The sequence below is a fragment of the Comamonas squillarum genome, assembly GCF_025309455.1.
GTDB lineage: Bacteria > Pseudomonadota > Gammaproteobacteria > Burkholderiales > Burkholderiaceae_C > Comamonas > Comamonas squillarum.
Genome location: NZ_CP104377.1, coordinates 2,494,760 through 2,722,485, shown reverse-complemented (window position 1 = coordinate 2,722,485; position 227,726 = coordinate 2,494,760). Strand labels below are relative to the sequence as shown.

Here is a 227,726-nt window from a genome sequence, read left to right as displayed (position 1 = left end):
ACTGGGGCCTGGTGATTCCCAACGAAAAGCTGACCTTGCGCACCGGCGTGATCAAGCCGATCCAGACGCCGGCCTGGAAGGAGATCCAGGACGATCTGATGCGCCATGCCGAGGCGCAGGGCATTCCCCGCGACACCGCCTGGGCCAAGCTGACCGAGGCGCAGAAGGACTGGGTCATCCATGGCGAAGAGGGCTACAAGGACGGTAACTGGAGCCGCCAGTGGTACGGCATCCGCCGCTATTTCGAGTACCTGGAAACCAAGTCCTACAAGATGCATATCCGCGTCTTGCTGTCCAAGTACCGCAGCTACACGCCGTGCCCGGTCTGTGGCGGTGCACGCCTCAAGACCGAGAGCCTGCTGTGGCGCGTGGGATCGAAGGCCGATGCCGATGCAGCCTTGCCGCCGGCCCAGCGCTTCATGCCGCGCGGTGTGGCCTGGAGCCGCGAGCAGCTGGAGGCCTTGCCCGGCCTGAGCCTGCACGACCTGATGCTGCTGCCCATCGTGCGGCTGCGCCAGTTCTTTGCCAGCATGGATATCCGCCGCAGCAACGATGGCGACGCGCAGGCGCTGCGCCTGCTGCATGAGGAAATCAGCAACCGCCTGCTCTACCTCTGCGATGTCGGCATTGGCTACCTGACCCTGGACCGCCAGAGCCGCACGCTGAGTGGCGGCGAGGTGCAGCGCATCAACCTGACCACGGCCCTGGGCACCTCGCTGGTCAACACCTTGTTCGTGCTGGACGAGCCCTCGATCGGCCTGCACCCGCGCGATATGGAGCGCATCACCGTCGCGATGAAGCGGCTGCGTGATGCCGGCAACACCCTGGTGGTGGTGGAACACGACCCGGCGGTGATGTTTGCCGCCGACCGCATGATCGACATGGGCCCAGGCCCGGGCGAGAAGGGCGGCCAGATCGTGTTTGACGGCACCCCGGCCGAGCTGCGCCATGCCGACACGCTGACTGGTGCCTACCTGGGCGGCCGCAAGCAGGTGGGCATGGGCGCCAAGCGCATGGTGACCGAGAGCACGCCGCGCCTGATTCTGGAAGGCGCGACCGAGCACAACCTGCAGAACGTGTCGGTGGATTTTCCGCTCCAGCGCCTGGTGGTGGTCACCGGCGTGTCGGGTTCGGGCAAGTCCACACTGATTCAGGACGTGCTGGCCCCTGCCTTGATGCGCCATTTTGGCAAGCCCACCGAGCTGGCTGGCGCGCACCAGCGCCTGCTGGGCGCTGACCACCTGTCCGATATCGTCTTTGTTGACCAGTCACCGATTGGCAAGACCGCGCGCTCCAACCCGGTCAGCTATGTGGGCGCCTGGGATGCGGTGCGCGAGCTGTTTGCGACCGCGCCGCTGTCCTTGCAGCGCGGCTATACCGCCGGCAAGTTCAGCTTCAACAGCGGTGATGGCCGCTGCCCGACCTGTGGCGGCTCGGGCTTTGAGCATGTGGAGATGCAGTTCCTCTCCGACGTCTACCTGCGCTGCCCCGATTGCGACGGCAAGCGCTACCGCGCCGAGATTCTGGAGGTACGCATCGAGCGCGATGGCCGCTTGATGAACGTGGCCGATGTGCTGGAACTGACTGTCAGCGAGGCGGCCGCGCTGTTCGCCAAGGACCGCGAGGTGATCCGCGCGCTGCAGCCCATCGTCGATGTGGGACTGGAATATGTGAAGCTGGGCCAGCCGGTGCCGACCTTGTCGGGTGGCGAGGCCCAGCGCCTCAAGCTCGCCGGCTTTCTGGCCGAGGCCGCCAAGAGCGCCTCCAAATCCAAGCAAACGCTGGCGCGTAAGGGCACCTTGTTCCTGTTTGACGAGCCCACCACCGGCCTGCATTTTGAAGACATTGCCAAGCTGATGCGCGCACTGCGCAAGCTGCTCGAAGCCGGCCATTCGCTGATCGTCATCGAGCACAACCTCGATGTGATCCGTGCCAGCGACTGGCTGATCGACCTGGGCCCCGATGCTGGCGAAGACGGCGGCAAGGTGGTGGAAGAGGGCACGCCCGAGGAGGTGCGCAAGTCCGGCCGCTCCTACACCGCGCAGGCGCTGCGCGACTACGAGCTGGCCATGCTGGGTGAGCGCGGCGATGGCCAGCCCCACGAAGTGCGCGAGCAGCGGCCGGCCTATGCGCTGGCGCCTGCAGCGCAAGCTGCGGCGCTGCCCGGGCCGGGCAACAGCATCCAGATCATCAATGCCAAGGAGCACAACCTGAAGAACCTGAGCGTGGACATTCCGCGTGGCAAGTTCAACGTCGTCACCGGCGTGTCGGGCTCGGGAAAATCGACCCTGGCGTTTGACATCCTGTTCAACGAAGGCCAGCGCCGCTACCTCGAATCGCTCAACGCCTATGCGCGTTCCATCGTGCAACCGGCGGGCCGCCCCGAGGTCGATGCGGTCTACGGCATCCCGCCGACGGTGGCGATCGAGCAGCGCCTCTCGCGCGGCGGGCGCAAATCCACGGTGGGCACCACGACCGAGGTCTGGCATTTTCTGCGCCTGCTCTACGTGAAGCTGGGCGTGCAGCATTGCACCAAGGATGGCGCAGCGGTCCAGCCGCAAACCCCCGAGAGCATTGCCGCGCAGCTGATGACGCAGTACCGCGGCCAGCTCATTGGCCTGATGGCCCCGCTGGTGGTCGCGCGCAAGGGCGTCTACACCGAGCTGGCGGACTGGGCGCGGCCGCGTGGCTACACCCATCTGCGCGTCGATGGCCAGTTCCTGCCGACCACCGGCTTTCCGCGCCTGGACCGCTTCAAGGAGCACACGGTCGAGCTGCCGGTGGCCAGCATCGAGATCAGGCCCGAGAACGAGGCCCTGCTGCGCGACAAGCTCGCCACGGCGCTGGAGCTGGGCAAGGGCGTGCTGCATGTGCTCTCGGCCATCGGCACCCTGGAAGCGGCGATGCAGACGGGCAGCGACACATCCGCCATTGGCCAGCTGCAGGTGTTCTCCACCAAGCGCGCCTGCCCGGTCTGCGCCACCAGCTATGCCGAGCTGGACCCGCGTTTGTTCTCCTACAACAGCAAGCATGGCTGGTGCCCCGACTGCGTGGGCACCGGCGTCAAGCTGACTAAGGACCAGCGCAAGGTCTATGACGATTCGGTGATGAGCCAGGACAACCGGGGCCGCGAGCAGAGCTTTGAAGAGCCCGAGGCCGAGGATGTGGGCGAAACCACCTGCCCGACCTGCCAGGGCACGCGCCTCAATGCCACCGCCCGTGCGGTGCTGTTCCACGGCCAGTCGATCTCGTCGATCGCCCGCCTGTCGGTCACCGATGTGCGGCTCTGGATCGAGGGCCTGGTGCTGTCGGGCCGCGAAAGCGATATCGCCCGCGACCTGGTGCCCGAGATCCACAGCCGCCTGGCCTTTCTGGAAGAGGTGGGCCTGGGCTATCTGACGCTGGACCGGGGCGCGCCCACCTTGTCGGGCGGCGAGGCGCAGCGCATTCGCCTGGCCGCGCAGCTGGGCAGCAATCTGCAAGGCGTCTGCTATGTGCTCGACGAGCCCACGATTGGCCTGCATGCGCGCGACAACCATATCCTGCTCAACGCGCTGCACAAGCTGGGCGCCAAGGGCAATACGCTGGTGGTGGTGGAGCATGACGAGGACACGATCCGCCGCGCCGACCATGTGATCGACATCGGCCCTAGCGCCGGCAAGCGCGGCGGCCGCCTGGTGGCCCAAGGCACGACGCAGGATGTGATGGATGCGGCCGACTCGCAGACCGGCCGCTACCTGCTGCATGCGATGCGCCACCCCTTCCAGCCGCGCCGCCTGGTGCATGGCGTGGCCGATGCGGTGTTGTCATCGCCCGCAGACGACGCAGCGCCCGTCGCCAAAAAGCGCACCAAGAAGCAGATCGCCGCCGACGCCGCTGCCGCGCTGGCCGCCGACAGCGCCCAGGCCAATGCCGCGCTGGCCGCGCCGGCCCGCGCCGATGCGATGGCGCCGCTGCACTGGCTGTCCGTGCTGGGCGCCCACCTGCACAACCTGCAGAACGTGGATGTGCGCGTACCGCTCAAGCGCCTGGTGGCCGTGACGGGGGTGTCGGGCTCGGGCAAATCCACGCTGGCGCGCGATGTGCTTCTCACCAATGTGGCCGCCTGGGTCGGCCAGCGCGCCACCAAGGCGGGGCGCGATGACATGGATGCCGGCAAGGCGCCGGCGCTCTTGGGCTGCAAGGGCCTGCAGGGCTTTGAGCGCATCGACCGGGTGCTGGAAGTGGACCAGACGCCGATTGGCAAGACGCCGCGCTCCTGCCCTGCGACCTATATCGGTTTTTGGGACACGATCCGCAAGCTGTTTGCTGAGACGCTGGAGGCCAAGGCGCGCGGCTATGCGGCCGGGCGTTTCTCCTTCAACACCGGCGAAGGCCGCTGCCCGGCCTGCGAGGGCCAGGGCATGCGCACCATCGAGATGAGCTTTCTGCCCGATGTGAAGGTGCCTTGCGAGGTCTGCCATGGCGCCCGCTTCAGCCCCGAAACGCTGGCGGTCACCTGGCGCGGCAAGAGCATTGGCGAAGTGCTGCAGATGGAGGTCGACGAGGCGGTGCTGTTCTTTGCCAGCATGCCCAGCATCGCCCATCCGCTGCAGCTGCTGCAGGATGTGGGCCTGGGTTATCTGACCCTGGGTCAGCCGTCGCCCACCTTGTCGGGTGGCGAGGCGCAGCGCATCAAGCTGGTGACCGAGCTGACCAAGGTGCGCGATGACATCACGCGCCGGGGCAACAAGGCGCCCCACACCTTGTATGTGCTCGATGAGCCCACCGTGGGCCTGCACATGGCCGATGTTGACAAGCTGATCCATGTGCTGCACCGCCTGGTCGATGCCGGCCACAGTGTGGTGGTCATCGAGCATGACCTGGATGTGATTGCCGAGGCCGACTGGGTGATCGACCTGGGGCCCGAGGGCGGCAATGCCGGTGGCCGCATTGTTGCTACTGGTACGCCCGAGGACCTGGTCCACGCGGGCACGCATACCGGCAAGGCGCTGGCGCCGGTGCTGGCGCGCTGACTGCGGCGTGGCGGCAGGGCGTTTGCTGACAGCGCGCCCTGCCGGGCCTGGGCACAATCGCAACATCACCTGCAAGGAGCCCTTGATGCATATTGACCCCCGGCACCCGGAAGCCCCGCCTGTCAAAGACCCCGCCCCGGTACAACCACCACCAGTGCCCACGCCCGGCATTCCATCGCCTATCCAGGAGTAGAGATCAAGGGGCGCTGGATACCGCTGCCCAGCGGCGTATGATCGCGGTTTTCTGAGCCCCTGAATTCTGGCGAGCAAGCATGCGCATATTGCTGATTGAAGACGAGCTGGAGATGGCCGCCTGGCTGGTGCGCGCCCTCAAGCAATCGAACATCGAGGCGGTGCATGCCGCGCATGCGGCGATGGCCACGCGCCTGCTGCCCGACGGCCCCTTTGATGTGGTGGTGCTCGATTTGCAACTGCCCGACCAGCATGGCTTTGACTGGCTCTCGGCCATGCGCGGCCAGGGCCGGCGTGAGCCGGTGCTGGTGCTGACCGCGCAAGGGGCGGTGCAGGACCGCGTCGAAGGCCTGCACCGGGGAGCCGATGACTACCTGACCAAGCCTTTCGATGTGGCCGAGCTGGAGGCGCGCCTGGCGGCGCTGCACCGGCGCAGCCAGGGCCGGGTGCAGGCCATGCAGCAATGCGGCTCGCTGCGCTACGACAGCAACCACCGCACCTTCTGGCTGGCCGAGCAGATGCTGGCGCTGACGCCGCGTGAGCATGCAGCGCTCGAAGCGCTGATGGCGCGCACCGGCGCGCCGGTGGGCAAGTCCAAGCTGACGGCCAAGGTCTTCCCGCAGGACAGCAGCGTCAGCCCCGATGCCATCGAGCAGGTGCTGCACCGGGTGCGGCGCAAGCTCGCGGGCGGCGATGTGCATATCGTGACCGTGCGGGGCTTGGGCTACATGCTCGAAACCCTGGTGCCCAAGGGCCCGGGCAATCCACTTTCCTCCTGACCACCATGGGCTGGCGCCTGCGTTCTTCCCCGGGCCTGCGTTTGCGCCTGCTGTGGGTGCTGGTGCCCGTGCTGATGGCCCTGCTGGTGCTCGACAGCTGGCGCGACAGCGTCAGCCTGGCACGCGAGCTCGAGCGCGCCTATGACCAGAGTCTGTTGGAGCCGGCCCAGGCGCTGTCGGACAACCTGCGTTGGGACAGTGACGGCCAGCTGAGCCTGGACGAGCCCCTGCACATCATCTCGATGTTCGAGGTGCTCAGCAGCCGGCGCAAGTTTTTGCGGGTGCAGATGCAAACCCCCGACGGAGCCCAGCAGCGCCTGTTGCTGGGCGCCGCCCAGTTCCCTGAACCCGCGCATGACCCGGCCGACCCCAGCCGCCCATTCCGCGCGGCAGACGATGACACGCGGGTGTCGTACGCCGCTGAAGTGGACCACCAGCCGGTGCGGGTGCTGGCGCTGCTGCGGGTGCTGCATGACCAGTCGGGCCAGGAGTGGCGCGTGCTGATCCAGACCGCGCAGACCAGCGCCGGCATTGAGCGCACGGTGCGCAGCCTGATGTGGGACAGCCTGCTGCGCGATGGGCGCACCTTGCTGGTGCTGGTTCTGGTGGTGTGGCTGGGCGTGGCCTGGGGCCTGCGCCCGCTCCAGGCCTTGCGCCGCGCCGTGCAGCAGCGCCGCAGCGATGACCTGCAGCCGCTGGCCACCGAGGCCGTGCCCGGTGAGGTGCGGCCGCTGGTTGATGCGATGAACCTGCACCTGGCGCAGCAGCGCGATGCGCTGGCCCAGCAGCGCCAGTTTCTGGCCGATGCCTCGCACCAGCTGCGCACGCCGCTGGCCATTCTGAGCACGCAGGCCGCCTATGCGCTGCGCGAGACCGATCCCGAGGCCGTGCGGGCGAGCTTGCGCAGCATGCTCCAGCAACTGCAGCGCGGCCGTCGCGTGTCCGAGCAGCTGCTGGCCCTGGCCCATGCCAGCCAGCCTGCCGTGCAGCAGGCCCGGGAGGGCGAGGTCTGCGACGCCAATGCGGTGGCGCGCGAGGTGGTGCTGGCCTATCTGCCGCTGGCGCTGGACAAGCAGCAGGACCTGGGCTGGATCGATGTGCGCGGCCAGGATTTTGAGGGGGATGCCGAGGGCGAGGCCGACCCGGGCGCCGCGATGGCCGCAGCGGTGCAGGCCCCCGCCACCGCCGTCTATGAGCTGCTGGCCAACCTGGTGCACAACGCGATTGCCTACACGCCGGCCCAGGGCCGCATCAATGTCTCGGTGCAGCGTGACGGGGCCTGGGTGCAGATCCGCGTGCAGGACAATGGCCCCAGCATTGCACCCGAGGACCGCGAGCGCGCCTTTGCGCGCTTTAGCCGCTTGCAGCCTGATGCTGCGCAGGCGCCGGGCGGATCGGGCCTGGGCCTGGCCATTGCCCGGGCCTATGTGCAGCGCTTCTACGGTGAACTGCTGCTGGACGATGGCGAGGCCCGTGATGGCGTTGCCGGCCGGGGGCTGACCGCCCTGGTGCGCCTGCCTGTGGCCCACGACCGAGCCTGAGCGCGCTGTCCTTTGCGGGACTGTTTTCGCTAAGTAGATTTACGTATTTTGCGGCCCCCTCTGACATTTGGCAGGTGTTTGGCAGCTTCGTTTTCTAGACTTTCCGCGCAAGTTGTAAGAAAAGGAGACGAACATGGGTCAACACAGGTCCACCCTTGCGGGTGTGCAGGGGCGCCGGGCGCCCGCCAAGGAGCGGCCATGAGCGCCGGCGGCAAGAACTACAACAAGGATTACTACGGCGGCGCGCTGATGATCCTGCTCGGTGGCAGCGCGGCCTATGCGGCGCAAAGCTACAACATTGGCTCGCTGGCCCACATGGGTCCGGGCTACTTCCCGTTTGCGGTCGGCATTTTGCTGGCGCTCACGGGCGTGCTGATCGCGCTGAACGCCAAGAAAACAGGCACCGGCGACGAGGCGGCGCTGGTCGGGCACAAGCATGAGATTCCCGATTTCCGGGGCGCTGCTTGCATCATCCTGGGCACCATTGCCTTCTACTTCTGTGGCGAATACCTGGGCCTGCTGCCCGCGACCTTTGCCATCGTGTTTATCTGCGCTTTGGGTGACCGCAGCAACAGCGTGATGGCCTGCTTCGTGCTGGCCATGTCGATGATGATCGTCGCCGTGGTGATTTTCTGGTGGGCGCTGCAGGTGCAGATGCCGCTGGTCAGGTGGGGGATGTAAGCCATGGGACAAGCATTGCAAGACCTCTGGTACGGCTTTGGCATCGCCTTCCAGGGCCATAACCTGATGTGGTCGTTTTTCGGCGTGCTGGTGGGCAACCTGATCGGCGTATTGCCGGGCATGGGCGCGCTGTCGGCGATCTCCATTCTGCTGCCACTGACCTACACCATGCATCCGGTGCCTGCCATCCTGATGCTGGCCGGTATCTTCTACGGCTCCCAGTACGGCGGCGCCATCGGCGCAATCTTGCTGAACCTGCCATCGCACCCGCCCCATGCAGTGACCTGCCTGGACGGCTACCCGATGACCAAGAAGGGCAAGGGCGGAACGGCGCTGGGGATCACGATGATCTGCTCGTTCTTTGCGGCCTCGGTCGGCATCATCGTGATGATCTTCGCCTCGCCACTGCTGACCACGATCGCGTTCAAGTTTGGCCCGGCCGAGCTGTTCTCCATCATGCTGCTGGGCCTGCTGGCGGGCTCGACCATGTCGCGCGGCTCGCCGCTCAAGGGCGTGGCGATGACCTTGTTCGGCCTGCTCTGCGGCATCGTTGGCACCGACGTGAACAGCGGCACCTTCCGCTTTGCGTTCGACATCCCGGACCTGAGCGATGGCCTGGAGATGGTGGCGGTGGCGATGGGCTTGTTCGGTATTGCCGACTTCCTGCTCAACGTCAACAAGATGAAGGCGATCACCAGCAACACCAAGATGCGCATCCGTGACATGCGCCCTTCGATGGCCGAGCTCAAGGAAGCCTTCTGGCCGATGGTGCGCGGCACCGCGGTGGGCACCTTGTTTGGCGCCATGCCCGGCACGGGCCCGACCATCACCACCTTCATCGCCTATGCGCTGGAGCAAAAGGTGGCCAAGGACCCGAGCCGTTTTGGTACCGGCATGATCGCTGGCGTGGCAGCCCCCGAGGCCTCCGCGCACTCGAAGACCCAGGTGGACTTCATCCCGACCATGAGCCTGGGCATTCCCGGTGATGCGGTGATGGCGCTGCTGCTGGGCGCGCTGCTGATCCAGGGCATTCAGCCCGGTCCTCAGCTGATCACCGAGCATCCGGACATTTTCTGGGGCCTGATCGCCAGCTTCTGGATCGGTAATGTGATCTTGATGATTCTGAACGTGCCGCTGATCGGCGTCTGGGTCAAGATGCTGGCCGTGCCGTACAAGTACCTGTTCCCTTCGGCGATGTTCTTCATTGCAGTGGGTGTGTTCACCACGCAAAACAGCCTGTTCCATATCTGGGAGGTGCTGGCCTTCGGCATCATCGGCGCCGTCTTGATGGTGCTGGACTTCTCTGTCGCCCCCATCATGCTGGGCTTTGTGCTGGGGCCGATGATGGAGGAGAACTTCCGCCGTGCGCTTCTGCTGTCCCGTGGCGACATGATGGTCTTCATGCAGCGCCCCATCAGCGCGACCTTTGTCTGCATCAGCCTGTTCCTGCTCGCTGCCGTGACCTGGTCGGCCTGGCGCAAGCGCTCGGGCGTGAGTAAGGTGGCCCAGGCCATCGCGCAGGAGACCTCGGACGCTGGCGTGGTGGTGGCCAAGTAAGGCTCGCTGCCCCAAGCAAAAGCCGCTCCTCGGAGCGGCCTTTGCTTTGGGGTACTACGAGGCGATCAGCGCTGCAGTTGGGAGAACTCGCGCTCTACATCGGCATGGGCCTGCTGCATGGTGGTCGAAGGCGGCGGGCCCATGCGGCTCACGACTACAGCGGCGATCCAGGCGAAGGCAAAACCGGGGATGATCTCGTACAGGCCCAGCCAGCCAAACTGCTTCCAGACCAGCACGGTGACGGCCCCGACGATGATGCCGGCCAGTGCGCCGCCACGCGTCATGCGGCTCCAGAACAAGGACAGGATGATGACCGGGCCAAAGGCTGCACCAAAACCCGCCCAGGCGTAGCTCACCATGCCCAGCACCTTGGCCTCGGGGTTGCTCGCAATGGCAATGGCAATCAGCGCTACCAGCAGCACCATCGCGCGGCCCACCCAGACCAGCTCGGTCTGGCTCGCCTGCTTGCGCACAAAGACGCGGTAGATGTCTTCGGTCAGCGCGCTGGAGCAGACCAGCAGCTGGCAGGACAAGGTGCTCATCACCGCAGCCAGGATGGCGGCCAGCAAGGCGCCGGCAATCCAGGGGTTGAACAGCTGCTTGGTGATCTCCATGAATACGGTCTCGGCATTGGCGTTCACCGCGGCAGCGCCTTCCGGGTGGGCGGCGAAATACGGAATGCCGATAAAGCCCACCGCCACGGCACCGCCCAGGCACAGCACCATCCAGGCCATGCTGATGCGGCGTGCGACCGGAATGGTCTGCACCGATGAGGCGGCCATGAAGCGCACCAGGATATGCGGCTGGCCAAAGTAGCCCAGGCCCCAGGCCAGCAGCGAGGCGATGCCCGCAACGCTGGCGCCGCGCAGCAGATCGAACTTTTCTGCCGCGACGATGGTATGCAGGTCCTGGCCGGGCTGCAGTTGGCCCTGCACGGCCAGCCAGGCAATCACCGGTGCCAGCAGCAGCGCGGTGATCATCAGCGAGGCCTGGATGGTGTCGGTCCAGCTCACGGCCAGAAAGCCGCCAATCAGCACATAGGCGATGGTGCAAGCTGCGCCCACCCACAGCGCGGTGGTGTAGGGCATGCCGAACATGTTCTCGAACAGGCGCGCGCCTGCAACGACGCCCGATGCGCAGTACAGCGTGAAGAACACCAGGATGACCAGCGCGGTGACGATGCGCAGCACATTGCTGCGGTCCTCAAAGCGGTTGGCTAGGTAGTCGGGCAAGGTCAGCGCATTGCCGGCACGCTCGGTGTAGAGGCGCAGGCGGCCAGCTACGAAGAACCAGTTGAGGTAGGCGCCGAAGACCAGCCCGATCGCAATCCAGGATTCGGACAGACCGGTGGCGTAGACGGCCCCGGGCAGGCCCATCAGCAGCCAGCCGCTCATGTCCGAGGCCCCGGCCGAGAGTGCAGTCACAAAACTGCCCAGACTGCGGCCGCCCAGGATGTAGTCGGACAGGTTCTTCGTGCCTAGGTAGCCGAGCCAGCCGATGGCGAGCATGGCCACCAGGTAGATGGCGAACATGATCGCCGTGGGATCGTTCCAGGAAAATTGCATCACTGAGCCTCCTTGGTGTTGTGGTATTTCGGGGTGGAAGAGCGGGTGCGTAGCCTTGGCCAGGGGCCGGGTATGAACCCATCGGAATGGCGGCAGAAGAGAGCCGGCAAAGACCCGGGGTGAAAAACGCGCCCGGCCTGCAATATGGCACGGCTGCTCCCCGAAATTAACCAGCCTTATCTATTTTGATGTGACGATAGGTAATAAAAAAGCCCCTGACCAGGAGGCCAGGGGCAGCAGTGGGCGGAGCGCCGTGGGCGGTGATCAGGCCGGCAGAAAGCCTTCCACCGACAAGTAGCGCTCGCCGGTGTCATAGGCAAAGCCCAGCACTTTGGCGTTCGGGGGCAGATCGGGCAGCTTTTGTGCAATGGCGGCCAGCGTGGCACCCGACGAGATGCCGACCAGCAGGCCTTCTTCGCGGGCCGCGCGGCGCGCGTATTCACGGGCGGGCTCGGCATCGACCTGGATCACGCCGTCGAGCACGCTGCTGTCCAGGTTGCGCGGAATAAAGCCGGCGCCAATGCCCTGGATCGGGTGGGGGGCTGGCTGGCCGCCCGAAATGACGGGCGATGCGGTGGGCTCGACGGCATAGACCTTGAGCTGCGGGAACTTGGCCTTGAGCACATGGGCCACGCCCGACAAATGGCCACCAGTGCCGACACCGGTGATCAGCACATCGATGCCATCGGGGAAATCGGCCAGCAGCTCTTGGGCGGTGGTGCGCTCATGCACGGCCGTGTTGGCCGGGTTTTCGAACTGCTGCGGAATCCATGAGCCTGGGGTTTGGGCGGCCAGCTCTTCGGCGCGGGCGATCGCGCCCTTCATGCCTTTTTCCTTGGGGGTCAGGTCAAAGCTGGCGCCATAGGCCAGCATCAGGCGGCGGCGCTCGATGGACATGCTCTCGGGCATCACCAGGATGAGCTTGTAGCCCTTGACGGCGGCGACGAGCGCCAGGCCCACGCCGGTGTTGCCGCTGGTGGGCTCGATGATGGTGCCGCCGGGCTTGAGCGCGCCGGTCTTTTCGGCATCTTCGATCATCGCCAGCGCGATGCGGTCCTTGATGGAGCCGCCGGGATTGCTGCGCTCGGACTTGATCCAGACCTGGGCGCCAGCGCCGAACAAGCGGTTGATATGGACCACCGGCGTATTGCCAATGGTGTGCAGAATATTCTCAACTTTCATGGTGCCTCCAGCGGATCAGGATGAACAAGGGGGTGGAAATAGCCGAACCATTGTGACGCAGTTGATCATTCCGGCTGGAATATCAATATGTCCAAGATGTTCTTAACGACATGGGACTACAGACACCCGCCCACCGGTCTTTCCTTGATGGCCGTCAATACCGCCAGCAGCCCATCGACCGAAGATGGGCACTGAACATCATCGCCGTGCAAGGAGGCCGTTTGCTGAGTTTCAACACCACCCTGGTTCTGCTGGGCGTCTGCTGCGTCAGCCTGCTGCTGGGCTTTTCCTGGCGCGACAAGGTCTGGGCGCCCTGGCTGATGCTGGTATCGGTCTGTGGCCTGCTGGCGCTGATGGCCAGGATCATCTACGACCTTTTGTCGATGGGCTGAAAGGTCAGACCACGCTGCTGGCCGCGTCCCTGGCGCGGCGCAGTGGCGTTTTCCACAGCTCGGCCAGCAGCACGCCCAAAATGGTCATCGCTCCGCCGATCCACAGGTAGCTGTGCAGCTGCTCCTTGGCCCAGGCCGAGGCGATCAGCGCGGTCAGCAGCGGGGTCAGGTTGAAGAACATGATCGAGCGGCTGGGCCCGAGCTTGGCGACAGCCGTCATCCACATCCAGGTGGCCACAATCGAGGCCATGGTGCCGGCATACGCGACCAGGTACCAGTTGTCGGCGTTGAGGCCGACCTTGGGCGAGGCCAGGTAGAACGGCAGTTGGGCGAACATGGCCACCACCATCTGCAGGTACAGCAGCTGCCAGCTGGGCACGCGCGGCATGGCCCAGCGCTTGAGCAGGATGTTGTAGGCCGCATAGGCCAGGCAGGCCAGCAGCATCAGCAAATCGCCCCGGTTGATGCCCTGGTCCAGCAGCGATGCGGGATGCCCTTCGCTGATCACCAGCACCACGCCGGCAAAGGCCAGGACCGAGCCGATGGCGCCGCCGGCCGTCAGCACCTGGCCGAGCAGGCCCACACAGATGCCCAGCACCACCAGCGGCGACAGGGTCAGGATGATGCCCATGTGCGTGGCCGTGGTGTAGGCAGCGGCAAAGTAGGCGCAGCTTTGGTAGACCACCATGCCCAGCACGCCCAGCACCAGGATCTGGCCGGCATGGCCCCGGATGGCCTCGCGGTTGCGCCAGACCGCCGGCAGCAGCACGGGGGTGACCAGCAGCACCGCCAGCACCCAGCGCAAAAAGCCGATTTCAATGGGGGCGATGGCGCCAGCGGCTTGTTTGCTGACGACGGTGTTGCCCGACCAGATCAGGACCGCGAGCAGCGGATACAGGTATTGCATGGGAGTAGAACTTAAAAACGTCTGGCTGCTATCATCGCTGTGGCAGGTTTAAAGCCTATAGCTGTAATCAGACATTTGATGCACCAAGCCAGACATGTTGCGCTGGCCGGATGCTGCAAGGAGCCACGATGGCGACAGGCCAGGCACTGAAGATCTACGACGTGGACCAGGAGACCGCACCCTATCTGGTGCGCTACGACGAGTTTGCCGCCGGCAGTTTTGCCGATGCGCACCGCCACCGGCTGGGCCATCTGAACTACACCTCGCATGGCACGATGACCATCGTCACCCAGGGCCGGCAGCTGGTGGCGCCGCCGCAGTACGGCATCTGGATACCGCCGGCGGTGGAGCACAACTGCTATGTGCCGCAGGCTGCCGTCTACCGCTCGTTTTATGTGCAGCCAGCGCTGTGCACGGGCCTGCCCCAGCAGGCCTGCATCCTGCGCATCAGCGCCATCGTGCGCAGCATCCTGGCCGATCTGGCCCAGCGCGACATACGCCGGCCCGCGGCGCCCGAGGACCTGCGCCTGGCCGAAGTGATGGTGGACCAGCTGCGGCTGGCGCCCTCGGAGCACAGTTTTTTGCCCGCCGCCCAGACCCGGGCGCTCGTCAGCGTGCTCGATGCCCTCAAGGCCGAGCCCGGCAGCCGCCGCACGATGGCCGAGTGGGCGGCCTCGGTGCATATGACCGAGCGCACCTTGGCGCGCCACTGCCACCAGGAGCTGGGCATGGGCCTGGCCGAATGGCGCCAGCGCCTGCGCCACCTTTGCGCGGTGGATGCGCTGGGCCAGGGCCGGACGGTGCAGGAGATTGCCTTTGACCTGGGCTACAGCACGGCCTCGGCCTTTATCGCGATGTTCCAGCGCGCAGCGGGCATGCCGCCCGAGCAGTTCCGGCGTGAGTTCAGCAGCGCGGTGGCGGAGTAGGGCGGCAACACTGCATTTACCCCGGCGGCGGCCTGCAGTTTTTGTGCGGCTCGCGCGGGCAGGCGCCATTCGGTGGAATAATCACGCCTGTGAAGCCTGCCAGACCGCCGCTGGTGCTAGTGCCGAAAGGCCGCACTGGAGGAACGTCCGGACTGCACAGGACAGCGTAGCAGCTAACGGCTGCCCACCGTGAGGTGAGGATCAGAGCAACAGAGACGAGTCCGGGGGGCGTACCGCAAGGTAAACCACTCGGGGTGAAACGGGCAATCTCTACGCGCAGCAATACCAAGTAGGCCAGCGTTGATGTGGTTCCGCAGAGTTGGCGGGTAGGTAGCGTCGAGCCGTGGTGGCGACACCCGGCCCAGAGTAATGGCGGTCACGCCTGGGGCAACCCAGGTGCACAGAATCCGGCTTATCGGCAGACTTCACACTTTGATCTTGAATAAAACGGCCTCCGATGTAGATCGGTGGCCGTTTTGTCTTTTTGAGCTCGGCGGACTCAGTCCTTTTTACGGGCGCGCGGATGGGCCTGGTCGTAGACCTGGGCCAAGTGCTGAAAATCCAGCCGGGTATAGACCTGGGTGGTGGTGATGCTGGCGTGGCCCAGCAGCTCCTGCACGGCGCGCAAATCCTGGCTGGACTGCAGCACATGGCTGGCAAAGGAGTGGCGCAGCATGTGCGGGTGCACGGGGGTGGTCATGCCGGCAACCAGGCTGCGCTCGCGCAGGCGCTGCCAGACGCTGGCGGCCGACAGGCGGGCGCCGCGCACGCCGATGAACAGCGCCGCATCGCAGGGCGCCACCTGGTCGCGCACGGCCAGCCAAGCCTGCAGCGCGGCCAGCGCGGCCTTGCCCACCGGCACCACGCGGCGCTTGCTGCCCTTGCCCAGCACATGGGCCTCGGCTGCGTCCCTATCGATCCAGCCCAGCGCCTGCACGCTGGCGGCGGTATCCAGGCCCACCAGCTCGCCCACACGCAGGCCACTGCCGTAGAGCAGCTCAACCATCGCGCTGTCGCGCGCCTGCACCCAGGGGTCGCCCTGGGCCTGGCTGGATTCGGCAAAGCGCACGGCATCGTCGACCGACAAGGCCTTGGGCAGCGGCTTGGGGGATTTGGGGGCGCGCACATCCTGCACCGGGTTGCGCTCGACCAGGCCTTCGCGGCCGGCCCAGGTAAAAAAGCCACGCCAGCCGCTCAGGATCAGCGCAATGCCCCGGCCGCTGCGGCCAGCGGCATGCATCTGCGCGACAAAGCGGCGGATGTGCTGGGGGCCGAGCTGCAGCACCTCGGTATGGGCCTCGGCGGCCATGGCCGACAGGCGCTGCAAATCCAGCGTGTAGAGCGTGTGCGTGCGTGGTGCCAGCCGCTTTTGCACGCGCACATGCTCCAGGTACTGGAGCATGGGAGCGCTGAGCGCGGCGGTGTCCATGGGACTAGCGCAGGCGGCAGAGCACGCTGGCGGCAATCTCGCCAATGCGCTCGAGCAGGTCGGTGTCCATGTCGGCCTCGAAGCGGGCCGGATCGGGCGAGCCCAGTACCAGCAGGCCCCAGGCAGGCGTGTCGCCCAGGATGGCGCCATCGCGCAGCGGCAGCAGCACCACCGACTGCACCTGGGCGCTGTCGGGCAGCCAGCCGGCCGGCTCGACGCCAACATTGGGGCCGCAGTAGGGGGTGGACAGCGAGCTGGCAAAGCTGCGGGCATCGGCGCTCACGCCCTGGGCAAAGGGCTCGTTCAGGTAGGTCTCGGCCACATCCCACAGACGCAGCGCCACCTGGGGCACCTCGAAGTGCTGCATCAAGCTCTCGGCAATCACCTCGGGCAGCTGCAGCGGGTTGCGGGTCTTGACCACATCGCAGGTCCAGTGGTGGATGCGGTCGATGGTGTGGTGGTTCTGGCTGCCGTTGCGCATCATGTCCATGATGCGGTGCTCCAGGCCCTTGATCTTGTCGCGCAGCATCTCGGCCTGGCGCTCCTGCAGGCTGACGGTGCGGTTGCCGTAGGGGCTGACCATGTGCACGCCGGTCAGTACCTGGGCCTGGCGCTCGAAGAAATCCGGTGTCTGCACCAGGAACTCGGCGATGTCTTCTTCGGTAATGGGGGGAACCTGGTTGTTTGCGCTCATCGGTCTCTCTCGTATCGGCTGTTCGCCGTCTCCTCGTTCGGTCACCGCAGTATGCCGCGCTAAGACTAGTCCGGAATGCTGATCTCACCTTCGAACACCGTCGTGGCCGGGCCGGTCATCATCACCGGGTCGGCGGCCTGGCCGCTCCAGGCAATGGTCAGCAGGCCGCCCCGGGTCTGCACATCCACCGGGCTTTGCAGCAGGCCCAGCTCAATGCCGGCCACCACCGCCGCGCAGGCGCCGGTGCCGCAGGCCAGGGTCTCGCCGGTGCCGCGCTCGAACACCCGCAGCCGCACCTGATGCGCCGTTTGCACCTGCAAAAAGCCGACATTCACGCGCTCGGGAAAGCGCGGGTGGGATTCCAGTACCGGGCCTTGGGATTCGACCGGCGCGGTATCCACATCGTCGACCAGCATCACCGCATGCGGGTTGCCCATGGACACGGGCACGATGAACACGGTAGTTGGATCGACCGGCACCTGCAGCGCCAACGGCCATTTCTGCGTGTGGTGCTGGGCCACCGGCGTGAGGCCGCTGGTGTTGAAGGGGACGTCTTCTGGCACCAGGCGTGGCTGGCCCATGTTGACGGTGACGCGGCCATCGGCCATCAACTCGGGGGCGATCACGCCTTTTTGGGTCTGGACCCGGATCGCCTGCTTGTCGGTCAGGCCCTTGTCATACACAAAACGGGCAAAACAGCGCGCGCCATTGCCGCATTGCTCCACCTCGCCGCCATCGGCGTTGTGGATCAGGTATTCGAAATCGATCCCAGGGGCGGGCGAGGGCCGCACCGTCAGGATCTGGTCGGCGCCCACGCCAAAATGGCGGTCGGCCAGAAAGCGGTACTGGTCGGCACGCAGACCCAGCGGGCCGGCGGTCTCGTCGAGCACGACAAAATCATTGCCGGCGCCTTGCATCTTGGTAAAACGGATGTCCATCTGGCTATTATCGCTTTTTGGGCCCGGTCCGATGCGCAACGGGGCAGAGGGCGCAAGAAGCTGTCAACCGTGGCGTGCGCCGAGGTTGCAGATGCGGACAGTCTGGGGCCTGCGCCAGCCCCGCCCGCCCTGCCGGTGACACAGCCCGGCCATGCAAGTGTTGATAATGGCCCCATGACCCGTTCCAGCCAGCTTCTCCATGCGCAACGCGAGCCCGCACCGGCCCGCGCAGCCGCCACGGCCTTGTTCCTGCGCGATGCGCCAGACCCCCAAGGCGGGCCGGGTGCGACGCGGCTGGAGGTGCTGATGTCGCGCCGCTCCGACCAGGCCCGCTTTGCGGCGGGGCACTATGTGTTCCCCGGTGGCGCCGTCGATGCCAGCGATGCCCTGCACCACGACCTGCTGGCGCGCCGCACGGCGCAGACCACCGAGGAGCTGACCTATGCCCAGGCCGCGATCCGCGAGAGCCTGGAGGAGATGGGCGTGCTGCTGGCCCGCCACGCCGATGGCCGCTGGGCCAGCCAGGCCGAGGTGGCGGGCATGGACCGCAGCCAGCCGCTGCTGCCCCAGTGCGCGGCGCTGGGGCTGACCTTGGCGGCCGATATGCTGTGGCCGCTGGCACGATGGACGGCCGCGCAGGAAATACCGATCCGCTTTGATGTGCCCTTCTTCGTGGCACGCATGCCCGAGGGCCAGGAACCGGTCACCGACGACACCGAACAGTTCGAGGCGCTGTGGGTGCACCCCGCGCAGGCCTTGCAGCGCGCAGCCGATGGGCAGATGACGGTGATGTTCCCCACCCGGGTCACCCTGGAGCGCCTGGCCGCCTACCCCACGGTGCAGGCGCTGCTTGATGTGCTGCAGGCGCTGCAGCAGGTGCAGCCGGGCCAATGGCTGTGGCAGTCGATGCCGCGTGGCGCGATGGTCGATGGCGAGGTGCGGCGTTTTATGGAGCATGAGACTGCCTATGGCGAGCTGGCCCTGGTCTGCCCCGATGGCCAGCTGCACCATGCGCTGGGCTGGCAGAGCGCTCAGCCGGTGCCGCTGTTGAAGAACGTGCAGCGCCTGACGGCCGACAACGGCGGCACGATGACCGGCCCGGGCACCAACACCTATCTGGTCGGTGATGCCGAGACCGGCTACATCGTGGTCGACCCCGGCCCCAAGCCGCAGCCGCAGGACGACCCGCACCTGGCGCGCATCCTGGCCGCCACCGGGGGCGATATCCGCGCCATCGTCTGCACCCATTCGCATCCCGACCACTCACCGGGCGCGGCGCCGCTGCAGGCGCTGGTGGCCCAGGCAGGGCGCAGCAAACCGGTGATCTGGGGGCTGGCTTCTGCCTGCACTGCAAGGGCCGGCAGCCAGTTCACGCCGGACCAGGCGCTGCAGGACGGCCAGGTGCTGCAGCTGGCACACCCTAGCGACCCGGCGCGCAGCCACAGCCTGCGCGTGCTGCACACGCCAGGCCATGCGGCTAACCATGTCTGCCTGGTGCTGGAAGAAGACGGCCTGCTGTTCAGCGGCGACCATATCCTGAACGGCAGCACGACGGTGGTGGACCCGCCCGACGGCAATATGCGCCTCTACCTGGCATCGCTCGCCAAGCTGGCCAGCGCCTGCGAGCAAGGGCAGATCGGCTTTATCCTGCCGGCCCATGGCTATGTGCTGGCCCAGCCGCTGCAGGTGATTGCCAAGCTGCATGCGCACCGCATGGCGCGCGAGGAGAAGGTGCGCGATGCAATGGCCCAGGCGCCCGATGGCACGCCGGAAGACTGGGTGGCGATCGCCTATGCCGACACGCCCGAGCGGCTGTGGCCGGTGGCCAAGCGCTCACTGCTGGCGCATGTGGAGCATATTCGCGGGATGTGAGGCAGGCTTGGGCTTTGCGCCCAAGTGCATAGAACCCCTCGCGCCGCGACAGTGTCTTTGTGGGAGGGGATGCTAGGGGGGGCGCCCAGCCGCGCAACACCGCAGCAATAGCCCAGCTATTGCGAGGATTTGCAACAATGCAGACCGCCCCTGCCCGGGCGGCCCTAGTCGGGCACCCCTTGCCGGGCGCCCACAAAGCCACTGTCCCTACGGGTTGGAGTGAAATCGGGCGATTTCTGCGCGCTGGCTCTTGCTTGCACCCCGGTGCAAGCTGCGTTCCACCCCTTCGAACTCATCCCGATTGCACTCCAACGCGGCTGCGTAGGGACTTTGAACAGGTTCTTACAGCTTGGGGATCTTGATACGGCTGATCATCAGCGAGCCCGAGACTGCAAACAGCAGCACCAGCGGGTGCAGGGTAAAGCCGCCGATCAGCACTTTGCCAAACCACAGATCGGCGCGCACCGCGTTCATCACGGCGGCCAGCGCGAGCAGGGCCACCAGCACGATCGAGGTGGGGATGGGGGTGCCTTCGAAATACTTCACCTTGCCCGATGGCCCCTCTGACAGTGATTCTGCGGTCACGTTGTAGCGCGCCAGGCGCGAGACGCCGCAGGCCACAAAGTAGCCCAGCACAATGCGGTCCCACAGGCCTTGCATGCCGCAGGCATAGGCAATGATGGCTGGCGCCACACCGAACGAGATCACATCGGCGAGCGAATCGAGCTCGCGCCCCATCGCCGATGACTTTTGCCGCCAGCGCGCAATGCGGCCATCAAAGATGTCGAAGACCAGCGCGGCCAGCACCAGGGCGGCGGCAAAGTAGATGTGCCGGCGGTCCGAGGTCTCCAGAAAGGTCATCGCCGAGAACAGCGCGCCCACGCCGCAGACGGCATTGCCCAAGGTGAACCAGTCAGCGAGGTGGAACTCGCGAATCATCGAAAAACGTTTGTGTGGACTATTCATGGATAGGATGTCTGCGGCTCAAATGCACGGGCCGCCTCTGGGGGCGCCCTGGTTGCGACCATGGTACACCCAGTATCGGCCAGCGCCAAACCGGGCGCAGGCCGTGCTCCATCAAGCGGGCAAGATCTCCATCAATCCTACAAACAATGTAGGCGGAGCCACAACATTGCAGGGCCAGACTGGCGGCACTCAAAACTGGAGCCCTGTGCCGTGACTTTCAATACCGAACAACTGCTGGCTGACGAAGCCCAATACTGCTCTTTTGGCGACACCGTTCACTACGTCAACCCCCCCAAGATCTTCAGCGGCTGCGAGGGCAGCTACATGTTTGACCAGGCCGGCACGCCTTACCTGGATTTGCAGATGTGGTACTCGGCCGTCAACTTCGGCTACAAGAACAAGCGCCTGGAAGACAAGATGATCGAGCAGTTGCGCGAGCTGCCCCAGGTGGCCAGCCAGTACCTGCACCCGACCAAGATCGAGCTGGCCAAGTTCATTGCGCAAGATGCCGAGAAAAAATGGGGCATGCCAGGCCGCGTGCACTTCAATGTGGGCGGTGCCCAGGCGATTGAGGATTCGCTCAAGGTCGTGCGCAATGCCACCCATGGCAAAAGCCTGATGTTCGCGTTTGAAGGTGGCTACCATGGCCGCACCCTGGGGGCGTCGAGCATCACCTCCAGCTACCGCTACCGCCGCCGCTTTGGCCACTTCAGCGACCGCGCGCAGTTCATTCCCTTCCCCTACCCCTTCCGCCGCCCCAAGGGCATGACCTCCGAAGAATATGCGGAGTCCATCGTGCAGGAGTTTGCGCGCAAGTTCGAGAACGAATACCACGCCGTCTGGGATCCCAAGACCCAGCAGTGCGAGTACGCGGCCTTCTATGTGGAGCCGATCCAGGGCACCGGCGGCTACGTCGTGCCACCGCCCAATTTCTTCAAGGGCCTCAAGAAGGTGCTCGACGACCATGGCGTGCTGATGGTGGTCGACGAAATCCAGATGGGCTTCTGGCGCACCGGCACGCTGTGGTCGGTGGAGAACTTTGGCGTCAAGCCCGATGTGCTGGTGTTTGCCAAGGCGCTGACCAATGGCTTGAACGCGCTGTCGGGCCTGTGGGCCCGTGAAGAGCTGATCAACCCCACGGTGTTCCCGCCAGGCTCGACCCATTCGACCTTTGCCTCCAACCCGCTGGGCACGGCGCTGGGCCTGGAAGTGATGAAGATGACGCACGAGATGGACTTTGGCCGCCAGGTGCGCGAGTCGGGGGCCTATTTCCTCGATGGTCTGCGCCAGCTGCAAAAGCGCCACCCGGAAATCGGCGATGTCGACGGCATGGGCCTGGCGCTGCGCGCCGAGATCTGCACGGCAGACGGCTTTACCCCCAACAAGGCGCTGCTCGATAAGATGGTGGACCTGGGCCTCGAAGGCAAGCTCGAATACCAGGGCCAACGACGCGGCCTGGTGCTGGACGTGGGCGGCTACTACAAGAACGTGATCACCTTCGCGCCATCGCTGATGATCAGCCGCAGCGAGATCGACGAAGCGCTGGTGCTGCTCGACCAGCTGATCAGCCTGGCCAAGCGGTCCTGCGCTTGAGCGAGCCACTGCGCCCTGCGCGCAACCAGTTGGAGCCCTCGGCACTGATCGGGCAGTTTGCCGCGCATCCGCCCGAGGGCTTTGTGGTGCGCTCGGACCGGCCGTTTCCGGCCTTTCGCGCGCCCTTCGATCTGCTGACCACGGCCGACGCGGCCGTCAAGCGCTGGGTGCTACGGCTGCCCGGCGGTGCCTGGCTGGCGCAGCGCTTGCGGCTGCGCACCGATTTTGTCGGCTCGACACTGAGCGAGTACCTGGTGCTGCCCCCGGAGGTGGCGATGGACAAGCTCGCTGGTGAGCTGCGCCGCCACGCGGGGCGCTGCATGCTGACCGTCGTCAAGGACCTGCCGCAGGACTCGCCGCTGCTGCCCCCGGCCGACAATGCCGATGCCCGCCGGCTGGCCCAGGCGCTCCAGCACCAGGGCTTCATCCTGGTCGAAGGCCAGGCGCTGGCCTATGTCCCTATCGATTTCGAGCGCATCGATGCCTACCTGGCGCGGCTGTCGAAGAACCGGCGCTCCGACCTGCGCCGCAAGCTCAAGAGCCGCAGCCAGCTGCAGATCCGCCGCATTCCCACCGGCCCGGCCTTTGCCGACGAGCAGCTGGTCGATGCCTACTACGCGCTGTTCGAGGCCGTGTATGCACAAAGCACGCTGCATTTCGACAAGCTCACACGCAGCTTTTTTGCCGCGGTGCTGCGCGACGCCAGCAACCAGGGCCTGGTGTTCGAGTACCGCGATGCGCAGGATGGTGCCCTGCTGGGCTGGAACCTGTGCTTTGCCCATGATGGGCGCCTGGTCGACAAATACATCGGCCTGTCCTACCCGCGTGCGCGCCAGACCAACCTGTACTTCGTCAGCTGGATGGTGAACCTGGAATATGCGCTCGAATGCGGCCTGTCACACTATGTGGCCGGCTGGACCGATCCCGAGGTCAAGGCGCAATTGGGCGCCAGCTTCACGTTTACCCAGCATGCGGTCTACATCCGCAACCCGCTGCTTCGGGCCTTGGGGCGGCGGTTTTCCCGGCATTTTGAAAGTGACCGCGCATGGCAGGAGCAGCGATGACCCCCTTGGTGCTCGATGTCGATGGCTCTGTCGGCCCCTTGGCCGGCGAGCTGCGGCTGCCGCTGGGCGACTGGCAGGAGGCGATCCGTTTTGGGTCATCGCTGGGCCGCTACCAGCAGTTCCGCCGCCATGTGCAGGCGCAACTGCCCGCGCAGCATGGCACGGCCTGGATGGGCAGTGGCGATTTCCACCACCTGTCCTGGCTGCTGATCGAGCACTGCATCGCGCGCCAGGGCTACACAGCGGCGCGCCCGCTGCGCGTGGTGGTGCTGGACAACCACCCCGACAACATGCGCTTTCCCTGGGGCGTGCATTGCGGCTCCTGGGTACGGCGCATTGCCATGCACCCGGCGGTAGCGCATGTGCATGTGGCGGGCATCACCTCCGCTGACATTGGCGCCGGCCACGCCTGGGAGAACTACCTGGGCCCGCTGCGTGGCGGCAAGCTCAGCTACTGGAGCTGCGGCGTGGACACGGGCTGGGCGCGGCGCCTGGGCCTGTCGGCCGCCTTTCGCGCGTTCCCCAGCCTCGATGCGTTGACCGATGCCTTGGCGGCAACCCTGGCGCGCGAGCGCCAAAGCACCTACCTGAGCATCGACAAGGATGTGTTTGCCACCGACGTGGTCACCACCAACTGGGACCAGGGCCAGATGCGCGAGGCGCAGGCGCTGGGCATCATTGCAGCGCTGGAGGGCCAGCTCGTGGGCAGCGATATCACCGGCGATGTGTCTTCGTGGCGCTATGCCACCTGGTGGAAGCGCTGGCTGAGTGCCGGTGATGGGCAGGACACGGCCATGGATGCACAGGCGCTGGCGCAGGCCCAGGCAGGGCAGCATGCGCTCAACCAGCGGCTGCTGGCGGCCTTGTCAGCGTCCGCGTCAGCGCCGCCAGCAGCTGGGCAAACAGCGCATCGCTGAGCCAGGCGCTGTTGCTGATGGCCAGCAGGCGCTGCGCCCAGTCGCGGGCCTGCGGCACCGGGTCGTGCAGGGCCTCGCCCAGCAGGGGCGCGTAGCGCGCGTAGTCGGGCAGCACCTGGCTGAAGGGCAGCGACAGGCCCCAGCCGCTCGCCCAGTGCGCCTGCATCAGCGCATCGCGCTGGGCGGCGCTGGGCAGGCGCAGCAGAATCACCGGCCAGATGCCCTGCGCCTGGGGCGCGGCATCGTCCACCACCTCCAAACCCGGCAGGGCGCGCAGCTGAGTGATGCGCTGCTGCGCCTGCTGCTGGGCCTGCTCCCAGTGCCCACGCAGCCGCACCAGTGCGCGCAGGGCTACGCGCTGGCGCCCGGCGCCCAGGCTGTGCTGCGGGATCTGGCTGTCAAAATCATCGCCGGCCGCCTCCACCCAGTCGCCCCGCGCCAGGCTGCGCCGCAAGGGGGCGCCGTAGACGGCGTCCAGCAGCGCCGGCCGATAGGCTGCGGTGTATCCGAGCAGCGCCAGGCTGCGGCGCAGCTCCCAGGCGAGGTGGGGCCGTATGGATTGCTGGTGCTGCGCGCGCAGCGCTGCCATCAGCACCGGCTCGCGTGCCAGCAGCACGCCGCCTTCATAGGTGCTCAGGCCTTTGCCCACCGCCAGGCTGAACAGCGCGATATCGCCCTGCAAGCCCACGCTGCGGCCGTGCACGCGGGCGCCCAGGGCCTGGGCGGCGTCTTCGATCACATAGGCGCCGCAGGCCTGGGCGCGGGGCAGCAGGCTCGCGACATCGGCCACCCGGCCGCCCAGGTGGGTGGGTACCACGGCCAGGGTGCGGTGGCTGAGCAGCGCGTCGAGCGCGTTGCCATCCAGGTCCAGGCGGTCGGGCGACAGATCACACAGCCGCAGCTGCAGGCCGCACTGCGCCACAGCCATGGCCACCAGCGGGCAGGTGTAGGCGGGCACCACGACTTCGCAGCGCTCGGGGGCCCGCTGCTGCAGGGTTCGCAATGCCAGCATCAGCGCGGAGGTGCCCGAGCACTCCAGCAGCACCTCGTCCACGCCCAGCCAGGTGGCCAGCGCCCGGTCTAGCCGCGGGTCCCCCCAGGGGCGCAGATCGCCCAGCTGCAGTGGCAGGCCGGCGGTGGGCGGTACCGTGATGCGGCGCGCAGTCATCGCTGGGGGCCCTGGCGGTTGCCTGCCATCAGCGGGCGGCCGCGCTGGCGCCTGCCGCGCTGTCCGCCGGGCCCTGTGCCAACTTCTCTGCCGGCTCGGCGGCGCCATGGTCCTGGGCTTCGCTCACCGCCAGGCAGGCAATGCCGGCGATGATGAACGCGCAGCCCAGAATCTGGGGCAGGCCGATGGTCTCCTGGAACAGATAGTGCGACAGCAGCAGCACCGAGATGATCTCCAGGTGCGAGGCGGCAAAAGCCGGGCCGACCGGCGCGCGCCGCAGCAGATGCATCCAGGTGAAGAAGGCGCCGATATAGCCGACCAGCGCGCCATAGATCCAGGGCTGGGCAAACACGCGCCAGAGCCAGGAGGGGCTGAACTCCAGCGGCAGCGCGGCATCGCCCGCCTTCTTGAAGCTCAGCTGGGCCAGCGTGTCAAAGGCCATCAGCACCAGAAAGCCGACCAGGTAGAAGCGCTTCATGCCATCACCCCTTGAGGCCCACGACGGCCACGCCAATGGAGACGAGCACAATGCCCGCGACCCGCATCGGTGCGAGCTTTTCCTTGAACAGAATGCGCCCGGCCACCATGATGGCCACGATGTTGATGCTGCCCAGCAGCACGCCATCGGACAGGGGCACCAGCGACAAAAAGGCCAGCCAGGCGACAAACTCGATCACATAGCAGGCGCCGCCGATCCAGATCCAGGGGCGCACGAGCATGAAGCGCCAGTGCGCCATGCCGGTGGCCGTGCCCGGGGTCTGGCTGGCGGCGGCCTTGAAAGCCAGCTGCCCGCCGCTGTCGACCAGCACATTGACCAGCCACAGGCTGATGACTAGGGGGTTGATCTCAGTGCCCATGGGTGGCGGCCTGTGTTGGTATGCCACCAAGGCGGGCTACAAAGTCATGCACCTTGGCGATCACCGTGCGGCGCTCGCGGTCGATGGTGATCATGTGGTAGCAGTTGTCGAGCAGCACGACCTCGACCTGCGCATGGACGGCGCCAGCGGCGATGTCCTCGGCATTGGAGCGGTGGGAGATGTCGTCTTCCTTGGCGTGGATGGCCAGGCATGGCGCGCGCAAATCCCGCAGGTGGCTGCGGACATGGGCCGAGAGCCTGCGCAGCTCGATGATGGACCACCAGGGATTGCCGGGCAGGCCCGCGGCAGCGCTGTCGCCACCGTGCATTTGCGCGACGACCCTGGCGCGCAAGGCCTCGTCCTTGATGCCGTAGGGCGGTGCTTCCATGAACACGCGGTGGCGGCCAATGCCCAGCAGGCGGAACAGCGGCAGCAAAAAGGCCAGCTTGGTGTAGCTGGGAATGCTCCAGCCGTCATAGCGGAACGTGGTGGACAGCGCAGCCACCCCCGCCACCTGGCGCGGGTGGGAGGTGGCTACCGCCAGCGACAGCAAGGCGCCCATCGACAGGCCGCCGACGACGACCCGGTCGACATGGGGCCCAAAGCGCAGCAGCGCCGACTGCACGCTGGCGAGCCAGTCGGTCCAGCGCGTCTGCACCAGGTCCTGCATGCTGCCGCAGTGGCCGGCCAGTTGCACCGCATAGACGGTAAAGCCTTCGCGGTGAAGGCCCTTGGCCAGCAGGCGCATCTCGGCGGGGGTGCCGGTCAGGCCGTGCACCAACAGCACGCCGGTGCGCGCGGCAGCGCCGGAGCCGGGCATGACGAATTCATGGGGCGTCAGGCACAGCGTCTGCAAGGCCGCTTCTGCCGCTCTTTCCTGGGGTTGGCTGGCCAGATGGCGGGCGAGTGCGTCATTGGCCTTCATGCGAGGGCCTCCTGCTGCTGCATGAACTGCAGGAGCCAGGGCGTGGCATCGCTGAAACCCTGGAACGGTGCATGGGCGATGCCATGGCGCTCGCAGTGACCGATCAGCCGGTACTTGGCCAGCACATAGTCGGCCTCGTGCGAGACGCAGAAGTCCGAGCTGCTGTCGCCCACATACAGCACCCGGCCGGCCAGCGCTTTCTGCGTGGCCAGGCGCTCGCATTTGCAGTTGCCACTGGCACGCTTGCAGTGCGGGCTGGCCCAGGGGGATTCCAGCGACCAGCGGCGGGTGTCCTGCTGCAGCAGGCGGTTGGCGATCACCTCCAGATGGCCCAGGCCGTGGCGTGCCAGCACATGTTCGATGGCGTAGTCGATGCCGTCGCTGACCACTTGCACGCGCAGGCCCAGCGCCTGCGCTGCCTGTACAAAGCCGGGGAAGCCGGGGTCGATCGCAATGCTGTCCAGGTGCGCGTCCAGCTGCTGCTGGCTCATGTCCAGCAGCGCGACCTGGCCTTGCATGCAGGCGCGCGAGCCGATCTCGCCGCGCTCCCAGGCGTCTTCCAGGTCAGTCCAGCCGGGCCGGCCAAAGCGCTGCAGCAGGCTGTCAGTGACATCGACCAGGCTGATCGTGCCGTCAAAGTCGGACTGGACCATCCAGCCCGTGGTGTTGTGGCAAGCGGGCGCCTGCGCAAGCATGTATTTATTCATGGAAGCTCACTCTCACGTTCTGGCCTACACGCACATGGATGGGGGCGGTCTCGAACTCGAGCACGCACTCGACCACGCGCAGCGGGCCGCGCTGGGCGTCGTCCTGCAAGGTCGACGGCCCGTACATGGGGTTGATGCGCAGCACCCGGGCCTCGGGCAGCGCGGTGGCGCTGTCGTTGTCCAGCACCACGCTGGCGCGCATGCCCTTTTGCACCGTGCCGGCAAAGCTCTCGTTGAGCTCGGCGCGGATGCGCAGCGGGCGCAGCGGCAGCAGGCGCATTGCCGCCTGGCTGGTATGTACCTGGCTGCCGACCTGGGCGCGCAGATGCACCACGGTGGCCGCTTCCGGCGCATGCAGCGCATAGAGGCGCTGGCGCTCGCGCAGCTGCTGGGTCTTGGTCTGCATCAGCTGCACCTCGGCCTGTGCCACCTCGGTCTCGGACTGCGCATTGCGCAGCGCGGCCTGGGCGTTGTCCACGTCCTGCAGATCGGCTGCGCCATCGCGGGCGGCGGCCTGCAGGCGCTGGAGCTGGGTCTGCAGCAGCGGCAGCTTGGCGGCCAGGGCCTTGTGCTTGGCCTGGGCCAGGCGGTACGAGGACTGGGCGACGGCCAGCTCGGCGCGCAGGTCTTCGTCATGGACCTTGAGCAGCAGCTGGCCGGCCTGCACCTGCTGGCCCTCGCGCACGGCGATCTGCTGGACGGTGCCATCGATGGCGGTGGCCAGCTCCAGCAGGCCACCGTCGACCTCAATCTTGCCCCGGGCTACGGCGACCGGGCTTTGGTGCTGCTGGCTGGTGCTGGGCGCGGGGGGGCTGTCCGATGCCGGTGAGCAGCCGGCGAGCCCGCCTGCAGCCAGGCAGAGCAGGCCCAGCACCTGCCAGGCCTGCGGCAAGGGCCAGGGGGTTGCGGGAATCTTGGTCACGCGGGGTTCTCCATCAGGGTGTTTTGGCGCCGGTCGCTGTAGACGGCACCGTCTTCCATATTCAGTACGCGGTCGGCGTGCCCGACCAGGCGCGGGTCGTGGCTGACGCACAGCACCGTGGTGCCATGGCTGCGCGCGACGCGGTGAAGGATGTCGATCACCCGTTGTCCGCTCTCGGCATCCAGCGCACTGGTGGGCTCATCGGCGAACAAGAGCTGGGGCGCCTTGGCCAGCGCCCGGGCAATGGCCACACGCTGCTTTTCGCCACCCGAAAGCTCGGCTGGCCGCATGTGGGCGCGGTGGGACAGGCCGACTTCATCGAGCGCATCCTGGGCCCGCTTCAACGTTTCGGCGCGCCGCATGCCCAGGTAGCCCAGCGGCAGCTGCACCTGCTCGAGCGCCGTCAGCGCCGGGAACAGGTTGAAGCCCTGGAACACAAAGCCGGTGTGCAGCAGCCGAAAGCGCTCCATCTCGCGCACGGGCATGGTCGTCAGGTTCTGGCCCAGCGCAAAGGTCTGGCCGTCATCGGGGGTGAGCAGGCCCGACATCAGCGACAGCAAGGTGCTTTTGCCGCAGCCCGAGGGGCCGGATATCAGGGTCAGCTCGCCGGCGTACAAATCTACCGACAGATCCTGCAGGACCTGGATGCGGATCGCGCCCGAGACATAGGTCTTGCGCAATCCGACGGCCTGCAGGCTGGGTGTTGGAGGGGCGGGGATAGGGGAGGGCATGGCGATGTCCTTCAGCGCAGCAAGGTGGCCGGGTCGGTGCGCAGCAGCACGCGCATCGCGCCCAGGCCGGACAGCAGCGCCAACGTGGCCACCAGGGCAGCGCAGGCCAGCACGGCTTGCAGGTTGAGCGCAACGGGCACCCGGTAGACCTGGGCGAGCGAGACCAGGGCCATGCTGGCGATGGTGGTGAGCAGCAGGCCGGCAGCGCCGATCCAGCAGGCCTGCTCCACCACCACCCGGCCCAGCGCCGCGCGGCTGACGCCCAGCGCATTGAGTACCGCGTATTCGCGCACCGAGCCCGCGACCACGCTCTTGAGCGACTGGCTGGTGACGACCGCGCCGACCAGGCAGACGACGATGGCCATGAACAGCACGCCAGCACCCGCGCCGGTATCGAGCATCCAGTAGCGCTGGGAGCGGTGCGCAAAGCTGTCGGCAGTCCAGACCTCGTGCGGGCCAAAGCTGCGCGCTTCGCTGCCCAGGCGCCGCTGCACAGCCTGGTTGTCCACACCTTTGCGCACCCGGGCCAGCAGGTAGGTGCTGCCCTGGCTGGGCGAGCTGCCAGCGATCTGGTGCGCGCTCTCCAGCGATGCCAGCACGTTAACACCGCCCAGGCCGCGCAAGCCATCGACGGCGGCGACCACGCGCACGCGGTGGTTGTTGATCCAGGCGGTACCGCCTTCCTGGGTGGCCAGACTGCCCAGATCGGCGCGGTCGACGATGACGGCGCCGGGCTCGCGCAGTAGCTTGCGCTGCCAGGGCGCAATGACCCGATCGAACACCATGGCCGTGCCGGCGGTGGAAATGCCCGAGAGGTAGACCGACACCGCGCCGGCACCCTGGCCTGCCCCTTGGTTGGAACGCCAGTCGCCATCGACCCAGACAAAGGGCTCGACGGCTCGGATGTCCGGGTCCATGCGCAGGCGCATTTCCACATCGGGGCCAATGTTGCGGCCAAAGTTCACGCTCTGCGTGCCGGGGTAGCCCACCCAGAGGTCAGCCGAGCTGGCGGTGATGTAGATGGCAGCCGAGCTGAAAATGCCCAGCACCAGGGCGGCCTGCATCACCAGCAGCACACCGGCAAAGCCCACCGCGAAGACCGAGGGGACAAAGCGGCGCCATTCGTAGACCAGGGTTTTGCGGGCCAGCGCAATCATGGCGTGGCCCCTGCGGTGCCGGGTGGGGTTTGCGGCGGCAGTGGGGCGCCGCCCAGCGCCTGGAACAGCGCCACCCAGGCCAGCGCCTGAGCAGCTTGCGCCACGCTCTGCTGGCTTGCGTGCAGCAGCAGCTGGCGGCGGGGCTCCAGCGTATCGAGCTCGCTGGCCAGGCCCAGCTGCTGGCGGCGCTGCAGCTGTTGGGCGCGGCTGCGCAGCAGCGGTGTTTGGGTATCGAGCGATTGCTGGCGTTGCTGCTGGGCAGTGAGGCCGGCCAGCGCGGTTTCCACATCGGCAACGCCGTCGAGCACGCTTTGCCGGTAGGCCTTGACGGCGTTGTTCATCTCCAGCTCGTCGGCATCGGCCTGCGCGCGCCGTCGACCCCAGTCGAACAGCGGAATGTCGATCACCGGGCCCAGCGAGGGCACCTGGTTGGAGCTGGAGCGGCGGTTCTGCGTCAGGTTGTAGGAGTACAGCAATGAGCCCCCCAGCGCAAAGCGGGGGTAGAGCGCCGAGTTCGACAGGCCCGCTGCGGCGGCGGCGCGCTGCACCGCGGCTTCGGCCGCCAGGATGGCCGGGCGGCTGCGCAGCAGCTCGGCGGGCAGTACTTGCAGGCGCAGCGCAGTGGCGCTGGGGATGTGGGGGGTGCTGGAAGTGGCCAGCCAGGCGGCTTCGGGCTCGCTGCGGCCCAGCAGTGCAGCCAGCGCATGCGCTGCGCGTGCCTGGTGCTGCAGCAGATCGGCCTCCTGCGCGCGGCTGCGGTTGAGCTCCAGATGGGCTTGCTGCACCTGCTCGGCGCTGCCCATGCGCTGCTGCACACGCACCTGCTGCAGCTGCAGCCGGCGCGCATCGAGCTGCAGCTGCTGGTCCAGCACAAAGCGTTGCTGCTGCGCCACGCAGATGTCCAGATAGCGCTGCACCACATGGGAGACCAGCTGGACCCTGGCGGCCTGCAGCTGTGCCTGGGCATCGAGCAGTTGCGCCTGGCCATCGAGCGCACTGGATTCATAGGCGCCAAACAAGCCGAGGTTCCAGCCCATGTCCAGGCTGGCGTGGAAGTAGGAGTCGAGGGCGGCCACATCCTGCAAGGTGCGCACGCCGGCGCTGAACGCTGGCTTGTAGGCGGCGGTGGCCGTGCCCAGCAAAATGCGCTGGGCCTCAAGCCGGCCTTGCGCCTGGGCAAAATCGAGGTTCTGGGCCAGTGCTTGCTCCACCAGCTTGTCCAGTGCCGGGTCGCCCAGGAGCGTCCACCAGGCGCTCAGGTCGGCGGCCTTGACGGCATGCGCATGGGGTGCGCTGCCGCCCGCCTGGCGCCACTGTGCCGGGGTGTCGGGGTTGAGCGGGGGTTGCGCAGGCGTCATGCAACCGGCCAGCAAAGCGGCAGGTGCCAGCGCCAGCAGTGTTTTGCAGAACAAGGGTTTCACGTGCAATGGAGTCGGTTCTTGGCCGGTGCAGACCGGGGCGGCCTGACCGCAGAGGCAGGACAAATATGCGGGCCATTCAACCCTGCCAAGCTTGCGTAAGCTTGCACAAATGATGGAGAAAACATGGAGGCCGCCAAGGCGTGCAGCGGGCGAGCGGCACGGTCATAATGGCTTGCTTCAACCGCTTTTGGGCGCCCTGTGAGGCGCCGCTGGAACCTACTTGCGATGGTGTCTGCCATGAAACTACCTACGCCACCTGTGGCCGCTCCGCTGGTGCTCGTCGTGGAGGATGAGCCAGGCATTGCCACGATTTTGGTCGCCTACCTGGAGCGCGACGGTCTGCGTACGCTGTTTGCACGCGATGGTGAGCAGGCCTTGCAGCTTTTTCGCCAAAACCAGCCCGACCTGGTGCTGCTCGACATCCACCTGCCCGGCATCGACGGGGTCGATGTGCTGCGCTTCATCCGCGACCAGGGCCAGACCCCGGTGATCATGGTGACGGCGCTGGCCGATGACGTGGACAAGCTCGTGGCGTTGCGCCTGGGGGCCGATGACTATGTGGTCAAGCCCTTCAACCCCGCTGAAGTGGTGGCGCGCGTGCGCGCCGTGTTGCGCCGCAGCCAGCCCAAGGCCGCCGCTGCACCGATGGCGCCCATCCGGGTGGGCGCGCTGGAGATCAACCCCGCCGAGCACAGTGCCCGGGTCTACGACGCGCAGGGCCAGGCAACACCGCTGCCGCTGACCCTGACCGAGTTCCGGCTGCTGGCCCTGCTGGCCTCCCAGCCGCGGCGCTGTTTTTCACGCGCGCAGCTGATCGAGCAGTGCCTGCCCGAGAGCGACGCACTGGAGCGGGTGATCGACTCGCACCTGTCCAAGCTGCGCCGCAAATTGCAGCTGGCCGGCCAGGAGGAGCTGATCGAGACCGTGCGCAGCATTGGGTACCGCCTATGGCCCGGGGACTGAACCGCATCTGGGTCCGCTTTGGCTTCTGGATTGCCGGCACGCTGCTCAGCACCATTGCGCTGCTCAGCGCCTGTGCCTGGGCCTTCAATGCGGTGCAGTACAACCAGTTCTACCAAAGCCTGCCCAGCGCGGTGCGGGTGGAGCTGGACGACCTGATCGAGCGCGACCTGGACAACAGCCCGCGTGCCATGCAGATCTATGGCGAATACTGGCGTGGCGAGGTGTTCTTTGGCGAGCAGGTGTCGCTGTTCATCGGTCTGCTGGTCTGCCTGCCGTTTGGCCTGGCCATGGGTTTTTTCGTCTCGCGCTATATCACCCGGCCGCTGGCGTCGATGGTGGAGGTGGCGCAGCGCGTGGCGCACGGTGATTTCAGCTCGACACGCGTGGTGGAAGAGGGCGCGCACGGTGAGTTGAAGGAAGTGGTGCACACCTTCAACGCGATGATCGACGCGCTGCAAAAGCTCAATGCCGAGCGCCAGGCGTCGGCCGCCTCCATCTCGCATGAGCTGCGCACGCCGCTGTCGGTGCTCAAGACCCATTTGCATGCCATGTGCGATGGCGTCATTGCGCCCAGCGATCAGGAGTTTCGGCTGCTGCTGGCGCAGACCGAGCACCTGGGCCGCTTGATTGACGACCTGCATACGCTGGCGATGGCCGAGGCCGGTGAGATGTCGCTGCGCAAGGAGCGCCTGAGCCTGGGGGCACTGGTGCGCGAAAGTCTTCAGGAATTGCAGCCCCAACTGCAGCACGCTCAGATGGTGCTGTCGCAAGTGCTGCCCGAGGACGATGCGGTCAGCACCATCCGTGCCGACCCGTTGCGCATGCGCCAGATCATTGCCAACCTGGTGGGCAATGCCGTGCGCCACGCGGCCAGCGGGCACTGGTTGGAGGTGGAGGTGCGCAACCTGCGCGATGCACAGGGGCATATCTGGATCGAGCTGCTGGTCAGCGATGCCGGGCCGGGGCTGCCGCAGGAGCTGCGCACGCATCCCTTCCGGCGCTTTGCGATGGCCCCGGGCCGGCGCAAGCGGGAGGGCTCGGGCCTGGGGCTGTCCATCGTGCAGGCGCTGACCGAGCTGCAAGGCGGGGTGGCGCTGGCCGAGAGCTCGTCGCGGGGCGGCGCGCGGTTTCGCCTGCGTTTTGCGCCGGCCTGAGGCCCTCTGCGGGGTCAAAGGCAAGGCCGCAAAGCGCCGATCGGGCGCTGGCGATGGGCGGCGATTAAAATGGCGTTTGCGCTCTGTGATTGCAGAGCTTTTGCTATTTTTTAAGGAGCGGATCGCGCGTTGCCGCGCCACGCCGCACAGTTGCTGCCCCATGCAAGCCCAAGACCCCCAAGCCATCCGCCTGTCCAAACGCCTGGCCAGCGATATCGGTTGCTCGCGCGCCGAGGCCGAGCACTATATCGATGCCGGCTTTGTGACGGTGGATGGCCAGATCCAGGACACTCCGGGCGCCCGTGTGCTGCCCAGCCAGACCGTGCTGCTGCAGCGCGGCGCCGATCTGCGCCCGATCCAGCCGGTCACCTTGCTGCTGCACAAGCCTGCGGGCTACAGCCTGCGCGCGCTCGAGCCCGGGCGCCAGGGCCTCAGTGCGCTGGACCTGCTGACGCCCGATAACCTGGCCGATGTCGATACCCCCCAGCCTGCCCGGCCCGTGGCGCGCCATTTTCGCCACCAGCAGTTTTTGCTGCCCATCCCGCGCGCTGCCAGTGGCCTGGTGGTCTACAGCCAGGACCCGCGCATCATCCGCCATCTGAGCGAAGAAGCGGATTTGCTCGAGCAGGAATGCCTGGTCGAGGTGCAGGGGCAAATCATCGACGATGGCCTGGCCTTGCTGGCCCAGGGGCTGTATGTGGATGGCGAGCGCCTGCCGCCCCTCAAGGCCAGCTGGCAGAACGAAACCCATCTGCGGTTCGCGCTCAAGCGGGTCGCGCCCGAATGGCTGCCGACCATTTGTTCAGCGCTGGGCCTGGAGCTGCTGTCCATGAAGCGTTTGCGCATCGGCCGGATTTCGCTGAGCAAGCTGCCCCAGGGGCAGTGGCGCTACCTGCAAGGCTACGAGCGGTTCTGACGCGCTCGGGGGCGGGACGGTGGCCACAGGCAGCAGCCTGGCAGCGATCTGTTATAGATTTGATAGCAGATTTCTGTTTTGCGGCTTGGGATTGAACCGGTGCATGCCTGAATGTGATCGGCTTGCAAAACATGCCACAATAGCCCGCTGTCGGCATCGCCACAGAAATTACCTGTGGCTGTCTTGATATTGCCTGCCATGGCCCCATATAACGGTGTTTGATACAAAGGCCTGAGCTTGTGCGCTGGGCCGTGGGCGGGCAAGCCTGGCGCGGGGCGCGGCTTGTGATCGCTGCCTTTTGTGTAACTATCAGGGGTCCTATGTCACTCATTCCAGTCACCATCCTCACGGGCTTCTTGGGCTCGGGCAAAACCACGCTGCTCAAGCGCGTGCTGCATGAGTCGCACGGCATGAAGATCGCCGTGATCGAGAACGAGTTCGGCGAAGAGAACATCGATACCGACATCCTCAAGACCGAATCGAAGGAACAGATTCTGCAGATGAGCAATGGCTGCATCTGCTGCACCATCCGTGAGGACTTGCGCGAAGCGCTGCAGCTGCTGGCAGCCAAGCGCCGCAAGGGGCTGGTGGATTTCGAGCGCATCGTGATCGAAACCACGGGCCTGGCCGACCCCGGCCCGGTGGCGCAAACCTTCTTCATGGACGAAGAAATCGCCGAAACCTATCTGATCGACTCCATCATCACGCTGGTGGATGCCAAGCACGCCGGCCAGCAGCTCGACACCCGCCAGGAGGCGCGCCGCCAGGTGGGCTTTGCCGACCAGATCTTCCTGTCCAAGACCGACCTGGTGACCGAGGCCGACAAGGACGCGCTGGTCCACCGCCTCAAGCACATGAACCCGCGCGCACCGATCCGTGCCGTGCATTTTGGCGATGTGCCGCTCAAGGACGTGTTCGATCTGCGCGGCTTCAACCTCAATGCCACGCTCAACATCGACCCGGACTTCCTCAAGGAAGAGGGCCACGACCACGGCCATGTGCATGACGAGCATTGCGGCCACGACCATGACCACGGCGATAGCCACGGCCATGTGCACGACGAGAACTGCGGGCACGACCACGCGCATGGCGAGCACTGCAACCACCCGCACCACCACCACCATGACGATGATGTGAAAAGCTTTGTCTACCGTGTGGACAAGGCCTTTGATCCCGCCAAGCTGGAAGACTTCCTGGGCGCCATTGTGAACATTTATGGCCCGCGCATGCTGCGTTACAAGGGGGTCCTGGCGATGAAGGGCACCGACCGCAAGGTGATTTTCCAGGGCGTGCACCAGCTGATGGGCAGCGATCTGGGCCCCGAGTGGGCTGCCGACGAGCGCCGCCAGAGCAAGATGGTCTTCATCGGAATTGATCTGCCGCAGGACATCCTGCGCCAGGGCCTGGACCAGTGCGTGGTGGAGGCCTGATCGCCCGCGAGGGGCGGCCCGGGGATGAGACCCCGGGGAAACCCCCCGTTGCATCCGGGCTGCATCCACTTGTTGCTGTGCAGCGATGCCATATACAATCGCGGCCCGAAATGCAGCAAAGCAGGCATGCGGCGAGATACGGTTTCCGTGGTTCGTCCTGAAGATTTCGATGAGAGAGCGCAGTGTTTGAGGGGCTTTGGCCTGTTGGACACGGCGCTGAAGGAGAAGGAGGCTTGTGCAAGCGAGCTTTACCCTGCCAGGTGCTGGCCGGGGTGGCCTGCAAGATGACGGAGTTGCGGGCACCGGCCCGACTTCATAGATGTGCCTGGGTCCCTGTGGGACGCGGGCAAGTTGATCAGGGGGCGGAGCCTGCCGGGCTTTGCACCTTTTGTAACGAGACGGACATCCGTCGCATGTAAGAACTGCGCTAGCCAGTCGAGAGAACTATGCCTACCACTACGCAAACCATCCCTAAACGCGACGCCAAGCTGGCCAATGCTTGGAAGTCCAAGACGGTAGACACCCTCACTGACGATGAGGTGCTGTCGATGCCGGAGAGCGAATACATGAACGACATCCAACTGGCGTTCTTTCGCAAGAAGCTGGTGGAGCTGAAGACCGGCATCCACCTCAATGCCGATGCCACGACGGAAAACCTGCGTGAAGACACCGTGGTCGTGCCCGATCCAGCAGACCGCGCTACCATTGAGGAAGAGCATGCGCTTGTCTTGCGCACGCGCGACCGTGAGCGTAAGCTCTTGAAGAAGATCGACCAGTCGATCAGCCGCATCGATGCGGGCGACTATGGCTACTGCGACGAGACGGGCGAGCCCATCGGGGTGGGCCGTCTGCTGGCGCGTCCTACGGCCACTTTGTCGCTGGAAGCGCAGCAGCGCCGTGAATTGAAACAAAAAATGTTTGGTGATTGAGGCTGGGGCAGCGCACCGGACACACAAGGGGAGGGAGTAACCATGAGTGAGGCTCAAAAGCCAACCAAGGGTTTGTTGTCCAAGGTGGTGCGCTTTGTAACCAAACCCACCACGCAGTGGTCGGAGCTGGACAAGACGCCGGAGCCGGAGAACCCTGAAGCGCAGTTTTCCAAGCAGGCGCTCAAGGAGATCATGGAGCGCAAGCGCCGCAATGATTTTGTGCGCAAGCTGGAGTTCGACCAGCTGCGCAAGATCCGGCGCGAAGCCAACAAGTCCAGCAGCGCTGGCGCCGATGGGGCCGCCAGCTCGGCGGCCATGCTCGAAGGCGGGGTGGCGCCCGACGCCGCAGCCGCTGCGGCGGGCAAGCATGTCCATCCCTCGCACACCATCGAGAAAATCAACCAGATCGAGCGGCAGATGTCCAAGCAGTGGTGGTCCGGCGACAACGCCGCTGCGGCTGCGGCCGATCCTGCCGCTGCTGCCCCTGCCGAGGCCACGCCGGTCAGTGCGCCCGTGCCCGCTGCATCTGCTGCGGCGCCCTTATTGGCCGAAGCCGTGCCTGTGGTGCCCGCCGCTGCACCGGTGGCGCTGCCGCCAGCCGCCCCTGCGGCCTTGCCCGCGGCCGCCTTTGATGCCCAGGTCGAGTCGGGCCGGTTCATCCACGATACCGATCTGGAAGAAGCAGCCGTGTTGTTTGCCAACGGCGATGCAGCCGGGGCCGAGGCCTCGCTGCTGGCCCTGGTACAGCAGCGCCGTGGCGATCTGATGGGGCAGCTGACGATCTGGCTGACCTTGTTTGACCTGTACCGCGCTACCGGTGACCAGACCAGGTTTGATTTCCACGCGATTGAATTTGCCAGCAAATATGGGCGCTCAGCACCCGTGTGGTTCTCGATGCCGCAAGAGCTGGGTGCCAAGGCGCTGCAGGCGGGCGACACCTCCGCGCAAGAGGTGCGGCTGCTCAACTGGCAGGCGCCTCCGGTGCTCAGCAGCGCGGCACTCAGCGGCCTGCAAGGCAATCTCAAGCGCTATGCGCCCCCTTGGACGCTGAACTGGTCCCGCGTGACCGAGGTGCGTGATGAGGTGGTCGCCGCGCTGCTGGCCCAGTTCCGTGCATGGGCGGACCAGCCCGATGCGCGCCTGGTCTTTGTCGGGGCAGACCATCTGCTCTCGGTGCTGGAGGCGCAAACGCCGGTGGGCGACAACGCGGTGGCCCAGGAGCGCTGGTCGCTGCGCATGGCCTTTTTGCGTTTGCTGCAGCTGGAGCAGGATTTTGAAGCGGCCGCGCTCGATTACTGCATCACCTACGAGGTATCGCCGCCATCCTGGGTCGCGCCCCGGGCCGAAACCAGCAGCGACAGCACACGCTCTGGTGCTCCCGCTGCGCCGGATATGTCGCTGGGCTTTGATCTGCCCGAGAGAAAGCCGGTGGTCGCCGACAGCCCGCAGGCCGTGCTCGAAGGGATTGTCGAAGGGGATGTCTCCCGGCAGCTCGACACCTTCACGCCGATGGTGGAGCCGGGCATGCCGTTCACGGTACGCTGCGACCGCCTGATGCGCATCGACTTTGTCGCGGCCGGCTCGGTGCTCAACTGGGTGGCCGAATGCCAACAGAAAAACGTGCTGGTGCGTTTTGGCAACCTGCACCGCTTGAATGCCGTGTTCTTCAACCTGATCGGCATCAACGAGCACTCCATCGTCAACCAGCGGGAAAACTGATGGGGCAGCGCGAGTGGGCAACAAACGCACCTGCGGGTGCGTTTTTTTCTGCCTGCTGCGCCGCCTCCGCCTTGGAAAACCCGGGCCAGGCTCCATATAGGCAAGACTATGGAACAGTATCACGGCACAACCATTCTCAGCGTTCGGCGCGAAACGCCGCAAGGCATCCAGGTCGCTATTGGCGGCGACGGCCAGGTCACCCTGGGCAACATCGTCGTCAAGGGCACCGCACGCAAGGTGCGCAAGCTCTATGGCGGCAAGGTGCTGGCCGGCTTTGCCGGCGCGACGGCCGATGCCTTCACCTTGTTTGAGCGCTTCGAGGCCAAACTGGACAAGCACCAGGGCCAGCTGACCCGCGCAGCGATCGAGCTGACCAAGGACTGGCGCACCGACCGCGTGTTGCGCCGCCTCGAAGCCATGCTGGCGGTGGCTGACCATTCGGCCTCGCTGATCATCACTGGCAATGGCGATGTGCTGGAGCCCGAGCAGGGCATTGTGGCCATTGGATCGGGCGGCGCCTATGCGCATTCGGCGGCCAAGGCGCTGTTGAACAACACCGATCTGTCGGCCGAAGAGGTGGTGCGCAAATCGCTGGGCATCGCCGGCGAGCTGTGCATCTACACCAATATGCACCACACGATTGAGACCTTGTGAGCGTCTGGCAGGCCGGCGCGCCACCTGCCGCCCCATCTCCCATTGATCGACTGCTGTACCCGTTGCCCGGCGGGTGCCAACCGGATTTTGCACTATGTCCTCGATGACACCCCAGGAAATCGTTTCCGAACTCGACAACCACATCGTTGGCCAGGCCAATGCCAAGCGCGCCGTCGCTATCGCGCTGCGCAACCGCTGGCGCCGCCAGCAGGTCGCTGACGGCCTGCGCCAGGAGATCACGCCCAAGAACATCCTGATGATTGGCCCCACGGGTGTGGGCAAGACCGAGATTGCCCGGCGCCTGGCCAAGCTGGCCGATGCGCCCTTCATCAAGGTCGAGGCGACCAAGTTCACCGAGGTGGGCTATGTGGGCAAGGATGTGGATGCCATCATCCGCGATCTGGCCGAGGTGGCCGTCAAACAGACCCGCGCATCGGACGTGAAGAAGCTGCGCGTGCGTGCCGAGGACGCCGCCGAAGAGCGCATTCTGGATGCGCTGCTGCCGCCCGCCCGGACCGGTGAAGCCGCGCCCGATACCAGCACGCGCCAGGTGTTTCGCAAGAAGCTGCGCCAGGGTGAGCTCAATGACAAGGAGATCGACATTGAGGTGGCCGAGGCCAAGCCCCAGCTCGAGATCATGGGCCCCCAGGGTATGGAGGAGATGGCCGAGCAGCTGCGCGGCATGTTCAGCCAGATGGGCCAGGACAAGCGCAAGGTGCGCAAGCTCAAGATCAGCGAAGCGCTACAGCTGATCACCGATGAGGAGGCGGCCAAGCTGGTGAACGAGGAAGATGTCAAATCCCGGGCCATCGAGAACCTCGAGCAAAACGGCATCGTCTTCATCGACGAGATCGACAAGGTCGCCACGCGCCAGGAAACCAGCGGCAGCGATGTCTCGCGCCAGGGCGTGCAGCGCGACCTGCTGCCCCTGGTCGAAGGCACGGCCGTCTCGACCAAGTACGGCATCGTGAAGACCGACCATATCCTGTTCATTGCCTCGGGCGCCTTTCACCTGGCCAAGCCCAGCGACCTGATCCCCGAGCTGCAAGGGCGTTTCCCGATCCGTGTGGAGCTCGGCTCGCTGTCGGTGCAGGATTTCGAGGCCATTCTGACGCAGACCCATGCGTCGCTGATCAAGCAGTACGAAGCGCTGCTGGCCACCGAGGGCGTGAAGCTGCAGTTTGAAGCCGACGGCATCACGCGCCTGGCGCGCATCGCTTTTGACGTCAACGAGCGCACCGAGAACATCGGCGCGCGCCGCCTGGCGACGGTGATGGAGCGCCTGCTCGAAGAGATCAGCTTTGGGGCCACCAAGCTGGGCGGACAGACGGTGGTGATTGACGCCGCCTATGTGGACCAGCGCCTGGGCTCGTTGAGCCAAAACGAGGATTTATCGCGTTATATCCTCTAGCCATAAGGTGCGCGGCAGCGCGCATTCTGAACCGCGTGCCCGCCCATGTTGGCGGGCACTTGCTTTTCGGCCAGCCGCCGCATGTGGGCTTGTAGGAGAACATCTAGTTTTGTAACAAAAGACGATCAGATGGTAATCCCTGATGGCGTCAATTTTGCTAAGAGTCTGGATATAGAGGCGATTGTAAGTGCCTATCAAATAAGAAGAATTTCATAGCGGTTTTTGCTTGAAGTGCGTTATAAGTTATTGATTTACTTGTATTTTCATTGCAAATCATTGTGTTGAAGTGTGGCGCGATCTGGAATTCCTGATACAGTGGGGAAAAGTGCAGTTTTGTGGGAAAAAGTGCACTTACTCCCTCCGAAACCCCAACCAGAGTCCACACCGTGTTTCAAGGAGCTTCCTCACTCAGTCTTGATGCGAAAGGTCGGTTATCGATACCGACCCGGCATCGCGACGCGCTGACGAAGCCCGGACCCACGCTCACCATTACCCGCCATCCCCATGGTTGCCTGATGATCTTCCCGCAGGATGCCTGGGCGGTTTTCAGCGCGCGCATGGCGCAGGTCAAGATGGGCGAGCAGGTGCTCAAGCGGATTTTTCTGGGTAGCGCGATGGATGTGGAAATGGATGGCACCGGCCGTGTGCTGGTGTCCCCCGAGCTGCGTGCTGCGGCCAACATCACCAAGGACGCGATCCTGATGGGGATGGGCAGCCATTTTGAATTGTGGGACAAGGCGACGTACGAGAAGCAGGAGGCCGAAGCCCTGCAGAATCTGCCGCCCGACGCCCTGGATAACTTTGCATTCTGAGGTGCATGTGGAAACCAAGAACTACCTGCACACCACCGTCTTGCTCAACGAGGCCGTGGACGCCTTGTTGGAGGCCAGGGTCGAGATGGACCCGGTCTTTGTCGATGGGACTTTTGGCAGAGGCGGGCATTCCCGCCTGGTGCTGTCCAAGCTGCCGGCCCAGGGCCGGCTCATTGCTTTTGACAAGGACGTGGAGGCGATTGCCGAGGCCGGCAAGATTGCCGACTCCCGGTTTGCCATTCGCCATGAGGGCTTCAGCCACATGGCGCAGCTGCCTGCCGCTTCGGTGGCCGGCGTGCTGCTGGATCTGGGGGTCAGCTCCCCGCAGATCGACAGTCCCGAGCGCGGCTTCAGTTTCCGCTTCGATGGCCCGCTCGACATGCGCATGGACACCACCCGAGGCCAGAGTGTGGCCGAGTGGTTGCAAGAGGCGGAAACACAGCAAATAGCGGAGGTGATTCGTGACTTCGGTGAAGAACGGTTTGCTGGGCCCATTGCAAAGGCGATTGTTGCGCGGCGGGAGGCTGGCTCGCCAGTCGCCACCACTGCCGATCTGGCCGAGCTCGTGGCTGGCGCAGTCAAGACCCGCGAGGCTGGGCAAAATCCAGCTACGCGGACATTCCAGGCTCTTCGGATTTTCATTAATGCCGAGCTTGAAGAGCTCGAACAGGCGCTAGAGGCCAGTCTGCGGGTGCTCGCTCCCGGCGGCCGTCTGGTGGTGATCAGCTTCCACTCACTGGAAGACCGCATCGTCAAGCAGTTCATTGCCAAGCATTCCAAAGAGGTGTTCGACCGTCGCGCACCCTTTGCCACGCCCAAGCCGATGCTGCTCAAGGCGCTCGAGCGCATCAAACCCAGTGAGGCAGAAGTCTCGGCCAACCCACGCGCCCGCAGTGCGGTGATGCGGGTGGCCGAACGCACCGAGGTGGCGGCATGATGCGCCGCGGCCTTCCCGGACCATGCAACAGGGGGTGGCTGTGCTGCTGCGCCTGAACATTCTGCTGCTCATGGTGACGATCATCAGCGCGATGGCGCTGGTGCAGTCGCAGTATGAATCGCGCAAGCTGTTCACCGAACTCGACCGCGCACTGGCCGAGTCGCGCCAGCTGGAGACGGACCACCAGCGCCTGCAGGTGGAAAAGCGCGCCCAGGCCACGCCGCTGCGGCTGGAGCAGCTCGCCCGCGAAAAGTGGGGTATGCAGACAGCCACGCCAGCCGTCACGGTGTATGTGCCTGAGCCAGGCAACGGATCGGTGGCCCCATGAGCAAGGACATGCGCTACTCCACTAGCCCCTTGCTGGCCGAGCGCACGCCGATGTGGCGCAGCCGCTTCATCATGATTGGTCTGGCACTGGCCTTTACCGGCCTGATTGGCCGCGCCGCCTATGTGCAGGTCATTGGCAATGATTTCTTCCTGCGCCAGGGCGAAGTGCGCTTTGCCCGCACGATCGAGCTGCCGGCCAACCGGGGCCGCATCCTCGACCGCAATGGCCTGATTCTGGCGTCCAGCGTGCCCGCTGCCAGCATCTGGGCGATTCCCGAAGATGTGGACCAGGCCGATCCGGCGATCAAGGCCAAGATTGGCGAGATCGCCAAGCTGATGGGCATGCCGCTGGCGCAACTCGATGCCAAGCTGGCCGATGAGGACAAGTCCTTTGTCTGGATCAAGCGGCAGCTCGATTGGGACATCGGGCAGAAGATCAAGGCGCTGGATGTCAAGGGCATCTACCTGCGCAAGGAATACAAGCGCCAGTACCCCGAAGGTGAATCTGCAGCCCACGTCGTGGGCTTTACCAATGTGGAAGACCAGGGCCAGGAAGGCATGGAGCTGGCCTTCAACACCGAGCTGGGCGGCAAGGCCGGCTCGCGCCGCGTGATCAAGGACCGCCTGGGCCGCATCGTCGAAGGCGTGGGCGTGGAGACGCCGCCGCAAGAGGGCCAGGACATCCAGCTGTCCATCGACAGCAAGGTGCAGTTCTTCGCCTACCAGAAGCTGCGCGACCAGGTGGCCGCCTTCAAGGCCAAGGCCGGCAGTGTCGTGGTGATGGATGCCCACACCGGCGAAGTGCTGGCGCTGGCCAACTACCCCAGCTACGACCCGAACAACCGCTCGCGCCTGACCGGTGAGCAGCTGCGCAACCGCGCGATTACCGATACCTTCGAGCCCGGCTCGACGATGAAGCCCATCACCGTGGGCACGGCGCTGGAGCTGGGCCGGGTCAAGAACACCACGATCATCGACACCACCCCCGGGCGTTACGCGATTGGCGGCTTCACGATCAGCGACACCCACAACTATGGTGCGCTGACGGTGGATGGCGTGATCCAGAAGTCCTCCAACGTGGGCGCGCTCAAGGTGGCGCAGAAGATGTCGCCGCAAGAGATGTGGAATGTGCACTCGGCGCTGGGCTATGGGCAAAAGCCCCAGATTGCCTTCCCGGGCGCGGCCAGTGGCCGCCTGCGTCCCTGGAAGAGCTGGAAGCCGGTCGAGCAGGCCACCATCTCTTACGGCTACGGCCTGTCGGCTTCGCTGTTCCAGATGGCGCGCTCCTACACCGTGTTCTCGAACGACGGCAATGTGATCCCGGCGACCATGCTCAAGCGCAGTGGCCGCCCTGCGGGCACGCCGGTGTTCTCGAAGAAGACCGCCGAGCTGGTGCGCCACATGCTGTGGATGGCCGCCGGCCCGGGTGGTACCGGCCAGAAGGCGCAGACCGTGGGCTACTCCATCGGCGGCAAGTCGGGTACGGCCCGCAAGCAGCAGGGCCGGGGCTATGCCGCAGGCAAGTACCGCGCCTGGTTCACCGGCATTGCACCGATCGAGAACCCGCGCATCATCGTGGCCGTGATGGTCGACGAGCCCAGCCAGGGCAGCTTTTACGGCGGTACCGTCGCTGGCCCGGTGTTCAGCGAAGTGGTGCAGCAGACCTTGCGCCTGATGGGCGTGCAGCCCGATATGTCGGTCAAGCCGCAGATTGTGGCCAACGATGTGGAGGAGCCGCTATGAGCGCCACCACCACCGTGACCACTGTCACAAGCACCGCCGCCGCCGTTGAATGGCTGCGCGAGCGCGTGCGCGGCGGCACCTTGCACACCGACAGCCGCCAGGTGCACGCGGGCGACGCCTTTATCGCCTGGCCCGGTGGCGTCAATGACGGCCGGGCCTATGTGGCGCAGGCCGTGCAGCGCGGCGCGGCCGCCTGCCTGGTGGAGCAGGCCGGCCTGGAGCAGTTTGATCTGCAAGGCATGCCCGTCGCTGCGATGGCCGATTTGAAGGCCGCCACCGGCCCGATGGCCAGCGCCTGGTTTGGCCAGCCCAGCGAGCAGCTCGATGTGCTGGCCGTCACCGGCACCAATGGCAAGACCAGCATCAGCTGGTGGCTGGCCCAGGCGGTGAGCCATCTGTGCGAATCCGGTGTGCTGCCGCACCGGGGCTGCGCGATGGTCGGCACCTTGGGCGTGGGCATTCCGCCGCACCAGCTCGATGTGACCGGCATGACCACCCCCGATCCGGTGCTGCTGCAGCGCGCCTTCCGCAGCTTTGCCGATGCCGGCTACGGCGCATGCGCGATCGAGGCCTCGTCCATCGGCATTGCCGAGCACCGCCTGGCCGGCACCCGTATCCGGCTGGCCATCTTCACGAATTTCACCCAGGACCACCTGGACTACCACGGCAGCATGGATGCCTACTGGGCCGCTAAAGAGGCTCTGTTCCACTGGTCCGGCCTGCAGTCGGCCGTGGTCAACCTGGACGACGCGCGGGGCGCGGCGCTGGCGGCCTCCTTGGCCGGCGGCGCACTCGATCTGTGGACCGTCTCCGTGGATAACCCCAGCCAGGCCCGTCTGTCTGCCCAGGCCATCCGCGCGGGCGAGCGCGGTTTGGTGTTCGAGGTCGTAGAGGCCGGCGCCGAAGGCGCTGCCGTGACCCTGCACAGCCAGGTGATTGGCCAGTACAACGTGCTCAACCTCTTGCAGGTGATGGCCAGCCTGCGCGTGCTGGGGGCGAGCTTGGAGCAGGCTGCACAGGCCTGCGCGGGGCTGGCGGCAGTGCCGGGCCGCATGGAACAGGTCAGCCAGGCCGGTGCGCCCCTGGTGGCCATTGATTACGCCCACACCCCCGATGCGCTGGACAAGGCCTTGCAGGCGCTGCGCCCGCTGGCTGTGCAGCGCGGCGGCCAGCTGTGGTGCGTGTTTGGCTGTGGTGGCAACCGCGATGCCGGCAAGCGCCCGCTGATGGGCCGCATTGCCCAGGCCGGTGCCGACGAGGTGGTGGTGACCAGCGACAACCCGCGCGGCGAGCAGCCCCAGGCCATCATCGACGACATTCTGCGCGGCATGACGCCCAGCGCGCATTGGTATGTACAGGCCGACCGCGCAGCCGCCATCGACGAGGTGCTGCTGCGTGCCGCCAGCCAGGATGTGGTGCTGCTGGCCGGCAAAGGCCATGAAGATTACCAGGAAGTGGCCGGCGTGAAGCTGCCCTTTCTCGATGCCGCGCAGGCCCATGCTGCGCTGGCCAAGCGGAAAGAATCCCTATGAGCATGATGACCCTGCAGCAGGCGCTGGGCTTCATTGAGCCCCTTGTCCCCCAGGCCCGGCTGGTGGGGGATGGTGCTGTGCCGCTGCTGCGCGTCCACTCGGACTCGCGCAGCCTGCAGGCGGGCGATTTGTTTGTGGCGCTCAAGGGTGAACGCTTTGATGCCAACCAGTTTCTGGCCCAGGCCCAGGCCGCAGGTGCAGCGGCTGCGCTGTGCCATGCCGACCCGGCCGAGGCTGGCCTGCCCGGCATTGTGGTGCCCGATACCCTGGCGGCGCTGGGCGCGCTGGCCACCGGCTGGCGTGCGCAGTTTCCGCTGCCGCTGATTGCAGTGACGGGCAGCAATGGCAAGACCACGGTAACCCAGATGCTGGCCTCGATCCTGCGCGCGCATGCCGGCGATGCCGCATGGGCCACGCGTGGCAACCTGAACAACGAGATCGGCGTGCCGCTGACGCTGCTGGGCCTGACGGCTGCGCACCGCGCTGCTGTGGTCGAGCTGGGCATGAACCACCCCGGCGAAATCGCCGTGCTCGCCGCAATGGCGCAACCCCAGGTGGCCCTGGTCAACAACGCGCAGCGCGAACACCAGGAGTTCATGCACACGGTCGAAGCCGTGGCCCGCGAAAACGGCAGCGTGCTGGCCGCGCTGCCAGCCGATGGCGTGGCGGTGTTCCCTGCTGGCGATACCTATACCCCCTTGTGGCAAGCGCTGGCTGCCGGCCGGGCCACCTGCCTCTTTGGTGAGCAGGCCGATGGCGCCCAAGCCTATGCCAGCGATGTGCAGTGGCAAGAGGGCGCCTGGCATTTGCAGCTGCACCTGCCCGGTGGCGCTGCGCCCGTGGTGCTGCAGATTGCCGGCCGCCACAACGTGCGCAATGCCTTGGCCGCCGCGGCTTGCGCCCATGCCGCCGGTGTGCCGCTGGCCGCCATTGCCCAGGGCCTGTCGGCGTTCGAGCCGGTCAAGGGCCGCTCGCGTGCGCTGGCCCTGCCCATCGCCGGCCGCAGCCTGACGGTGGTCGATGACAGCTACAACGCCAACCCGGATTCGGTGCAGGCCGCGATCGAGGTGCTGGCCGAGCTGCCCCCGGCCCAGCTCTTGGTGCTGGGTGATATGGGCGAGGTGGGTGACCAAGGGCCCCGGTTCCATGCCGAGGCCGGTGCGCTGGCCAAGCAGCATGGCATCGCCCAGTTGTTTACTTTGGGTGCCCAAAGCCAGTCGGCCGCCCAGGCCTTTGGTGCTGGTGCTCAGCATTTCGAGAGCATGCCTGCCTTGCAGGATGCGGTGTGCAAGTTGATGCCTCAGTTGGGCAGTGTGTTGGTCAAAGGTTCGCGGTTCATGAAGATGGAGCAAGTGGTGCAGGCGATGCAGTCGTGCGCAGACAAGGGCCTGAACGCCCATGAGGAGGCCGCATGCTGATTGTGCTCGCCAGCTGGTTGCAAAGCCTCTCGCCCGAGTTCGGCTTTTTGCGCATCTTCCAGTACCTGACCTTCCGCGCGGTGATGGCGGCGATGACGGCGCTGGTGATCGGCCTGGTGGCCGGCCCCAAGGTCATCCGTACCTTGTCGGCGCTGAAGATCGGCCAGCCCATCCGGGGCTATGCGATGCAAAGCCATTTGAGCAAGAGCGGCACCCCGACGATGGGCGGCGTGCTGATCTTGCTGGCGATCACCATCTCGACCGTGCTGTGGTTTGACCTGTCCAACCGCTTTGTCTGGATCGTGCTGATCGTCACCTGGGGCTTTGGTGCCATTGGCTGGGTCGACGACTGGCGCAAGGTGGTCAACAAGGACCCCGAAGGCATGCGCTCGCGCGAGAAGTATTTCTGGCAGTCGATGGTCGGCCTGGCCGCCGCGTTGGCCCTGGTTTTCTGTATCTCGGAAAACACCAATGCCGAGGTCTGGAGCCTGTTCGTCAACTGGGTGCAGTCGGGCTTTTCGCTGGATCTGCCGCCCAACGCCGGCCTGATGGTGCCCTTCTTCAAGCAGGTGAACTACCCGCTGGGCGTGCTGGGCTTTGTGATCATGACCTACCTGGTCATCGTGGGCGCGAGCAATGCCGTCAACCTGACCGACGGGCTCGATGGCCTGGCCATCATGCCGGTGGTGATGGTGGGCTCGGCGCTGGGCGTGTTCGCCTATGTGACCGGCAGCGTCAATTTCTCGCGCTACCTGCTGTTCCCGCACATTGGCGGCACCGGCGAGCTGCTGGTGTTCTGCTGCGCAATGACGGGCGCGGGCCTGGCCTTCCTGTGGTTCAACACCCACCCGGCCCAGGTTTTCATGGGCGATGTGGGCGCGCTGGCACTGGGCGGTGCGCTGGGCACGATCGCGGTGATCGTTCGGCAGGAGATCGTGCTGGCCATCATGGGCGGCATCTTTGTGGCCGAAGCGGTGTCGGTGATGATGCAGGTGGTCTGGTTCAAGTACACCAAGAAGCGCTATGGCGAAGGCCGGCGTTTGTTGAAGATGGCCCCCTTGCACCACCATTTTGAAAAGAGCGGCTGGCGCGAAACCCAGGTCGTTGTGCGTTTCTGGATCATCACGATGCTGCTGTGTCTGATCGGTCTGTCTACCTTGAAGCTGCGGTGAGCACCATGTCAACCGAGCACCTCCACCCCCTTGATCCCTCGGCTGAGGCCGCTGCTGCGCCCATGGCGCCAGCGGTAGCGCCGGTGGCTGCGAATGAGCTGGCGCAGCCTGCCGAGTTGCAGCCTGAGGTGGCAGCAGCTGGCGATGATGTCCAGGCACAAGCGCTTGCGACCACGGATGCGGCCTTGCCCACCGATGAGGCCGCGCTGGAGGCCGCAGCGGATGGTGCAGCCGCTGCGGCCACCGATGCTGCGGACGCTGCAGTAAATCAACACGCCGACGCCTCGGCGGTGGACATGGCCCCGGTGCCCGATGTGTCGACCCTGACGGCCGCCAAGGATGCGGCGGCCTTTGTCGCGCAGATCTTTGCCGACCCCGGTGTGTCGGACGCGGCCAGCAGCGAGGTGACCGCGGTGGATGTGCAGCCCCAGGAGGCCGAGGTGGTCTATGCGCCGGTGCCCGCACAGTGGCCCCAAGGGCAGGAGCACCCGCTGAAGGGCCAGCAGGTGCTGGTGCTGGGTTTGGGTATCTCGGGCCTGGCGATGGCGCGCTGGTGCGCGCGTTGCGGCGCCCAGGTGACGGTTGCGGATACGCGTGAGGAGCCGCCCCATTTGGCGCAGCTGCGCAGCGAGCTGCCGGAGGTGCGTTTTGTCGCCGGTGTGTTGTCCGCTGCGCTGGTCGATGGCCAGCCGGTGCGTGTGGTCTACCGCTCGCCCGGCCTGAGCCCCGAGACCGTGGCCCCGGTCGTTGATGCGGCGCGCGCCATTGGTTTGCCTGTCAGCGGCGAGCTGGATCTTTTCAGCCTGGCGCTGCAGTCGCTGGCCCAGGCCCATGGCTATGCACCCAAGGTGCTGGCGATCACGGGCACGAATGGCAAGACCACGGTCACGTCGCTCACGGGGCAATTGCTCGCGCATGCCGGCATGACCACGGCGGTGGCCGGCAATATCGGCCCCAGCCTGCTCGATACGCTGTCGCAGCACATTGACTCCGAGAGCCTGCCCCAGGCCTGGGTGCTGGAGCTGTCGAGCTTCCAGCTCGAAGATGCGCATGCCTTCAACCCGACGGCAGCGACCGTGCTCAATATCAGCCAGGACCACCTGGACTGGCATGGCAGCATGGAGGCCTATGCGGGCGCCAAGGCCAAGATTTTTGGCAGCGATGCGCTGATGGTGCTCAACCGCGACGACCCGGCCGTGATGGCCATGCTGCCGCCACCGGTGCGGGTCAAGCTGCAGCGCCCCCAGCTGCGCCCGCACATCAGCTTTGGCCTGGATCTGCCGACCCAGGTGGGCGACTATGGCCTGGACGTGGTCAACGGCATGGCCTGGCTGGTGCGTGCGCAGGACGATGGCAACAGCGCCAGCAACAAGCGCAACCAGACAGCTGCTGACGATGTGTTCCTGCAGCGGCTGATGCCTGCCGATGCGCTGCGTATCCGGGGCCGCCACAACGCGATGAATGCGCTGGCAGCGCTGGCGCTGGGCCATGCGGCGGGCGCTGGTTTTGCGCAGATGCTGTTTGGCCTGCGCGAGTACCGCGGTGAGCGCCACCGGGTCGAGCCCATCGGCATCGTCAGCGATGTGGAATATTTTGACGACAGCAAGGGCACCAATGTGGGCGCCACGGTGGCCGCGCTGATGGGCCTGGGTGCCGAGCGCCGTATCGTGCTGATCCTGGGCGGCGAGGGCAAGGGCCAGGACTTCTCGCCACTGGCAGCGCCCGTGCTGCGCTATGCGCGCGCCGTGGTGCTGATTGGCCGCGATGCGCCGCTGATCGAGGCCGCACTGGCAGACACCGGTGTGCCGCTGCTGCACGCGCCCAGCATGGATGAGGCCGTGCTGCTGGCCAGCCAGAAGGCGGTCGCGGGCGACGCGGTGCTGATGTCACCGGCCTGCGCCAGCTTTGACATGTTCAAGAACTACGGCCACCGCGCCGAGGTCTTCTGCCAAGCCGTTGCGGCGCTGGCCGAGGAACGCGGCACTAGTCTGGAGGTGCAGCCATGAGCACCGAGACCGGACTGCGCAGCAGGTTCTCGGGCTGGTTCAAGCCGGCCGGGGAAAAGCCTGTCGATATCCTGCCGGTGCGCGTGGGCGGCAATGAATACCGCCAGACGCCATCGAGTGCCACCACTATCTTTGGTGCCGACCAGGTGCTGATCTGGCTGGTGGTGGCCATCCTGTCCTGGGGCATCGTCATGGTGTTCTCGGCCTCGATCGCGATGCCGGACAACCCGCGCTTTGGCAAGATCGCGCATTACTACTTCTTCCAGCGCCACCTGATGAGCGTGGGGTTGGGCTTTGTGGCAGCGGTGCTCACTTTCCAGATTCCGATGAAGGTCTGGGAGCACTGGGCGCCCTGGCTGTTCATTGCCTCGATCCTGCTGCTCATTGCGGTGCTGATCCCGCATGTGGGCACGGTGGTCAACGGCGCGCGCCGCTGGCTGTCGCTGGGCATCATGAACTTCCAGCCCTCCGAGCTGGCCAAGATCGCGGTCATCATGTATGCCGCCGATTACATGGTGCGCAAGATGGAGGTCAAGGAGCGCTTCTTCCGCGCGGTGCTGCCGATGGGGCTGGCCGTGGGCATCGTCGGCGCGCTGCTGCTGGCCGAGCCCGACATGGGTGCCTTCATGGTGATCGCCGTGATCGCGATGGGCATCCTGTTCCTGGGTGGCGTCAATGCCCGCATGTTCTTCCTGATCGCGCTGGTGCTGGTGGCTGCCTTTGCGCTGATCGTGATGACCTCCGAATGGCGGCGCGAGCGGATTTTTGCCTACCTCGACCCCTGGAGCGAAAAGCATGCGCTGGGCAAGGGCTACCAGCTGTCGCATTCGCTGATTGCGATTGGCCGGGGCGAGATCTTTGGCGTGGGCCTGGGTGGCAGCGTCGAGAAGCTGCACTGGCTGCCCGAGGCGCATACCGACTTCTTGCTGGCGGTGATCGGCGAGGAACTGGGCCTGGTCGGCATCATTGCGCTCTTGGGTCTGTTCTTCTTCATGATCCGCCGCATTGTCGAGATCGGCCGCCAGGCGATCCGCATGGACCGTATCTTCTCCGGCCTGGTGGCGCAGGGTATTGCGATCTGGCTGGGCTTTCAGACCTTCATCAATGCCGGTGTGAACCTGGGCGCCTTGCCCACCAAGGGCCTGACCTTGCCGCTGATGAGTTTCGGGGGCTCGGCGATCTTGATGAACCTGGTGGCGATTGCCATCGTGCTGCGCATCGATTGCGAAAACAAGGCCATGGGTGCCGGGGGGGCGCGATCATGAGCGGCAAGACGGCACTGATCATGGCGGGCGGCACCGGCGGCCATATCTTCCCCGGCCTGGCCGTGGCCCAGGAGCTGCGCAGCCGTGGCTGGACCGTGCACTGGCTGGGCGCACCCGACAGCATGGAAGAGCGCCTGGTGCCGCCCCAGGGCTTTGCGCTGGAGCGGGTGGCGTTCTCGGGCGTGCGTGGCAAGGGGCTCATGTCGCTGGTCGGCATGCCGCTGCGCCTGTTGAAGGCCTTGCAGCAGGCACGCGCCGTGCTGCGCAAGGTCCGCCCCGATGTGGTCGTTGGCATGGGTGGCTATATCACCGTGCCCGGCGGTCTGGCGGCCAAGCTGGCCGGCGTGCCCATCGTGCTGCATGAGCAGAACTCGGTGCCGGGCATGGCCAACAAGCTGCTGGCCCGCATGGCCCAGCGCGTGTTTAGCGCCTTCCCCCATGCGATTGCAGGCGGCCAGTGGGTGGGCAACCCGCTGCGCGCCGAGTTCCTGCAGCAGCCAGAACCTGCTGAGCGCTTTGCCGGCCGCAGTGGCCCGCTGCAGCTGCTGGTGGTGGGTGGCAGCCTGGGTGCCAAGGCCTTGAACGAGGTGGTCCCTAGGGCGCTGGCGCTGATGGCGCCCGAGGCGCGCCCGGTGGTCACGCACCAAAGCGGCGCCAAGCAGATCGACGCGCTGCAGGCCAACTACGCAGCCGCTGGCGTGCAAGCCAGCCTCACCCCCTTTATCGACGATGCGGCCAAGGCCTATGCGGATGCCGATGTCATCGTCTGCCGCGCCGGTGCCAGCACGGTGACCGAGCTGGCCGCCGTGGGCGCGGCAGCGGTGTTTGTGCCGTTCCCGGCGGCGGTGGATGACCACCAGACGGCCAATGCGCGCTTCCTGGTGGATGCCGGCGCCGGCTGGTTGGTGCAACAAAGCGTGTTGACCCCGGAAAACCTGGCTCAGATGCTAGAGAATATGCAGCGAGCGGGCCTGGTGGACATGGCCCAAAAGGCAAAGAAAATGCAGAAATTGGAAGCCGCCCGAGCAGTGGCGGATGCCTGCGTGGAGGTGGCACGATGAAACACGCCATCCAACGCATTCATTTTGTAGGTATCGGCGGTGCCGGCATGAGCGGCATTGCCGAAGTGCTGCACAACCTGGGCTATATGGTCTCGGGCTCGGACCTGTCGGACAGCAGCACCATGGCGCATCTGCGCGATGCCGGTATCACCACCTTTGTGGGCCATGATGCGGCGCATATCGCCCAGGCCCAGGCGGTGGTGACATCGACGGCGGTGCAGGCCGACAACCCCGAAGTCGTGGCCGCCCGGGCCATGGGCATTCCGGTGGTGCCGCGCGCGCTGATGCTCGCTGAGCTGATGCGCCTGCGCAAGGGCATCGCCATTGCCGGCACCCATGGCAAGACGACGACCACCAGCCTGGTGACCAGCGTGCTGGCCGAGGCGGGGCTGGACCCCACCTTTGTCATTGGCGGCAAGCTCAACAGCGCCGGCGCCAATGCACGCCTGGGCAGTGGTGAGTACATCGTGGTCGAGGCGGACGAGTCCGATGCCTCGTTCCTGAACCTGCTGCCGGTAATGGCGGTGGTCACGAACATCGATGCCGACCACATGGACACCTATGGCCATGACTTTGGCCGGCTCAAGACGGCCTTTGTCGATTTTTTGAACCGCATGCCGTTTTATGGCAATGCTGTGGTCTGCATCGACAGCCCGGCCGTTGGCGACATCATCGAGCGCGTGGCCTGCAAGGTCACGACCTACGGCCTGGGCGAAAACGCCCAGATCCGCGCGGTGAACCTGCAGGCCGACAACGGCCAGATGCGCTTTACCGTGCAGCGCCGCCTGGCCCAGGCCTTGCCCGATCTGGAGGTGGTGCTGAACCTGCCCGGCGAGCACAACGTGCTCAATGCACTGGCCGTGGTCGGTGTGGCGGCTGCCATCGGTATCGATGACGCAGCGCTGCAGCGGGCGCTGCAAGGCTTCAAGGGTGTGGGGCGCCGTTTTCAGCGTTATGGCCAGGCGCAGCTGCCCAACGGCGGCGAGTTGACGGTTATTGACGATTACGGACATCACCCTGTCGAAATGGCTGCCACCATTGCGGCCGCGCGCGGCGCGTTTCCAGGCCGCCGGCTGGTGCTGGCCTTCCAGCCGCACCGCTACACCCGCACGCGGGATTGCTTTGAGGACTTTGTCCAGGTGCTGGGCGGCGCCGATGCGGTGCTGCTGGCCGAGGTCTATGCAGCCGGTGAGGCGCCCATCGTGGCGGCCGACAGCCGTGCACTGGCCCGCGCGGTGCGGGTGGCTGGCAAGGTCGAGCCGGTGTTTGTCGAGCAGATCAGCAGCCTGCCCCAGCAGATTCTGGACCAGGCGCAGGACGGCGACGTGCTGCTGTGCATGGGCGCGGGATCGATTGGTGCGGTGGCCGCCAAGGTGATGGCATTGGCGGGTGGGCAAGAGCGTGTAGCGCCGCAGGGGAGCGCGGTATGAGTGAAACCATGAACAATATTGATGTGAAGGCCTTGGGCAAGGTCGCGGTGCTGATGGGCGGGAGCTCGGCAGAGCGCGAGGTGTCGCTGATGTCCGGCAAGGGCGTGCTCGCTGCGCTGCAGTCCAAGGGTGTGGACGCGCATGCGTTTGATCCCTCGCAGCAGGACCTGGGCGAGCTGCGCAAGCAAGGCTTTGCGCGCTGCTTCATCGCGCTGCATGGCCGCCATGGCGAAGACGGCACGGTGCAAGGCGCGCTGGAGCTGCTGGGCATTCCCTACACCGGCCCGGGCGTGATGGCCTCGAGCATCGCGATGGACAAGATCATGACCAAGCGCATCTGGCGCTTTGAGGGCCTGTCCACCCCCGAGTGGCGCATGGCCGCCAGCGAACAGGACACGCGCGATGCGCTGGCCGCACTGGGCGCGCCGATGATCGTCAAGCCCGCACGCGAGGGCTCGACCATTGGCCTGTCCAAGATCAGCAGCCCCGAAGAATGCGCCCAGGCCTATGCGCTGGCCTCCCGCTATGACCCCGAAGTGCTGTGCGAGCAGTTCATCGAGGGCATGGAGACCACCTGCGCGGTGCTGGGCCAGGGCCGCAGCGCCCAGGCGCTGCCGGTGATCAAGATCGTCGCGCCCGAAGGCAACTACGACTACCAGAACAAGTACTTCACCGACACCACCCAGTATTTCTGCCCCAGCGAGCTGCCAGACGAGATGGAAGCGGCGATCCGCGACCTGGCGGAAAAGGCCTTCCGCACCCTGGGCTGCCGGGGCTGGTCGCGTGCCGATGTGATGGTGCGTGCCTCGGACCAGCAGCTGTTCCTGCTGGAGATCAATACCTCGCCGGGCATGACCAGCCATTCGCTGGTGCCGATGGCGGCCCGTGCCACCGGCATGAGCTATGAAGACCTGTGTTTGCACCTGCTGGCCAATGCATCGAGCGATGCGGCCCAGGGTGCGGAGCTGTAAGACAAGGAGATGAGATCCATGGAGCAGACCATGCCAGTCCCCTTCGACGTCAAGCTGATGAACATGCTGGCCACGGCATTGTTCCTCGGCTGCGGCGCGTTGCTGGTGCTGGCTGGGGTGCGCTGGGCCATCCACCATCCGGCGCTGAGCATTGCGCGCATCGTGGTGCAGGGCGAGCTCGAACACAACAGCGCCGTGTCGCTGCAGGCCAATGTGATGCCGTCCTTGAAAGGCAACTTCTTCACGATGGACCTCGATGAGACGCGGCGGATCTTCGAGCAGGCGCCCTGGGTGCGCCAGGCGCGCATCAAGCGCGAGTTCCCCAGCACCTTGGCGGTGACGATCACCGAGCAGGATGCGACGGCGATCTGGGGCGCGGAGGGCGAGTCCCGCCTGCTCAACAGCGAAGGCCAGATGTTTGAAGGTGACTCGGCCGACCCCGATCTGCTGCACCTGCCGCACCTGTCGGGCCCGGCTGGGCGTTCCCAAGAGGTACTGGCCATGTTCCGCGCGCTCGCGCCCATCTACGCCAAGCTCGACAACGCGCTGGTGGCGCTGGCCGAGTCGAACAGCGGCAGCTGGAAGGCCACCTTGCAGTCTGGCGCGGTCATCGAGATGGGCCAGGGCCGGGAGGATGTCGTGAGCGAGCGGGTACGTAAATTTGTTGAATCTTTGCCTGAAGTCACCGGTACCTACAGACGCAGCGTGGCATCGCTGACGTCGGCGGATCTGCGCCATGCCGGGGGCTATGCGGTGCGCATGCAAGGGGTGACCACGGGCACCTCGGCAGCGGGCCGGGCGCCAGTCAAAAAATAAAACACAGAGATGCGAAACATGAACCATACCAATCACTTGATCAGCGAGGGCTACTGACTATGGCGCGAGATAGCAAAGACGTGGTCGTCGGCCTGGACATCGGCACCGCCAAGATCATGGTGGTCGTCGCCGAGGTGCTGGGCAATGGCGAGCTCAAGCTGGCAGGGCTGGGCGTGGCGCCCAGCAACGGGCTCAAGCGCGGTGTGGTGGTGAACATCGATGCGACGGTGCAGAGCATCCAGCAGGCGCTTAAGGAGGCCGAGCTGATGGCCGACCTGAACATCCAGCGCGTCTACACTGGCATCACCGGCAGCCATATCCGCGGCATCAACTCCAGCGGCATGGTGGCGGTCAAGGACAAGGAAGTCTCGGCCGCCGATGTGGCGCGCGTGCTCGATACTGCCAAGGCGATCAATATTCCGTCGGACCAGCGCCTGCTGCTGGTCGAGCCCCAGGAGTTTGCGATCGACGGCCAGGATGTGCGCGAGCCCATCGGCATGAGCGGCCTGCGCCTGGAGTCCAAGATCCATATCGTGACCGGGGCGCAAAGCGCGGCCGAGAACATCATCAAATGCGTGCGCCGCTGCGGGCTGGAAGTCGAGCAGCTGCTGCTCAACCCGCTCGCCTCCAGCCAGGCCGTGCTGACCGATGACGAGCGCGAGCTGGGCGTGTGCGTGGTCGATATCGGCGCGGGCACCACCGATGTGTCGATCTTCACCGGCGGCGCGATCCGCCACACGGCAGTGATCCCGATTGCCGGTGATTTGATCACCAGCGACATAGCGATGGCGCTGCGCACGCCGACCAAGGACGCCGAGGACATCAAGGTCGAGAGCGGCTGCGCCAAGCAGCTGCTGGCCGATCCCGACACGCAGGTCGATGTGCCCGGTCTGGGTGACCGGGGCCCGCGCCTGTTGAGCAAGCAAGCGCTGGCCGGCGTGATCGAGCCACGCGTCGAAGAAATTTTCTCGCTGGTGCAGCAAGTCATCCGCGAGTCTGGTTATGAGGAGGTGCTGTCGTCGGGCATTGTGCTGACGGGCGGCAGCGCGGTGATGCCAGGCATGGTGGAGCTGGGGGAAGACATCTTCCTCAAGCCCGTGCGACGCGGCATTCCCAAGTATTCCGGCACCCTGGCCGAGATGGTTGCGCAGCCCCGTGCTGCCACCGTCATGGGCCTGCTGGAAGAGGCCCGCATGGCCCGCATGCGTGGCTACAAGGTGGCCCAGAAGTCCGGTTCGGTGAAATCGGCATTTGGGCGTTTGAAGGACTTTATTGTGGGGAACTTTTAACCATGCATGACACCACTTGTTGGCTGGCGCAAAGCAGCCCTTCAAGGCTCAAAGGGTATGACCCTTGGAGACCTAAAGGGCCACCAGCAATCCATTGTTCATTAAAGAGTGAATTATTCGTAACCCATTTTTCTCATGTTGACGCGAGAGCGAGAGGAGCAGGCAATGACCATCGAAATGTATGAAGGCAACACATTCAACCAAGGCACCCAGATCAAGGTGATCGGCGTCGGGGGCGGTGGTGGCAATGCGGTCGAGCACATGATCGCCAACAGCGTGCAAGGTGTCGAATTCATTTCGGCCAACACCGATGCGCAAGCGCTGGAGCGTTGCCATGCCCACCGCGTGATCCAGCTGGGAGAGACCGGCCTGGGCGCGGGCAGCAAGCCTGAGAACGGCCGCGAGGCTGCCGAATCCGCGATCGAAGACATCCGCGCTGCGATCGTGGGCTCGCACATGCTGTTCATCACCGCCGGTATGGGCGGTGGTACCGGCACCGGTGCTGCCCCCGTGATCGCTCGCGTCGCCAAGGAAATGGGCATCCTGACCGTGGGCGTAGTGACCAAGCCTTTTGAGTGGGAAGGCAAGCGCCGCATGTCCAACGCTGATGGCGGCCTGAGCGAGCTCGAAGCGAATGTCGACTCGCTGATCGTGGTGCTCAACGAGAAGCTGCTCGACGTGCTGGGCGACGACATCACCCAGGACCAGGCCTTTGCCCATGCCAACGATGTGCTGAAGAACGCCGTGGGCGGCATCTCCGAGATCATCAACGACCACGGCTACATCAACGTCGACTTTGCTGACGTGAAGACCGTGATGAGCGAGCCGGGCAAGGCGATGATGGGTACGGCCACGGCCAGCGGCCCGGACCGTGCACGCATCGCTGCGGAACAAGCGGTTGCTTGCCCGCTGCTGGAAGGCATCGACCTGTCGGGCGCCAAGGGCATTCTGGTGCTGGTGACCGCGACCAAGGGCAGCCTGAAGCTGGCCGAATCGCGCCAGGCCATGAGCACCATCAATGCCTACGCCTCGCCAGAGTCGCATGTCATCTTTGGCGCGGCCTATGACGAGACGCTGGGCGACGAGATCCGCGTGACCGTGCTGGCCACGGGCCTGTCCCGTCCCGTGGCCAAGCGCCAGCCCATCTCGGTCATCCAGGGCAGCGCAGGTCTGCGTACCGGTACCGACGACATCGCCTACACGCCCCAGTCGGTCAACAGCCCCGTCTCGGGTCTGGGTGTGCAAAACGCGGTGCCCATGGGCAATGCCTTTGCTAACGACTTTGCCGACAAGAAGACCCCCTCGGTCTGGCGCACCGGCCGCAACGCGGCTTCGGCCCGCGTCGATGCGATGTCGTCGAGCGGCATGGAAGACCTGGAGATCCCCGCCTTCCTGCGCAAGCAGGCAGACTGATTGCCTTGCGGGGCTTTCGTTGAAGCCAGTCCAGCCTTTGGGGTGGACTGGGCTTTGAATACAACGCGCTGAAACCTTTCGGGGACTCAGCGCGTTGTTATTAGAGGGCTGCGTCGTTGTTCGCTGTCCGCTCCGCCTGCCAACGCAGTAGTTGGGCAGCGGCTTTGTGCACAGATTGGCCGGCAAGGCAAGTGTTTGTCCTACAAGGCTTGCACTATCTGGGTGATTGGCATTTTTGCGCGTCCCAAGCGGGCGTACGGCGTAAAATCAACGAGTTATGCTCCAGCAACGAACCATCAAGTCTTTAACCCGTGCCGTGGGCGTGGGCCTGCACAGCGGCCAGCGGGTCGAGCTCACCTTGCGTCCTGCACAACCCAATACGGGCATTGTGTTTCGCCGGGTGGACCTGCCCGAGCCGGTCGATATCCCCGTCAACGCCGAAGCGGTGGTGGACACCCGCATGGCCTCGACCCTGGGCAAGGGCGATGTGCGCATCCATACGGTGGAGCATGTGATGTCGGCCTGCGCGGGCCTGGGCATCGACAACCTCTATATCGACGTGACAGCCGAGGAAATCCCGATTCTCGACGGCTCATCCGCGTCCTTTGTGTTTTTGCTGCAAAGCGCCGGTATCGAGCTGCAAAACGCACCCAAGCGCTTTTTGCGTCTGACCAAGCCGGTCGAAATCCGCCAGGGCGAAGGCGCTGCGCAAAAGTGGGCGCGTCTGGACCCCTACCACGGCTACAAGCTGCGTTTCGAGATCGACTTCTCGCACCCGGCTGTCGATTCCACCGGCCAGACCTATGAGTTCGACCTGGGCATCGGCAACTACAGCCGCGATATCGCCCGCGCCCGCACCTTTGGCTTTACCAAGGATGTCGAGATGCTGCGCTCCAACGGCCTGGCGCTGGGCGGCGGTCTGGACAATGCCATCGTCATGGACGACTACAAGGTGCTCAACAGCGACGGCTTGCGCTATGACGACGAGTTCGTCAAACACAAGATCCTCGATGCCATCGGTGACCTCTACATCGTGGGCTATCCCTTGCTGGCCGCCTACAGCGCGTTCCGCTCGGGCCATGGCCTCAACAACCTGCTGCTGCGCGAGCTGATGCAGCGCCAGGACGCCTGGGACATCGTCACCTTTGACCATGTGCGTGAAGCCCCGCAGGGCTTTGCACAGTCGGCCCTCGCCTGGTAAGGCCGCGCCCGGGATGCTGCTGTTTCGCTGGATCTTCATGCTGCTGGTGCTGATGGCGGCCCTCAGCTTTTGCTTTTACCTGGGCACCGGCCAGCGCCGCTACCGCCAGTGGTCCCTGCTGCTGATCAAATGGACCGTGGTCGCAGGCCTGGCGTTCTTTGCGGTGCTCTTTGTGGGCCGCATGGTCTAAAACCGGTCTTTGGCATTCTGCGCGGCAGGTAAAGTGCGGTAAACCCCGGCCTGCGCCCGGCCGGTCCGTTACCGGTCCCGCCCACTGTCCATGCGGCTTTGCCGCCTCTTCCCCCACTTTACAAATGACACATCCCAGCCCGGTGATCCCGCTGCGGGTAAACGGTGGCGCGCCGACAGGCGTTAAATCTGCATGGGGGCATGCTTGCCGCTCGCACCAGCAGCCGCTGGTTCATCAGAAAGGATTCCGTCATGAACAAGCACCGAAGCCGTTTTAGCCGCCTGGCCAGCATGGGCAGCCTGGCCCTGGCATTGGCCGGCGCCCTGGCTTTTAGCGCGCCTGCACAGGCCCAGCCCGATGGACGCCATGGTGACCGCCATTACCAGCGCGATGACCGGCGCGACCATGCCGACCACCGCCGCTGGGAGCGCGAACGCGAGCGGGACCGCCGCTACCGCGAGCAGCAGCGCCGTGAGTACCGCCATGACCACCGTCCACCTCCCCGTGTCGTGGTTGTGCCGGACCGGGGCCGTGGCATCGGCCCGCGCAATGACTGGTACCGGGGCGGCTATGTGCCAGCACCGTACCGTGGCTACAGCTATGTGGTCGGCGATTGGCGCGGCCACCGGCTCAGCGCGCCACCCCGGGGCTACCAATGGATCCAGTATGGCGGTGACTACCTGCTGATCGCCATTGGCACAGGCCTGATCGCCAATATTGTCATCAATGGTTATTGAGCCGCCGCGAAGTCGCGATAATTGAGGGTTTGCATGGCGCCCACAACGAACCTTTGTGTGGCGCCTCGCTCCAAAGCTTACTTTGGTGGTTGCACCTTGTGCCGAGCGCTGCTTCACGGAGCGCACGGATCCACGCATAAGGAGCCTGTAGCCGGCCAGACCTGTGCACGCTAGCGATGCACAGGTTTTTTTTTGCCTGCGTGCTGCAGGCGGGGTGGCTCACCAGGCCGCAGAGGCACCGGTTGGTTCTTGCCTAGTAGCTGCGCCCGGCCTTGTACATCGCGTGCTGGCGGCGTTGCAAGGGGCTGGCCTCGGCCATGCGCGCCATCGCCAGGCCCGCATGGGCGTGGGTGATCGCCAGGCCCAGCGCGTCCGCAGCATCGGTACCGGGCAGGCCGGGCAGCTGCAGCAGGCGGCGCACCATCTCCTGGATCTGGTTCTTGGCAGCGCGCCCATGGCCGACCACGGCTTTTTTCATCTGCAGTGCGGTGTACTCGGCAACTGGCAGGTTCTGCGACACCAGCGCCGTCAGCGCGCAGCCCCGGGCCTGGCCCAGCAGCAAGGTGGACTGGGGGTTGACGTTGACGAACACGATTTCCACCGAGGCCATGTCGGGCTGGTAGCGCTGGCCGACTTCGCAGATACCGTCAAAGATCATCTTCAGGCGGCCGGGCAGGTCACCCAGGTTCAGCGTGGTGGTGCGGATGGTGCCGCTGGCCACATAGGACAGACGCTGGCCATCGACGTCGATGACGCCAAAGCCGGTGGTCTGCAGGCCAGGGTCGATGCCAAGGATTCTCATGCGGTTTAAAACGGGTGGCGGAGGGGTTGCCGGTCAGGGGAGCTCAGCATAGCGCATGCGTGCCGCGATGGTGGTTGTGCGGCGGTTGAGGTAGGCAGAGTTGGGGTTCTTGTCGGCGCCCTTGGGGTTGGGCAGCATGACGGCCAGGCGCGCCGCTTCATAGGCGCTCAGCTGGGCGGCCGGTTTGCCAAAGTAGCGCTGGGCGGCGGCCTCGGCGCCAAACACGCCATCGCCCCATTCGGCATGGTTCAGGTACAGCTCCAGAATGCGCTGCTTGCTCAGCAGGAACTCCAGGGTGTAGGTCAGCAGCAGCTCCTGGCCTTTGCGCAGCAGGCTGCGCTCCGACGACAGCAACAGGTTCTTGGCCAGCTGCTGGGTGATGGTGGAGCCGCCCATGATCTTGGCGGGCGGGCCGGCTTGCACTGCGCTGGGGTCAAAGGCCTCGCCACGCCGCTCGGCCTGGGCCTGGGCGCGTGCCAGGGCCTTTTCCCGGCGCTGCTCGGCGCGCTCTATGGCCTTGGCATTGCGCGCGCGGGCCTTTTCAATTGCATCCCAGAGCACGCCATCGTGGTTGACAAAGTCGTCGTCCTCGGAGGCGATCACCGCGCGCTGCAGGTTGACCGATATCTGCGACAAGGGCTGCCATTGCTGGCGCCAGTGCAAGCGCCCGTCCTGGCGCAGCTGGCGCCAGGCTTCGCTGCGCTCAAAGGCGGTCGACGCCGGGTCCACACTGGCCATCATCGCGATGCGGGCGACAAAGAACAGCTGCAGCGCGATGCCCAGCAGCAGTGCCCAGCCGATCCAGCGCGCAATCGCTTTCATCGGCGGGTCCTGCGGGCTAAGGCGGGGAGAGGGCTGGAGACCATCAGCGCTTGCGCTCAGTGGGCGGCCAGTTCGCTGCGCAGCTGCGCCAGCACCGGCTGGGAGGGGGGGCGCACGCCGCGCCACAGCGCAAAGGCCTCGGCCGCTTGCTCGACCAGCATGCCCAGGCCATCGCGGCCCTGGGCGCCGTGCTGCGCGGCCCACTGCAAAAAGGGCTGGGCAGCGGGGCCGTACATCATGTCGTAGGCCAGTGCGCCAGCGCGCAGCAGCGCGCCGGGCACCGGGATGGCCGCGCCTTGGAGGCTGCTGGCGGTGGCGTTGATGACGACATCGAAGAGGCCATCGAGTGCGCCCGCCTCGACTGCTTGCAACTGGGTGGCCGAGCCCTGGACCAGGTCGGCATGCTGGTCCACCAAATCCTGCGCCTTGGCGTGGGTGCGGTTGCAGACCACGAGCAGCGCCGGTGCCTGGGCCATGAGCGGCGCCAGCGCGCCGGCAGCAGCGCCGCCGGCGCCCAGCAGCAGCACGCGCTGGCCGGCCAGTGCAACGCCAGCATTGCGCACGATATCGGCCACCAGGCCCAGGCCATCGGTGTTGTCGGCGTGAATGCCGCCATCGGCGCCTACCACCAAGGTGTTGGCCGCACCCGCACGCAGCACGCGCTCGCTGCGGCTGTCGGCCAGGCGCGCGGCTTCCAGCTTGAAGGGCACGGTCACATTCATGCCCCGGGTACCGGCCTGCACCAGGTGGCGCAGGGCCGCGTCAAAACCATCCAGTGCCACCAGCTCAGCCTCATAGACCAGCGCCTGGTCGGTCAGCTGCGCAAACAGCGTGTGGATGCGGGGTGAGCGGCTGTGGGCAATCGGGTTGCCCATCACGCAATAGCGGTCTGGAAGGGACATGGTCGTAAGGGCCTGGGCCGTGGCGGCTGCGCGCTGAAGGCGTTGACCGCGCATGGCAGAAAAAAGGGCATCCCCTGGGCACCCGGTGGCGGCGCAACGGGGGCCCGCCAGCATGGCGCTCAAGCGCCTGCCACTTTACTGCAAATTGGCCGTTTCCAATGTCTGCTCGCGGGTGAAGCGGAATTTGGAGACGACGGCAATCTGGTCGGCCTTGGCGCGCAGCGCGGGGCCAAAGTGGCCAAAGGGGCCACTGCTGACGGCGATGGCCTCGGCCCGGCGGTCGAGCTGCTGGTTGCCCGAGCTTTTGTAGACCTCGGTGCCCAGCACCCGGCCGTCGTGGTTGACGGTCATGATCATCACCAGCTCGCCATAGAGCTTGCGGCCACCGGCTTCGGGGAAGTTGCTGGTGCCCCGGTCCTCGACCTTGCGGCGCAGCTGGTCGTAGTAGATGGCGAACACCTCTTCGCGTGTGGCGGGGCTGATGTAGCGCTTCTTGGGGCGGGCGTTTTCTTCGTGGATGCGCTTTTCGATCTCGGCGAGCATCTTGAGCAGCTGCTGGTGCTTTTCTTCCTGCTCGACCTCTGCCTGCGAGGCGCTGGCCTTGCGCGTATCGGGCGGCTGGTACTGGGCCAGCTGGTTGCGCAGGTCGGCCAGCAGTTGCATCTGCTGGGCCTGCATGGCATCGAGCTGGCGCTGGCGCTCTTCAAAGTCATCCCCCATGTTGGTGATGGCCGAGTAGGGCATGGGGCTTGTGGCGCGCTCCTGGCTGTTGGCCGATTCACCACCACCGGCCAGGTTGGCCTGGGCGACGGCCTGGGCCTTGTCAGGCGGGGCGTCGTTGGACTTGGCGTTGACCAGAATCACTTCGAGCGGGGTGTCCTCGAACACCCGGTCAAAGGCCTGGGGGTCGACAAAGCGGATGCTCAAGATGGCAGCGTGCACCAGCACAGACACAGCCAGCGCCAGTTGGAGCGTGGACAGCGATCGAAGAAATTGGAAAAACTTCACGGTTCCGGGTTAATCGGTTTTTGTGGTCGCCGCGTCCTCACCGTCGCCCATGTCCACCGCGATTGCGATGGGCCCAGCCACAGCCTCCTCCTCATCTTCTGGCGACTCTGTCTCGGCCTGGTTGGCCTGTTCGTCGTCCAGTCTCTCCAGCACGGTTCCGGTCACATCCAGCGTGATCTCGTCGATCTCGCCGAGCTTGACCCGGACCTGGGCACCACGCGGCAAACTCTGCGCGCCCAGCACCGGAAACACCAATGGTAGTTCATCTGCACGCACGAGCATGCTGCCTGCCGGGCCTTCCTTCATAACTGTTGCAGTGAGGTCACTGATGCTGTTCTGCGCCAGGTACTTCAAGGTCCAGTAGCGCTCCATGCCGGCCTGGTAGCCGTTGTAGGCGCTGTAGGCGGCATCAAAGCCGCTGATGATGGAGAACAGCTCCGCATCCTTGGGCTTGAACGGGGCTACCAGGGCGGCGGTGGCGCCATGGCGCGCGCAGGCGATGATCTGCCACTGGTTGACCAGGTCGGTGTAGCGGCGCAGCGGCGACGTGGCCCAGACATAGCTTTTGACGCCGATGCCGGCATGCGGCAAGGCCTTGGTGGACATGCGCACCTTGATGCCTGGGGCCAGGCTGGCCTGGCTGCGGTAGATGCCGGGCACGCCATAGTCCGCCAGCAGCTGGCCCCAGCTGCTGTTGGCGACGATGGCCGCCTCGGCCACGATCAGATCGAGCGGGGCGCCGCGCTTGCGCACGGAGATCTGCACGGTCTCGCTGCCGTTGGGCACCTGGTCGCCATTGCCTTGCAGGCGGAAGTTGTAGTCCGGGCGGTTGAAGTTCTCGGGCTTGCCGCGCACCACTTCGCGGCCGGCCTTGAGGTGGCGCGAGAGGCGGTAGAGAAAGCTCAGCTCGTCGCGCTTGTCCAGCAGCGGCTGGGGCGTGTCCTCGACCTGCAGCGCCGGGTCGGTCAGCCAGGCTTCGGTGGCGATGTGGTCGAGCTTGTCGTAGCGGAAGTTGCTAACCACCGGCACGCGCTCCAGGCGGGTTTCCTTGTTCAGCACTTCCAGCGTGGCTTCGTCGTAGGTGACGTAGAGCGAGACGGCCGGGTTGGCGCGGCCCTCATCCAGGGTGTAGATCTGCACCACTTCGTCGGGCAGCATCGTGACCTTGTAGCCCGGCATGTAGACGGTGGAGTAGCGGCTGCGGCCCAGATGGTCGAGCGCCGAGCCCGGCTCAATCGCGAGACCTGGCGCGGCAATGTGCACGCCAACAATCACCTGGCCGGTGCCCAGGCCCTGTACCGACAGCGCATCGTCGATTTCGGTCGTGGCCGAGTCGTCGATGGAGTAGGCCTCCACCGTGGCCAGCGGCAGATCGGCTGGCGGCAGTGGCGCCGTGACGGCCGGAAAGCCCGTGCCCTTGGGGAAGTTGTCGAACAAAAAGCGCTGCCAGTGGAACTGGTAGGACGAGTCGATAGCGCCGGCCTGTTGCAGCAGCGCCAGCGGCGCGAGCTGCGCCTTGCGGCTGGCTTCGACCACGGCCTTGTACTCGGGCGCGTTCTTGTCCGGGCGAAACAAGATCTTGTAGAGCTGCTGCTGCACAGGCGCGGGGCACTCCCCGTTGACGAGCTCGGCTGCCCAGCCGTCGATCTGCGCCTGGATCTGGGCTTTTTTCTCGATGGCGGCCAGCGCTTGCTGCACGATCTCGGCCGGTGCCTTCTTGAAGCGGCCCTTGCCGGCGCGGCGGAAGTAGTGCGGGGCTTCGAACAAGGTGAAGAGCGCTGCCACCTGTTCGGCGATCGAGGCGTTCTCCGAGAAGTAGTCGCGCGCCAGGTCGGCAAAGCCAAACTCCTGCTCGGGCGCAAACTCCCAGGCCAGCTGGGGGTCGATGTCCGCCGACAGGGTTTGCGCCTGCGCGATCAGCTCGGCAGGCGTGGGCTTGTCAAATTTAAGAAGCAGGTTCGCTGCTTTGACCTTGACCCGTTTGCCGGAGTCCAATTCAATTTGGGCGGAGCTCTCAGCTTCGGAGAGGATACGGCCGGCCAGAAATTTGCCAGCGTCGTCAAACAGTGCATACATAGCCGCGCATTTTCCCATGCTGGGTGGTGCCGGGGCGCGGCCACAGGGTTTTTTGCGTGGGGGTTCTGGCTGGCCCATGGCGGGCGGGCCAGCCGGCGCTGGTTTTTACCAGCCCAGAAACTTGTCGATCTGCGGCAGATAGCTCTCGAAGTTGGACAGCGCATGGTCGCTGCCCTCGTCCAGCAGCAGCTGGGCGGCGGGGTAGCGCGCGACCATGTCCTGCCAGTGCAGCACCTCGTCGCCCATGGCGGCAATCAGCAGCTGTGCGGCGGCAGGGGGCTGGCCGTTGACGTTCAGCGCCTGCAGCTCGTCCAGGTATTCCGGGCGGAAGTAAAAGGATTCTTCCGGGTTGTGCCAGGCCGTTTGCTCGCCCAGGTGCTGCGCCAAGGTGACCCAGGGCGTTGTCGAGGGGTTGATCATCACGCTCTTGCAGCGCAGCTGCTGGGCCACCCAGCTGGCATAAAAGCCGCCCAGCGAGGAGCCGACAACCGCCAGGCTCTCGGGTGGCAGGCCGGCCCAGCTGCGGGTGGTTTGCAGCAGCAGATCGGCCGCTTGCCGGGGCGAGGCGGGCAACTGGGGGGCTGACCACACCACGTGCGGGTGGTTGTCTTCGATATGGCGCTGCAGGCGCTGGGCCTTGGCCGATTGGGGGGAGGAGCGAAAGCCGTGCAGGTAGAGCAAGTGGGTGGTCGTCATGCACAAATGATAGCGCCGAGGCCACCACTGCTAAGGCGTTGACAACCTTAGTTGTTTTGTTGAATTGATTTGGTTCGGGTGACACAGGTAAAACCGGTCTTTACCGCTAGCGCTGGCGGCCATTCTGTGCCAAGCAGAGATAATGGCGGCCATGTCCGAAGTTCTTGATAAACCGAATCTGTTCCAGCGTCTCATGCCGATGCTGCGCGGTTATGACTGGCCGCTGATCTTCATCATCGGCGCCCTGGCAGCCATCGGACTGACGGCGATGTATTCCGCCGGTTTCGACCATGGCACCCGCTTTTCCGACCATGGCCGCAATATGCTGCTGGCGCTGGGCATCTTGCTGGTGGTGTCGCAGATCCCGCCGCACCGGCTGGCCAGCTTTGCGCTGCCGCTGTATGGCTTGGGTGTTGCGTTGTTGATCGCCGTGGCGCTGTTTGGCATCACGAAGAAGGGTGCGCAGCGCTGGGTGAATCTGGGCATAGTCATCCAGCCCAGTGAGCTGCTGAAGATTGCGATGCCGCTGATGCTGGCCTGGTGGTTCCAGCGCCGCGAAGGCGCCTTGCGCCCGGCCGATTTTGTCGTCGCGTTTGCGATTCTCGTCATCCCGGTCGGCCTCATCATGAAGCAGCCCGACCTGGGAACATCGCTGCTGGTGATGGCTGCGGGCCTGGCGGTAATCTATTTTGCCGGCCTGTCCTGGAAACTGATCATCCCGCCGGTGCTGATTGGCGTCATCGGCCTGCTGCTGATTGCCATCTATGGCCACCACCTTTGCGAAGACGGCATGGATCTGGTGGTGTTGCATGAGTACCAGCGCCAACGCGTCTGCACCTTGCTCGACCCGACCCGGGACCCGCTGGGCAAAGGCTTTCACATCATCCAGGGAATGATTGCCATCGGTTCGGGCGGCTTCATGGGCAAGGGCTTCATGGCCGGCACGCAGACCCATCTGGAGTTCATCCCCGAGCGCACAACGGACTTTATCTTTGCCGCGTTTTCCGAAGAGTTCGGCCTGGCCGGCAACCTGCTGCTGATCTTTTTCTTCCTGCTGCTGGTCTGGCGCGGCCTGGCCATTGCGATGCGCGCGCCCACCTTGTTTGGCCGCCTGATGGCCGGAGCGGTGGCGATGATCTTTTTCACCTACGCCTTCGTCAACATGGGCATGGTCAGCGGCATCCTGCCGGTGGTGGGTGTGCCCCTGCCCTTTGTCAGCTATGGGGGCACGGCCATGGTCACCCTGGGGCTGGCGCTGGGGATCTTGATGTCGGTCGCCCGATCGCAGCGCCAGCTGGCGCGGGAGCAGGCGCCGCGCCTATGAGCCCCGTTGCGGCGGGCTTTAATGGGCTCTGCCATTGAAAACACCCCCGCCAGCCGCAGATACGGGATAGGTGGCTGCTGGCTTGCTGGCCGCCGCAAATCAACGCATGGGCCCACGGCCATTGCGCAAGCCCTAAAATCGCCTCTATGAATGCACCTTTTGACCTTGCTGTGGCCAAGCCGCTGGCGGCTTCTACCGAACAACGACTGGATATAGCGCGCAGCCTGCTGCTGACGCCTTTTGGTCTGGATGACAGCCATCTGGCGCGCGCGCTGGCGGATATCCGCGCCCACAAGGTGGACGATGCAGACCTGTACTTCCAGTACACCCGGGCCGAAGGCTGGAGCCTGGAAGAGGGCATCGTCAAGACGGGCTCCTTCTCGATCGACCAGGGCGTGGGCGTGCGCGCGGTGTCCGGCGAGAAGACGGCTTTTGCCTATTCGGACGACATCTCGCTGGCATCGCTGCTGGATGCCGCCCATACGGTGCGCAGCATTGGCGCGCAAAGCCAGTCGCGCCAGGTCAAGGTGCCTGCCAAGAAGATTGCGCTGAGCCGCTCGCTCTACCCCGATCTGGACCCGATCTCCACGCTCGACAGCACCGCCAAGGTCGCCTTGCTGGAGAAGGTCGAAAAGCTGGCCCGCGCCAAGGACCCGCGCGTCAAGCAGGTGATGGCAGGTCTCGCCGCTGAACACGATGTGGTGCTGGTCGCCCGTGCCGATGGCACCTTGGCTGCAGACGTGCGTCCGCTGGTGCGCCTGTCGGTCACGGTGATTGCCGAGAGCAAGAGCCGCCGCGAAGTGGGTTCGGCCGGCGGCGGTGGCCGCTTCGGTCTGGCCTATTTTGACGATGCACTGGTGCAGCAGTATGTGGACGAGGCCGTTAAGGCGGCCCTGGTCAACCTGGAATCTCGCCCCGCGCCTGCTGGGGTGATGACCGTGGTTCTGGGCCCGGGCTGGCCCGGTGTGCTGCTGCATGAGGCGGTGGGCCACGGCCTGGAAGGCGACTTCAACCGCAAGGGCTCGAGCGCGTTCAGCGGCATGATAGGCCAGCGCGTGGCGGCCAAGGGCGTGACGGTGCTGGACGACGGCACCATTGCCGACCGCCGCGGCTCGCTCAATGTGGACGACGAGGGCCAGCCGACCCAGCGCAATGTGCTGATCGAAGACGGCATTTTGAAGGGCTATATCCAGGATGCGATGAATGCGCGGCTGATGAAGGTCAAGCCCACCGGCAATGGCCGGCGCGAGAGCTATGCCCACATCCCCATGCCACGCATGACCAACACCTACATGCTGGGGGGTGACAAGGATCCGCAGGAGATCATTGCCTCGATCAAGAAGGGCTTGTACGCGACCAACTTTGGTGGCGGCCAGGTCGATATCACCAGCGGCAAGTTCGTGTTCTCGGCCAGCGAGGCCTACTGGGTGGAAAACGGCAAGATCCAGTACCCCGTCAAGGGCGCCACCATCGTGGGCAGCGGCCCTGAGTGCCTCAAGCACGTCAGCATGATCGGCAACGACATGCGCCTGGACAGCGGCGTGGGCACCTGTGGCAAGGAAGGCCAGAGCGTGCCAGTGGGCGTGGGCCAGCCGACCATGCGGATTGATGGTTTGACGGTCGGCGGTACCGCCTGAGCATCCCAAATAGCCGCTGCTTAGGCGGCGGCTAACGCCAGAATCAACCAAACGCCTGCGCGGTTTCTGCCGCGCAGGCGTTCGTTTTTTGACATCTTTCTGCAGTGTGCCTTTCTCTGTTGCGCAATAAAAATGCGTATAGAAACAAATTGACAAGGTAATGGTGTGATTTCAACTTTGAAATCTTATTTTTTGCAATTTTTGTGCGTTTTATACAGAATGATGAATTCCGCCGCCCGCAGATGTGGTACATTGAAAAACATGCAAGCACGTAGCGCTTTTACCTTTTACTTTTGGTTCTCTGTCCAAGGCGGACGAGAGGTCTAAAAGCGCGCGAGCACCTAAACCTCCAGACAACCGCCGAAGCTGAAAAGCCCGGCGGTTTTTTGTTGCATAAACCACCCACACATTCAGGATCCTCAGATGACTCAGCAAGCCCAACCCACAAGCGATGCTTGGTATCGCGGTGTCGAGAAAACAAGCCAAACCGACGACCAACGTATCAAGGACATTACTGTGCTGCCGCCACCCGAGCATCTGATTCGCTTTTTCCCCATCAACGGCACGCCCGTTGAAGCGCTGATCAGCAACACCCGCCAAAACATCCACAACATCATGTCCGGCACGGATGACCGCCTGCTGGTCATCATCGGCCCCTGCTCGATCCATGATCCGCAAGCCGCGCTGGAATATGCCCGCCGCCTCAAGGCTGTGCGCAAGCAGTACGAAGGCTCCTTGGAGATCGTCATGCGCGTCTACTTCGAAAAACCGCGCACCACGGTGGGCTGGAAGGGCCTGATCAACGACCCCTACCTCGATGAGAGCTACCGCATCGACGAAGGCCTGCGCATTGCCCGCCAGCTGCTGATCGAGATCAACCGCCAGGGTGTGCCCGCTGGCAGCGAGTTCCTGGACATGATCTCGCCCCAGTACATTGGCGACCTGATCAGCTGGGGCGCGATTGGCGCGCGCACGACGGAGAGCCAGGTGCACCGCGAACTGGCCTCGGGCATCTCGGCGCCGGTGGGCTTCAAGAACGGCACCGATGGCAATATCCGCATCGCCACTGACGCGATCCAGTCGGCCAGCCGCCCGCACCATTTCCTGTCGGTGCACAAGAACGGCCAGGTCGCCATCGTGCACACCAAGGGCAATACCAACTGCCACGTGATTCTGCGCGGCGGCAAGACCCCCAACTACGACGCCGCCCATGTGGCCGCTGCCTGCAAGGACCTGGAGGCCGCGCACCTGCCCGCCACCTTGATGGTGGACTGCAGCCATGCCAACAGCAGCAAGCAGCACGAGAAGCAAAAAGAGGTGGCGCGCGATATCGCCCAGCAGATCGAAGGCGGCTCGCGCAGTGTCTTCGGCGTGATGATCGAGAGCCACTTGCAAGCCGGTGCGCAAAAGTTCACCCCGGGCAAGAACGACCCGGACAGCCTGGAGTACGGCAAGAGCATCACCGATGCCTGCCTGGGCTGGGACGACTCGCTGGAGACGCTGGCCGAGCTGTCCGACGCGGTGCAGGCCCGCCGCGTGCGCGCAAATACCGAGGAGACCGCCGCTGCAACGGTGTAAGCTGGCGGCTTTGGGGCGGCCGCTGCCTGCCCCGTTTGCACCACCAATAAGGGATTGTCATGCGCAATGAAGTACGGGTTCTGCTCGAGGATGGCCAAGAGTTTGTCCATGGCTTTGACAGTGCGGAGGCCATGTCCAACGAGGACGGGCGCCGCTGGCTGGACCAGGAATTTCTGCGCATGGACTGCGAGCCGCTGCGCGCCAGCGGCAAGGTGCTGATTGTCGACAAGGTCGTCGTCGTTGCCAAGGCGGCCGGCGCCCCGCTGCTGGGCGATGCCCAATGGCTGGCGCAGTTTGCCCGTGCCAGCGTAGGCGCGGTGGGCCGGCCCACGGTGGTGGTGAACACCAAGGGCATGACGGCTTCGTTCTAAGCGCCTTTCTCACTGCCCGCCTGACCTCGAAGCGCGAACCGCTGGGTTCGCACACCACGCCAAAAACCCGCTCGCCAATGAGTGGGTTTTTCTATTGTGGAGAATATATCGTTAACCAGTGGCTATGAATGCAGGCTGAATAGGATGTTTCTCCAACCGTGGGTGCATCTGGCAGATATCTCGGGAGGGAGGGTGGATGCGAATCCTGTTGGTAGAGGATGAACAAGATCTGGCGCACTGGATGGCCCGAACGTTGGCGCAGCAGTCGGGCATCGTCGTGGACTGGGTGGGCGATGGGCAGATGGCAGATCTGCGCCTGCAGCAGGAAGACTTTGATGCGGTAGTGCTGGACCTGGGTCTGCCTGGCATCGATGGCCGCACCGTGCTGGAGCGCATGCGCGAGCGCGATGACCGCACACCCGTCCTGGTGCTGACCGCGCAGGACTCCCTGGCTGAGCGCGTCGGCACGCTCAAAAATGGTGCTGACGACTTTCTGGCCAAACCCTTCTTGCTCGATGAGTTGGAGGCGCGCCTGCAGGCCCTGGTTCGCCGCAGCCGCGGGCGCGAACACCCTCGGCTGTCCTGCGGGCCGCTGCAGTTTGATGTCGCTGCGCAGCGCTTTTCGATGGCGGGCGATGCCTTGCCGGTGACACCCCGAGAGCATGCGGTGTTGCTGGCGCTCATCCAGCGCAGCGGCGAGCCAGTGAACAAGCAAAGTATTTTGGACCGGGTCTTCCTGGGAGACCGGGATGTGAACCTTCAGGTCATTGAGGTACTGGTGTTTCGCCTGCGCAAGAAGCTCTTGGGCCGTGGCGTGCAGATTGTCACCTTGCGCGGTCTGGGCTACTGCCTGGAAGAAGCGCAGGACAGTGGCGTGACCAGCGCTGCATTGCAAGACCCATGATCTGGCGGAGCGCCGCTCTGAATGGCCGCGCTGTGTGGCGCCACTGCTGGCGTGATCGCGCCCGCTCTTTGAAGGCTGCGCTGCTGGTGTGGCTGGTGCCGGGTTTGCTGCTGGGCATGGGCAGCAGCTTGCTGTGGTCCACCTACAGCCTGCGTTCCCAGGTAGACGAGGCCTATGACCGGGCACTGGCGGGTGCGTTGCGCGCCATCCACTACAACATCGCCACGGCCAGCGGCGGCTTGAGTGTGGAGCAGCCGTATCTGCTGCTGGAATTCTTCGAGTTGACGGTCAACGGCCGGGTCTACTTCCGGGTCGCGACCGAGGACGGACTGGTTGAAATCGGAAACCCGGGGCTTCCTTTGCCCGAGGGCGAGTTCGAACTCGGCGTGCCGCAGTTCTATGACGCGGTGTACCTGAACGAGCCCATCCGAGTGGCCGCTTGGGCGCGGCTGGCGGACCCGCCCGTTGCGGGCAATCCGCACAGCCGCATCGTGGTGCAGGTGGCAGAGAATCTTCAGGAGCGTGCGCTGGTGCAGCGGCACATGGTCACGCGCGCCATCTTGCGCGATGTGCTGCTGGTCGGTATCAGCGTGGTGTTGCTGGTGGCGGGCGTGGTGCGTGCGCTCAGGCCATTGAAGCGGCTGCGCCAGCACCTGGATGCGCGCGCCTGGGATGACCTCTCGCCCATCGATGCGGCTAGCCTGCCTGCAGAAGTGCAGCCACTGGTGCAGTCGTTGAACCACTTGGTGGAACGCTATGCCCACAGCGCCCAGGCCCAGCGGCAGTTTCTTGATGACGCCTCCCACCAACTGCGCACGCCGCTGGCCTTGCTGCGTACCCAGATAGGCTATGCATTGCGTGAGCGGGACCCGGCCCAGATGCGGGCTGCACTGCATGCGATGCAAGACGGTCTGGGGCGGGCCGAGCGCCTGACCCAGCAGATGCTGGCACTGGCCCGCGCCCGAGATGCCGGGGCCGCTGCCAGTATCCGATCGCAATTTGCCGAGATCGATCTGCGGGCGCTGGCGGAGCAGGTGGTCACCACTTTGTGGCCGCTGGCGCGCGCCAAGCAAATTGACCTGGGGCTGGATGTGGTGGGGTTGGGCGATGACTCCCGAGCGTGGCAGGTGCAGGCCCTGGGGTGGCTGCTGCGCGAGGCGATCAGCAACCTGGTGGACAACGCCATCCGCTATACGCCTGCCGGTGGCCAGGTCACCGTGCAGCTGCGGGCCAGCGTGTCGTCCATCGCGCTGGTGGTGATCGACAGCGGCGGGGGCATGAGCGAGCACGACATGGCACAGGCGGGCAGCCGGTTTCGGCGTGGTGCTGCGGGCAAGCGCCAGCAGGGCGCGGGCCTGGGCCTGGCCATTGTGCAGACCATTGCCCAGATGCATGGTGCCGAGTTCAAGCTGGCCAATGGCCGTGATGCGCAGGGGCAACTGGGTTTGCACGGCAGCTTCCGCATGCCGCATACCACCGCTGACCTGGGAATAACCCCGAATTGAAAGGCTATTGAAAGCCGCAAACGTTTAGTCTTTGCCTACCTTGGTGGCAATCCTTCGCCCGACCAGGTTCCACGCTTGGCCAGCGCTGCCAGCCAGGTTCTGGCCAGCCGCCCCTTGGCCAAAGCGCCCATGCCCAAAAAGGAGACAAAGCCTATGTTTGCAAGCCGTTTATCAGGCCAGGCCTCAGGCCTTTTCATCAGCACGGTCATCGCAGCGAGCACCTGGGTGCCAGCGATGGCGCAGGCAGAGCCCCGCCGCCCGGAGTGCATTGCCCCGGCCCAGCCTGGCGGCGGGTTTGACCTGACCTGCCGCCTGGCCCAGACGGGCATGCGCGAGTCCAAGGCGCTCGAGAAACCCATGCGCATCGTCTACATGCCTGGCGGCATTGGTGCGGTGGCCTACAACAGCATCATCACCCAGCGCCCGGCAGATGGCAGCGCCATTGCTGCCTTCTCCAGTGGCTCGCTGCTCAATCTGGCCCAGGGTAAGTTTGGTAAGTACAGCGCCGATGATGTGCGCTGGCTGGCCACCGTCGGTGCGGATTACGGTGTGGCCGTGGTGCGGGCGGATTCGCCCTACCAGGATCTCAAGGGCCTGATGGCGGCTTTTAAGGAAGATCCGAGCCAGGTGGTGCTGGGCGCGGGCGGCTCCATTGGCAGCCAGGACTGGATGAAGGCAGCGCTGACCGCGCGCGCCGCCGGCGTGGACTACAAGAAAATGCGCTTCGTTGCCTTTGAGGGCGGTGGCGAGGCCGTCACGGCGCTGCGCGGCGGCCATGTCCAGGCCTTCATGGGGGATGCGGCCGAGGCGGTCACCATGCTCGAAGGCGGTGCGCCCATCCGCGTGCTGGCGGTCTTCCACTCCGAACGCTTGCCGGGCAAGCTGGCCGACGTGCCGACCGCTGCCGAGCAGGGCTTCAATATCGAATGGCCGATCATCCGGGGTTTCTACGTGGGGCCCAAGGTATCGGATGCCGACTACCGCTGGTGGCAGCAGGCGTTTGACAAAGCCATGGCCACGCCGGAGTTCCGCAAGGCCCAGGCGCAACTGGGTCTCATGCCCTTCAACAAGACGGGGCCCGAGCTCGACCACTACATCAAGGCCCGTACCCGGCACTACACCGAGCTGGCCACGTCCTTTGACCTGGTCAAGTAGGGCCTGGTCAAGTAAGGCCTGCCTGGGCATGGCACCTGCCAGCCATGGCCCATGGGGCTTGAACAAGGCGGCCAGATACCCTGGTCCGCCGCACTCGCACATCTTGCGGAAAGATATCTATGGTTCTCAATGATCGCACCCTGGGCGTGGCGGCGCTGCTGCTATCGGCCTTTCTGGCGTGGTTTGGACACGGGCTGGAGGCAGCATTTACCTACGAGCCGGTGGGTCCGCGCGCCTTTCCTTTGTTGCTGGCCACGGTGATTGGCTTGTGTGGCCTGCGCCTTGTCGTGAAAGGCGGCAACCCGGCTGCGCCCAACCCGCCCGGGGCCAACAGCCGCATTGCGCTGATGGTGGCGCTGGTGCTGGTGTACGCCGGGCTGTTCCAGTGGGCCGGCTTTGTGCTGGCCACGGCCGTGGTTGCCGCCTGCGTGGGCCGGCTCTTTGGTGGCAGCTGGCTGCAGTGCGGGATTGGCGGCACCAGCCTGAGCGTGCTGTTTTATGTTCTTTTTGACCGCTTGCTGGACGTGGTGCTGCCATTGGGCTGGCTGGAGGGGCTGCTATGAGCGCGATGCTGGATAACCTCTCCCTGGGTTTTGGTGTTGCCTTCTCGGGCACCAACTTGCTCGTGGCGCTGATTGGCTCGTTCTTTGGCACCATCGTCGGTGTGCTGCCGGGGCTGGGCCCGACGAACGGGGTCGCCATGCTGGTGCCGATCGCATTTGCGATGGGCTTGCCGCCCGATACCGCCTTGATCTTGCTGGCCGCTGTCTATGTCGGTGCGGAATATGGAGGCCGGATCACCTCGATCCTGATCAATGTGCCCGGCGAGGCAGCTGCGGTCATGACCACGCTGGATGGCTACCCGCTGGCGCGCCAGGGGTTGGGGAGCGTGGCGCTGTCCCTGTCGGCCTGGTCCTCCTTTGTCGGCTCCCTCATCGCCATTGTCGGTATCGCCGCGTTTGCGCCCTTTCTGGCGCAGTGGGCCTTGGCGTTTGGCCCGGCGGAATACTTTGTGCTGATGGTGTTTGCCTTCTGTGCGCTCACCAGCTTGTTGGGGGAGCAACCCATTAAAGGGGTTCTGGCGGCGGCCATCGGGCTGTCGATTGCGACAATCGGGGTGGATGCCAACTCCGGCGTTTACCGCTATACCTTCGATATCCCACACTTGGCCGATGGTCTGGATTTTGTCGTCGTTGTCATTGGCTTGTTTGCCGTCGCGGAAATGCTGCAAATGCTGGAGAACAAGCTCTCGGGCCAAAGCGTGGAAGTGCCGCCCAGCCAACGCAAGCTCTTCAATCTGCGCGAGCTGCGCTTAACCTCCGGCAGCACCATCCGTGGCAGCCTGCTCGGGTTTGTGATGGGCGTATTGCCAGGGGCGGGCGCCAGCGTGGCGTCGGCCGTGGCCTATGCCAACGAGAAGCGCTATATAGAAGACAAAGACCCGGATGCCAAATTTGGCCAGGGAGACTTGCGTGGCTTGGCCGCGCCTGAGGCGGCGAACAACAGTGCCGCTACCGGCTCGTTCATCCCCATGCTGACCTTGGGCATCCCTGGCTCGGGGACGACGGCCGTGATGATGGGCGCGCTCACGCTCTACAACATCACTCCCGGCCCGGTGCTGTTTGAGCAGCAACCCGCGCTGGTCTGGGGCTTGATCGCCTCGCTGCTGATTGCCAATGTGATGCTGCTGGTGATGAACATCCCGATGGTGCGGGTGTTTGCCTCGATGCTGTCCATCCCGGGCTGGCTGCTGGTGCCGGGTATCCTGGCCATCAGCTTTATCGGTGTCTATGCCATCAGTGCCACGACCTTTGACCTGATGGCGGTCGTCGCCATCGGCGTGATCGGCTACCTGCTGCGCAAACTCCAGGTGCCCATGGCGCCGATGGTGCTGGGCGTTGTGCTGGGCACGATGATGGAGCAAAACCTGCGGCGTGCGCTGTCCATCACCAATGGCGATGTCACCATCCTCTGGGCCAGCATGGTCTGCACCATCCTATGGGTGCTGGCAGCTGCCGTGGTGCTGGGGCCCATGGGTTACCGTTGGCTGGCCAAACGCAGGCGTGCGCAGGAAACGGCTCCATGATGCTGGTGCCGCTGGCCTAATGTTGAGGTCTCTGTCAGCAAAAAAGGCGAGCTGGGGACTCGCCTTTTTCTTGATGTTGGCGGGCCTATCAACCCCGGACCGCAAGCGCCTGCAGCAATTTGTCGTGGATACCACCAAAGCCGCCATTGCTCATGCAGACAATCACGTCTCCGGCCATGGCCGCCTGCAGCACCTGGGCGATCAGGCTGTCGATATTGCCTGCGGTCTGGGCGCGGGCACCCATGGGGGCCAGCGCCTGGGCGGCGTCCCAGTCCAGGCCGGCCGTGTGGCAAAAGGCCAGGTCGGCCGATTCCAGCGACCAGGGCAGCTGTGACTTCATCGTGCCCAGCTTCATCGTGTTGCTGCGCGGCTCAAACACTGCAAGGATGCGGGTTTGCGCGCCCACCTGCTGGCGCAGGCCATCCAGGGTAGTGCGGATGGCAGTGGGGTGGTGGGCAAAATCGTCGTAGACCTGGATGCCGGCAGCGGTGCCGCGCAATTCCATGCGGCGTTTGACGTTCTGAAAGCGCGACAAGGCTTGGGCCGCTTCTGCGGGCGCCACACCCACATGCTGGGCCGCAGCGATGGCAGCGAGCGCATTCATCTGGTTGTGCACGCCGCTCAGGCCCCATTGCACCTTGCCGGCGGGCGCATCTTTATAGAACACTTCAAAGTTCGACGGGTCGCCTTCGGCGCGCATGTCGTCGATGGCAGCGCCAAAGCGCACCACTTCGCTCCAGCAGCCTTGGTGCAGCACACGGGTCAGGCTCTCTTCAACACCATTGGCCACCACGCGGCCGCTGGCGGGCACGGTGCGCACCAGGTGGTGGAACTGGCGCTCAATCGCTGCCAGGTCATCAAAGATGTCGGCATGGTCGAACTCCAGGTTGTTCAGCACGGCGGTGCGGGGGCGGTAGTGCACAAACTTGCTGCGCTTGTCGAAAAAGGCGGTGTCGTATTCGTCGGCCTCGATCACAAACACGGGGCGCTGGTCGCCACCGCCGGGCCGGGTGGGCGCACCCAGGCGGGCAGAGACGCCAAAATCGAGTGGCACGCCACCGACCAGAAAGCCCGGCTGCAGGCCGGCGGCCTCCAGAATCCAGGTGAGCATCGAGGTCGTCGTGGTTTTGCCATGGGTGCCGGCCACGGCCAGCACATGGCGGCCCTGCAGCACATGCTCGGCCAGCCATTGGGGGCCGCTGGTGTAGGGAGCGCCGGTGTCGAGGATGGCCTCCATCAGCGGAAACTTGGGCGAGCCATCGTCCAGGCGCGCCCGGCTTACGACGTTGCCGACCACGTACATATCGGGCTGCAGCGCGAGCTGGTCGGCGCCAAAGCCTTCGATCAGCTCGATGCCCAGCGCGCGCAGTTGGTCGCTCATCGGCGGGTAGACGCCGCTGTCGCAGCCCGTCACCTTGTGCCCAGCCTCGCGTGCCAGTGCGGCCACGCCACCCATAAAGGTGCCACAGATACCCAGAATATGAATGTGCATGGACGTCGATTCTACGGCGCGTCCGGATATAAGCCGCGCTCTGGGCGGCTGTAATTGCAAGCAAGTGCCGCAGGGGCCATGCAAATCCGACACAATGGAATGCATGAAGACTGATGCAAGCTGGGAAATCGCCAACACCGCCGCACGCATGGTGGTGGAGGAAGGCCTGGAGTGGGGGCCGGCCAAGAAGCGCGCCGTCAAGCAGCTGGGGCTGCCGGGCCGCACCGCTCTGCCCGATAACGAGGTACTGGAAGCGGCGGTGCGCGAGTACCTGGAGCTGTTCTGCGCCGACACCCAGCCCGCCGAGTTGCGGGCATTGCGCGAGATGGCCGTGCTGTGGATGGAGCGCATGGAGGCTTTCCGGCCCTATCTGGTAGGTGCCGTCTGGAATGGTACGGCCACGCGCCTGTCTGATATATACATTCAGTTGTTCTGCGATGACTCCAAATCGGCTGAGATTGCGCTGATTGACCATGGCGTGCGCTATGAGGTATCGTCGATCAACGGTTTCCACGGTGAGACGGTGGATGCCTTGTCGATCAGCAGCTTTTGCAAACCGCTCAATGAGAGCATTGGTGTGCACTACCTGGTCTACGACCTGGATGACCTGCGCGGCGCCTTGAAGCCCGATGCCCAGGGCCGCACGCCGCGCGGCTCGCTGGAGGCGGTGCGCCGCCTGCTGACCCCACCCACGGAGTGATGCCCCATGCCGACACCTGAACGCGCACCTGTTGATGCAGCGCAAACCTTGCCACCGCAGGCCGCCGCCAGCCGCCGGCGCCTGCTGACCGGTGGCGTGGCGGCTGCCGCTTTGGCTGCCGGAGCGGGCTGGGCTTGGTGGCGCCACCGCTTGGCCGAGCCCAATGGCCCGGCGATGGACGGGCTGTGGAGCCAGGCCTTTGCTGCGCCTGGCGGGCAGACCGAAGTGCGCATGCAGGCCTTCCAGGGCAAGCCTTTGCTGCTGAATTTTTGGGCCACCTGGTGCCCGCCTTGTGTTGAAGAGCTGCCGATGCTCAACCAGTTCTACGAAGCGCAGCGCGCCAAGGGCTGGCAGGTGGTGGGTTTGGCGGTGGACCAGGATGCGGCGGTGCAGCGTTTTTTGCAGCGCACGCCGCTGGCCTTCCCTGTGGGGATTGCCGGCATGGGTGGCACGCAGCTGACGCGCGACCTGGGGAATTCCGCAGGCGGCCTACCGTTCACAGTGGTATTTGGTAGGCAAGGTGACGTTCAACATCGTAAAATGGGGCAACTTCTTGCATCTGACTTGCAAAATTGGGCAAGTCTATAAGGTGTGCAAGCCGGGACGGCAGTAGTGCCGTTGATCAAAAATCAAAGATATTGAGTCAAATAGGGCGAAATTGGAGTAAATTTGCGCCCTGTTTGATTTTTTAGCCGTTGGAGCTCCCATGGATTTACGCAAGCTGAAAACCCTGATCGATCTCGTGTCCGAATCGAATGTCTCGGAGTTGGAAATCACCGAAGCAGAAGGCAAGGTTCGCATTGTGAAGGGCGGCGGCGCTGTGGTGCAGCAAGTGATGGCGGCGCCCGTGTTGCCCGCTGCGGCCCCTGCAGCAGCCCCCGCTGCTGCCGCTGCGCCGGCAGAAGCTGCTCCCGCTGCGGCGCAAGGCCATACGGTCAAGTCACCGATGGTGGGCACGTTCTACCGCTCGTCCGCTCCCGGCGCCAAGGCCTTTGTTGAGGTCGGCAGCCAGGTCAAGGAAGGCGATACCGTGTGCATCATTGAAGCGATGAAGATCCTCAATGAGATCGAAGCCGACAAGTCCGGCACGATCAAGCAGATCCTGGGCGAAAACGGCCAGGCCGTGGAATTTGGTCAGCCGTTGTTCATCATTGAATAAGGCCTCGCCCATGTTCAAGAAAATTCTGGTTGCCAACCGCGGAGAGATCGCACTGCGTGTGCAGCGCGCTTGCCGCGAGCTGGGCATCAAGGCCGTGATGGTCTATTCCGAGGCGGACCGCGACGCCAAGTATGTGAAGCTGGCCGATGAGGCCGTCTGCATTGGCCCGGCGCCGTCGGCCCAAAGCTATCTGAACATGCCGGCCATCATCTCGGCGGCCGAAGTGACCGACGCCGAGGCCATCCACCCTGGCTACGGCTTTCTGTCCGAGAACGCCGACTTTGCCGAGCGTGTGGAAAAGAGCGGCTTCCAGTTCATTGGCCCGACGCCCGAGTCCATCCGCATCATGGGTGACAAGGTCTCGGCCAAGCAGGCGATGATCAAGGCTGGTGTGCCTTGCGTGCCTGGCTCTGATGGCGAATTGCCCGATGACCCCGCGCTGATCCGCCGCATTGCCAAGGCGATCGGCTACCCGGTGATCATCAAGGCCGCAGGCGGCGGCGGTGGCCGTGGCATGCGCGTGGTGCATACCGAGGCAGCGCTGGTCAATGCCGTGCAGATGACCAAGGCCGAAGCTGGTGCTGCGTTCGGCAATCCTGCGGTGTACATGGAAAAGTACCTGCAGAACCCGCGCCACATCGAAATCCAGGTGATGGCCGACAAGTTCAAGAACGCCGTCTACCTGGGCGAGCGCGATTGCTCCATGCAGCGCCGCCACCAGAAGGTGATTGAAGAGGCGCCAGCCCCTGGCATTCCACGCCGCCTGATTGAGAAGATCGGTGACCGCTGCGTGGCCGCCTGCAAGAAGATCGGCTACCGCGGTGCGGGTACCTTCGAGTTTCTGTACGAAAACGGCGAGTTCTACTTCATCGAGATGAACACCCGTGTGCAGGTCGAGCACCCGGTGACCGAATGGATCACTGGCGTGGATATCGTCGGCACCCAGATCATGGTGGCCGCTGGCGAGAAACTGCCGTTCACGCAGCGCCAGATCAACGCGCAGATGCGCGGTCATGCGATCGAATGCCGGATCAACGCCGAAGATGCCTACAAGTTCACGCCATCGCCTGGCCGGGTCACCACCTGGCACATGCCTGGCGGTCCGGGTGTGCGCGTCGATTCGCATGTGTACGCCAACTACTTTGTGCCACCGAACTACGACTCGATGATCGGCAAGCTGATCGTCTATGGCGACACCCGTGAGCAGGCCATCGCCCGCATGCGCACTGCGCTGCTGGAGACGGCGGTCGAAGGGATTTCGACCAATATCCCGCTGCATTCGGAGCTGATGGTCGATGCCAAGTTCAATGCCGGCGGCACCAATATCCACTATCTGGAAGAGTGGCTGGCTGCGCGCAAGCGTTGATGCGCCCCCTTTCATCGTGATAGATGCTGGCATTTCCAAGGGAATGCCAGCTTTTTGCATTAAGGAAACCCTGTCATGTACGAACTGTGCCTGATGTGCCCGGAAGACCGGGTCGAGAGCGTGAGCGAAGCGCTGGATGCGCTGGATGCGCTCAGCGTCTCGGTCGAAGATGCCGATGCCCAGACCGATGCCGAGCAGGCACTGTTTGGCGAGCCCGGCATGCCGCCGCCCAAGGATGGCTGGCAGCGCAGCCGCATCGTGGCGCTGTTCCCGCAGCGCGCTGCGGCCGAAGAGGCGCAGAGCTTGCTGCAGCTGCAGGATTTCTTTGCCGGCTGCAGCCTGCTGGGCATCCGTGAGGTGGCCGAGCAGGACTGGGTGCGCCTGACCCAATCGCAGTTCGCCCCGGTGGATATCACGCCGGAATTCTGGATTGTGCCCACCTGGCATGAGCTGCCAGCGGCCGCGACCCGCAGCATCCGCCTGGACCCGGGCCTGGCCTTTGGCACCGGCACCCACCCCACCACCCGCATGTGTCTGCGCTGGATTGCGCAGCGCGGCGCGCAAGGCCAGGATCTGGGCCGTGTGCTGGACTACGGCTGCGGCTCCGGCATTTTGGCCATTGGCGCCGCCAAGTTTGGTGCGGTGGACATTGATGCGGTGGACATTGACACCGCTGCCGTGGAATCGACCGAATACAACGCCCAGGCCAACCATGTGCAGCTGCGCGCCGGCTTGCCTGATGCAGCGCAAGGCGAGTACCAGACGGTGCTGGCCAATATCCTGGCTACGCCGCTGAAGGTGCTGGCCCCCTTGCTCTGCGCCCATGTGGCCCAGGGTGGCCACCTGGTGCTGGCCGGTATCCTGGAGCGCCAGACCGATGAGCTGAAAGCCGCTTACGCCCCTTATCTGCAGCTGGACGTGGCCGATACCGAAGACGGCTGGGTGCTGATGACAGCACGGCGCGCAGCAGATTCCGCCACGGGGACAGGCCGCTGAACTTCTGACCCTACAATCCACTGCGATGAGCCAGATAACGCGTTGCCCCCAGTGCCAGACCCGCTTCAAGGTGGTGGATGACCAATTGCGCATCTCCGATGGCTGGGTGCGCTGTGGCAAGTGCAAGGCGGTGTTTGATGCGCTGACACACCTGGCGGCCAGTGCACCGGCGGCAGCGCCCGCAGGCACGCAGGCGCCGGCTGAGCATCCCGCTGTCGCCACGCAGGCCCCGGTGGTGGCTCCATCGCAGGTGGCCTCGCCTGCTGTCCCTACGCCCAGCCCAGAGCCGGCGCAGGCGGGGGCTGCAGTGCTGCGGACGGAGAACTCGCTGCAGGTGAACCCCAACGCCCAGGTGCCCGAGCTGTCGGTGCTGGTGTTTCCGCGCCGCGCCAATGCGAGCGGGGATTCGGGCTATGTGGATTCGTCCTGGATGCAGGCCTATGAGGAAGAGGCCCAGGCGCAGACCCCTGTCGCGCCACCCGCAGGCCAGGACCGCAGCGGTCTGGAGAGCGAATGGCAGCCGATGGCGGACCAGCGCCCGGAATCGCTGCGCAGCAGCCGGGTGGACTTTTCGGCCACTGACGACCTGGCGGAACTGCAAGCCCGCGAGGGCCGTCTGCTGGAGGCCATTGCCGAGCGCCAAAAGCCCGTACCAGCGCCTGTGCCGCCAGAGCCAGCGCAGCCCGCGCTGCTGGATGAGGCCGCACCGCTGGTCGTGGAGGATGTGGTGGCAGCTGCCGCTGCCCCTGCTGCAAAAGAGCTGCAGGTCCAGGAGCCGGCTTCACCTCCGCCGTATTTGAGGCAGAGCAGCGCCCATGATCTGTCCGCCCCCGGCCCGGCGGCGCGGCAAGAGGATGGGCTGCTGCTGGCGCCCGAGATGGCTGGCAGAACCCTGGATGCCGGCAAGCGGGAGCCCTCGCTGGCTGCACCGACCAACTATGTGGCGCAGATGGATGAGGCCGTTGCGGCGGCCGATGCAGCCGCTTCTGCCGGCATGGATGCCGTGGCCGAGCCAGGTTTTGTGCGCGCCGCCAAGCGCAAGGCCTTCTGGCGCAAGCCCTGGGTCGTCGTGCTGTCGCTGTTGCTCAGCCTGCTGCTGTTGGCGGCCTTGCTGCTGCAGATCGCGCTGACCCAGCGTGACCGCCTGGCCCTGGCCCAACCCCAATGGCGCCCGGCATTGCAAGCCGCTTGCCGCCTCGCGGGCTGCGAGATTGCGCCGCCTAGGCAACTGCAGGCCGTGTCTATCGACAGCACCAGCTTCAACGCCGTGGGGCCGCGCCAGTTCCGGCTGCGCGTGGTCTTGCGCAATGGTGCCGACAATCCGGTGGCGGTCCCTGCGCTGGAGCTGAGCCTCAATGACGCGGCAGAAAAACTGGTGCTGCGCCGTGTGCTGACTCCGCAGGAGCTGCAGGCGCCTGCCGCGCTGGACGCGCATGGCGAGTGGACGGCAGAGATGGTCATCCAGGTGGCAGAGGCGGCAGGTGATGTCGTGGGCTACCGCGTGCTGGCGTTCTACCCTTGAATTTTTGATAACAGAAAGAATAGCTTCATGGCTTCGCTGATCTGCGGCTCGCTCGCATTTGACAACATCATGACATTTTCGGGCCGCTTTGCCGACCAGATCATGCCCGATCAGATCCATATCCTGAACGTGTCCTTTCTCGTGCCGACCTTGCGCCGCGATTTTGGCGGCTGCGCCGGCAATATTGCCTATGCGCTGCACCTGCTGGGCGGCCAGGCGCTGCCAATGGCCGTGGTGGGCCATGATGGCGACGGCTATGTCGCGCATTTCAAGCAGCTGGGTATCGATACGCGCTTTATCAAAAAGCTCGACGACCACTACACCGCCCAGTGCATGATCACCACCGACATGGACAACAACCAGATCACCGCCTTCCACCCCGGTGCGATGATGCAGGCCCATGAAAACACCATCACCAAGGACTGCGGCGCGGCCATTGGCATCGTCGCGCCCGATGGGCGTGACGCCATGCTGCAGCACGCCGAGCAGCTGCATGCCGCTGGCATTCCCTTTGTGTTTGACCCTGGCCAGGGCCTGCCGATGTTCGATGGCAATGACCTGCGCCATTTCATCAGCCTGGCCACGTGGGTGACGGTGAACGACTACGAAGGCAAGATGCTGAGCGAGCGCACCGGCCTGTCGTTTGCCGAGATCTCTACCCAGGTGCAGGGCCTGATGGTGACCTTGGGTGCCGAAGGCTGCGATCTGTGGGAAAACGGCGAGCGCATGCATGTGCCTGGCATCCAGGCCACGGCCGTGGTCGACCCGACCGGCTGCGGCGATGCCTGGCGCGGTGGTCTGCTCTGGGGCCTGGAGCAGGGCCGCCCGCTGCGCACCTGTGTGGAACTGGGCAACCGCATGGGCGCCTTGAAGATCGCAGCACGCGGCCCGCAAAACTACCAGCTGGATTTTGACCCCGCAGCGGTCTGAGGCGGTGGCTCGGCCTCTCCGGGCCTCCGGGCGGGCCTTGGCTTCATCTCATCCTGGCGGGGTCTGAATGGTGCACGGCGCTAGCCGCTGTGATGCATCACCCTTTGGCAAAGGCCTCCAGCGCCTCGCCGGTCATCCGGTAGCGAATCCATTCGCTCTGCGGCTTGGCGCCCAGGCTGTCATAGAACTGGATCGATGGCGTGTTCCAGTCCAGCACGCTCCACTCGAAGCGCCCGCAGTCCTTGTCCACGGCAATGCGCGCCAGATGGCGCAGCAAGGCCTTGCCCGCGCCGCTGCCACGGTGGCTGGGGTCGACGTACAGGTCTTCCAGGTAGAGGCCATTGCGCCCCTGCCAGGTGGAGTAGTTGAAAAAATACACGGCAAAGCCAATGGCCTGGCCCTCCTGCTCGCAGATAAGGCCATGCGCCGTGGCACCCTCGCTGAACATGGTCTTGTGCACATGGGCGGGGGTCGCGAGCACCTCGTGCTCGGCATTTTCATAGACGGCCAGATCGCGCACAAAGCGCAGGATGGTGTCGGTGTCGTCGATGGTGGCGGGGCGGATGTGGAGCGCTGTCGTCATGGATCAATGGCCAGGGGGTTAGCCTGGTGAGTCTGTGTATGCAGGCCGCACTGTGGGCGGCCTACATGGTTGGCTGTTGGGGGAGGAAGGCTGCACCAGCGTTGCGTTGACGTTGCCCATCAATGTGAGGCTGCCACCAGTTTTTGCAGAATCTGGAAATGGTCCTCAAAAAACTCGGCCTCGCGGGCGCGTATCGCATCGATGCTGAGCCAAAAGGCCTCGGCTGCATCATCGTCGGCACGCACCGCAGGCTTGGGGCTGCGCTGCAGGTCGAAATAGTGCACATGGGTGATGGTGCGGCCACGCTGGCTGCGGTCGGGGTGGTCGAACACGGTCACCGATTGCAGGCTGGCCTGCAGTTGCGCTTCGTCCAGCGCGCAATGCGTCTCTTCCTGCAGCTCACGCAGGCAGGATTGCCACAGGCTGTCGCGCGGCTCGACAAAGCCGCCGGGCAGGGCCAGCAAGCCCTTGCCCGGTGCATGGCCACGGCGGATCAGCAGCACCTCGTTGCCGCAGCGCAGCAGCGCATCGACGGTGACAAAGATGGGCGGGTAGGGCGCTGCCGCCCAGGAGGCATGGTAGCGGCGCAGCATCTGCCATTCGGTGTGCAGCGCGGCGTATTCTGCGCTGGTGCGGAACTGCTGCAGAAACTGCAGCGAGCTGGCTGGAAGCATATCGGCCAAGGCGGCGAGGCTTGCTGCAGAGCCATCGCCTTGCGTGCCAAAGTAGGCGTCGCGGATGGGGGTGGCGTCGATGCTGTTCTGGCGCGGCAGGCTCACCAGCTCCCAGCCGGGGAAGTGGGCCAGGTAGCTGCTGCTCTCGTCCTTGAAATGGCCCACCAGGCCAATGCGGGCGCCCGGCGTGCTGTGGCTGGTGACGGCCTCGCGCACGGCGGTCACCCAGCGCGGCTCGTCGTAGTAATCGCGGATGGGCACAAACACCAGGCGCGCCGCATCGGCGGGGCTGAGCGCTGCAGCAAACATCTGCGCGCGCTCTTGCCAGGTGAAGGGGTTCTTGGGGCTGCGGGCCTGCAGTGCGGATCCCAATACCACCACCACCTTGCTGGCGCGGGCAAGCGCCTGCTGCAAGAGGGCCAGATGGCCCAGATGCGGCGGCTGGAAGCGGCCAATCAGTACGGCCAGGTCATAGTGCTCGGTAGCTGCGGTCATGTCTCGGTGTCTTGGTGCCTGCTGGGGTGCTGGCTTGGGATTATGCGCTGTGGATGTGCCGACTCGCCGCCCTTTGTCTTTATCGATCCTCTGCAAGACCCTCGTCCAAAGGAAAGGGCGCGGATCGCCCGGGCCCGCGACCAGGCCACGGCAGGGCGTTTGACAGAGGGGTGTTAAGGGTAGTAGGCCGCAATCGGCATTTGCCGGCCGGTGCCAAAAGCGCGTGGGCGCAGGCGCAGGATGGGCGGTGCCTGGCGGCGCTTGTACTCGCTGCGGTGGACCATGCGCTGCACCTTGGCGAGGGTCTGGCGCCCGGCCTCGGTCTGCACAAAGCGATCAACAAAGAGGCGCGCGGCGTCATACTCCAGGCTCGACAGGCGCTGGCCTTCGATGAGGATCTTGAGGATCTCGTCGAGCACGGCATAGGGCGGCAGGCTGTCCTCGTCCTTCTGGTCGGGGGCCAGTTCGGCCGACGGCGGCTTGTCAATGATGGCCTGGGGGATCAGCTCGCGCCCGGCGCTGGCGTTGATATGGCGCGCGAGCGCGAACACCTCCGTCTTGTACAGGTCGCCGATCAGGCCCAGGCCGCCGTTGGTGTCGCCATACAAGGTGCAGTAGCCCACCGAGATCTCGGACTTGTTGCCCGTGGTCAGCAGCAGGTGGCCAAAAGCATTGCTGTACTCCATCAGAATGGAGCCGCGAATGCGGGCCTGGACATTCTCCAGCGGCAGGCCTTGCAAGGGCGCGCCAAAGCTGGCCTCGAACTGCTGGGCATAGCCCTGCACCAGGTCGGCAATCGGGTGGGTGTGCAGCGCAATGCCCAGGTTACGGCCCAGCGCCACCGAGTCATCCACCGAGCCGCTGGAGGAGTAGCGCGAGGGCATGGTGATGCCGACCACGTTCTCGGGGCCGAGCGCCTCGGCCGCCAGCGCCAGGGTCAGCGCCGAATCGATGCCGCCGGAGCTGCCGACCACCACCTGGCGAAAGCCGCAGCGGCGCGCATAGTCGCGCAGGCCCAGAATGGTCTGCTGGCGGTAGAACTCCATCGTCGGCAGGCCTTCAGCCGGAGGGGGGGCGGGCCGTGTGCCATCGGGCAGGCAGAAGTCGCCGTTGTCAAAGCCCAGGGTGCAGACGGTTTGCACAAAGCGCGGTGCTTCCCAGACGATGCCGCGCTCGGGCTGCACCGCAAACGATGCGCCGTCGAACACGATCTGGTCCTGGCCCCCGATCTGGTTGACATACAGGATCGGCAGGCCATGGCGGCGCGCGGCATGGCTGAAGATCTGGTGGCGCTCTTCACGCTTGCCCAGGTGGCTGGGGCTGGCATTGATGCTGACGACCACATCGGGGGCGGCATCGGCCATGCGCTCGAAGGGGTTGGTGGCGTAGTCGGCGCCGCTGTCGTTCCAGCCGTCCTCGCAGATCAGAAAGCCGACCTGCATCTGGCCGATGCGCAGCACCTTGGCTACGTCGCGGCCGGGCTCAAAGTGGCGGCGCTCATCAAAGATGTTGTAGGTGGGCAGCAGCTGCTTGTCGTACTGCAGGCGGATGGCGCCGTTGTGCAGCACCAGCAGGCTGTTGTGCAGGTGCTTGCCGGGCCCGGCGGCGCGGGTGGGGGCGCCCAGCACCCAGTGCAGATCGGGCAGTTGCTGGCTCTCTTGCAACAGCCGCGCAATACCGGCATCGACGCGGGCCAGAAAATCGGGCTCGTCAAGCAGGTCGCCCGGGTAGTAGGCGGTCAGCGACAACTCGGCAAAGACAACCAGCTGCGCGCCGTCGGCCTGCGCCTGGCGGGCGGCGGCCAGCATCTGGTCGATGTTGCCATCCATGTCGCCCACGGTGGGGTTGAGCTGGGCCAGGGTGATCTTGAGCATTGCGGCTCCTTACTGCGTCACATGAAAGACTTGCTTGAGGTAGGCCAGGTAGGTCTCGTCGTCGCACAGGGTCTTGCCTGGGCTGTCGCTGAGCTTGGCCACTGGCTGGCCATTGGCGTGGGTGAGCTTCATCACGATGTTGAGCTGCTTGAGGCCCATGTCGTTGGCCAGCTGGGTGCCAATGCCAAAGCCGCACTGGATACGATCGGCAAAGTGCTGGTAGAGCGCCAGCGCGCTGTCCAGGGTCAGGCCATCGGAGAACACCAGGCGCTTGGCATGCGCATTGATACGCAGCTTGGCATAGTGGGCCAGTGCCTTTTCGCCCCATTCGTAGGGGTCGCCCGAGTCATGGCGCAAGCCGTCGAACAGCTTGGCAAAGTACATGTCGAAATCGGCGAGGAAGGCGTCCATGCCGACGGTGTCGGTCAGCGCAATGCCCAGGTCGCCCCGGTATTCCTGCACCCAGTCTTCCAGCGCGGCGATCTGAAAATCACGCAGGCGCACGCCGTGGGCCTGGTAGCTTTGCAGGTACTCATGGGCCATGGTACCAATGGGCACCAGGTTCAGGTCGCGCGCCAGCAGCACGTTGGAGGTGCCCTTGAACCACTGCGCGGTCTGCGTGGCAAAGGCCTGAACCACCTCGCGCTGCCAGGGGGCGGAAAAGCGCCGGCGCACGCCAAAATCAAACAGCTCAAAGGGGTGGCGGTGCTTGGCCTCTTGTGCCAGCTCCTGCAGACGCACTATTTTTGCCCCCAGGCGCTTTCGCCCCTCGGCCAGCGCGCTGGCCTGCTCAAAGCGGCGGAAGTACAGCTCGTTGACGATGGACAGCACAAAGATCTCAAAGCCCATCACATGCACCTGGGGGCCATGGGCAACGATATGCAGGCCGTCACCATCGGGCTCGACCTCGATGAAATCACGCTGGAACTGGAAGATGCGCAGAAAGTCGATGAAATCGCTTTTCATGAAGCGCAGGCTGGCCAGGTAGTCGAGCTCGTCCTTCTTGAATTTCAGCGCGCACAGCGCGTCGATCTCGGCGCGCACTTCGGCCAGCAGATCTACCAGCGGAAACTCGGTCTGCGAGCGGCAGACAAAGCGGTAGGTGGACTGGGTTTGCGGGTGGCGATGGAGCATGGCCTGCCACATCGTGAATTTGTACAAATCGGTGTCGAGCAGGCTGGTGATAATGGGCTGCATACCGCGTCTTTCTCTGTCAAAAATACGATCCATCAGCGCTTGTCCCTCAAGCACCAATGGCCAAACGGCTTATAAGCTGAAAGCCGTGCTGGTGCAGCAGCGTACACCGAGGGCGCGCATCTGCTGCAAAAAGGTGTCTTGTGCCGCTTCAAAGCCGGCCACAGGGCTCATGCAGTCGGTCAGCAGGACAATGCGCGAGAAATCCTCCGCGCCCCACAGCGGCGCCATATGCTGCACGATGTGCTCGGTGGTGGCGCGCACGCAGTGGCTGCCCGCTTCCCCGGCGATCACCAAAGTATCGGCCTGCGCCAGCTGCTGCAGCAAGGCGGTGTTCAACTGGGTTTCCGGGTCTTGCGCATCGGGTACCTCGGCGCAGATGGCGCTGTAGTGCTCGGTCAACGGATTCATGCCCTTGAACACATGGCGCACCGCGCGCTGGCGCTGGCTTTGCCATTGGCGGCAGGCGGTCAGGATGTCGGCATGCACGCCATGGCCAATGCTGCCGATTTCGCAGTGCAGCGGCCAGACCATCAAGGTGTAGCGGCCCTGGGCTTCCAGCGCATTGAGGTAGGCGAGGGTACGGGCCAGCTCGTCCGGGTTGCGAGGCCTGAAACTGCCTTCGCGCAGCTGCGCAGCGGTGATGGCGGTAAAAGGCTGCACCGGGCTGCCATCGCCTTGCTGCCAGAAGGCGGGGTGGGCAATGTCGTAGGCCTGGTGGGAGTCGAGCGTGACGGTGATTCCATCGAGCTGCGAGGCATGCTGCAGCAGCCACTGCGCCAGGCGTCGCATGTCCGCATGGGCGCCCGCCACCGGCAGGCTGGGGGCATAAGGCGCGGGGCTTGCCGCGTTGCTGGGGAGCCAGGCTGGCGGCAGGTCGCAAAAGTCATTTTGCGGGTCGATGATGAGCAGCTGTGTGCGTTGGCGCATGTCTTTCTCCTTCGATGTGAGGCAGTCTACGCTTGTTAAAATATTTTTGCAACTAACTAATGAAGAGGGCTTGCAGGAAATCTTTTGCATGAAGCCTATGTTTTTATTGATTCTGGGTAGCTGCAGCGGCATACTGCCCTTCATGAAAAGGACTTGGTACAGAAATGATGCAAAGTGAAACCGCCTCCATCCAGGTGCTGACCACGGTGGACGTGGTGGTGCTGACCTTGGTGGACGGGGTGCTGAGCGTCGTGCTGGTGCAGCGCGAGCGCGCGCCGTTTGCCGGGGTATGGGCTTTGCCGGGCGGCTACATCCATGCGCAAGAAGACGCCGACGCCCATGCCAGTGCCGCCCGCGTACTGCGCAGCAAGGCGGGGATTGAAGACGCGTACCTGGAGCAGCTGGCCACTTTTAGCGGGCCGGCGCGTGACCCACGCGGCTGGTCGGTCGCCATCAGCTATTGCGCGCTGATCCCGCAGCAAAAGCTCCCCACGCCAAGGCAGGGGCTGAAGATGGTGCCGGTCGCTGCCACCGGCCAGCTGCCGTTTGACCATGGGCAGATCCTGCAGGCAGCGCTGGCGCGGGTGCGCAGCAAGAGCCAGTACTCCTCGCTGCCGGTGCATTTCTTTGGCGAGAGCTTTACCCTGCCGCAGCTGCAGCAGGTCTATGAAAGCATTCTGGGCGAGCCGCTGAACAAGGTGAGCTTTCGCCGCAAGATGGACGAGCTGGGCATGCTCGAGCCCGTGCCGGGCCAAATGCAGGCCGGAGGCGCGCATCGGCCGGCGCAACTGCACCGGGTGCGGCCGGAGTTCAGGCTGCAGCTGGCGCTGAGTGCGCGGGGGCTGTGAATGCGTTGGCTGGACTGACGAGCACCCATGAAAAAATCCGCTGGATCACTCCGAGCGGATTTCTTGCGAAGACTGACCTGAATTACTTCAGACCGGCAGCAGCACGAAGCAGCGCAGCCTTGTCGGTTTTTTGGCTTCGGCCGGGTCTGGCGGCCCTTCACATCGCAAGCGATGTGAGCCTGCGCCGAAGAACCGACAAACTCGCTGCGCTCGGGGCCTTACAGGCCCGCAGCAGCGCGCAGCACTGCTGGCTGTCAGCGGTCTTTGGCTTCGGCCGGGCCTGGCGGCCCTTCACATCGCGAGCGATGTGAGCCTGCGCCGAAGAACCGACGAACTCGCTGCGCTCGGGGCCTTACAGGCCCGCAGCAGCGCGCAGCACTGCTGGCTGTCAGCGGTCTTTGGCTTCGGCCGGGCCTGGCGGCCCTTCACATCGCAAGCGATGTGAGCCTTTGCCGAAGAACCGACAAACTCGCTGTGCTCGGGGCCTTACAGGCCCGCAGCAGCGCGCAGCACTGCTGCCTTGTCGGTTCTTTCCCAAGTAAACTCCGGCTCCTCACGGCCAAAGTGGCCATACGCCGCCGTCTTGCTGTAGATCGGGCGCAGCAGATCCAGCATTTGGATGATGCCCTTGGGGCGCAGGTCAAAGTGCGCGGCCACCAGCTTGGCGATGTCGGCATCGGGGATCACGCCGGTGCCTTCGGTGTAGACGGTGATGTTCATCGGGCGGGCCACGCCGATCGCATAGGCCACCTGCACCTGGCACTGGCGCGCCAGACCGGCAGCGACCACGTTCTTGGCGACGTAGCGGGCAGCGTAGGCGGCAGAGCGGTCCACCTTGGTTGGATCCTTGCCGGAGAACGCACCGCCGCCGTGGGGGCAGGCACCGCCGTAGGTGTCCACAATGATCTTGCGACCGGTCAGGCCACAGTCGCCCTGCGGGCCACCGACGACGAAGCGGCCCGTGGGGTTGATCAGGTACTTGGTGTCCTGCAGCCATTCCGACGGCAGCACGGGCTTGATGATCTCTTCGATGATGGCTTCGGTGAAGCTGGCCTTCATCTTGGTGGCGGTTTCCGACTGGTCGGGGCTGTGCTGGGTGGACAGCACTACGGTGTCGATGCTGTGGGGCTTGCCGTCCACATAGCGCATGGTGACCTGGCTCTTGGCGTCAGGGCGCAGGAAAGGCAGGCGGCCATCCTTGCGCAGCTGGGCCTGGCGCTCGACCAGGCGGTGGGCGTAGTAGATCGGCGCGGGCATCAGCTCGGGCGTTTCGTCGCATGCATAGCCAAACATCAGGCCCTGGTCGCCAGCGCCGGTGTTCAGCTCGTCATCGCTGGCCTTGTCCACGCCCTGGGCGATGTCCTGGCTTTGCTTGTCATAGGCCACCAGCACCGCGCAGCCCTTGTAGTCGATGCCGTAGTCGGTGTTGTCGTAGCCGATGCGCTTGATGGTGTCGCGGGCCACCTGGATGTAGTCCACGTTGGCGCCGGTGGTGATCTCGCCTGCCAATACCACCAAGCCGGTGTTGGTCAGTGTCTCTGCCGCCACGCGGCTGTGTGGATCTTGGGTGAAAATAGCGTCCAAAATCGCATCAGAGATCTGGTCGGCTACTTTATCGGGATGGCCTTCGGACACTGATTCCGAGGTAAACAGAAAATCGCTGTTTGCCATAAACAAAAAACTCCTTCAAAGCTTGGGCAATTGCGTTGCCCGAGCCTTGAAGGAGCCTGGCGAACGCTTTAGCAGTTTGTTTTTAACGTCGCCCTGCAAGTTGCTCTTTAACTCAGCGACCGACACATTCTAATGCCTTTCTTGTTTCGACTATTTGCTGCGCTGCCGTTGTGGCTATTGCATGGCCTGGGCGCTGGCCTGGGCTGGCTCACTTTCGTGGCCTCGCCCACCTACCGCCGGCGCTTTCTGGCCAATGCCCAACAGGCGGGTTACCGCTTTGCCGATGTGAAAAAGGCCGTAGCCCATGCCGGCCGCATGGTAGCTGAGGTGCCACGCCTGTGGTTTGGCGCGCCGCTGCCCTGCGATATCCATGGGGCTGATGTCATCGAGCAGGCGTTGGCCGATGGCCGGGGCATTGTGTTTTTGACCCCGCACATGGGCTGCTTTGAGCTGTCAGCCCAGTACATGGCGCGGCGCTGGGGTGTGGTGCACGGCCCCATCACGGTGCTGTACCGCCCGGCTCGCCAGGCCTGGCTGGCCAAGCTGATGGAGACGGCGCGCGCGCGCCCCGGTCTGGCCTCGGCACCAACGACGATGGCGGGGGTGCGGCAGATGATCAAGGCCCTGCGCCAAGGCCATAGCGTGGGGCTGCTGCCCGACCAGGTGCCACCCGACGGCCAGGGCATGTGGGTGCCGTTTTTTGGCAAGCCCGCCTACTCGATGACCTTGGCCGCCAAGTTGGCCCAGCAGACCGGCGCGGCTGTTATATTGGCGCGCTGTGTGCGCCGGCCCCTGGGCCGGGGCTTTGATCTGTATGTGCGCGGCCTGCAGACCCCGCTGGCCCAGGAGGCCGAGGCCGCCGTGCTGCAGATCAACCAGGAAATGGAGCGCTTGATCCGCGACAGTCCCGAGCAGTACCTCTGGGGCTATGCGCGCTACAAGCAGCCGCGCAGCCTCGCTGCCGCTCCCTCGGAAGGTCAAAAGCATGGGTAAGTTGTTTATCGGGTGGATGTGGCTGATGTCGCACCTGCCTTTGTCGGTCTTGCGCGGTCTGGGCTGGTTGATGGGTCGGGTGCTGTTCTATCTGGTGCCATCGCGCCGCCGCATTGCGCTGCGCAATCTGGAGCTGTGCTTTCCCGAAGCCAGCGCTGAGCAGCGTCGGGCATGGGCCAAGCAGAGTTTTGTGGTGTTCTGCCAAACCTGGCTGGACCGCAGCTGGCTGTGGTTTGCACCACAAAAAACGCTGGAGAAACGCACCCGCATGACGGGGGCGCTCGAAGAGCTGGAAGGCGATACGCCGACCATCATCTTTGCGCCGCATTTCTACAGCATGGATGCCGGGGGCACGGCGCTCACCATCTACTGCAGCCGGCCCTTCACGTCGATCTTTTCGACCCAGCCCAATGCCGATGTCGATGCCTGGATCCGCAAGGGCCGCCAGCGCTTTGGCGATGTGCGCATGCTCAACCGCGACGACGGCATCAAGCCCATCATTGCCAGCCTGCGCAAGGACCATGGGCTGTTGTACCTGTTGCCGGACATGGACTTTGGCCCGAGCGACTCGCTGTTTGTGCCATATTTTGGCCAGGTGGCAGCGACCATTCCGTCGCTGTCGCGCTTTGCGCGGCTGGGCAAGGCCAAGGTGATCGGCATGTATACGCGGCTGACGCCGGAGGGTTACGAAGTCACCATCTCTCCGGCCTGGCAGGATTTTCCCACTGACGATGTAGTGGCTGATACCACGCGCCAGAATCGTGAGTTGGAAGCCCGAATCCGCACCATGGTGCCCCAGTACTACTGGGTGCACAAGCGCTTCAAGACCCGGCCCGAAGGCGAGCCTTCGCTCTATTCATAAATAACTAAGCATAAACAACAAACGCCCTTTCGGGCCTTTGTTGTTAAGCGCCTTGGCTGGCGTTCGTGCAGTTTATTGCTCGTCTGCAGGGGCGTCTGGCACTGCAGGCGCGGCCTCCGGGCTGACCAGTCCTTCCGGGTGCGACCACTGCCACAGCAGCTGAGCGACCTTGTCCACATTCTGCTTCTTTAACGCGCTGAACAGCATCACCTCTCCGCCGCCGGCATTGAGTTTGGTGATGGACAGGATCTTGGCCTGCTCGACGCGGGTCAACTTGTCGGCCTTGGTGAGCAAAATCAAGAACTTGAGACCTTGCTCCACGCGGGGGCGGATGATGTCGAGCAGGGCTTCGTCCAGCTCGGTCAGGCCCAGGCGCGGGTCGCAGAGCAGCACAATACCTGTCAGGCTGGGGCGGCTGACGAGGTAGTTCACCATGACTTGCTGCCAGCGCTTCTTGTCTTCACGCGAGACGGCGGCATAGCCGTAACCGGGCAGGTCGGCCAGCACGGCATCGGTCACGCCCTTCTTGCCCAGCGAAAACAGGTTGATGTGCTGGGTGCGGCCGGGCTTTTTCGAGGCAAAGGCCAGCTGGTTCTGCTGGGTGAGCGTATTGATCGATGTGGACTTGCCCGCATTGGAGCGGCCCACAAAGGCGAACTCGGGCACATCGACGACAGGCAATTGGTGCAACTGCGCAGCGGTGGTGAAAAAGCGGGCGGTGTGCATCCAGCCCAAAGCCGCCTTGCCATCAATGCCTGGGCTTGGCGTGTCTGCAACGGCTTGGGGGGTACTAGGTGTTGTCGTCATGTGCGTTCGAGTCTATCTAAGGCATCATTGTAGAATCTGGCCGCTTTGGCCTTATACCCATAAACCAGACAAAGACCCACGATATGAAGTTGATCGCCCCTTTGCTGACAACGGCTGTACTGGCTTTTTCTTCCGTTTCTGTGTATTCGGCGTCCGAGACGCCCAACCGGTCGCCCAAGCCGGACCTGGCCAAGGGGGAGGCGAGCTACACCGCCGTCTGCGTCGCCTGCCACAATGCCGATGGCAATGCCTCCATCGCCATCAACCCCAAACTCTCGCAGCAGCATCCTGAGTACCTGCTCAAGCAGCTGCAGGAGTTCAAATCCGGCAAGCGCAAGGACCCGGTGATGCAGGGCATGGTTGCCGGCCTGTCGGATGCGGACATGCTCAATATCTCGGCCTGGCTGGCCAGCAAACCGGGCAAGCTGGGTTTTGCCAAGGACAAGGACGCCGTCGCGCTGGGCGAGCGCATCTACCGCGGCGGCCTGCCCGACCGCCAGATTGCCGCCTGCGCGGGCTGCCACAGCCCCAATGGTGCGGGCATTCCGGCCCAGTACCCGCGCCTGTCTGGCCAGAACGCTGACTACGTCAGCAAGACCTTGCATGATTTCCGCGATGGCAAGCGTGGCAACAGCCTGCAGATGACCGGCGTCACCGCCAAGATGAACGACAAGGAAATCAAGGCGGTGTCGGACTATATTGCGGGCCTGCGCTAGGCGGGTGGCTGGGGCGTTTGCGCTCCACCGTTACGGGCAATGCCCCCGCGCCAATACATGGAGCGTGTTGCTGGGCATTTCGCGGGCCCCCGGGCTATCCCTAGGGTTGCAGACTAAACTTGGCGTTCTGCGAACTTGTACTCTGGTGGCGACTCCATGGGGTGCGGACTGGCAGCGCAGCAGCGGTCCTGCTCCTGCTTTTCACCGATAGCGTCGTACCATGTCTGAATCTTCTCCCCCGCCAACGCAGCTGCAGCCTCAGTTGGGCACCCGTGCCGTCTATGAGATGCTGTCGTCGATGCGCTTTGCCATTGCGCTGCTGTCCATCATCTGCATTGCCTCGGTCATCGGCACGGTACTGCGCCAGCATGAGCCGGCCGTCAACTACGTCAACCAGTTTGGCCCTTTCTGGGCGCAGCTGTTTCTGTCACTCAAGCTCAATGCGGTCTACAGCGCCTGGTGGTTCCTGCTGATCCTGGCGTTTTTGGTGACCAGCACCAGCCTGTGCATTGCCAAGCATGCGCCCAAGTACCTGGCCGATTTGCGCCAGTACAAAGAGAACTTGCGCGTGCAAAGCCTGCAGGCCTTCCACCACCAGGCCAGTGCCCATTTGGCAGAAACCCCGGCCCAGGCCGCGCAGCGGGTGGGCGCGCAGCTGGCCGGCAGCGGCTGGAAGGTGCGCTTGCAAGAGCGCAGCGATGGCTGGATGGTGGCGGCCAAGGCCGGTGCCGCCCACAAAATCGGCTATCTGGCAGCGCACAGCGCCATTGTGCTGATCTGCCTGGGCGGGCTGCTCGATGGCGATCTGATTGTGCGCGCGCAAATGCTGCTGGGCGGCAAGACCACCTTCAGCGGCGGCGGCATGATTTCCGATGTGCCCGAGCAGCACCGGTTATCCGCCAGCAACCCGACCTTCCGTGGCAACCTGATCGTGGCCGAGGGCGCGCAGTCGGGCACGGCCATCCTCAACCAGTCAGACGGCATCCTGCTGCAGGACTTGCCGTTTTCGGTGGAGCTGAAGAAATTCATCGTCGAGTACTACTCCACCGGCATGCCCCGGCTGTTTGCCAGCGAGGTGGTGTTGCATGACAAGAAAACCGGCGCTGCGGTGGAAAAGCGCATCGAGGTGAACCATCCCGCGAGCTACCAGGGCATCGAGATCTACCAATCGAGCTTTGAAGACGGCGGATCGCGCCTGCAGCTGCGCGCCGTGCCGCTGGTGCCGGGCATGAAGAGCTTTGAGGTGCAGGGCGAAGTGGGTGCCTCCACGAAGATCAAGCTGGGCGAAGGCCAGCCGCCGCTGGAGATGGAATTCACCGGCCTGCGCACCATCAATGTGGAGAACATGGGCGCCAACCCGGGCGATGGGGCGCCAGGCGGCACCGATGTGCGCAAGGTGGATTTGAGATCCAGCCTGGACAACCACCTGGGCGCCGGCAACAAGGTGACCACGCCGCGCGATCTGCGCAACGTAGGCCCCAGCGTCAGCTATAAGCTGCGCGACGCCTCGGGCCAGGCGCGCGAGTTCAACAACTACATGCTGCCCGTCGACATGGGTGATGGCCAGCCCGTCTACCTCTGGGGCGTGCGCGAGACCCTGGCCGACCAGTTCCGCTACCTGCGCATTCCGGCGGACGACCAATCCAGCTACCGGGGCTTTTTGCGTTTGAAGGCAGCGCTGCAGACGCCAGCGATGCGCGAGCGGGCCGTACAGCAGTATGTGGCAGGCGCCGTGGAGGCAAGCCGCCCGGCGCTGCGCGAGCAACTCTATGCCTCGGCCCTCAAGGCGCTGGTGATTTTTGCCGGCGATGGCCAGACGGGCGCGAGCAGCGTCACCGGTTTGCAGGCGATTTCGGCCTTCATGGAGCAGAATGTGCCCGAAGGTGAACGCGCCAAGGCGGGTGAAGTGCTGGTGCGCATTCTGAATGGTGTGCTGTTTGAGCTGATGCAGGTGGCGCGGGCCGACGAGGGCCTGGCACCTCTGGAGCCCAATGAGCAGACGCAGCGCTTCATGACCCAGTCGGTGCTGTCGCTCAGCGATGCGCTGCTGTACCCCGAGCCCCTGGTGTTTGAGCTGACCCAGTTTGACCAGGTGCAGGCCAGCGTCTTCCAGGTGGCCAAGGCCCCTGGCAAGCTGGTCGTGTACCTGGGCTGCCTGTTCCTGATTCTGGGGGTGTTTGCGATGCTCTATGTGCGTGACCGGCGCCTGTGGGTCTGGCTGGCGCCGCGCGCCGATGGCAGTGCCGATGCGCGCATGGCCTTGTCCACCAACCGCCGCACCCTGGATGTGGACCGTGATTTTGAGGGCCTGAGTCAAAAGCTTCTGGGTACCAGCCCCAGCGGAGAACAACGATGAATACTGCTTCCACCAACCTGCCGCCTGCCCAGGCGGGCACCGTGGTCCAAACGGTGCAACTCAACCCCGGCTATTTCAGCAGCCGCTCGGTCTGGGACTGGCTGTTTGCATTGGCACTGGCCGTTGGCGGCGGTTTTGCCCTGTTTTTGTATGGCCACCATATGGATGGCTATGAAAAAGGCATTCTGATCGCCTCGGTGCCGTTTTTTATCTGGCTGGGCTGGTTCTGGCGGCCACTGCAGCTGTTGATGGTGGCGGTAGCCGCGCTGTCGCTGCTGGCCATTGGCCTTTACCGGGTCGATGGCGCAGGCCAGATTGCCCGCTCGGAGACGGTGTTTGGCCTCAAGTACTTCCTCTCCAGCCAGTCGGCCATCCTGTGGATGAGCGTGCTGTTCTTCATGAGCACGGTGTTCTACTGGATCGGTCTGCTCTCCAAGGGCGAGGGATCGGCGCTGACGGCCGTCGGCAGCCGCCTGACCTGGCTGGCCATTGTGATGGCCCTGGTGGGCACGATGGCGCGCTGGTATGAGAGCTACCTGATGGGGCCGGACATTGGCCATATCCCCGTCAGCAACCTGTATGAAGTGTTTGTGCTGTTCGCCTGGATGACGGCGCTTTTCTACCTCTACTTTGAAGCGCACTACCAGACCCGGGCGTTGGGCGGCTTTGTGATGCTGGTGGTCAGCGCCTCGGTGGGCTTTTTGCTGTGGTACACCGTCGCGCGCCAGGCCCATGAGATCCAACCGCTGGTGCCTGCGCTGCAAAGCTGGTGGATGAAGCTGCATGTGCCGGCCAATTTTGTCGGCTACGGCACCTTTGCGCTGGCGGCCATGGTGGCGCTGGCCTACCTGCTCAAGGCCGCCACGCAGCGCGCGCTGTGGATCGGCCTGGTGCTTGTGCCGATGCTGGTGCTGGTGCTGCCGCTGGTGGCTTTCCGCATCTGGGGCGATGAGAGCCTCTACCCGTCGCTCGACAAGACCTTGCGCATGGCCTTGCCGCTGGAGCTGTTCTTCGGGCTGATGATCGTGCTGCGCAGCTGGATCAACCGGGGCACGCCGCGCCTGCAGATCATGGATGACCTGATGTACAAGGCCATCGCCGTGGGCTTTGCGTTCTTCACCATTGCCACCGTGCTGGGCGCGCTCTGGGCGGCCGAGGCCTGGGGCGGCTACTGGAGCTGGGACCCCAAGGAGACCTGGGCGCTGATCGTCTGGCTCAACTATGCCGCCTGGCTGCACATGCGCCTGGTCAAGGGCCTGCGCGGTGCCATCTCGGCCTGGTGGGCACTGGTGGGGCTGGTGGTGACCACCTTCGCGTTCCTGGGCGTGAACATGTTCCTTTCGGGCTTGCACAGCTACGGCACGCTGTAAGCTGCCCCACACGGATCACTGAGGGCGCTGCGGCAGCGGAGCGATGGGCTGCGTGGGCAAGGTGTAGTTCTGGTTGTCCATCAGATCGACGCCGCACATCAGGTGGTCGAGCCAGTCAAAGAACTGGGCAATGGCCGGGCCCATGATGGGCGCGCCGTGCTGGGGCACGATCAATGAAATATCCAGCTGGCGCGCCATGGCCACCCACAGGCGCAGCACCTTGTTGGACACCATGTAGCGCCGGTGAAAGCCTTCCATGCGCGGAATGTGCGGTGCCAGATCGGTCACCGGGGTGCGGGCGATGTAGCCATCGGTCATCGAGACGCCCAGGTCGCCAGTGAACAGGATGCGGCTGATCGGGTCGTAGAAATGGAAGTTGCCTTCGGCATGCAGAAAATGCGCAGGCAGGATGTGCAGCTGGCTTTGGCCCAGCGGCAGAATGCCTCCGGGGTCTTGCACGGGGATGACGCGGTTTTCGGTCTTGCCGACCTTGGTGAAATGCGGCACAAAGCGCTCCCAGACGCGGGAGATCACCAGCGATGCGCGGGTGGAGGTGAGCCAACGGTCCAGTGAGGCGATGATGTCCGGGTCGGCATGGGATGCGATCAGGTAGGACAGCTTGTGCGGCGAGAAATAGCGCACCATGCCCATGTAGAGCTCATTGAAAGCGAGGTTGCCGCCCGGGTCGATGATGGCGCCGGTACCATGGTCGACAATCAGGAACTGGTTGGCCTGCACGGCCTGCGCATCCTCTTCCACCAGATCGGTGAACATCAGACAAGCATGCTGCTCGTCACGGTACAGTTCCACAGGTTCCAACGCCATCTCTTCCGCCCAGTTATCTATTGCAACGGGCGTGACTGTAACGGGGTGTAGTGGGTTGGACCTTGAGGTGGATCAAGGAGGCAGGCTGGGTGGGCCGAAGAGGGCAACGGCCAGCGCTGGATCAGGGCTTGGCAGCGGGCTGCATCACCGGGGATGGCTGCAGCTGGGGCTCAGGCCGGTCCGGTGCGCTGGGGTCCAGCGTTTGCGGCAAGGTGGCCCGGTTGGCCGCTGCCGGCTCGGTGGGCAGGTACAGCGGCCCGCGTTGGCCGCAAGCGGCCAATAGTGCCGCACCGGTGGCAAGGACAATGGTCCTGCATACAATTTGGTAAATACTCCACATTGAAGCATTGTAATGAACGAACTCGAATACCTGGATGCGGCCGAAAAACTCTTGCTGGCGGTTGAGCAGACCTGCGACCGCATCAACGATGAGACCGATGCCGATATCGACGCCCAGCGCGTGGGCGGCCTGCTGACCCTGATTTTTGCCAACCGCAGCCAGATCATCATCAACCTGCAGCCGCCGCTGCACGAGGTATGGCTGGCGGCCAAGTCTGGGGGCTACCATTACAAGTTCGATGGCAGCGTGTGGCGCGACACCAAGACCGGCCATGATTTCTTTGCCGATCTGACGCGGGATGCCGGTGTGCAGTCGGGTCTGCCCCTGGTCTTCAAAGCCTGAAGGCGCATCACCCTATATAAAAAGGCCAGTCCGCGCAATGCGGGCTGGCCTTTTGTCTGGGCGCTGGCGCTGCGTCAGTTGCGGAAGAGGTCCAGAATCTTGTTGCGCTCTTCCGAGTTGGGCGGCGGCACCATGGTGCCGGCGGTCGAGGCGGGGGAGTCCAGTCCCAGGTTGGGGGCGCTGCGCGCATATTCTTCGTAGAGCCAGTCTCCGCCCACATTGAGCAGGCCGCTGGGTGGCGTCATCTTGGCCACGGGCACATCCTTGAGCGCGTGCTGCATGTAGTTGATCCAGATGGGCAGGCTCAAGCCCCCACCATATTCGCGCGCTCCCAAGCTGCGTGGGTTGTCATAGCCCATCCAGACCACCGCTGCATTGGTCGGCTGGAAGCCAGCAAACCAGGCGTCCACCGAGTCATTGGTGGTGCCGGTCTTGCCATAGATGTCCGGGCGCTTGAGCTGGGCCTGGGCTTTGGCAGCGGTGCCGTAACGGGCGACATCCTGCAGCAGCGAGTCCATCACAAAGGCGTTGCGGGCGTCGATGGCGCGCGGCAGGTCCTCAGTGGCCGGTGGTGCAAACTCAGACAGCACATTGCCGCGGTGGTCGGTGATCTTGGCAATCAGGTAGGGATTGACCCGGTGCCCGCCATTCGCAAACACCGAATAGGCCGCCACCATCTGCATCGGGGTGACGGAGCCCGCGCCCAAGGCCATCGGTAGGTAAGGGGGCTGCTTGTCGGCATCAAAGCCGAACTTGGTCACCCATTCCTGCGCCTTCTTGGGGCCTACCGATTGCATCACACGGATGGTCACCAGGTTCTTGGAGCGTGCCAGCGCCTGGCGCATGGTCATCGGGCCATCGAAACGGCCGTCGGAGTTCTTGGGCTCCCAGGGCTGCTGGCCGGCCGATCCCGGGAAGCTCAGCGGCGCATCATTGATCACCGTGGTGGGCGAGAAGCCTTTTTCCAGCGCTGCCGAATAGATGAAGGGCTTGAAGCTGGAGCCCGGCTGGCGCCAGGCCTGGGTCACGTGGTTGAACTTGTTCTTGTCGAAATCAAAGCCACCGACCAGCGCCTTGATGGCGCCACTGCGCGGGTCGAGTGAGACAAAGGCGCCTTCCACCTCGGGCAGTTGGGTCAGCTCAAAGGTCTTCTTGGCAGTTTCCATGATGCGCACCACGGCGCCTGGGCGCAGCTTGGTGTTGGGCGGCGCCTTGTCGCTCAGGCCCGATTGCACGGGCTTGAGGCCGTCCCCGGTGATCTCGATCGGATCACCATCGGCGCGGATGACCACGACCTTGCGCGGCGCAGCCTCAAGCACAACGGCAGACAGGATATTGCCGTTGTCCGGGTGCTGGGCCAGCACCTCGTCAATGGCCTCGTCCCGCTCCTGGCCGGCGGCTGGCAGCGTGATGAACTTCTCCGGGCCGCGGTAGTGCTGGCGCTTCTCATAGTCCATGATGCCCTTGCGCAGCGCCTCGTAGGCCTTTTCTTGGTCGCTGGCGATCAAGGTGGTGTAGACGTTGAGACCGCGTGTGTAGGCCTCGCTGCCGTACTGTGCAAAGATCAGCTGGCGCGCCATCTCGGCCACATATTCGGCATGCACGCGGTTGTCCGCATAGCTCGATCGGATCTTGAGCGACTCCTCGCGTGCCTGGCTGGCCTGGGCCGGCGTGATGAAGTGGTTCTCTTCCATCCGGTCAATGATGTAGAGCTGGCGAATGCGGGCGCGCTTGGGGTTGCTGATCGGGTTGTAGGCCGAGGGGGCCTTGGGCAGGCCGGCGAGCATGGCCGCTTCTGCCACCGTGACATCCTTGAGCGGTTTGCCGAAATAGGTTTCGGACGCGGCCGAGAAGCCGTAGGCACGGTTGCCCAGGTAGATCTGGTTCATGTAGATTTCCAGAATCTGGTTCTTGCTGAGGGTGTGCTCGAGCTTCAAGGTCAGCAGGATCTCATATATCTTGCGGGTATAGGTTTTTTCAGATGATAGATAGACATTGCGGGCCACCTGCATCGTGATGGTGGACGCACCCTGGGCCTTTTCGCGCCCCAGGTTGGCGAGCAGCGCGCGCGCCATGCCCTTGTAGTCCACACCACTGTGCTCGAAAAAGCGCGTGTCTTCGATCGCCAGCACGGCGTCCACCATGACCTTGGGAATCTCGCTGATCGGGGTCAAATTGCGGCGCTCTTCACCGAATTCGCCCAGCAGCGCACCTTCGGAGGAGTAAACGCGCATCGGCAGCTTGGGCCGGTAGTCGGCCAGCTCGGAGACATCGGGCAGGTTGGGGTAGGCCATGGCCAGGCCAACGGCAACCACCGCAGCGCCAGCGATGGCACCGGCCACCAGCAAGGCCAGCAGCCAGCCAAAGAACTTCATGGTCTTGGTGGCGAAGCTCGATGGCTTGGGTTGCTTGGGAGACTTGGCGGGAGGTTTGTCAGGCGTTCTGCGCGAGATCGGAGCGTCTGGATTCATGGGGTCAGACCGTCGAGAGGAGCTTGCATAAGCAGGGGATGCTATCACGCGGCTGCCTGGGATGGGGTTCGCGCCGGTTTTGAATTAGCTTGTGACAAATGTCATGCTGCGTCCAATGTATCCCTTGTATCGTATTGTTTTGACAACGAATTGGGTCTGGGAGCCGGTGGTTCTTTGCTGCGCGACTATCTTGCTGATAGCATTCATAGGGGGTGTTAAGTTTTGTAGCTCAATATAGAGCAAATTAGGGAGGAGCCCATCTTGGTCTCAATGGGATCTTTGTTCCGACGCCAGCCGCCTAGCCTCTTGGGGATAGACGTGAGCGCGTCGAGCATCAAGTTGGTTGAACTGGGGAGGAGCGGCAGCGGTCAATTCATTGTTGAGCGCTGTGCACAAGAGCTGCTGGAGCCTGGCTGGGTCACCGAGTCGGGCATCGAGCGTTTTGACGAAGTCGCTGATTCCTTGCGGCGGCTGGTCAAAAAAAGTGGCACGCGCACCAAGCAAGCGGCACTGGCGTTGCCGCTTTCTGCCGTGATTCAGAAGAAAATCGTGCTTCCATCGGGGCTCTCCGAGCTCGAGATGGAGTTTCAAGTTGAATCAGAAGCTAACCAATACATACCATTTTCCCTCGATGAGGTGAATCTGGATTTCTACGTCATCGGCCCATCCTCCAATTCGGTGGGGGACGTCGACGTGTTGATCGCGGCTGCCCGCAAGGAGACGGTGCAAGACCGGCAGGGCCTGGCAGAAGCGGCAGGCCTCAAGCCCGTCGTGCTGGAGATCGAGTCCAACGCCACCGCGCTGGCGGCCCGGCGCTTGATTGGCAATATGCCCAGCAAAGGCAAGGATGCCTTTATCGCCATCTTTGAGATCGGTGGCAACGCCTCCTTCCTGCAGATCATCCACAACAACCAGGTGATCTATGAGCGTGACCAGTCCTTCAACGGGGGCCAGCTCACGCAGATGATCATGCGCCAGTACGGCTTCTCGCAAGAAGAGGCCGAGCAGAAAAAACGCGGCGGTGATTTGCCCGCCGACTACAAGCAGGTTGTTCTCAAGCCCTTTGTCGAGAGCATTGGGCAGGAGATCAACCGCGCTTTGCAGTTTTTCTTTACGAGTACACCGCACAACCGCATTGACCACATCCTGCTCGCGGGCGGCTCTGCGGTGCTGAGCGGCCTGACGGATGCGGTAATCGATGCGACCGGCTTTGCCGCATCTGCTGCCAACCCGTTTGAAGACATGGTGATGGATGCCGCCGTGCGGTCCCGAGCCAAGAGCAAGGACTTCACCACCTACCTCACCGCCTGCGGTCTGGCACTGCGGAGGTATGCAGCATGATCTTGATCAATCTGCTCCCCCACCGCGAGGCTGCGCGCAAGAAGCGCAAAGAGAGCTTTCAGGCATCGATGGTGGCCGCTGCCCTGGTGGGAGCGCTGGTCTGCGGTGCCGTGTACATGTTCTACCAGTACAAGATCGATCTGCAAGGCCAGCGCAATGCGCTGCTGACGCGCGAGATCAAGGCCTTGGATGTCAAGATCGCCGATGTGGCCAAGATCGATGCAGAAATTGCTGCGCTGAAGGCGCGGCAAAAGGCGGTGGAGGATCTGCAGTCCGACCGCAATCTGCCGGTGCATTTGCTCAATGAGCTGGTGCTGCAACTGCCCGATGGTGTCTATATCGAGAGTCTCAAGCAGCAAGATCAGACCGTGCAGATCCAGGGCATCGCCCAATCGAATGAACGGGTGTCCGAGTTGCTCAACAGCCTGGCGACCAAGACGCCCTGGCTGTCCAAGCCCGAACTGGTCGAGGTGGTCGGCACCACCACCCAGGTCAATGCGCGTGAGAAAAAGCGTGTCGCTGGCTTCAACCTGCGTTTTGGCCTGATGCGCTCCAGCGATGTAGAGCAGGCCCAAAACGCGCAGGCGCTGAAAAAATAAAGGCGACCATGGCAACGAAAAAAAATATACAGGTGGGAGAGGCGCTGCAAGGCTTTCAGCGCCAGTTTCAAAATCTCGATCCGAAGGATCCTTCTGTTTGGCCGGCTGCACCGCGTGCGGTTTTATTGGTGGTTATTGCAGCCGTGGTGATCGGCCTGGGCTGGTATGCCTATCTGAGCAGTTTTGAAGACGAGTTGACGACAGCTCAGGCCCAGGAACTCAAGCTCAAGGAAGACTACAAAACGCGTTTGCGCAAGGCCGTCAACCTCGATGCGCTGCGCAAGCAGCGCGAGCAGGTTTTGCAGTATGTCACCCAGTTGGAAAAGCAACTGCCCAGCAAAGCGGAGATGGCAGCGCTGCTGTCGGATATCAACCAGGCGGGTATTGGTCGCAGCTTGCAATTTGACCTGTTCAAGCCAGGTCAGACGGTGGTGAGGGACTATTACGCGGAGTTGCCGATTACGCTGAAGGTCAATGGCAAGTACCACGACATCGGCTTTTTTGCGGCCGATGTCGCCAATCTCTCCCGTATCGTGACCTTGAACAATATCGCTTTGGCGCCTGCCAGCAAGGACAGCGCTACCTTGGCGTTGAATGCCACGGCCAGAACCTTCCGCTATTTGGATCCGCAGGAACTCCAAGAGCAGCAAGCTGCGAAGTCCAAACAAAAAGGGAAGAAGTAGGGTGGGATATGCATACTTTGTCTAAATGGATAGGCGCTGCGCTGGCGGTGTCGCTGCTGGCAGGCTGCAGTGACGAAGGCGACGACCTGCAGCAGTGGATGCAGCAGGAGCAGGCGAGCACCCGACCTTCGGTCAAGCCCATCAGCGCCCCCAAAGAGTTCGTGCCGCAAGGCTATCTGGCCAGTGCGACGCTTGATCCTTTCAGCAAGGAACGCTTGGCAGCCCTGTTGGGTGGCAGTCCAAACGCACCAGCAACCATCTCGGATGCACTGGTGGCGCCCGAGCGTGCGCGGCGCAAAGAGCAGCTTGAGTCGTTTCCGCTCGACACCATTTCCATGGTGGGTTTCTTGAAAAAGGGCGCGCAGGACGTCGCGCTGGTCAAGGCCGATAGCCTGATCTACCAGGTCAGCAAGGGCATGTACATGGGCCAGAACTACGGAAAGATAAAAAGCATCAGCGACAGCGCCATCACCCTGCGGGAGATTGTGCAAGATGGTGTGGGTGAATGGATAGAGAGAGATGCAGTGCTCGAGCTGCAGGAGGCCAAAAAATGAAGAAATTCAGTGTACTTATCCCTTTGATGGCCATGCTGCTGCCATCCTGGGCGCTGGCACAGGGGCGTATCAACAAAGTCTCGACCCTGGTGCGCGATGGCGTGGAGATGGTCAAGATTGAGACCGACGGTGCGCCGCTGGTCTTGCCCGAAACCTTCAGCATCCAATCACCCGCACGCGTGGTGCTGGACCTGCCAGGGTTCAAAAGCGCGATGCCCAGCAACCGGGTAGAGCTCAACCAAGGCAATTTGCGTTCCTTGAATGTTGTGGAGACGGACACCAAGGCCCGTGTGGTGCTGAACCTCAAGGAAAGCACCAGCTACAAGACCGAAGTGAGCGGCAATGACTTGCTGGTGGCGTTGGAGCCCGCTGCCAAGGCGGTTGCCAGCGTCAATGCGCAAAACACCCAGTTTGCCGAAGACGGCAATAACTATTCGCAGCCGCTGTCGGATCTGGATTTCCGCCGTGGTACCGATGGAGCGGGCCGTTTGGTGATCACGTTGCCGAACAACAAGGTGGGCGTGAATATCTCCAAGCAAGGCGATGGCCTGACCTTGGAGTTGCAGCATACCCTGCTGCCCGAGGCGCTGCGCCGCAGGCTCGATGTGGCCGACTTTGGCACGCCAGTGGGCATGATCTCGGCACGCCAGTCTGGCAGCACCGTGTTTGTGCAGTTGAAAAATGCGGGTGAGTGGGAACACAGCGCCTACCAAAGCGACAACCAGTTCGTCGTCGAAGTGCGCCAGCGCAAGACTGATCCGAACAAGCTGGGTTCATCGGGCACCTTCACGGGTGAAAAGCTGTCGCTGAGCTTCCAGAATATCGAAGTGCGCTCGCTGTTGCAGGTGATTGCCGACTTCACCAACTTCAATATTGTGACCTCGGACACCGTCAATGGCGCGCTGACGCTGCGTTTGAAAGACGTGCCCTGGGACCAAGCCTTGCAGATCATCCTGGATGCCAAGGGCCTGGGCATGCGCAAGTCCGGCACGGTTCTGTGGATTGCGCCCAAGGATGAAATCGACGAGCGCATCCAGAAGGACTTTGATGCGGTCGCCAAGCTTGAGGAAAAGACGCCGCTGCAGACCCAGTCGTTCCAGCTGAACTATGCGAAGGCGACTGAGTTGCTCAAGCAAATTACCAGCAATTCCGGCGGTGGGGGTGGAACCGGCGGTACGCAAAGCCGTTTCTTGACCGCACGTGGTTCGGCCATTGCCGAGCCTCGCACCAACCAGCTGTTCATTACGGACATCCCTGCCAAGCTCGAAGAGTTCAGACGCCTGCTCGTGACCCTGGACATTCCCGTGCGCCAGGTGCTGATTGAGGCGCGCATTGTGGAGGCGCGCGACACCTTTGGCCGCGCGCTGGGTGTGCGCCTGGGCGGTGGCGATATGCGCGCTGCCAATGGGGGTGATGGTGGCTACAGCATTGGGGGCGGCAACCGCGTGGGCTTTGGCACCAGCTATGACAATGCGGTGGGAACCACGGGTATGGGTGGTACTAACACCTCCAACGGTAACTTCGTCAATCTGCCGGCTGCAGCACTGTCCACAGGGGCGAGCAGCGGCACATTTGCGCTGTCCATTTTCAATTCGGCGGCCAACCGCTTTTTGTCGCTGGAACTGTCGGCGATGGAGGCTGATGGCAAGGGCAAGATTGTCTCCAGCCCACGCTTGATCACGGCCGACCAGACCAAGGCGCTGATCGAGCAAGGGACGGAAATCCCGTACCAGAACTCTGCACAAAACGGTGCGACCACGGTGGAATTCAAAAAGGCGGTGTTGAAGCTTGAAGTGGTGCCCCAGATCACCCCTGAAGGCAGCATCATTCTGGACCTGGATGTCTCCAAGGATTCCCAAGGTGCGAACACGACAGCAGGCCCTGCCATTGATACGAAGCACATCAAGACCCAAGTCTTGGTGGAAAATGGCGGGACCGTGGTGATTGGCGGTATTTTCGAGCTATCGGAGACACAGACTACCAACAAGATTCCTTTGTTGGGCGATGTGCCGGTGCTGGGCAATCTGTTCAAGAACAATGTTCGTGAATCGGAAAAGCGCGAGATGCTGGTGTTCATCACTCCGAAGATGATTTCAGACCGCGGTGAAATGCGTTAATTAAGATAGACAGGGAGAGTTATGAGAAATTTGTTGAAGCCCTTGGTGCTGGTGGCGCCGCTGTTGTTGGCCGCCTGCGGTGGCGGTGGTGGCAGCGGTGGTGAAGCGCAACTGCAGTACAGCATCAAGCTGACGTCTTCCAAGACAACAGTGCCAGTGAATGTTGGAAGTAGCTTGCCGGGCTATTCCAATGGTGATTACTACCCGTACATGTCGACCCTGTACATCCAGGCCAACGCAGGCAGCAATCCCATTCCAAACCAAGAAGACGGGGCTTTTTCCTGCAACATCACCTCGGGTCTGGACTCCGGCGCGCTTTACTACCTGGATGGTAAGGATGAGCATACCGTTGAGATTCCATCTGGAACCGGGACTGTCAAGGTTCCAGGTGCTTACCGCAATATCACCCTGGGCTCCAACGCCGGTGGTGCGTCGTTCCATATCATCTCGCACGACATTGCCGGAGAAGTCACCGTACAGTGCAGCGTGACCGATCCGCGTGACAACAAGGTCTACACCGACCGCGCAACCGTGAAGGTTGGCGGCGGCAGCACCGCAACGCCTGCGACAGTCACTTTGACCAAGGATGCCTCCTATGTCGGCTCGCGTGACAATGTAAACAACATCCCCAACAGCGTGGTGGTGCAGGCGATCCTCAAGAACGACAATGACCAGCCCGTGAGCAGCTCGGGCAATGCCAACCTGCAGGTCAGCATTGTGCCCAATGCGGCATCCGACGGCGCCAGGTTGCTGGCCGGTGGCCAGACCAACAGTGGCTCTATCCAGATCAGCACCGTCAATGGCGTAGGCCAGTTCTCCGTGGCCAGCGGTCCTGCTTCGGGCTCCCTGCTGCTGCGTTTGACAGTCGACCGCGCTGACAATGACCTGACCAATGGCATCCAGCAACCCATCACCCAGTACGCTGTGATTCCCGTTGTGCATGCGATTGCCTCCAGCGCACTGAGCATTCCTGAGTCAGAATTGGCCCAGACGGTGCAGAATGCCGAGCCCTATTCTCATGCCCTGGTTGTAGAAGGTGGTGTTGCTCCTTTCCTGTGGTCCACCACTTCGACCCTGCCCACAGGTCTGAGTCTGAGCTCGGATGGCCTGATTTCCGGCACACCGAATGTCAAGGGCCCTGGCGCATACACCGTGGTGCTGAATGTGCGCGATGCCAACGGCGCTACTGCACGTCAAACCCTGGTGCTGACCGTAGTGGGTAACCTGCCAGACAACCCAGTTGCCTTCACTATAAACGGTTGCACCGGCTCGTCCACTTCGCCTTGCCCGATTGCCTCTGTGGAAGTGGGAACCTCCTACACCTACACCTTCTCCGCGACTGGTGACAATGTGACCTGGGTTCTGGAAGGTGCGCCTAGCTGGTTGCAAGTGGTGGGTCAAGGCACGACTGGTCGCATCGCGTCGGGTGCACCCTTGACTTGTGCAGATGTAGCTACCTACCGCATGTTTGTAACGGCGAAGAACGCGACCAATTCGGTCAGTCGAGAAGTGACCTTCCGTGTCACTGACACAGCTGGCACCTGCACGCCAACGACACCAACGCCCGGCGCGACATCCTGATCGCGTTGATGTAGACCCCTGACCGGGTCTGCCCAAAAACCTCCGGCACCCCCGGAGGTTTTTTTATGCCCGCCATTGCCCTATCATGTGCAGTCCGTTTTCAGGATCTAGCGCGATGGCACCTTCCGTGTGTTTGATTGGGCTGCCCGGCAGTGGGAAATCCACCATCGGCCGGCAGCTGGCACGCCTTTGGGGTGTGGATTTTGTCGATTCCGACCATGTGATCGAGGCGCAGCTGGGCTGCACGATCAAGGAATTCTTCTCGGCCCAGGGTGAACAGGCTTTTCGGGATGTCGAGGCCCAGGTGATTGCCGCGCTCGCGACACGGGAGCGGGCCTGCATTCTGTCCACCGGGGGTGGCGCGGTGCTGCGGCCAGAAAACCGCGCGGTGCTGCATGCCCACACAACAGTGTTCTACCTGCATTCCAGCCCCGAAGACATTGCCCGGCGCCTGCGCAACGATACGGGACGGCCTTTGCTACAAGGCGATGACACGCTCAAGCGCCTCAAGGACCTGCTGGCCGTGCGTGCGGCCCTGTACGAAGAGACGGCGCATTTCACGATAGACACCTTGCGTTGCGGCACCGGCCAGGTGATGCGCAAGGTCAGCATGCAGGCCGAGCTTGCCGGCTTGGTGCCGCAGCTGGGCGCGAATCTGGCAACTCCCCGATAATGGGCGGGCGAAACCGTACAACTTTCCGACGCAAACACCTGTGACCGACACTGTTCATATTGATCTGGGCGACCGCTCCTACCCCATCCTGATTGCTGCTGGCTTGCTCTCCCAGGCGGACACCTTTGCGCACTGCCCCAAGGCTTCGCAGGCGCTGATCGTCAGCAACGACACGGTGGCACCGCTCTATGCCCGCCAGCTGCAGGCTGCGCTGGCACCCCACTACCCCAAGGTGGAGCTGGTGGTACTGCCCGATGGCGAGGCCCACAAGAACTGGACAACCCTGCAAGGCATCTTTGATGCACTGATGCACAACGGCGCCGACCGCAAGACGGTGCTGTTTGCGCTGGGCGGCGGTGTCGTGGGCGATATGACCGGCTTTGCCGCTGCCAGCTTTATGCGTGGCGTGCCCTTTGTGCAGGTGCCCACCACCTTGCTGTCGCAGGTCGATTCGTCGGTCGGCGGTAAGACCGGCATCAACCACCCGCTGGGCAAGAACATGATCGGCGCCTTCTACCAGCCCCAGCTGGTGGTCTGTGACCTGGACACCTTTGACACCTTGCCCGCGCGCGAGCTGAGTGCTGGCCTGGCCGAAGTCATCAAGTATGGCCCGATTGCGGACATGGCCTTTATGGATTGGCTGGAGGCCGAGATGCCTGCGCTGATCGCCGGCGACAAGCGCGCACTGGCCCATGCGGTGCGCCGCAGCTGCGAGATCAAGGCCGATGTGGTCTCCAAGGACGAGCGCGAGGCCGACCTGCGTGCCATTTTGAACTTTGGCCACACCTTTGGCCATGCGATCGAAGCCGGCATGGGCTATGGCGTCTGGCTGCATGGCGAAGGCGTGGGCGCCGGCATGGTGATGGCTGCCGAGCTGTCCCAGCGTCTGGGCCTGGTCGATGCGGCCTTTGTGCAGCGTCTGCGTGCCCTGGTGGCGCGTGCCGGTTTGCCGGTGCGCGGTGCTGTGCTGGATGCCAATGACAACGCGGGCCGCTATCTGGAACTGATGCGCCACGACAAGAAATCCCAGGCCGGCGCGATCCGCTTTGTGCTGATCGATGGCCCCGGCAAGGCGGTGGTGCGCGAGGCGCCCGATGCGCTGGTGCGCGAAGTCATCGACCTGTGCTGCGCCGGCGCAGTACAGGCCTGACTGGATGGACCGTCCCTCGCTGCTGATGCAGCCGGCCGAGTCCCAGCAGATCTGGACCGAGCTGGGCCTGGCGCCTTACGCCTGCTTCTCCCACCGAAGCCAGGGCCGTCTGCATGCGCAAGAAGCCGCGCCCACGCGCAGCGCGTTTCAGCGCGACCGCGACCGGATTGTCCACTCCACCGCCTTTCGCCGTCTGGTCTACAAGACCCAGGTCTTTTTGAACCACGAGGGCGACCTGTTTCGCACCCGCCTCACGCACTCGATCGAGGTGGCGCAGCTGGGCCGCTCGGTGGCGCGGGCGCTGCGTATCAATGAAGACCTGACCGAAGCGATCTGCCTGGCCCATGACCTGGGCCACACCCCTTTTGGCCATGCGGGCCAGGATGCGCTCAATGCCTGCATGCAGGACTTTGGCGGCTTTGAGCACAATATGCAAAGCCTGCGCGTGGTCGATACGCTCGAAGAGCGCTACCCGGACTACAGCGGCCTGAACCTCTGCTTTGAGACCCGGGAAGGCATTTTGAAGCACTGCTCGGCCAAACACGCGCGCCAGCTGGTGCAGCGCGAGCCCGGCGGTGTGGGTCAGCGTTTTTTGCTGGGCCACCAGCCGGGGCTTGAGGCCCAGCTGGCCAATCTGGCCGATGAGATTGCCTACAACGCCCATGATGCGGACGACGGCGTGCGCTCGGGCCTGATCAGCCTGGAGCAGCTGATGGGCGTGCCGCTGTTTGCCCGCTATGCCCAGGAGGCACTGGCCGAGTACCCGCAACTGCAGGAGCCGCGCTGGCAGCGCAAATGGCTGTATGAGGCCACGCGCCGCATGCTCAGCGAACAGATCTACGATGTGATCCGCCACACCAGCGCTGGGCTGCAGGCCGCGCAGCCGGCCGATGTGGATGCCGTGCGCCAGCTGCCCGCCCTGGTCGGTTTCAGCAGCACGATGGCGGCCGAGTCGGCCGAGCTCAAGCGCTTTTTGTTCAAGAACCTCTACCGCCACCCGCAGGTGGTGCAGACCACGGGCCAAGCCAAGGTCGTCGTGCGCGAGCTGTTTGACATCTACCTGGCCGAGCCCGCGCAGATGAAGCCGCGCTTTGCCGCCCGTGCGGCCGGTTTGGAGCAAGTCGCTTGCGCCCGCGTGGTGGCCGACTTTATTGCCGGCATGACCGACCGCTATGCATTGCGAGAGCATGAACGCCTGACGGGCCAGCGCGTTCTGGTGCCCTGATGGCGGGCCCCGGCACGGTGGGCATGGTGTAGCGCGGCAGGTGGCAAAGCCAGCCTCGCTACAATGGCAGGCCCAGCGTCAGCCTCTGCCGCCTGCGGCCCTGCGCCGCTCTGGCGCCAAGCGCCCGCCCCTTTGCAGGGTGAAGGCCCGCAGACAGCCCCCGCTGGCCACCCATAACTCCACCAGAAAGCCCCACGATGACCGATACCCATGCTGCGCCCGCGCCTGCGGATGAGGCCTTGCACCAAGTGGTGATCGCCGACACCGTGAACTGGCTGGAAAAGGCCGTCATTGGTTTGAACCTTTGCCCCTTTGCCAAGGGCGTGCATGTCAAGGACCAGATCCACTATGTGGTGAGCGATGCGCAGGATGCCGAAGCGGTCGCGCACGACCTGCACCGCGAGCTCGAAGCGCTGGCCGAAGCCAACCCCGACAAGCGAGACACCACCTTGCTGATCCTGCCCCAGGCTTTGCATGATTTTCTGGATTTCAATGATTTCCTGGAGATCGCTGACGAAATGATCGAAGAGCTGGATCTGGGCGGCATCCTGCAGGTGGCCTCGTTCCACCCCCTGTTCCAGTTCGAGGGCACCACCATCGATGATGTGACCAACTGCACGAATCGCTCGCCGTACCCGATCCTGCACCTGCTGCGCGAGGAGAGCATCGACAAAGCGGTGGAGGCCTTTCCCGAGGCGGATGCGATCTACGAAAAGAACATGGACACGCTCGATGCGCTGGGCCTGGAGGGCTGGCTCGACCTGGGCGTGGGCCCGAGCTGCCCCTTTCCACACCCAGGCGCTGCCAGCGACAAGGCCCAGGAATGAAAACGATGAAAGCACCGCGCGCCGCAGGCCGTGGCACCACCAAGCCCGCCGCCCCCGATGTTGCCCAGCAGCTGGAGCTCAAGCCCGGCCAGTCCATTGAACTGCTCAAGGCGCTGCACATCCTCACGCGCGATGGCAAGCTGAACCAGGATTCGCGCCGCAAGCTCAAGCAGGTCTACCACCTCTACCAGTTCATCGAGCCTTTGCTCACCGAGCTGTCGGCGCAGGACCACCCGGTCAGCCTGGCCGACCATGGCGCGGGAAAATCCTACCTCGGCTTTATCCTCTACGACCTGTTTTTCAAGAACCTGGGCCGTGGCCATATCTACGGCATCGAAACCCGTGCGCCTTTGGTCGAGGCCTCGCAGCAGTTGGCCGCCGACCTGGGCTTTGACCGCATGTCGTTTCTCAACATGTCGGTCGCGGATTCGACCCGCACCGATGCGGTGCCCGAGCGCTTCGATGTGGTCACCGCACTGCATGCCTGCGATACCGCCACCGATGACGCCATTGCTTTTGGCCTGGAAAAGCAGGCCCGCGCGATGGTGCTGGTGCCCTGCTGCCAGGCCGAAGTGGCGGCCTGCCTGCGCCAGAATAAGGCCATGAGCCTGTCGCGCACTCCGTTGGCAGAACTCTGGCGCCACCCCATCCACACGCGCGAGATGGGCAGCCAGATCACCAATGTGCTGCGCTGCCTCTACCTGGAAAGCCAGGGCTACCAGGTCACCGTCACCGAGCTGGTCGGCTGGGAACACAGCATGAAGAACGAGCTGATCCTTGCCAAGTACACGGGCCAGAAAAAACGTGCTGCGGCCGAGCGGCTGCAGCAGCTGTTGGTCGAGTTCGGTCTGGACCAGTCCTTGCAGCATCGCTACCGGATGGATTGAACATTGGCATCAGCTGGGCTGGGCGGGAGTGATGGGAGCTGAACCAAAAGCCCTGGTAGCGCCCGCCAGCAGCCTTGGCGCTGGCCTTCGTTGCCGGCTTATAACGCACAAACGTATCGCTTCCATGACGGCGCCGTGACGTCATCGGATATTCATGGAGCCGTCATTTCTGCTTTCTAGACTGGGCCTTCCCTCAGGCAGTCCCACCATCAGGAGAGTCCCAGCGATGAGCAAATCCATTTCCGACAAAGTCGTCCGCAACACGGAAGGCAACACCCCTTTCAGCACCATCCTTGAAACGCATATGTCGCGCCGCCTGGTGATGCGCGGCAGCCTGGGCTCGGCCCTGGCGCTGTTTGCCGGTGCGAGCATCTCCGCCTGTGGTGGCGGCGGCGATGGCGATGATGACAAGGCCGTCAAGCTCGGCTTTGCCTCGCTGCCCAACTCGATGACGGACGCCTGCGTGGTGCCCGCCGGCTATGTGGCCTCGGTCATCGGTGCCTGGGGCACGCCGCTCAACGACCAGGCCGCGCCCTGGAGCAATGAAGGCCGCAACACCTCGCAAGACCTGCTGCACTCCACCGGCATGCACCATGACGGCATGCATTACTTCCCGCTGGCAGACAGCTCCAGCGAAGGCCTGCTGGTGGTCAACCACGAGTACATCGACGAAAAGGCCTTGCACCCCAACGGCCCCACCTCGGTGGGCGGCAAGCGCCCGGCAGAAGAAGTGCGCAAGGAGATCAACGCCCATGGTGTGGCGGTGATGCATGTGCGCAAGCAGGGTAGCCAGTGGGAGATCATCCAGAACTCGCGCTACAACCGCCGCTTTACCTCGGCCACGCCGATGAACCTGTCCGGCCCCGTGGCAGGAACCGACTGGGTCAAGACGCCGTTCTCGACCACCGGCAGCCAAGTGCGCGGCACCAACAACAACTGCGGCAATGGCACCACGCCTTGGGGCACCTACATCACCGCCGAAGAAAACTGGGCGGCCTGCTTTGTCAACACTGGCGAGCAAACCGCCGCGCAAAAGCGCGTGGGCGTGCAGGCCAAGCTGGGCCGCTACCAGTGGGAAACCGCAGCGGGCGACGCGAGCGAGCAGCAGGGCGAATTTGCCCGCTTCAACATCACTGCCACTGGCACCGACGGCCTGCAGGACTGGCGCAACGAGGTCAACGGCTTTGGCTACCTGGTTGAGATCGATCCGTATGACCCCGGGAGCACGGCCACCAAGCGCACCGCGATGGGCCGCTTTGCCCACGAAGGCGCCGCCTACGGCATCCCGGTGGCTGGCAAGCCGCTGGCCTTCTACAGCGGCGATGATTCGCGCTTTGAGTACATCTACCGCTTTGTGTCCGAAGCGCTGTGGGACCCCAAGGATGCCGAGCGCAGCGACCGCATTGCCGTGGGCCACAAGTACCTGGACAAGGGCACCTTGTATGTGGCGCGCTTTGATGCCGAAGGCAAGGGCGAATGGCTGGCGCTGACTCCGGCGACCAAGGGCAAGGACGGCCGCAGCCTGGGCGAGGCCTTTGGCAATATCGATGCCATTCTGATCAACACGCGCGGCGCGGCGGATTTTGTCGGTGCCACCCCGATGGACCGCCCCGAGTGGACCGCTGTGCACCCCAGCAATGGCGATGTCTACCTGACCCTGACCAACAACACCAGCCGCAATGCCGAGCGCGGCACCAACCCGGCCAATCCGCGCCTGAACAATGTCAACGGCCACATCGTGCGCTGGCACGACGATGCCGGCGCCAACACCTTCCGCTGGGATATCTTTGTGTTCGGCTCGGACGCGGCGGGCAATGCCGACACCAACCGCTCGGGCCTGACCGAGATGAACCAGCTGGCCAGCCCTGATGGCATTGCCTTCGATGACCGCGGCATTCTGTGGATCCAGACCGACAACGGCATCGACGGCGGCCGCAACAATGCCGTCGCCAAGGCCACCAATGACCAGATGCTGGCCGTGGTGCCCGGTGCTATGAAGGATGCCAAGGGCACGGGCCCGGTCATCAATGCGGCCAACCAGGCCGAGCTGCGCCGCTTCTTTGTCGGCCCCAACGAGGCCGAGATCACCGGCTTTGCCTATACCCCCGACCACACCAGCATCTTCCTCAACATCCAGCACCCGGTGAACTGGCCTGCCTATGGCACGGCCGATGCCACCCGCGCGCCCGATGGCAAGGTGCGCCCACGCTCGTCGACGGTGGTGATCCAGAAGGTGGACGGCGGCCCGATCGGCGTCTGATACTTTAGCCGCGCTGCATAGAAAAAGCCGCCGGTCCTGGGCATCCAGGGTCGGCGGCTTTGGTTTGGGCGCTTGTTGTGTTAATCAGCCTGCGGTCGCGCCCGAGGTCTTCACCACTTGCTTCCACTTCTCGTTTTCAGCAGCGATGAACTTGCCAAATTCCGCTTGCGATTCGGTCACCACTTCGCCGCCCTGGTCACCAATCTTTTTGATCACGTCAGGCTTTTGCAACACCTTGATGATCGCGGCATGCAGCTTGGCCTGCACATCGGCGGGCGTCTTGGTGGGGGCGAAAAGACCAAACCAGGAGGTGGCCTCGTAGCCCGGCACGCCCGCTTCGGCAACGGTAGGCACATCGGGCAGCTCGGGCGAGCGCTTGGCGGTGGTCACGGCCAGCGGGCGCAGCTTGCCCGAGCGCACATGCTGGATGGCCGAGGGCATGTTGTCGAACATGATCGCAATCTGGTTGCCCAGCAGGTCGGTCACGGCCGGCGCGCTGCCCTTGTAGGGGATGTGGATCATGTCGACCTTGGCCATCATCTTGAACAGCTCACCGGACAGATGGATGGAGCTGCCGCTGCCCGAGGAGCCAAAGTTCACCTGGCCGGGATGGGCCTGGGCGTAGCTGATTAGCTCCTTGACGTTCTTGAAAGGCTGGGCGGGATTGGCCACCAGCAGGTTGGGCACATTGGCCACGCGGGTCAGCGGCGCGAAGTCCTTGTTGGGGCTGAAGGGCATCTTCTTGTAGAGCCATTCATTGATCGCGTGGGTGCCCACGGTGCCCATGAAGATGGTGTAGCCGTCAGCAGGCGCACGTGCGGCAAACTGCCCGCCGATATTGCCACCGGCTCCGGCACGGTTGTCGATGATGACTGGCTGGCCCAGCTCCTCGCCCAGCGACTGGCCGACGATGCGGGCCAGGATGTCGGTGGTGCCGCCGGCCACAAAGGGCACGACCATCGTGATGGGTTTGTTGGGGAAGGCCTCTGCCGCAAAGGCAGCAGGCATGAGGGCTGCCCCCAGGCTGGCAGCGGCAATGGCTTGCAGCACGGTGCGGCGGGCGTTGAGGCGGATGGTGTTCATGGGTATCTCCAAAGCAAAGTGAAAAAGGCTGCCACTTGTTTTGTCAGTGCTTGTGGGGTCTCGCGTGACAGCCGGAGGAAGGGAAGGCCGGGCCTGTTGTTCTGAGCCGCTAACACGGCCCAGAAAACCGCAGGTTTGCGATTGAGGCTTGGCGCCCCCGACGAGGCGTCAAGCCGCAGGCATTACAGGCGTAAGACAAGGCTTGGCAACGACGTATCAAGGGTTGTGTTAGCGGCGTTTATGGCCAGAAGAGGGAGGAGCCGATATAGATGGCCCCCACGACAAACATCGAGACCACGGTGTAGCCCATGATGTCCTTGAGTTTGAGCTTGGACAGCGCCAGCGCCGGCAGGATCCAGAAAGGCTGCACCAGGTCGTTCCAGCCATTGCCCAGCATCACCGACATGGCGGTGTGGGCCTGCGATGCGCCCAGGGTCTTGGCCGCTTCAATCATGAACGGGCCTTGCAGCACCCAGTGGCCGCCGCCCGAGGGCGCAAAGAAGTTGATGAAGAACGAGCTCACCAGGCCCCACAGCGGCAGGGTGTAGGCGGTCGAGAAGCTCACAAACACATGGGCGATCGATTCGACCAGGCCCGAGGCATGCATGATGGCCATGATGCCGGCGTAGAACGGGAACTGCAGGATGATGCCGCCAATGGTCTTGACGCCTTCATTGACCTTTTCCACATACTTCATCGGCGTGCCCAGCAGCAAGATGCCCAGGAACAGGATGAAGAAATTGATCATGTTCAGATCGAGGCTGCCGTTTTGCATGAAGTGCATCGCCACGAAGGCCATGCCGGTCAGGCCAATCAGCCAGCTCAGGATGCGGCTGTTGTTCAGGCGGCCGGCAAAGGTCTTTTCATCGCCCAACAGGTTGGCGGCCGACGCGCCCTTGGCCTCTTCGTTGCTGGCCAGTTCAGGGCTGATTTCGGTGACCTTTTCTCCGGCCTTGGGGTGCATCGCTGCATTGATCAGCGGCAGCACGATCAGCACGGCCAGGGCCGTGAGCAGGATGTGGGGCGAGAAGATGGTTTCGCTCAAGGGGATGATGCCCATCTGCTTTTCAAAGCTGTGGCCCTTGGTGGAGATCAGCACCGGGATGGTGGCCGACAGCCCCAGGCTGTACATCGTGAAACCCGTATAGGCCGAGGCGATGATCAGCGGGTAGTGCACGCCCTTGACGCGCAGGGCCAGCTTCTTGGCCATGATGCCGCCAATCACCAGACCAAAACCCCAGTTGAGGTAGCTGCCTACGCAGCCCACGACAGTGGCCATGATGATGGCGCCGCGCGGCGTGTTCACCAGGGCCGCGATGCGGTTGAGGAAACGGTCCACCACCGGCGCTGCGGCCAGCACATAGCCCATCACCAGAATCACCGCCATCTGGGTGGTGAAGGCCAGCAGACTCCAAAAGCCCTTGCCCCAGTCCTGCACTACCAGGTTGATGGGCCGGCTCTCCACGGCAAAGGCCAGCACCATGGTCAGCAAGGTGAGCAGGATCGCGAACACGAAGGGGTCGGGCAGATACTTGCGCATCAGCTCGGTGAAAAAAGCGGTGATTTTTGACATCAATGTCTCTTGTTATCGATGGAGGGAGCAAAGGTGGGCGTGTACCAGACACGCTCAGGAAAAAGGCTAGACCGGTGCCACGCCCACGGTCATGCCGCCGCAGACATAGAGCGCCTGGCCGGTGACAAAACCGCTGCGCTCGTCGAGCATGTAGGCCACGGCATGGGCCACGTCATCGGGCGTGCCCACACGCTTGACGGGCACGGACTGGATGATCTTTTGCGTGCGCTCGGCGCCCGGCGGGTTGGCCTTGTCAAACAGCTCGGTGCGGATGGGGCCGGGGCCAATCGCATTGGCGGTGATGCCCCATTGGCCCAGCTCCAGCGCCCAGACGCGGGTCATGCCGATCAGGCCGGCCTTGGTCGCGGCGTAGGCGGTGCGCAAATCCTTGCCCAGAGCTGCGCGCGAGGACATGTTGACGATGCGGCCAAAGCGCGCCGCTTGCATGCCAGGCAGCAAGGCCTGCATGCACTGGAAGGCGCAGCGCAGGTTCAGCGATACGGCCAGATCAAATTCGGCCAGCGTCTGGCTGGCGGCGTCGTTGGGCACGACGATGCCAACGTTGTTCACCAGGCGGGTGATAGGGCCGCCAGCGAGCGCTTCGCCCAGCGCGCGCGCCGTGTCTTCGGCGCTGCTGAGGTCGGCCTGGATCGCGACAAAACCTGCCGGCACCTGGTCAATCTGGCGGTCGATGATGACCGGGTCGTAACCATCGGCGTGGCAGCGCAGCGCAGCGGCTGCACCAATGCCAGCGCCGCCGCCGGTGATAAGCACGCGAGGGCGTGCGGAGGTCGATGGGGTCAATGGAGTGGACATAGCGGTTTCCAAGAAAGGCGTCACAGGCAGCACTGGCCGGCCACGTAGGCTTTGCGCCAGCGCGTGATGCGCACCTGGGCAAACAGATCGGCTTGGTAGAAGGGATCGGATTCGATAAAGGCCTGGGCGGCTTCGCGCGTGTCCAGGTCCACCACATAGAGGCCACCGCCCATGTCGCTGCCGTCGTCCTGCAGCTTGGCGCCGCAGGCCAGCAGCAGCTGGGCATTGCGCGCCAGAAAGTCCAGGTGCGCAGGGCGGTGAGCCTGGCGCACGGCCTGGTGCTCGGGCTTGTCGAAAGTCTCAATGATGTAGGGCATGGTGGCTCCGGGATAGGGCGCGGCAGACGGGCATTGGGCTGCTGCCGCAGTAATACGGTTGTCTGGATGCAGGTCTTAGACCGTGGCAATCGGGGTCACGGGCGAGGCAATGGCGCCGGGCAGGTTCAGCGGCGGGGCAGTCAGCAAAAAGCGGCTGCGCCCATGGGCGCGCAGCCACTGCGCCAGCGGCGTCAGGTGCCACAGCTCGCCCAGGTGCAGGCCCAGCTTGAACAGGCAGTGCTCATGCAGCGGCAACGCCGCGCAGCAATCGGCACCGGGCTGGGCCGGGTGGGCTTCGACGGCATAGTTGTCGGCGGCAATCACGGCGATCTGGCTGTCGCTGATCCACTGCAGCAGCTTCTCGTCGCGGCCATTGAGCACCGCGCAGCTGTTGTTCAGCACCACCGGATCGGGGTTTTTCTGCATCGCCAGCACGGCCTGGGCAAAGCCGGTGTGCAGGCAGAGCATGTCGCCGGGCTCGATCTCCAGCCGGTCAGCCTCGATCACGCGCATCCACTCGTCGTAACCGATCAGCGTGCGGGCATCGCCGTAGTGCGCATGCAGGTCCATCATCACGCCCCGGCCTTGCACGCCGTTCTGGGCCATGCCCTCGATGCCCAGCGCCTTGGCGCAGCTGGTGCTGCCGCTGCTCTCGGCCGTGGGCATGCCGGTGTCGCTGACCAGCAGCGGCCCCAGCACATCGCGGCCTGCGGCAAAGCCGTTGTAATAGAGCGGCTCGGGCACGCCGTCGCCATTGGCATCGAACAGCTGGCCGGCATGGGCCAGGCCATCCCACTGGGTGGAGTACTGCAGCGACAGCACGGCCATGTCGTCCGACAGCACATCGGTGCGGCCGGGCTCCAGGTCGCCGAGCAGACAGTTGAAGTTGACCAGGCCCTTGCGCTGCAAGGGGCGCAGCACGGGTGGCTTGCGGTTGGGGTTGAGGGCACTGCCGCCGGGGTAATCGAGTGGCAGGCTGAGCGAAAAGCGCAGGCCTTCCTGCACCTCGGCCACGCCCTGGCGCACCTTGGCTGCTGTCAGCAGGTTGAGGCGGCCGAGTTGGTCATCGGGGCCGAAGTCGCCCCAGGTCGATCCTGCAGGGCGCTGCTTCCAGCGTGGATTGGCATCGGACATGCTTGTCTCCTTGGTTGAGGAAGGGCTGCAGCGGGCGGTTGTTATTGTCGGTACCCGTCTGCATGGTGTAAGGCAGCGGCCTCAGTGTTTTTGCAAAAAACTGCCCAGTGCCAGGTCAAAGGCCTGGGGCACTTCGAGGTTGGACAGGTGCGATGCCGGCACCGTCGCCAGCTCCGAGCCGGCAATGGCGGCATGCATAGCTTCGGCATCGGCCACCGTAGTGACCGGGTCGGCGCTGCCGCCAATCAGCAAGGTGGGGGTCTGGATGCGGGCGATATCGGCACGCAGGTCTTCGGCGGCCAGGGCCTCGCAGCAGCTGGCATAGCCTTCGGGGGCAATGCCGGCAATCCAGGCCTGGGCGGCCCGCACCACCTGGGGCTGGCTGGCGATAAAGCCTTCGGTGAACCAGCGGCTGGGTGACGAGTCGGCCAGGGTCTGCATGGCTGCTGCGCCATTGGCACGCACCAGCGCGGCGCGGTCGCGCCAGCTGGCTTCAGCGCCAATCTTGGCGGCGCTGTTGGCCACGGTGATGCTGCGCATGCGTGCGCCGGCATGCACGCCCAGCCAGAGCCCTGTGAGGCCGCCCATCGAGATACCGCAGAAATGGGCCTGGTCAATGCCCAGGCTGTCCAGAATGGCCAGCACATCGCCGCCCAGTTGGGCGAACTGGTAGGGGCCAGGGCTCAGCACGCTGGCGCCGTGGCCACGGGTGTCATAGCGCAGCACGCGGTACTGGCTGCTGAAGGTACGGGCCTGGGCATCCCACATGTCCAAGGTGGTGCCCAGCGAGTTAGAGAACACCAGCACCGGTGCGCCCTCGGGGCCTTGCAGATCGATGTTGAACATGCCGGTCGCAGTGGTGATTTGTTGTGTTGCCATGGCGTTCTGTCCTTCAAAAAATGCCCCTGCATCGCTGCGCGGGCGTGGCTGCGCCAAGGTGGGCGAGGCAGCAGCGCGGGTGTTTTGGGGGAGGATGGAGAGACGCGGGGGCAAGGCGCGGCCCTTGCAGGCCAGCGCTTGCCGCCGCTAGGGGCGTCAGACTTTTTCGAGGATCACGGCAATGCCCTGGCCCACGCCGATGCACATGGTGCACAGTGCGTAGCGGCCACCCAGTGCATGCAGCTGGTTGACGGCGGTGGTAGCGAGGCGTGCGCCCGATGCGCCAAGGGGGTGGCCCAGCGCAATCGCGCCGCCCCATTGGTTGACGCGTTGGTCGTCGTCCGCAATACCCAGGTCGCGCAGCACGGCCAGGCCTTGGGCGGCAAAGGCTTCGTTGAGCTCGATGACATCCATGTCGGCCAAAGTCAGGCCGGCCAGCGCCAGCACCTTGCGCACGGCAGGGGCCGGGCCAAAGCCCATGATGCGCGGTGCCACACCGGCCGTCGCCATGGCCACCACACGGGCGCGCGGGGTCAGTCCGTATTGCTGGGCGGCTTCTTCATTGGCCAGCAGCAGGGCGCAGGCGCCGTCGTTCACGCCCGAGGCATTGCCGGCCGTCACGGTACCGCCTTCGCGCACCACGCCCTTGAGCTTGGCCAGCGCTTCGATCGTCGTGGCACGGGGGTGCTCATCCTGGCTGATCACCAGTGCATCGCCCTTTTTCTGCGCAATGGTCACGGCCACGATCTCGCGGGCCAGGTGGCCGGCGGCGATGGCCGCTGCGGCCTTTTGCTGCGACGCCAGCGCCATGCGGTCCTGGGCGTCGCGTTCGATCTTGAAGTCGTCGGCCACGTTCTCGGCCGTCTCGGGCATGGAATCGACGCCGTACAGCGCCTTCATCTGCTTGTTGACAAAGCGCCAGCCAATGGTGGTGTCGTAGACGGCATTGTTGCGGCTGAAGGCGGACTCGGCCTTGGGCATCACAAAGGGGGCGCGGCTCATCGATTCCACACCACCGGCGATCATCAGGCGTGCTTCGCCGGACTTGATGGCGCGGGCGGCCGTGCCCACGGCATCCAGGCCCGAGCCGCAGAGGCGGTTGACGGTGGCGCCGGGCACCTCGATGGGCAGTCCCGCGAGCAGGCTGGACATGCGGGCCACATTGCGGTTGTCTTCGCCAGCCTGGTTGGCGCAGCCGTAGATCACGTCGGTCACCGCCGTCCAGTCCACACCGGGGTTGCGCTCCATCAGCGCCTTGATGGGCACGGCGCCCAGGTCATCGGTGCGCACACCGGCAAGCGCGCCGCCGTAGCGGCCAAAGGGGGTGCGCACGGCGTCGCAGATATAGGCGTTGGTCATGGTGGTCTCCTTGGATGAGTACAGATCGGCGCTGCGCTTAGAGCAGGCTCAGGCCAATCATTTTTTCGAGTTCGGCCTTGTCCAGACCGTCGACGGTGTCGATGAGCTTGAGGCCTTGGGGCGTGACCTCGATGGTGGCCACGTCGGTGTAGATGCGCTTGACGCAGCCAATGCCGGTCAGCGGATAGCTGCATTGCTTGACGATCTTGCTCTCGCCCTTCTTGGTCAGCAGGTCCATCATCACCCAGGTCTCTTTGGCACCAATGGCCAGGTCCATTGCGCCGCCCACGGCGGGAATGGCGCCGGATTCACCGGTGCTCCAGTTGGCCAGGTCGCCGTTCTCTGCCACCTGGAAAGCGCCGAGCACGCAGATGTCGAGGTGGCCGCCGCGCATCATCGCAAAACTGTCGGCATGGTGGAAGAAGCTGCCGCCCGCCAGCAAGGTGACGGGCTGCTTGCCGGCGTTGGTGAGGTCATAGTCTTCCTCGCCAGCGGCGGGTGCCGGGCCCATGCCCAGGATGCCGTTTTCCGACTGCAGGATGACTTCGCGGTCCTGGGGGATGTGGTTGGCCACAGCCGTCGGCTGGCCAATGCCCAGATTCACGTAGGCGCCATCATGGATGTCCTGCGCCACGCGGGCGGCCAGTTCGTCTTTCGTGCGTTTTTGGTAGCTGCTCATGGTCTTGTCTCCTGCTTCAGGCTGTTTTTTTGAAGCCACCGGCTTGCGTGGCAACGCGCTCGATCTTGATGACCTGGTTGACATAGATGCCAGGGGTGACCACGGCCTCGGGGTCGAGCTGGCCCAGCTCCACGATCTCATGCACGGTGGCCACGGTGTACTTCGCCGCGGTGGCCATCACCGGGCCAAAGTTGCGCGCCGATTTGCGGTAGGTGAGGTTGCCCCAGCGGTCGCCTTGCTCGGCCTTGATCAGCGCCACATCGCCATAGATGGGGTACTCGAGCACATAGTGCTTGCCGTTGATCTCGCGCGTTTCCTTGCCCGCTGCCAGCTCGGTGCCGTAGGCGGTGGGGCAGAAGAACGCGCCGATGCCAGCGCCCGCAGCGCGCATGCGCTCGGCCAGGTTGCCTTGGGGCACCACTTCGAGCTCGATCTTGCCGCTGCGGTAGAGCTCGTCAAACACATAGCTGTCGACCTGGCGCGGGAAGCTGCAAATGATCTTGCGCACCGCGCCGGTCTTGAGCAGGGCCGCCAGGCCTGTGTCGCCATTGCCGGCGTTGTTGTTGACCACCGTGAGGTCGCGCGCACCTTGCGCGATCAGGCCATCAATCAGGGCTGCGGGAATGCCGGCGGTGCCAAAGCCGCCGATGAGCACGGTCGAGCCGTCCTGGACGCGGCTGAGGGACTCGGCAATCGAGTCCGAAATCTTGTTGATCATCTTGTCTCCTGGTTCTGTACACGGGTCGCAACAGGCTGCTGATCCCGCTGCGGAATGGTCGCGCTGCGCTGTGGCAGTGCCTGTACCGCGTGCGACAAATGCAATGCCGAGGCTGCCTGCGCGAGACTTGGGAATGCATTTGAGAGGATCGGCGGCCTTTGGTAGGGCTCTTGGATGAAATGTTCGTATATAGAACATTAGTTCGCTAAAAGAATTATAGACTGCCTGATAATCCGCTACCCGATGTCCCTGCGATTTGCTTTTGTATTGCCAGGGACCCGCTCCACGCCAACGACCAAGATTGCGGCCTATGAAAGAAGAAGACCCGACCCTCCGCCCCAGTGACAGCTATGTGCAGTCCTTCGCGCGCGGGCTGGAGGTCATCCGCAGCTTTGGCGCTGCCGCGCCGCGCCAGACCTTGACGGAAGTGGCCGAGGCCACCGGCATGACGCGTGCCGGGGCGCGCCGCATTCTGCTGACCTTGCAGACCCTGGGCTATGTGCGGGTGGAGGGCCGTTTGTTTGCGCTCACGCCGCGCATTCTGGATCTGGGCTTCGCCTATCTGTCGTCGATGCCGGTCTGGAACCTGGCCCAGCCAGTGATGGATGCGCTGGTCGAGCAGACGCACGAGTCCTGCTCCATCGCCGTGCTCGATGGCCAGGATGTTGTCTATGTGTTGCGCGTGCACACGCACAAGATCATGAGCACCAACTTAGGCATGGGCTCGCGCCTGCCGAGTTTCTGGACGTCGCTCGGCCGCGTGCTGCTGGCCGAGCTGCCGCCGCAGGAGCTGCAGCCCTTGCTGGAGGGCCGCGACCGCACGCTGTTCACCCGCTTCACCCTCCAGGACGATGCCCAGCTGATAGCCGAGCTGGCCCAGGTGCGCGCGCAGGGCTGGTGCCTGCTCAATCAGGAGCTGGAAGAGGGCCTCACCTCGGTCGCAGCCCCCATCCGCAATGCCAGCGGCCAGGTGGTGGCTGCGATGAACATCAGCGGCCAGGCCAACCGCACGACACCCGAGATCATGCAGGGCGTGCTGCTGCCCCAGCTGTTGCAGGCGGCTGGGCGCGTCTCGGGCCTGCTGGGCTACCAGCCGGGTCGTGGCATGGGCGGCAAGATCGTGCCACGCTGCTGAGCGGCGGGCGCCGCTGCGCGCTTGGGCTCAGGCCTCATCGCTCCCCCATCGCTTTGATGCGCCCAGGCCGGTCGCAGGCTGCGGCTCGCCATGCCCTGGCCCCGGTAAGCCCTTTGTTGCAGGGGGCATTTCTCTGCTTCGAGCCGTGCCAAGCGCGGGCTGCGACTGCGCGCAGCCCGCCCATGCGCTGCAGTTGCGGCGTTCCTTAATACAACCTGAAGGCGGTCAAAGAAAGCTCCTACTGTGGGTTTGTTGCTGCCTCGCATTCGTTTCTTAAAGATATGTAAATGAGAACCATTTTCCTCTTTAAGATGTGCGAGCTTTTCCCGGTGGTAGCCAACCAGAGTGCGGATTCTCCCTGCGGTACAGCCAAACCGAACACATACCAAAGCGATACAAGGAACTGGAATGGCTTTCAAAACACAAGCCGTGGCAGCAGCAGTGGCGCTGCTGTGCACGGGCCAGGCAGCGGCGCAGCAGGCGCCGGCTGAGACAACGCTGCAGGAAGTGCGCGTGCAGGGCGATACCGCAGCGGACGTGGGCTATGCAGCGCCTACGGCCAAGAGCGCCACCAAGATCGAAGCGCCGTTGCGCGATATTCCGCAAACGGTGAACGTGGTGCCCCAGCAGCTGATGCGCGACCAGGCCGTGCAGTCGATGCAGGACGTGCTCAAGGCGGTGCCCGGCATTGGCCTGTCGCATGGCGATGGCCAGCGCGACCAGGTGACGATCCGGGGCTTTTCGGCCATTGCCGACCAGTTTGTCGACGGCGTGCGCGATGACGCGCTGTATTTCCGTGACCTGTCCAATGTCGAGCAGGTCGAGGTGCTCAAGGGCCCGGCATCGGTGCTGTATGGCCGGGGCTCTTCGGGTGGCTTGATCAACCGCATCACCAAGAAGCCCGGCATTGACCGCAGCGAGGTGGGTCTGACCCTGGGCAGCTGGAACCAGCGCCGGGGCGAGTTTGACCTGGCACGCGCGCCGCAGGACAGCATCGTCTCCTACCGCCTGACCGGCGCCATCGAGCGCGCCGACAGCTACCGCGACCAGCAGTTTCTGGACCGCAAGGCGCTGGCCGGCTCGGTGCAGTTCAAGTTCAGTGCGGACACGCAGTTGCTGCTGCAGGCCGACTACCTCAAGGACAGCCGCCTCACTGACTTCGGCATTCCCGCCTTCCAGGGCCGGCCGGTCAACGTGTCGCCCCGCACCTACTTTGGCGCGGCCAATGCACGCGATACCGATGTCAGCACCTCCGAGGTGTATTCGGCATCGGCCACCTTGAGCCACCGCTTCAACGACAGCCTGAGCCTGCGCAATGTGCTGCGCTACTACGACTACAGCCTGGACCGCAGCAACACCCTGGTTGGCTCGGTGAATGAGAAGGCGCAGACGGCGACCCTCAACCGTGGCCATCTGGAGCGTAACGAGCACGGCTTTTTCAACCAGCTGGAGTTGACGCAGAAGCTGGATCTGGCGGGCATGCAGCACCAGGTGCTGTACGGGCTGGAGCTGGGCCGCCAGAACAAGGGCCTGCTGAGCATCAGCCAGAGCAATGTGGGCACGGTATCGCTGTTCAACCCGGTGCTGCCGGTTGTCTCGCCGGTGCTGACGGCTGCACCGTCTGCCAACAACGACAGCGTCTTCAGCGTGGCCAGTGCTTATGTGCAGGACATGGTCACCCTGGCCCCGGAATGGAAGCTGCTGGCCGGCGTGCGCTATGACCGCTTCCGCCAGGAAACCGACAACTACACGCCAGGCAGCGTCAACCTGGGCCGCACCGATGTGGCCTGGAGCCCGCGCGTCGGCCTGGTCTACCAGCCCAGCAATGCGCTGTCGTACTACGTGTCGTTCAGCAAGTCCTTCCAGCCCTCGGGCGAGACCTTTGCGCTGGCTGCCAACAATGCCCAGCTGGCGCCTGAGAAAACCAGCAGCCGTGAGGTCGGTGTGAAGTGGGATCTGCTCGACGGCAAGGCCAGCGCCAATGCGGCGCTGTTCGAGATCGAGCGCACCAATATCAAGAGCGTGGACCCTGTGACCAACACCTTGGTGCCCCTGGGCGTGCAGCGCACGCGCGGCCTGGAGCTGAGCTTTGCCGGTGACCTGTCGCAGGGCTGGCAGATCTGGTCGGGCTATGCCTACCTGCTCAGCGAGATGACCTCGTCGCCGGCAGTGGACGCCGGCCAGGCCGTGCAAGGCAAGCGCGCCACCCTGACGCCCAAGCACAGCGCCAATATCTGGGTCACCAAGGCCCTGGGCCATGGCTTTGGCGCCGGTGGCGGCATCAGCTATGTCGGTGCGCGTTTTGCCAACCCTGGCAATACCGTTGTGCTGCCAGGCTACGCCACCTTGGATGCCATGGCCTACTACCGCCTGAACAACGTGGACCTGCAGCTCAAGCTCAACAACCTCCTGGACAAGCGCTACATCGTAGCCGGCCACGGCTCCTCGCCCAATCTGAACCTGCCGGGCGCGCCGCGCTCGGTGCAACTGGTGGCGCGTTACCGCTTCTAAGCTGCAAGGCTGGTATGGAAAAAGGCCATCTGCCCATGGGGTGGATGGCTTTGTGTTGTTAGTGGTGCTGTGACAGCTTGGGGCAGCCCCTGTGCGCTAGGTGGCTGCGAGTGGGGGCAGATGCTGCCATTGCGTAGTGCATAGGGCACAGCGTTGATAATGGAGCGGCTTTTCCTCTGCCGTCCTTTGCTGACGTTTTCACCATGGCCCGCCTTCCCCGACTCAGTCTTCCCGACATGCCGCACCATGTGCTGCACCGGGGCAACAACCGGCAGACGGTCTTTGTCGATGACGAGGATTCCCAGCACTTCAGCGACTTGTTGCGCCAGCTCGCGCAGACCCACCTGGTGGCAGTGCATGCCTATGTGCTGATGCCCAACCATTTCCATCTGCTGATAACACCCCAGACCGAGCAGGGCCTGCCGCTCTTGATGCAGGCGCTTGGCCGGGCCTATGTGCGCTATTTCAATGCGCGGCATGGGCGCAGCGGCACCTTGTGGGAAGGGCGCTACCGCTCGACGGTTGTGGAGCCGGCCACGCCGTTGCTGCAATGCATCATCTATATCGATTCCAACCCGCAGCGCGCAGGCCTGGTCGCCAAGGCCGAAGACTACCCTTGGTCCAGCTGTGCGCACCATTTAGGTGCAAAACCGATGGCCTGGTTGCGCGATCCGGCGGCCTTCTGGGCGCTGGGTAACACCCCCTTCGCGCGGGAGGCGCGCTATGCCCAAATGCTCGCTTATGGCTTGTCGCAGCGTGAGTCCGGGGCGCTGACCGATGCCGTGCAAGGCGGCTGGGCGATGGGCAGCGAGGACTTTGTGCAGTCTTTGCAGTCCAAAACGGTGCGCAGACTGCACAAAAAGAGTGCGGGACGCCCGCGATTGGTAGATCCCTCCGCCGATTGAATTGAAAATGTCATATAAATCAACGATAATTTTGCTATTTTTAATATGACCCCAATTAATTGTTGAGAAAAATCATTTGAAAATAATTAGTATCTGACCCCAAATAAAAAACTTGCTCGGGTATTGCCAGCTGCTCTACATTGACCTTCCCGCGATAGATTATTTGAAGGATTGCGCCATGTCGGCTTCTGCACGCGAGCACATGCAAGCTCAGGGTCTGTATGACCCGACTCTGGAACACGATGCCTGCGGCGTCGGTTTTGTGGCCCACATCAAGGGCCAGAAGAGCCATGCCATCGTGACCCAGGCTCTGAAGATTCTGGAGAATCTGGACCACCGGGGTGCGGTGGGTGCCGACAAGCTGATGGGTGATGGCGCCGGTATCCTCATCCAGTTGCCCGATGCGCTCTACCGCGACGAGATGGCCGCCCAGGGCGTCAAGCTGCCGCCGTTTGGCGAGTACGGCGTGGGCATGGTGTTCCTGCCCAAGGAACATGCATCGCGTCTGGCCTGCGAGGAAGAGCTCGAGCGCGCCATCAAGGCCGAAGGCCAGGTGCTGCTGGGCTGGCGCGATGTGCCGGTCAACCGCGAAATGCCGATGTCGCCCACGGTGCGCGAAAAAGAACCGGTCATCCGCCAGGTGTTCATCGGCCGTGGAGCCGATGTGATCGTGCAGGATGCGCTGGAGCGCAAGCTGTATGTGATCCGCAAGACCGCCAGCGCGGCCATCCAGAACCTGCAGCTCAAGTACAGCAAAGAGTACTACGTGCCCAGCATGAGCAGCCGCACTGTGATCTACAAGGGCCTGCTGCTGGCCGACCAGGTGGGCACCTACTTCCGCGATCTGGAAGACGAACGCTGCGTCTCGGCGCTGGGCCTGGTGCACCAGCGCTTCTCGACCAACACCTTCCCCGAGTGGCCGCTGGCCCACCCTTACCGCTATGTGGCGCACAACGGTGAAATCAACACCGTCAAGGGCAACTACAACTGGATGCGCGCCCGCGAAGGCGTGATGAGCTCGCCCGTGCTGGGCAACGATCTGCAAAAGCTCTACCCGATCAGCTTTGCGCACCAGTCCGATACGGCCACTTTCGACAACTGCCTGGAGCTGCTGACCATGGCGGGCTACCCGCTGGCCCAGGCCGTGATGATGATGATCCCCGAGCCATGGGAACAGCACGCCACGATGGATTCGCGCCGCCGCGCTTTCTATGAATACCATGCCGCAATGATCGAGCCCTGGGATGGCCCAGCATCGATCGTGTTCACCGATGGCCGCCAGATCGGCGCCACCCTGGACCGCAACGGCCTGCGTCCTGCCCGCTACTGCGTGACCGACGATGACTTCGTCATCATGGGCTCCGAATCGGGCGTGCTGCCCGTGCCCGAGCACAAGATCGTGCGCAAGTGGCGCCTGCAGCCGGGCAAGATGTTCCTGATCGATCTGGACCAGGGCCGTCTGATTGATGACGAAGAAGTCAAGTCCTCGCTCACCAATGCCAAGCCCTATATGCGTTGGATCGAAGACCTGCGCATCCGCCTGGACGATGTGGAAAAGCCCGTGGCTGGCGAATCGCAGATCGACCAGCAGGCCAAGGCCTCGCAAGAGTTTGGCGCCGTTGCCGATGAGCAGCAGTCGACCGAATTGCTGGACCTGCAGCAGGCCTTTGGCTACACCCAGGAAGACATCAAGTTCCTGATGAGCCCGATGGCCGCCAACGGCGAAGAAGGCATTGGTTCGATGGGCAATGACAGCCCGCTGGCTGTGCTCTCGGACAAGAACAAGCCGCTGTACAACTACTTCCGCCAGATGTTCGCGCAGGTGACCAACCCGCCGATAGATCCGATCCGTGAAGCAATCGTGATGAGCCTGGTGTCCTTTATCGGCCCCAAGCCCAACCTGCTGGACATCAACCAGGTCAACCCACCACTGCGCCTGGAAGTGACCCAGCCGGTGCTGGACTTCACCGACATGGTCAAGCTGCGCAACATCCGCTCGCACACCGCCGGCAAGTTCAGCTCGGCCGTGCTCGACATTACCTACCCGCTGGAGTGGGGCAGTGAAGGCGTCGAAGCGCGCCTGGCATCGCTGTGCGCGCAAGCCGTTGATGCGATCAAAACCGGCAACAACATCCTGATCATCAGCGACAAGGGTGTCAGCAAGGACCGCGTGGCCATCCAGGCGCTGCTGGCGCTGTCGGCCATCCACCAGCACCTGATCCGCGAAGGCCTGCGCACCGCCTGCGGTCTGGTCGTGGAAACCGGCACCGCCCGCGAAGTGCACCATTTCGGCGTGCTGGCCGGCTACGGTGCCGAAGCCGTGCACCCCTACCTGGCGCTGGAGACGATCACCTCGATCCACAAGCACCTGCCCGGCGATCTGTCGGCAGACAAGGCGATCTACAACTACATCAAGGCCATCGGCAAGGGTCTGTCCAAGATCATGTCGAAGATGGGTGTGTCCACCTACATGTCCTACTGCGGTGCGCAGCTGTTCGAGGCCGTTGGCATCAACAGCGAAACCATCGACAAGTACTTCACCGGCACCTCCAGCCGCGTCGAAGGCCTGGGTGTGTTCGAGATCGGAGAAGAAGCCATCCGCCGCCACAAGGCTGCCTTTGGCAACGACCCGGTGCTGGCCACCATGCTGGACACCGGTGGTGAGTACGCCTGGCGTGCCCGGGGTGAAGAGCATATGTGGAGCCCCGATGCGATTGCCAAGCTGCAGCACTCGACCCGCGCCAACAGCTTCAACACCTACAAGGAATACGCGCAGCTGATCAACGACCAGAGCAAGCGCCACATGACCTTGCGCGGCCTGTTTGAGTTCAAGATCGACCCTGCCAAGGCCATCCCGGTCGAGCAGGTCGAATCGGCGGCCGAGATCGTCAAGCGCTTTGCCACCGGCGCCATGTCGCTGGGCTCGATCAGTACCGAAGCCCATGTGACGCTGGCCGTCGCGATGAACCGCATCGGCGGCAAGAGCAACACCGGTGAAGGTGGTGAAGACCCTGCCCGTTACCGCAATGAGTTGAAGGGCATCCCGATCAAGCAGGGCGAGTCGCTGGCATCGATCATCGGCAAAGACCAGATTGAATCGGACTACGTGCTGCAAGAAGGCGACAGCCTGCGCTCGCGCATCAAGCAAGTGGCATCGGGCCGCTTTGGGGTGACGGCCGAGTACCTGGCCTCTGCGGACCAGATCCAGATCAAGATGGCACAGGGCGCCAAGCCCGGTGAAGGCGGTCAGCTGCCTGGCGGCAAGGTGACCGAGTACATCGGCAAGCAGCGCTACTCGGTGCCCGGTGTGGGCCTGATCTCCCCTCCGCCGCACCACGACATTTACTCGATCGAGGACCTGGCCCAGCTGATCCACGACCTGAAGAACGTCGCCACGCATTCGACGATCAGCGTCAAGCTGGTGTCCGAAGTGGGCGTGGGCACGATTGCTGCCGGCGTTGCCAAGTGCAAGGCCGACCATGTGGTGATCGCCGGCCATGACGGCGGCACGGGCGCATCGCCCTGGTCGTCGATCAAGCACGCAGGCTCGCCTTGGGAAATCGGCCTGGCCGAAACCCAGCAGACCCTGGTGCTCAACGGCCTGCGCAGCCGTATCCGGGTGCAGGCAGACGGCCAGATGAAGACCGGCCGTGACGTGGTGATTGGCGCGCTCTTGGGCGCCGATGAGTTCGGCTTTGCCACCGCACCGCTGGTGGTCGAAGGCTGCATCATGATGCGCAAGTGCCACCTCAACACCTGCCCGGTGGGGGTGGCCACGCAAGATCCTGAGCTGCGCAAGAAATTCAGCGGCAAGCCCGAGCATGTGGTGAACTTCTTCTTCTTCATCGCCGAAGAAGCGCGCCAGATCATGGCCCAGCTGGGTATCTCCAAGTTCGACGATCTGGTGGGCCGTGCCGACCTGCTGGACATGAAGGCCGGTATTACCCACTGGAAGGCCAAGGGCCTGGACTTTGGCCGCCTGCTGGCCCGTGCCGAAGTGGCGGATGATGTGCCGCTCTACCACACGCAAAACCAGGACCATGGTCTGGAAAAGGCCTTCGACAACATCCTGATCGAAAAGTCGCGCCCCGCCATCGACAAGGGCGAGCGCGTGAAGATCCTGGAGACCGTGCGCAATGTGAACCGCACTGTGGGCGCCATGCTCTCGGGCGCGGTGACCAAGGTGCATGCCGAAGGCCTGCCTGACGACACCATCCACATCCGTGTCGAGGGCACGGGCGGCCAGTCGTTTGGCGCCTTCCTGTGCAACGGCATCACCTTGTACCTGGTGGGGGATGCGAACGACTACACCGGCAAGGGCCTGTCCGGCGGCCGCGTGGTGGTGCGCCCGAGTCTGGATTTCCGTGGCGAAGCGCACAAGAACATCATCGTGGGCAACACCGTGATGTACGGCGCGACCACCGGTGAGGCTTTCCTGAGCGGCGTGGCTGGCGAGCGCTTTGCGGTGCGCCTGTCGGGTGCGACGGCGGTGGTCGAAGGCACCGGTGACCATGGCTGCGAATACATGACCGGCGGCACCGTGCTGGTGCTGGGCAAGACCGGCCGCAACTTTGCTGCCGGCATGAGCGGTGGCGTGGCCTACGTCTATGACGAGGACGGCCAGTTCGCCAGCCGCTGCAACACCACGATGGTCACGCTGGACAAGGTGCTGACGCAGGCCGAGCAAGAGGCCAGCATCGACAAGGGTGTGTGGCACAACGGCCAGACCGACGAAGCACAGCTCAAGCGCCTGCTCGCCGACCACCTGCGCTGGACCGGCAGCAAGCGTGCCCGTGATCTGCTGGACAACTGGGCGGAGGTGCGCAGCAAGTTCGTCAAGGTGTTCCCGACCGAGTACAAGCGCGCGCTGGGTGAGATCCATGCCCGCGCCGAAGCCAAGGCGCAGGTCGTCAAGGCCAAGACCTCGGCCAAGAAGAGTGTGGACGCCGCCGCGAAGTGAGGCCCCTGGCGGCCCTGCCGCCAAGCACCCAGCCCCTTATTAATGACCACGATTGCTGTCCCCGCCAACGCGGCGCGGGCAGCAGCCAAGCAAGAGATCCGATCATGGGAAAAGTCACAGGCTTTATGGAATTTGCGCGTATCGACGAGGGTTATGCACCCGTTGAAGACCGCCTCAAGCACTACAAGGAATTTGTTGTTGGCCTGAACTCGCAGCAGGCCAAGCAGCAAGGCGCCCGTTGCATGGACTGCGGCACGCCGTTTTGCAACAGCGGCTGCCCGGTCAACAACATCATTCCGGATTTCAACGATCTGGTGTACCGCGCCGATTGGGCGGCCGCCTTTCATGTGCTGGACTCGACCAACAACTTCCCCGAGTTCACCGGCCGCATCTGCCCCGCGCCTTGTGAAGCGGCCTGCGTGCTGAACATCAACAACGACCCGGTGGGCATCAAGTCCATCGAGCACGCCATCATCGACCGCGCCTGGGAAGAGGGCTGGGTGCAGGCGCGCCCCGCCAAGCACCAGAGCGGCAAGAAAGTGGCAGTGGTCGGCTCCGGCCCTGCCGGCATGGCGGCGGCCCAGCAGCTCGCCCGTGCAGGCCATGCGGTGACCCTGTTCGAGAAGAACGACCGCATCGGCGGCCTGCTGCGCTACGGCATCCCCGACTTCAAGCTCGACAAGCTGCACATCGACCGCCGCGCCGCCCAACTGCAGGCCGAAGGCGTGACCATCCGCACCGGCGTGCTGGTGGCTGGCAAGGACGGCCTGGGCAAGGACAGCAAGGTCACCAACTGGGCCAAGGAAACCGTCTCGCCCGAGCAGCTCAAGGCGGATTTTGACGCGGTGCTGCTGACCGGTGGATCCGAGCAGTCGCGCGATCTGCCGGTGCCCGGCCGTGACCTGGACGGCGTGCACTACGCAATGGAGTTCCTGCCCCAGCAAAACAAGATCAATGCCGGCGACAAGCTCAAGGGCCAGATCCGTGCGGATGGCAAGGACGTCATCGTCATCGGTGGTGGCGACACCGGCAGCGACTGCGTGGGCACCAGCAACCGCCACGGCGCCAAGAGCGTCACCCAGTTCGAGGTGATGCCCATGCCGCCCGAAGAGGAAAACAAGCCCCTGGTCTGGCCCTACTGGCCGATCAAGCTGCGCACCAGCTCCAGTCACGAAGAAGGCGCTGTGCGTGAGTTCGCGATCTCGACCAAGACCTTCAACGGCGACAAGGGCAAGGTCAAGAGCCTGACGACCGTGCAGGTCGAGTTCAAGGACGGCAAGCTGAGCGAAGTCAAGGGCACAGAAAAGGAATGGCCTGCCGACCTGGTGCTGCTGGCCATGGGTTTTGTGAACCCCGTCTCGCCCGTGCTGGAAGCCTTTGGTGTCGACAAGGACGCCCGTGGCAACGCCCGTGCCACCACCGATTTCACTGGCGGCTACGCCACCAATGTGGACAAGGTGTTTGCCGCCGGCGACATGCGCCGTGGCCAGTCGCTGGTGGTCTGGGCCATCCGCGAAGGTCGCCAGGCCGCGCGCGCCGTCGACGAGTACCTGATGGGCTGGAGCGATCTGCCGCGCTAAAACCGGTAGCCACTCACCCACCCACGACCGCAGCCGAGGCTGCGGTCTTTTTTTGTGCCCGCTCGGCCTGAGATCATCCGAGAAACCCAGTATACCCCCAGGGGGTACCTGGGATCTTCATCTATTTCTCATATGTAATTTTTATAAATTGCATTTATACTCTGGCCCAGTACCTGAGTTTGGCGTGCTTTTGCGCCGTTGCGAACACCGCCTGCCATGCCCCATAACGCCAAAGACAAGCACCGCGCCATCACCCGCCTGCGCCGCATCAAAGGCCAGGCGGAGGCCTTGGAGCGGGCGGTGGAGGCGGGCAGCGATTGCGCCCCCATCCTGCAGCAGCTCGCCGCCATGCGCGGCGCTGTGCATGGGCTGATGGCCGATTTGCTTGATGGCCATATGCGCGAGACCATGGCCCGGCAGCCCGCGCCGTCGCAGGCGGACATTGACGAAATGCTGTCGCTGCTGCGCTCGTACCTCAAATAGGCGTGTGGTCATGACCGCGCCTGACTGTTTTCCCCGTTTTTGACCCAAGGAGTCCACCCATGAAATCCCGCGCCGCCGTTGCCTTCAAAGCCGGAGAGCCTTTGCAGATTGTCGAGATCGACGTTGCGCCACCCCAGAAGGGCGAAGTGCTGGTCAAGATCACCCACACGGGCGTGTGCCACACGGATGCCTTCACCTTGAGCGGTGATGATCCTGAAGGCATCTTCCCGGCGGTGCTGGGCCATGAAGGCGCGGGCATCGTGGTGGAAGTGGGCGAGGGCGTCACCAGCGTCCAGCCAGGCGACCATGTGATCCCGCTGTACACGGCAGAGTGCGGCGAATGCCTGTTCTGCAAGAGCGGCAAGACCAACCTGTGCGTAGCAGTGCGCGCCACCCAGGGCAAGGGTGTGATGCCCGATGGCACCACGCGCTTTAGCTACAACGGCGAGCCGATCTACCACTACATGGGCTGCTCCACCTTCTCCGAGTACACCGTGGTGGCCGCAGTGTCGCTGGCCAAGGTCAACCCCGATGCCAACCCCGAGCAGGTCTGCCTGCTGGGCTGCGGCGTGACCACCGGTCTGGGCGCTGTGAAGAACACCGCCAAGGTGCAAGAGGGCGATACCGTGGCTGTGTTCGGTCTGGGTGGCATTGGCCTGGCGGTAATCCAGGGCGCGCAGCTGGCCAAGGCTGGCCGCATCATTGCTGTCGATACCAACCCCGGCAAGTTCGAGCTGGCCAAGACCTTTGGCGCGACCGACTGCATCAACCCCAAGGATTTCGACAAGCCGATCCAGCAAGTGATCGTCGAGATGACCGGCTGGGGCGTGGACCACAGCTTTGAATGCATTGGCAGCACCCAGGTGATGCGTGCGGCGCTGGAATGCGCGCACCGTGGCTGGGGCCAGAGCGTGATCATCGGCGTGGCGGGCGCGGGCCAGGAGATCTCCACCCGTCCTTTCCAGCTCGTGACCGGCCGCAAATGGCTGGGCACCGCCTTTGGCGGCGTCAAGGGCCGCAGCGAGCTGCCCGGCATGGTGGAAGACGCGATGGCCGGCAAGATCAAGCTCGAGCCCTTTGTCACCCACACCATGGGCCTGGCCAAGATCAACGAGGCTTTTGACCTGATGCATGAAGGCAAGTCGATCCGCTCGGTAGTCAACTACGCCAGCTGATCGTCGCTAAGCGCCGCTGGCCAAAGCTGACCAGCGCCGGCTGCCAGCGGGCGCTGCAATAGTCCTGCGCAGCGCTGGCAGCGCTGCCAGGGGCGACAATGCGAGGCTTGTTGTCCCTGCGGCCCGGCCCGCACCATTGAAATCCATGTCTTTTACCTCTCTTGGCCTTGCTCCGTCGCTGGCCCACGCTGCCCAGGCCCATGGCCTGATGGCACCCACGGCCATCCAGACCCAAGCCATTCCGGCCATTCTGGACGGGCGTGACCTGCTGGGCTGCGCGCCGACCGGCTCGGGCAAGACGGCGGCCTATGTGCTGCCGCTGATGCAGGCCTGGATGCTGAGCAACGCGGCAGGCCAGGCGGGCCGCCATGAGACGCAGGCCTTGATCCTGGTGCCCACGCGCGAACTGGCCACCCAGGTGGCTGAGCTGGTTTACTTTGTTGGCGAGGCCCTGGGCCGCCGCCCCAAGGTGGCCGTGCTCACTGGTGGTGTGTCCATCAATCCCCAGCTGCTGGCCTTGCGCGGCGGCGTGGATCTGGTGATTGCCACGCCTGGGCGCCTGCTCGATGTGGTGGCGCACAGCAAGCTGCGGCTGGACACCATCAGCACCCTGGTGCTGGACGAGGCCGACCGCTTGATGGACCTGGGCTTTGCCGAGGAGCTGCACAGCGTGCTGGCGCTGGTGCCCGCGTGCGAGCAGCGCCAGACCTTGCTGCTGTCGGCCACCTTTGCCCCGGCGGTGCAGGCGTTGGTGCCCACCTTGCTGCGACCCGCGCACGAGAAGGTGGAGATCGCTTCGACCCACCTGCAGGATGCCACCATCGTGCAGGAGGCCTACTACCTCGATGCCGCCAAGCGCACCACCTGGCTGCGTGAGCTGGTCACCCAGTACGCCGGCCAGCGCATGCTGGTGTTTGTGGCCAGCCGCTACAGCGCCGAGCATGTGGCCAACAAGCTCTATGACAAGGGCATCAGCGCCACCGCCTTCCATGGCGAGCTGAGCCAGGGCGCGCGCCAGCAGGTGCTGCAGGAGTTCCGCAGCAGCCAGTGGCAGGTGCTGGTCACCACCGATCTGGCCGCGCGTGGCATCCATGTCGAGGCGCTGCCCCTGGTCATCAACTACGACCTGCCGCGCTCGCCCACCGATTACACCCACCGCATCGGCCGCACGGGCCGGGCCGGTATCTCGGGCCTGGCCATCAGCCTGGTAACCCCCGCCAGCCTGGCGCACTGGAAGCTGATCGCGAAGCGCAATGGGCTCGATGTGGCGCTGCAGACCCTGGAGCAGTACCCGGTCACCGAAGCGGTGCCCGCGCATGCGCCCTCTGAAGATGCCGGCAATGGCGGCATCAAGGGCAAGCGCATGAGCAAAAAAGACAAGCTGCGTGCAGCGGCCGCCCAGGCCGCATCCCCGCAACCTCCGACCGAAGGAAATTCCGATGTCTGAAGCCCAAGCCAGCCTCAAGCTGCAGGCGGCCCATGCCTGCTTTGGCGGCGCCCAGCGTTTTTATGAGCATTTCTCCAGTCAGATCGGCCTGGCGATGAAGTTCTCGGTCTTTCTGCCGCCCAAGGCGGTGGAGGGCGAGAAAGTGCCTGCGCTGCTGTACCTGGCGGGCCTGACCTGTACCGAAGAGACCTTCATGACCAAGGCCGGCGCCCAGCGCCTGGCGGCTTCGCTGAACGTGGCCCTGGTCACCTGCGACACCAGCCCGCGCGGCGCGGGCCTGCCTGGCGAGGCGGAGAGCTGGGATTTTGGCGTGGGTGCGGGTTTTTACCTCGATGCCACGGCCAAGCCCTGGGCGCTGCACTGGCGCATGGAAAGCTACATCCTCGAAGACCTGCTGCCGCTCTTGGGCGCCAAGCTGCCGATCGACCTGCAACGCCTGGGCATCTTTGGCCACAGCATGGGCGGCCATGGCGCGCTGACCCTGGCGCTGCGCCACCCCGGTGTGTTCAAGTCGGTCTCGGCCTTTGCGCCGATTGCCAACCCCACCCACTGCCCCTGGGGCCAGAAAGCATTTGCCGGCTACCTGGGCGACAACCAGGCCGATTGGGCGCAGCACGATGCCACCGCCCTGATGGCCGCGCAAAAGCAGCCGCCATACCCGGCCGGCATCCTCATCGACCAGGGCCTGGCCGACAAGTTCTTGCTGGAAAAGCAACTGCTGCCCGAAGCCTTTGAAGCCGCCTGCGCCCAGGTCGGCCAGCCCTTGACCTTGCGCCGCCATGGCGGCTATGACCACGGCTACTACTTCATCCAGAGCTTTATCGACGAGCACCTGCGCTTTCACGCCAGCCAGCTGTAAACAGAACCCGGTACGCGGATTTCTGCCAGGCGCTGCCGCCCACCCCGGGCTGTGGCGCCTGTTTTATTTGCGGGCCTCGGTCAACATGCGCAGCGCCAGGCCCGCGAGCACCGTGCCCATCAAACAGCGCTGCATCTGTACCCAACTGGGGCGGCTGGCCAGAAACCCAGCGATCGAGCCGGCCAGCATCGCAATGGCGGCATTCACGCTGACGCTGACCACAATCTGTGTGAAACCCAGCACCAGGGACTGCGAAAAAACGCTGCCATGTGCGGGATCGATAAACTGCGGCAGCAGTGACAGGTACATCACGGCAATCTTGGGGTTGAGCAGGTTGGTCAGAAAACCCATCGCAAACAGCTTGCGTGGGCTGTCCTGCGGCAACTGGCGCAGCTCGAACGGGGAGCGCCCTCCGGGCTTGACCGCCTGCCAGGCTAGGTACAGCAGGTACAACGCGCCACCAATGCGCAGTGCGTCGTAGGCGTAGGGGATGGCCATCACCAGCGCGGTGATACCCAGCGCCGCGCACAGCATGTAGAACACAAAGCCCAGGGCCACACCGCCCAGCGAGATCAAGCCTGCACCGCGCCCTTGGCATATGGAGCGGGAAATGAGATAGACCATATTGGGCCCGGGCGTCAGGACCATGCCCAGGGAAATGAGAGCGAAGGCGAGCCAGTTGTGAATTTCAGGCATGGGCGCGGGCACTACATTGCAGTGCAAGAGGGTGGTTGGACAGGACGGCGCCCACTGACCATCAGGTGCTGCGCGGCGCGCCCACCTCATAGACGCGCAGATCGCGCTCGCCAATCTCCAGCGCAGGCCAGGCAGCGCGCCAGGCCTGGATATGGCTGGAGGCAAAATGCGCATCGAGCGCGGCCTGGTCGCTCCAGAGCTCCTTGACGTGGATCAGCCCGGGCACCAGCACATCCTGGGCGTAGCCATATTCCAGGCAGCCAGGCTCGGCGCGTGAGGCTTCCACCATCGCTCGCATGGCGGGCAGGGCGCGTTCCAGGTTCGCGGCGGGCAGGCGCACGGTACCAATGATCAACAGCATGGGTTTTCCTCTCAGTCGGTCATGGGGATCAGCGCATCCAGCCGGGCACCCGGGTTTCCAGCAGCTGGGGCACCATGTCGGCACTGGTCCATACCACCGCCAGTTGCTCCCACTGCGCGGCCCAGCGCTGGGCATCGTCCCGACCCATGCCGATGACCAGAAAACCCGGCTCGGCCGGCCAGCCGTTGGCCGGGTGCTGGGCAACGGCGGGCAGCGCGGCAAAGCCGGCAGCGCCCAGCGCGCGGCCCAATTGGGCATGGCGCTCGATGTTCTCGTCCTTGTCCAGCAGCTCGCCCATGGGGTTGAAGGCGGTGATGAAGCAGCTGCAGTCGGTCTGGTGCTGCTGGTAGAGGGCACCGAGCGCCGCCTGGGCCTGGCCCAGCTGCAGGATGAAAGGGGCCTGGTTCAGCACGTGGTACTGGGTTTCTTCAAAAGCCTTGCGCAGTTCGGGCGAGAGGGTGGTCATAAATAAGGGGCCGCCAGTGTTGTCAATCATGCACGCGCGGCAAAAAAAGCCGTGATACCGAGATGCCTTGGTCGCCACGCGGCGGCCGGGGCAGCAATCGTAGCGGCTTGCGGACGTCCGACTAGGCCGGCAGAGTTTTCCACACGAGCGACACGAATTTCGTGTGATCGGAGACAATACGCGATTCGCCTGCACGCTGATGCTTGTACAAAACAAGCCAAGTGCTCTTATTTTGTCTTTCTCTTTGGTTGAGACACATGAAAAAACGTTCTTTCGTTGCCACCCTGGCGCTGACTACCTTGCTCACCGCTTGCGGCAAGAATGATGCGCCCAAGCCTGCGGCTGAAGCACCCGCGCCCGCGCCTGTTGCGGCGGCGGTCACCAAGCTGGTGGTGGGTCTGGACGACAACTTCCCGCCGATGGGTTTCCGTGACGAGAAGAACGAAATCGTGGGCTTTGACATCGACATGGCCCGCGAAGCGGCCAAGCGCGCTGGCATCGAAGTGGAATTCAAGCCCATCGACTGGAACGCCAAGGAAGCCGAGCTGCTGGGCAAGCGCGTCGATGCACTGTGGAATGGCCTGACCATTCTGGAAGAGCGCAAGGAAAAGATCCTCTTCACCGACCCCTACATGGTCAACAAGCAGATCATCATCGTCAAGGCCGGCTCGCCCATCAAGACCAAGGCCGACATGGCCGGCAAGATCGTTGGTGCCCAGGAAGGCTCCAGCGCCGTGACCGCGATGGAAAAGGACAAGGAGCTGTCCTCCCAGTTCAAGGAAACCAAGCTGTTTGGCGACAACATCGCTGCGCTGATGGATGTGGAAGCTGGCCGTCTGGACGTTGTGGTGGTGGACGAAGTAGTGGGCCGTTACCTGGTCTCCAAGAAGCCTGACAACTATGTTGTGCTGGCCGAAGACTTTGGCACCGAAGACTATGGCGTGGGCTTCCGCAAGGACGACGAAGCCACCCGCAACAAGATCAACGACGTGCTGTCTGAGATGAAGAAGGACGGCAAGGCCGAAGAAATCGCCAAGAAGTGGTTTGGCGCCGACGTGATCAAGCACTGATCTGCGTGTGACTTTGCACCGGGCCGGCACAGCGTGCCGGTCTTGTGCTTTTGGGCGCAGCCCATGGCCGCCGCAGCGCAGGGCGCTGCCCGGCGGCCAGAACGGATTTTTATGACAGGAGCGCCAGACCAGGAACGCCAACAGGTTCCAGCGGCGCTCGTGCCTGTGGCAGCGAGGCCCGCGAAGCCGCTGCCACCCTGAAGGCCATCGATGGATTATGTAATTTCAATGCTGGGGCCGCTGTCCAACGGCGCCCTGGTGACTCTCAAGCTGTTTTTCATCACTCTGGCGCTGTCGGTGCCACTGGGTCTGGCGCTGGCCTTGGCGCGCATCTCGCGCTTCAAGGCGCTGGCGCGCTTTGTCGAGGCCTATATCTGGCTGATGCGCGGCACGCCGCTGATGCTGCAGCTGCTGTTCATCTATTTCGCGCTGCCCTTTGTGCCGGTGATCGGCGTGCGCCTGCCGGACTTCCCCTCGGCTGTGGTGGCATTCGCGCTGAACTATGCGGCCTATTTTGCCGAGATCTTCCGCGCCGGTATCCAGAGCGTGGACCGGGGCCAGTATGAAGGCGCGAAGGTGCTGGGCCTGTCCTACAGCCAGACCATGCGCCGCATTGTGCTGCCGCAGATGGTGCGCACCATCCTGCCGCCGGTCAGCAACGAGACCATCACCCTGGTCAAGGACACGTCGCTGATCTATGTGCTCGCCCTCAACGACCTGCTGCGCGCCGCGCGCGGTATTGTGCAGCGCGACTTCACGACCACGCCCTTTGTGGTGGCGGCCGCCTTCTACCTGCTGATGACCCTGGTGCTGACCTGGGGCTTCAACCGCCTGGAAAAGCGCTATGCCAAATACGACGCATAAGTGGTGGCTGGCGATGGGTGGGTGTGAAGCGGCAATGGCGAACAGCGCAGGAGAATGGCGATGACAGGCAATGACATGGGCACCACCCCAGTGATGGTGCAGGCGCGTGATATCTGCAAGGCCTTCAACGGCAACGAGGTGCTCAAGCGCGTCTCGCTCGATATCCACAAGGGCGAAGTGATGGCGGTGATCGGGCCGTCTGGCTCGGGCAAGAGCACCTTTTTGCGCTGCTTGAACCACCTCGAGGTGATCGATTCAGGCTCGGTCGTGGTCGAGGGCCAGACCCTCGTCCGCACCAATGCCCAGGGACAGGCCCAGTACGCACCCGAGGCCCAGATGCGCGCCATTTTGCGCCGCATGGGCATGGTGTTCCAGGGCTTCAACCTGTTCCCGCATCTGTCGGTGATCGACAACATCACCGAGGCGCCGATGGTCGTCAAGGGCCTGACGCGCGAGCAGATCATGCCCAAGGCCCAAGAGCTGCTGCGCAAGGTGGGCCTGCTGGAGAAAGCCGATGCCTATCCTGCGCGCCTGTCGGGCGGCCAGAAGCAGCGCGTGGCCATTGCCCGGGCGCTGGCGATGGAGCCGGACATCATGCTGTTTGACGAGCCCACTTCGGCGCTGGACCCGGAGCTGACGGGCGAGGTGCTGCGCACCATGCGTCAGCTGGCCGAGGAGCACATGACCATGCTCGTGGTCACCCATGAGATGGGCTTTGCCCGCGAGGTGGCCAATACCGTGGTGTTCATGGACCAGGGCGCCCTGATCGAGGCCAAGCCCGCCCGCGCGTTCTTTGAAGACTGCAGCCACCCCCGCATTCGTTCCTTTTTGGACAATATGCTCTAATCACGGGCGCTTCTCATCGTTGTTGACGCTGTGAACAACTGGCCAAGAAGCCGCCCGTGCGATGCTGTAGGCTGGCCCGATCACGCAAGCGACTGCAATAGCCTGTTGCCTTGCGGGGCTTAGCCCGTCCGGGTTACGATCTGGCTATATAAATACATTCATGAATGTTTGTTACAAGCGGTAAGCTTGACGGTTTGCGCTGCGGCAACTGACTACAGAAAAGAGCCCTGCCCCCTCTTATGATGACGATGCCGGATGTTGCCGGCTTTTCTATGCAATCTTCTGCCTCACCACCTCTTGTCGAACTGCGCAATGTCACCTTTGGCTATGGTGACCGCACCATCTTGCGTGATGTGTCGCTGACCATCCCACGCGGGAAGGTGACCGCGCTGATGGGCGCATCCGGTGGCGGCAAAACCACGGTGCTGCGCCTGATTGGCGGCCAGGCCCGCGCCCAGGCCGGCCAGGTGCTGCTCGACGGCCAGGATGTGGGTGCGATGAGCCAGGCGCAGCTCTATGCCGCGCGGCGCCGCATGGGCATGCTGTTCCAGTTTGGTGCGCTGTTCACCGATATGACGGTGTTCGAGAACGTGGCCTTTCCGCTGCGCGAACACACCCAACTGTGCGATGCGATGGTGCGCGACATTGTGCTGATGAAGCTGCAGGCCGTGGGCCTGCGCGGCGCGCGCGAGTTGATGCCCTCGCAGATCTCCGGCGGCATGGCCCGGCGCGTGGCGCTGGCCCGTGCGATGGCGCTGGACCCGGAATTCATCATGTACGACGAGCCCTTTGCCGGGCTGGACCCGATTTCGCTGGGCACCTCGGCCCAGCTGATCCGCGAACTCAACGACGCGCTGGGCCTGACCAGCATCATCGTCTCGCACGATCTGGAAGAGACCTTTAAGCTGGCCGACCAGGTGATCATCCTGGGCCCCGGCGTCGTGGCCGCGCAGGGTACGCCCGATGAGGTGCGTGCCAGCAGCGATCCGCTCGTGCACCAGTTTGTCAACGCGCTGGCGCAGGGGCCGGTGCCTTTCCATGTGCAAGGGCCCAGCATCGATGAAGATTTTGGTCCTGGCGCCGTCAAGAAGGGAGGCCGCTGATGCGTTGGTGGCACCCTGCTGATATCGGTTTTGCGCTGCGCTCCAAGGCTGCGGCAGTAGGCCAGGCCACGCGCCTGCTGCTGCGCCTGGTCGCCGGGCTGGGCTATGTGCTCAAGCGCCCGGGCCTGCTGCGCGACCAGATCCACTTTTTGGGCAATTATTCGCTGGCCATCATTGGCGTCTCGGGCCTCTTCGTCGGCTTTGTGCTGGGGCTGCAGGGCTACTACATCCTGCAGCGCTACGGCTCGGCCGAGGCCGTGGGCATGATGGTGGCTTTGACCTTGCTGCGTGAGCTGGGCCCGGTGGTGACGGCGCTGCTGTTTGCCGGGCGTGCAGGCACCGCATTGACCGCCGAGATTGGCCTGATGAAGGCGGGCGAGCAGCTCTCGGCCATGGAGATGATGGCCGTCAATCCGATCGAGCGCATTCTGGCGCCGCGCTTTTGGGCGGGCCTGATTGCGATGCCGTTGCTGGCGGCCGTGTTCAGCGCCGTCGGCATCATGGGCGGATGGATTGTTGGCGTATTGATGCTGGGCATCGATGGCGGCGCTTTCTGGGGCCAGATGCAAAGCGGTGTCGATGTGTTCCAGGATCTGGGCAACGGCGTGATCAAGAGCATCGTGTTCGGCATCACGGTGACCTTTGTCGCCTTGCTTCAAGGCTTTGTCGCCAAGCCCACCCCCGAAGGTGTCTCGCGTGCCACCACGCGCACCGTGGTCATGGCTTCGTTGTCGGTGTTGGCGCTGGATTTCATGCTCACGGCAATGATGTTCAGCATCTGACGCCTGCCCTATAGATAGTGAAAAGAGAAACGGATTCGCATATGCAGCCCTCCAAAACCGATATCTGGGTTGGCCTGTTTGTCATGCTGGGTGCTGCGGCGCTGGTGTTCCTGGCGCTGCGCGCAGGCAACCTGCTGACCCTGGATTTCAACAAAGGCTATGAAGTCACCGCCCGCTTTGACAACATTGGCGGCTTGAAGCCCCAGGCGGCCGTGCGCAGCGCCGGTGTGAAGGTTGGCCGTGTCAAAAGCATCGGCTTCAATGACCAGACCTTCCAGGCCGATGTCCACATCGAGCTGGCCAATGGCTATGCCTTCCCCAAGGACAGCTCGTTCAAGATCCTGACCAGCGGCCTGCTGGGCGACCAGTACGTGGGCGTTGAGGCCGGCTTTGATGAAAAGCCCTTGGCCAGTGGTGATACCGTCACCAATACACAATCGGCCATCGTGCTGGAAAATCTGATCGGCCAGTTCCTGTATGGCAAGGCCTCGGAGAGCTCCGCACCCAAGGCTGCCGAATAACACAAGCAAAAAACGAGAACGATGATGCGTTATCCACTCCACCTCCAAGGCCGCACCTGGGTGCTGGCTTCTTCCCTGGGTCTGGCTATGGTGCTGACCGGCTGTGCCAGCGGCCCTGGCGCCAACCCCCGCGACCCGCTGGAGCCCTACAACCGGGCGGTGTTCAGCTTCAACGATGCCGTCGACAGCGCGGTGCTCGAGCCCGTGGCCACCGGCTACCGCGATGTGACGCCGACCGTGGTGCGCACCGCCGTGACCAACTTCTTCGCCAACCTCGGCGACCTGTGGTCAGCCGTGAACAACGCGCTGCAGCTCAAGGGTGAGGGCACCTACAACAGCGTGGTGCGCTTTACCACCAACACCGTCTTCGGTCTGGGTGGTCTGATCGATATCGCCAGCGAAATGGACATCGAGCGCCACAAGCAGGACTTTGGCCTGACGATGGCGCGCTATGGCATGCCTGCGGGCGCCTACATCGTCTGGCCTTTGCTGGGCCCCTCGACGATCCGCGATTCCGCCGGCATGGTGGTGGACTGGCAGGGCAATGTGGTCAGCTCGATCAACGATGTGCCCGTGCGCAACTCGCTGACCGGTCTGCGCATTGTCAACACCCGGGCCAACCTGCTGGGCACCACGTCGCTGGTGCAGTCCGCAGCGCTCGACAAGTACAGCTTCACCCGTGACGCCTACCTGCAGCTGCGCCAAAATGCCACCGAGGCGGGCGAGGAAGAGGACGAGACGCAGTGGATGAATGAGTCGGCAGCCGACCCCCAGCCCCAGGGCCGCGTCAAATAAGCCGCCGTTATAAAGGCTTACAAGAAATAGGGTGGTGCATGCAACTGCGTGTCTGCCTCAGAATCAAAAATGGTCCGAGTCTGAATGGCAGACACCGGCTGAAAGGAACGCATATGATGAATCGTCGAGCATGGGTGCAGTACTCCGCCGCATGGGCTGCAGTGGCTTGCATGGCATCGGCCCCGCTGGCGGCCAGCGCAGCAGACATGGCGCCCGACGCGATGATCAAGCAGCTCTCGGACGAAGTGCTGAGCACCTTGAAGACCGACCAGTCCATCCGGGGTGGTGATGTCTCCAAGATCACCTCGTATGTCGACAGCGTGGTCATGCCCAATGTGGATTTCCGCCGCATGATGGCCTCGGCCGTAGGCCCCAAGTGGCGTACCGCGACGGCCACCCAGCAGCAGCAATTGCAAGATGAGTTCAAGAAGCTGATGGTCAACACCTACGCCGGTGCGCTGCACCAGGTGAGCGACCAGACCATCAGCGTCAAGCCGGTGCGCATGCAGCCCGCTGACAAGGAAGTCGTGGTGCGCTCTGAGATCCTGGGCCGGGGTGACCCGATCCAGCTGGACTACCGCCTGGTCAAGACCCCCGGCCAGGGCATGGGCTGGAAGATCTATAACCTCAATGTCATGGGCATCTGGATGGTGGAGACCTACCGCAACCAGTTCCAGGAAGAGCTGAACAAGCCCGGTGGCAGCCCACAGACCTTGATCGACTCCATCGCTGCCCGCAACAAGGCCAACGCAGGCAAGTAAGCCATGGCCGCGCTCAGCCTGCCTTCGACCCTGACCCATGATGAGGCCCAGGCCTGCCTGCAGCACTTGCAGGCGGGCATTGCGCAGCTGCCGGCGGGCGCTGCGGTGCAGATCGATGCCAGCGCCTTGGCGGTGTTTGACTCATCGGCGCTGGCCGTGATGCTGGGTAGCCGGCGCGCGGCACTGGGGGCTGGCCGGCCCTTTGAGATGCGTGGCGTATCAGCGCCCGTGCTGTCGCTGGCGCGCCTCTATGGTGTCGATGGCCTGCTGACCACTGCCGGCTGAGCGTTGAATCCCCAGGACAGCGCCATCTGGCCGCTGCGCCTACAATGGCCGACTCATGTCCGCCATCGCATTCCAATCCGTCTCCAAGGTCTACCAGACCGCCAAGGGGCCCTTCCAGGCATTGAACAACGTCAGCCTCGATATCGAGGAAGGGGAGTTCTTTGGCCTGCTCGGGCCCAACGGCGCGGGCAAGACCACCATGATCAGCATTCTGGCCGGCCTGGCCCGCGCCAGCAGCGGCTCCGTCAAGGTGCTGGGCAGCGATGTGCGCGAGGATTACGCCAACGCGCGCCGCAAGCTCGGTATCGTGCCGCAGGAGCTGGTTTTTGACCCGTTTTTCAATGTGCGCGAATCGCTGCGCATCCAATCGGGCTATTTCGGTGTCAAGAACAACGATGCCTGGATCGATGAGCTGCTCGAGAGCCTGGGTCTGGCCGACAAGGCCACGGCCAATATGCGCCAGCTGAGCGGCGGCATGAAGCGCCGCGTGCTCGTCGCCCAGGCGCTGGTGCACAAGCCGCCGATCATCGTGCTCGATGAGCCCACGGCCGGCGTTGATGTGGAACTGCGCCAGACCTTGTGGCAGTTCGTCAGCAAGCTCAACAAGCAAGGCCATACGGTGCTGCTCACCACCCACTACCTGGAAGAGGCCGAGGCGCTGTGCAACCGCATTGCGATGCTGCGCTCGGGCCATGTGGTGGCGCTGTCGACGATGGCCGAGCTGCTGCAGGGCAGCTCCTCGAACGTGCTGCAGTTCAAGACCGATGGCCTGCTGCCGGCCGATCTGGCCGCACAGGCGCGCATCACCGGCCGCATTGTGCAGCTGCCCGCCAGCAGCGCAGCGGATGTGGAGCGCATCCTTGCCCAGCTGCGCACGGCAGGCGTGGTGGTCGAAGACCTGGAGATCCGCCGCGCGGATCTGGAGGATGTGTTCTTGCAAGTGATGGCGCGCGATGCCGTGGTGGACCATGCCACCACGCAACTGGGTGCGGGAGTGGCACGATGAGCGGCTGGCAAACCCTGTTTTACAAAGAAGTGCTGCGTTTTTGGAAGGTGAGCTTCCAGACCGTGGCCGCGCCGGTGCTGACCGCCGTGCTCTACCTGCTGATCTTTGGCCATGTGCTGCAAGGCCGCGTGACCGTGTTCAGCGATGTCAGCTACACCGCCTTTCTGGTGCCGGGACTGGTGATGATGAGCCTGCTGCAAAACGCCTTTGCCAATAGCTCGTCGAGTCTGGTGCAAAGCAAGATTATGGGCAGCCTGGTGTTTGTTCTGCTGACGCCGCTGTCGCACTGGGGCTGGTTCTTTGCCTTTGTCGGCGCCTCCATCGTGCGGGGTCTAGCCGTCGGCCTGGGTGTCTATGTGATCACCTTGTTCTTCGCGCCGCCGCATTTTGCATCGCTGCCCTGGGTGCTGATGTTTGCCGTGCTGGGTGCAGGCCTGATGGGCACCCTGGGCCTGCTGGCGGGCCTGTGGGCAGACAAGTTTGACCAGATGGCGGCGTTCCAGAACTTTGTGATCGTGCCGATGACCTTTCTGTCGGGCGTGTTCTATTCGATCCAGTCGCTGCCCCCGTTCTGGCAAAAGGTCAGCCACCTGAACCCGTTCTTCTACATGATTGATGGTTTTCGCTACGGCTTTTTTGGCCAGAGCGACACCTCGCCCTGGCTGAGCCTGGGCATTGTGGCCGTTGCCTGGCTGCTGGTGAGTGCATTGGCGGTGCAGCTGCTGCGCACCGGCTACAAGATCCGCAACTGATGAACCCTGCTGCAGCCCGCGCGGCTGCAGTCGCCTGGCCAGCAGCCCGCCCCACGGAGCGGCTGGCAGGCATTTCGAACCGACTAAGTGAGAGCGTGCAATGACTGCTGAGGACCTCAAAGACATCATCACCGCCGGCCTGGCCTGCGAACATATTGCGCTGGAGGGCGACGGCCGCCACTGGTTTGCCACCATCGTGTCGCCCGCCTTTGAAGGCAAGCGTTTGATCCAGCGCCATCAGCTGGTCTACGCGACCCTGGGCCAGAAGATGCATACCGATGAGGTGCATGCGCTGTCGATGAAGACGCATACCCCTGCCGAGTGGGCTGCCCAGCAGGCCTGATTTTTCTTGTTTCAACCCAGGCTGGCCCAGCCCCATCCGGCATGGATGCGCAGGCTGCCGCTGGCGAAAGTGCCCCCATGGACAACACCACCATGATCACCTTGGCCCTCTCCAAAGGCCGCATTTTTGACGAAACCCTGCCACTGTTGGCCGCTGCAGGCATCGAGGTGCTCGAAGACCCCGAGAAATCGCGCAAGCTGATTTTTGCCACCACCCAGCCCGATGTGCAGGTGGTGCTGGTGCGCGCCTCCGATGTGCCCACCTATGTGCAGTACGGCGGCGCGGACCTGGGCGTGACCGGCAAGGACACCTTGCTCGAGCACGGCGGCGAGGGCCTGTTCCAGCCGCTCGATCTGCAGATCGCCAAGTGCCGTGTGAGCGTGGCGGTGCGCAATGATTTTGACTACGCCCAGGCCGTCAAGCGCGGCGCGCGTCTGCGCGTGGCCACCAAGTACCCGCAGATTGCGCGCGAGTTCTTTGCGCGCAAGGGCGTGCACGTGGACCTGATCAAGCTCTACGGCAGCATGGAGCTGGCGCCGCTGACGGGTCTGGCCGATGCCATCGTCGACCTGGTGAGCACCGGCAATACCCTGCGCGCCAACCACCTGCAGGAAGTCGAGCACATTATCGACATCAGCTCGCACCTGGTGGTGAACCAGGCGGCGCTCAAGCTCAAGCAAAAGCGCCTGCGCCATATCATTGATGTGTTTGCTGCGGGTGTTGCCCAAACTGCCCCGGTTTAAGCATCCGCTCTCAGGCTGGCACTTGCCTGTTTGAAAAGTGTCTGAGTCAGAAGGTATTCACTATGGAATTCGTTGCCGCTCCCGCCCGTCTGTCAACCACCGATGCCCAGTTCGAGCATGACTTCGCTCAGCGCCTGCATTGGTCGGCGGACACGGATGCTGCCATCGAGCAGCGGGTGGCCGATATCCTGGCGGACGTGCAAAAGCGCGGCGATGCCGCTGTGCTGGATTACACCGCGCGCTTTGATGGCCTGCAGGTCAGCAGCATGGCTGCGCTGGAGTTGAGCAAGCAAGAGCTCAAGGCCGCCTTTGAGGGCCTGCCCACTGAGCAGCGCGAGGCGCTTGAATCGGCTGCGCGCCGCGTGCGCAGCTACCACGAGGCCCAGAAAAAGGCCAATGGCGAGAGCTGGAGCTACCGCGACGAAGACGGCACCTTGCTGGGCCAGAAAGTCACGCCGCTCGACCGCGTGGGCATCTATGTGCCAGGCGGCAAGGCCGCCTACCCCAGCAGCGTGCTGATGAATGCCATCCCGGCCCATGTGGCGGGTGTGGAGGACATCATCATGGTGGTGCCCACGCCCCAGGGTGTGAAGAACCCGCTGGTGCTGGCTGCGGCCTATGTGGCGGGCGTGCACCGCGCCTTCACCATTGGCGGTGCGCAGGCCGTGGCGGCGCTGGCCTACGGCACGGCCACCATCCCCAAGGTGGACAAGATCACCGGCCCGGGCAATGCCTATGTGGCCAGCGCCAAAAAGCGCGTGTTCGGCCTGGTGGGCATCGACATGATTGCCGGCCCCAGCGAAATTCTGGTGCTGGCCGATGGCTCGACGCCGCCCGACTGGGTGGCGATGGATCTTTTCTCGCAGGCCGAGCACGATGAACTGGCGCAGTCGATTCTGCTGTGCCCCGATGCCGCCTACCTGGATGCTGTGCAGCGCGAAATCGACCGCCTGCTGCCCGAGATGCCGCGCAAGGCCATCATCGCCAAGAGCCTGTCCGACCGGGGCGCACTGATCCTCACGCGTGACATGGAAGAGGCCTGCGCGCTGAGCAACCGCATTGCGCCCGAGCACCTGGAAGTCTCCAGCCGCGATCCGCACCGCTGGGAGCCCCTGCTCAAACATGCGGGCGCGATCTTTCTGGGCGCCTACACCAGCGAAAGCCTGGGCGACTACTGCGCAGGCCCCAACCATGTGCTGCCCACCAGCGGCACCGCGCGTTTCTCGTCGCCGCTGGGCGTCTATGACTTCCAAAAGCGCTCCAGCCTGATCGAGGTGAGCGAGGCGGGCGCCCAGGTGCTGGGCAAGACTGCCGCGGTGCTGGCCTATGGCGAAGGCCTGCAAGGCCACGCGCGCGCAGCCGAGATGCGGATCAAGCGCTAAGCATCGCTCGCCTGCTTCCCTGGGTCAAAACGGCTGGGGCAGAGCAAGCAGAGCGGTGATCAACGCCGCTGGCAGGCCGCCGGCACATAGGCGCGCCATTGCACCACCAGGTCCGCACGGCTCTGGCCCCGGGGCCAGGGAATGACCCATTCGCCCTCATGCAGGCGCATGCCTTGCAGTCTATCGAGCACCGGGTAGGGCCCAGTGGGGGCATCCCGATCCGCATCCTCTTCCAACTGCCAGATCCGCAGCGCGCCATGCTGCTGCAGGCGATCGGCCGTGGCCCAGGGCGAATGGCGCGGGTCGCCCGGGATCAGCACCGAGGGCTGGCTTTTGGCGCCGATGGCGACGAGGCCACCGGTCCAGGCATCGCTGGCCACGGTATCGAGTGGGCAGCTCGACAGCGAATCCCAAGTGGCCTCAGCCTGCTGCGCCAGCGCGGCAGCGGGCCAATCGCTGCGCACGGGGCTCTTGCGGAAGTCCGAGATCTTCCACAGGTACAGGCCGCAGAGCACAGAAATCACCGTGAGCCACACCATGGTGCCGCGCAACAGGTAGGGGCGCATGGGCGCGAGCCAGGCGCTGGGGATCAGCGCCGCAGCCAGCACGCCACTGAAAGGCCACATCGGCACCCCCCACATATCGCGCAGGCGCAAGCCCAGGCCCATGCCCAGCGTGGCCAGCAGCAAGCCTGGGGCCAGTGCGATGAGGCACAGGTAGGCGGGCTTGGCGCTGTGCCACTGCCAGGGGGCAGATACGGCAGGCCGCAGCTTGGACCAGCGCAGCCGCAAGTAGGCAAACAGCAGCACCAGCAGCAGCGGCAGGTGGTTGAGCAGCTGGGTCAGCAAAAAGCCCAGCGCGCCTGCGCGCGGCGATTCTCCGGAGCTGTTGGAACGGTCCTTGGCATAGGAGAAAGGCAGCCAGTCGTTGCTATGCAGCCAAAGCAGGTGCGGCGCAAACACCAGCGCCATCACCAGCAAGGCCAGCCAGGGGCCTGGACGGCGCAGCAGGCTGCGTGCCGGGCTCAGCACGGTAAATAGACCCAGGCAGAGCAGCAGCAAGCCGATGGAGTATTTGCTCAGCAGCCCCAGGCCGGCCATCAGGCCCAGCAGCAGCCATTGCCAGCGCTTGTCGTCCTGCCAGGCGGCCAGATAGAAGTAGCAGATACCTGCCCAAAACGGCATCTGCGCAATGTTGTGGTTGAACTCCAGCGCGGGCCGGGTGTAGAAGACCACGCCCATCGTCAGCACCGTGCCGATAAAGGCGCGCTCGCGCCCGACCAGGCGGCAGGCCGTCAGCCAGACCAGCCCCAAGGTCAGCGCCACGCACAGCTGGCTCAGCGCAAACGGGCCCCAGCGGCCCAGCGCCAAGAAGGACGCATGCAGCGCAATGGGGGGGAGCGGCGGGTGCTTGTAGTAGCCCCATTGCCATTCACGGCCCCAGCCCAGGCTCTCGACCACATCCAGCGGAAAGCTGGGGGCGAGCAGCGGCGGCACGAGCGTCCAGGCCAGTGCGTACAGGCAGGCAAAGGCGAGCATGAGGCGCAGCGCTTTCTGGTGGTCGTGCGGCTGGGGGTGGGGGATGGAGGCAGGAGACATGCAGTGGGCAAAGGGGGCTTGGCAGCGCTGGGGCACGGGCTGGGTAAAGCCCGCTAGTGTAGCTGCAGGCTATCGGCCCCCTCTACCGTTGCGGGGCCCCCGTCGTGGGTTGGGGTTGCTGGCAATGTCAGTCGCTGCGGGCGGGTGCCAGCAGATCGGCCAGGCTGCTGAGTGCGGGCGCGCAGGCCTGGGCCAGCTTCAGGTCCAGCAGTGCGTCATCGCGCATCTGGCCCAGGTTGATGGCCGCGACCGGCAGGCCCGCTTGCTTGGCGGCATGCACAAAGCGCAGGCCTGAATAGACCATCAAGGAGCTGCCCACCACCAGCAGCGCGCCGCTGGCGGCCAGGTGGTTCATGGCTTCCTGGCGGCGTGCGGCAGGTACGTTTTCTCCATAGAAGACGACATCGGGCTTGAGGATGCCGCCGCAGGTGGAGCAGGCCGGTACCTGAAAAGCGGCAAAGTCCACACCGCCCAGATCGGCATCGCCATCGGGTGCAGCGCTGGCGCTAAGGTGCTGCCAATCGGGGTTAGCCGTTATCAGCTGGTGCTGAAAGTCGGCGCGCGCCATGCGCTGACCGCAGCCCATGCAGACCACCTGGTCGAGCCGGCCATGCAGATCCACCACCCGCGCGCTGCCCGCGCGCTGGTGCAGGCCGTCGACGTTCTGGGTGATCAGGCCTTGGATATAGCCGGCCTGCTCCAACCGGGCCAGCGCTTGGTGCGCGGCATTGGGCTGGGCCTGCGAGAACACCGGCCAGCCCACCAGACTGCGCGCCCAGTAGCGCTGGCGCGTGAGCGTCTCGTCCATGAAGTCCTGAAAGCGCACGGGGGCAGGGCGCTTCCAGGCGCCTTGCGCATCGCGGTAGTCGGGGATGCCGCTGCCGGTGCTCACGCCCGCGCCGGTCAGCACGGTCCAGGGACGGTAGTGCTGCAGCAAGTGGGTCAGGGCTGGCAGATCCGTGGAGGCGGCTGCTTGCGGGAGGAGGTCGGTGAGAAGTGGCATGGATGAGGGCTCGGTCGGCTGCCCTGATGATAGTGGCCGCAACGTCCGATGGCAGCAGTCTGGTTTATCAACACGAAATTCGTGTTGCACGAATTTCGTGTAAAATTGGCCGCATGAAAAATCTCACCATCACTGTGGAAGACAGCGTGCTGGAATGGGCCCGGGTCGAGGCCGCACGGCGCGGCACCAGCGTCTCACGCATGGTCGGAGATTTTATGGCCGAGCTCCAGCAGCGTGAGGACGCCTACGAGCGCGCCTACCTGGCCTGGCGCACCGATGAGCGCAGCTGGCAAGGCGGTGCAACGCCTCCGGGTGGCGCCGCTGCGGCACGCAAAATCGGTGGCCGCCGCAAGACCGGGCAGGAGGGGGCATGAGCACCGTGTTTGTCGATACCTCGGTGCTGGTCGCCGCAGAAAACGTCTCGGACGCGGCGCTCTACCAGGCCACGCTGGACTGGCTCGATCTGCTGTGGAGCAGCCGCACCGGCCGCACCGGCAACCAGGCGCTCAGTGAGTTCTACGACCAGGTCACCACGGCGGCCACTCCCATGTCCCAAGGCGATGCACGCGCCGCCATCCGCCGCTACCAGAGCTGGACGCCCTGGAAAACCGATGCCGCCACCTTGGAGACCGCCTGGGCCGTGCAGGCGCGCCATGCCTTGGATTTTGGCGATTGCCTGGCGGTGGCCTGTGCCCAGCACAGTGGCTGCCAGCAAATGCTCAGCCTCTACCTGCCCCATGGCGCCGAATTTGGTGGCGTGACCATCGTGCATCCGTTGCGCCAAGCCGCACCGGTCCAGGCCAAAGCCTGAAATTCCTGATGTGAAAGAGTGATGTGATGACGTCCCAAGACAAGTCCCAACAGGCCCTGCAACGCATCCGCGCCGATGTGCGTGCCATGCAGGCCTACCATGTGCAAGATTCCAAGGGTCTGCTGAAGATGGACACCATGGAGAACCCCTACCGCCTGCCGGACGCGCTGCAGCAAAAGCTGGGCGAGCGGTTGGGCGCGCTGGAGATCAACCGCTACCCGGGCGAGCGCCTTGAGACGCTCAAGAAAATGCTGGCCGACTATGTGGGCGCGCCCACCGGCACGGCCGTGCTGCTGGGCAATGGCTCGGACGAGATCATCACCTTGCTGGCGCTGGCTACCGCCCAGCCCCATGCCGAAGGCCGCGCCAAGATGCTCGCGCCTATGCCGGGTTTTGTCATGTACCCGATGTCGGCCCAGCTGCAGGGCCTCGACTTTGTCGGCGTCAACCTGACCGCAGACTTTGACCTGGATGTGCCCGCGATGCAGGCCGCCATTGCCGCGCACAAGCCCGCCATCACCTACATCGCCTACCCCAACAACCCGACCGCCACCTTGTGGGACCAGGACAAGGTGCAGGCCGTCATCGATGCCGTCGCAGACGTGGGGGGGCTGGTGGTGATGGATGAGGCCTACCAGCCCTTTGCCAGCCGCAGCTGGATCGACCAGATGCGTGCCGATCCCGCGCGCAATGGCCATGTGCTGCTGATGCGCACCCTGTCCAAGTTCGGTCTGGCTGGCGCGCGCCTGGGTTACCTGGTGGGGCCGGCAGTCATCGTCAACGAGATCGACAAGGTCCGCCCCCCGTACAACATCAGCGTGCTCAACTGCGAGACGGCGATTTTTGCGCTGGAACATGAGGCGCTGTATGCCGAGCAGGCCAGCGCCATCCGGGCAGAACGCCAGCCGCTGATCGATGCGCTGCAGGCGCTGGGCGGTGTGCGCAAGGTCTGGCCGTCGGAGGCCAATATGGTGCTGATGCGCGTGGACGATGCGGGCAAGACCCAGGCGGCGATGAAGGCGCGTGGCGTGCTCGTCAAGAATGTATCGGCCATGCACCCGCTGCTGGCCCAGTGCCTGCGGCTGACCGTGGGCACCCGCGAAGAAAATGCCCGCATGCTGGCGGCGCTCAAGGAGTCTGTATGAATAATCTGGTGCCCACCCCATCGACCGCCACGCCGCTGCACCGCACGGCCGAAGTGGCCCGCAATACCGCCGAGACCCGTATCCAGGTGCGTGTGAACCTGGACGGCACGGGCCTGGCCCGGCTGAACTCGGGCATCGGTTTTCTGGACCACATGCTCGACCAGATTGCGCGCCATGGCCTGATCGACCTGGACATTGAATGCGCGGGCGACCTGCACATCGACGGCCACCACACGGTCGAGGACATCGGCATCACCTTGGGCCAGGCCTTTGCGAAGGCCATTGGTGACAAGAAGGGCATCCGCCGCTATGGCCATGCCTATGTGCCGCTCGATGAGGCGCTCAGCCGCGTGGTGATAGATTTCTCCGGCCGCCCGGGTCTGCACATGGATGTGAAGTTCACCGCTGGCAGCATTGGCCAGCTTGATACGCAGCTGGTATACGAGTTCTTCCAGGGCTTTGTGAACCATGCCGGCGTGACCTTGCACATCGACAACCTCAAGGGCTTCAATGCCCACCACCAGTGCGAGACCATCTTCAAAGCCTTTGCGCGCGCATTGCGTTTTGCGCTGGAGCATGATCCGCGCATGGCCGGCGTGATTCCGTCGACCAAGGGATCGCTGTAAGCCCGCCGTTGGCGACTGGCGCTACACTCACTTCTTGCAAGCTATGACAACTTCATCCAATACCGTTGCCGTGGTGGACTACGGCATGGGCAATCTGCGCTCGGTATCGCAGGCCGTTCAGGCGGCGGCGTCCGGCTCGTCCGTGGCCGTGGTGGTGACGGCCGACCCCGACGTGGTGCGTGCCGCCACCCGCATTGTGCTGCCGGGCCAGGGTGCGATGCGCGACTGCATGGCCGAGCTCAAGGCCTCGGGCCTGCAGGACAGCGTGTTGGAAGCGGCCCGCAACAAGCCGATGTTCGGCGTGTGCGTGGGCATGCAGATGCTGCTGGACCACAGCGAAGAGGGCGACACCCCGGGCCTGGGCCTGATAGCCGGCCAGGTGCGCAAGTTCCAGCTGGCGGGCCGTACGCAGGCCGATGGCAGCCGCTACAAGGTGCCGCAGATGGGCTGGAACCAGGTGCAGCAGCAAGCCCATGGCGGCCAGCCCCACCCGGTCTGGCAAGGCGTGCCCGACCAGTCCTATTTCTATTTTGTCCACAGCTTTTATGCGGCGCCTGCCAGTGATGCCCAGTGCCACGGCTGGGCCGAGTATGGCGAGCGTTTTGCCTGTGCCATTGGCCGGGACAACATCTTTGCCACCCAGTTTCATCCAGAAAAAAGTGCGGACCAGGGCCTGGCGCTCTACCGCAACTTCTTGCACTGGAACCCTTAAATTCTCACCGTCAGCCCACTACCATGCTGCTCATTCCTGCGATTGACCTCAAGGACGGTCACTGCGTGCGCCTCAAGCAAGGCGATATGGACCAATCCACCACCTTTGGCGAAGACCCGGTTGCGGTCGCCCGCCGCTGGTTCGATGCGGGCGCGCGCCGCCTGCATCTGGTGGATCTCAACGGCGCCTTCGCCGGCCAGCCCAAGAACCTGCCAGTCATCAAGGCCATCCTCAAGGAGTTTGGCGACGAGCTGCCGGTGCAGCTGGGCGGCGGTATCCGCGACCTGGACACCATCGAGAAATACATCGATGCCGGCATGCAGTACGTGATCATCGGCACCGCTGCGGTCAAGGACCCTGGCTTTTTGCAGAACGCCTGCACGGCCTTTGCCGGCCACATCATCGTCGGCCTCGATGCCAAGGACGGGATGGTCGCCACCGATGGCTGGAGCAAGATCACCCAGCACTCGGTCATCGAGACGGCCAAGCGCTTTGAGGACTGGGGTGTGGAATCGATCATCTACACCGACATTGGCCGTGACGGCATGCTCAGTGGCATCAACATGGACGCCACCATCAAGCTGGCCCAGGCGATCAAGATTCCGGTGATTGCCTCCGGTGGTCTGTCGGGCATGGCCGATATCGAGGCGCTGTGCATGGCCGAGCCCGAAGGCGTCGAAGGCGTCATCTGCGGCCGCGCCATCTACACCGGTGATCTGGACTTTGCAGCGGCCCAGGAGCGCGCGGACCAATTGAGCGACAGCCTCTGACAGGTGCAGAAACGCTCTGCAACACGGCAGCGCAGCCAGGCCACCGGAGTGGTGGCCTTTTTTATATTTGTGTTAATTGAAACAGTTTGTGTGCTGGATTGGCCGCTGTCGCGCGCCAGGGTTGTGGGACCTTGCCTACACCGCGTTTTAAGTCGCTGTGGTGAATACAAATTTGAGGAATGTCAACAAATGCTAGTTGTTACCTGGAGCTGCTTCTGATCACCAACAAAGGTTTTCCATAACTGTGGCTTATTGGACAATGTACGCTTGGTCAGGATGCCAGAATCCATAGAAGTCTTGGATAGCGCATTCTGCAAGACCTCTTTGAAAGCCCCCTGTGATACTCGTGACTGGCGGAGCCGGCTATGTTGGCTCTCATATCTGCATTGCCTTGGCTGAAGCCGGCATGCCGTTCCTGATTCTGGATAACTTCAGCAATGCAAGGCGTTCGGTCATCACCCGGCTGGGCAAGATCCTGGGCTTTGCGCCGCCCTGCATCGATGCCGATGTGCGCGACGTGGCGGTGCTGGAGCAGTTGTTCGATGAACAGCATTTCGATGCGGTCATCCACAGCGCCTTTCTCACCGCTTCTGCGGACGCCGCGCGCGAGCCACTGCGCTACTACGACAACAATGTCTCGGGCACCATTGGCCTGCTGCGCGCCATGCAGACCGCCGGCTTGCGCAACCTGGTGGTGTCGTCCTCGTCGGTGGTCTATGGTGATCCGGCGCCGCACCCCGTTCGTGAAGACGCACCGTTGTCTGCCAGCACGCCTTATGGCCAGACGGCCCTGATGGTCGAGCAGGTGCTCAGCAGCTTGGATGAAGCCTCGCCCAAGCGCTGGCGCATGGCTTTGCTGCGCAGCTTCAATGCCGTGGGCTGCCACGAGAGCGGTCTGATTGCCGAGGACCCGCCGCGCATGTCTTCCCATGTGGCGCCGTATCTGGCCCAGGTGGCTGCCGGCAAGCGCGATGGTTTGCGCATCTATGGCGGCGACTACCCGACGCCCGATGGCACCCCGGTGCGCGACTACCTGCATGTGATAGACCTGGCCCATGCCTATGTCGCTACCTTGCAGTATCTGCGCGGCCACGCGGGCCTGGCCCGCTTCAATATTGGCTCGGGCCAGCCTACCTCGGTGCTGGGTCTGGTGCGCGCTTTCGAGCATGCCAATGGCCGTGCCGTGCCTTTTCGCATCGGTGCACGCCGCGCAGGCGATGCAGCGCACTGCTGGGCGGATATCTCGCAAGCACGCACGCAGCTGGGCTGGCAGCCCAAGCTGGGTCTGGACCGCATGATGGAAGATGTCTGGCGCTGGCAGATTGGCACCGGCCGCAGCGTCCATTGACGGATCCTGATCCAACGCTTGGCGGCCCAAGCGCGCCAGGCGTTTTTCTGGCCCGCAGCCTGCGCGCCAGGGCTGGGCGTGTTATCGTTTTGCCCGTCTGGCGTTATTGCCACCGCTCCCATCTGCCACGAGATCTTCCATGCTTGCCAAACGCATCATTCCTTGCCTCGACGTGACCGGCGGCCGCGTCGTCAAAGGTGTCAATTTTGTCGAACTGCGCGATGCCGGCGACCCGGTGGAGATTGCGGCGCGCTACAACACCCAGGGCGCCGATGAGCTGACCTTTCTGGACATCACCGCCACCAGCGATGGGCGCGATCTGATCTTGCCGATCATCGAAGCTGTTGCCAGCCAGGTCTTCATTCCACTGACCGTGGGCGGCGGCGTGCGCACCGTGGCCGATGTGCGGCGTCTGCTCAATGCCGGTGCCGACAAGACCAGCTTCAACTCTGCGGCCATTGCCGACCCTGCCGTCATCAACGCCGCCAGTGATCGCTACGGCTCGCAGTGCATTGTGGTTGCCATCGACGCCAAGCGCCGCCAAGGCCAGGATGTCATCGAGCGCGGCGAGGGCTGGGATGTCTACAGCCACGGCGGGCGCAAGAACACGGGGCTGGACGCTGTCCGCTGGGCCAGTGACATGGCCGCGCGCGGCGCCGGAGAGATCTTGCTCACCAGCATGGACCGCGATGGCACCAAGTCCGGTTTTGACTTGGCACTGACCCGTGCCGTGGCCGATGCCGTGGGCGTGCCCGTCATTGCTTCGGGCGGCGTGGGCAACCTCGACCACCTGGCCGATGGCGTGCAGCAGGGCGGCGCCGATGCGGTGCTGGCAGCCAGCATCTTCCACTACGGCGAGTTCACGGTGCAGCAGGCCAAAGAGCGCATGCGCGAGCGCGGCATCCCCGTGCGCCTGTAAGCACCGCTTTCACTCTGGGATTGACCCCAGCAACGGCGCCTTCGGCGCCGTTGCTGTTTCTGGCTCCTGCCCCGGCTGCCCGGCCTGCCAACGGGCCCTTGGCCGGCGGCATCTCTGGCGTTGGAGCCTTCCGTCTCGTGCTGGTGGCGGTGCAGGGTCTTTTTTCTTTCTGACTTGCTCTTGTATCTACCCGTAAGCACCCCCCGCGACGGGGCGGCGCGCCTGGGCTTGTCGCCTGCCATTGTTAGGGTCTATGCATTCGCGGGCCGTTCAGAGCGGCTGCGGGCCCGGTCCACCGGCGCGGTGTCAAGGTGCGTCAGCAAGGGGAGCTGCGCGCTGTGCGGGTAGGCCAGTTCTGAGCCCTTCATTTTCTCGCCGTCATTAGTGATCTGCGCATCTGCAAAAGTGATTGATTTAATCGATCAAAAATGACAGTTTGCAATAATTGACAATGTTTCCGAAGTTGAAACACACTCGGTAATTCCAAGCTGCTATAAACCCGATCTATCTATTTTTAGTCACAGTTTGTTTCGGTTGTCGAGGGGCATCGGTGTAAAACCCGCAGGCAATTGCAAGAAAACTATGAGAAAAAGCGTTGCCGACGCGGGCCTGGCGACGCTCATAAGAGGCTGGGGGTTGTCGGTTATGTCGGTGTTTGGGATATGCGTTACGCAGGCGTGCGCCTGCCTGTCTGCTTTTCGTTTGTTACGTACGCGCGCCGCCATGCTGGTGGCATTGCTGCTTCTACCTGTCAGCGTTTGGGCGCAGATGTGTGCGGCACCGGGCAATGATGGTGCGGGTGCTGCCACCGGGATTGTGAATGATTACTTTCCTGGCGCTGCAGCATCGACGCTGGCAGCGGGCAGCACCAGTCTGACCATCGGCACGCAGAGAGCGGGCGCTGCAGGCAAAACCCTGGCCGCCAATGACCTGTTGCTGGTGATCCAGATGCAGGACGCCAGCATCAATGCAGTCAATTCCAGCGCCTACGGCAACAGTGGCAGTGGCGGTCAGGGCTCGACCAGTGTCGGCAGCTCCGGTCTTTATGAGTTTGTGAAGGTGGTGTCGGTCTCGGGCTCGACCGTGACGTTTTCCCCTGCGTTGACCAATACCTACCGTAATGCAGTGGCGACGACGACCTCTGGGCAAAAAACCTACCAGGTTGTGCGGGTGCCCCAGTACACCAGCGCCTCGGTAAGTGGCGTGACGGCCCCCGCCTGGAACGGCGCCACCGGTGGCGTCGTGGCCATCGATGCGCGCGATACCTTGACCCTCAATGGGGCCACGGTGGAAAGCCAGGCCAACCGTGCGATTTTCCTGGCCGGCAAAGGCTTTCGGGGTGCAGTGGGCAGCAATGGCTCGGTCCAGGGCTCACGAGAGGATTGGATGGGAACCTATGCCACTGCAGGTGGCGGCGGCGGCAAGGGAGAGGGCATTGCCGGGACCCCTCGCTATATGGCCAACAAGGTCACGAACTATGGATCCAAGACGGTCAATGCGGTAGCGGCGAACGGCATCACGTCGGTAGACAACAGCGTAGAAGGCTACCCAGGTGGATCGCGTGCACGCGGCGCGCCGGGCAACGCGGGCGGTGGTGGTGCTGATGGCGCGCCTTCGGGCACCAACAACGGCCAGTTCAATTCGGGCGGCGGCGGCGGGGGCAACTATGCCGCTGGTGGTGTCGGTGGCCGGCCCTGGAACTACCCGCTGGTTGACAGCGGAGGCCGCGGCGGCGGCGGCTATGTAGGCACCACTGCTTTCAACCGCATCTTCCTGGGCGGTGGTGGCGGTGCAGGTGGCACCAATGATGGAACCGCCGACAACACGGCCTACAGCAACAACGGCATTGCCTGCTCGGATACGGGCGGCCGCTGCTCCTCCGGCGCCTCTGGCGGCGGCATTGTTATTTTGCGTGCGCAAAATCTCGCCGGTACCGGCGTGATCGATGTGCGCGGCGCCAATGGCTACAACGTGCAAAACGATGCGGCGGGCGGGGGCGGTGCAGGTGGCTCGGTGGTGATCCACACGCTCGAGGGTGGCTCTGCGGTGATCGACGCCAGCGGTGGTGATGGCGGCAACGCCTGGGCCGGCAACCAGACCAATGCGGGCAACCGCCATGGCCCTGGTGGCGGGGGCGGTGGGGGCTTTATCGCTTTTTCTCCGTCCAGCATGGTGGTTACCACCACCATCAACGGCGGCACACCGGGCTACACCACCAACGGCACCACCGACAACTATGGCGCCTTTGGCAACCAGGGCGGCATTGCCTCGTTCCAATCACCCAGTGCCCCTGGCACCATGCCTGGTGCTGCCTGCGCGATCGACCTGCGCCTGACCAAGAGCAATGGCGCCAATATCGTGAATGCTGGTGGGTCAACGACTTACACGCTGACCGCCAGCAATGTAGGCGCGTCTCCCTCCAGCGGTACGATCACTGTGGTGGACAAGCTGCCGCAGGGCGTGACGATTCCTGCGGGCGCCGTACCATTGACGGGCGCCAACGCCGCCAACTGGAGCTGTTCTGGCGCGGCAGGAGGCGGGGTGATCACCTGTACCAGTTCCACCGCCATCGCGGCAGGCGGCAGCAGTGTATTTGGTGTGACGGTCAATGTTGGCCTGCAGACAGCGACGGGTACCATCGCCACCAACCGGGCAAAAATCGGTGGTGGCGGTGACCCGCTCAATCGCAGTGCGCCGACCGAAACTGCGGTGGACGCCTGCACCGGCAATCAGTCCCCGGCAGGCTGTGCCGTTGACGTGGATGCGGTGAACTCGCCGTTGCTCAGCCTCACCAATAGCGATAACACCGATGTGGTGCTGGCCGGCGGGACGACCACCTATGCGTTGACCGTCAGCAACGTCGGCAATGCGCCCACGGCGGGCACAATCACCGTGGTGGATGTGCTGCCTACGGGCATGACCTATACCGGTGCAACGAGCTTCACCAGCGGCGGCTTTAGCTGTACCTACACCTCGGGCACCACAAGCTTCAGCTGTACCCGCTCCACACCGATTGCAGCCGGGGACAACGCCGCTATCTCGCTGCCGGTCTCGATTGCCAGTACCGCGCCCAGCGCCTTGGTCAACCTCGCCCGCGTTGGCGGTGGCAGTGATTCCAGCAAACCCAATGCGCCCACGGTGGCCACTACGCAAACCTGCTCTCCGGCGATGGCTTCTGAAATCGCCACGGGCTGCGCGGCAGATACCGATTCGGTCAAGCGTGTGCAGCTGAGCCTGACCAAGGACGATGGCCGCTTTGGCATCTATGTGGGTGGCACGACCACCTATGCTTTCCGGGTCAGCAACACCGGTGACGCCAACTCTGTAGGCACCATCAGCTTCCGCGATGTGCTGCCCACGCCGATGAACTGGCCTGCTGCACTCACCAAGACCGGCCCCAATGCCGCAGACTGGACCTGCACCCGGTTCAGCAACACGGAAGTCAGCTGTACCTCGACCACCACGATTGCGGCGGGCGGCGTGAGCCAGTTCAGCCTGCTGGCCAATGCGGGCGCGATGACCAGCGGCGACCAGTACATGAACAAGGCGCGCATGGGCGGCGGCGGAGACGCCACGCTGGCTACGACCTCGCCCACGACCGCGCAGGTCAATGCCTGTACCAACAACAGCATTCCAGCCGGTTGCGCCATCGATCTGAACACGGCGCAAACACCGCCGACGCTGCGGCTGACCAAGGCCCACGCCAATCCGCAGAGCAAGGCGCCTGGCGATACGGTGGCCTTTACGCTGACGGTCGCCAACTCCGCGACCGCCGAGGCCTTGGCCAATACCGTGCGCGTGGTCGATGTGTTCCCCGCGGGGCTCAGCAATTTCACCGTGAACGCCACCCAGGGTATCTTTACCTGTGCGATGGGCTCGGGCGCTGACAGCAATGTGCTGACCTGCAACAACACTGGCGGCGCATTGGCCGCCAGCACCAGCGCCACCATCGCCGTGACTGCCACGGTCTCGGCGACCACCAGCACCACCTTGGTCAACAAGGCGCAGGTGGGTACCGACAACACCGACCCCACCACCAGCAGCTATCCCACCAGCACGACGGCGGCCGCCTGTACCGCGCTCAATACGCCGACCGTCGGTTGCGCCACAGACTCGATCCCGGTGGTGCCATCGGCCACCTTGACGGTGGTTGCCAACGTGGCAAGCCGTGCCGCCAGTACCGACCAGTTCACCGTGGCCATCAGCAACGGCCCCACTGCGACGACCTCGGGCACGGCCACCGGCGCAAGCACCGCTGCCTTCGCGGCAACGCCGGGCACCAGCTATGCACTGAGCGAAACGGCTGCCGGCACGGCCAACCTGGCGCGCTACACCACCACCTACGCCTGTACCAATGCCACCGCAGGCGGCACCTCGGTGGCGCCGGGCACCGGCACCACCGTGAATGTGACCCCGCAGGCGGGCGATGCCATCACCTGTACGTTCAGCAATACCCCGATCGCGCCGCGCCTGACCCTGGTCAAGAGCATTGCCTCGCGCGCACTGTCCTCGGACCAGTTCACGATCGCCATCAGCAATGGTGGCCCCACGGCATCGACCACCGGCACGGCAACCTCGGCCAGCACCACGACCTACACGGCCACCGCCGGCACCAGCTACACACTGAATGAAGTGGCAGCCGCTGGCGCCAACTTGACGCGCTACAACAGCAGCTACAGCTGTACCAACACGGGCGTTGCCGGCACCACCATGCCTGCGGGCACGGGCACCAGCTTCAACCTGACCCCTCAGGCGGGCGACAACATCAGCTGTACCTTCAGCAACAGCGCCATTGCGCCCAAGCTGACGGTCAGCACCGTCGTGGCGGGCCGCATTCTCGGCACCGACCAGTTCACCGTAGGCATCAACAACGGTGGCCCTAGCGCCACCACCAGCGGCACACAAACCACGGCGTCGGCAGGCCCGGCCACCGCGACGGCTGGCACCAGCTACCTGCTGACCGAAACTGCCGCCGGCACGCCTGCGGCCAACCTGGCCCGTTACACCACCACCTACAGCTGTACCAATGCGACGGCGGGCGGCACCAGCGTGTCCTCGGGTGCAGGCACCTCCATCACCGTTGTGCCCCAAGCCGGTGATGACATCAGCTGTACCTTTACCAATACGCCGATCTACCCCAAGCTCAGCGTGACCAAGGCCGCATCGCCGACCAGCTTTGTCGTGGGTGCCAGCGGCCAGAGCTACCGCATCACCATTGGTGTGTCCAATGGGCCCACCACCGCCGCGATCAGCATTGCCGACAGCCTGCCCGCTGGCGTGACCTTGTCAGGCGCGCCCAGCGTGAGTGGTGCCGCGACCTTGAGCGGTTGCAGCAGCAGTGGCAGCAGCATTGGTGCTTGCCAACTGGCCAGCGGCCTGGCCGATGGCAGCTATGTGCTGACCATTCCCGTGTCGGTGGCATCATCGGCCACCAGCGCTGGCGCTGCCAACACCGCCAATCTGGGCGGTGGCGGTGATCCCAGCTGTACGGCTGCAGCGACCACGGAGACCTGCGACCCCACCACCGGTGCGGTTGCCGTCAAGACCACGGCCAATGTCAGCCTGGCCAAAACCGGCGCAGCCACTGCCGTGTCTGGCAACAGCTATGTCTATACGCTGGCGCTGAGCAATAGCGGCCAGACCGCCACGGCCTCCAACCTGGTGGTGCGCGACCAGCTCGCCACCGGCATGGTGGCCACGGCCGTTACCGGTGCCAACTGCGGCACCTTGCCCAGTGCGGCAGGTGCCTTGCTGACCTGTACCGTCAGCGATCCGATCGCTGCGGATGGCGGCTCTGCCAGCATCCAACTGACGGTGACCATGCCCAATGGCGGTGGCAATGTCGTCAACTATGCGGCGACCCATCCATCGGGCAGCGGCAATCCCGGTGTGGACCCTGGCCCGGCCTGTACCAATGCGGCCAATGTGGTGTGCGCCAGCGCGACGGCCGCCGTCAGCACTCCCGCCAATGTCAGCCTGAGCAAGACGGGCGCAGCCACGGCGCTGACTGGCTCCAGCTATGTCTACACGCTGACCCTGAGCAACAGTGGCCAACTGGCCACCGGCAGCAACCTGATCGTCAAGGACAAGCTGCCTGCAGGCGTGGTGGCCACTGCCGTGACTGGCGCCAGCTGCGGCGCGCTCCCCAGCAGTGCCGCTGCCTTGCTGACCTGTACCGTTGCCAGCCCGCTGGCAGCCGGTGCATCGGCCAGCATCGAGCTGACCGTCACCTTGCCAAGTAGCGGTGGTACCGTCGTCAACAACGCTGCTACCAATCCCACGGGCTCGGGCGCTCCGGGCGTGGACCCCAGTCTCACCTGCGTGAACAGCAGCACGACTGCTTGCGCAAGCCACAGTCTGTCAGTCAACACACCGGCGAGCCTGGCCGCCACCAATGTCTTGACCGCCGTGAACGGCAGCCCCGTACCAGCGGGATACCTGGCCAAGCCCGGGGATGTGCTGACCTATACCGTCAGCGTAACCAACAGTGGCGGCACGGCAGGTAGCACCGATGTGGGCCAGACCGTGCCCGCAGGCACGACCTACACAGGTACCGGCCAAGGCTGGGGTGCAGGTTGCACGGCAGCGGGCACGCAGTGCGCACAAACCGTGGCAGTGGGTGCGAACCAGACCAGCACTGTGACGTATACCGTCACCGTTGCCAGCCCAGGCAGCACCGCGACCATTGTGGATACCGTCACCAGCTCGGTGGGCAGCTGTACGACTTGCCAAGTCACCACTGACACGCAGCATGCAGACATGCAGGCCACCGTGACGGTGACGCCAGGCGCGACCAGCACGACCGGTGTGGAACTGATCTACACCAGCATCTGCAAGAACAACGGCCCGCAAACGGCACTGAACGCCGCTTGCACGGTGACCGCACCCGCTGGTGCCGTGACGACCTGTACGCCAACCAGCCCGGCCGCCGCCTTGGCATCGGGCGACAGCATCAGCTGTACCACCAAGCTCACACCGAGCGTGGTGGGTGACTATGCCGTGAGCGTTGCTACCAGCAACACCCTGTACGACGCCGTGACGAGCAACAATGCCGCCACCGCGACGGTCAAGGTCAACACGCCAGCGGCTCTGCGCATCGTCAAGACCTTGGCGCAGGTCAATGGCGCGGCAGTCCCGGCCAACTATGCCGCCAAGATTGGCGACACGCTGACCTATGCGATGGTCGTCACCAACACGGGCGGCACTGCGGGCACGGCGGTTCTGACCGAAACCGTGCCAGAAGGCACCAAGTTTGTGGGAGGTAGTGCTCCTGATGTAACTCAAGGCTGGAGCCAGACACCACAGGCTTGTGTGGCGGCAGCTAGCACCTGCACGCAAAGCGTGACGGTGCCAGCACAAAGCGCCGAAGGTGTGGCTGGTGAGCAGACCGCGCAGTTCACCGTAGAGGTCGTTGCACCGGCTACGACGAACGGCAAGATCACCAACACCGTGAGCAGCGACATTGCTGCAGCTTGTGCCTCCGGTACTTGCTCGGTTGAAACCGCCAATGCGGTTGCTGACATGCAAGCTCAGATCACCAACATCCCAGCTTCGGCAGTAGTCGTGGGTCAAAGCGTCACCATCACTGGCCTATGCACCAACAATGGCCCAGCGAATGCGGTCAACGCCAGCTGCGCCATGGTGATCAGCAATGGTGGCTCCACTATCAACGCGACTTGCGACGCAGCCAAGACCTTGGCAGTGAGCGAGACGCTGAGCTGCTCGGCCACCTTCACGGCAGCCCAAGGCGACATTAGTGCGACCATCAACGCAGCAACGCAAAGCTACGAAAGCAATATCACCAACAACACGGACACCAAGTCCACAGTGGGCAATACGCCAGCGAGCCTGGCGACCACCAATGTGCTGACCTTGGTCAATGGCAGCCCCGTGCCAGCTGGCTACCTAGCCAAGCCCGGTGATGTGCTGACCTACACCGTGACGGTGGTGAACAGCGGCGGCACTGCTGGCAGCACCGACGTGGGCCAGACCGTACCCGCAGGCACGACCTACACAGGCGCCGGCCAAGGCTGGGGCGCAGGTTGCACGGCAGCGGGCACGCAGTGCGCGCAAACAGTGGCAGTCGGTGCTGGCCAGACCACCACCCTGCAGTACACGGTGACCGTTGCCAGCCCAGGAAGCACAGCCACTATCGTTGATACGGTTACCAGCTCGGTAGGTACCTGCACGACTTGCCAAGTCACCACTGACACGCAGCATGCAGATATGCAGGCCACCGTGACGGTGACGCCAGGCGCGACCAGCACGACCGGTGTTGAGCTGACATACACCAGCATCTGCAAGAACAATGGCCCACAAACGGCCTTGAACGCAGCCTGTGTGGTGACCGCTTCTGCCGGTGCAGTGACGACTTGCACGCCTACGACGCCAGCAGGAACGCTGACATCGGGTGACAGCATCACCTGCACCACCAAGCTTACGCCTAGTGCAGCCGGTGACTATGCGGTGAGCGTAGCTACCAGCAATACCTTGTATGACGCCTCGGCAGGTAACAACACAGCTACGACTACCGTCAAGGTGAACACACCTGCAGATCTGCATATCGTCAAGACCTTGGCGCAAGTGAACGGCGCTGCTGTGCCTGCCAACTATGCCGCCAAGATCGGTGACACGCTGACCTACGCCATCTTGGTCACCAACACCGGCGGCACTGCGGGAACCACGGTCCTGACCGAGACCGTGCCAGAAGGCACCAAGTTTGTGGGCGGTGGAGCTTCGAATCCTGAACAAGGCTGGAGCCAGGCGCCACAGGCTTGCGCGGCAGCAGCCAGCACCTGCACGCAGAGCGTGACGGTGCCAGCACAGAGCACAGCGACTCCTGCTGTGCCTGGTGAGCAAACGCTTGAGTTCACGGTGGAAGTGATAGCGCCTGCGACCAGCAACGGCAAGATCACCAACACGGTTGTGAGCGACATTACAGCTGCTTGCGCAGGCAACACCTGCGCGGTGGAGACCGCCAACGCCGTCGCCGACATGCAAGCTCAGATCACCAACATCCCATCCTCGGCAGTAGTCGTGGGTCAAAGCGTCACCATCGCTGGCCTATGCACCAACAATGGCCCAGCGAATGCGGTCAACGCCAGCTGCGCCATGGTGATCAGCAATGGTGGCTCCACTATCAACGCGACTTGCGACGCAGCCAAGACCTTGGCAGTGAGCGAGACGCTGAGCTGCTCGGCCACCTTCACGGCAGCCCAAGGCGACATTAGTGCGACCATCAACGCAGCAACGCAAAGCTACGAAAGCAATATCACCAACAACACGGACACCAAGTCCACAGTGGGCAATACGCCAGCGAGCCTGGCGACCACCAATGTGCTGACCTTGGTCAATGGCAGCCCCGTGCCAGCTGGCTACCTAGCCAAGCCCGGTGATGTGCTGACCTACACCGTGACGGTGGTGAACAGCGGCGGCACTGCTGGCAGCACCGACGTGGGCCAGACCGTACCCGCAGGCACGACCTACACAGGCGCCGGCCAAGGCTGGGGCGCAGGTTGCACGGCAGCGGGCACGCAGTGCGCGCAAACAGTGGCAGTCGGTGCTGGCCAGACCACCACCCTGCAGTACACGGTGACCGTTGCCAGCCCAGGAAGCACAGCCACTATCGTTGATACGGTTACCAGCTCGGTAGGTACCTGCACGACTTGCCAAGTCACCACTGACACGCAGCATGCAGATATGCAGGCCACCGTGACGGTGACGCCAGGCGCGACCAGCACGACCGGTGTTGAGCTGACATACACCAGCATCTGCAAGAACAATGGCCCACAAACGGCCTTGAACGCAGCCTGTGTGGTGACCGCTTCTGCCGGTGCAGTGACGACTTGCACGCCTACGACGCCAGCAGGAACGCTGACATCGGGTGACAGCATCACCTGCACCACCAAGCTTACGCCTAGTGCAGCCGGTGACTATGCGGTGAGCGTAGCTACCAGCAATACCTTGTATGACGCCTCGGCAGGTAACAACACAGCTACGACTACCGTCAAGGTGAACACACCTGCAGATCTGCATATCGTCAAGACCTTGGCGCAAGTGAACGGCGCTGCTGTGCCTGCCAACTATGCCGCCAAGATCGGTGACACGCTGACCTACGCCATCTTGGTCACCAACACCGGCGGCACTGCGGGAACCACGGTCCTGACCGAGACCGTGCCAGAAGGCACCAAGTTTGTGGGCGGTGGAGCTTCGAATCCTGAACAAGGCTGGAGCCAGGCGCCACAGGCTTGCGCGGCAGCAGCCAGCACCTGCACGCAGAGCGTGACGGTGCCAGCACAGAGCACAGCGACTCCTGCTGTGCCTGGTGAGCAAACGCTTGAGTTCACGGTGGAAGTGATAGCGCCTGCGACCAGCAACGGCAAGATCACCAACACGGTTGTGAGCGACATTACAGCTGCTTGCGCAGGCAACACCTGCGCGGTGGAGACCGCCAACGCCGTCGCGGACATGCAAGCGCAGATCACCAACATCCCAGCCTCGGCTGTGGTGGTGGGTCAAAGCGTGACCATTACCGGCCTGTGCACCAACAATGGCCCGGCCAATGCGGTCAACGCCAGCTGCGCGATGACCGTGAACAACGGCGGGACCAGCATTGCTGCGACCTGTGGTGCGAATGCGAATCTGGCAATGAACGAGAGCGTCAGCTGTACGGCTACTTTCACCGCAGCCCAAGGCGACATCAGTGCGACCATCAACGCAGCAACGCAAAGCTATGAAAGCAACACGGCCAACAACATGGACACCAAGTCGACGGTGGGTAACACCGCAGCCAGCCTGGTGACCACCAATGTGTTGACCGCCGTGAACGGCGCAGCAGTGCCGGCCGGTTATCTGGTCAAGCCCGGTGATGTTTTGACCTACACCGTGACGGTGGTGAACAGCGGCGGCACGGCCGCCAGCACCGATGTCGGCCAGACCGTGCCAGCAGGTACCACCTACACCGGCACGGGTGAGGGTTGGAGTGCAGGTTGTGCTGCGGCTTCCAGCACCTGCAGCCAGACGGTGGCAGTGGGCGCGGGCCAAACGAGCACCGTTACCTACACTGTCACCGTGGCCGGCCCTGGCAGCACGGCGAGCATCGTTGACACGGCTACCAGCAGTGTCGGCAGCTGCAGCAGCTGCCAGGTGACCACCGGCACGCAGCATGCAGACATGCAGGCCACCGTGACCGTGACGCCGGGCACGACCAGCACGACCGGTGTTGAACTGATCTACACCAGCATCTGCAAGAACAATGGCCCGCAAACGGCCTTGAACGCGGCTTGCGTGGTGACTGCTCCTGCCAGTGCAGTGACGACTTGCACACCAACGACGCCAGCCGCAACGCTGGCATCGGGCGACAGCATCACCTGCACCACCAAGCTCACGCCAAGCGCGGCCAGTGACTATGCGGTCAGCGTGTCCACCAGCAATGACTTGTACGATGGCGCACCGGGCAACAACACGGCGACGAGGACCGTCAAGGTCAACACGCCGGCGGAGCTGAACATCGCCAAGACCCTGGCGCAAGTCAACGGTGCGGCAGTCCCCGCCAACTACGCAGCCAAGATCGGCGACACGCTGACCTACCACCTGCGGGTGACCAATGCGGGCGGTACTGCCAGCACCATGGAGCTGACCGAGACTGTGCCAGAAGGCACCAAGTTTGTCGGCGGCGGTGCGTCCAACCCCGACCAGGGCTGGAGCCCGGCTCCACAGGCTTGCGATGCAGCGGCCAGCACCTGCACGCAAAGCCTGACGGTGCCCGCGCAAAGCGCAGAAGGTGTGGCCGGTGAGGAGACCGTTGCGTTCACGGTGGAGGTGCTTGTGCCTGCGACCAGTAGCGGCAAGATCATCAATACGGTGACCAGCGATGTGCCAGCCGCTTGCGCGGCCGGTGGCTGCTCAGCAGAGACGGCCAATGCTGTGGCGGACATGCAAGCGCAGATCACGACGATCCCGTCTGGCGCCGTGGTGGTGGGTCAAAGCATCACCATCACTGGCCAGTGCACCAACAATGGACCGGTGGAGGCCCTCAATGCAAGCTGCGTGATGACCGTGAACAATGGTGGCGCGAGCATTGCCGCAATCTGCGATGCCAACACCAACCTGGCGGTAGGCGGAAGTCTCAGCTGCACGGCGACCTTTGCTGCGGCAGAGGGTGCGATCAGCGCCAGCATGACGGCAGCAACGCAAAGCTACGAAAGCGACACCGCCAACAACAGCGATGCCAAGGCCGTCAACGGCAACACACCATCGGCAGTGACGGTGACGAATGTGCTGGTGAAGGTCAACGATGCGCCCGTGCCTGCAGGCTATGTGATCAAGCCCGGTGACAAGCTGACCTACCAGGTGCAGGTCAGCAACACGGGCGGCACGCCTGGCTCGACGGTGTTGACGGAGACGGTGCCTGCGGGTACCCGCTATGTCGGCGCGGACGAAGGCTGGACGGCGGGTTGCGTGGCCGCAGGTAGCAGCTGCACGCAGCCAGCGACGGTGCCGGGCGGCAGCCCACAAGCGCCGGGCACGGTGGCCTTTGAGTACACGGTGCGCGTGGACGACGCGGTGACCAGCTCCAATGTGGTCAACACCGTAGGCAGCAGTGCAGCGGGCAGCTGCAGCGCCGCCTGCTCGGTCAGTACGCCGACGCAAGCTGCCGATATGCAAGTGAGCATGCCTGCAACCATCGATGCGAAGGTGGGTGTGGAGTTCACGCTGACTTCCATCTGCCGCAATGCAGGGTCAGCCACGGCGACCAATGCACGTTGTGACGTCAGCGGCGCGCCTGCCGGTGCGGTGACTGTCTGCACGCCGACCCAGCCGGTGGCGGCACTGGCAGTGGGTGAGTCGATCTCCTGTACCACCAAGTTCACGCCGACCTCGACCGCTGCTATCACCATCACGACCCGCGCCAGCAGCGATGTGTTTGATCCTTCGGCCGCCAATAGCGAGGCCTCCGCGTCGGCGGTGTTTATCAACACCCCGCCAACGGATGTCAAGCGGGTGCCTGTGAATGCGGCATGGGCCATGGCCTTGATGGCGCTGCTGCTGATGCTGTTGGCGGGCAAGGCCCTGCCACAGCGCCAGGGCCGTCGTCCCCAGGACTGACCGTTCTGAGCGTTAGCCTCTCCGGCCCGGTTGCATGGCTTGCACCGGGCCGGTTTCTTTTGCGGCTGTTTTCTCCCTGCATTGCGCACAACTGCATTGAATGCGAGACAATTCCTCGCATGAACTGGCTCGATCAAGTGAAATGGGACGCGCAGGGCCTGGTGCCCGTCATTGCGCAGGAGCAGCACACCAAGGATGTGCTGATGTTTGCCTGGATGAACCGCGAAGCGCTGGCCCATACGGCCGAGCTCGGCCGGGCGGTGTACTTCAGCCGCTCCCGCGGCAAGCTGTGGTTCAAGGGCGAGGAGTCCGGCCATGTGCAGACCGTGCATGAGATCCGCATCGACTGTGACAACGATGTGGTGCTGCTGAGCGTGACCCAGACGGGACATGAGCCGGGCATTGCCTGCCATACCGGGCGCCACAGCTGTTTTTACAGCGTGTTGCGCGATGGCCAGTGGCAAGCGGTTGACCCGGTCTTGAAAGACCCGGAATCGATCTACAAATAATCCCTGTTTGGGCACTGTCTTCTTCGGCCGCCCTGGGCGGCTGCTTCGCTATATTTTCGCTATGACCGATACCTCTGTTTCTGCTGCCATGTCCTCTACCGATGCGTTGATGCGCCTGGCCGAGGTGCTGGAGTCGCGCAAACCCGCCAATGGTGGCGATCCCGAGGCCAGCTATGTGGCGCGCCTGCTGCACAAGGGCCCGGATGCCTTTTTGAAGAAGGTCGGGGAAGAGGCGACCGAAGTGGTGATGGCCGCCAAGGATGTGGACCATGGCGCGCCAGCCTCCAAGCTGGTGTACGAAGTGGCCGATCTGTGGTTTCATACGATGGTGGCGCTGGCCCACTATGGCCTGAGCCCCGCCGATGTGGTGAACGAACTGGTGCGCCGCGAAGGCTTGAGTGGCCTGGAAGAAAAGGCGATGCGCAAGGTAAAAGACCGTGAAGCTGAAGAAGGGAGTTCCGCATGAACGATGTCGTTGACGTGAAGACCGTTGATTCGGCCGCGATGGAGAGCCTCAAAACCTGGGGCTGGGTCAGCTATCTGCTGCACCTGATTGTGGCCGTGGCAGCGGTGGTGCCCACCGCACAGGCCAGCATCGTGCTGCTGCTGATCGCGCTCGTGATTGATCTGGTCAAGCGCAGTGATGCGCAGGGTACCTGGCAGCAAAGCCATTTTTCCTGGCGCATCCGCAGCGTCATCTGGGCCGGCGTGCTGTATGTCATCACTGCGCCGCTGTGGTTCCTGTTCGTCGTTCCGGGCTGGATTGCCTGGACTCTCATTTCCGTCTGGTTTCTCTACCGCATCGTGCGCGGCATGTTGGCGATGAACAAAGACCAGGCGATCAATGGCTAGCCACACGCCCGCCTCCGAGACGCCGGAGATGCCGCAGACGCCGGCCCCCGCAGAGGCCGAAGCGCCCAAGCGGGTGCTCCGCTCCAAGGGGGTGGACGAAAACACACCGCCTATCAGCCTGGCCTTGCAGGGCGGCGGCTCGCACGGCGCTTTCACCTGGGGGGTGCTCGATGCCTTGCTGGCTGACCGCAGCCTGTGGATAGAAGGTGTGAGCGGCACCAGCGCCGGGGCGATGAACGCCGTGGTGATGGCCTATGGCTACGGCAAGGCAGCAGCCACCGAAACCGACAAGCGAAAAGCCCATGACGCGGGCTGTGAATCGGCCCGCGAGAGCCTCAAGCAGTTTTGGGAAGGGGTGGGCACGATGGGCAGCCTGATGGCAGGTGTGCCGATGGCCGGCAAAGCCATCTGGGACATGATGAGCCAGTGGCTCTCGCCCTACCAGACCAATCCGCTCGACATCAACCCCTTGCGCCGGCTGCTGGAAAAGGTCGTGGATTTTGACTTTCTCCAGCATGAGCAGGGCCGCAATGCGCCCCGGGTATTTGTCTGCGCCACCAATGTGCGCACCGGCAAGGGCGAAGTCTTCAGTGGAAAGCGGTTGACGGCCGATGCGGTGATGGCCTCGGCCTGCCTGCCGATGATGTACAAGGCGGTCGAGATCAAGGACCAGTATTACTGGGATGGCGGCTACTCCGGCAACCCCTTGCTCTACCCGCTGATCTACCAGACGGGCAACAGCGATGTGCTGCTAGTGCAGCTCAACCCCATTGAATACAACGAGGTGCCGACCAACGCCCAAGAGATCATGGACCGCATCAATGAGATCACCTTCAACGCCAGCTTGCTGGCCGAGCTGCGCGCCATGGGCTTTGTGCGCCGCCTGCTCGATGAAGGCAAGCTGGACCGGGAGCGCTACAAGTACATGCTGATGCACCATGTCGATGGGGGAGCTGTGCTCAAGAGCTATGGCGCATCCAGCAAGAACCGCTCGGATGCGCCTTTTGTGCGCGAACTGTGCGAGCGGGGCCGTGTCTCCGGCGAGAACTGGCTGACCAGGCACCGGGCGGATGTTGGTGTGCGATCTGGTTTCAAGGTGTAATCTACTGCCTGTTGGCACAGTTGCTGCTTGTGCCGGTTACTGCGGGTTGCCAGCGACGGCGGCACCCTTGTTTTGAGAGATAAGAAGTTTATGCACGATCCTGATTGCCTTTTTTGCAAAATCATTGCCGGCCAGATTCCGTCAAGCAAGGTCTATGAAGACGAGGACATGCTGGTGTTCAAGGACATCCATCCAGCCGCGCCCGTGCATTTGCTGATGGTGCCCAAGCTGCACATCGCCTCGATGGCACAGGTGGGTGCCGAACACGCTCCCTTGTTGGGCCGCATGCTGGCCAAGGCGCCGCAACTGGCGCTGGATAACGGCTGCAATCCCTATCCGCAAGGGGGTTTCCGGCTGATGGTCAACACCGGCGAAGAGGGCGGCCAGGAGGTGCACCATCTGCACATCCACCTGCTGGGCGGCCCCCGGCCCTGGAAAAAGGGCTGAGCCCTGCGCTGGCCACGGGCTGAAGCCCTGGCCACGTGACAGTATTACGAAACCGGTAGATGCCCAAGGCGTCTAAAATGCACATATTCGCTAGGAGAATTTCATGGGTTCCTTTTCTGTTTGGCATTGGCTGATTGTTCTGCTCATCGTGGTGCTGGTATTTGGTACCAAGAAGCTCAAGAACATCGGCACCGATCTGGGTGGTGCCGTCAAGGGCTTCAAGGATGGCATCAAGGACGGCGGCGAATCCGCCTCGCCCGCTGCATCCACGACGACCACGGCACAGCAAGTGGGTCAGTCGCCTGCGGCCGACAAGAACACCACCATCGACGTCGAAGCCAAGAACAAGGGCTGATGTGCGCATGACAGGGGCTGTGGGCAAGCCGCAGCAACCGCTTTTGTGCATTCGATGGGGTTGGAATGTTTGATCTCGGTATCTCCAAGATGGCCTTGATCGGTGCGGTGGCACTGATCGTCATTGGCCCTGAAAAACTGCCGCGCGTTGCGCGCACGGTAGGCACATTGCTGGGCAAGGCGCAGCGCTATGTCAACGACGTCAAGTCCGAGGTCAACCGCTCGATGGAGCTCGACGAGCTGCGCAAGATGAAGGAGAACGTCGAGTCGGCCGCGCGTGATGTGGAAAGCACCATCCGCACCAACTCCGCAGACTTCGAGAAAAACCTCAACGACCAGGCCAATGGCACGGCCTCATCGGGCAGCGACGACAGCTTCTACACCGCCGATCCCTATGCCGAGAGCTATGACGGCGGCTCGGCATCGACGGTGGCTCCGGTCTACCACCACCCTCGCAAGAACTGGCGCGTGAAGCGCGGCGCCACTCCCCAGTGGTACAAGCACCAGGCAGGTGTGCGCACCCATGTGCAGTCAGGCGCGGCGCGCGTGGCACGTTTTCGGCCCAAGAAGCCCTCGTCAGGCCTGTGATGGCGCCCGCAACGCAGCCCGCTCCCGGAGCCGCGCGTTGGCATGTTTTCTCACTGGTATTTCCATCGGCCCGGGGCGCTGCAGCCTGCGCTAACGCGCTGCGCTCCCGCGAGGCCTTGATCCGCAACAGATATCCCCATGTCCGAAACCCCTTCTAAAGAAGACGAGCTGGCCGGCACCGAGCAGCCCTTTGTGCAGCACCTGATGGAGCTGCGCGATAGGCTGCTCTACAGCATTGGTGGCGTGCTGGTGGCCCTGGCTTTGTTGGCCTTCTGGCCTGGCCCCGATGGGCTGATGAACTTCATCGCGCATCCGATCAAGATGCACATGCCGCCCGATGCCAAGCTGATTGCCGTGGGCGTGTTCTCGCCCTTTATCGTGCCGCTGAAGGTACTGGGCATGGCGGCCATTTTGCTGGCCTTGCCGTGGATCATGTACCAGCTCTGGGCGTTTGTGGCCCCGGGCCTCTACATGCATGAGCGCAAGTTTGCGCTGCCTTTGATATTTTTTGGCAGCTTGCTGGCCTATGCCGGCATTGCCTTTGTGCAGCTGTTTGTGCTCGATCGCATGTTTGGCTTTATCCAGCATTTCACGCCGTCAAGCGTGGCGGCCACGCCAGATATTGCCTCCTATGTCGAAGCCATTTTGTCGCTCTACCTGGCCTTTGGTCTGGCCTTCCAGGTCCCCATTGTGGTGATCCTGCTGGTGCGCCTGGGCATCGTGGAGATCGCCAAGCTCAAGTCGTTCCGGGGTTACTTCATCGTGCTGTCGTTTGTTATTGCGGCGGTGGTGACCCCTCCCGATGTGCTCTCGCAGATTTCGCTGGCCGTGCCCATGTGCATTCTGTATGAGGTTGGCATCCTGGGTGCCACCTGGTTCTCGCGCAACCAGCCCAAGAAGGAAGAAGAAGCGGACACGGACGCCGCAGCCTGATCGCCTACCCACCGGCCAGATACGCCAAAGCCCCGTGCTGACCTGAGGTCAGCCGGGGCTTTGCTGTTGGTGGGTCAGGGCCAGCGCCAGCGCCAGGGGTGGGCCTGGTGCGGCGTCGTTGCGGGGACCGGGCTTGATGGCCCAGATCTACCTCCCTTTGATCAACGTGCAAAGGCGAGTGCGCTGCCAACGCCCCTCGCCAGGGCTTAACGCCGGCCTTGGGGCATCGCGCGGTTGTTGACCGGGCGGGTGCCGGGCGTGATCGGCAGGGTCAGGCTCTGGTCACCCCGGCGCAGCTGCACTTCGGAGGTGGTGCCGGGCACGAGAGCCGCCACGGCAGTCAGCAGGCTTTGCACATGGTGGACCTGCATGTCGCCGATCTGGGTGATCACATCGCCCGGGCGGATGCCGGCATTGGCAGCTGGCCCGCTTTGCAGCACGCCGGTGATGATCACGCCGCTGTCGGCCTTGACGCCAAAGGTCTCGGCCAGCTCGGGTGTCAGGTCATTGGGCTCGACGCCGATCCAGCCACGCGTCACCTTGCCGTCGCGCACAATGCTGTCGAGCACATTCTTGGCCAGGGCGACGGGTATCGCAAAGCCAATGCCCATGCTGCCGCCGGAGCGCGAATAAATGGCCGTGTTGATGCCCACCAGATTGCCGTTGACATCGACCAGTGCGCCGCCCGAGTTGCCGGGGTTGATGGCCGCGTCGGTCTGGATGAAGTTCTCGAAGGTATTGATGCCCAGCTCGCTGCGGCCCAGCGCGCTGATGATGCCGCTGGTGACGGTCTGGCCCACGCCAAAGGGGTTGCCAATGGCCAGCACTTGGTCGCCCACCTCGGCCGAGTCCGAATTGCCCAGCACGATGACGGGCAGCTTGTCCAGGCTGATCTTGAGGATCGCCAGGTCGGTTTCCGGATCGGTGCCCATGACCGTGCCCTTGGCTTTGCGGCCATCGGTCAGGGTCACCTCGATATCGTCGGCCGCTTCGACCACATGGTTGTTGGTGAGCACATAGCCGTCGGGGCTGACGATCACGCCGCTGCCCAGACCTGCCTGGTTTTGCACGCCCTGGTCGCCAAAGAAGAACTGGAACCAGGGGTCATTGGCGCGCGGGTGGCGCACTGCCGTGCTGGTGTTGATGCTGACCACCGCCGGCGAGGCCTTTTTGGCCGCAGGGCTGAAGCTGCTGGTCGCCACACTGGCTCGGTTGGCCTCGCTTTGCGGCGCCTCGATCAACGCAATGCCCGCATTGCTGCGTACCGCATTGTTGCGCTGCAGCCAGCCCGGCTGCAAGGTGGCGACGATAAAGTACAGGGCCAGCAAGACAGTGACCGATTGTGCGAAAAGAAGCCAGAGGCGTTTCATAAAACCTGGGGTTGGGAGTGGGGCGGCCGCGTCTGGCTAACAGCCCCGCGCGGCGCAGAGCATTGCCATTGATTATGGCACCGGGCTTGGCGGCAAGGGGCTGCCAAGTCGCTAGCTGCTGTGCACAGGATGCATGGGTTGATGCCCCATGGCGGCCAGCGGACTCCCCGCATTCTGGCGCATATCACTGTCATCTGCGATGTATTCCATCGTCTTTTGCGATGTCATGGCTGCGACATTGTTCTCCAAACGGTACCAATCTGTTGGATTGGCGGCGAAGCTCTCCAAAATAAGTTGCTTGCGGAACAATCTGGGGGTGGACAGCGCGTTCGGCTGTGGTGGCATGCCCTAGCGGCGAGGGATACTTTTCGTGACACCGGCAGAGAGCAAAGGGTAAGTACCTAGAATGGTTCCCCAACCTTTTGACTGCGCTCTTTTGCTCATCGTGGTTCCCTGCGAACGGGTCCATCTCTCCTCTCGCTGGCTCTGACTCCCGCCATCCCGGGTCTCGCCGAACCCCTTGATATGCGCCCATAACGCGCTGCGCTTTGCGCTGTCCTGCTCTGGAATGTAGAGGACACATGACTTCGCTGACTGCTGACCAAGGTGGGGCCCCAGCCGCCTCGCCTGCCAACCGGCCCCTGAACCGGAACGATTACAAGACCCTGGGCCTGTCGGCCCTGGGCGGCACCCTGGAGTTTTATGACTTTGTGGTGTTTGTCTTTTTTGCCAATGTACTGGGCTCGCTGTTCTTCCCGGCGTCGATGCCCGACTGGATGCGACAGCTGCAGACGCTGGGCATCTTTGCGGCCGGCTACCTGGCCCGCCCCATTGGCGGCATCCTGATTGCGCACTTTGGCGATATCCTGGGCCGCAAGCAGATGTTTACCCTGTCGGTGTTCCTGATGGCGGTGCCCACCTTGGTGATCGGCCTGCTGCCCACCTATGAAACCATAGGTCTGGCCGCGCCCATCCTGCTGCTGGCCATGCGCGTGCTGCAAGGCGCGGCCATTGGCGGTGAGATGCCCGGCGCCTGGGTGTTTGTGGCCGAGCATGCGCCGGCCAAGCGCTACGGTTTTGCCATTGGCTCGCTGACCTCGGGCATCACCGGCGGCATTTTCCTGGGCTCGATCATTGGCGTCTGGCTCAACAGCGTCTACAGCCCGGCCGAGATCCACGACTGGGCCTGGCGCATTCCCTTCATTCTGGGCGGCGTGTTTGGCCTGGTGTCGGTGTACCTGCGCAAGTTTCTGCACGAGACCCCGATCTTCCAGGAGATGCAGGCCCGCAAGCAGGTCGACCGCGAACTGCCGCTCAAGACCATCCTGCGCGACCACCGCGAAGCCAGCGTGGTCGTGGCGCTGATGACCTGGATCCTGTCCACCGCCGTGGTGGTGGTGATTCTGTTTACGCCGTCCTACCTGCAAAAGGTGTTCCATATCGCGCCTGCGGTGGCCCTCAAGGCCAATGCGGTGGCGACCGTGACCTTGACCATCGGCTGCGTGTTCTGGGGCTGGCTGTCGGACCAGTGGGGCACGCGTGCCGCCATGGTGCTGGGCTGGGGTGGCATGGCTGTCACTGCCTATCTGTTCTACCTGAACCTGCCTGGCACCGACATCTCGCTGGTCTGGACCTATGCGCTGGTAGGCTTCTTTGTGGGTGCGATCTCGCTGCTGCCGGTGGTCGGTGTGCGCGCCTTTCCGCCTGAGGTGCGTTTCACGGGTCTGTCCTTTTCCTACAACATGGCCTATGCCGTGTTCGGCGGTTTGACCCCGATGCTGGTGTCCGTCTGGCAGCAGGCCGATGTGATGGCGCCTGCCCACTATGTGGCCGCGATGGGCGTGCTGGGCGTGGCCATGGGCTTTTGGCCGCTGGCCGTCAAGGGCTGGGTTGCCAAGAAGTAAACCCGCTCCAGGCTGATCGCCCCCGGCAACCCGCTGCATGCTTGGCATCAGCGGGTTTTTGCATTCCGGGGTGGCGCGCCGCACAGGTCTGAGACAATCGGGCATGACTACGACCCGCCAAGACATGCTGCAGGCCTTTGATGCGCTGCTGCAGCCCGCCCGCTTCAAAGACTATGGCCCCAACGGTTTGCAGGTGGAGGGCAAGGCCGAGATCCGCAAGCTGGTCAGCGGTGTGACGGCATCGCGGGCGCTGATCGAGGCGGCCATTGCCGACCAGGCCGATGCCATCTTTGTGCACCATGGGCTGTTCTGGCGCGGCTACGACGGCCGCATCACCGGCTGGATGAAGCAGCGCATCGAGCTGCTGATCAAGCACGACATCAACCTGTTCGCCTACCACCTGCCGCTGGATGCGCATCCGGAGCTGGGCAACAACGCCCAACTGGGCGCGCAGTTGGGCTGGCAGGCCGATGCCCGCTTTGGCGATCAGGAGCTGGGCTTTATCGGCAGCGTCGATGCGGTGGCTCCGGCGCAAGTTGCTGCGCACATCCAACAGACCCTGGGGCGCTCGGTCACGCTGGTGACGGGCGAGACGCCGCGCCCCATCCGCCGCATGGCCTGGTGCACCGGCGGTGCGCAGGGCTTTTTCGAAGCGGCGATGGCCGCTGGCGCGGATGGCTTTTTGACCGGTGAAATATCGGAGTCCCAGACCCATCTGGCGCGCGAGACGGGTGTGAGCTTTTTTGCCGCCGGCCACCATGCCACCGAGCGCTATGGCGCGCCGGCAGCGGCTGCCGCCGTGGCCCAGCAACTGGGCGTGGCGCACCGCTTTATCGATATCGACAACCCCGCCTGAAGCGCTCCATTCCAAGGACATGCCCGTGCACTCCGCTCCCTTGCTCGCCATCACCCAGGGCGACCCTGCCGGCATTGGCCCGGAAATCGTGGCCAAGGCCTTTCGCGATGCGCCTGAGCAAATGCAGGGCTGCTTTGTGGTGGGTGAGCTGCAGACCATGCGCCGCGCAGCGCAGCTGTTGCAGGGCCCGGGCCGCTGCGCGCTGCCGGTGGCCGACATCGCTGACCCGCAAGAGGCTTTGCAGGTGCCGCCGCGCTGCATGCCGGTGCTGTCGCTGCCGGGCTTGCCCGGGCCGTTGCCCTTTGGCCAGGTGCAGGCCGAGGCCGGGCGTGCTGCTGCCGAATGCGTGCGCTGGGCGGCGCGCCAGGCCTTGCATGGCCAGATTGCCGGGCTGGTGACGGCGCCGCTGAACAAGGAGGCGCTGCATCTGGCAGGGCTGGCGTTCCCCGGCCACACCGAGCTGCTGCAGGCCGAAGCGGCCCAGCACGCCGGGCTGCCGCTGGCGCAGATGCCGGTGCGCATGATGCTGGCCAACGAGGCGCTGCGCACCGTGCTGGTGAGCATCCATGTATCGCTGCGTGACGCCATTGAGGCGGTGACCCAGGCACAGGTGCTGGAGACCATCCGCATCACGCACGAGGCCTTGCTGCGGGCGCTGGGGCGGCCGCCCCGGATTGCGGTAGCGGGGCTCAATCCCCATGCCGGTGAGGCCGGCCTGATGGGGCGCGAGGAGCTGGAGCACATTGCGCCCGCGGTGGCCGCTGCCCAGGCACTGGGCATGCAGGTGGTGGGGCCGGAGCCGCCCGATACCGTGTTCATGCGGGCCCGCCACAGTGCCGAGCACCCGGGCGCCTTTGATGTGGTGGTGGCCATGTACCACGACCAGGGCCTGATCCCCGTGAAGTACCTGGGGCTGGACGAGGGCGTCAACGTGACCCTGGGCCTGCCGCTGGTGCGCACCAGCCCGGATCACGGCACCGCCTTTGATATTGCCGGCCAGGGCCTGGCCGATGCGGCCAGCCTGATCGCGGCGGTGCAGATGGCGCGCCGTTTGGCAGCGGGACAGGTGCAGGCGTAAAAAAGCAGCCTCGAGAGGCTGCCGGGTATCTGTGCAAAAGAAGCAGAATTTCTGTTTCTTTGTTGCAAAAAATCAACGTTTTTGCTGCAGGCTGTCGCGGATTTCACGCAGCAGCAACACGTCTTCCGGGGTGGCAGCGGGCGCTGGAGGGGGCGCGTCGCGTTTGAGGCGGTTGATCTGTTTGACCATCATGAAAATAATGAAAGCCAGGATCGCGAAGTTCACCGCGACGGTGATGAAGTTGCCATAAGCAAACACCGGAATGCCCGCTTTTTTCAGCGCGTCGAGTGTGCGCGGCACGCCATCGGGAATGGTACCCAGCACGACGAAGAGATTGGAGAAGTCCAGCTTGCCAAAGACCAAACCGACGATGGGCATGATCAGGTCATTGACGACCGAATCGACGATCTTGCCAAAAGCGGCGCCGATGATCACACCAACGGCCAGATCCATCACATTGCCCTTGACCGCAAACTCGCGGAATTCCTTCATGAAGCTCATGCGCTGCTCCTGTCAAATAAACATGACGCCTAGTATCGCTCAGCTTCAAGGGTTTCGGCGCATTGCATGATGGGCAAGACACTTCATACAATCCGCAAAAACCGAGATATAAGCGTTGACCAAGGAGCCCCATGAGTGATTCTTCCATCGACTCCAGTAAAAGGACGTGGCTGATAGCGTCGGGATGCGCAGGTGCTGTCGGAGGAGTCGCCACTGCGGTCCCCTTTGTCAGCTCCTTCCAGCCGTCAGAAAAGGCCAAGGCCGCCGGCGCTGCCGTTGAAGTGGATATCTCGGAGCTCAAGCCCGGCGAGAAAATCACCGCCGAATGGCGCGGCAAGCCGATCTGGATCCTGCGCCGCACGCCCGAGCAGATTGCCGAGCTGCCCCAGCTCGACGGCCAGTTGGCCGATCCCAAATCCGAGCGCACGGCCTACCCGACACCGGACTACGCCAAGAACGAAACCCGCTCCATCAAGCCCGAGGTGCTGGTCGTGATCGGCATCTGCACCCACCTGGGCTGCTCGCCCACCGACAAGCTCCAGCCCGGCCCCCAGCCATCGCTGCCCGATGACTGGAAGGGCGGTTTTCTCTGCCCCTGCCACGGCTCCACCTTTGACCTGGCCGGGCGGGTGTTCAAGAACAAGCCCGCGCCCGACAACCTCGAAGTGCCAGCGCACCAGTATCTGAGCGATACCAAGCTGCTGATTGGCGAAGATAAAAAAGCATAAGGAGGCGCCATGGCACACGAATTCAAGGAGATATCGCCGAACGCCACCTTGGGCGCCAAGGCCGGCAACTGGCTGGAGAACCGCTTTCCCACGGCATTTGAGGCCTATCGGGTCCATATGTCGGAGTACTACGCACCGAAGAACTTCAACTTCTGGTACATCTTTGGCTCGCTGGCGCTTTTGGTGCTGGTGATCCAGATCGTCACCGGCATCTTTTTGGTGATGCACTACAAGCCCGATGCCGAAAAGGCGTTTGCCTCGGTCGAGTACATCATGCGCGATGTGCCCTGGGGCTGGCTGATCCGGACCATGCATTCCACCGGCGCCTCGGCCTTCTTTGTCGTGGTCTACCTGCACATGTTCCGTGGCCTCCTGTATGGCAGCTACCGCAAGCCGCGCGAGCTGGTCTGGGTGTTTGGCTGCGCGATCTTCCTGTGCCTGATGGCCGAGGCCTTCATGGGCTACCTGCTGCCCTGGGGCCAGATGTCGTACTGGGGTGCGCAGGTGATCGTCAACCTGTTCTCGGCCATTCCCTTCATCGGCCCGGACCTGGCGCTGCTGATCCGGGGCGACTATGTGGTGGGCGATGCGACGCTCAACCGTTTCTTCAGTTTCCATGTGATCGCCGTGCCGCTGGTGCTGCTGGGCCTGGTTGCGGCGCATTTGCTGGCCTTGCACGATGTGGGCTCCAACAACCCCGATGGCATCGAGATCAAGGGCCCGAATGCGCCCAAGGATGCGCAGGGCCGGCCGCTCGACGGCGTGCCTTTCCACCCTTACTACACGGTGCATGACCTGTTTGGCGTGGCGGTGTTCCTGTTCATCTTCTCGGCCATCGTGTTCTTTGCGCCGGAGATGGGTGGCTACTTCCTCGAGTACAACAACTTCATCCCGGCCGACCCGCTCAAGACGCCCAACCATATTGCGCCTGTGTGGTATTTCACGCCCTTTTATTCGATGCTGCGTGCCATCACCAGCGAGATGATGGTCGCCTTGTCGGTGATCCTGGTCGCAGCCGTGGCCTATGTCTGCATCAAGACCCGCATGGCCGCCGTCCTCAAGGGCTTGCTGGTGCTGGTGGCGCTGGTGGTGCTGGCGCTGTTTGGTGCCTTTGCGTTCACCGGCATTGCAGCGCTGGGCGGTATCGACGCCAAGTTCTGGGGTGTGGTGGTGATGGGGCTGGCCGTGATCATCCTGTTCTTTCTGCCCTGGCTGGACCACAGCCCGGTGCGCTCCATCCGCTACCGCCCGCACTGGCACAAGTATGTGTATGCGGTGTTTGTCGTGAACTTCGTGGTGCTCGCCTATCTGGGGGTGCAGCCGCCATCGCCGATTGGCGAAAAGGTCTCCCAGGTAGGTACCTTGTTTTACTTTGGCTTTTTTCTGCTGATGCCCTGGTGGAGCCGCAAAGGCACACCCAAGCCGGTGCCTGAGCGTGTCACCTTCCATGCGCACTGAACCAGAAAGCATCCCACGATGAAAAAAATCATTCTCTCCGCATGCCTGGGTCTGGGTGTACTTTTAGGGTCCGGTGCCGTGCAGGCGGCCGAAGGCGGTGTGGCCTGGGACAAATTCAAGCCCGACACGACCAACACCACCTCGCTGCAAAACGGCGCCAAGCTGTTTGTCAACTATTGCCTCAGCTGCCATTCAGCCGCGTTCATGCGCTACAACCGCTTGCAGGACATTGGTCTTACCGAGCAGCAGATCAAGGACAACCTGCTGTTCACCACCGACAAGGTGGGTGAGACCATGAAGGCGGCCATCGATCCCAAGCAGGCCAAGGAGTGGTTTGGCGCCAACCCGCCAGATCTCACCCTGGTCGCGCGCTCACGTGCCAGCCACCAGGGCACCGGTGCCGACTACCTCTACACCTTCTTGCGCACTTTCTACAAGGACGACACCAAGGCCACCGGCTGGAACAACATGGCCTTCCCCTCGGTGGGCATGCCCCATGTGCTCTGGGAGCTGCAAGGTGTGCGCGTGCCGGTCTACCAAGAGGTCGAGGAGCACGGACACAAGACCCAGGTGTTCACCGGCTGGCAGCAGGTCACGCCGGGCAAGATGAACTCCACTGATTTCGATAAGAGTGTGGGTGATTTGGTGAACTATCTACAATGGATGGGTGATCCCAGCCAGAACACCCGCATGCGCGTCGGCGTCGGGGTGCTGATATTTTTGCTGGGACTCATCTTCATCACCTGGCGCCTGAATGCGGCGTTCTGGAAAGACGTGAAGTAAACGTATTTGCGTGCAGCCGGTTCAGTCCCTGTGAGCAGGGCTTGAATTGGGGTAGCCGATTTGTGTAGAGTGGGCGGCATTGACTGCAGTCCACTCTTTTTTGATTTTGAGGAGCCTCTCACCATGATGGTGCTTTATTCGGGAACGACCTGCCCTTTCTCCCACCGCTGCCGCTTTGTGCTGTTTGAAAAGGGCATGGATTTCGAGATCCGTGATGTGGACCTGTTCAACAAGCCCGAAGACATCAGCGTGATGAACCCCTATGGCCAGGTGCCTATCCTGGTCGAGCGCGACCTGATCCTGTACGAGTCGAACATCATCAACGAGTACATCGACGAGCGTTTCCCCCATCCACAGCTGATGCCCGGCGACCCCGTCGAGCGCGCCCGTGTGCGCCTGTTCCTGCTGAACTTCGAAAAAGAGCTGTTCACGCACGTGCACACCTTGGAAGAGCGTGCCGTCAAGGGCAACGAGAAGGCGCTGGAAAAGGCCCGCGCGCAGATCCGTGACCGCCTGACCCAGATGGCGCCGGTGTTCCTGAAGAACAAGTTCATCCTGGGCGAGAACTTCTCGATGCTGGACGTGGCCATTGCCCCGCTGCTGTGGCGCCTGGATTACTACGGCATTGAGCTGTCCAAGAACGCAGCACCGCTGCTCAAGTATGCCGAGCGCATCTTCTCGCGTCCTGCCTATATCGAGGCGCTGACGCCTTCCGAAAAGGTTATGCGCAAGTAAAAGCCGCGCCAGCCCCGCCACTGGGCGGGCAGCGTCCGCAGGGCTGTGCTCTGCGGCGCTGGAGCGCGAAGAAAGTGTCCAATGAGTGAAATCCAGACAACATCCACCCAGCCGTACCTGATCCGCGCCTGGGTGGAGTGGTGCAATGACAATGGCCTGACCCCGTACCTGAGTGTTCGCGTGGACAAGACGGTGCTGGTGCCGCGCGAGTTTGTCAAAGACGGCGAAATTGTGCTCAACATCAGCTATGACGCAACGAGTGCGCTCAAGCTGGGCAATGACTACATCGAGTTCACCGCCCGTTTTGGCGGTGTGCCGCGCGACATCATGGTGCCCGTCAGCCGCGTGGTCGCCATTTTTGCGCGTGAAACCGGCCAGGGCATGGGCTTTCCTCCGCCTGAGGACCTGCTCGACGACGACGCCGATATCGCGATGGCTGCGCTCGAAAGCGCGGGTGATGCGGGTGAACCGGCTGGCGAGGCCAACGCTGCGTCTCCGGTGATGCAGGTCGTGACCTCCAGCGACGAGCCTCCGGCGCCTGACGGCAAGTCGCCCGGCCGCGCAGGCAAGGGCGGCAAGCCTTCACTCAAACTGGTCAAATAGGCCTCATTCGGCTTTGTTACGGGCAATCCCGTATAGAATGCCGAGTGTTGCCGGTTTAGCTCAGTTGGTAGAGCAACCGCCTTGTAAGCGGTAGGTCATCAGTTCGATTCCGATAACCGGCACCAGATTCCCAAGCCGTTCCCAGCCAGTGCTGTGAACGGCTTTTTTGCGTCCGGTGGCGTTTAACGGCGCTGGTGGAGTCGCTCAGCGCAGTACTTTGAGGCGAATATCTGCCGTCGGGTAGCCTTTGACGCGCAGATGGGCCGCCATCGCCGGCAGCAGCTGCTTCATTTTGGCAGCGCAGGCATTGTTGGCCACCAGCAGGCACCACTGGTCACCGTCGATCGGGCCGGGCTTGATCGAGGCGCGCAGCATTGGCGGGATCAGCGGCTCCACCAGTTTGAAGCGGGCAGAAGACTCCCGCGTCAAAGCCACGAGGCTCGCCAACGTGGGCGCCTCGCTCGCGGCTTGTTCTACGGTGACGGCGAAATGCCGGCGTTGGGGCTGGATCATGGCTGGATCATGGCTGGGTCATGGCTGGGTCATGGCTGGGTCATGGCTGGGTCATGGCTGGGTCATGGCTGGGTCATGGCTGGATAGGGGTGTCAGGGGCAGACCGGGGGCGATAGCCATACATTGCAATGCACCTGCCACAACGCATTCTATTCAGGGTTGTAGAATGTTTTATTCGGCAGGCGTCGTTCCCGGTATTGAAGCCGGGGTCATTGCCTCCATCTGACACAACACTAATCACTAGGAATTCCGGTCGCATGGCAGGGGTGGACGCAAGTGCATTCCCTGGTTGTGTGGTTCTGTTCGCATGGCAACCAATTTCTTCACCAAAATTTTTGGCAGTCGCAATGATCGCCTGCTCAAGCAATACCGCAAGGTCGTCGCTCGCATCAATGCGATGGAGCCCGAGTACGAAAAGCTCAGCGACGAACAATTGCGCGAGAAGACGCAGGAGTTCAAGAACCGCATCGCTGGCGGAGAGTCGCTGGACAATATCCTGCCCGAGGCATTTGCCGTGGTGCGTGAAGGCTCCAAGCGGGTGATGAAGATGCGCCACTTCGATGTGCAGATGCTGGGCGGCATGGCCCTGCATTACGGCAAGATTGCCGAAATGCGTACCGGCGAAGGCAAGACCTTGACGGGGACCTTGCCCGTGTACCTGAACGCGCTGAGCGGCAATGGTGTGCACGTGGTGACGGTCAATGACTACCTGGCCACGCGTGATGCGACCTGGATGGGGCGCCTCTACAACTTCCTGGGTCTGTCGGTGGGTATCAACCTGTCGCAGCTGCCCAAGCATGAGAAGCAGGCCGCCTACAACTCCGACATCACCTACGGTACGAACAACGAGTACGGCTTTGACTACCTGCGCGACAACATGGTGCAAGATGCCAGCGAGCGCGTGCAGCGCCGGCTGAACTTCGCCATCGTCGACGAGGTGGACTCGATCCTGATCGACGAGGCGCGCACGCCCTTGATCATCTCCGGCCAGGCCGAAGACCACACCGCCGCCTACCTGGCGATGCGCGAAGTGGTGCCACTGCTCACGCGCCAGGAAGGCGAAGCCGACCCCCGCACCGGCGAGGGCGTGACCAAGCCGGGCGACTTCACGGTCGACGAAAAGGGCCACCAGATCCACCTGACCGAGCAAGGCTACGAAGCGGCAGAGCGCATTCTGGCTGAAAAGGGCATGCTGGCCGAAGGCGCATCGCTCTACGATCCCGCCAACATCACGCTGGTGCACCAGCTGTACGCCGCACTGCGCGCCCAGCACCTCTACCACCGCGACCAGCACTATGTGGTGCAGGGCGGCGAGGTCGTGATTGTCGATGAGTTCACCGGCCGCCTGATGTCGGGCCGCCGCTGGAGCGAAGGTCTGCACCAGGCCGTTGAAGCCAAGGAAGGCGTGGAAATCCAGGCCGAGAACCAGACCCTGGCATCGATCACCTTCCAGAACTATTTCCGCCTGTACAACAAGCTGGGCGGCATGACCGGTACTGCTGACACCGAGGCCTATGAGTTCCAGGAAATCTACGGTCTGGAAACCGTGGTGATCCCGCCCAACCGCCCCAGCAAGCGCGATGACCAGCTGGACCGCGTCTACAAGACCACGCCCGAGAAGTATGCGGCGGCGATCAGCGATATCCGGGAGTGCTACGAGCGCGGCCAGCCCGTGCTGGTGGGCACGACCTCGATCGAGAACTCGGAAATCATCGACGAGATGCTGAAGAAAGAGAATCTGCCCCACCAGGTGCTCAACGCCAAGCAGCATGAGCGCGAGGCAGACATCATTGCCCAGGCGGGGCGCCCCGGCGTCATCACCATCGCGACCAACATGGCAGGCCGCGGTACCGACATCGTGCTGGGCGGCAATATCGAAAAGCAGATTTCCGCCATCGAGGCCGACGAGTCGCTGTCCGAGACGGAGCGCCGCAACAAGGTCGAAGCCTTGCGCGCTGAGTGGAAGATCGAGCACGACAAGGTGACCGAGCTGGGCGGCCTGCGCATCATCGCGACCGAGCGCCATGAATCGCGCCGTATCGACAACCAGCTGCGTGGCCGTGCCGGCCGCCAGGGTGACCGTGGCTCCTCGCGTTTCTACCTGTCGCTGGACGACCAGCTGATGCGCATTTTCGCGGGCGACCGCGTCAAGGCCATCATGGAGCGCCTGAAGATGCCCGATGGCGAAGCCATTGAAGCGGGCATTGTGACCCGTTCCATCGAAAGCGCGCAGCGCAAGGTGGAAGCGCGCAACTTTGACATGCGCAAGCAATTGCTCGAGTACGACGACGTCGCCAATGACCAGCGCAAGGTCATCTACCAGCAGCGCAACGAGATTCTGGATGCGGCCGACCTGGCTCCGATGATCGACGGCATGCGCGACAGCGCGCTGGCCGATATCGTGCGCCAGTATGTGCCCGAGCAGTCCATGGAAGAGCAGTGGGATCTGGCCGGTCTGGAGAAGGTGCTGCGCGAGGAATGGCACATCGACCTGCCACTGCAGCAGCTGCTCGATGGCGCGGAATCGATCTCCGACGAGGAAATCGAAGAGAAGGTCGTTGCCGAAGGCGCACGCCTCTTCAATGACAAGCTGGAGCAGGCGGGCAAGGAGAACTTCATGCAGTTCATGCGTGCGGTGCTGCTGCAGACCCTGGATTCCAGCTGGCGCGACCACCTGGCCGCCTTGGACTACCTGCGCCAGGGCATCCACCTGCGCGGCTACGCCCAAAAGCAGCCCAAGCAGGAATACAAGCGCGAGGCTTTCGAGCTGTTCAGCCAGCTGATCGACCAGGTCAAGACCCAGGTCACCCGCGTGATGATGTCGGTGCAGATCCGCTCGCCCGAGCAGCTCGATGAAGCGACCGAGCAGCTGGAGCAAAGCAACGACCGCACGGCCCATGTGACCTACAGCGGCCCCGACGAGTCGGGCGACGCCGAGTCCAGCGAGCCGCTGGCGCTGCCTGAAGGCGTGCGTGTGGCCCGCAATGATCCATGCCCATGCGGCAGTGGCAAGAAATACAAGCTCTGCCACGGTAAACTCGCATAAATTACCGGATTGCTTCACCACAACGGGCTTTGACTGGTTCATCGCCCGTTTTTTTCATGGTTTCAAGGAAAAGACTGATATGCCCGTCAATTTGAAAGCCCCAGTAGCGCAGGACCTGGCTCCTGTCGCCGGTATTCGCATTGGTGTGACGGAGGCCGGCGTGCGCAAGGCCAACCGCAAGGATGTGACGGTGTTCTTGCTGGACGAGGGCAGCCATGTCGCTGGCGTGTTCACCAAGAACCGCTTTTGTGCCGCGCCGGTGCAGATCTGCCGTGAACACCTGGCCAGCCACAGCCAGTCGATACGCGCCATCGTCATCAACACCGGCAATGCCAATGCCGGCACCGGCGCCGATGGCCTGGCCCGTGCCCACGCCACCTGCGATGCGCTGGCAGGCCTCTTGAAGATCGATGCCCAGCAAGTGCTGCCGTTCTCGACCGGCGTGATCATGGAGCCGCTGCCAGTGGACCGCATCACTGCGGGCCTGCCTGCCGCCATTGCCGATGCGCAGCCGGGCCACTGGGCCAAGGCCGCTGAAGGCATCATGACCACCGACACCTTGCCCAAGGCGTTTTCCGCCTCGGCCACCGTGGGCGGCAAGACGGTGCAGATCACCGGCATCAGCAAGGGCGCGGGCATGATTCGCCCCAATATGGCGACCATGCTGAGTTTTCTGGGCACCGACGCAGCCATCAGCCCCGAGCTGATGCCGGCGCTGGCCAAAACCCTGGCCGACCAGTCGTTCAACCGCATCACCATCGATGGTGACACCTCGACCAATGACTCCTTTGTCGTGGTCGCTACCAACCAGGCCGGCAATGCCCCGATCAGCGACTGGAACACCACCGATGGCCAAGCCTTGATGGCTGCGCTGCGCGAAGTGGCACAAAAGCTGGCGCAAGCGATTGTGCGCGACGGCGAAGGCGCCACCAAGTTCATCCAGATCGAGGTCGAGCAAGGCCGTACCGAAGAAGAATGCCGCCTGGTGGCCTATGCGATTGCGCATTCGCCGCTGGTCAAAACGGCTTTCTTTGCTAGCGACCCCAACCTGGGACGCATTCTGGCTGCTGTGGGCTATGCCGGTATCGAGGACCTGGACCAGACCCAGATCGAGCTGTACCTGGACGATGTGCATGTGGCCACCCAGGGCGGCCGCAACCCGGCCTACCAGGAGGCCGATGGCCAGCGCGTGATGAAGCAGCAGGAGATTGTGGTGCGCGTGCAGCTGGGCCGTGGCAACGCATCCACCCAGCTGTGGACCTGCGACCTGAGTCATGACTATGTGAGCATCAACGCGGACTACCGCTCCTGATACCGCTTGGCCAGCGCGCTGGACTGCCCCCAAGCAGGGCGGGGTCCGGCCCCGCTGGCATCCCAACCCTGTGCGTCTGGATACCATGACCGAGTCTTCCCACTCTTCCCTCTCCCCGCTTGAGCGCCTAGTGCAGCGCGCCGAGCAGCTGATGCAGCGCATCGAGTCCGTCCTGCCCCAGGCGCTGCAGGCGCCGGCCGACTGGAGTGATGCCATTGCCTGGCGCTACCGCAAGCGGGCCAATGGCTGTGGCGTGCTGGAGCCGGTGCGCCATGTCGGGGCGATGTCCTTGTCCGACCTGCAGAACATCGACGGGCAAAAAGAGAAGATTGCGCGCAACACCGAGCAGTTTGTGCAAGGCAGCACCGCCAACAATGTGCTGCTGACGGGCGCGCGCGGTACTGGCAAGTCGTCCCTGATCCGCGCCTGCCTGCATGCCTATGCGCCCCAGGGCCTGCGCCTCATCGAGGTGGACAAGGCCGATCTCACCGACCTGCCTGATATCGTCGATGTGGTCGCTGGCCGGCCCGAGAAATTCATCATCTACTGCGATGACCTGAGTTTTGAAGAGGGCGAGCCCGGCTACAAGGCGATGAAGTCGATCCTGGATGGCTCGGTCTCTGCGGCCACACCGAATGTGCTGGTCTATGCGACCAGCAACCGGCGCCATCTGCTGCCCGAGTACATGACCGACAACCTGGCCCAGCAAAAGGGCGAGAACGGCGAGATCCACCCCGGCGAAGTGGTGGAAGAGAAGATTTCGCTGTCCGAGCGTTTTGGCCTGTGGGTGAGTTTCTACCCGTTCAGCCAGGACGAGTACCTGCGCGTAGTGGGCCAGTGGCTCTCAGCGCTGGGTGTGGCGGAGGCGGATATCGAGGCTGCCCGGCCCGAGGCCCTGGTCTGGGCGCTGGAGCGCGGCTCGCGCAGCGGCCGGGTGGCCCACCAGTTTGCCCGTGACTGGGCTGGCCGCAGCCACCGCGAGGTGCAAGGTCGCCAGAAAATTGCCGATGTGGCCGACCTGGGCGAAGAGGCCCAGGATTGAATATACCGGGCTGCTGTGCTGGCAGCCCATGAAGACCTATGAGCCAGACTGATACCACCGAGACCCGCAGCCACACCGAAGTGGCTGTGGGCGTGCTGATCCGCGAAAGTGACAATGCCCTGCTGATAACCAGCCGCCCCCTGGGCAAGCCCCGCGCGGGCTGGTGGGAGTTTCCCGGCGGCAAGCTCGAAGCGGGCGAGACCGTCGAAGAGGCGCTGCGCCGTGAGCTGGTCGAGGAGCTGGGCATCCGCATCGACAACTGCATCGCCTGGAAGGTGACCGAGCATGACTACAGCCATGCCTTGGTGCGCTTGCACTGGTGCAAGGTGACGCAGTGGTCGGGTGATTTTGAGATGCGTGAAGGCCAGCAGATGTCCTGGCAGCAGTTGCCGCTGACGGTGAGCCCGGTGCTGGAAGGCTCCTTCCCGGTGCTGCAATGGCTGAGCGAGGAGCGTGGGCTGCCTTTTGATGCGGAAGCCTATGTGCAGGCGGCGCAAGCTGCAGTGAAATAAGCAACGGCAGCACCGCCAAGTGCTGCGGTTGCTAAACGTCGGGGGGCTCAGTCTTCCAGCCGGGGATCACCGTAGGGCTGGTCCAGCGGTGGCGATTGGGCGGGCACCCGAAAATCCTCATTGCCCCAGGCGCCCAGGTCAATGAGCTTGCAGCGCTCGCTGCAAAAAGGGCGAAACCTGTTGCTGCGTGCAAAGCTGGAAGGGCCGCCACACTGGGGGCACTGGATGCTGGGGAGTGCGTTGTCTGCGGAAGAACTCATGCAGGCATTGTAGGGTGCCTGCGGGCTGGCGCGATGGCTGCGCGGTTTTGGAGGTGGCTCTTCAGGCGCAGAGCACCATCTCGTACTGGCCATCCTGTGTGGTCAACGCCAGCTGCCCGCTGTCGGTCTTTTGCAGCATGCGTATCGAGATCATCAGGCGGTTGCCGCTGATCTCGGGCACGAGGCTGGAGCTGGGGTCGATCTTGAGGCGCAGCAGCTGGTAGATGCGGCCCTGGGGCAGGTTCTGCTGGAACTGGCCGCGCACGGTTGCAATGCGCTGCGGCGCACCCGCATCCCGAAAGAGCCGCAGCAGCAAGATGAGGGCGCTGGCCAGCGGCGCAAAACAGGCCGTCCAGCCCTGCAGATCGGTGCGGCGGCTGTTGCTGTCGGCATGCAGCCAGGCGTGGTAGCTGGGCAGGTCAAAGGTGCAGGTGCCGCCAGGGATGCCGGTGCGGTTACGGATGGCCATCAGCCATTCGTTCTCGATCAGCAACTGGCTGGGCTTGCCGTTCTGGGCCCGCAACTCGCTGTGGGCAGCGTCGATCTGGCCAATCACCTTGTCGAGCATGTCCACGGCGATCATCGGGTTGTCGCGGTAGGCATTGAACTGCTGGCGCTGGCGTTCGAGGTCCTTGAGCAGGTCGGTCTTGAGGTCGCTGCGGGAGGCCACATCCATCACCTCGAACAAGGTGGTGATGGCGAAATGGTGGTCGATGTCCGTGTCGCGCTGCAGGAGTACGTCAAGCCGGCGCAGCAGGTACTCCAGGCGGAGATAGGCTCGCACACGTTCGTTGAAGGGGTACTCGTAAATTATCACGGATCAGTCGGGCTGCAGAGGGCGGTAGTTCGCTATCAATTCATTGTATAGGTCGAATACGGCCTCGCCTAGCGCTTGTAACGACAGCGTTTCATTCCACAGCACCCAATCGGCCTTGCGCAGGCGCTGCAGCCGGCTCGCTTGCTGGGCCATGATGGCCTCGATCGCTGACGCGGCCAGCTGGTTTCGCTGCTGCACGCGGGCTATTTGCGTGCTCTCCAGGCAATCGACCACGATGACCTGGTCCAGGCGTGGGCTCCACTGGCTGGACTCGGCCAGCAGCGGGATATCGAAGATTACCAGGGGCGCATTGGTGGCGCTGCAGGCATGCTGGTACTGCTGGTCAATCTGTTGGCGGATCAAGGGGTGCAAGATCGCTTCGAGCAGTGCCTTGTAGGCGGGATCGCGAAAGGCGGCTTCGCGCATCTGTGCGCGGTCGAGCGCACCGTCCGCATCGATAAAGTGGGCACCCATCTGCGCCGCAATCGGGACGATAGCCGCGCCGCCCGGCAGGGTCAACTCGCGGGCAATGCGGTCGGCATCGATCACATGGCAGCCCCATTGGGCAAAGCCCTGGGCGACGGTGCTTTTGCCGCTGCCAATACCCCCGGTAACGCCAATGCGTGGCCGCATATCAGGGCTGCAGCAGGCGGTCGACGATACCGGTGCCGAACCACATGACCAAGAAGCCGGCACCTGCGAGAAAGGGGCCAAAGGGGATATAGCCGCCTTCGCGCAGGTTGGAAAAGATCTTCATGGCAATGCCGATCACCGCGCCCACCACCGACGAAAACAGTGCAATAGGTATCAGCGCTTGCCAGCCAAACCAGGCGCCCAGCGCAGCCAGCAGCTTGAAATCACCATAGCCCATGCCTTCCTTGCCGGTCAGCAGCTTGAAGGCCCAGTAAATGAGCCAGAGCGCCAGGTAGCCAATGGCGGCACCAAACAGCGAGTCCTTGAGCGGCACATCGATCCAGCCCATCGCACTGGCCAGCAAGCCTGCCCAGAGCAGCGGCAAGGTCAGGTCATCGGGCAGCAGGGTCGTGTCCCAGTCGATCAGCGCCGCAGTCAGCAGCACCGATGCAAAAAAGCACCAGGCCAGGCCCGTGGCGCCCAGGCCCCAGCGGTGGATGCAGTAGGCCCAGAGCAGGCTGTTGGCGATTTCTACGACGGGGTAGCGGGCAGAAATACGCGCTTTGCACTGGCTGCAGCGCCCCTTCAGAAAAAGCCAGCTGACCACGGGCACGTTCTCGTACCAGCGGATCTGGTGGCTGCAATGGGGGCAGCGTGAGGCGGGGGTCCAGAGGTTAAAGCGGTCTGTTTTGACATCAGCCTCAGGCGCTGCCTGCGGTGCTTGGGTACTGTCCGTAGCTGCCAGCATGTCCTGGGCATCACGCCGCCATTGGCGTTCCAGCATCAGCGGCAGGCGGTGCACCACCACATTCAAAAAGCTGCCCACCAGCAGGCCCAGCAGGGCAAACAGCCCTGTGTTCAATTGCGCTTCTGACATGCTTACACCACCTGGCCCAGCTTGAAGATCGGCAGGTACATCGACACCACAATGCCGCCGATGATCGTGCCCAGAAACACGATGATGATGGGCTCCATCAGGCTGGACAGGCCGGCAACGGCCTCGTCCACCTCGGCTTCGTAAAAGTCTGCCGCTTTGCCCAGCATATGGTCGATGGAGCCGGATTCCTCACCGATCGCGCACATCTGCAGCACCATCGAGGGGAACACATGGGCATCCGACATGGCGACTGTGAGGCTGGTGCCGGTAGAGACCTGCGCCTGGATCTTCTCGGTTGCCACCGCAAACACGGCATTGCCGGAGGCGCCACCGACCGAGTCCAGCGCTTCGACCAGGGGAACACCAGCTGCAAACATGGTCGACAAGGTGCGCGTCCAGCGTGCCACGCAGGATTTTTCAATCAAGGGGCCAAAGATCGGCACCTTCAGCAGCCAGCGGTCCATGGTGCGCTGCATTTTCTCGCTGCGCTTCCAGGCCTGCAAAAAGAAGTAGATGCTGCCGCCAATGCCAAAAAAGATCAGGTACCAGTAACTGACAAAGAAATCACTGATGGCCATCACGATCAAGGTGGGGCCGGGCAGGTCGGCGCCAAACGACGTGAAAACCTCTTTGAACGCCGGAATCACAAAGATCATGATGATGGCCACCACGACAAAGGCGACGATGATCACCGAAGTCGGGTACATCAGGGCCGAGCGGATCTTGCTCTTGATGGCCTCGGTCTTTTCCATGTAGGTGGCCAAGCGGTCGAGCAGGCCTTCCAAAATACCGGCTGCCTCACCGGCCTCGACGAGGTTGCAATACAGCGCATTGAAGTACATCGGATGGCGGCGAAAGGCGGTGCTCAGTGACGAGCCCGACTCCACATCGCTGCGTACATCGTTGAGCAGCTTGGTCACGCTGGGGTTGGTGCTGCCCCGGCCGACAATGTCAAAAGCCTGCAGCAAAGGCACACCGGCCTTCATCATCGTGGCCAGCTGGCGCGTGAACAAGGCGATGTCCTTGGGCTTGATGCGCTTGCCCGAGCGCATGCGGCGCTTTTTGATCTTGGACGGCAAAATGCCCTGCCGGCGCAGCGACGCGATGACCTGGTTTTCTCCACCCGCGCGGGACTCGCCGCGCACGATCTTGCCGTTGCGGTCCTTGCCTTCCCACTCATAAACGGCTTCGTTCGATGTTTTCTTGTTGACTGTGGTTGCCATTTATCCCTGCCCTCATTGCTTTATTCGTTGGTGACGGCTAAGACCTCTTCGAGTGAGGTCAGTCCCTTTTTGACTTTGTGCAGGCCTGACGTGCGCAAGGAGCGGACATTTTCTATGTCGGCTTGCTCGGCGATTTCCAGTGCGCTGCCATCGCGCAAGATGATGCGCTGTGTTTCTTCGGAGATGGGCATCACTTGGTAGATGCCCAGGCGGCCCTTGTAGCCATTGTTGCAGGCGTCGCAGCCAACGGGCTCGTAGGGCATCCAGGTGCCATCCAGGTCCTCTTCCTTGAAGCCCGCTTCCAGCAGCGCTTCATGGGGGATTTCGGTGGGGCGCTTGCAGATCGGGCAGAGCTTGCGTGCCAGGCGCTGCGCGGTGATCAAGATCACGCTCGACGCGATATTGAAGGGCGCGATCCCCATATTGCGCATACGCGTCAAGGTGGTGGGGGCGTCGTTGGTGTGCAGGGTCGACAGCACCAAGTGACCGGTCTGCGCCGCCTTGATGGCGATGTCGGCCGTCTCCAGGTCACGGATTTCACCGACCATGATGATGTCGGGATCCTGGCGCAGAAAGGACTTGAGCGCGGTCGCAAAGGTCAGACCGGCCTTTTCATTGACATTGACCTGGTTGACCCCGGGCAGGTTGATTTCCGACGGGTCTTCGGCAGTCGCTATATTGACCGCTGGCGTATTGAGAATATTCAGGCAGGTGTAGAGCGACACGGTCTTGCCCGAACCCGTGGGCCCCGTGACCAGAATCATGCCGTAAGGGCGCTTGATGGCGCTGAGCAGGCGCTCCTTCTCTTCGGGCTCATAGCCCAGTGCATCAATGCCCAGCTTGGCGCTGCTCGGATCGAGAATACGGATCACGATCTTTTCGCCAAACAAGGTGGGCAAGGTGCTGACCCGGAAATCGATCACCCGATCCGCGCCGATCTTGAGCTTCATGCGGCCGTCCTGCGGCACGCGCTTTTCCGAGATATCCAGGCGCGAGATCACCTTGATCCGCGATGCCAGCTTGTCCTTGATGCCCGGGGGCGGCGAAGCGATTTCGCGCAGCTCTCCATCGATGCGAAAGCGGATGCGGTACTGGTGCTCATAGGGTTCGAAATGCAAGTCCGATGCACGCATATTGAATGCGTCAATCAGCATCTTCTGCAAAAACTTGACGATGGGCGCATCTTCGACCTCATCTCCGTCATTGCTCGCGGTGTCGGTGTTCACCGACTCATCATCAATCTCGAATTCATTGAGGTTGACATCGCCGGTGATCATGTCCTGGATGTTGTCGCCGCCCTTTTTCGCAACAGACTCCAGCGCCTTGACCAGCTTGGAATGTTCTGCAATCACCCAGTCCACGCTCAGCTGGGTGGAGAACTTGATCTGCTCGGCCACCGAGTGGTCGGTCGGGTCGGCGGTAACGACGATCAGCCGGTTGCCGCGTTTGGCCAGGGGAATGATCTTGTTGCTGAGCGCCAGTTTGGGATCAAGCAAACCTGTTGCCAGCCGGGTCAAATCGATAGCATCGAGGTCGACCAGCGGCGCGCCATAGACCGTCGAGATGATGCTGGCTACATCGCTGCCGGAGACGGCACCACTGGCCACCAGCTCTCCAATGAAGCTGTTCTTGCTTTTGAGACTGGTGGCGTACAAGGCCTCCGCCTTGGCAACAGGAAGCTTTCCACTGGCTACCAGCGCTCTGGCAATGCCGGGGAGGGCGACGGCTTTGGGGGGGGTGTTGATGTCAGGCATGTAAAGGGAAGACGCCTATCGTCGATAGCCTCGCTGCGTAATCCGGCAAACTGTAGCAGTTGTTCGGAGATTTAACAAAGAAATGCACCCGGCAGGTCGCGCCACTGCAGTGGATCTGCGACAGTCTGCAAGATGCGCTCAGCCATTCACACCTGCGTCCTGCCTTACTCTCGGCGGTCCAGCAATTGAGAGGCCAGGGTGGTCAGCGCCTGGGTATAGGCATTGTCGGGCAGCAAGGCCAGGCAGTCGATGGCCTCCTGGGCCTGCAGCGCAGCCGCTGCCCGCGTGGCTTGCAGCGAGCCGGTGTCCTTGACGACCTGCACGATATGGGCCATATGCGGGGTGGAGCCCTGCTCAATCGCGCTGACAATCATCTGCCTATCATCGGCGCTGGCGCGCTGCATGGCAATGATCAGGGGCAGGGTGACCTTGCCTTCGCGCAAATCATCGCCAATATTCTTGCCCATTACGGTAGTGTCGCCGTCATAGTCCAGTGCGTCGTCAATCACCTGGAAGGCCGTGCCCAGCGAGCGGCCATAGTTGGCACAGGCCTCTTCCAGCTCGGCAGGGGCTTCGGTCAAAACGGCAGCCAAGCGGGCGCTGGCCTCAAAGAGCTTGGCGGTCTTGGAACGGATGACGGAGAGGTAGCCTGCCTCGTCGAGATCAACGTTGTGGGTGTTGATCAGCTGCTGCACCTCGCCCTCGGCAATGATGTTGGTCGCCTCCGACAGGATCTGCATGACGCGCATGCTGTCGGCATCAACCATCATCTGGAAGGCGCGTGAGTGCAGAAAATCACCGACGAGCACACTGGCGGCATTGCCAAAGCTCTCGTTGGCGGTAGGTTTGCCGCGCCGCATCGTGGACTCGTCCACCACATCGTCGTGCAGCAAGGTGGCGGTGTGGATGAACTCGACCACCGCCGCCAGGTTGAAATGCTGCTCGCCCCGGTACTCCAGCGCGCCGGCCACCAGCAGCAGCAGTGCCGGGCGCAGGCGCTTGCCGCCCGCCGAGATGATGTAGTGCGATACCTCGCCGATCAGTGGAACGGAGGAGCTCAGGCGCCTGGCAATCACGGCATCCACCTGCCGCATATCTCCGGCGACGAGGCTCAAGGGGTTGGACGGGTTGGGAGTGTTGGACTCGGACAAGGCGGCTATCTCGGCATTTTATGGATATCGCATTATAGAAACGAGAGCAGCGCCACTTGCAGACATGCCCGGTTGTCCGTCTCGGGGATGCGCTTTCTGGCCCGGTTGTGGTGCAAAAGCGTGCAGGGTTTGCGTCTTTTCAGACCCCGTGCTACAATCTTCGGCTCTTGCGAAATTTCTTTGCAAGCTATCCCCTTTTTAGAGGTTCTTATGTACGCGGTCATAAAAACCGGTGGCAAACAGTATCGTGTTGCTTCCGGCGAAAAAATCAAGGTAGAACAGATCGCTGCGGACGTAGGCCAAGAAATCGTGATCGACCAGGTTCTGGCAGTCGGCGACGGCGCAGAGTTGAAGGTTGGTACGCCCTTGGTGTCCGGAGCAACTGTGACGGTTACGGTAGTAGCCCACGGCAAGCACGACAAGGTGCGCATTTTCAAGATGCGTCGTCGTAAGCACTATCAAAAGCGCCAAGGCCATCGCCAGCAGTTCACTGAGCTGCAAATCGGTGCGATTGCAGCTTAACAGGAGCTATATCTCATGGCACAGAAAAAAGGCGGCGGCTCTACGCGCAACGGACGTGATTCCAAGCCAAAGATGCTGGGTGTGAAGGCTTTCGGTGGTCAATTGATCAGCGCCGGTTCGATCATCGTGCGTCAACGCGGCACCAAGTTCCACCCCGGCACCAATGTCGGCGTGGGCAAGGACCACACCTTGTTTGCTCTGGTGGACGGCCACGTGTCGTTCGAAACCAAGGGCGCTTTGTCCAAGCACACGGTGAGCATCACCAAGGCTGCTTAAGACAAGACAAGTGTCTTGAAGGCCTTCATTGGCCTTGTCCAAAGCCCCGCGCAGTCGGGGCTTTGGTGTTTTTGGGCCGGACCGCCTGGCGCCTCGGTGCGACAATAGCGGTTTTGGCAAGGCTGCATGTATCGGTATGCAGCAGAACAATTCCCGTAATTCCTGTACCAGGGCGGGTGGATAACGACCATGAAATTCGTAGATGAAGCGTTTATTGACATTGCAGCTGGCGATGGTGGCAATGGCTGTGTGTCGTTCCGCCATGAAAAGTACAAGGAATTCGGTGGCCCCGATGGCGGCGACGGCGGCCGCGGCGGCCATGTGTACGCGCTGGCCGATGTCAACCTCAACACCCTGATCGACTACCGTTACTCGCGCCGCCACGAGGCCGAGCGCGGTGAGCACGGCAAGGGATCGGACATGTTCGGCAGCGCGGGCAAGGACATCACCTTGCACATGCCGGTGGGCACGATCATCACCGATGCGCAAACGGGCGAAGTGCTGTTTGAGCTGCTCAACCCGGGCGAGGTCATCACCATCGCCAAGGGCGGTGACGGCGGTTTTGGCAACCTGCGTTTCAAGAGCGCAATCAACCGTGCGCCGCGCCAGAAGACCCCGGGCTGGAAAGGCGAGCGCCGCAACCTGAAGCTGGAGCTCAAGGTGCTGGCCGATGTGGGCCTGCTGGGCATGCCCAATGCCGGCAAGTCGACCTTTATCTCGGCGGTCTCCAACGCCCGCCCCAAGATTGCCGACTACCCCTTCACCACCTTGCACCCGAACCTGGGCGTGGTGCGCGTGGGGCCGGAAAAGAGCTTTGTGGTGGCCGACATTCCTGGCCTCATCGAAGGCGCCTCGGACGGTGCCGGCCTGGGCCACCAGTTCCTGCGCCACCTGCAGCGCACGCGCTTGCTGCTGCATATTGTGGATCTGGCACCGTTTGACGAGGGCGTGGACCCTGTCGCGCAGGCCAAGGCGATTGTCGGCGAGCTCAAGAAGTACGACGAGGAGCTCTACAACAAGCCGCGCTGGCTGGTGCTCAACAAGCTGGACATGGTGCCCGGCGACGAGCGGGTAGCCAAGGTCAAGGATTTTGTCAAGCGCTACAAGTGGAAGGGCCCGGTCTACGAGATCTCGGCGCTGACCCGCGAGGGCTGCGAGCCGCTGATCAAGGAGATCTTCCAGTTCGTGCACAAGATGCAAAAGGCCGAGCAGGAGCCCCAAGAGGTCGATCCGCGCTTTGCGGCAGGCACCGAGCAGGATGCGCCCGACTTCTCGGACGACCCGCGCTTTTCGTCGCCTGACTGAGCGGCAACCCTTGCATCCTAGATTTCTCATTGTTGGATAGCTGCTTGCGCTTGCCAGGCGGGCGCAATGCCGGAAAAAGCAAAAATGGCATCGAATGTTCTGCGCGACGCACGTCGCATCGTCGTCAAAGTCGGCTCCAGTCTGGTCACCAACGAAGGCAAGGGCCTCGATGAAGGCGCCATCACCGAATGGAGCCGCCAGCTCGCCGCGCTGGTGCATGGCGAGGGCGGGGCCAAGCGCGAAGTGATCATGGTCTCCAGCGGCGCGGTGGCCGAGGGCATGAAGCGCCTGGGCTGGCAGCAGCGTCCCAAGGAGATCCATGAGCTGCAGGCGGCAGCGGCTGTCGGCCAGATGGGCCTGGTGCAGATGTACGAGACCAAGCTGCGCGAGCAAAACCTGGGCAGCGCCCAGGTGCTGCTGACCCATGCCGACCTGGCCGACCGCGAGCGCTACCTCAATGCCCGCGTCACCTTGCTGACCTTGCTGCAGCTGGGGGTGGTGCCGGTCATCAACGAAAACGACACGGTGGTCAACGACGAAATCAAGTTTGGCGACAACGACACCCTGGGTGCGCTGGTGGCCAACCTGGTCGAGGCCGACGCGCTGGTGATTCTGACGGACCAGAAGGGCCTCTACACCGCCGATCCCCGCAAGAACCCGGACGCCCAATTTGTGCACGAGGCGCAAGCGGGTGACCTGAAGCTCGAAGCGATGGCCGGTGGTGCCGGCTCCGGTATTGGCAAGGGCGGCATGCTCACCAAGATCCTGGCCGCCAAGCGCGCGGCTGGCTCGGGCGCATCCACGGTGATTGCCTGGGGGCGCGAGCAGAATGTGCTGCTGCGCCTGGCCGCAGGTGAGGCCATCGGCACCTTGCTGGTCGCCGATACCCACAAGAACCAGGCGCGCAAGCAGTGGATGATGGACCACCTGCAGATGCATGGCTATGTGACGGTGGACGAAGGCGCTGCCCTGAAGCTGCGCAGCGACGGCAAGAGCTTGCTGCCCATCGGCATGGTGAGCGTGCATGGTGAGTTCTCGCGCGGCGAGGTGATTGGCGTGCGCGACCCGCAAGGCGTGGAGCTGGCACGCGGCCTGGCCAACTACAGCAGCGCCGAGGCGCGGCGCCTGTGCCGCAAGCCATCGTCAGAATTTGAGCAACTGCTGGGCTACACCGGTGAGCCCGAGATGCTGCACCGTGACAACATGGTATTGACGGGGCATTGATCGGGGCCCGTTAAGCCTGTTTGGCCTGTTTGGCCCGACAGGGCCATGCGGCGGCGGATCACACGAGCGCCGTGCAAGCACAAAAAAGCGTCCCTCGGGACGCTTTTTGCATGTAGCCACCGGTCAGCCGTCAGCCATTGTCAGCCGTTTTGCTGCGGGTCACGCCCGGCATTGCCCGGGTCCGGGTCAAAGCTGGCGCCGGGCGGCAGCTCCATCTCCTGCATCATGCGCAGCGGAGAGTGGTAGCTCACCACCGTGGTGGTCGTCACCGACACCTGCAAGGTCTCGGTCAGCGCCGGGTCTGGCTCATGCGGCTCACCATCGCGCGCACGCGCATTACTGCGCAAATAGCGGTTACGCGGATCGTTGCGTGGCACAAAACGCGACAGCTCGGTCAAGGCCATTTCGTAGACGCCGCGCTTGAATTCCACCACCACATCGAGCGGCACCCAGTAGTCATTCCAGCGCCATGCATCAAACTCCGGGTGGTTGGTGGCGCGCAGATTCAGGTCCCAGTCGTGGCCTGTTAACTGGAGCAAAAACCAAATCTGCTTTTGTCCGCGATAATAGCCCCTGGCATCGCGGCGGATGAAGCGTTCGGGCACCTCGTACCGTAGCCAATCCCGCGTTCTAGCCACAATACGTACATGCTCCGGTCGCAAGCCCACTTCCTCATGCAGCTCTCGAAACATCGCCTGCTCGGGGGTTTCTCCACGGTCAATACCACCCTGCGGAAACTGCCAGCTATGGGTGCGGATGCGCTTGCCCCAAAACACCTGATTGCGCTGGTTGAGCAGGATGATGCCGACGTTTGGCCTAAAGCCATCTCGGTCCAGCATAATCTAACCCCAATTTTTTAAACTGTGTCCATTATGCCTGCGCCTTGAAGCCATCTTCAAGGGGGCAACTACTAGGTCCATTGTCATAGACTATGAAAGCTTCGCAATTTCTCATCTCGACCCTGAAAGAAGCGCCTGCGGACGCTGAAATCGCCAGCCACCAGCTGATGACGCGCGCCGGCATGATCAAGAAGCTTGGCGCCGGCATCTACAACTACATGCCGATGGGTCTGCGCGTGATCCGCAAGGTCGAGGCCATCGTGCGCGAAGAGATGAACCGCGCCGGCGCCATCGAGGTGACCATGCCCGTGGTGCAGCCCGCCGAGCTGTGGCAGGAGACTGGCCGCTTTGACAAGATGGGCGCCGAGCTGCTGCGCATCCAGGACCGCCACGCGCGTGACTTTGTCATCCAGCCTACCAGCGAGGAGGTGGTGACCGACATCGCGCGCCAGGAGTTCAAGAGCTACAAGCAGCTGCCCAAGAACCTCTACCAGATTCAGACCAAGTTCCGCGACGAGCGCCGTCCCCGCTTTGGCCTGATGCGGGGCCGCGAGTTCATCATGAAGGACGCCTATTCCTTCGACAAGGACCGCGACGCCGCCCAGATCAGCTACCAGACCATGCGCGCTGCCTACAAGCGCATCTTTGACCGTTTTGGCCTGCAGTACCGCGCCGTGCGTGCGGATAGTGGCGCCATCGGCGGCGACCTGAGCGAAGAGTTCCAGGTGATTGCCGCGACCGGCGAGGACGCGATTGTCTACTGCCCCAACAGCGACTACGCCGCCAATATCGAAAAGGCTGAAAGCCTGGCGCCCACCCAGCCCCGTGCGGCTGCCGTGCAGGCCATGACCAAGACGGCTACGCCTGGCAAGAGCACCTGCGCCGATGTGGCCCAGCTGCTGAACCTGCCGCTGGCCAACACCGTCAAATCGCTGGTGCTGGCCACCGACGAGACCAATGACAAGGGCGACATCCTGGGCTCGCAGGTCTGGCTGCTGCTGCTGCGCGGCGACCATGACATGAACGAGATCAAGGTCGGCAAGGTCGAGGGCCTGGCCAACTTCCGTTTTGCGACAGTGAGTGAGATCGAGGAGCACTTTGGCTGCCAGCCGGGCTACCTGGGCCCGATCGGCCTGCAAAAGCCCGTCAAGCTCGTGGTGGACCGCGATGTCGCCGTGATGGCCGACTGGGTCTGCGGCGCCAACGAGGCCGACTACCACCTGACCGGTGTGAACTGGGGCCGTGACCTGCCCGAGCCGGCCGTGGTCGCCGATCTGCGCAATGTGGTGGCGGGCGACCTGTCGCCAGACGGCCAGGGCGAGCTGGCCATCGAACGTGGTATCGAGATCGGCCATGTGTTCTACCTGGGCACCAAGTACTCCAAGGCGATGAAGGCCACCTTCCTGGCCGAAAATGGCAAGCCCAGCGAGTTCGAAATGGGCTGCTACGGCATTGGCGTGACCCGCTTGCCAGCAGCCGCCGTGGAGCAGAACCACGACGAGCGCGGCATCATTTGGCCGGACGCGATTGCCCCCTTCACCGTGGTGATCTGCCCCATCGGCATGGACCGCAGCGAAGCAGTCAAGACTGCGGCTGAAAAGCTACACGCGGACTTGTTGGCTGCTGGCGTCGATGTGATACTGGACGACCGCGGCGAGCGCCCGGGCGCGATGCTGGCCGATTGGGAGCTGATTGGCGTGCCGCACCGCGTGGTGCTGGGCGACCGGGGCCTGCAAGAAGGCATGGTCGAGTACCAGCAGCGCCGCGAGACCGCCGCCACCAAGGTGCCTGTGGACGAGGTGTTCAGCTTCCTCACCAGCCGCCTGGCCTGATGCGGGCCATGGGCTGCACGCGCAGCCCCTGCCGCAGGCACAGCACAAATACAGTCACAGAGGGATCGATCGAGGATGTCAGGCTCACGCATTGCTTTACCTGCGGGCGTATCACGCCGCGCGGCCATGGCATCGTTGCTGGCCGGGCCAGGCGCCTGGCTGGCTGCGCCGCAGGCTGCGCTGGCCGGTGGCCAGTTGGAAGAGCCCCTGATCGACTCGGTGCGCTCGGCACTCACGGCAGCGATCGGCAGCGCCGCGCCACCGGAGCCGGTGTTTGTCTCGACCGAGGCCAAGATCGTCTACCTGCGCTGGTTGGGCGCGATGAGCGACCGCCTGCGCCGGCGCAAACCGGACTGGGAAGTGCGCCGCGATTTTCTGCAGACCGTCTGGTACGAGGCTCGGCGTGCGCGCCTCGATGAATCGCTGGTGCTGGGCCTGATCCAGGTCGAGAGCGGATTTCGCAAGTTCGCGATGTCCAATGTCGGGGCTCGCGGTTACATGCAGGTGATGCCGTTCTGGACCCGGGTGATCGGCGATGGCGACCCGGCCAAGCTGTTCCATATGCAGACCAATCTGCGCTTTGGCTGCGTGATTTTGCGCCACTACCTGGACCGCGAGAAGGGCGATTTGTTCATGGCGCTGGGCCGCTACAACGGCAGCCGTGGCAAGGACACCTACCCCAACCTGGTCTACGGCGCGCAGCGCCAGTGGCTGTTCGAGAACAAGGTCGAAGCCTGAAGACGAAGGTCCGCGGCGCCTGCCAGCGCTGCCGCACAAAGATAGCCACCGCATGCGGTGGCTTTTTCATCGGGCTAAAGGCTTGGTAGGTGTCAGGCGACCAGGCTGCCAGTGGCCGGCGGCAGCGGTGAATCGGGCACCTTGTTGGGGTCCACGATGGTGACCAGCACCTGGTCGATGCGGTAGCTGTCCACGTCCATCACCTCGAACTGGTACTTGCCCCAGACCACCTTGTCGGTGCGGCGCGGGATGCGGCGCAGCATCACCATCAAGAAGCCGCCCAGGGTCTCGTACTCGTCGGAATGCGGCAGGTCGTCCAGCAGCAAGGTTCGCTCCACATCCTCGATGGGGGTGATGCCGTCGATCAGCCACGAGGTCTCGTCGCGGCGCACGATCAGCTCCTCATCGACCGGGCCCATCAGGTCGCCCATGACGGTGCTCATCACATCGTTGAGCGTGACCACGCCGACCACCAGGCTGTACTCATTGACGATGATGGCAAAGTCCTCATGCGCCTGGCGGAACTGCTGCAGTACTTCGGCCAAGGTCAGCCGGTCGGGGATGACCAGGGCCTTTTTGACCAGGCCTTCGTCCCGCAGCTTCATCGGCAGGTTGTTGAGCGCGCGCTGGAACAGGTCCTTGGCATCGACATAGCCGACCACATGGTCGATGTCCCCGGCGCAGACCGGGTAGGTCGAAAAGGGTTCCTCGGCAATGCGGGCGCGGATGATGTCGTCGCTGTCGTCCTGGTAGAAGAAGGCGATGCGGTCGCGCTGGGTCATCGCCGAGCCGACGGTGCGCGTATCGAGTTCGAACAGATTGGCGATCACCTGCTGCTCCTGCGCGGCCAGCACACCGGCCTTGGCGCCGGCCTCGGTCATCGCCAAAATGTCTTCATAGGTGATTTTTTCATCGCGGATCGTCGACAGGCCCAGCAGGCGAAACAGGCCATCGGCCGCCTTGCTGTAGAACCAGACCACGGGTTTGAAAAGGGTCATGCACCACTGCATGGGGCGCGAGACGCGCAGCGCCAGCGCCTCTGGCTCAGCCATCGACAAGCGCTTGGGCAGCAGATCGGCGAGCAAAATGAACAGCGAAGTGACCACGGTGAACGAGAACAGAAAACCGATGGTCTGCGCGGTGGCCGGCTCCAGCCAGCGGCTGGCGATGCCTGAGACAAAGGGACTGAGCGCCCCTTCGCCAACGATACCGCCGAGAATGGCCACCGCATTCTGGCCCACCTGCACGACGGTGAAGTACTCACCGGGCTGCTCCTGGACCTTCATCACACGCTCTGCACGCGGGTCTCCGTCATCGACCATCTGCCGCAATCGCAGGCGGCGCGAGGCGGCCAGCGATATCTCCGCCATGGAGAAAAAGGCGCTCAAGCTGATCAGCAAGGCAATGACAAAGAGACTCTGCGTAAGATTCATAGACATCCATGTGGGAGCAGTGCAGACCGGCTGCTCACATTTTTCGGCAAAAGCGGTGGTGGCGCGCGGTGCGCCACCGGTTTGAATCGGTGTTCAATGGTCGCATGCCCGTCTGGAGACTGGCAAGTGCTTTTGGCAGCAGGCGCTGGAGGCCCATAGCGGGCGGGCGATGCGCGGTGGTGCTGCGGGTGTCAAGCTTACCCCAGCCGACCGGCTATGGCTGCGGGCAAGGCCATTGTGTGTTGCCATCGCACCGCCCTGCACGCGGGTCTGCGGCGCTAGCCGGGCACAAAAAAGCCGCCTCACAAGGCGGCTTGGTTGCGGCTGGCCAACTCGGGCGCTAGACGATCAGAGCGTGGCCACCAGTTGCTGCAGCTCGCCCGATTCATACATTTCCATCATGATGTCCGAGCCGCCGATGAATTCACCTTTGACATACAGCTGCGGGATCGTGGGCCACTGGCTGTAGTCCTTGATGCCTTGGCGGATCTCGGGGTCTTCGAGCACATTGACGGTGGTCAGACCACGGGTCTCCACGCCACTGGCTTTGAGAATCTGAATGGCACGGCCGGAGAATCCGCATTGCGGAAAGCTGGCCGTTCCCTTCATGAACAGCACGATGTCATGGCCTTTGATCAGCTGGTCGATGCGTTGTTGGGTATCGCTCATGGATGGGCTCCGTCGGGGCGTGTGGGTTGCAATGTAATCGGGTCAGCGCTTGGATGAGCTACCCAAATGCGGGCGTTTTGCCGCAGTTCAAGCGCGGGCATGGTCACTATTATTTCACGGAAGGCCATTGTCCGCCGCTGGCGCGCTCGATGCCTGCGAGGTCCTTGCGGCTTTGCACCTGGGCAAAACCGCGCTGGGCCAGCAGTGAACGCACCGCTTCTGCCTGGTCCCAGCCATGCTCGATCAGCAGCCAGCCGCCCACGCGCAGGTATGCGGGTGCCGCATCGACGATATGGCGGATGTCGTCCAGGCCATCGGCCCCGCTGGTGAGCGCCTGGCGCGGCTCATGGCGCAGCGCGGGCATGTGCGGGTCGTCGTCGCGGATGTAGGGCGGGTTGCTGACGAGGGCATCAAACGGTCCTTGCAGCGCCGACAGCCAGTGGCTGTGCGCAAAGCGCAGCGGCAGCTGCAGCCGCGCCGCATTGGCCTGCGCAACGGCCAGCGCATCGGTGCTGGCATCGACCGCCCAGACCTCGGCGGCGGGCAGCGCATGCTGCAAGGCCAGTGCAATCGCGCCGCTGCCGGTGCCCAGGTCGGCCAGGCGCAAGGCCGGCTGGCCCGGGGCGGCATCGGGCAGCAGCTCCAGCGCCCAGTCCACCAGGGTTTCGGTATCGGGGCGCGGGTCCAGCACGCGGCCGTCCACGGCCAGGTCCAGCCCGTAAAAGCCTTTGTGGCCCGTCAGGTAGGCCACCGGTTCGCCATCGGCGCGGCGCTGCAGCCACTGCTGCCACTGCGCAGTCTGCGCGCTGCTCAGGCGATCGCCATCATGGGTGATGAGCCAGGCGCGCGCATGGGTGGGCTGGCCGCAGAGGTGGAGCAGCAGCATCTGCGCATCGATACGGGCGATGCCCAGCGCAGCGGCTTGCGCCAGCGCCTGGGTGAGCGTGATGGGGGTGTCGGGGGTGGAGGCATTCATGTCGATACGCGATTCGCTGTTGCTGCCGCTTATGGGCGGGCGGCCTGCACAAAGGGCCGAGATTGCAGGACCAGGATCTGGCCACCGGCAATGGCCCATTCAATATCCTGGGTGCGGCCGCCAAACTGCTTTTCGATCGCAGCGCCGGCATGGGCCAGACGTTTGACCAGCGCATCGCTCAGCACCTGGCGCTGCGCCACGGCCACCTCCTGCACGCCGCCGCCGGGCGCCAGGCGCAGCTCGGTGTCCTCGGCCGACCGGCTGAGCACCTGCACGGCCTGGCTGCGGCGGGAGTACAGCACCTGCTCTGCCACGCGCCGGCCTTCCACCACGCGGATGCCAATGCCGCGCTTGGCGGCGATAAAGATGCTGTGCGGGGTGCCGCCCAGCGGGTCGCGCGTGACCATGACGCCCGAGGCCTCGGAGTCCACCGCCTGCTGCACCAGCACCGCCATCGCGACGGCATCCTGCGCAATGCCAGCGGCACGGCGCGCCTCCCAGGCCTCGAAGTTGAAGACCGAGGCCCAGACCTTGCGCACGGCATCGAGCAAGGCTGCTTCGCCCTTCACATGGGGGACCGTGGTGTAGAGGCCCGCGCCACTGAAGCCGGGCAAATCCTCTGAGCTTGACGAGCTGCGCACAAACACGCCGGCCTGCTGCAGCTGGCTGGTCCAGCGCGCCTGCAGGCTGCTGGCAAATGCGGCATCGAGCGGCATCTGTTCGATCTCGGCGCGCAGCGCAGCCAGCGCATTGCGGCGCACGGCGGCGTCGCTGTCAAAGCCCGGCTGCTGCTGCATGCGCGCGACTTTTTCGGCCAGGCCAAAACGCTGCATCGCGGTGGCATAGGCGCCAAAGGGCAGGCAAAAACCATCGGGCACGCTGACCCCGGCAATGCCCGCATGCCGCACTTCTCCCAGGTTGGCAGCCTTGGCCCCGCACTGGCGGCGGTTGGCAGCGCGCAGGGCGGCCAGAGGCTGCAGTGCGGTGCTGTGGGTGTCTTTCTGGATGCTGGCGCCGGCGATGCTGCGTTTGATTTTTGATCGCGTTATGGCTTGGTCGCGCTCGGCATCGGTGGCGGCACGCAGCTGGTAGTCCTTGGCGCTGACCGCCAAGTGCACCCATTGGCCGTTGTACGCCGCCAGCAGCTGGCTGGCATCGCGCACATAGGCATTGGGTACGCCCCAGCCTTTGGCCAGCAGGTTCACGTGCGAGACCATGGTCGAGGGCTGCTCGGTCAGCACGCCTGCCACAGGCGGCAGCGCGATGGGCACCTGGCGCAGCACGACGATGTCGCTGGGCAGCAGGTCATGGACTTGGTCGATATCGTCCACCAAACGCAGGCGGCCCACGGCCTGGCCTGTGTTCAGCGGCAAAAAGCGTTGCTGGCCGATCAGCGCGCTTTGCGTCACTGCGGGGATGCCTGCAGTGGCAGCCACCTGCTCTTGCGCGCTGGCATTGGCCTTGAACTGCACCGCTGCAAAAAAGTGGCTGCGCAGCTGGGCCTCGGTTTCGCGCAGCAGGCTGGCGGTCAGCTGGTCGCCTTCCCAGAATTCATAGACAAAGCCGTTGATCTGCGGCTGCCAGCTCAGGGTGCCCAGGATAAAGCGGCGCCCTGCATCGCGGTAATTGCGGTTCAGCGCCTCCCTGCCGCCACGCAGCAGGCCTTGCTCGCGCAAAAAGCGGTCGTGCAGCTGAAAGCGTGGGGTGTTGATGAAGTACAGCCGCGCTGCAGGCTGTGCCTGGCGGTCGATCACAAAGATCACATGGGGCTGGGCCAGCGGCGTGCCGGCGTTGTAGACGCGCGCCAGCTGGTCAAAGGCGGCATGGCTCATCAGATCAGCGGCAAAGGGCTGGCTGCTGCGGTTGCCCATGGCCTGCGCCGGTGAGGGGCTGCCTGGCCTGGCGATCAGCTCTTGCGGCGCGCGGCCATCCTCGTACATCGAAGGCTTGCGCGCCAGCTGCGCCGAGGCGCTGCTCGCGGCCAAGGCCAGCGCCATGTATCCCGCAGCACGCCAGGCCGCGCGCCCTGCAAAACCGGGGTGGTGGCTGGGCATCGCAGGCCTTATTGGTTGACTTCCAGCTCGGCCAGCAATTCGGCCTCGCGTTCGGACTGCAGCGCTTCCATCAGTTCGCTGAGGTCACCGTCCATGATGAAACTCAGCTTGTACAAGGTCAGGTTGATGCGGTGGTCGGTGACCCGGCCCTGGGGAAAGTTGTAGGTGCGGATGCGGTCTGAGCGATCACCCGAGCCGATCAGGCCCTTGCGCATCGCCGCTTCCTTGGCAGCGCGCTCGCTGCGCTCTTTTTCCTGGATACGGGCCTGCAGCACCTGCAAGGCCTTGGCCTTGTTGCTGTGCTGGCTGCGGCCGTCCTGGCATTCGGCGACGATGCCGGTGGGCAAGTGGACGATGCGCACGGCCGAGTCGGTCTTGTTGATGTGCTGGCCACCGGCGCCGCTGGCGCGGAAGGTGTCGATGCGCAGATCGGCCGGGTTCAGGGTGATGGCCTGCTGCTCATCGGGCTCGGGCATCACCGCCACGGTGCAGGCGCTGGTGTGGATGCGGCCCTGGGTTTCGGTGGCGGGCACGCGCTGCACGCGGTGGCCGCCCGATTCAAAGCGCAAGGTGCCATAGACGTTGTCGCCGCCGTCAATGCGCAGCACCACTTCCTTGTAGCCTCCCAGCTCGGCCTCGTTGGCGCTCATGATCTCGACGCGCCAGCCCATGCGCTCGGCGTAGCGCGTGTACATGCGCGTGATATCGCCGGCAAACAGCGCCGATTCATCACCGCCGGTGCCGGCCCGCACTTCGACAAAAGCGGGGCGGGCATCGTCGGGGTCCTTGGGCAGCAGCATGCGCTGCAGCTGCGCGGCCAACTGTTGCAGCTCGGCCTCGCCGCTGCTGATCTCTTCGCGCGCCATGTCGGCCATGTCCGGGTCGGCCAGCATTTCCTTGGCGCCTTCGATATCGGATTCGATCTGCTGGTAGCGCGCAAAGCGCTCGGCCACGGCGGCGACATCGGTGTGTTCGCGCGAGAGCTTGAGGAACTGCGGCATGTTGGCCATGATGTCCTCGCGCGAGAGCAGAAAATTGAGCTCATTGAGGCGCTCGGCATAGCGTTCCAGCTGTTGGCGGAGAAAGTCTTTCATGGCGACCTGATAAGGCAGGGCCTGCGCATGCGCTGCAAAAAAGCAGAGATCAAAAAAAGTGCAGGCCGAGTAAGGAGAAGAGGGGCGAGGAGGGCGAGCAAAGGGCGGCCAAGCCGCGCAGCGTCGCTACAAACCCGATTGGTGGCCGTTGCCGCCGCCGCGTTGGCTGCGCAGGAACAGGCGCGAGACCATGTCAGCCGTCTGGGTACGCGCCTGGGCGTCGCCCGCGTGCAGCTCGGCCATGGTGCCGTGCAGAATCTTTTGCGACAGGCCGCGTGTCAGTGCATCGAGCACCGCGTCCATGTCTTCGCCCTTGGCCAGGCGCTTTTTTGCGCGCTCGATCTCCAGCGCACGCCAGACGTCGGCCTGCGCATTGATCTGCTGGATCAGCGGCACAGCGCCGCCTTCGGGGGCACGCTGATCCATCCAGTGCATGAAGCGCTGCACGCCGGCATCGATGATGGTTTCGGCCTGCACGACGGCCGCCTGGCGCTGCTCCTGGCCGGCCTTGACCACATGGGCCAGGTCGTCCACGGTGTAGAGGTAGACATCGCCCAGGTTCTTGACCTCGCCCTCGATATCGCGGGGGACGGCCAGGTCCACCATGAAGATCGGGCGGCGCTTGCGTTTTTTCAGCGCGCTCTCGACCGCGCCCAGGCCGATGATCGGCAGGCTCGATGCGGTGCAGCTGATGATGGCGTCGTATTCGTGCAGGTGGTCGGGCAGATCGGCCAGGCGCATGGTGCTGGCGCCAAAGTGGCCCGCCAGTTTTTCGCCGCGCTCCAAGGTGCGGTTGGCCACTGTGATGTGGGCCGGCTGCTTGGCCGCGAAATGGGTGGCGCACAGCTCAATCATCTCGCCAGCGCCAACAAACAGCACGCGGATCTTGGTCAGGTCTTCAAACAGCTGGCCGGCCAGGCGCACGGCAGCAGCGGCCATGCTGATGCTGTGCGCGCCAATTTCGGTGGCGCTGCGCACTTCCTTGGCGACGGCAAAGCTGCGCTGGAACAGCTGGTTGAGCGTGGTGCCCAGCGAGCCGGCTTCTTCAGCCGCACGCACGGCGTTCTTCATCTGGCCCAGGATCTGGGCCTCGCCCAGCACCATCGAGTCCAGCCCACTGGCGACGCGAAAAGCGTGGCGGGCGGCCAGGTCGTTTTGCAGGGTGTAGGTGTAGTTTTTCAGCGCCTCGGCGGGCAGGTCGCCGCTTTGGGCCAGCCAGCGCAGGGTGTGGTCAAGCGCCGGCTCTTGGGCGGCGCAGTAGATCTCGGTGCGGTTGCAGGTGGACAGGATGGCGGTTTCCACACCGGCGTGGCTATGCACACCCGAGATCGTGCTGCGCAAACTCTGCAAAGTTGGCGCAATCTTGTCGAGTGCAAATGCAAACCGGCCGCGAATGTCGACCGGTGCCGTCGTGTGGTTGATGCCCAGGGCCCAAACTGCCATGCCAGGGATTATAAAATCTCTGTAAATCCATTGCTTGTCGTATCAGTACCAGCTTGACTTATATCAACCTGTCCGCTCCATGCTTGCCACCACCAGCCTCTGGCATCTGCTGAACTTCTGTGCCCCGGCCGCCTTTTTGGCGCTGCTGCTGGTGCTTGCCCGCTGGCTGTTTGCACACAAGGCCACGCCGCTGCTGCCCTGGTATGGCCAGCTGGCGCTGCATTTTCTGGTCGGCTGCGCTGCGCTCTTTGTCGCGCTGCTGTGGCAGGGCCACGACGGCAGCCTGATGGGCTATGCGCTTTTGGTGATGGCACTGGCCAGCAGCCAGTGGGTGGTGCTGGGTGGCTGGCGGCGTTGATACCGAGGCTCTTATTATTTTCTGCGGCGCTTGCTATACGTTTCTTTACAATTCAGACATAATTGTGGGATGACCACCACAACGCCTTTGTCTGGCCACCGCTCCCGGTGGCTTTTCTGTATCTGCTTCTTGGTGGTGGGCGCGGCAGCGGTTGTGCTAGTTTGGGGCTCGCAGGCCTTGCTGTTTGCCGATACCAATGATTTTCAACGCGTGGTGGGCCATCTCTACCTGACGCCCATGGGCGATGGCATCCACTGGGCGCTGCCCGATCGGCCCTTTCGCACCCCGGGCAATCCGGAGCTGGCCTCGCACATGTTCACTTTTGCCGGCTGGGTGCAGCGCTTTATGCCTGGGAATATGTTTGACCTCTCGCGCACGGCGCTGGCGGCCAAGCTGCTGCTGCTCGCCTATGCCGCTGTGCTGGCCTGGGCATGCGCGGCGGCGCTGCAGCGTGGCGCGCTGGGCTGGTCGGCCATGGCGCTGGCCTGGCTGGCCGTGTTCTTCATGGCACACAACATCGGCATGGCCCAATCCTTTTATGCCGAATACGCCTGTCTGATCGCGCTGCCGCTGCTGCTGCTGGGCCTGCTGGCCTCGCGCCGGGCTGTGCGGATGGTCGGACTGGGGCTTGGGGCGCTGGTGTGCGGCCTGGCCAAGGTGCAGTATTTCTATGTGCCGCTGCTGGCGCTGTTGTGCGTCTGGGCGGGCGCTCGCTGGCAGCGCATGCTGCCCGACAAGGGGCTGCTCAAACTGCTGCTGGCGGTACAGGTGCTGTGCCTGGTGCCCTTGCTGATCGGCAAGAATGCGAGCCTCAATGCCTACCATGGCGTCTACCTGGGCTCGTACATGGTGCTCACACCCGGGCAGCTCGATGGCCTGGGCGTGCCGGCCGAGCGCCGGGACTGCATCGGTGTCGATGCCTGGGGCAATGCACTCTCGGGCCTCGGCGGCACCCAGGTGCAGCACACAGATCGCGATTGCTACCCCGTCACGCCCAAGCTGGGCAAGGGCGATGTGCTGCGGCCTTATCTGCACTATCCGCTGACCCTGTGGCGCCTGGCCCGCTTTGCGCTGCCCAGCCATTTCACCGTGCAGTACTTCCATGTGTTTCCCGGTAACTTCTACCTCCATCGCCACGACGGCGGTGCCCAACCAGTCACCGACCTGCTGCTGCGCATGAGCGCGCAGCGCGACCGCATCGTCACGCCGCTGGCGCCCCTCTTCCTGCTGGCGGCACTGGCACTGTTTGCGGCCAGCCGCAGCCGCCAGGCCGGCCGCTTGCGGCCTCTGGCGGTGGGCAGCTTGCTGCTGGCGCTCCTGGTGGTCTCGCAGGTCATCATCGTGATGCTGGGCGAAGGCGTGCGCGATATGAGCAAGCACCTGTGGGCCGCGCAGCTGGCGCTGGACATGCTGGTGCTGCTCGTGGCCGTGCAAGGCCTGGGCTGGCTGGGGCTGTGGTGGCGGCGCAAGGCAGCGCGCGCTGCCGAGGCGACTGCAACTACCGCCTGACGGGTGCGGCGTCAATCCGAAAAAATGAGAGACAGGCGCTGGTTGTAGAAGCGGGGTGTGCCGGTCATGATGGGTCTGTGCAGGCTGCGTTCGCACGGCCTGCCTCTCTACCGATAACAAACCCAAGGAGACAGACCATGAAGTACATTGCACACGCCTGCCTGGCAGCCATCACGGGGCTGGCGTTCAGCGCCGCGGCCCAGGCGCAGCAGCCTTTTCCGACCAAGCCCGTGCGCGTGGTCATCGGCTTTCCCGCTGGCGGCCCGCTGGACCAGCATGCCCGCCTGCTGACCGACAAGCTCCAGGGCGTGCTGGGCCAGCCCATCATCGTTGACTACAAGCCTGGTGCCGGTGGCGCAGTCGGGGCGCAGGATGTCATGAAGGCGCCAGCCGATGGCTATACCTTGATTCTGGCCAATACCGGTGTGATGGTGATCAACCCTGCGCTCTACCCCAAGTTGCCCTACAGCACCTTGCGCGATTTCACACCGGTGGCGCGCACGGCCATGCAGCCCTTGGCCCTGCTGGTCAACAACAAGGTGCCGGCCAAGAACCTGCAGGAGTTCATCAGCTACGCCAAGGCCCACCCGGGCAAGGTCAACTTTGGCTCGGCCGGCAATGGCGGCATCAGCCACCTGGTGCCCGAGATGTTCAAGAGCGCCACCGGACTGGACCTGGTGCATATCCCCTACAAGGGCAGTGCGCCGGCCTTTACCGATCTGGTGGGCGGCCAGGTGCAGTTCATGGCTGAGAGCATTCCGCAGGCCGCCGCCTACCACAAGCAGGGCAAGGTGCGTGCGCTGGCCGTCACCAGCAAGGAGCGCAACCCGGCGCTGCCCGAGGTGCCGACGGCCATTGAAAGCGGGCTCAAGGGCTTTGAGGTCGTGGGCTTTTATGGCTTTCTCGCGCCCGCAGGTACACCCAAAGCGGTGGTGGACCAGCTCAGCGCCGCCTTTGGCCAGGTGATGCAGATGCCCGATGTGCGCGGGCGCATGGTGGAGCAGGGCGCGGACCCGGCCTTTCTCGGTGCGGAGGCGTTCAGCCAGTTCCTGGCTGGCGAGATGCCGCGCTGGGCCGAGGCGGTCAAGGCCTCGGGCACCAAGATGGACTGACACAGCAGGCCCATCGCAAAAAGCCCGGCATGACCGGGCCTTTGTATGCTATAAAAAATATAGCATCTAGCGCACTTAGTGTTTCAAAGCCGTGGGCCATCCTGGGCCGGGCTGAACAGGTCCACCCGGTCGGTGATGATGCCGTCGGTGCCCAGGTCAATCAGGCGCTGCGCAGCCCATTCGTCGTTGACGGTGTAGCTGCTGCAGTAGAGGCCTGCGGCATGGACCTTGGCCACCAACGCGGCATCCCAGAGTGCATGGTTGAGCACCAGCGCCTGGCAGCCCAGCTCCAGCGCCAGCTGCAGCTCGGCGTCACCGCTGCCATCGGCCAGCTTGTCGACCAGCAGGCCGCGTGGGATATGCGCTGCCACTTCGCGGGCGCCGCGCAGCGAATCGGCCTTGAACGAGGTAAAGAGCGGCGGCACCACGGTTTGCGGCCAGATGCGGTTCATCAGCGAACCGGCGGCACGGCCTGTTTCCAGCTCCTGGCCGGGCGTGGGCTTGATCTCGACATTGAGAAAGAGGTGGTTGGCCAGGCACCAGCGGGCCAGCGCCTCCAGGGTGGGCAGGTTCTCGCCCGCATGGCTGCGCGAATGCCAGCTGCCGGCATCGAGCTGGGCGAGCTCACCCATGCTCAGGTCGCTGCCCGTGCCCTGGGCATTGGTGGTGCGTTTCAGGTCCGCATCGTGCATCAGAAACAGCACGCCGTCGCGGCTGAGCTTGGCATCGCACTCGAACATGCGGTAGCCGTGCGCGGCGCCCAGGCGGAAGGCGCTCATGGTGTTCTCAGGCGCCAGTTTGCCTGCGCCGCGGTGGGCCACCCAGCGTGGATAGGGCCAGTTGCTAGAAAGCGTCATATCAATCTCGATGAGAAAAAAGAAAAGCGCCACAAGTGCTGCACTTGGGCGCTGGTGTTCAAGCGTTCAGGTCAGGCGCCAAGGCGTGGCCGTTGTGCTCATCGCCTTGCCACGCTCAGATGCGCTTGCCGGTATCCGCATTGAACCAGTGCAGGCGGTCTTCGCGTGCGCTGATGCGCGCCACTTCACCGGGCTTGGGGAAGGGTGTGCCTTCTTCCACCCGCACGGTGACCTGCTCGCCGCCCACTTTGCCGTACAGCAGGCGCTCGGCGCCCAGCAGTTCCACGGTTTCCACCTGGAATTCCCAGCCGCCCGAGTCCACCAGGTCGATGTGCTCAGGGCGGATGCCCAGAATCTGGCCGGCCTTGCCATTGGCAGAATTTTTCAGCAGGTTCATCGGCGGCGAGCCGATGAAGCCGGCCACAAAGGTCGAGGCAGGGGTGTGGTAGACCTCTTCGGGCGTGCCGAACTGCTCGACATTGCCGCCGTTCATCACGATCATGCGCTGGGCCAGCGTCATCGCTTCGACCTGGTCGTGGGTCACGAACAGGCTGGTGATGCCCAGCTCGGCGTGGAGCTTCTGGATTTCGATGCGGGTCTGGCCGCGCAGCTTGGCGTCCAGGTTGGACAGCGGCTCGTCAAACAGGAAGACCTGGGGCTGGCGCACGATGGCGCGGCCCATGGCCACGCGCTGGCGCTGGCCGCCCGACAGCTGGCGCGGCTTGCGGTCCAGCAGGTGCGACAGCTCCAGGATCTTGGCAGCCTTGTCCACGCGGCGCTTGATCTCGTCCTCGGGCACCTTGGCGAGCTTCAGGCCATAGGCCATGTTCTCGTAGTTGCTCATGTGCGGGTAGAGCGCGTAGTTCTGGAACACCATGGCGATGTTGCGCTTGGCGGGCTCGAGGTTGTTGACGATCTTGTCGCCAATCATCAGGTCACCGCCGGTGATTTCTTCGAGGCCGGCAATCATGCGCAGCAGGGTCGACTTGCCGCAGCCCGAGGGGCCTACCAGAACGATGAATTCACCGTCCTTGATTTCGGCATTGACGCCATGGATCACGGGCACGGCCGATTTGCCGGTGCCGTAGCGTTTGACAATATTCTTGAGAGAGATGGAAGCCATAAGAAGGTTTCGTTGTATCGGTCAAAGATGGTGGAGGGACAAGATGGCGAGGGGTTACTTTTCGGTATCCACCAGACCTTTGACAAACCACTTTTGCATCAGCATCACCACCAGGGTCGGTGGCAGCATGGCCAGGATGGCCGTGGCCATCACGATATTCCAGTCCACAGCGGCTTCGCCACCGGCCAGCATGCGCTTGATGCCGATCACCACAGGGTACATGTCTTCCGAGGTGGTCATCAGCAAGGGCCACAGGTACTGGTTCCAGCCGTAGATGAACTGGATCACGAACAGCGCAGCGATCGAGGTGCGCGACAGCGGCACCAGGATGTCCTTGAAAAAGCGCATCGCGCCCGCGCCATCGATGCGTGCGGCTTCCACCAGCTCATCGGGTACCGTCAGGAAGAACTGGCGGAACAGGAAGGTGGCGGTGGCCGAGGCGATCAGCGGCAAGGTCAGGCCGGCATAGCTGTTGAGCAGGCCCAGTTCCGCCACGACCTTGTAGGTGGGCAGAATCCGCACTTCAACGGGCAGCATCAGCGTGAGGAAAATCGCCCAGAAGCAGATCATCTTGAAGGGGAAGCGGAAGTAGACGATGGCAAAGGCCGACAGCAGCGAGATCGCGATCTTGCCGACGGTGATGATCATCGCCACCCAGAAGCTCACCCACATCATGTGCATGACGTTGGTGTTGGAGCCCAGCTTGCCCGAACCAAACAGCGCGGCCTGGTAGTTCTCCCAGAGGTGGGCGCCAGGCAGCAGCGGCATGGGGGACTGCACGATCGCGTCCGCCGTGTGGGTCGATGCGATGAAGGCCAGGTACAGCGGGAATGCCACAATCGCCACGCCGAGCACCAGCACGGCGTGCGAGAAGAAATTGAGCCAGGGATTGCGGTCAACCATGATCAGTACTGCACTTTCTTTTCAACATAGCGGAACTGCACCACGGTCAGCACAATGACGATCAGCATCAGCACGACGGACTGCGCTGCAGAGCCGCCCAGATCCAGCGCCTTGAAGCCGTCCTGGTAGACCTTGTAGACCAGGATCGAGGTCGATTGGCCAGGGCCGCCTTGCGTTGCCGCATCGATGATGCCGAAGGTGTCGAAAAACGCGTACACGATGTTGATCACCAGCAGGAAGAAGGTGGTGGGCGAGAGCAGCGGCAGCTGGATGTTCCAGAAACGGCGCCAGGGGCTGGCACCATCGATCGATGCCGCTTCGATCAGCGCCTTGGGGATGGACTGCAGGCCCGCGAGGAAGAACAGGAAGTTGTAGGAAATCTGCTTCCACACCGAGGCCATGACGATCAGCGCCATCGCCTGGTTGTCATTCATCATGTGGTTCCAGTTGTAGCCCAGCTTGCCCAGGTAATAGGTGACCACGCCGATGGATGGCGAGAACAGAAACACCCACAGCACGCCGGCAATGACAGGTGCGACGGCATAGGGCACGATCAGCAAGGTCTTGTAGACCATCGCAAAGCGCACGATGCGGTCGGCAAAGATGGCCAGCACCAGCGAGATGGCAATGCCCGCGCCTGCGACCAGCACCGAGAACATGGCGGTGCGCTTGAAGGAATTCAGGTAGGTGGGGTCGGCGAACAGGTTGCGGAAATTATCCAGCCCCACCCATTCGGTGCTCATGCCGAAGGCGTCTTCCATCTGGAAGGACTGCAGCACAGCCTGGCCAGCGGGCCAGAAAAAGAAAATGCCAATGATCAGCAACTGCGGTGCAATCAACACCCAGGGCAGCCATTTAGAGCGGAAAAGTACGCGTTTTTCCATGATGGAGCTCAAAAACAAAAAAACCGCCGGGGCTGAGGGCAGCCGCCGGGCGATGGCTCATCGACTGCGCCCGCCCTACGCGTGCAGGGTGGGCGCATGTGATGAAAGGATTAAGGCTTGTACGACTTTTCGAAGCGGGCCAGCAGTTCGTTGCCGCGGGACACGATGGAGTCCAGGGCTTCCTTGCCGGTCTTCTTGCCAGCCCAGACCTGTTCGAGTTCTTCGTCCTCGATGGTGCGGATCTGTACGTAGTTGCCCAGGCGGATACCACGCGAGTTGTCGGTCACCTTGCGGATCATCTGGGTCACGGCGGTGTCGGTGCCAGGGTTCTTT

202 protein-coding genes, 1 tRNA gene and 1 other RNA gene (2 of these 204 running past the window's edge) are annotated in these 227,726 nt (G+C 63.7%); 135 read left to right on the top strand and 69 right to left on the bottom strand.

The window, feature by feature from the left end:
• The 5 genes from uvrA to N4T19_RS12580 all read left to right on the top strand — a co-directional run.
• Positions 1-5,015, top strand: the 3' portion of a protein-coding gene (gene uvrA / locus N4T19_RS12600) for an excinuclease ABC subunit UvrA (RefSeq protein WP_260718216.1). The gene continues 949 nt to the left of window position 1, outside the view; only the last 5,015 of its 5,964 coding nucleotides appear in the window; its start codon lies beyond the left edge, outside the window; its stop codon occupies positions 5,013-5,015.
• Positions 5,016-5,287: 272 nt separating this feature from the next.
• Entirely contained in the window at positions 5,288-5,986 is a 699-nt protein-coding gene (locus N4T19_RS12595) for a response regulator (protein ID WP_260718215.1), read from the top strand.
• Positions 5,987-5,991: 5 nt separating this feature from the next.
• Complete coding sequence (locus N4T19_RS12590) at positions 5,992-7,527, top strand: sensor histidine kinase (protein ID WP_260718214.1); 1,536 nt, start codon at positions 5,992-5,994, stop codon at positions 7,525-7,527.
• A gap of 198 nt (positions 7,528-7,725) precedes the next feature.
• Entirely contained in the window at positions 7,726-8,208 is a 483-nt protein-coding gene (locus N4T19_RS12585; protein WP_232539447.1) for a tripartite tricarboxylate transporter TctB family protein, read from the top strand.
• Positions 8,209-8,211: 3 nt separating this feature from the next.
• A complete protein-coding gene (locus N4T19_RS12580; RefSeq protein ID WP_116926518.1) occupies positions 8,212-9,765 on the top strand; it encodes a tripartite tricarboxylate transporter permease in 1,554 nt (517 codons plus the stop codon).
• A 65-nt stretch (positions 9,766-9,830) separates the two neighbouring features.
• On the opposite strand, the gene putP is transcribed toward N4T19_RS12580, so the two are convergent.
• Positions 9,831-11,330: a sodium/proline symporter PutP gene (gene putP, locus N4T19_RS12575; RefSeq protein ID WP_260718213.1), complete on the bottom strand. Its 1,500-nt coding sequence runs from the start codon at positions 11,328-11,330 to the stop codon at positions 9,831-9,833.
• A 264-nt stretch (positions 11,331-11,594) separates the two neighbouring features.
• Positions 11,595-12,512, bottom strand: a complete 918-nt coding sequence (cysK, locus tag N4T19_RS12570) for a cysteine synthase A (RefSeq protein ID WP_116926517.1) — start codon at positions 12,510-12,512, stop codon at positions 11,595-11,597.
• A 110-nt stretch (positions 12,513-12,622) separates the two neighbouring features.
• Between cysK and N4T19_RS12565 the strand changes: the two genes are divergently transcribed.
• Positions 12,623-12,904, top strand: coding sequence for a hypothetical protein (locus N4T19_RS12565; protein WP_260718212.1), 282 nt, complete (start codon positions 12,623-12,625; stop codon positions 12,902-12,904).
• A 4-nt stretch (positions 12,905-12,908) separates the two neighbouring features.
• Here N4T19_RS12565 and N4T19_RS12560 read toward each other — a convergent pair whose 3' ends face one another.
• Positions 12,909-13,811 (bottom strand): DMT family transporter, encoded by a 903-nt coding sequence (locus N4T19_RS12560; protein ID WP_260718211.1) that lies wholly within the window; start codon positions 13,809-13,811, stop codon positions 12,909-12,911.
• Positions 13,812-13,939: 128 nt separating this feature from the next.
• Between N4T19_RS12560 and N4T19_RS12555 the strand changes: the two genes are divergently transcribed.
• A complete protein-coding gene (locus N4T19_RS12555) occupies positions 13,940-14,737 on the top strand; it encodes an AraC family transcriptional regulator (RefSeq protein WP_116926564.1) in 798 nt (265 codons plus the stop codon).
• Between the two features lie 91 nt (positions 14,738-14,828).
• Positions 14,829-15,168: RNase P RNA component class A (rnpB, locus tag N4T19_RS12550), an RNA gene on the top strand.
• A gap of 68 nt (positions 15,169-15,236) precedes the next feature.
• Here the strand turns inward: rnpB and N4T19_RS12545 are convergent.
• The 3 genes from N4T19_RS12545 to dapF all read right to left on the bottom strand — a co-directional run bounded on the left by N4T19_RS12545 (position 15,237) and on the right by dapF (position 17,798).
• Positions 15,237-16,166, bottom strand: coding sequence for a tyrosine recombinase XerC (locus tag N4T19_RS12545; protein ID WP_182343599.1), 930 nt, complete (start codon positions 16,164-16,166; stop codon positions 15,237-15,239).
• Between the two features lie 4 nt (positions 16,167-16,170).
• Positions 16,171-16,860 carry a DUF484 family protein gene (locus N4T19_RS12540; protein WP_260718210.1) on the bottom strand — a complete coding sequence of 230 codons (690 nt, stop codon included), beginning with the start codon at positions 16,858-16,860 and terminating at the stop codon, positions 16,171-16,173.
• Positions 16,861-16,925: 65 nt separating this feature from the next.
• Positions 16,926-17,798 (bottom strand): diaminopimelate epimerase, encoded by an 873-nt coding sequence (gene dapF, locus N4T19_RS12535; protein WP_116926513.1) that lies wholly within the window; start codon positions 17,796-17,798, stop codon positions 16,926-16,928.
• Between the two features lie 174 nt (positions 17,799-17,972).
• Between dapF and N4T19_RS12530 the strand changes: the two genes are divergently transcribed.
• Complete coding sequence (locus N4T19_RS12530; RefSeq protein ID WP_182343597.1) at positions 17,973-19,670, top strand: MBL fold metallo-hydrolase; 1,698 nt, start codon at positions 17,973-17,975, stop codon at positions 19,668-19,670.
• 342 nt (positions 19,671-20,012) lie between these two features.
• On the opposite strand, the gene pssA is transcribed toward N4T19_RS12530, so the two are convergent.
• Positions 20,013-20,636 carry a CDP-diacylglycerol--serine O-phosphatidyltransferase gene (gene pssA, locus N4T19_RS12525; protein ID WP_182343595.1) on the bottom strand — a complete coding sequence of 208 codons (624 nt, stop codon included), beginning with the start codon at positions 20,634-20,636 and terminating at the stop codon, positions 20,013-20,015.
• Positions 20,637-20,846: 210 nt separating this feature from the next.
• Between pssA and N4T19_RS12520 the strand changes: the two genes are divergently transcribed.
• Genes N4T19_RS12520 through N4T19_RS12510 form a run of 3 tightly spaced genes read left to right on the top strand, consistent with a single transcriptional unit; the run spans position 20,847 to position 24,210 of the window.
• On the top strand, positions 20,847-22,229 hold the full coding sequence (locus tag N4T19_RS12520) for an aspartate aminotransferase family protein (protein WP_260718209.1): 1,383 nt from the start codon (positions 20,847-20,849) through the stop codon (positions 22,227-22,229).
• Positions 22,226-23,293 (top strand): GNAT family N-acetyltransferase, encoded by a 1,068-nt coding sequence (locus tag N4T19_RS12515; protein ID WP_243419365.1) that lies wholly within the window; start codon positions 22,226-22,228, stop codon positions 23,291-23,293. The genes N4T19_RS12520 and N4T19_RS12515 overlap by 4 nt, the downstream gene beginning before the upstream one ends.
• Positions 23,290-24,210, top strand: coding sequence for a hypothetical protein (locus tag N4T19_RS12510; protein ID WP_260718208.1), 921 nt, complete (start codon positions 23,290-23,292; stop codon positions 24,208-24,210). The genes N4T19_RS12515 and N4T19_RS12510 overlap by 4 nt, the downstream gene beginning before the upstream one ends.
• Here N4T19_RS12510 and N4T19_RS12505 read toward each other — a convergent pair.
• From N4T19_RS12505 to N4T19_RS12465, 9 genes are read right to left on the bottom strand one after another with little or no spacing between them, the layout of a single operon-like run.
• The gene (locus tag N4T19_RS12505) at positions 24,134-25,378 is read right to left on the bottom strand and encodes a DegT/DnrJ/EryC1/StrS family aminotransferase (RefSeq protein ID WP_116926509.1); all 1,245 of its coding nucleotides are present in this window, start codon (positions 25,376-25,378) and stop codon (positions 24,134-24,136) included. The two genes, N4T19_RS12510 and N4T19_RS12505, sit on opposite strands and share 77 nt — an antisense overlap.
• A gap of 28 nt (positions 25,379-25,406) precedes the next feature.
• The gene (locus N4T19_RS12500) at positions 25,407-25,856 is read right to left on the bottom strand and encodes a DMT family transporter (RefSeq protein WP_260718207.1); all 450 of its coding nucleotides are present in this window, start codon (positions 25,854-25,856) and stop codon (positions 25,407-25,409) included.
• Between the two features lie 4 nt (positions 25,857-25,860).
• Positions 25,861-26,235 carry an EamA family transporter gene (locus tag N4T19_RS12495; protein WP_116926508.1) on the bottom strand — a complete coding sequence of 125 codons (375 nt, stop codon included), beginning with the start codon at positions 26,233-26,235 and terminating at the stop codon, positions 25,861-25,863.
• Entirely contained in the window at positions 26,225-27,160 is a 936-nt protein-coding gene (locus N4T19_RS12490; protein WP_116926507.1) for an alpha/beta hydrolase, read from the bottom strand. Before N4T19_RS12490 ends, N4T19_RS12495 begins: the two co-directional genes overlap by 11 nt.
• On the bottom strand, positions 27,157-27,867 hold the full coding sequence (locus N4T19_RS12485) for an MtnX-like HAD-IB family phosphatase (protein WP_243419363.1): 711 nt from the start codon (positions 27,865-27,867) through the stop codon (positions 27,157-27,159). Before N4T19_RS12485 ends, N4T19_RS12490 begins: the two co-directional genes overlap by 4 nt.
• A complete protein-coding gene (locus tag N4T19_RS12480; RefSeq protein WP_260718206.1) occupies positions 27,860-28,789 on the bottom strand; it encodes an HlyD family secretion protein in 930 nt (309 codons plus the stop codon). The genes N4T19_RS12485 and N4T19_RS12480 overlap by 8 nt, the downstream gene beginning before the upstream one ends.
• Positions 28,786-29,520 carry an ABC transporter ATP-binding protein gene (locus tag N4T19_RS12475; RefSeq protein WP_116926506.1) on the bottom strand — a complete coding sequence of 245 codons (735 nt, stop codon included), beginning with the start codon at positions 29,518-29,520 and terminating at the stop codon, positions 28,786-28,788. Before N4T19_RS12475 ends, N4T19_RS12480 begins: the two co-directional genes overlap by 4 nt.
• Positions 29,521-29,531: 11 nt before the next feature.
• The gene (locus tag N4T19_RS12470; protein ID WP_116926505.1) at positions 29,532-30,677 is read right to left on the bottom strand and encodes an ABC transporter permease; all 1,146 of its coding nucleotides are present in this window, start codon (positions 30,675-30,677) and stop codon (positions 29,532-29,534) included.
• Positions 30,674-32,098, bottom strand: a complete 1,425-nt coding sequence (locus tag N4T19_RS12465; protein WP_409935108.1) for a TolC family protein — start codon at positions 32,096-32,098, stop codon at positions 30,674-30,676. Before N4T19_RS12465 ends, N4T19_RS12470 begins: the two co-directional genes overlap by 4 nt.
• 237 nt (positions 32,099-32,335) lie before the next feature.
• On the opposite strand from N4T19_RS12465, the gene N4T19_RS12460 reads away from it, so the two are divergent.
• The 26 genes from N4T19_RS12460 (at position 32,336) to N4T19_RS12335 (ending at position 61,594) form a co-directional block, all read left to right on the top strand.
• Entirely contained in the window at positions 32,336-33,061 is a 726-nt protein-coding gene (locus N4T19_RS12460) for a response regulator (protein ID WP_116926560.1), read from the top strand.
• Complete coding sequence (locus tag N4T19_RS12455) at positions 33,046-34,215, top strand: HAMP domain-containing sensor histidine kinase (RefSeq protein ID WP_116926504.1); 1,170 nt, start codon at positions 33,046-33,048, stop codon at positions 34,213-34,215. The genes N4T19_RS12460 and N4T19_RS12455 overlap by 16 nt, the downstream gene beginning before the upstream one ends.
• A 160-nt stretch (positions 34,216-34,375) precedes the next feature.
• Positions 34,376-35,131, top strand: a complete 756-nt coding sequence (locus N4T19_RS12450) for an RNA pseudouridine synthase (RefSeq protein WP_116926503.1) — start codon at positions 34,376-34,378, stop codon at positions 35,129-35,131.
• Positions 35,132-35,451: 320 nt separating this feature from the next.
• On the top strand, positions 35,452-36,561 hold the full coding sequence (locus N4T19_RS12445; RefSeq protein ID WP_116926502.1) for a CobW family GTP-binding protein: 1,110 nt from the start codon (positions 35,452-35,454) through the stop codon (positions 36,559-36,561).
• Positions 36,562-37,007: 446 nt separating this feature from the next.
• Positions 37,008-37,490, top strand: a complete 483-nt coding sequence (gene dksA, locus N4T19_RS12440) for an RNA polymerase-binding protein DksA (RefSeq protein ID WP_027010726.1) — start codon at positions 37,008-37,010, stop codon at positions 37,488-37,490.
• A 42-nt stretch (positions 37,491-37,532) separates the two neighbouring features.
• Positions 37,533-39,209, top strand: a complete 1,677-nt coding sequence (locus N4T19_RS12435) for a hypothetical protein (protein ID WP_260718205.1) — start codon at positions 37,533-37,535, stop codon at positions 39,207-39,209.
• Between the two features lie 108 nt (positions 39,210-39,317).
• The gene (hslV, locus tag N4T19_RS12430; RefSeq protein ID WP_116926500.1) at positions 39,318-39,863 is read left to right on the top strand and encodes an ATP-dependent protease subunit HslV; all 546 of its coding nucleotides are present in this window, start codon (positions 39,318-39,320) and stop codon (positions 39,861-39,863) included.
• A 94-nt stretch (positions 39,864-39,957) separates the two neighbouring features.
• Complete coding sequence (gene hslU / locus N4T19_RS12425; RefSeq protein WP_116926499.1) at positions 39,958-41,274, top strand: ATP-dependent protease ATPase subunit HslU; 1,317 nt, start codon at positions 39,958-39,960, stop codon at positions 41,272-41,274.
• Between the two features lie 386 nt (positions 41,275-41,660).
• Positions 41,661-42,086 carry a division/cell wall cluster transcriptional repressor MraZ gene (gene mraZ, locus N4T19_RS12420; RefSeq protein ID WP_021026157.1) on the top strand — a complete coding sequence of 142 codons (426 nt, stop codon included), beginning with the start codon at positions 41,661-41,663 and terminating at the stop codon, positions 42,084-42,086.
• 7 nt (positions 42,087-42,093) lie between these two features.
• Positions 42,094-43,023: a 16S rRNA (cytosine(1402)-N(4))-methyltransferase RsmH gene (gene rsmH, locus N4T19_RS12415; protein WP_409935204.1), complete on the top strand. Its 930-nt coding sequence runs from the start codon at positions 42,094-42,096 to the stop codon at positions 43,021-43,023.
• Positions 43,024-43,066: 43 nt separating this feature from the next.
• Positions 43,067-43,351 (top strand): cell division protein FtsL, encoded by a 285-nt coding sequence (gene ftsL, locus N4T19_RS12410; RefSeq protein ID WP_116926558.1) that lies wholly within the window; start codon positions 43,067-43,069, stop codon positions 43,349-43,351.
• An 8-nt stretch (positions 43,352-43,359) separates the two neighbouring features.
• On the top strand, positions 43,360-45,093 hold the full coding sequence (locus N4T19_RS12405; RefSeq protein ID WP_409935107.1) for a peptidoglycan D,D-transpeptidase FtsI family protein: 1,734 nt from the start codon (positions 43,360-43,362) through the stop codon (positions 45,091-45,093).
• Positions 45,090-46,625: a UDP-N-acetylmuramoyl-L-alanyl-D-glutamate--2,6-diaminopimelate ligase gene (locus N4T19_RS12400; RefSeq protein WP_116926497.1), complete on the top strand. Its 1,536-nt coding sequence runs from the start codon at positions 45,090-45,092 to the stop codon at positions 46,623-46,625. Before N4T19_RS12405 ends, N4T19_RS12400 begins: the two co-directional genes overlap by 4 nt.
• A 2-nt stretch (positions 46,626-46,627) precedes the next feature.
• A complete protein-coding gene (locus N4T19_RS12395) occupies positions 46,628-48,043 on the top strand; it encodes a UDP-N-acetylmuramoyl-tripeptide--D-alanyl-D-alanine ligase (protein WP_260720294.1) in 1,416 nt (471 codons plus the stop codon).
• Complete coding sequence (mraY, locus tag N4T19_RS12390; RefSeq protein ID WP_116926496.1) at positions 48,037-49,215, top strand: phospho-N-acetylmuramoyl-pentapeptide-transferase; 1,179 nt, start codon at positions 48,037-48,039, stop codon at positions 49,213-49,215. Before N4T19_RS12395 ends, mraY begins: the two co-directional genes overlap by 7 nt.
• A 5-nt stretch (positions 49,216-49,220) precedes the next feature.
• Positions 49,221-51,221: a UDP-N-acetylmuramoyl-L-alanine--D-glutamate ligase gene (gene murD / locus N4T19_RS12385; protein ID WP_260718204.1), complete on the top strand. Its 2,001-nt coding sequence runs from the start codon at positions 49,221-49,223 to the stop codon at positions 51,219-51,221.
• The gene (gene ftsW, locus N4T19_RS12380; protein WP_116926494.1) at positions 51,218-52,486 is read left to right on the top strand and encodes a putative lipid II flippase FtsW; all 1,269 of its coding nucleotides are present in this window, start codon (positions 51,218-51,220) and stop codon (positions 52,484-52,486) included. The genes murD and ftsW overlap by 4 nt, the downstream gene beginning before the upstream one ends.
• Positions 52,483-53,547 (top strand): undecaprenyldiphospho-muramoylpentapeptide beta-N-acetylglucosaminyltransferase, encoded by a 1,065-nt coding sequence (murG, locus tag N4T19_RS12375; protein ID WP_260718203.1) that lies wholly within the window; start codon positions 52,483-52,485, stop codon positions 53,545-53,547. The genes ftsW and murG overlap by 4 nt, the downstream gene beginning before the upstream one ends.
• Positions 53,544-54,977, top strand: coding sequence for a UDP-N-acetylmuramate--L-alanine ligase (gene murC, locus N4T19_RS12370; protein ID WP_260718202.1), 1,434 nt, complete (start codon positions 53,544-53,546; stop codon positions 54,975-54,977). Before murG ends, murC begins: the two co-directional genes overlap by 4 nt.
• 8 nt (positions 54,978-54,985) lie before the next feature.
• Entirely contained in the window at positions 54,986-55,948 is a 963-nt protein-coding gene (locus N4T19_RS12365; protein ID WP_232539439.1) for a D-alanine--D-alanine ligase, read from the top strand.
• A 30-nt stretch (positions 55,949-55,978) separates the two neighbouring features.
• Positions 55,979-56,764, top strand: coding sequence for a cell division protein FtsQ/DivIB (locus N4T19_RS12360; protein WP_243419361.1), 786 nt, complete (start codon positions 55,979-55,981; stop codon positions 56,762-56,764).
• A 59-nt stretch (positions 56,765-56,823) separates the two neighbouring features.
• Positions 56,824-58,053 (top strand): cell division protein FtsA, encoded by a 1,230-nt coding sequence (ftsA, locus tag N4T19_RS12355; protein WP_021026170.1) that lies wholly within the window; start codon positions 56,824-56,826, stop codon positions 58,051-58,053.
• Between the two features lie 165 nt (positions 58,054-58,218).
• Complete coding sequence (gene ftsZ / locus N4T19_RS12350) at positions 58,219-59,466, top strand: cell division protein FtsZ (protein WP_021026171.1); 1,248 nt, start codon at positions 58,219-58,221, stop codon at positions 59,464-59,466.
• Between the two features lie 277 nt (positions 59,467-59,743).
• Positions 59,744-60,667, top strand: a complete 924-nt coding sequence (gene lpxC / locus N4T19_RS12345; protein ID WP_021026172.1) for a UDP-3-O-acyl-N-acetylglucosamine deacetylase — start codon at positions 59,744-59,746, stop codon at positions 60,665-60,667.
• Positions 60,668-60,680: 13 nt separating this feature from the next.
• Positions 60,681-60,857, top strand: a complete 177-nt coding sequence (locus N4T19_RS12340; protein WP_165841206.1) for a hypothetical protein — start codon at positions 60,681-60,683, stop codon at positions 60,855-60,857.
• 251 nt (positions 60,858-61,108) lie between these two features.
• Positions 61,109-61,594 carry an RcnB family protein gene (locus N4T19_RS12335; RefSeq protein ID WP_243419360.1) on the top strand — a complete coding sequence of 162 codons (486 nt, stop codon included), beginning with the start codon at positions 61,109-61,111 and terminating at the stop codon, positions 61,592-61,594.
• Positions 61,595-61,847: 253 nt separating this feature from the next.
• On the opposite strand, the gene ruvC is transcribed toward N4T19_RS12335, so the two are convergent.
• The 6 genes from ruvC to N4T19_RS12305 all read right to left on the bottom strand — a co-directional run bounded on the left by ruvC (position 61,848) and on the right by N4T19_RS12305 (position 67,900).
• A complete protein-coding gene (ruvC, locus tag N4T19_RS12330; RefSeq protein ID WP_116926489.1) occupies positions 61,848-62,396 on the bottom strand; it encodes a crossover junction endodeoxyribonuclease RuvC in 549 nt (182 codons plus the stop codon).
• Positions 62,397-62,429: 33 nt separating this feature from the next.
• Complete coding sequence (locus N4T19_RS12325) at positions 62,430-63,218, bottom strand: transglycosylase domain-containing protein (protein ID WP_116926488.1); 789 nt, start codon at positions 63,216-63,218, stop codon at positions 62,430-62,432.
• Positions 63,219-63,274: 56 nt separating this feature from the next.
• Positions 63,275-64,120 carry a shikimate dehydrogenase gene (gene aroE, locus N4T19_RS12320; RefSeq protein ID WP_260718201.1) on the bottom strand — a complete coding sequence of 282 codons (846 nt, stop codon included), beginning with the start codon at positions 64,118-64,120 and terminating at the stop codon, positions 63,275-63,277.
• A gap of 135 nt (positions 64,121-64,255) precedes the next feature.
• Positions 64,256-65,128, bottom strand: a complete 873-nt coding sequence (locus N4T19_RS12315; protein ID WP_116926486.1) for an energy transducer TonB — start codon at positions 65,126-65,128, stop codon at positions 64,256-64,258.
• A gap of 9 nt (positions 65,129-65,137) precedes the next feature.
• Positions 65,138-67,204 carry a ribonuclease catalytic domain-containing protein gene (locus N4T19_RS12310; protein ID WP_116926485.1) on the bottom strand — a complete coding sequence of 689 codons (2,067 nt, stop codon included), beginning with the start codon at positions 67,202-67,204 and terminating at the stop codon, positions 65,138-65,140.
• A 105-nt stretch (positions 67,205-67,309) separates the two neighbouring features.
• On the bottom strand, positions 67,310-67,900 hold the full coding sequence (locus N4T19_RS12305; RefSeq protein ID WP_116926484.1) for a YqiA/YcfP family alpha/beta fold hydrolase: 591 nt from the start codon (positions 67,898-67,900) through the stop codon (positions 67,310-67,312).
• A gap of 151 nt (positions 67,901-68,051) precedes the next feature.
• Between N4T19_RS12305 and rodA the strand changes: the two genes are divergently transcribed.
• The 9 genes from rodA to N4T19_RS12260 all read left to right on the top strand — a co-directional run bounded on the left by rodA (position 68,052) and on the right by N4T19_RS12260 (position 78,460).
• A complete protein-coding gene (rodA, locus tag N4T19_RS12300) occupies positions 68,052-69,224 on the top strand; it encodes a rod shape-determining protein RodA (RefSeq protein ID WP_116926555.1) in 1,173 nt (390 codons plus the stop codon).
• Between the two features lie 146 nt (positions 69,225-69,370).
• Positions 69,371-70,861 carry a metalloprotease TldD gene (gene tldD / locus N4T19_RS12295; RefSeq protein WP_116926483.1) on the top strand — a complete coding sequence of 497 codons (1,491 nt, stop codon included), beginning with the start codon at positions 69,371-69,373 and terminating at the stop codon, positions 70,859-70,861.
• 423 nt (positions 70,862-71,284) lie between these two features.
• Positions 71,285-72,439 (top strand): 3-deoxy-7-phosphoheptulonate synthase, encoded by a 1,155-nt coding sequence (locus tag N4T19_RS12290; protein ID WP_182343560.1) that lies wholly within the window; start codon positions 71,285-71,287, stop codon positions 72,437-72,439.
• A 59-nt stretch (positions 72,440-72,498) separates the two neighbouring features.
• Positions 72,499-72,810, top strand: coding sequence for a hypothetical protein (locus N4T19_RS12285; protein ID WP_260718200.1), 312 nt, complete (start codon positions 72,499-72,501; stop codon positions 72,808-72,810).
• A 196-nt stretch (positions 72,811-73,006) separates the two neighbouring features.
• Positions 73,007-73,714, top strand: a complete 708-nt coding sequence (locus N4T19_RS12280) for a response regulator (protein WP_260718199.1) — start codon at positions 73,007-73,009, stop codon at positions 73,712-73,714.
• A gap of 68 nt (positions 73,715-73,782) precedes the next feature.
• Positions 73,783-75,219, top strand: a complete 1,437-nt coding sequence (locus N4T19_RS12275) for a sensor histidine kinase (RefSeq protein ID WP_260718198.1) — start codon at positions 73,783-73,785, stop codon at positions 75,217-75,219.
• 234 nt (positions 75,220-75,453) lie between these two features.
• Positions 75,454-76,374 carry a Bug family tripartite tricarboxylate transporter substrate binding protein gene (locus tag N4T19_RS12270; RefSeq protein WP_232539708.1) on the top strand — a complete coding sequence of 307 codons (921 nt, stop codon included), beginning with the start codon at positions 75,454-75,456 and terminating at the stop codon, positions 76,372-76,374.
• A 119-nt stretch (positions 76,375-76,493) separates the two neighbouring features.
• On the top strand, positions 76,494-76,937 hold the full coding sequence (locus N4T19_RS12265) for a tripartite tricarboxylate transporter TctB family protein (RefSeq protein ID WP_260718197.1): 444 nt from the start codon (positions 76,494-76,496) through the stop codon (positions 76,935-76,937).
• Positions 76,934-78,460 (top strand): tripartite tricarboxylate transporter permease, encoded by a 1,527-nt coding sequence (locus N4T19_RS12260; RefSeq protein WP_260718196.1) that lies wholly within the window; start codon positions 76,934-76,936, stop codon positions 78,458-78,460. The genes N4T19_RS12265 and N4T19_RS12260 overlap by 4 nt, the downstream gene beginning before the upstream one ends.
• An 88-nt stretch (positions 78,461-78,548) precedes the next feature.
• On the opposite strand, the gene mpl is transcribed toward N4T19_RS12260, so the two are convergent.
• The gene (gene mpl / locus N4T19_RS12255) at positions 78,549-79,952 is read right to left on the bottom strand and encodes a UDP-N-acetylmuramate:L-alanyl-gamma-D-glutamyl-meso-diaminopimelate ligase (RefSeq protein WP_182343549.1); all 1,404 of its coding nucleotides are present in this window, start codon (positions 79,950-79,952) and stop codon (positions 78,549-78,551) included.
• A gap of 103 nt (positions 79,953-80,055) precedes the next feature.
• On the opposite strand from mpl, the gene N4T19_RS12250 reads away from it, so the two are divergent.
• From N4T19_RS12250 to N4T19_RS12220, 7 genes are all read left to right on the top strand, one after another.
• Positions 80,056-80,652: a hypothetical protein gene (locus tag N4T19_RS12250; protein WP_116926476.1), complete on the top strand. Its 597-nt coding sequence runs from the start codon at positions 80,056-80,058 to the stop codon at positions 80,650-80,652.
• A gap of 6 nt (positions 80,653-80,658) precedes the next feature.
• Positions 80,659-81,240 carry a TlpA disulfide reductase family protein gene (locus N4T19_RS12245; protein ID WP_116926475.1) on the top strand — a complete coding sequence of 194 codons (582 nt, stop codon included), beginning with the start codon at positions 80,659-80,661 and terminating at the stop codon, positions 81,238-81,240.
• 118 nt (positions 81,241-81,358) lie between these two features.
• Positions 81,359-81,811 carry an acetyl-CoA carboxylase biotin carboxyl carrier protein gene (gene accB, locus N4T19_RS12240; protein WP_021026146.1) on the top strand — a complete coding sequence of 151 codons (453 nt, stop codon included), beginning with the start codon at positions 81,359-81,361 and terminating at the stop codon, positions 81,809-81,811.
• Between the two features lie 10 nt (positions 81,812-81,821).
• On the top strand, positions 81,822-83,177 hold the full coding sequence (gene accC / locus N4T19_RS12235; protein WP_021026145.1) for an acetyl-CoA carboxylase biotin carboxylase subunit: 1,356 nt from the start codon (positions 81,822-81,824) through the stop codon (positions 83,175-83,177).
• Positions 83,178-83,252: 75 nt separating this feature from the next.
• Positions 83,253-84,173: a 50S ribosomal protein L11 methyltransferase gene (gene prmA, locus N4T19_RS12230; protein WP_021026144.1), complete on the top strand. Its 921-nt coding sequence runs from the start codon at positions 83,253-83,255 to the stop codon at positions 84,171-84,173.
• Between the two features lie 25 nt (positions 84,174-84,198).
• Positions 84,199-85,695 (top strand): zinc-ribbon and DUF3426 domain-containing protein, encoded by a 1,497-nt coding sequence (locus N4T19_RS12225; RefSeq protein WP_232539436.1) that lies wholly within the window; start codon positions 84,199-84,201, stop codon positions 85,693-85,695.
• Between the two features lie 27 nt (positions 85,696-85,722).
• Positions 85,723-86,625, top strand: coding sequence for a carbohydrate kinase family protein (locus tag N4T19_RS12220; protein ID WP_182343545.1), 903 nt, complete (start codon positions 85,723-85,725; stop codon positions 86,623-86,625).
• A gap of 97 nt (positions 86,626-86,722) precedes the next feature.
• Here the strand turns inward: N4T19_RS12220 and N4T19_RS12215 are convergent, their stop codons facing one another.
• From N4T19_RS12215 to N4T19_RS12195, 5 genes are all read right to left on the bottom strand, one after another.
• A complete protein-coding gene (locus N4T19_RS12215) occupies positions 86,723-87,208 on the bottom strand; it encodes a GNAT family N-acetyltransferase (RefSeq protein ID WP_182343543.1) in 486 nt (161 codons plus the stop codon).
• 119 nt (positions 87,209-87,327) lie between these two features.
• Entirely contained in the window at positions 87,328-88,377 is a 1,050-nt protein-coding gene (locus tag N4T19_RS12210; protein ID WP_260718195.1) for a bifunctional nicotinamide-nucleotide adenylyltransferase/Nudix hydroxylase, read from the bottom strand.
• A gap of 173 nt (positions 88,378-88,550) precedes the next feature.
• Positions 88,551-90,251, bottom strand: coding sequence for an NAD+ synthase (locus tag N4T19_RS12205; protein ID WP_260718194.1), 1,701 nt, complete (start codon positions 90,249-90,251; stop codon positions 88,551-88,553).
• A gap of 9 nt (positions 90,252-90,260) precedes the next feature.
• On the bottom strand, positions 90,261-91,448 hold the full coding sequence (gene pncB / locus N4T19_RS12200; RefSeq protein WP_021026135.1) for a nicotinate phosphoribosyltransferase: 1,188 nt from the start codon (positions 91,446-91,448) through the stop codon (positions 90,261-90,263).
• 69 nt (positions 91,449-91,517) lie between these two features.
• Positions 91,518-92,375, bottom strand: coding sequence for a cysteine hydrolase family protein (locus N4T19_RS12195; RefSeq protein ID WP_182343537.1), 858 nt, complete (start codon positions 92,373-92,375; stop codon positions 91,518-91,520).
• Between the two features lie 167 nt (positions 92,376-92,542).
• Between N4T19_RS12195 and N4T19_RS12190 the strand changes: the two genes are divergently transcribed.
• A complete protein-coding gene (locus N4T19_RS12190; RefSeq protein WP_232539435.1) occupies positions 92,543-93,223 on the top strand; it encodes an NUDIX hydrolase in 681 nt (226 codons plus the stop codon).
• A gap of 486 nt (positions 93,224-93,709) precedes the next feature.
• Here the strand turns inward: N4T19_RS12190 and metK are convergent, their stop codons facing one another.
• Positions 93,710-94,894, bottom strand: a complete 1,185-nt coding sequence (gene metK / locus N4T19_RS12185; RefSeq protein WP_021026133.1) for a methionine adenosyltransferase — start codon at positions 94,892-94,894, stop codon at positions 93,710-93,712.
• A 132-nt stretch (positions 94,895-95,026) separates the two neighbouring features.
• On the opposite strand from metK, the gene N4T19_RS12180 reads away from it, so the two are divergent.
• Entirely contained in the window at positions 95,027-95,887 is an 861-nt protein-coding gene (locus N4T19_RS12180) for a lysophospholipid acyltransferase family protein (RefSeq protein WP_182343534.1), read from the top strand.
• On the top strand, positions 95,880-96,749 hold the full coding sequence (locus tag N4T19_RS12175) for a lysophospholipid acyltransferase family protein (RefSeq protein WP_116926465.1): 870 nt from the start codon (positions 95,880-95,882) through the stop codon (positions 96,747-96,749). The genes N4T19_RS12180 and N4T19_RS12175 overlap by 8 nt, the downstream gene beginning before the upstream one ends.
• A gap of 72 nt (positions 96,750-96,821) precedes the next feature.
• Here the strand turns inward: N4T19_RS12175 and yihA are convergent, their stop codons facing one another.
• The gene (yihA, locus tag N4T19_RS12170) at positions 96,822-97,556 is read right to left on the bottom strand and encodes a ribosome biogenesis GTP-binding protein YihA/YsxC (protein ID WP_260718193.1); all 735 of its coding nucleotides are present in this window, start codon (positions 97,554-97,556) and stop codon (positions 96,822-96,824) included.
• Positions 97,557-97,639: 83 nt separating this feature from the next.
• Here yihA and N4T19_RS12165 point away from each other — a divergent pair, with 83 nt between their 5' ends.
• The 3 genes from N4T19_RS12165 (at position 97,640) to ccsB (ending at position 101,998) form a co-directional block, all read left to right on the top strand.
• Positions 97,640-98,272 carry a c-type cytochrome gene (locus N4T19_RS12165; RefSeq protein ID WP_116926463.1) on the top strand — a complete coding sequence of 211 codons (633 nt, stop codon included), beginning with the start codon at positions 97,640-97,642 and terminating at the stop codon, positions 98,270-98,272.
• A gap of 220 nt (positions 98,273-98,492) precedes the next feature.
• On the top strand, positions 98,493-100,628 hold the full coding sequence (locus tag N4T19_RS12160) for a cytochrome c biogenesis protein ResB (RefSeq protein ID WP_260718192.1): 2,136 nt from the start codon (positions 98,493-98,495) through the stop codon (positions 100,626-100,628).
• Positions 100,625-101,998, top strand: coding sequence for a c-type cytochrome biogenesis protein CcsB (gene ccsB, locus N4T19_RS12155; RefSeq protein WP_116926462.1), 1,374 nt, complete (start codon positions 100,625-100,627; stop codon positions 101,996-101,998). Before N4T19_RS12160 ends, ccsB begins: the two co-directional genes overlap by 4 nt.
• Positions 101,999-102,013: 15 nt before the next feature.
• Here the strand turns inward: ccsB and N4T19_RS12150 are convergent, their stop codons facing one another.
• A complete protein-coding gene (locus tag N4T19_RS12150; RefSeq protein ID WP_116926461.1) occupies positions 102,014-102,823 on the bottom strand; it encodes an oxygen-binding di-iron domain-containing protein in 810 nt (269 codons plus the stop codon).
• Between the two features lie 121 nt (positions 102,824-102,944).
• Complete coding sequence (gene lptM, locus N4T19_RS12145) at positions 102,945-103,103, bottom strand: LPS translocon maturation chaperone LptM (RefSeq protein ID WP_409935106.1); 159 nt, start codon at positions 103,101-103,103, stop codon at positions 102,945-102,947.
• 72 nt (positions 103,104-103,175) lie between these two features.
• Here lptM and cyaY point away from each other — a divergent pair, with 72 nt between their 5' ends.
• Positions 103,176-103,505, top strand: coding sequence for an iron donor protein CyaY (gene cyaY, locus N4T19_RS12140; protein WP_116926459.1), 330 nt, complete (start codon positions 103,176-103,178; stop codon positions 103,503-103,505).
• 74 nt (positions 103,506-103,579) lie between these two features.
• Here the strand turns inward: cyaY and N4T19_RS12135 are convergent, their stop codons facing one another.
• Positions 103,580-105,880 carry a penicillin-binding protein 1A gene (locus tag N4T19_RS12135; RefSeq protein ID WP_260720293.1) on the bottom strand — a complete coding sequence of 767 codons (2,301 nt, stop codon included), beginning with the start codon at positions 105,878-105,880 and terminating at the stop codon, positions 103,580-103,582.
• A gap of 357 nt (positions 105,881-106,237) precedes the next feature.
• On the opposite strand from N4T19_RS12135, the gene N4T19_RS12130 reads away from it, so the two are divergent.
• The 12 genes from N4T19_RS12130 (at position 106,238) to N4T19_RS12075 (ending at position 119,873) form a co-directional block, all read left to right on the top strand.
• Complete coding sequence (locus tag N4T19_RS12130; RefSeq protein WP_116926457.1) at positions 106,238-107,317, top strand: pilus assembly protein PilM; 1,080 nt, start codon at positions 106,238-106,240, stop codon at positions 107,315-107,317.
• Positions 107,314-107,916, top strand: coding sequence for a PilN domain-containing protein (locus tag N4T19_RS12125; protein ID WP_116926456.1), 603 nt, complete (start codon positions 107,314-107,316; stop codon positions 107,914-107,916). Before N4T19_RS12130 ends, N4T19_RS12125 begins: the two co-directional genes overlap by 4 nt.
• An 8-nt stretch (positions 107,917-107,924) precedes the next feature.
• Positions 107,925-108,599 (top strand): type IV pilus inner membrane component PilO, encoded by a 675-nt coding sequence (locus N4T19_RS12120; protein WP_182343528.1) that lies wholly within the window; start codon positions 107,925-107,927, stop codon positions 108,597-108,599.
• An 8-nt stretch (positions 108,600-108,607) separates the two neighbouring features.
• Positions 108,608-109,153: a pilus assembly protein PilP gene (locus N4T19_RS12115; protein WP_021026119.1), complete on the top strand. Its 546-nt coding sequence runs from the start codon at positions 108,608-108,610 to the stop codon at positions 109,151-109,153.
• A gap of 32 nt (positions 109,154-109,185) precedes the next feature.
• On the top strand, positions 109,186-111,270 hold the full coding sequence (gene pilQ / locus N4T19_RS12110; protein ID WP_409935105.1) for a type IV pilus secretin PilQ: 2,085 nt from the start codon (positions 109,186-109,188) through the stop codon (positions 111,268-111,270).
• Between the two features lie 21 nt (positions 111,271-111,291).
• Entirely contained in the window at positions 111,292-112,851 is a 1,560-nt protein-coding gene (locus N4T19_RS12105) for an Ig domain-containing protein (RefSeq protein ID WP_116926452.1), read from the top strand.
• Positions 112,852-112,966: 115 nt separating this feature from the next.
• Entirely contained in the window at positions 112,967-113,524 is a 558-nt protein-coding gene (locus N4T19_RS12100) for a shikimate kinase (RefSeq protein ID WP_260718191.1), read from the top strand.
• A gap of 40 nt (positions 113,525-113,564) precedes the next feature.
• Positions 113,565-114,674, top strand: a complete 1,110-nt coding sequence (gene aroB, locus N4T19_RS12095) for a 3-dehydroquinate synthase (protein WP_260718190.1) — start codon at positions 113,565-113,567, stop codon at positions 114,672-114,674.
• 25 nt (positions 114,675-114,699) lie between these two features.
• Positions 114,700-115,899, top strand: coding sequence for a deoxyguanosinetriphosphate triphosphohydrolase (locus N4T19_RS12090; RefSeq protein WP_182345850.1), 1,200 nt, complete (start codon positions 114,700-114,702; stop codon positions 115,897-115,899).
• A gap of 197 nt (positions 115,900-116,096) precedes the next feature.
• Positions 116,097-116,726, top strand: a complete 630-nt coding sequence (locus N4T19_RS12085) for a DUF1415 domain-containing protein (protein WP_260718189.1) — start codon at positions 116,097-116,099, stop codon at positions 116,724-116,726.
• A 5-nt stretch (positions 116,727-116,731) separates the two neighbouring features.
• Complete coding sequence (locus tag N4T19_RS12080; protein WP_116926550.1) at positions 116,732-117,613, top strand: class I SAM-dependent methyltransferase; 882 nt, start codon at positions 116,732-116,734, stop codon at positions 117,611-117,613.
• 226 nt (positions 117,614-117,839) lie between these two features.
• Positions 117,840-119,873, top strand: coding sequence for a PhoX family protein (locus N4T19_RS12075; RefSeq protein WP_260718188.1), 2,034 nt, complete (start codon positions 117,840-117,842; stop codon positions 119,871-119,873).
• 84 nt (positions 119,874-119,957) lie between these two features.
• On the opposite strand, the gene N4T19_RS12070 is transcribed toward N4T19_RS12075, so the two are convergent.
• From N4T19_RS12070 to N4T19_RS12030, 9 genes are all read right to left on the bottom strand, one after another.
• Positions 119,958-120,956 carry a Bug family tripartite tricarboxylate transporter substrate binding protein gene (locus tag N4T19_RS12070; RefSeq protein ID WP_116926447.1) on the bottom strand — a complete coding sequence of 333 codons (999 nt, stop codon included), beginning with the start codon at positions 120,954-120,956 and terminating at the stop codon, positions 119,958-119,960.
• A gap of 238 nt (positions 120,957-121,194) precedes the next feature.
• The gene (locus tag N4T19_RS12065) at positions 121,195-122,529 is read right to left on the bottom strand and encodes a short-chain fatty acid transporter (protein ID WP_116926446.1); all 1,335 of its coding nucleotides are present in this window, start codon (positions 122,527-122,529) and stop codon (positions 121,195-121,197) included.
• Between the two features lie 66 nt (positions 122,530-122,595).
• A complete protein-coding gene (locus N4T19_RS12060) occupies positions 122,596-123,345 on the bottom strand; it encodes an SDR family oxidoreductase (RefSeq protein WP_260718187.1) in 750 nt (249 codons plus the stop codon).
• A 20-nt stretch (positions 123,346-123,365) separates the two neighbouring features.
• On the bottom strand, positions 123,366-123,662 hold the full coding sequence (locus tag N4T19_RS12055) for a YciI family protein (RefSeq protein WP_116926444.1): 297 nt from the start codon (positions 123,660-123,662) through the stop codon (positions 123,366-123,368).
• 75 nt (positions 123,663-123,737) lie between these two features.
• Positions 123,738-124,796: a cyclase family protein gene (locus N4T19_RS12050; protein ID WP_116926443.1), complete on the bottom strand. Its 1,059-nt coding sequence runs from the start codon at positions 124,794-124,796 to the stop codon at positions 123,738-123,740.
• Positions 124,797-124,877: 81 nt separating this feature from the next.
• Positions 124,878-125,675 carry a 3-oxoadipate enol-lactonase gene (gene pcaD, locus N4T19_RS12045; protein WP_260718186.1) on the bottom strand — a complete coding sequence of 266 codons (798 nt, stop codon included), beginning with the start codon at positions 125,673-125,675 and terminating at the stop codon, positions 124,878-124,880.
• A gap of 156 nt (positions 125,676-125,831) precedes the next feature.
• Positions 125,832-127,034 carry a 3-oxoadipyl-CoA thiolase gene (gene pcaF, locus N4T19_RS12040; protein WP_260718185.1) on the bottom strand — a complete coding sequence of 401 codons (1,203 nt, stop codon included), beginning with the start codon at positions 127,032-127,034 and terminating at the stop codon, positions 125,832-125,834.
• Between the two features lie 37 nt (positions 127,035-127,071).
• The gene (locus tag N4T19_RS12035) at positions 127,072-127,713 is read right to left on the bottom strand and encodes a 3-oxoacid CoA-transferase subunit B (RefSeq protein ID WP_260718184.1); all 642 of its coding nucleotides are present in this window, start codon (positions 127,711-127,713) and stop codon (positions 127,072-127,074) included.
• A gap of 16 nt (positions 127,714-127,729) precedes the next feature.
• The gene (locus tag N4T19_RS12030; RefSeq protein WP_021026103.1) at positions 127,730-128,431 is read right to left on the bottom strand and encodes a 3-oxoacid CoA-transferase subunit A; all 702 of its coding nucleotides are present in this window, start codon (positions 128,429-128,431) and stop codon (positions 127,730-127,732) included.
• Between the two features lie 310 nt (positions 128,432-128,741).
• Here N4T19_RS12030 and N4T19_RS12025 point away from each other — a divergent pair, with 310 nt between their 5' ends.
• The 9 genes from N4T19_RS12025 (at position 128,742) to fghA (ending at position 143,486) form a co-directional block, all read left to right on the top strand.
• On the top strand, positions 128,742-129,566 hold the full coding sequence (locus N4T19_RS12025) for an IclR family transcriptional regulator domain-containing protein (RefSeq protein ID WP_260718183.1): 825 nt from the start codon (positions 128,742-128,744) through the stop codon (positions 129,564-129,566).
• A 408-nt stretch (positions 129,567-129,974) separates the two neighbouring features.
• Entirely contained in the window at positions 129,975-132,077 is a 2,103-nt protein-coding gene (locus tag N4T19_RS12020) for a TonB-dependent receptor (protein ID WP_260718182.1), read from the top strand.
• Between the two features lie 203 nt (positions 132,078-132,280).
• Positions 132,281-132,982, top strand: a complete 702-nt coding sequence (locus tag N4T19_RS12015; protein ID WP_260718181.1) for a transposase — start codon at positions 132,281-132,283, stop codon at positions 132,980-132,982.
• A gap of 178 nt (positions 132,983-133,160) precedes the next feature.
• Positions 133,161-137,942 (top strand): glutamate synthase-related protein, encoded by a 4,782-nt coding sequence (locus N4T19_RS12010; protein ID WP_116926437.1) that lies wholly within the window; start codon positions 133,161-133,163, stop codon positions 137,940-137,942.
• A 104-nt stretch (positions 137,943-138,046) separates the two neighbouring features.
• Positions 138,047-139,522 carry a glutamate synthase subunit beta gene (locus N4T19_RS12005; protein WP_116926436.1) on the top strand — a complete coding sequence of 492 codons (1,476 nt, stop codon included), beginning with the start codon at positions 138,047-138,049 and terminating at the stop codon, positions 139,520-139,522.
• Positions 139,523-139,738: 216 nt separating this feature from the next.
• A complete protein-coding gene (locus N4T19_RS12000) occupies positions 139,739-140,005 on the top strand; it encodes a metal/formaldehyde-sensitive transcriptional repressor (RefSeq protein ID WP_116926435.1) in 267 nt (88 codons plus the stop codon).
• A gap of 59 nt (positions 140,006-140,064) precedes the next feature.
• A complete protein-coding gene (locus tag N4T19_RS11995) occupies positions 140,065-141,180 on the top strand; it encodes an S-(hydroxymethyl)glutathione dehydrogenase/class III alcohol dehydrogenase (protein ID WP_116926434.1) in 1,116 nt (371 codons plus the stop codon).
• A 145-nt stretch (positions 141,181-141,325) separates the two neighbouring features.
• Positions 141,326-142,627: a DEAD/DEAH box helicase gene (locus N4T19_RS11990; protein WP_260718180.1), complete on the top strand. Its 1,302-nt coding sequence runs from the start codon at positions 141,326-141,328 to the stop codon at positions 142,625-142,627.
• Entirely contained in the window at positions 142,620-143,486 is an 867-nt protein-coding gene (fghA, locus tag N4T19_RS11985; RefSeq protein ID WP_116926432.1) for an S-formylglutathione hydrolase, read from the top strand. The genes N4T19_RS11990 and fghA overlap by 8 nt, the downstream gene beginning before the upstream one ends.
• Positions 143,487-143,549: 63 nt before the next feature.
• Here fghA and N4T19_RS11980 read toward each other — a convergent pair whose 3' ends face one another.
• The 3 genes from N4T19_RS11980 to N4T19_RS11970 form a co-directional block, all read right to left on the bottom strand.
• Positions 143,550-144,182 carry a LysE family translocator gene (locus N4T19_RS11980; RefSeq protein ID WP_260718179.1) on the bottom strand — a complete coding sequence of 211 codons (633 nt, stop codon included), beginning with the start codon at positions 144,180-144,182 and terminating at the stop codon, positions 143,550-143,552.
• A 61-nt stretch (positions 144,183-144,243) separates the two neighbouring features.
• Positions 144,244-144,543 carry a putative quinol monooxygenase gene (locus tag N4T19_RS11975; RefSeq protein ID WP_260718178.1) on the bottom strand — a complete coding sequence of 100 codons (300 nt, stop codon included), beginning with the start codon at positions 144,541-144,543 and terminating at the stop codon, positions 144,244-144,246.
• Positions 144,544-144,571: 28 nt separating this feature from the next.
• The gene (locus N4T19_RS11970; protein WP_182343496.1) at positions 144,572-145,009 is read right to left on the bottom strand and encodes a DUF3293 domain-containing protein; all 438 of its coding nucleotides are present in this window, start codon (positions 145,007-145,009) and stop codon (positions 144,572-144,574) included.
• A 257-nt stretch (positions 145,010-145,266) separates the two neighbouring features.
• Here N4T19_RS11970 and N4T19_RS11965 point away from each other — a divergent pair, with 257 nt between their 5' ends.
• The 14 genes from N4T19_RS11965 (at position 145,267) to hisD (ending at position 156,262) form a co-directional block, all read left to right on the top strand.
• Positions 145,267-146,079, top strand: a complete 813-nt coding sequence (locus N4T19_RS11965; protein WP_260718177.1) for an amino acid ABC transporter substrate-binding protein — start codon at positions 145,267-145,269, stop codon at positions 146,077-146,079.
• Positions 146,080-146,289: 210 nt separating this feature from the next.
• Positions 146,290-146,943, top strand: coding sequence for an amino acid ABC transporter permease (locus N4T19_RS11960; protein WP_021026088.1), 654 nt, complete (start codon positions 146,290-146,292; stop codon positions 146,941-146,943).
• A gap of 93 nt (positions 146,944-147,036) precedes the next feature.
• Complete coding sequence (locus tag N4T19_RS11955; protein ID WP_116926548.1) at positions 147,037-147,789, top strand: amino acid ABC transporter ATP-binding protein; 753 nt, start codon at positions 147,037-147,039, stop codon at positions 147,787-147,789.
• A gap of 272 nt (positions 147,790-148,061) precedes the next feature.
• Complete coding sequence (locus N4T19_RS11950; RefSeq protein ID WP_260718176.1) at positions 148,062-148,892, top strand: ABC transporter ATP-binding protein; 831 nt, start codon at positions 148,062-148,064, stop codon at positions 148,890-148,892.
• Positions 148,892-149,674 (top strand): lipid asymmetry maintenance ABC transporter permease subunit MlaE, encoded by a 783-nt coding sequence (mlaE, locus tag N4T19_RS11945; RefSeq protein WP_021026085.1) that lies wholly within the window; start codon positions 148,892-148,894, stop codon positions 149,672-149,674. Before N4T19_RS11950 ends, mlaE begins: the two co-directional genes overlap by 1 nt.
• Positions 149,675-149,715: 41 nt before the next feature.
• Positions 149,716-150,195 carry an outer membrane lipid asymmetry maintenance protein MlaD gene (mlaD, locus tag N4T19_RS11940; protein ID WP_116926426.1) on the top strand — a complete coding sequence of 160 codons (480 nt, stop codon included), beginning with the start codon at positions 149,716-149,718 and terminating at the stop codon, positions 150,193-150,195.
• Between the two features lie 24 nt (positions 150,196-150,219).
• Positions 150,220-150,990, top strand: a complete 771-nt coding sequence (locus N4T19_RS11935; RefSeq protein WP_260718175.1) for an MlaA family lipoprotein — start codon at positions 150,220-150,222, stop codon at positions 150,988-150,990.
• A gap of 113 nt (positions 150,991-151,103) precedes the next feature.
• Positions 151,104-151,751, top strand: a complete 648-nt coding sequence (locus tag N4T19_RS11930) for an MlaC/ttg2D family ABC transporter substrate-binding protein (protein ID WP_260718174.1) — start codon at positions 151,104-151,106, stop codon at positions 151,749-151,751.
• Positions 151,752-151,754: 3 nt separating this feature from the next.
• Positions 151,755-152,036, top strand: a complete 282-nt coding sequence (locus tag N4T19_RS11925) for an STAS domain-containing protein (RefSeq protein ID WP_116926424.1) — start codon at positions 151,755-151,757, stop codon at positions 152,034-152,036.
• Positions 152,037-152,091: 55 nt separating this feature from the next.
• The gene (locus tag N4T19_RS11920) at positions 152,092-153,042 is read left to right on the top strand and encodes an ABC transporter ATP-binding protein (RefSeq protein WP_021026080.1); all 951 of its coding nucleotides are present in this window, start codon (positions 152,092-152,094) and stop codon (positions 153,040-153,042) included.
• Entirely contained in the window at positions 153,039-153,794 is a 756-nt protein-coding gene (locus tag N4T19_RS11915; protein WP_021026079.1) for an ABC transporter permease, read from the top strand. Before N4T19_RS11920 ends, N4T19_RS11915 begins: the two co-directional genes overlap by 4 nt.
• Before the next feature lie 100 nt (positions 153,795-153,894).
• The gene (locus N4T19_RS11910) at positions 153,895-154,137 is read left to right on the top strand and encodes a BolA family protein (RefSeq protein ID WP_021026078.1); all 243 of its coding nucleotides are present in this window, start codon (positions 153,895-153,897) and stop codon (positions 154,135-154,137) included.
• A 92-nt stretch (positions 154,138-154,229) separates the two neighbouring features.
• Complete coding sequence (gene hisG, locus N4T19_RS11905; RefSeq protein WP_116926546.1) at positions 154,230-154,880, top strand: ATP phosphoribosyltransferase; 651 nt, start codon at positions 154,230-154,232, stop codon at positions 154,878-154,880.
• Positions 154,881-154,942: 62 nt separating this feature from the next.
• Positions 154,943-156,262, top strand: a complete 1,320-nt coding sequence (gene hisD, locus N4T19_RS11900) for a histidinol dehydrogenase (RefSeq protein ID WP_116926423.1) — start codon at positions 154,943-154,945, stop codon at positions 156,260-156,262.
• A 59-nt stretch (positions 156,263-156,321) separates the two neighbouring features.
• Here the strand turns inward: hisD and N4T19_RS11895 are convergent, their stop codons facing one another.
• Positions 156,322-157,860: a glycosyltransferase family 39 protein gene (locus N4T19_RS11895; protein WP_260718173.1), complete on the bottom strand. Its 1,539-nt coding sequence runs from the start codon at positions 157,858-157,860 to the stop codon at positions 156,322-156,324.
• 127 nt (positions 157,861-157,987) lie between these two features.
• A complete protein-coding gene (locus tag N4T19_RS11890; protein WP_182343490.1) occupies positions 157,988-158,863 on the bottom strand; it encodes an NAD-dependent protein deacetylase in 876 nt (291 codons plus the stop codon).
• A 113-nt stretch (positions 158,864-158,976) separates the two neighbouring features.
• Between N4T19_RS11890 and N4T19_RS11885 the strand changes: the two genes are divergently transcribed.
• The 17 genes from N4T19_RS11885 (at position 158,977) to tatC (ending at position 183,086) form a co-directional block, all read left to right on the top strand.
• Complete coding sequence (locus N4T19_RS11885; RefSeq protein ID WP_116926421.1) at positions 158,977-159,237, top strand: DUF6364 family protein; 261 nt, start codon at positions 158,977-158,979, stop codon at positions 159,235-159,237.
• Positions 159,234-159,674 carry a PIN domain-containing protein gene (locus N4T19_RS11880; protein WP_182343488.1) on the top strand — a complete coding sequence of 147 codons (441 nt, stop codon included), beginning with the start codon at positions 159,234-159,236 and terminating at the stop codon, positions 159,672-159,674. The genes N4T19_RS11885 and N4T19_RS11880 overlap by 4 nt, the downstream gene beginning before the upstream one ends.
• Positions 159,675-159,700: 26 nt before the next feature.
• Positions 159,701-160,819, top strand: a complete 1,119-nt coding sequence (hisC, locus tag N4T19_RS11875; RefSeq protein ID WP_116926419.1) for a histidinol-phosphate transaminase — start codon at positions 159,701-159,703, stop codon at positions 160,817-160,819.
• The gene (gene hisB, locus N4T19_RS11870; RefSeq protein ID WP_021026072.1) at positions 160,816-161,445 is read left to right on the top strand and encodes an imidazoleglycerol-phosphate dehydratase HisB; all 630 of its coding nucleotides are present in this window, start codon (positions 160,816-160,818) and stop codon (positions 161,443-161,445) included. The genes hisC and hisB overlap by 4 nt, the downstream gene beginning before the upstream one ends.
• Positions 161,446-161,488: 43 nt before the next feature.
• Positions 161,489-162,157: an imidazole glycerol phosphate synthase subunit HisH gene (gene hisH, locus N4T19_RS11865; RefSeq protein ID WP_182343486.1), complete on the top strand. Its 669-nt coding sequence runs from the start codon at positions 161,489-161,491 to the stop codon at positions 162,155-162,157.
• A 23-nt stretch (positions 162,158-162,180) separates the two neighbouring features.
• Positions 162,181-162,927 carry a 1-(5-phosphoribosyl)-5-[(5-phosphoribosylamino)methylideneamino]imidazole-4-carboxamide isomerase gene (gene hisA / locus N4T19_RS11860; protein ID WP_116926416.1) on the top strand — a complete coding sequence of 249 codons (747 nt, stop codon included), beginning with the start codon at positions 162,181-162,183 and terminating at the stop codon, positions 162,925-162,927.
• Positions 162,928-163,264: 337 nt separating this feature from the next.
• A complete protein-coding gene (galE, locus tag N4T19_RS11855; RefSeq protein WP_260718172.1) occupies positions 163,265-164,275 on the top strand; it encodes a UDP-glucose 4-epimerase GalE in 1,011 nt (336 codons plus the stop codon).
• Between the two features lie 139 nt (positions 164,276-164,414).
• Complete coding sequence (gene hisF / locus N4T19_RS11850; protein ID WP_021026068.1) at positions 164,415-165,194, top strand: imidazole glycerol phosphate synthase subunit HisF; 780 nt, start codon at positions 164,415-164,417, stop codon at positions 165,192-165,194.
• Positions 165,195-166,010: 816 nt separating this feature from the next.
• The gene (locus N4T19_RS11845) at positions 166,011-178,301 is read left to right on the top strand and encodes a beta strand repeat-containing protein (protein ID WP_260720253.1); all 12,291 of its coding nucleotides are present in this window, start codon (positions 166,011-166,013) and stop codon (positions 178,299-178,301) included.
• Positions 178,302-178,411: 110 nt separating this feature from the next.
• Complete coding sequence (gene hisI, locus N4T19_RS11840; protein ID WP_182328367.1) at positions 178,412-178,810, top strand: phosphoribosyl-AMP cyclohydrolase; 399 nt, start codon at positions 178,412-178,414, stop codon at positions 178,808-178,810.
• A gap of 88 nt (positions 178,811-178,898) precedes the next feature.
• The gene (locus N4T19_RS11835) at positions 178,899-179,276 is read left to right on the top strand and encodes a phosphoribosyl-ATP diphosphatase (protein WP_116927104.1); all 378 of its coding nucleotides are present in this window, start codon (positions 178,899-178,901) and stop codon (positions 179,274-179,276) included.
• Complete coding sequence (locus N4T19_RS11830; RefSeq protein ID WP_260720252.1) at positions 179,273-179,662, top strand: DUF4870 family protein; 390 nt, start codon at positions 179,273-179,275, stop codon at positions 179,660-179,662. Before N4T19_RS11835 ends, N4T19_RS11830 begins: the two co-directional genes overlap by 4 nt.
• Positions 179,663-179,753: 91 nt before the next feature.
• Positions 179,754-180,764 (top strand): patatin-like phospholipase family protein, encoded by a 1,011-nt coding sequence (locus tag N4T19_RS11825; RefSeq protein ID WP_409935203.1) that lies wholly within the window; start codon positions 179,754-179,756, stop codon positions 180,762-180,764.
• Positions 180,765-180,854: 90 nt separating this feature from the next.
• Positions 180,855-181,211, top strand: a complete 357-nt coding sequence (locus tag N4T19_RS11820; RefSeq protein WP_116927102.1) for a histidine triad nucleotide-binding protein — start codon at positions 180,855-180,857, stop codon at positions 181,209-181,211.
• 103 nt (positions 181,212-181,314) lie between these two features.
• Entirely contained in the window at positions 181,315-181,566 is a 252-nt protein-coding gene (gene tatA / locus N4T19_RS11815; protein WP_021027787.1) for a Sec-independent protein translocase subunit TatA, read from the top strand.
• 65 nt (positions 181,567-181,631) lie between these two features.
• The gene (gene tatB / locus N4T19_RS11810) at positions 181,632-182,153 is read left to right on the top strand and encodes a Sec-independent protein translocase protein TatB (protein WP_116927101.1); all 522 of its coding nucleotides are present in this window, start codon (positions 181,632-181,634) and stop codon (positions 182,151-182,153) included.
• A gap of 138 nt (positions 182,154-182,291) precedes the next feature.
• Positions 182,292-183,086 (top strand): twin-arginine translocase subunit TatC, encoded by a 795-nt coding sequence (gene tatC, locus N4T19_RS11805; RefSeq protein ID WP_116927100.1) that lies wholly within the window; start codon positions 182,292-182,294, stop codon positions 183,084-183,086.
• A 206-nt stretch (positions 183,087-183,292) separates the two neighbouring features.
• Here the strand turns inward: tatC and N4T19_RS11800 are convergent, their stop codons facing one another.
• On the bottom strand, positions 183,293-184,456 hold the full coding sequence (locus N4T19_RS11800) for a trypsin-like peptidase domain-containing protein (RefSeq protein WP_116927099.1): 1,164 nt from the start codon (positions 184,454-184,456) through the stop codon (positions 183,293-183,295).
• A 581-nt stretch (positions 184,457-185,037) separates the two neighbouring features.
• Between N4T19_RS11800 and N4T19_RS11795 the strand changes: the two genes are divergently transcribed.
• From N4T19_RS11795 to pdxA, 3 genes are all read left to right on the top strand, one after another.
• Entirely contained in the window at positions 185,038-186,360 is a 1,323-nt protein-coding gene (locus N4T19_RS11795; protein WP_116927098.1) for an MFS transporter, read from the top strand.
• A 103-nt stretch (positions 186,361-186,463) separates the two neighbouring features.
• Complete coding sequence (locus N4T19_RS11790) at positions 186,464-187,216, top strand: Nif3-like dinuclear metal center hexameric protein (RefSeq protein ID WP_182343480.1); 753 nt, start codon at positions 186,464-186,466, stop codon at positions 187,214-187,216.
• Between the two features lie 19 nt (positions 187,217-187,235).
• Positions 187,236-188,294 carry a 4-hydroxythreonine-4-phosphate dehydrogenase PdxA gene (gene pdxA, locus N4T19_RS11785; RefSeq protein ID WP_409935189.1) on the top strand — a complete coding sequence of 353 codons (1,059 nt, stop codon included), beginning with the start codon at positions 187,236-187,238 and terminating at the stop codon, positions 188,292-188,294.
• A gap of 72 nt (positions 188,295-188,366) precedes the next feature.
• Here pdxA and mscL read toward each other — a convergent pair whose 3' ends face one another.
• Positions 188,367-188,795: a large conductance mechanosensitive channel protein MscL gene (gene mscL, locus N4T19_RS11780; protein ID WP_260720249.1), complete on the bottom strand. Its 429-nt coding sequence runs from the start codon at positions 188,793-188,795 to the stop codon at positions 188,367-188,369.
• Between the two features lie 131 nt (positions 188,796-188,926).
• Here mscL and petA point away from each other — a divergent pair, with 131 nt between their 5' ends.
• The 6 genes from petA (at position 188,927) to N4T19_RS11750 (ending at position 193,227) form a co-directional block, all read left to right on the top strand.
• Positions 188,927-189,523 (top strand): ubiquinol-cytochrome c reductase iron-sulfur subunit, encoded by a 597-nt coding sequence (petA, locus tag N4T19_RS11775; RefSeq protein WP_021027797.1) that lies wholly within the window; start codon positions 188,927-188,929, stop codon positions 189,521-189,523.
• A gap of 9 nt (positions 189,524-189,532) precedes the next feature.
• Positions 189,533-190,981: a cytochrome b gene (locus tag N4T19_RS11770; RefSeq protein ID WP_182343469.1), complete on the top strand. Its 1,449-nt coding sequence runs from the start codon at positions 189,533-189,535 to the stop codon at positions 190,979-190,981.
• 18 nt (positions 190,982-190,999) lie between these two features.
• A complete protein-coding gene (locus tag N4T19_RS11765; protein WP_116927093.1) occupies positions 191,000-191,764 on the top strand; it encodes a cytochrome c1 in 765 nt (254 codons plus the stop codon).
• Between the two features lie 123 nt (positions 191,765-191,887).
• Positions 191,888-192,499 (top strand): glutathione S-transferase N-terminal domain-containing protein, encoded by a 612-nt coding sequence (locus tag N4T19_RS11760; protein ID WP_116927111.1) that lies wholly within the window; start codon positions 191,888-191,890, stop codon positions 192,497-192,499.
• Between the two features lie 81 nt (positions 192,500-192,580).
• A complete protein-coding gene (locus tag N4T19_RS11755) occupies positions 192,581-193,102 on the top strand; it encodes a ClpXP protease specificity-enhancing factor (RefSeq protein WP_116927092.1) in 522 nt (173 codons plus the stop codon).
• A gap of 49 nt (positions 193,103-193,151) precedes the next feature.
• Positions 193,152-193,227, top strand: a tRNA-Thr gene (locus N4T19_RS11750).
• A gap of 79 nt (positions 193,228-193,306) precedes the next feature.
• On the opposite strand, the gene N4T19_RS11745 is transcribed toward N4T19_RS11750, so the two are convergent.
• Positions 193,307-193,615: a hypothetical protein gene (locus tag N4T19_RS11745; RefSeq protein WP_116927091.1), complete on the bottom strand. Its 309-nt coding sequence runs from the start codon at positions 193,613-193,615 to the stop codon at positions 193,307-193,309.
• A gap of 307 nt (positions 193,616-193,922) precedes the next feature.
• Between N4T19_RS11745 and secA the strand changes: the two genes are divergently transcribed.
• The 4 genes from secA to N4T19_RS11725 all read left to right on the top strand — a co-directional run bounded on the left by secA (position 193,923) and on the right by N4T19_RS11725 (position 199,527).
• A complete protein-coding gene (secA, locus tag N4T19_RS11740; protein WP_182343467.1) occupies positions 193,923-196,661 on the top strand; it encodes a preprotein translocase subunit SecA in 2,739 nt (912 codons plus the stop codon).
• 79 nt (positions 196,662-196,740) lie between these two features.
• Positions 196,741-197,973: a bifunctional glutamate N-acetyltransferase/amino-acid acetyltransferase ArgJ gene (gene argJ / locus N4T19_RS11735; RefSeq protein WP_182343465.1), complete on the top strand. Its 1,233-nt coding sequence runs from the start codon at positions 196,741-196,743 to the stop codon at positions 197,971-197,973.
• A gap of 85 nt (positions 197,974-198,058) precedes the next feature.
• Positions 198,059-199,015, top strand: coding sequence for an ATP-binding protein (locus N4T19_RS11730; protein ID WP_116927088.1), 957 nt, complete (start codon positions 198,059-198,061; stop codon positions 199,013-199,015).
• A 38-nt stretch (positions 199,016-199,053) separates the two neighbouring features.
• Positions 199,054-199,527, top strand: a complete 474-nt coding sequence (locus N4T19_RS11725) for an NUDIX domain-containing protein (RefSeq protein WP_260720248.1) — start codon at positions 199,054-199,056, stop codon at positions 199,525-199,527.
• Positions 199,528-199,574: 47 nt separating this feature from the next.
• On the opposite strand, the gene N4T19_RS11720 is transcribed toward N4T19_RS11725, so the two are convergent.
• The 7 genes from N4T19_RS11720 to N4T19_RS11690 form a co-directional block, all read right to left on the bottom strand.
• Entirely contained in the window at positions 199,575-199,787 is a 213-nt protein-coding gene (locus N4T19_RS11720) for a DNA gyrase inhibitor YacG (protein ID WP_116927086.1), read from the bottom strand.
• A gap of 61 nt (positions 199,788-199,848) precedes the next feature.
• Complete coding sequence (zapD, locus tag N4T19_RS11715) at positions 199,849-200,604, bottom strand: cell division protein ZapD (RefSeq protein WP_116927085.1); 756 nt, start codon at positions 200,602-200,604, stop codon at positions 199,849-199,851.
• A 3-nt stretch (positions 200,605-200,607) separates the two neighbouring features.
• Entirely contained in the window at positions 200,608-201,237 is a 630-nt protein-coding gene (gene coaE / locus N4T19_RS11710) for a dephospho-CoA kinase (RefSeq protein ID WP_260720247.1), read from the bottom strand.
• 1 nt (position 201,238) lies between these two features.
• Complete coding sequence (locus tag N4T19_RS11705; RefSeq protein ID WP_182343457.1) at positions 201,239-202,114, bottom strand: prepilin peptidase; 876 nt, start codon at positions 202,112-202,114, stop codon at positions 201,239-201,241.
• A gap of 2 nt (positions 202,115-202,116) precedes the next feature.
• Positions 202,117-203,337: a type II secretion system F family protein gene (locus tag N4T19_RS11700; protein ID WP_116927082.1), complete on the bottom strand. Its 1,221-nt coding sequence runs from the start codon at positions 203,335-203,337 to the stop codon at positions 202,117-202,119.
• Positions 203,338-203,357: 20 nt separating this feature from the next.
• Positions 203,358-205,091, bottom strand: a complete 1,734-nt coding sequence (gene pilB, locus N4T19_RS11695) for a type IV-A pilus assembly ATPase PilB (protein WP_116927081.1) — start codon at positions 205,089-205,091, stop codon at positions 203,358-203,360.
• A gap of 164 nt (positions 205,092-205,255) precedes the next feature.
• Positions 205,256-206,185 (bottom strand): polyprenyl synthetase family protein, encoded by a 930-nt coding sequence (locus tag N4T19_RS11690; RefSeq protein WP_260720291.1) that lies wholly within the window; start codon positions 206,183-206,185, stop codon positions 205,256-205,258.
• 267 nt (positions 206,186-206,452) lie between these two features.
• Between N4T19_RS11690 and rplU the strand changes: the two genes are divergently transcribed.
• From rplU to proB, 4 genes are all read left to right on the top strand, one after another.
• Positions 206,453-206,764, top strand: coding sequence for a 50S ribosomal protein L21 (rplU, locus tag N4T19_RS11685; protein ID WP_027011098.1), 312 nt, complete (start codon positions 206,453-206,455; stop codon positions 206,762-206,764).
• Between the two features lie 15 nt (positions 206,765-206,779).
• Positions 206,780-207,040 (top strand): 50S ribosomal protein L27, encoded by a 261-nt coding sequence (gene rpmA, locus N4T19_RS11680; RefSeq protein WP_021027814.1) that lies wholly within the window; start codon positions 206,780-206,782, stop codon positions 207,038-207,040.
• 189 nt (positions 207,041-207,229) lie between these two features.
• A complete protein-coding gene (gene obgE / locus N4T19_RS11675) occupies positions 207,230-208,345 on the top strand; it encodes an Obg family GTPase CgtA (RefSeq protein ID WP_260720246.1) in 1,116 nt (371 codons plus the stop codon).
• A gap of 84 nt (positions 208,346-208,429) precedes the next feature.
• Positions 208,430-209,569 carry a glutamate 5-kinase gene (proB, locus tag N4T19_RS11670; RefSeq protein ID WP_116927078.1) on the top strand — a complete coding sequence of 380 codons (1,140 nt, stop codon included), beginning with the start codon at positions 208,430-208,432 and terminating at the stop codon, positions 209,567-209,569.
• Between the two features lie 140 nt (positions 209,570-209,709).
• Here the strand turns inward: proB and N4T19_RS11665 are convergent, their stop codons facing one another.
• Positions 209,710-210,408 (bottom strand): RNA pyrophosphohydrolase, encoded by a 699-nt coding sequence (locus N4T19_RS11665; protein WP_182343455.1) that lies wholly within the window; start codon positions 210,406-210,408, stop codon positions 209,710-209,712.
• A 92-nt stretch (positions 210,409-210,500) separates the two neighbouring features.
• On the opposite strand from N4T19_RS11665, the gene N4T19_RS11660 reads away from it, so the two are divergent.
• Both N4T19_RS11660 and N4T19_RS11655 read left to right on the top strand, forming a co-directional pair.
• Positions 210,501-212,240 carry a proline--tRNA ligase gene (locus tag N4T19_RS11660; protein WP_116927076.1) on the top strand — a complete coding sequence of 580 codons (1,740 nt, stop codon included), beginning with the start codon at positions 210,501-210,503 and terminating at the stop codon, positions 212,238-212,240.
• 126 nt (positions 212,241-212,366) lie between these two features.
• Complete coding sequence (locus N4T19_RS11655; RefSeq protein ID WP_232539431.1) at positions 212,367-212,978, top strand: lytic transglycosylase domain-containing protein; 612 nt, start codon at positions 212,367-212,369, stop codon at positions 212,976-212,978.
• Positions 212,979-213,070: 92 nt separating this feature from the next.
• Here the strand turns inward: N4T19_RS11655 and N4T19_RS11650 are convergent, their stop codons facing one another.
• The 6 genes from N4T19_RS11650 to hemA all read right to left on the bottom strand — a co-directional run bounded on the left by N4T19_RS11650 (position 213,071) and on the right by hemA (position 220,647).
• Positions 213,071-214,411 (bottom strand): polyamine export protein PaeA, encoded by a 1,341-nt coding sequence (locus N4T19_RS11650; RefSeq protein ID WP_182343453.1) that lies wholly within the window; start codon positions 214,409-214,411, stop codon positions 213,071-213,073.
• Positions 214,412-214,759: 348 nt separating this feature from the next.
• A complete protein-coding gene (gene grxD / locus N4T19_RS11645; RefSeq protein ID WP_116927074.1) occupies positions 214,760-215,080 on the bottom strand; it encodes a Grx4 family monothiol glutaredoxin in 321 nt (106 codons plus the stop codon).
• Between the two features lie 109 nt (positions 215,081-215,189).
• Entirely contained in the window at positions 215,190-216,056 is an 867-nt protein-coding gene (gene prmC / locus N4T19_RS11640; RefSeq protein WP_116927073.1) for a peptide chain release factor N(5)-glutamine methyltransferase, read from the bottom strand.
• A 29-nt stretch (positions 216,057-216,085) separates the two neighbouring features.
• Complete coding sequence (locus N4T19_RS11635) at positions 216,086-218,110, bottom strand: PEP/pyruvate-binding domain-containing protein (RefSeq protein ID WP_260720245.1); 2,025 nt, start codon at positions 218,108-218,110, stop codon at positions 216,086-216,088.
• 8 nt (positions 218,111-218,118) lie between these two features.
• On the bottom strand, positions 218,119-219,204 hold the full coding sequence (gene prfA / locus N4T19_RS11630) for a peptide chain release factor 1 (RefSeq protein ID WP_116927072.1): 1,086 nt from the start codon (positions 219,202-219,204) through the stop codon (positions 218,119-218,121).
• Between the two features lie 126 nt (positions 219,205-219,330).
• Positions 219,331-220,647 (bottom strand): glutamyl-tRNA reductase, encoded by a 1,317-nt coding sequence (gene hemA, locus N4T19_RS11625; protein ID WP_260720244.1) that lies wholly within the window; start codon positions 220,645-220,647, stop codon positions 219,331-219,333.
• A gap of 79 nt (positions 220,648-220,726) precedes the next feature.
• Here hemA and N4T19_RS11620 point away from each other — a divergent pair, with 79 nt between their 5' ends.
• The 3 genes from N4T19_RS11620 to N4T19_RS11610 all read left to right on the top strand — a co-directional run bounded on the left by N4T19_RS11620 (position 220,727) and on the right by N4T19_RS11610 (position 223,626).
• The gene (locus tag N4T19_RS11620) at positions 220,727-221,005 is read left to right on the top strand and encodes a hypothetical protein (RefSeq protein WP_260720243.1); all 279 of its coding nucleotides are present in this window, start codon (positions 220,727-220,729) and stop codon (positions 221,003-221,005) included.
• A gap of 153 nt (positions 221,006-221,158) precedes the next feature.
• Complete coding sequence (locus N4T19_RS11615; protein WP_260720242.1) at positions 221,159-222,514, top strand: hypothetical protein; 1,356 nt, start codon at positions 221,159-221,161, stop codon at positions 222,512-222,514.
• A 137-nt stretch (positions 222,515-222,651) separates the two neighbouring features.
• Complete coding sequence (locus tag N4T19_RS11610; protein ID WP_260720241.1) at positions 222,652-223,626, top strand: Bug family tripartite tricarboxylate transporter substrate binding protein; 975 nt, start codon at positions 222,652-222,654, stop codon at positions 223,624-223,626.
• 83 nt (positions 223,627-223,709) lie between these two features.
• Here N4T19_RS11610 and ugpQ read toward each other — a convergent pair whose 3' ends face one another.
• From ugpQ to ugpB, 5 genes are all read right to left on the bottom strand, one after another.
• Entirely contained in the window at positions 223,710-224,483 is a 774-nt protein-coding gene (ugpQ, locus tag N4T19_RS11605) for a glycerophosphodiester phosphodiesterase (protein ID WP_116927109.1), read from the bottom strand.
• Positions 224,484-224,598: 115 nt separating this feature from the next.
• Complete coding sequence (locus N4T19_RS11600; protein ID WP_116927067.1) at positions 224,599-225,606, bottom strand: sn-glycerol-3-phosphate import ATP-binding protein UgpC; 1,008 nt, start codon at positions 225,604-225,606, stop codon at positions 224,599-224,601.
• Positions 225,607-225,660: 54 nt separating this feature from the next.
• The gene (gene ugpE, locus N4T19_RS11595; protein ID WP_116927066.1) at positions 225,661-226,509 is read right to left on the bottom strand and encodes a sn-glycerol-3-phosphate ABC transporter permease UgpE; all 849 of its coding nucleotides are present in this window, start codon (positions 226,507-226,509) and stop codon (positions 225,661-225,663) included.
• Between the two features lie 2 nt (positions 226,510-226,511).
• The gene (gene ugpA / locus N4T19_RS11590) at positions 226,512-227,393 is read right to left on the bottom strand and encodes a sn-glycerol-3-phosphate ABC transporter permease UgpA (RefSeq protein ID WP_116927108.1); all 882 of its coding nucleotides are present in this window, start codon (positions 227,391-227,393) and stop codon (positions 226,512-226,514) included.
• Positions 227,394-227,503: 110 nt separating this feature from the next.
• Positions 227,504-227,726 carry the 3' portion of a sn-glycerol-3-phosphate ABC transporter substrate-binding protein UgpB gene (ugpB, locus tag N4T19_RS11585; protein ID WP_116927065.1) on the bottom strand. 1,094 nt of this gene lie beyond the right edge of the window, so the window shows 223 of its 1,317 coding nt (coding positions 1,095-1,317); its start codon lies off the right edge, out of view — the gene reads right to left on this strand; its stop codon occupies positions 227,504-227,506.

Excerpts from the sequence above, each read along its gene's own strand:
- N4T19_RS12595 (WP_260718215.1), top strand. The coding sequence starts at position 5,288 with ATGCGCATATTGCTGATTGAAGACGAGCTGGAGATGGCCGCCTGGCTG.
- N4T19_RS12590 (WP_260718214.1), top strand. The coding sequence starts at position 5,992 with ATGGGCTGGCGCCTGCGTTCTTCCCCGGGCCTGCGTTTGCGCCTGCTG.
- N4T19_RS12585 (WP_232539447.1), top strand. The coding sequence starts at position 7,726 with ATGAGCGCCGGCGGCAAGAACTACAACAAGGATTACTACGGCGGCGCG.
- N4T19_RS12580 (WP_116926518.1), top strand. The coding sequence starts at position 8,212 with ATGGGACAAGCATTGCAAGACCTCTGGTACGGCTTTGGCATCGCCTTC.
- putP (WP_260718213.1), bottom strand. The coding sequence starts at position 11,330 with ATGCAATTTTCCTGGAACGATCCCACGGCGATCATGTTCGCCATCTAC.
- cysK (WP_116926517.1), bottom strand. The coding sequence starts at position 12,512 with ATGAAAGTTGAGAATATTCTGCACACCATTGGCAATACGCCGGTGGTC.
- N4T19_RS12565 (WP_260718212.1), top strand. The coding sequence starts at position 12,623 with ATGGGACTACAGACACCCGCCCACCGGTCTTTCCTTGATGGCCGTCAA.
- N4T19_RS12560 (WP_260718211.1), bottom strand. The coding sequence starts at position 13,811 with ATGCAATACCTGTATCCGCTGCTCGCGGTCCTGATCTGGTCGGGCAAC.
- N4T19_RS12555 (WP_116926564.1), top strand. The coding sequence starts at position 13,940 with ATGGCGACAGGCCAGGCACTGAAGATCTACGACGTGGACCAGGAGACC.
- N4T19_RS12545 (WP_182343599.1), bottom strand. The coding sequence starts at position 16,166 with ATGGACACCGCCGCGCTCAGCGCTCCCATGCTCCAGTACCTGGAGCAT.
- N4T19_RS12540 (WP_260718210.1), bottom strand. The coding sequence starts at position 16,860 with ATGAGCGCAAACAACCAGGTTCCCCCCATTACCGAAGAAGACATCGCC.
- dapF (WP_116926513.1), bottom strand. The coding sequence starts at position 17,798 with ATGGACATCCGTTTTACCAAGATGCAAGGCGCCGGCAATGATTTTGTC.
- N4T19_RS12530 (WP_182343597.1), top strand. The coding sequence starts at position 17,973 with ATGACCCGTTCCAGCCAGCTTCTCCATGCGCAACGCGAGCCCGCACCG.
- pssA (WP_182343595.1), bottom strand. The coding sequence starts at position 20,636 with ATGAATAGTCCACACAAACGTTTTTCGATGATTCGCGAGTTCCACCTC.
- N4T19_RS12510 (WP_260718208.1), top strand. The coding sequence starts at position 23,290 with ATGACCCCCTTGGTGCTCGATGTCGATGGCTCTGTCGGCCCCTTGGCC.
- N4T19_RS12505 (WP_116926509.1), bottom strand. The coding sequence starts at position 25,378 with ATGACTGCGCGCCGCATCACGGTACCGCCCACCGCCGGCCTGCCACTG.
- N4T19_RS12500 (WP_260718207.1), bottom strand. The coding sequence starts at position 25,856 with ATGAAGCGCTTCTACCTGGTCGGCTTTCTGGTGCTGATGGCCTTTGAC.
- N4T19_RS12495 (WP_116926508.1), bottom strand. The coding sequence starts at position 26,235 with ATGGGCACTGAGATCAACCCCCTAGTCATCAGCCTGTGGCTGGTCAAT.
- N4T19_RS12490 (WP_116926507.1), bottom strand. The coding sequence starts at position 27,160 with ATGAAGGCCAATGACGCACTCGCCCGCCATCTGGCCAGCCAACCCCAG.
- N4T19_RS12485 (WP_243419363.1), bottom strand. The coding sequence starts at position 27,867 with ATGAATAAATACATGCTTGCGCAGGCGCCCGCTTGCCACAACACCACG.
- N4T19_RS12475 (WP_116926506.1), bottom strand. The coding sequence starts at position 29,520 with ATGCCCTCCCCTATCCCCGCCCCTCCAACACCCAGCCTGCAGGCCGTC.
- N4T19_RS12470 (WP_116926505.1), bottom strand. The coding sequence starts at position 30,677 with ATGATTGCGCTGGCCCGCAAAACCCTGGTCTACGAATGGCGCCGCTTT.
- N4T19_RS12460 (WP_116926560.1), top strand. The coding sequence starts at position 32,336 with ATGAAACTACCTACGCCACCTGTGGCCGCTCCGCTGGTGCTCGTCGTG.
- N4T19_RS12455 (WP_116926504.1), top strand. The coding sequence starts at position 33,046 with ATGGCCCGGGGACTGAACCGCATCTGGGTCCGCTTTGGCTTCTGGATT.
- N4T19_RS12450 (WP_116926503.1), top strand. The coding sequence starts at position 34,376 with ATGCAAGCCCAAGACCCCCAAGCCATCCGCCTGTCCAAACGCCTGGCC.
- N4T19_RS12445 (WP_116926502.1), top strand. The coding sequence starts at position 35,452 with ATGTCACTCATTCCAGTCACCATCCTCACGGGCTTCTTGGGCTCGGGC.
- dksA (WP_027010726.1), top strand. The coding sequence starts at position 37,008 with ATGCCTACCACTACGCAAACCATCCCTAAACGCGACGCCAAGCTGGCC.
- N4T19_RS12435 (WP_260718205.1), top strand. The coding sequence starts at position 37,533 with ATGAGTGAGGCTCAAAAGCCAACCAAGGGTTTGTTGTCCAAGGTGGTG.
- hslV (WP_116926500.1), top strand. The coding sequence starts at position 39,318 with ATGGAACAGTATCACGGCACAACCATTCTCAGCGTTCGGCGCGAAACG.
- hslU (WP_116926499.1), top strand. The coding sequence starts at position 39,958 with ATGTCCTCGATGACACCCCAGGAAATCGTTTCCGAACTCGACAACCAC.
- N4T19_RS12405 (WP_409935107.1), top strand. The coding sequence starts at position 43,360 with ATGCGCTACTCCACTAGCCCCTTGCTGGCCGAGCGCACGCCGATGTGG.
- N4T19_RS12400 (WP_116926497.1), top strand. The coding sequence starts at position 45,090 with ATGAGCGCCACCACCACCGTGACCACTGTCACAAGCACCGCCGCCGCC.
- N4T19_RS12395 (WP_260720294.1), top strand. The coding sequence starts at position 46,628 with ATGATGACCCTGCAGCAGGCGCTGGGCTTCATTGAGCCCCTTGTCCCC.
- mraY (WP_116926496.1), top strand. The coding sequence starts at position 48,037 with ATGCTGATTGTGCTCGCCAGCTGGTTGCAAAGCCTCTCGCCCGAGTTC.
- murD (WP_260718204.1), top strand. The coding sequence starts at position 49,221 with ATGTCAACCGAGCACCTCCACCCCCTTGATCCCTCGGCTGAGGCCGCT.
- ftsW (WP_116926494.1), top strand. The coding sequence starts at position 51,218 with ATGAGCACCGAGACCGGACTGCGCAGCAGGTTCTCGGGCTGGTTCAAG.
- murG (WP_260718203.1), top strand. The coding sequence starts at position 52,483 with ATGAGCGGCAAGACGGCACTGATCATGGCGGGCGGCACCGGCGGCCAT.
- murC (WP_260718202.1), top strand. The coding sequence starts at position 53,544 with ATGAAACACGCCATCCAACGCATTCATTTTGTAGGTATCGGCGGTGCC.
- N4T19_RS12365 (WP_232539439.1), top strand. The coding sequence starts at position 54,986 with ATGAACAATATTGATGTGAAGGCCTTGGGCAAGGTCGCGGTGCTGATG.
- N4T19_RS12360 (WP_243419361.1), top strand. The coding sequence starts at position 55,979 with ATGCCAGTCCCCTTCGACGTCAAGCTGATGAACATGCTGGCCACGGCA.
- ftsA (WP_021026170.1), top strand. The coding sequence starts at position 56,824 with ATGGCGCGAGATAGCAAAGACGTGGTCGTCGGCCTGGACATCGGCACC.
- ftsZ (WP_021026171.1), top strand. The coding sequence starts at position 58,219 with ATGACCATCGAAATGTATGAAGGCAACACATTCAACCAAGGCACCCAG.
- lpxC (WP_021026172.1), top strand. The coding sequence starts at position 59,744 with ATGCTCCAGCAACGAACCATCAAGTCTTTAACCCGTGCCGTGGGCGTG.
- N4T19_RS12340 (WP_165841206.1), top strand. The coding sequence starts at position 60,681 with ATGCTGCTGTTTCGCTGGATCTTCATGCTGCTGGTGCTGATGGCGGCC.
- N4T19_RS12335 (WP_243419360.1), top strand. The coding sequence starts at position 61,109 with ATGAACAAGCACCGAAGCCGTTTTAGCCGCCTGGCCAGCATGGGCAGC.
- ruvC (WP_116926489.1), bottom strand. The coding sequence starts at position 62,396 with ATGAGAATCCTTGGCATCGACCCTGGCCTGCAGACCACCGGCTTTGGC.
- N4T19_RS12325 (WP_116926488.1), bottom strand. The coding sequence starts at position 63,218 with ATGAAAGCGATTGCGCGCTGGATCGGCTGGGCACTGCTGCTGGGCATC.
- aroE (WP_260718201.1), bottom strand. The coding sequence starts at position 64,120 with ATGTCCCTTCCAGACCGCTATTGCGTGATGGGCAACCCGATTGCCCAC.
- N4T19_RS12310 (WP_116926485.1), bottom strand. The coding sequence starts at position 67,204 with ATGTATGCACTGTTTGACGACGCTGGCAAATTTCTGGCCGGCCGTATC.
- N4T19_RS12305 (WP_116926484.1), bottom strand. The coding sequence starts at position 67,900 with ATGACGACCACCCACTTGCTCTACCTGCACGGCTTTCGCTCCTCCCCC.
- rodA (WP_116926555.1), top strand. The coding sequence starts at position 68,052 with ATGTCCGAAGTTCTTGATAAACCGAATCTGTTCCAGCGTCTCATGCCG.
- tldD (WP_116926483.1), top strand. The coding sequence starts at position 69,371 with ATGAATGCACCTTTTGACCTTGCTGTGGCCAAGCCGCTGGCGGCTTCT.
- N4T19_RS12290 (WP_182343560.1), top strand. The coding sequence starts at position 71,285 with ATGACTCAGCAAGCCCAACCCACAAGCGATGCTTGGTATCGCGGTGTC.
- N4T19_RS12285 (WP_260718200.1), top strand. The coding sequence starts at position 72,499 with ATGCGCAATGAAGTACGGGTTCTGCTCGAGGATGGCCAAGAGTTTGTC.
- N4T19_RS12280 (WP_260718199.1), top strand. The coding sequence starts at position 73,007 with ATGCGAATCCTGTTGGTAGAGGATGAACAAGATCTGGCGCACTGGATG.
- N4T19_RS12270 (WP_232539708.1), top strand. The coding sequence starts at position 75,454 with ATGGCGCAGGCAGAGCCCCGCCGCCCGGAGTGCATTGCCCCGGCCCAG.
- N4T19_RS12265 (WP_260718197.1), top strand. The coding sequence starts at position 76,494 with ATGGTTCTCAATGATCGCACCCTGGGCGTGGCGGCGCTGCTGCTATCG.
- N4T19_RS12260 (WP_260718196.1), top strand. The coding sequence starts at position 76,934 with ATGAGCGCGATGCTGGATAACCTCTCCCTGGGTTTTGGTGTTGCCTTC.
- mpl (WP_182343549.1), bottom strand. The coding sequence starts at position 79,952 with ATGCACATTCATATTCTGGGTATCTGTGGCACCTTTATGGGTGGCGTG.
- N4T19_RS12250 (WP_116926476.1), top strand. The coding sequence starts at position 80,056 with ATGAAGACTGATGCAAGCTGGGAAATCGCCAACACCGCCGCACGCATG.
- N4T19_RS12245 (WP_116926475.1), top strand. The coding sequence starts at position 80,659 with ATGCCGACACCTGAACGCGCACCTGTTGATGCAGCGCAAACCTTGCCA.
- accB (WP_021026146.1), top strand. The coding sequence starts at position 81,359 with ATGGATTTACGCAAGCTGAAAACCCTGATCGATCTCGTGTCCGAATCG.
- accC (WP_021026145.1), top strand. The coding sequence starts at position 81,822 with ATGTTCAAGAAAATTCTGGTTGCCAACCGCGGAGAGATCGCACTGCGT.
- prmA (WP_021026144.1), top strand. The coding sequence starts at position 83,253 with ATGTACGAACTGTGCCTGATGTGCCCGGAAGACCGGGTCGAGAGCGTG.
- N4T19_RS12225 (WP_232539436.1), top strand. The coding sequence starts at position 84,199 with ATGAGCCAGATAACGCGTTGCCCCCAGTGCCAGACCCGCTTCAAGGTG.
- N4T19_RS12220 (WP_182343545.1), top strand. The coding sequence starts at position 85,723 with ATGGCTTCGCTGATCTGCGGCTCGCTCGCATTTGACAACATCATGACA.
- N4T19_RS12215 (WP_182343543.1), bottom strand. The coding sequence starts at position 87,208 with ATGACGACAGCGCTCCACATCCGCCCCGCCACCATCGACGACACCGAC.
- N4T19_RS12210 (WP_260718195.1), bottom strand. The coding sequence starts at position 88,377 with ATGACCGCAGCTACCGAGCACTATGACCTGGCCGTACTGATTGGCCGC.
- N4T19_RS12205 (WP_260718194.1), bottom strand. The coding sequence starts at position 90,251 with ATGCTCAAGATCACCCTGGCCCAGCTCAACCCCACCGTGGGCGACATG.
- pncB (WP_021026135.1), bottom strand. The coding sequence starts at position 91,448 with ATGCAGCCCATTATCACCAGCCTGCTCGACACCGATTTGTACAAATTC.
- N4T19_RS12195 (WP_182343537.1), bottom strand. The coding sequence starts at position 92,375 with ATGCGCCAACGCACACAGCTGCTCATCATCGACCCGCAAAATGACTTT.
- N4T19_RS12190 (WP_232539435.1), top strand. The coding sequence starts at position 92,543 with ATGCAAAGTGAAACCGCCTCCATCCAGGTGCTGACCACGGTGGACGTG.
- metK (WP_021026133.1), bottom strand. The coding sequence starts at position 94,894 with ATGGCAAACAGCGATTTTCTGTTTACCTCGGAATCAGTGTCCGAAGGC.
- N4T19_RS12180 (WP_182343534.1), top strand. The coding sequence starts at position 95,027 with ATGCCTTTCTTGTTTCGACTATTTGCTGCGCTGCCGTTGTGGCTATTG.
- N4T19_RS12175 (WP_116926465.1), top strand. The coding sequence starts at position 95,880 with ATGGGTAAGTTGTTTATCGGGTGGATGTGGCTGATGTCGCACCTGCCT.
- yihA (WP_260718193.1), bottom strand. The coding sequence starts at position 97,556 with ATGACGACAACACCTAGTACCCCCCAAGCCGTTGCAGACACGCCAAGC.
- N4T19_RS12165 (WP_116926463.1), top strand. The coding sequence starts at position 97,640 with ATGAAGTTGATCGCCCCTTTGCTGACAACGGCTGTACTGGCTTTTTCT.
- N4T19_RS12160 (WP_260718192.1), top strand. The coding sequence starts at position 98,493 with ATGTCTGAATCTTCTCCCCCGCCAACGCAGCTGCAGCCTCAGTTGGGC.
- ccsB (WP_116926462.1), top strand. The coding sequence starts at position 100,625 with ATGAATACTGCTTCCACCAACCTGCCGCCTGCCCAGGCGGGCACCGTG.
- N4T19_RS12150 (WP_116926461.1), bottom strand. The coding sequence starts at position 102,823 with ATGGCGTTGGAACCTGTGGAACTGTACCGTGACGAGCAGCATGCTTGT.
- cyaY (WP_116926459.1), top strand. The coding sequence starts at position 103,176 with ATGAACGAACTCGAATACCTGGATGCGGCCGAAAAACTCTTGCTGGCG.
- N4T19_RS12135 (WP_260720293.1), bottom strand. The coding sequence starts at position 105,880 with ATGAAGTTCTTTGGCTGGCTGCTGGCCTTGCTGGTGGCCGGTGCCATC.
- N4T19_RS12125 (WP_116926456.1), top strand. The coding sequence starts at position 107,314 with ATGATCTTGATCAATCTGCTCCCCCACCGCGAGGCTGCGCGCAAGAAG.
- N4T19_RS12120 (WP_182343528.1), top strand. The coding sequence starts at position 107,925 with ATGGCAACGAAAAAAAATATACAGGTGGGAGAGGCGCTGCAAGGCTTT.
- N4T19_RS12115 (WP_021026119.1), top strand. The coding sequence starts at position 108,608 with ATGCATACTTTGTCTAAATGGATAGGCGCTGCGCTGGCGGTGTCGCTG.
- pilQ (WP_409935105.1), top strand. The coding sequence starts at position 109,186 with ATGCTGCTGCCATCCTGGGCGCTGGCACAGGGGCGTATCAACAAAGTC.
- N4T19_RS12105 (WP_116926452.1), top strand. The coding sequence starts at position 111,292 with ATGAGAAATTTGTTGAAGCCCTTGGTGCTGGTGGCGCCGCTGTTGTTG.
- N4T19_RS12100 (WP_260718191.1), top strand. The coding sequence starts at position 112,967 with ATGGCACCTTCCGTGTGTTTGATTGGGCTGCCCGGCAGTGGGAAATCC.
- N4T19_RS12090 (WP_182345850.1), top strand. The coding sequence starts at position 114,700 with ATGCAGCCGGCCGAGTCCCAGCAGATCTGGACCGAGCTGGGCCTGGCG.
- N4T19_RS12085 (WP_260718189.1), top strand. The coding sequence starts at position 116,097 with ATGACCGATACCCATGCTGCGCCCGCGCCTGCGGATGAGGCCTTGCAC.
- N4T19_RS12080 (WP_116926550.1), top strand. The coding sequence starts at position 116,732 with ATGAAAGCACCGCGCGCCGCAGGCCGTGGCACCACCAAGCCCGCCGCC.
- N4T19_RS12075 (WP_260718188.1), top strand. The coding sequence starts at position 117,840 with ATGAGCAAATCCATTTCCGACAAAGTCGTCCGCAACACGGAAGGCAAC.
- N4T19_RS12070 (WP_116926447.1), bottom strand. The coding sequence starts at position 120,956 with ATGAACACCATCCGCCTCAACGCCCGCCGCACCGTGCTGCAAGCCATT.
- N4T19_RS12065 (WP_116926446.1), bottom strand. The coding sequence starts at position 122,529 with ATGTCAAAAATCACCGCTTTTTTCACCGAGCTGATGCGCAAGTATCTG.
- N4T19_RS12060 (WP_260718187.1), bottom strand. The coding sequence starts at position 123,345 with ATGTCCACTCCATTGACCCCATCGACCTCCGCACGCCCTCGCGTGCTT.
- N4T19_RS12055 (WP_116926444.1), bottom strand. The coding sequence starts at position 123,662 with ATGCCCTACATCATTGAGACTTTCGACAAGCCCGAGCACCAGGCCGTG.
- N4T19_RS12050 (WP_116926443.1), bottom strand. The coding sequence starts at position 124,796 with ATGTCCGATGCCAATCCACGCTGGAAGCAGCGCCCTGCAGGATCGACC.
- pcaD (WP_260718186.1), bottom strand. The coding sequence starts at position 125,675 with ATGGCAACACAACAAATCACCACTGCGACCGGCATGTTCAACATCGAT.
- pcaF (WP_260718185.1), bottom strand. The coding sequence starts at position 127,034 with ATGACCAACGCCTATATCTGCGACGCCGTGCGCACCCCCTTTGGCCGC.
- N4T19_RS12035 (WP_260718184.1), bottom strand. The coding sequence starts at position 127,713 with ATGAGCAGCTACCAAAAACGCACGAAAGACGAACTGGCCGCCCGCGTG.
- N4T19_RS12030 (WP_021026103.1), bottom strand. The coding sequence starts at position 128,431 with ATGATCAACAAGATTTCGGACTCGATTGCCGAGTCCCTCAGCCGCGTC.
- N4T19_RS12025 (WP_260718183.1), top strand. The coding sequence starts at position 128,742 with ATGAAAGAAGAAGACCCGACCCTCCGCCCCAGTGACAGCTATGTGCAG.
- N4T19_RS12020 (WP_260718182.1), top strand. The coding sequence starts at position 129,975 with ATGGCTTTCAAAACACAAGCCGTGGCAGCAGCAGTGGCGCTGCTGTGC.
- N4T19_RS12015 (WP_260718181.1), top strand. The coding sequence starts at position 132,281 with ATGGCCCGCCTTCCCCGACTCAGTCTTCCCGACATGCCGCACCATGTG.
- N4T19_RS12010 (WP_116926437.1), top strand. The coding sequence starts at position 133,161 with ATGTCGGCTTCTGCACGCGAGCACATGCAAGCTCAGGGTCTGTATGAC.
- N4T19_RS12005 (WP_116926436.1), top strand. The coding sequence starts at position 138,047 with ATGGGAAAAGTCACAGGCTTTATGGAATTTGCGCGTATCGACGAGGGT.
- N4T19_RS12000 (WP_116926435.1), top strand. The coding sequence starts at position 139,739 with ATGCCCCATAACGCCAAAGACAAGCACCGCGCCATCACCCGCCTGCGC.
- N4T19_RS11995 (WP_116926434.1), top strand. The coding sequence starts at position 140,065 with ATGAAATCCCGCGCCGCCGTTGCCTTCAAAGCCGGAGAGCCTTTGCAG.
- N4T19_RS11990 (WP_260718180.1), top strand. The coding sequence starts at position 141,326 with ATGTCTTTTACCTCTCTTGGCCTTGCTCCGTCGCTGGCCCACGCTGCC.
- fghA (WP_116926432.1), top strand. The coding sequence starts at position 142,620 with ATGTCTGAAGCCCAAGCCAGCCTCAAGCTGCAGGCGGCCCATGCCTGC.
- N4T19_RS11980 (WP_260718179.1), bottom strand. The coding sequence starts at position 144,182 with ATGCCTGAAATTCACAACTGGCTCGCCTTCGCTCTCATTTCCCTGGGC.
- N4T19_RS11975 (WP_260718178.1), bottom strand. The coding sequence starts at position 144,543 with ATGCTGTTGATCATTGGTACCGTGCGCCTGCCCGCCGCGAACCTGGAA.
- N4T19_RS11970 (WP_182343496.1), bottom strand. The coding sequence starts at position 145,009 with ATGACCACCCTCTCGCCCGAACTGCGCAAGGCTTTTGAAGAAACCCAG.
- N4T19_RS11965 (WP_260718177.1), top strand. The coding sequence starts at position 145,267 with ATGAAAAAACGTTCTTTCGTTGCCACCCTGGCGCTGACTACCTTGCTC.
- N4T19_RS11960 (WP_021026088.1), top strand. The coding sequence starts at position 146,290 with ATGGATTATGTAATTTCAATGCTGGGGCCGCTGTCCAACGGCGCCCTG.
- N4T19_RS11955 (WP_116926548.1), top strand. The coding sequence starts at position 147,037 with ATGGTGCAGGCGCGTGATATCTGCAAGGCCTTCAACGGCAACGAGGTG.
- N4T19_RS11950 (WP_260718176.1), top strand. The coding sequence starts at position 148,062 with ATGCAATCTTCTGCCTCACCACCTCTTGTCGAACTGCGCAATGTCACC.
- mlaE (WP_021026085.1), top strand. The coding sequence starts at position 148,892 with ATGCGTTGGTGGCACCCTGCTGATATCGGTTTTGCGCTGCGCTCCAAG.
- mlaD (WP_116926426.1), top strand. The coding sequence starts at position 149,716 with ATGCAGCCCTCCAAAACCGATATCTGGGTTGGCCTGTTTGTCATGCTG.
- N4T19_RS11935 (WP_260718175.1), top strand. The coding sequence starts at position 150,220 with ATGCGTTATCCACTCCACCTCCAAGGCCGCACCTGGGTGCTGGCTTCT.
- N4T19_RS11930 (WP_260718174.1), top strand. The coding sequence starts at position 151,104 with ATGATGAATCGTCGAGCATGGGTGCAGTACTCCGCCGCATGGGCTGCA.
- N4T19_RS11925 (WP_116926424.1), top strand. The coding sequence starts at position 151,755 with ATGGCCGCGCTCAGCCTGCCTTCGACCCTGACCCATGATGAGGCCCAG.
- N4T19_RS11920 (WP_021026080.1), top strand. The coding sequence starts at position 152,092 with ATGTCCGCCATCGCATTCCAATCCGTCTCCAAGGTCTACCAGACCGCC.
- N4T19_RS11915 (WP_021026079.1), top strand. The coding sequence starts at position 153,039 with ATGAGCGGCTGGCAAACCCTGTTTTACAAAGAAGTGCTGCGTTTTTGG.
- N4T19_RS11910 (WP_021026078.1), top strand. The coding sequence starts at position 153,895 with ATGACTGCTGAGGACCTCAAAGACATCATCACCGCCGGCCTGGCCTGC.
- hisG (WP_116926546.1), top strand. The coding sequence starts at position 154,230 with ATGATCACCTTGGCCCTCTCCAAAGGCCGCATTTTTGACGAAACCCTG.
- hisD (WP_116926423.1), top strand. The coding sequence starts at position 154,943 with ATGGAATTCGTTGCCGCTCCCGCCCGTCTGTCAACCACCGATGCCCAG.
- N4T19_RS11895 (WP_260718173.1), bottom strand. The coding sequence starts at position 157,860 with ATGTCTCCTGCCTCCATCCCCCACCCCCAGCCGCACGACCACCAGAAA.
- N4T19_RS11890 (WP_182343490.1), bottom strand. The coding sequence starts at position 158,863 with ATGCCACTTCTCACCGACCTCCTCCCGCAAGCAGCCGCCTCCACGGAT.
- N4T19_RS11885 (WP_116926421.1), top strand. The coding sequence starts at position 158,977 with ATGAAAAATCTCACCATCACTGTGGAAGACAGCGTGCTGGAATGGGCC.
- N4T19_RS11880 (WP_182343488.1), top strand. The coding sequence starts at position 159,234 with ATGAGCACCGTGTTTGTCGATACCTCGGTGCTGGTCGCCGCAGAAAAC.
- hisC (WP_116926419.1), top strand. The coding sequence starts at position 159,701 with ATGACGTCCCAAGACAAGTCCCAACAGGCCCTGCAACGCATCCGCGCC.
- hisB (WP_021026072.1), top strand. The coding sequence starts at position 160,816 with ATGAATAATCTGGTGCCCACCCCATCGACCGCCACGCCGCTGCACCGC.
- hisH (WP_182343486.1), top strand. The coding sequence starts at position 161,489 with ATGACAACTTCATCCAATACCGTTGCCGTGGTGGACTACGGCATGGGC.
- hisA (WP_116926416.1), top strand. The coding sequence starts at position 162,181 with ATGCTGCTCATTCCTGCGATTGACCTCAAGGACGGTCACTGCGTGCGC.
- hisF (WP_021026068.1), top strand. The coding sequence starts at position 164,415 with ATGCTTGCCAAACGCATCATTCCTTGCCTCGACGTGACCGGCGGCCGC.
- N4T19_RS11835 (WP_116927104.1), top strand. The coding sequence starts at position 178,899 with ATGTCCTCTACCGATGCGTTGATGCGCCTGGCCGAGGTGCTGGAGTCG.
- N4T19_RS11830 (WP_260720252.1), top strand. The coding sequence starts at position 179,273 with ATGAACGATGTCGTTGACGTGAAGACCGTTGATTCGGCCGCGATGGAG.
- N4T19_RS11820 (WP_116927102.1), top strand. The coding sequence starts at position 180,855 with ATGCACGATCCTGATTGCCTTTTTTGCAAAATCATTGCCGGCCAGATT.
- tatA (WP_021027787.1), top strand. The coding sequence starts at position 181,315 with ATGGGTTCCTTTTCTGTTTGGCATTGGCTGATTGTTCTGCTCATCGTG.
- tatB (WP_116927101.1), top strand. The coding sequence starts at position 181,632 with ATGTTTGATCTCGGTATCTCCAAGATGGCCTTGATCGGTGCGGTGGCA.
- tatC (WP_116927100.1), top strand. The coding sequence starts at position 182,292 with ATGTCCGAAACCCCTTCTAAAGAAGACGAGCTGGCCGGCACCGAGCAG.
- N4T19_RS11800 (WP_116927099.1), bottom strand. The coding sequence starts at position 184,456 with ATGAAACGCCTCTGGCTTCTTTTCGCACAATCGGTCACTGTCTTGCTG.
- N4T19_RS11795 (WP_116927098.1), top strand. The coding sequence starts at position 185,038 with ATGACTTCGCTGACTGCTGACCAAGGTGGGGCCCCAGCCGCCTCGCCT.
- N4T19_RS11790 (WP_182343480.1), top strand. The coding sequence starts at position 186,464 with ATGACTACGACCCGCCAAGACATGCTGCAGGCCTTTGATGCGCTGCTG.
- pdxA (WP_409935189.1), top strand. The coding sequence starts at position 187,236 with ATGCCCGTGCACTCCGCTCCCTTGCTCGCCATCACCCAGGGCGACCCT.
- mscL (WP_260720249.1), bottom strand. The coding sequence starts at position 188,795 with ATGAGCTTCATGAAGGAATTCCGCGAGTTTGCGGTCAAGGGCAATGTG.
- petA (WP_021027797.1), top strand. The coding sequence starts at position 188,927 with ATGAGTGATTCTTCCATCGACTCCAGTAAAAGGACGTGGCTGATAGCG.
- N4T19_RS11770 (WP_182343469.1), top strand. The coding sequence starts at position 189,533 with ATGGCACACGAATTCAAGGAGATATCGCCGAACGCCACCTTGGGCGCC.
- N4T19_RS11765 (WP_116927093.1), top strand. The coding sequence starts at position 191,000 with ATGAAAAAAATCATTCTCTCCGCATGCCTGGGTCTGGGTGTACTTTTA.
- N4T19_RS11760 (WP_116927111.1), top strand. The coding sequence starts at position 191,888 with ATGATGGTGCTTTATTCGGGAACGACCTGCCCTTTCTCCCACCGCTGC.
- N4T19_RS11755 (WP_116927092.1), top strand. The coding sequence starts at position 192,581 with ATGAGTGAAATCCAGACAACATCCACCCAGCCGTACCTGATCCGCGCC.
- N4T19_RS11745 (WP_116927091.1), bottom strand. The coding sequence starts at position 193,615 with ATGATCCAGCCCCAACGCCGGCATTTCGCCGTCACCGTAGAACAAGCC.
- secA (WP_182343467.1), top strand. The coding sequence starts at position 193,923 with ATGGCAACCAATTTCTTCACCAAAATTTTTGGCAGTCGCAATGATCGC.
- argJ (WP_182343465.1), top strand. The coding sequence starts at position 196,741 with ATGCCCGTCAATTTGAAAGCCCCAGTAGCGCAGGACCTGGCTCCTGTC.
- N4T19_RS11730 (WP_116927088.1), top strand. The coding sequence starts at position 198,059 with ATGACCGAGTCTTCCCACTCTTCCCTCTCCCCGCTTGAGCGCCTAGTG.
- N4T19_RS11725 (WP_260720248.1), top strand. The coding sequence starts at position 199,054 with ATGAGCCAGACTGATACCACCGAGACCCGCAGCCACACCGAAGTGGCT.
- N4T19_RS11720 (WP_116927086.1), bottom strand. The coding sequence starts at position 199,787 with ATGAGTTCTTCCGCAGACAACGCACTCCCCAGCATCCAGTGCCCCCAG.
- coaE (WP_260720247.1), bottom strand. The coding sequence starts at position 201,237 with ATGCGGCCACGCATTGGCGTTACCGGGGGTATTGGCAGCGGCAAAAGC.
- N4T19_RS11705 (WP_182343457.1), bottom strand. The coding sequence starts at position 202,114 with ATGTCAGAAGCGCAATTGAACACAGGGCTGTTTGCCCTGCTGGGCCTG.
- N4T19_RS11700 (WP_116927082.1), bottom strand. The coding sequence starts at position 203,337 with ATGGCAACCACAGTCAACAAGAAAACATCGAACGAAGCCGTTTATGAG.
- pilB (WP_116927081.1), bottom strand. The coding sequence starts at position 205,091 with ATGCCTGACATCAACACCCCCCCCAAAGCCGTCGCCCTCCCCGGCATT.
- N4T19_RS11690 (WP_260720291.1), bottom strand. The coding sequence starts at position 206,185 with ATGCGGCAGGTGGATGCCGTGATTGCCAGGCGCCTGAGCTCCTCCGTT.
- rplU (WP_027011098.1), top strand. The coding sequence starts at position 206,453 with ATGTACGCGGTCATAAAAACCGGTGGCAAACAGTATCGTGTTGCTTCC.
- rpmA (WP_021027814.1), top strand. The coding sequence starts at position 206,780 with ATGGCACAGAAAAAAGGCGGCGGCTCTACGCGCAACGGACGTGATTCC.
- obgE (WP_260720246.1), top strand. The coding sequence starts at position 207,230 with ATGAAATTCGTAGATGAAGCGTTTATTGACATTGCAGCTGGCGATGGT.
- proB (WP_116927078.1), top strand. The coding sequence starts at position 208,430 with ATGGCATCGAATGTTCTGCGCGACGCACGTCGCATCGTCGTCAAAGTC.
- N4T19_RS11665 (WP_182343455.1), bottom strand. The coding sequence starts at position 210,408 with ATGCTGGACCGAGATGGCTTTAGGCCAAACGTCGGCATCATCCTGCTC.
- N4T19_RS11660 (WP_116927076.1), top strand. The coding sequence starts at position 210,501 with ATGAAAGCTTCGCAATTTCTCATCTCGACCCTGAAAGAAGCGCCTGCG.
- N4T19_RS11655 (WP_232539431.1), top strand. The coding sequence starts at position 212,367 with ATGGCATCGTTGCTGGCCGGGCCAGGCGCCTGGCTGGCTGCGCCGCAG.
- N4T19_RS11650 (WP_182343453.1), bottom strand. The coding sequence starts at position 214,411 with ATGAATCTTACGCAGAGTCTCTTTGTCATTGCCTTGCTGATCAGCTTG.
- grxD (WP_116927074.1), bottom strand. The coding sequence starts at position 215,080 with ATGAGCGATACCCAACAACGCATCGACCAGCTGATCAAAGGCCATGAC.
- prmC (WP_116927073.1), bottom strand. The coding sequence starts at position 216,056 with ATGAATGCCTCCACCCCCGACACCCCCATCACGCTCACCCAGGCGCTG.
- N4T19_RS11635 (WP_260720245.1), bottom strand. The coding sequence starts at position 218,110 with ATGCCCAGCCACCACCCCGGTTTTGCAGGGCGCGCGGCCTGGCGTGCT.
- prfA (WP_116927072.1), bottom strand. The coding sequence starts at position 219,204 with ATGAAAGACTTTCTCCGCCAACAGCTGGAACGCTATGCCGAGCGCCTC.
- hemA (WP_260720244.1), bottom strand. The coding sequence starts at position 220,647 with ATGGCAGTTTGGGCCCTGGGCATCAACCACACGACGGCACCGGTCGAC.
- N4T19_RS11620 (WP_260720243.1), top strand. The coding sequence starts at position 220,727 with ATGCTTGCCACCACCAGCCTCTGGCATCTGCTGAACTTCTGTGCCCCG.
- N4T19_RS11610 (WP_260720241.1), top strand. The coding sequence starts at position 222,652 with ATGAAGTACATTGCACACGCCTGCCTGGCAGCCATCACGGGGCTGGCG.
- ugpQ (WP_116927109.1), bottom strand. The coding sequence starts at position 224,483 with ATGACGCTTTCTAGCAACTGGCCCTATCCACGCTGGGTGGCCCACCGC.
- N4T19_RS11600 (WP_116927067.1), bottom strand. The coding sequence starts at position 225,606 with ATGGCTTCCATCTCTCTCAAGAATATTGTCAAACGCTACGGCACCGGC.
- ugpE (WP_116927066.1), bottom strand. The coding sequence starts at position 226,509 with ATGGTTGACCGCAATCCCTGGCTCAATTTCTTCTCGCACGCCGTGCTG.
- ugpA (WP_116927108.1), bottom strand. The coding sequence starts at position 227,393 with ATGGAAAAACGCGTACTTTTCCGCTCTAAATGGCTGCCCTGGGTGTTG.